At 66.8% G+C, this 220,695-nt stretch carries 219 protein-coding genes, 2 tRNA genes and 1 riboswitch (2 of these 222 running past the window's edge); of the genes, 116 read left to right on the top strand and 105 right to left on the bottom strand.

From position 1 onward, the window contains the following. From hisD to trhO, 5 genes are all read left to right on the top strand, one after another. Positions 1 to 420: the final stretch of a histidinol dehydrogenase gene (gene hisD / locus ACMGDH_RS06945; protein WP_436827166.1), read on the top strand. 870 nt of this gene lie to the left of the window's left edge; the window shows 420 of its 1,290 coding nt (coding positions 871-1,290); its start codon lies off the left edge, out of view; the stop codon is at positions 418 to 420. 105 nt (positions 421 to 525) lie between these two features. Then, complete coding sequence (gene nusB / locus ACMGDH_RS06940) at positions 526 to 987, top strand: transcription antitermination factor NusB (RefSeq protein WP_436827165.1); 462 nt, start codon at positions 526 to 528, stop codon at positions 985 to 987. Continuing rightward, positions 959 to 1,873 carry a thiamine-phosphate kinase gene (gene thiL / locus ACMGDH_RS06935; RefSeq protein WP_436827164.1) on the top strand — a complete coding sequence of 305 codons (915 nt, stop codon included), beginning with the start codon at positions 959 to 961 and terminating at the stop codon, positions 1,871 to 1,873. The genes nusB and thiL overlap by 29 nt, the downstream gene beginning before the upstream one ends. 108 nt (positions 1,874 to 1,981) lie before the next feature. Beyond that, entirely contained in the window at positions 1,982 to 4,153 is a 2,172-nt protein-coding gene (locus ACMGDH_RS06930) for a sodium-translocating pyrophosphatase (RefSeq protein ID WP_436827163.1), read from the top strand. A 176-nt stretch (positions 4,154 to 4,329) separates the two neighbouring features. Continuing rightward, positions 4,330 to 5,283, top strand: a complete 954-nt coding sequence (trhO, locus tag ACMGDH_RS06925; protein ID WP_436827162.1) for an oxygen-dependent tRNA uridine(34) hydroxylase TrhO — start codon at positions 4,330 to 4,332, stop codon at positions 5,281 to 5,283. Between the two features lie 32 nt (positions 5,284 to 5,315). Here trhO and ACMGDH_RS06920 read toward each other — a convergent pair whose 3' ends face one another. After that, a complete protein-coding gene (locus ACMGDH_RS06920) occupies positions 5,316 to 5,909 on the bottom strand; it encodes a DUF4126 domain-containing protein (protein ID WP_436827161.1) in 594 nt (197 codons plus the stop codon). A gap of 17 nt (positions 5,910 to 5,926) precedes the next feature. Further along, positions 5,927 to 6,187, bottom strand: a complete 261-nt coding sequence (locus ACMGDH_RS06915; RefSeq protein WP_436827160.1) for a GlsB/YeaQ/YmgE family stress response membrane protein — start codon at positions 6,185 to 6,187, stop codon at positions 5,927 to 5,929. Between the two features lie 234 nt (positions 6,188 to 6,421). Here ACMGDH_RS06915 and infA point away from each other — a divergent pair, with 234 nt between their 5' ends. The 6 genes from infA to ACMGDH_RS06885 all read left to right on the top strand — a co-directional run bounded on the left by infA (position 6,422) and on the right by ACMGDH_RS06885 (position 10,063). Beyond that, complete coding sequence (gene infA, locus ACMGDH_RS06910; protein ID WP_003049127.1) at positions 6,422 to 6,640, top strand: translation initiation factor IF-1; 219 nt, start codon at positions 6,422 to 6,424, stop codon at positions 6,638 to 6,640. 12 nt (positions 6,641 to 6,652) lie between these two features. Beyond that, positions 6,653 to 7,222: a Maf family protein gene (locus tag ACMGDH_RS06905; RefSeq protein WP_436827159.1), complete on the top strand. Its 570-nt coding sequence runs from the start codon at positions 6,653 to 6,655 to the stop codon at positions 7,220 to 7,222. After that, positions 7,215 to 8,171 (top strand): ribonuclease E/G, encoded by a 957-nt coding sequence (locus tag ACMGDH_RS06900; protein ID WP_436827158.1) that lies wholly within the window; start codon positions 7,215 to 7,217, stop codon positions 8,169 to 8,171. Before ACMGDH_RS06905 ends, ACMGDH_RS06900 begins: the two co-directional genes overlap by 8 nt. Beyond that, complete coding sequence (locus tag ACMGDH_RS06895) at positions 8,164 to 8,349, top strand: DNA gyrase inhibitor YacG (RefSeq protein ID WP_436827157.1); 186 nt, start codon at positions 8,164 to 8,166, stop codon at positions 8,347 to 8,349. Before ACMGDH_RS06900 ends, ACMGDH_RS06895 begins: the two co-directional genes overlap by 8 nt. A gap of 31 nt (positions 8,350 to 8,380) precedes the next feature. Further along, a tRNA-Phe gene (locus tag ACMGDH_RS06890) sits at positions 8,381 to 8,456 on the top strand. A gap of 74 nt (positions 8,457 to 8,530) precedes the next feature. After that, complete coding sequence (locus tag ACMGDH_RS06885) at positions 8,531 to 10,063, top strand: tryptophan halogenase family protein (RefSeq protein ID WP_436827156.1); 1,533 nt, start codon at positions 8,531 to 8,533, stop codon at positions 10,061 to 10,063. Positions 10,064 to 10,280: 217 nt separating this feature from the next. Here the strand turns inward: ACMGDH_RS06885 and ACMGDH_RS06880 are convergent, their stop codons facing one another. Then, a complete protein-coding gene (locus ACMGDH_RS06880; RefSeq protein ID WP_436827155.1) occupies positions 10,281 to 11,645 on the bottom strand; it encodes a cation:proton antiporter in 1,365 nt (454 codons plus the stop codon). 201 nt (positions 11,646 to 11,846) lie between these two features. On the opposite strand from ACMGDH_RS06880, the gene ACMGDH_RS06875 reads away from it, so the two are divergent. The 4 genes from ACMGDH_RS06875 to ACMGDH_RS06860 all read left to right on the top strand — a co-directional run bounded on the left by ACMGDH_RS06875 (position 11,847) and on the right by ACMGDH_RS06860 (position 15,092). Then, complete coding sequence (locus ACMGDH_RS06875) at positions 11,847 to 12,086, top strand: type II toxin-antitoxin system prevent-host-death family antitoxin (protein WP_436827154.1); 240 nt, start codon at positions 11,847 to 11,849, stop codon at positions 12,084 to 12,086. After that, positions 12,086 to 12,583 carry a type II toxin-antitoxin system VapC family toxin gene (locus ACMGDH_RS06870; RefSeq protein WP_436827153.1) on the top strand — a complete coding sequence of 166 codons (498 nt, stop codon included), beginning with the start codon at positions 12,086 to 12,088 and terminating at the stop codon, positions 12,581 to 12,583. Before ACMGDH_RS06875 ends, ACMGDH_RS06870 begins: the two co-directional genes overlap by 1 nt. Before the next feature lie 69 nt (positions 12,584 to 12,652). Further along, on the top strand, positions 12,653 to 13,741 hold the full coding sequence (gene dinB, locus ACMGDH_RS06865) for a DNA polymerase IV (protein WP_436827152.1): 1,089 nt from the start codon (positions 12,653 to 12,655) through the stop codon (positions 13,739 to 13,741). Positions 13,742 to 13,867: 126 nt separating this feature from the next. Beyond that, positions 13,868 to 13,977, top strand: a riboswitch (SAM-I-IV-variant riboswitch). A gap of 56 nt (positions 13,978 to 14,033) precedes the next feature. Next, the gene (locus tag ACMGDH_RS06860) at positions 14,034 to 15,092 is read left to right on the top strand and encodes a threonine aldolase family protein (RefSeq protein ID WP_436827151.1); all 1,059 of its coding nucleotides are present in this window, start codon (positions 14,034 to 14,036) and stop codon (positions 15,090 to 15,092) included. A 61-nt stretch (positions 15,093 to 15,153) separates the two neighbouring features. Here the strand turns inward: ACMGDH_RS06860 and ACMGDH_RS06855 are convergent, their stop codons facing one another. The 14 genes from ACMGDH_RS06855 to ACMGDH_RS06790 all read right to left on the bottom strand — a co-directional run bounded on the left by ACMGDH_RS06855 (position 15,154) and on the right by ACMGDH_RS06790 (position 25,654). Next, positions 15,154 to 15,630, bottom strand: a complete 477-nt coding sequence (locus ACMGDH_RS06855) for a YbaK/EbsC family protein (RefSeq protein ID WP_436827150.1) — start codon at positions 15,628 to 15,630, stop codon at positions 15,154 to 15,156. Further along, positions 15,627 to 16,097, bottom strand: a complete 471-nt coding sequence (locus ACMGDH_RS06850; protein ID WP_436827149.1) for a GreA/GreB family elongation factor — start codon at positions 16,095 to 16,097, stop codon at positions 15,627 to 15,629. Before ACMGDH_RS06850 ends, ACMGDH_RS06855 begins: the two co-directional genes overlap by 4 nt. A 6-nt stretch (positions 16,098 to 16,103) precedes the next feature. Continuing rightward, positions 16,104 to 17,174: an L-glyceraldehyde 3-phosphate reductase gene (mgrA, locus tag ACMGDH_RS06845; RefSeq protein ID WP_436827148.1), complete on the bottom strand. Its 1,071-nt coding sequence runs from the start codon at positions 17,172 to 17,174 to the stop codon at positions 16,104 to 16,106. Between the two features lie 140 nt (positions 17,175 to 17,314). Further along, positions 17,315 to 17,671 (bottom strand): HesB/IscA family protein, encoded by a 357-nt coding sequence (locus tag ACMGDH_RS06840; RefSeq protein WP_436827147.1) that lies wholly within the window; start codon positions 17,669 to 17,671, stop codon positions 17,315 to 17,317. Continuing rightward, positions 17,671 to 18,168, bottom strand: coding sequence for an SUF system Fe-S cluster assembly protein (locus ACMGDH_RS06835; RefSeq protein WP_436827146.1), 498 nt, complete (start codon positions 18,166 to 18,168; stop codon positions 17,671 to 17,673). Before ACMGDH_RS06835 ends, ACMGDH_RS06840 begins: the two co-directional genes overlap by 1 nt. Then, the gene (locus ACMGDH_RS06830; RefSeq protein ID WP_436827145.1) at positions 18,165 to 19,376 is read right to left on the bottom strand and encodes a cysteine desulfurase; all 1,212 of its coding nucleotides are present in this window, start codon (positions 19,374 to 19,376) and stop codon (positions 18,165 to 18,167) included. The genes ACMGDH_RS06835 and ACMGDH_RS06830 overlap by 4 nt, the downstream gene beginning before the upstream one ends. Next, a complete protein-coding gene (locus ACMGDH_RS06825; protein WP_436827144.1) occupies positions 19,373 to 20,455 on the bottom strand; it encodes a SufD family Fe-S cluster assembly protein in 1,083 nt (360 codons plus the stop codon). The genes ACMGDH_RS06830 and ACMGDH_RS06825 overlap by 4 nt, the downstream gene beginning before the upstream one ends. Positions 20,456 to 20,600: 145 nt before the next feature. Further along, on the bottom strand, positions 20,601 to 21,344 hold the full coding sequence (gene sufC / locus ACMGDH_RS06820) for a Fe-S cluster assembly ATPase SufC (RefSeq protein ID WP_436827244.1): 744 nt from the start codon (positions 21,342 to 21,344) through the stop codon (positions 20,601 to 20,603). A gap of 7 nt (positions 21,345 to 21,351) precedes the next feature. Beyond that, positions 21,352 to 21,648, bottom strand: a complete 297-nt coding sequence (locus ACMGDH_RS06815; RefSeq protein WP_436827143.1) for a hypothetical protein — start codon at positions 21,646 to 21,648, stop codon at positions 21,352 to 21,354. Continuing rightward, positions 21,645 to 22,070 carry a hypothetical protein gene (locus ACMGDH_RS06810; RefSeq protein WP_436827142.1) on the bottom strand — a complete coding sequence of 142 codons (426 nt, stop codon included), beginning with the start codon at positions 22,068 to 22,070 and terminating at the stop codon, positions 21,645 to 21,647. Before ACMGDH_RS06810 ends, ACMGDH_RS06815 begins: the two co-directional genes overlap by 4 nt. Positions 22,071 to 22,113: 43 nt before the next feature. Further along, entirely contained in the window at positions 22,114 to 22,614 is a 501-nt protein-coding gene (locus ACMGDH_RS06805) for a hypothetical protein (RefSeq protein ID WP_436827141.1), read from the bottom strand. Between the two features lie 130 nt (positions 22,615 to 22,744). Next, positions 22,745 to 24,208, bottom strand: coding sequence for a Fe-S cluster assembly protein SufB (gene sufB / locus ACMGDH_RS06800; RefSeq protein ID WP_436827140.1), 1,464 nt, complete (start codon positions 24,206 to 24,208; stop codon positions 22,745 to 22,747). A gap of 1 nt (position 24,209) precedes the next feature. Beyond that, the gene (locus ACMGDH_RS06795; protein ID WP_436827139.1) at positions 24,210 to 24,686 is read right to left on the bottom strand and encodes an SUF system Fe-S cluster assembly regulator; all 477 of its coding nucleotides are present in this window, start codon (positions 24,684 to 24,686) and stop codon (positions 24,210 to 24,212) included. A gap of 41 nt (positions 24,687 to 24,727) precedes the next feature. Further along, positions 24,728 to 25,654 carry an AraC family transcriptional regulator gene (locus ACMGDH_RS06790; RefSeq protein ID WP_436827138.1) on the bottom strand — a complete coding sequence of 309 codons (927 nt, stop codon included), beginning with the start codon at positions 25,652 to 25,654 and terminating at the stop codon, positions 24,728 to 24,730. A gap of 239 nt (positions 25,655 to 25,893) precedes the next feature. Between ACMGDH_RS06790 and ACMGDH_RS06785 the strand changes: the two genes are divergently transcribed. Genes ACMGDH_RS06785 through ACMGDH_RS06770 form a run of 4 tightly spaced genes read left to right on the top strand, consistent with a single transcriptional unit; the run spans position 25,894 to position 30,933 of the window. Further along, a complete protein-coding gene (locus ACMGDH_RS06785; RefSeq protein WP_436827137.1) occupies positions 25,894 to 26,931 on the top strand; it encodes a quinone-dependent dihydroorotate dehydrogenase in 1,038 nt (345 codons plus the stop codon). A gap of 24 nt (positions 26,932 to 26,955) precedes the next feature. Next, positions 26,956 to 28,671 carry a gamma-glutamyltransferase gene (gene ggt / locus ACMGDH_RS06780; RefSeq protein WP_436827136.1) on the top strand — a complete coding sequence of 572 codons (1,716 nt, stop codon included), beginning with the start codon at positions 26,956 to 26,958 and terminating at the stop codon, positions 28,669 to 28,671. A gap of 37 nt (positions 28,672 to 28,708) precedes the next feature. Beyond that, positions 28,709 to 30,493 (top strand): AMP-dependent synthetase/ligase, encoded by a 1,785-nt coding sequence (locus ACMGDH_RS06775; protein ID WP_436827135.1) that lies wholly within the window; start codon positions 28,709 to 28,711, stop codon positions 30,491 to 30,493. Positions 30,494 to 30,540: 47 nt separating this feature from the next. Next, positions 30,541 to 30,933: an endonuclease domain-containing protein gene (locus ACMGDH_RS06770; RefSeq protein ID WP_436827243.1), complete on the top strand. Its 393-nt coding sequence runs from the start codon at positions 30,541 to 30,543 to the stop codon at positions 30,931 to 30,933. A gap of 71 nt (positions 30,934 to 31,004) precedes the next feature. Here the strand turns inward: ACMGDH_RS06770 and ACMGDH_RS06765 are convergent, their stop codons facing one another. After that, on the bottom strand, positions 31,005 to 33,866 hold the full coding sequence (locus tag ACMGDH_RS06765; RefSeq protein ID WP_436827134.1) for a M16 family metallopeptidase: 2,862 nt from the start codon (positions 33,864 to 33,866) through the stop codon (positions 31,005 to 31,007). 183 nt (positions 33,867 to 34,049) lie between these two features. Here ACMGDH_RS06765 and ACMGDH_RS06760 point away from each other — a divergent pair, with 183 nt between their 5' ends. The 16 genes from ACMGDH_RS06760 to ACMGDH_RS06685 all read left to right on the top strand — a co-directional run bounded on the left by ACMGDH_RS06760 (position 34,050) and on the right by ACMGDH_RS06685 (position 45,825). Further along, positions 34,050 to 34,913, top strand: coding sequence for an aspartyl/asparaginyl beta-hydroxylase domain-containing protein (locus ACMGDH_RS06760; protein WP_436827133.1), 864 nt, complete (start codon positions 34,050 to 34,052; stop codon positions 34,911 to 34,913). A 53-nt stretch (positions 34,914 to 34,966) separates the two neighbouring features. Further along, entirely contained in the window at positions 34,967 to 35,230 is a 264-nt protein-coding gene (locus tag ACMGDH_RS06755; RefSeq protein WP_436827132.1) for a hypothetical protein, read from the top strand. A 69-nt stretch (positions 35,231 to 35,299) separates the two neighbouring features. Continuing rightward, positions 35,300 to 35,875, top strand: a complete 576-nt coding sequence (locus tag ACMGDH_RS06750; RefSeq protein ID WP_436827242.1) for a NifU family protein — start codon at positions 35,300 to 35,302, stop codon at positions 35,873 to 35,875. A 29-nt stretch (positions 35,876 to 35,904) separates the two neighbouring features. Next, a complete protein-coding gene (locus ACMGDH_RS06745) occupies positions 35,905 to 36,495 on the top strand; it encodes a malonic semialdehyde reductase (protein ID WP_436827131.1) in 591 nt (196 codons plus the stop codon). Between the two features lie 4 nt (positions 36,496 to 36,499). Then, positions 36,500 to 37,132, top strand: a complete 633-nt coding sequence (tsaB, locus tag ACMGDH_RS06740; protein WP_436827130.1) for a tRNA (adenosine(37)-N6)-threonylcarbamoyltransferase complex dimerization subunit type 1 TsaB — start codon at positions 36,500 to 36,502, stop codon at positions 37,130 to 37,132. Continuing rightward, positions 37,129 to 37,617: a GNAT family N-acetyltransferase gene (locus ACMGDH_RS06735; RefSeq protein WP_436827129.1), complete on the top strand. Its 489-nt coding sequence runs from the start codon at positions 37,129 to 37,131 to the stop codon at positions 37,615 to 37,617. Before tsaB ends, ACMGDH_RS06735 begins: the two co-directional genes overlap by 4 nt. Positions 37,618 to 37,713: 96 nt before the next feature. Next, a complete protein-coding gene (locus tag ACMGDH_RS06730; protein WP_436827128.1) occupies positions 37,714 to 38,130 on the top strand; it encodes a Ros/MucR family transcriptional regulator in 417 nt (138 codons plus the stop codon). Between the two features lie 115 nt (positions 38,131 to 38,245). Continuing rightward, a complete protein-coding gene (locus tag ACMGDH_RS06725; RefSeq protein ID WP_436827241.1) occupies positions 38,246 to 38,668 on the top strand; it encodes a Fur family transcriptional regulator in 423 nt (140 codons plus the stop codon). Between the two features lie 8 nt (positions 38,669 to 38,676). Next, positions 38,677 to 39,546 carry a lysophospholipid acyltransferase family protein gene (locus tag ACMGDH_RS06720; protein WP_436827127.1) on the top strand — a complete coding sequence of 290 codons (870 nt, stop codon included), beginning with the start codon at positions 38,677 to 38,679 and terminating at the stop codon, positions 39,544 to 39,546. 67 nt (positions 39,547 to 39,613) lie between these two features. Next, positions 39,614 to 40,927 (top strand): tRNA (N6-isopentenyl adenosine(37)-C2)-methylthiotransferase MiaB, encoded by a 1,314-nt coding sequence (gene miaB / locus ACMGDH_RS06715; RefSeq protein ID WP_436827126.1) that lies wholly within the window; start codon positions 39,614 to 39,616, stop codon positions 40,925 to 40,927. Positions 40,928 to 41,293: 366 nt separating this feature from the next. Next, the gene (locus ACMGDH_RS06710) at positions 41,294 to 42,298 is read left to right on the top strand and encodes a PhoH family protein (RefSeq protein WP_436827125.1); all 1,005 of its coding nucleotides are present in this window, start codon (positions 41,294 to 41,296) and stop codon (positions 42,296 to 42,298) included. A 49-nt stretch (positions 42,299 to 42,347) separates the two neighbouring features. Then, positions 42,348 to 42,605: a type II toxin-antitoxin system VapB family antitoxin gene (locus tag ACMGDH_RS06705; protein WP_436827124.1), complete on the top strand. Its 258-nt coding sequence runs from the start codon at positions 42,348 to 42,350 to the stop codon at positions 42,603 to 42,605. Next, the gene (locus tag ACMGDH_RS06700) at positions 42,602 to 43,009 is read left to right on the top strand and encodes a type II toxin-antitoxin system VapC family toxin (RefSeq protein WP_436827123.1); all 408 of its coding nucleotides are present in this window, start codon (positions 42,602 to 42,604) and stop codon (positions 43,007 to 43,009) included. Before ACMGDH_RS06705 ends, ACMGDH_RS06700 begins: the two co-directional genes overlap by 4 nt. Then, positions 43,002 to 43,511 carry an rRNA maturation RNase YbeY gene (gene ybeY / locus ACMGDH_RS06695; protein WP_436827122.1) on the top strand — a complete coding sequence of 170 codons (510 nt, stop codon included), beginning with the start codon at positions 43,002 to 43,004 and terminating at the stop codon, positions 43,509 to 43,511. Before ACMGDH_RS06700 ends, ybeY begins: the two co-directional genes overlap by 8 nt. A gap of 8 nt (positions 43,512 to 43,519) precedes the next feature. Then, positions 43,520 to 44,446: a hemolysin family protein gene (locus ACMGDH_RS06690; RefSeq protein ID WP_436827121.1), complete on the top strand. Its 927-nt coding sequence runs from the start codon at positions 43,520 to 43,522 to the stop codon at positions 44,444 to 44,446. A 5-nt stretch (positions 44,447 to 44,451) separates the two neighbouring features. Continuing rightward, positions 44,452 to 45,825 (top strand): PQQ-dependent sugar dehydrogenase, encoded by a 1,374-nt coding sequence (locus ACMGDH_RS06685; RefSeq protein WP_436827120.1) that lies wholly within the window; start codon positions 44,452 to 44,454, stop codon positions 45,823 to 45,825. 6 nt (positions 45,826 to 45,831) lie between these two features. Here the strand turns inward: ACMGDH_RS06685 and ACMGDH_RS06680 are convergent, their stop codons facing one another. Beyond that, a complete protein-coding gene (locus ACMGDH_RS06680; protein ID WP_436827119.1) occupies positions 45,832 to 46,236 on the bottom strand; it encodes a Dabb family protein in 405 nt (134 codons plus the stop codon). 85 nt (positions 46,237 to 46,321) lie between these two features. Next, positions 46,322 to 46,624: a polyhydroxyalkanoic acid system family protein gene (locus ACMGDH_RS06675; protein ID WP_436827118.1), complete on the bottom strand. Its 303-nt coding sequence runs from the start codon at positions 46,622 to 46,624 to the stop codon at positions 46,322 to 46,324. 59 nt (positions 46,625 to 46,683) lie between these two features. Between ACMGDH_RS06675 and lnt the strand changes: the two genes are divergently transcribed. The 5 genes from lnt to trmB all read left to right on the top strand — a co-directional run bounded on the left by lnt (position 46,684) and on the right by trmB (position 52,350). Further along, positions 46,684 to 48,276, top strand: a complete 1,593-nt coding sequence (gene lnt / locus ACMGDH_RS06670; RefSeq protein WP_436827117.1) for an apolipoprotein N-acyltransferase — start codon at positions 46,684 to 46,686, stop codon at positions 48,274 to 48,276. 72 nt (positions 48,277 to 48,348) lie between these two features. Further along, positions 48,349 to 49,563, top strand: coding sequence for a methionine adenosyltransferase (metK, locus tag ACMGDH_RS06665; RefSeq protein WP_436827116.1), 1,215 nt, complete (start codon positions 48,349 to 48,351; stop codon positions 49,561 to 49,563). A 139-nt stretch (positions 49,564 to 49,702) separates the two neighbouring features. Then, positions 49,703 to 50,773: a hypothetical protein gene (locus ACMGDH_RS06660; RefSeq protein ID WP_436827115.1), complete on the top strand. Its 1,071-nt coding sequence runs from the start codon at positions 49,703 to 49,705 to the stop codon at positions 50,771 to 50,773. Positions 50,774 to 50,911: 138 nt separating this feature from the next. Further along, positions 50,912 to 51,619, top strand: a complete 708-nt coding sequence (locus tag ACMGDH_RS06655; RefSeq protein WP_436827114.1) for an EAL domain-containing protein — start codon at positions 50,912 to 50,914, stop codon at positions 51,617 to 51,619. Positions 51,620 to 51,657: 38 nt separating this feature from the next. Continuing rightward, complete coding sequence (gene trmB, locus ACMGDH_RS06650; RefSeq protein WP_436827113.1) at positions 51,658 to 52,350, top strand: tRNA (guanine(46)-N(7))-methyltransferase TrmB; 693 nt, start codon at positions 51,658 to 51,660, stop codon at positions 52,348 to 52,350. 3 nt (positions 52,351 to 52,353) lie between these two features. On the opposite strand, the gene xth is transcribed toward trmB, so the two are convergent. Beyond that, a complete protein-coding gene (gene xth, locus ACMGDH_RS06645; RefSeq protein ID WP_436827112.1) occupies positions 52,354 to 53,124 on the bottom strand; it encodes an exodeoxyribonuclease III in 771 nt (256 codons plus the stop codon). A 109-nt stretch (positions 53,125 to 53,233) separates the two neighbouring features. Here xth and ACMGDH_RS06640 point away from each other — a divergent pair, with 109 nt between their 5' ends. Next, complete coding sequence (locus ACMGDH_RS06640) at positions 53,234 to 53,707, top strand: DUF2721 domain-containing protein (RefSeq protein ID WP_436827111.1); 474 nt, start codon at positions 53,234 to 53,236, stop codon at positions 53,705 to 53,707. A gap of 273 nt (positions 53,708 to 53,980) precedes the next feature. Here the strand turns inward: ACMGDH_RS06640 and ACMGDH_RS06635 are convergent, their stop codons facing one another. The 3 genes from ACMGDH_RS06635 to ACMGDH_RS06625 all read right to left on the bottom strand — a co-directional run bounded on the left by ACMGDH_RS06635 (position 53,981) and on the right by ACMGDH_RS06625 (position 56,753). After that, positions 53,981 to 54,379, bottom strand: coding sequence for a hypothetical protein (locus ACMGDH_RS06635; protein ID WP_436827110.1), 399 nt, complete (start codon positions 54,377 to 54,379; stop codon positions 53,981 to 53,983). Between the two features lie 65 nt (positions 54,380 to 54,444). Then, a complete protein-coding gene (locus ACMGDH_RS06630; protein ID WP_436827109.1) occupies positions 54,445 to 56,043 on the bottom strand; it encodes an amidase in 1,599 nt (532 codons plus the stop codon). 65 nt (positions 56,044 to 56,108) lie between these two features. Next, positions 56,109 to 56,753, bottom strand: coding sequence for a dihydrofolate reductase family protein (locus ACMGDH_RS06625; RefSeq protein ID WP_436827108.1), 645 nt, complete (start codon positions 56,751 to 56,753; stop codon positions 56,109 to 56,111). 557 nt (positions 56,754 to 57,310) lie between these two features. Here ACMGDH_RS06625 and ACMGDH_RS06620 point away from each other — a divergent pair. Then, the gene (locus tag ACMGDH_RS06620) at positions 57,311 to 59,230 is read left to right on the top strand and encodes a ribonucleoside-diphosphate reductase subunit alpha (protein ID WP_436827107.1); all 1,920 of its coding nucleotides are present in this window, start codon (positions 57,311 to 57,313) and stop codon (positions 59,228 to 59,230) included. A gap of 36 nt (positions 59,231 to 59,266) precedes the next feature. Next, a complete protein-coding gene (locus ACMGDH_RS06615) occupies positions 59,267 to 59,671 on the top strand; it encodes an SPFH domain-containing protein (RefSeq protein ID WP_436827106.1) in 405 nt (134 codons plus the stop codon). A gap of 152 nt (positions 59,672 to 59,823) precedes the next feature. Here the strand turns inward: ACMGDH_RS06615 and ACMGDH_RS06610 are convergent, their stop codons facing one another. Beyond that, a complete protein-coding gene (locus ACMGDH_RS06610) occupies positions 59,824 to 60,096 on the bottom strand; it encodes a DUF2171 domain-containing protein (RefSeq protein ID WP_436827105.1) in 273 nt (90 codons plus the stop codon). Between the two features lie 95 nt (positions 60,097 to 60,191). On the opposite strand from ACMGDH_RS06610, the gene ACMGDH_RS06605 reads away from it, so the two are divergent. From ACMGDH_RS06605 to ACMGDH_RS06590, 4 genes are read left to right on the top strand one after another with little or no spacing between them, the layout of a single operon-like run. Beyond that, positions 60,192 to 60,518, top strand: a complete 327-nt coding sequence (locus ACMGDH_RS06605; protein WP_436827104.1) for a hypothetical protein — start codon at positions 60,192 to 60,194, stop codon at positions 60,516 to 60,518. Further along, positions 60,515 to 60,733 (top strand): hypothetical protein, encoded by a 219-nt coding sequence (locus ACMGDH_RS06600; protein WP_436827103.1) that lies wholly within the window; start codon positions 60,515 to 60,517, stop codon positions 60,731 to 60,733. Before ACMGDH_RS06605 ends, ACMGDH_RS06600 begins: the two co-directional genes overlap by 4 nt. After that, on the top strand, positions 60,730 to 60,993 hold the full coding sequence (locus ACMGDH_RS06595; protein ID WP_436827102.1) for a hypothetical protein: 264 nt from the start codon (positions 60,730 to 60,732) through the stop codon (positions 60,991 to 60,993). Before ACMGDH_RS06600 ends, ACMGDH_RS06595 begins: the two co-directional genes overlap by 4 nt. Before the next feature lie 5 nt (positions 60,994 to 60,998). Continuing rightward, positions 60,999 to 62,057, top strand: a complete 1,059-nt coding sequence (locus ACMGDH_RS06590; RefSeq protein WP_436827101.1) for a ribonucleotide-diphosphate reductase subunit beta — start codon at positions 60,999 to 61,001, stop codon at positions 62,055 to 62,057. 93 nt (positions 62,058 to 62,150) lie between these two features. On the opposite strand, the gene ACMGDH_RS06585 is transcribed toward ACMGDH_RS06590, so the two are convergent. Beyond that, positions 62,151 to 62,462 carry a GIY-YIG nuclease family protein gene (locus ACMGDH_RS06585; RefSeq protein ID WP_436827100.1) on the bottom strand — a complete coding sequence of 104 codons (312 nt, stop codon included), beginning with the start codon at positions 62,460 to 62,462 and terminating at the stop codon, positions 62,151 to 62,153. Positions 62,463 to 62,813: 351 nt separating this feature from the next. On the opposite strand from ACMGDH_RS06585, the gene ACMGDH_RS06580 reads away from it, so the two are divergent. Then, positions 62,814 to 63,869, top strand: a complete 1,056-nt coding sequence (locus ACMGDH_RS06580) for a DMP19 family protein (RefSeq protein ID WP_436827099.1) — start codon at positions 62,814 to 62,816, stop codon at positions 63,867 to 63,869. A gap of 374 nt (positions 63,870 to 64,243) precedes the next feature. Further along, positions 64,244 to 64,885, top strand: a complete 642-nt coding sequence (locus ACMGDH_RS06575; protein ID WP_436827098.1) for a DUF4893 domain-containing protein — start codon at positions 64,244 to 64,246, stop codon at positions 64,883 to 64,885. A 141-nt stretch (positions 64,886 to 65,026) separates the two neighbouring features. Here ACMGDH_RS06575 and ACMGDH_RS06570 read toward each other — a convergent pair whose 3' ends face one another. After that, positions 65,027 to 65,521: a thermonuclease family protein gene (locus ACMGDH_RS06570; RefSeq protein ID WP_436827097.1), complete on the bottom strand. Its 495-nt coding sequence runs from the start codon at positions 65,519 to 65,521 to the stop codon at positions 65,027 to 65,029. Between the two features lie 86 nt (positions 65,522 to 65,607). Between ACMGDH_RS06570 and ACMGDH_RS06565 the strand changes: the two genes are divergently transcribed. After that, a complete protein-coding gene (locus tag ACMGDH_RS06565; RefSeq protein WP_436827096.1) occupies positions 65,608 to 65,826 on the top strand; it encodes a hypothetical protein in 219 nt (72 codons plus the stop codon). Here the strand turns inward: ACMGDH_RS06565 and ACMGDH_RS06560 are convergent. Together ACMGDH_RS06560 and ACMGDH_RS06555 are read right to left on the bottom strand one after the other, a co-directional pair. After that, on the bottom strand, positions 65,816 to 67,879 hold the full coding sequence (locus tag ACMGDH_RS06560; RefSeq protein WP_436827095.1) for a S9 family peptidase: 2,064 nt from the start codon (positions 67,877 to 67,879) through the stop codon (positions 65,816 to 65,818). The two genes, ACMGDH_RS06565 and ACMGDH_RS06560, sit on opposite strands and share 11 nt — an antisense overlap. Before the next feature lie 292 nt (positions 67,880 to 68,171). Further along, on the bottom strand, positions 68,172 to 69,260 hold the full coding sequence (locus ACMGDH_RS06555) for a DSD1 family PLP-dependent enzyme (RefSeq protein WP_436827094.1): 1,089 nt from the start codon (positions 69,258 to 69,260) through the stop codon (positions 68,172 to 68,174). A 60-nt stretch (positions 69,261 to 69,320) separates the two neighbouring features. On the opposite strand from ACMGDH_RS06555, the gene ACMGDH_RS06550 reads away from it, so the two are divergent. The 8 genes from ACMGDH_RS06550 (at position 69,321) to ACMGDH_RS06515 (ending at position 75,456) form a co-directional block, all read left to right on the top strand. Further along, positions 69,321 to 71,117 carry an aminopeptidase P family protein gene (locus ACMGDH_RS06550; protein ID WP_436827093.1) on the top strand — a complete coding sequence of 599 codons (1,797 nt, stop codon included), beginning with the start codon at positions 69,321 to 69,323 and terminating at the stop codon, positions 71,115 to 71,117. Beyond that, on the top strand, positions 71,099 to 71,236 hold the full coding sequence (locus tag ACMGDH_RS06545) for a hypothetical protein (protein ID WP_436827092.1): 138 nt from the start codon (positions 71,099 to 71,101) through the stop codon (positions 71,234 to 71,236). Before ACMGDH_RS06550 ends, ACMGDH_RS06545 begins: the two co-directional genes overlap by 19 nt. Positions 71,237 to 71,439: 203 nt before the next feature. Continuing rightward, positions 71,440 to 71,514 (top strand) — tRNA-Thr (locus ACMGDH_RS06540). A 63-nt stretch (positions 71,515 to 71,577) separates the two neighbouring features. Then, positions 71,578 to 72,690, top strand: a complete 1,113-nt coding sequence (locus tag ACMGDH_RS06535) for an S-(hydroxymethyl)glutathione dehydrogenase/class III alcohol dehydrogenase (RefSeq protein WP_436827091.1) — start codon at positions 71,578 to 71,580, stop codon at positions 72,688 to 72,690. A gap of 15 nt (positions 72,691 to 72,705) precedes the next feature. Further along, positions 72,706 to 73,107 carry a VOC family protein gene (locus ACMGDH_RS06530; RefSeq protein ID WP_436827090.1) on the top strand — a complete coding sequence of 134 codons (402 nt, stop codon included), beginning with the start codon at positions 72,706 to 72,708 and terminating at the stop codon, positions 73,105 to 73,107. Position 73,108: 1 nt separating this feature from the next. Further along, a complete protein-coding gene (fghA, locus tag ACMGDH_RS06525; protein WP_436827089.1) occupies positions 73,109 to 73,948 on the top strand; it encodes an S-formylglutathione hydrolase in 840 nt (279 codons plus the stop codon). A gap of 76 nt (positions 73,949 to 74,024) precedes the next feature. Beyond that, positions 74,025 to 74,951: a TraB/GumN family protein gene (locus ACMGDH_RS06520; protein ID WP_436827088.1), complete on the top strand. Its 927-nt coding sequence runs from the start codon at positions 74,025 to 74,027 to the stop codon at positions 74,949 to 74,951. Between the two features lie 19 nt (positions 74,952 to 74,970). Then, positions 74,971 to 75,456: a DUF1440 domain-containing protein gene (locus tag ACMGDH_RS06515; RefSeq protein ID WP_436827087.1), complete on the top strand. Its 486-nt coding sequence runs from the start codon at positions 74,971 to 74,973 to the stop codon at positions 75,454 to 75,456. A 242-nt stretch (positions 75,457 to 75,698) separates the two neighbouring features. Here ACMGDH_RS06515 and ACMGDH_RS06510 read toward each other — a convergent pair whose 3' ends face one another. Further along, the gene (locus tag ACMGDH_RS06510; RefSeq protein ID WP_436827086.1) at positions 75,699 to 76,460 is read right to left on the bottom strand and encodes an exonuclease domain-containing protein; all 762 of its coding nucleotides are present in this window, start codon (positions 76,458 to 76,460) and stop codon (positions 75,699 to 75,701) included. 123 nt (positions 76,461 to 76,583) lie between these two features. On the opposite strand from ACMGDH_RS06510, the gene ACMGDH_RS06505 reads away from it, so the two are divergent. The 4 genes from ACMGDH_RS06505 (at position 76,584) to ACMGDH_RS06490 (ending at position 82,694) form a co-directional block, all read left to right on the top strand. Then, positions 76,584 to 77,246: a DUF2490 domain-containing protein gene (locus tag ACMGDH_RS06505; RefSeq protein ID WP_436827085.1), complete on the top strand. Its 663-nt coding sequence runs from the start codon at positions 76,584 to 76,586 to the stop codon at positions 77,244 to 77,246. Between the two features lie 41 nt (positions 77,247 to 77,287). Then, positions 77,288 to 79,450 carry a primosomal protein N' gene (locus ACMGDH_RS06500; protein ID WP_436827084.1) on the top strand — a complete coding sequence of 721 codons (2,163 nt, stop codon included), beginning with the start codon at positions 77,288 to 77,290 and terminating at the stop codon, positions 79,448 to 79,450. 86 nt (positions 79,451 to 79,536) lie between these two features. Continuing rightward, entirely contained in the window at positions 79,537 to 81,063 is a 1,527-nt protein-coding gene (locus tag ACMGDH_RS06495) for a tetratricopeptide repeat protein (protein WP_436827083.1), read from the top strand. Between the two features lie 80 nt (positions 81,064 to 81,143). Then, positions 81,144 to 82,694, top strand: a complete 1,551-nt coding sequence (locus ACMGDH_RS06490; protein ID WP_436827082.1) for a S1C family serine protease — start codon at positions 81,144 to 81,146, stop codon at positions 82,692 to 82,694. A 97-nt stretch (positions 82,695 to 82,791) separates the two neighbouring features. Here ACMGDH_RS06490 and ACMGDH_RS06485 read toward each other — a convergent pair whose 3' ends face one another. Next, positions 82,792 to 83,262 carry a DUF1203 domain-containing protein gene (locus ACMGDH_RS06485; protein WP_436827081.1) on the bottom strand — a complete coding sequence of 157 codons (471 nt, stop codon included), beginning with the start codon at positions 83,260 to 83,262 and terminating at the stop codon, positions 82,792 to 82,794. Further along, complete coding sequence (ada, locus tag ACMGDH_RS06480; protein ID WP_436827080.1) at positions 83,259 to 84,299, bottom strand: bifunctional DNA-binding transcriptional regulator/O6-methylguanine-DNA methyltransferase Ada; 1,041 nt, start codon at positions 84,297 to 84,299, stop codon at positions 83,259 to 83,261. The genes ACMGDH_RS06485 and ada overlap by 4 nt, the downstream gene beginning before the upstream one ends. A gap of 115 nt (positions 84,300 to 84,414) precedes the next feature. Here ada and ACMGDH_RS06475 point away from each other — a divergent pair, with 115 nt between their 5' ends. The 3 genes from ACMGDH_RS06475 to ACMGDH_RS06465 all read left to right on the top strand — a co-directional run bounded on the left by ACMGDH_RS06475 (position 84,415) and on the right by ACMGDH_RS06465 (position 87,875). Continuing rightward, a complete protein-coding gene (locus tag ACMGDH_RS06475) occupies positions 84,415 to 84,657 on the top strand; it encodes a hypothetical protein (protein ID WP_436827079.1) in 243 nt (80 codons plus the stop codon). 93 nt (positions 84,658 to 84,750) lie between these two features. Further along, the gene (locus ACMGDH_RS06470; RefSeq protein WP_436827078.1) at positions 84,751 to 86,238 is read left to right on the top strand and encodes an MFS transporter; all 1,488 of its coding nucleotides are present in this window, start codon (positions 84,751 to 84,753) and stop codon (positions 86,236 to 86,238) included. Then, on the top strand, positions 86,235 to 87,875 hold the full coding sequence (locus tag ACMGDH_RS06465; RefSeq protein ID WP_436827077.1) for a glycoside hydrolase family 43 protein: 1,641 nt from the start codon (positions 86,235 to 86,237) through the stop codon (positions 87,873 to 87,875). The genes ACMGDH_RS06470 and ACMGDH_RS06465 overlap by 4 nt, the downstream gene beginning before the upstream one ends. Here ACMGDH_RS06465 and ACMGDH_RS06460 read toward each other — a convergent pair. Together ACMGDH_RS06460 and ACMGDH_RS06455 are read right to left on the bottom strand one after the other, a co-directional pair. Then, positions 87,872 to 88,312, bottom strand: a complete 441-nt coding sequence (locus ACMGDH_RS06460) for a PilZ domain-containing protein (protein ID WP_436827076.1) — start codon at positions 88,310 to 88,312, stop codon at positions 87,872 to 87,874. The two genes, ACMGDH_RS06465 and ACMGDH_RS06460, sit on opposite strands and share 4 nt — an antisense overlap. A 146-nt stretch (positions 88,313 to 88,458) precedes the next feature. Further along, a complete protein-coding gene (locus ACMGDH_RS06455; protein ID WP_436827075.1) occupies positions 88,459 to 89,370 on the bottom strand; it encodes a 3-keto-disaccharide hydrolase in 912 nt (303 codons plus the stop codon). A gap of 240 nt (positions 89,371 to 89,610) precedes the next feature. On the opposite strand from ACMGDH_RS06455, the gene ACMGDH_RS06450 reads away from it, so the two are divergent. Both ACMGDH_RS06450 and ACMGDH_RS06445 read left to right on the top strand, forming a co-directional pair. Then, positions 89,611 to 91,083, top strand: a complete 1,473-nt coding sequence (locus ACMGDH_RS06450; RefSeq protein ID WP_436827074.1) for a DEAD/DEAH box helicase — start codon at positions 89,611 to 89,613, stop codon at positions 91,081 to 91,083. Positions 91,084 to 91,174: 91 nt separating this feature from the next. Beyond that, positions 91,175 to 91,582, top strand: a complete 408-nt coding sequence (locus ACMGDH_RS06445) for a DUF3597 domain-containing protein (protein WP_436827240.1) — start codon at positions 91,175 to 91,177, stop codon at positions 91,580 to 91,582. A gap of 15 nt (positions 91,583 to 91,597) precedes the next feature. Here the strand turns inward: ACMGDH_RS06445 and ACMGDH_RS06440 are convergent, their stop codons facing one another. Next, on the bottom strand, positions 91,598 to 92,275 hold the full coding sequence (locus tag ACMGDH_RS06440) for a dienelactone hydrolase family protein (protein ID WP_436827073.1): 678 nt from the start codon (positions 92,273 to 92,275) through the stop codon (positions 91,598 to 91,600). Between the two features lie 170 nt (positions 92,276 to 92,445). Here ACMGDH_RS06440 and ACMGDH_RS06435 point away from each other — a divergent pair, with 170 nt between their 5' ends. The 5 genes from ACMGDH_RS06435 (at position 92,446) to ACMGDH_RS06415 (ending at position 97,413) form a co-directional block, all read left to right on the top strand. Beyond that, positions 92,446 to 93,000 (top strand): F0F1 ATP synthase subunit delta, encoded by a 555-nt coding sequence (locus ACMGDH_RS06435; RefSeq protein ID WP_436827072.1) that lies wholly within the window; start codon positions 92,446 to 92,448, stop codon positions 92,998 to 93,000. A gap of 11 nt (positions 93,001 to 93,011) precedes the next feature. After that, entirely contained in the window at positions 93,012 to 94,541 is a 1,530-nt protein-coding gene (gene atpA / locus ACMGDH_RS06430; protein ID WP_436827071.1) for a F0F1 ATP synthase subunit alpha, read from the top strand. Between the two features lie 104 nt (positions 94,542 to 94,645). Next, positions 94,646 to 95,524: a F0F1 ATP synthase subunit gamma gene (locus tag ACMGDH_RS06425; RefSeq protein WP_436827070.1), complete on the top strand. Its 879-nt coding sequence runs from the start codon at positions 94,646 to 94,648 to the stop codon at positions 95,522 to 95,524. Between the two features lie 27 nt (positions 95,525 to 95,551). Next, positions 95,552 to 97,030 (top strand): F0F1 ATP synthase subunit beta, encoded by a 1,479-nt coding sequence (gene atpD, locus ACMGDH_RS06420; RefSeq protein ID WP_436827069.1) that lies wholly within the window; start codon positions 95,552 to 95,554, stop codon positions 97,028 to 97,030. A gap of 128 nt (positions 97,031 to 97,158) precedes the next feature. Next, on the top strand, positions 97,159 to 97,413 hold the full coding sequence (locus ACMGDH_RS06415; RefSeq protein WP_436827068.1) for an ATP synthase F1 subunit epsilon: 255 nt from the start codon (positions 97,159 to 97,161) through the stop codon (positions 97,411 to 97,413). A gap of 155 nt (positions 97,414 to 97,568) precedes the next feature. Here ACMGDH_RS06415 and ACMGDH_RS06410 read toward each other — a convergent pair whose 3' ends face one another. Continuing rightward, positions 97,569 to 98,003 carry a DUF6265 family protein gene (locus tag ACMGDH_RS06410; RefSeq protein ID WP_436827067.1) on the bottom strand — a complete coding sequence of 145 codons (435 nt, stop codon included), beginning with the start codon at positions 98,001 to 98,003 and terminating at the stop codon, positions 97,569 to 97,571. A 50-nt stretch (positions 98,004 to 98,053) separates the two neighbouring features. Then, a complete protein-coding gene (locus tag ACMGDH_RS06405; RefSeq protein ID WP_436827066.1) occupies positions 98,054 to 98,497 on the bottom strand; it encodes a hemerythrin domain-containing protein in 444 nt (147 codons plus the stop codon). Positions 98,498 to 98,644: 147 nt separating this feature from the next. Between ACMGDH_RS06405 and ACMGDH_RS06400 the strand changes: the two genes are divergently transcribed. Beyond that, positions 98,645 to 100,177, top strand: a complete 1,533-nt coding sequence (locus ACMGDH_RS06400; protein WP_436827065.1) for a TadA family conjugal transfer-associated ATPase — start codon at positions 98,645 to 98,647, stop codon at positions 100,175 to 100,177. Positions 100,178 to 100,221: 44 nt separating this feature from the next. Then, a complete protein-coding gene (locus ACMGDH_RS06395) occupies positions 100,222 to 101,367 on the top strand; it encodes an aspartyl protease family protein (RefSeq protein WP_436827064.1) in 1,146 nt (381 codons plus the stop codon). Here ACMGDH_RS06395 and ACMGDH_RS06390 read toward each other — a convergent pair. Further along, positions 101,361 to 101,606, bottom strand: coding sequence for a hypothetical protein (locus ACMGDH_RS06390; RefSeq protein ID WP_436827063.1), 246 nt, complete (start codon positions 101,604 to 101,606; stop codon positions 101,361 to 101,363). The two genes, ACMGDH_RS06395 and ACMGDH_RS06390, sit on opposite strands and share 7 nt — an antisense overlap. Between ACMGDH_RS06390 and ACMGDH_RS06385 the strand changes: the two genes are divergently transcribed. The 4 genes from ACMGDH_RS06385 to ACMGDH_RS06370 all read left to right on the top strand — a co-directional run bounded on the left by ACMGDH_RS06385 (position 101,605) and on the right by ACMGDH_RS06370 (position 105,600). Beyond that, positions 101,605 to 102,435, top strand: coding sequence for a class I SAM-dependent methyltransferase (locus ACMGDH_RS06385; RefSeq protein WP_436827062.1), 831 nt, complete (start codon positions 101,605 to 101,607; stop codon positions 102,433 to 102,435). The genes ACMGDH_RS06390 and ACMGDH_RS06385 overlap by 2 nt on opposite strands. Before the next feature lie 87 nt (positions 102,436 to 102,522). Beyond that, complete coding sequence (locus ACMGDH_RS06380; RefSeq protein ID WP_436827061.1) at positions 102,523 to 103,551, top strand: methyl-accepting chemotaxis protein; 1,029 nt, start codon at positions 102,523 to 102,525, stop codon at positions 103,549 to 103,551. A gap of 51 nt (positions 103,552 to 103,602) precedes the next feature. Beyond that, positions 103,603 to 104,724: a sensor histidine kinase gene (locus tag ACMGDH_RS06375; protein WP_436827060.1), complete on the top strand. Its 1,122-nt coding sequence runs from the start codon at positions 103,603 to 103,605 to the stop codon at positions 104,722 to 104,724. Between the two features lie 345 nt (positions 104,725 to 105,069). Next, entirely contained in the window at positions 105,070 to 105,600 is a 531-nt protein-coding gene (locus ACMGDH_RS06370; protein WP_436827059.1) for a glycine zipper 2TM domain-containing protein, read from the top strand. Positions 105,601 to 106,205: 605 nt separating this feature from the next. Here ACMGDH_RS06370 and phaR read toward each other — a convergent pair. Further along, positions 106,206 to 106,772 (bottom strand): polyhydroxyalkanoate synthesis repressor PhaR, encoded by a 567-nt coding sequence (gene phaR, locus ACMGDH_RS06365; RefSeq protein WP_436827058.1) that lies wholly within the window; start codon positions 106,770 to 106,772, stop codon positions 106,206 to 106,208. Positions 106,773 to 106,842: 70 nt separating this feature from the next. Between phaR and ACMGDH_RS06360 the strand changes: the two genes are divergently transcribed. The 3 genes from ACMGDH_RS06360 to ACMGDH_RS06350 all read left to right on the top strand — a co-directional run bounded on the left by ACMGDH_RS06360 (position 106,843) and on the right by ACMGDH_RS06350 (position 112,623). Further along, the gene (locus ACMGDH_RS06360; RefSeq protein ID WP_436827057.1) at positions 106,843 to 107,865 is read left to right on the top strand and encodes an alpha/beta hydrolase; all 1,023 of its coding nucleotides are present in this window, start codon (positions 106,843 to 106,845) and stop codon (positions 107,863 to 107,865) included. Positions 107,866 to 107,986: 121 nt separating this feature from the next. Further along, positions 107,987 to 109,162 (top strand): acetyl-CoA C-acetyltransferase, encoded by a 1,176-nt coding sequence (locus ACMGDH_RS06355; RefSeq protein ID WP_436827056.1) that lies wholly within the window; start codon positions 107,987 to 107,989, stop codon positions 109,160 to 109,162. A gap of 206 nt (positions 109,163 to 109,368) precedes the next feature. After that, positions 109,369 to 112,623: a TonB-dependent receptor domain-containing protein gene (locus ACMGDH_RS06350; RefSeq protein WP_436827055.1), complete on the top strand. Its 3,255-nt coding sequence runs from the start codon at positions 109,369 to 109,371 to the stop codon at positions 112,621 to 112,623. Positions 112,624 to 112,674: 51 nt separating this feature from the next. Here the strand turns inward: ACMGDH_RS06350 and ACMGDH_RS06345 are convergent, their stop codons facing one another. Genes ACMGDH_RS06345 through ACMGDH_RS06335 form a run of 3 tightly spaced genes read right to left on the bottom strand, consistent with a single transcriptional unit; the run spans position 112,675 to position 117,223 of the window. After that, positions 112,675 to 113,700 (bottom strand): alanine racemase, encoded by a 1,026-nt coding sequence (locus ACMGDH_RS06345; protein WP_436827054.1) that lies wholly within the window; start codon positions 113,698 to 113,700, stop codon positions 112,675 to 112,677. Positions 113,701 to 113,710: 10 nt separating this feature from the next. After that, positions 113,711 to 115,297 carry an MFS transporter gene (locus tag ACMGDH_RS06340; RefSeq protein WP_436827053.1) on the bottom strand — a complete coding sequence of 529 codons (1,587 nt, stop codon included), beginning with the start codon at positions 115,295 to 115,297 and terminating at the stop codon, positions 113,711 to 113,713. Positions 115,298 to 115,357: 60 nt separating this feature from the next. Then, positions 115,358 to 117,223 carry an ABC-F family ATP-binding cassette domain-containing protein gene (locus ACMGDH_RS06335; RefSeq protein ID WP_436827052.1) on the bottom strand — a complete coding sequence of 622 codons (1,866 nt, stop codon included), beginning with the start codon at positions 117,221 to 117,223 and terminating at the stop codon, positions 115,358 to 115,360. A gap of 95 nt (positions 117,224 to 117,318) precedes the next feature. Here ACMGDH_RS06335 and ACMGDH_RS06330 point away from each other — a divergent pair, with 95 nt between their 5' ends. Next, positions 117,319 to 117,714, top strand: a complete 396-nt coding sequence (locus ACMGDH_RS06330; RefSeq protein WP_436827051.1) for a GFA family protein — start codon at positions 117,319 to 117,321, stop codon at positions 117,712 to 117,714. 281 nt (positions 117,715 to 117,995) lie between these two features. Here the strand turns inward: ACMGDH_RS06330 and metH are convergent, their stop codons facing one another. The 4 genes from metH to ACMGDH_RS06310 form a co-directional block, all read right to left on the bottom strand. Then, positions 117,996 to 120,599, bottom strand: coding sequence for a methionine synthase (gene metH, locus ACMGDH_RS06325; protein ID WP_436827050.1), 2,604 nt, complete (start codon positions 120,597 to 120,599; stop codon positions 117,996 to 117,998). A 136-nt stretch (positions 120,600 to 120,735) separates the two neighbouring features. Further along, positions 120,736 to 121,782, bottom strand: coding sequence for a homocysteine S-methyltransferase family protein (locus ACMGDH_RS06320; protein ID WP_436827049.1), 1,047 nt, complete (start codon positions 121,780 to 121,782; stop codon positions 120,736 to 120,738). A gap of 150 nt (positions 121,783 to 121,932) precedes the next feature. Beyond that, a complete protein-coding gene (metF, locus tag ACMGDH_RS06315) occupies positions 121,933 to 122,850 on the bottom strand; it encodes a methylenetetrahydrofolate reductase [NAD(P)H] (protein WP_436827048.1) in 918 nt (305 codons plus the stop codon). Beyond that, a complete protein-coding gene (locus ACMGDH_RS06310; RefSeq protein WP_436827047.1) occupies positions 122,847 to 123,800 on the bottom strand; it encodes an ArsR/SmtB family transcription factor in 954 nt (317 codons plus the stop codon). Before ACMGDH_RS06310 ends, metF begins: the two co-directional genes overlap by 4 nt. A gap of 121 nt (positions 123,801 to 123,921) precedes the next feature. Between ACMGDH_RS06310 and ACMGDH_RS06305 the strand changes: the two genes are divergently transcribed. Then, positions 123,922 to 124,188 (top strand): hypothetical protein, encoded by a 267-nt coding sequence (locus tag ACMGDH_RS06305; RefSeq protein ID WP_436827046.1) that lies wholly within the window; start codon positions 123,922 to 123,924, stop codon positions 124,186 to 124,188. A gap of 95 nt (positions 124,189 to 124,283) precedes the next feature. On the opposite strand, the gene ACMGDH_RS06300 is transcribed toward ACMGDH_RS06305, so the two are convergent. Both ACMGDH_RS06300 and ACMGDH_RS06295 read right to left on the bottom strand, forming a co-directional pair. Next, complete coding sequence (locus ACMGDH_RS06300; protein WP_436827045.1) at positions 124,284 to 124,895, bottom strand: TonB family protein; 612 nt, start codon at positions 124,893 to 124,895, stop codon at positions 124,284 to 124,286. A gap of 150 nt (positions 124,896 to 125,045) precedes the next feature. Further along, on the bottom strand, positions 125,046 to 125,450 hold the full coding sequence (locus ACMGDH_RS06295; protein ID WP_436827044.1) for a GFA family protein: 405 nt from the start codon (positions 125,448 to 125,450) through the stop codon (positions 125,046 to 125,048). Between the two features lie 87 nt (positions 125,451 to 125,537). Between ACMGDH_RS06295 and ACMGDH_RS06290 the strand changes: the two genes are divergently transcribed. Then, positions 125,538 to 126,218: a helix-turn-helix transcriptional regulator gene (locus ACMGDH_RS06290; protein WP_436827043.1), complete on the top strand. Its 681-nt coding sequence runs from the start codon at positions 125,538 to 125,540 to the stop codon at positions 126,216 to 126,218. 57 nt (positions 126,219 to 126,275) lie between these two features. Here the strand turns inward: ACMGDH_RS06290 and ACMGDH_RS06285 are convergent, their stop codons facing one another. The 3 genes from ACMGDH_RS06285 to ACMGDH_RS06275 form a co-directional block, all read right to left on the bottom strand. Further along, complete coding sequence (locus ACMGDH_RS06285) at positions 126,276 to 127,091, bottom strand: NAD-dependent epimerase/dehydratase family protein (RefSeq protein ID WP_436827042.1); 816 nt, start codon at positions 127,089 to 127,091, stop codon at positions 126,276 to 126,278. Then, a complete protein-coding gene (locus ACMGDH_RS06280) occupies positions 127,088 to 127,471 on the bottom strand; it encodes a MarR family winged helix-turn-helix transcriptional regulator (protein ID WP_436827041.1) in 384 nt (127 codons plus the stop codon). The genes ACMGDH_RS06285 and ACMGDH_RS06280 overlap by 4 nt, the downstream gene beginning before the upstream one ends. A 142-nt stretch (positions 127,472 to 127,613) precedes the next feature. After that, the gene (locus tag ACMGDH_RS06275; RefSeq protein ID WP_436827040.1) at positions 127,614 to 128,993 is read right to left on the bottom strand and encodes a helix-turn-helix domain-containing protein; all 1,380 of its coding nucleotides are present in this window, start codon (positions 128,991 to 128,993) and stop codon (positions 127,614 to 127,616) included. A gap of 194 nt (positions 128,994 to 129,187) precedes the next feature. On the opposite strand from ACMGDH_RS06275, the gene aceA reads away from it, so the two are divergent. Together aceA and ACMGDH_RS06265 are read left to right on the top strand one after the other, a co-directional pair. Further along, on the top strand, positions 129,188 to 130,465 hold the full coding sequence (gene aceA, locus ACMGDH_RS06270) for an isocitrate lyase (protein WP_436827039.1): 1,278 nt from the start codon (positions 129,188 to 129,190) through the stop codon (positions 130,463 to 130,465). An 11-nt stretch (positions 130,466 to 130,476) separates the two neighbouring features. Continuing rightward, the gene (locus ACMGDH_RS06265) at positions 130,477 to 130,644 is read left to right on the top strand and encodes a hypothetical protein (protein ID WP_436827038.1); all 168 of its coding nucleotides are present in this window, start codon (positions 130,477 to 130,479) and stop codon (positions 130,642 to 130,644) included. Positions 130,645 to 130,695: 51 nt separating this feature from the next. On the opposite strand, the gene ACMGDH_RS06260 is transcribed toward ACMGDH_RS06265, so the two are convergent. Further along, the gene (locus ACMGDH_RS06260; protein WP_436827037.1) at positions 130,696 to 132,147 is read right to left on the bottom strand and encodes an MFS transporter; all 1,452 of its coding nucleotides are present in this window, start codon (positions 132,145 to 132,147) and stop codon (positions 130,696 to 130,698) included. Between the two features lie 143 nt (positions 132,148 to 132,290). On the opposite strand from ACMGDH_RS06260, the gene ACMGDH_RS06255 reads away from it, so the two are divergent. Both ACMGDH_RS06255 and ACMGDH_RS06250 read left to right on the top strand, forming a co-directional pair. Next, on the top strand, positions 132,291 to 133,436 hold the full coding sequence (locus ACMGDH_RS06255) for an acyl-CoA dehydrogenase family protein (protein ID WP_436827036.1): 1,146 nt from the start codon (positions 132,291 to 132,293) through the stop codon (positions 133,434 to 133,436). A gap of 128 nt (positions 133,437 to 133,564) precedes the next feature. Further along, on the top strand, positions 133,565 to 134,353 hold the full coding sequence (locus ACMGDH_RS06250) for an SDR family oxidoreductase (RefSeq protein ID WP_436827035.1): 789 nt from the start codon (positions 133,565 to 133,567) through the stop codon (positions 134,351 to 134,353). On the opposite strand, the gene ACMGDH_RS06245 is transcribed toward ACMGDH_RS06250, so the two are convergent. The 4 genes from ACMGDH_RS06245 to ACMGDH_RS06230 form a co-directional block, all read right to left on the bottom strand. Continuing rightward, complete coding sequence (locus ACMGDH_RS06245; RefSeq protein ID WP_436827034.1) at positions 134,350 to 134,685, bottom strand: UrcA family protein; 336 nt, start codon at positions 134,683 to 134,685, stop codon at positions 134,350 to 134,352. The genes ACMGDH_RS06250 and ACMGDH_RS06245 overlap by 4 nt on opposite strands. A gap of 85 nt (positions 134,686 to 134,770) precedes the next feature. Then, the gene (locus ACMGDH_RS06240) at positions 134,771 to 136,321 is read right to left on the bottom strand and encodes a M56 family metallopeptidase (RefSeq protein ID WP_436827033.1); all 1,551 of its coding nucleotides are present in this window, start codon (positions 136,319 to 136,321) and stop codon (positions 134,771 to 134,773) included. After that, complete coding sequence (locus tag ACMGDH_RS06235) at positions 136,321 to 136,695, bottom strand: BlaI/MecI/CopY family transcriptional regulator (protein ID WP_436827032.1); 375 nt, start codon at positions 136,693 to 136,695, stop codon at positions 136,321 to 136,323. The genes ACMGDH_RS06240 and ACMGDH_RS06235 overlap by 1 nt, the downstream gene beginning before the upstream one ends. 96 nt (positions 136,696 to 136,791) lie before the next feature. Then, positions 136,792 to 139,050 carry an NADP-dependent malic enzyme gene (locus ACMGDH_RS06230; protein WP_436827031.1) on the bottom strand — a complete coding sequence of 753 codons (2,259 nt, stop codon included), beginning with the start codon at positions 139,048 to 139,050 and terminating at the stop codon, positions 136,792 to 136,794. Positions 139,051 to 139,402: 352 nt separating this feature from the next. Between ACMGDH_RS06230 and mutS the strand changes: the two genes are divergently transcribed. Next, positions 139,403 to 141,985, top strand: a complete 2,583-nt coding sequence (gene mutS, locus ACMGDH_RS06225; protein ID WP_436827239.1) for a DNA mismatch repair protein MutS — start codon at positions 139,403 to 139,405, stop codon at positions 141,983 to 141,985. Further along, complete coding sequence (locus ACMGDH_RS06220; protein ID WP_436827030.1) at positions 141,982 to 142,215, top strand: hypothetical protein; 234 nt, start codon at positions 141,982 to 141,984, stop codon at positions 142,213 to 142,215. The genes mutS and ACMGDH_RS06220 overlap by 4 nt, the downstream gene beginning before the upstream one ends. A 357-nt stretch (positions 142,216 to 142,572) precedes the next feature. Here the strand turns inward: ACMGDH_RS06220 and ACMGDH_RS06215 are convergent, their stop codons facing one another. The 3 genes from ACMGDH_RS06215 to uvrB all read right to left on the bottom strand — a co-directional run bounded on the left by ACMGDH_RS06215 (position 142,573) and on the right by uvrB (position 145,849). Then, complete coding sequence (locus ACMGDH_RS06215) at positions 142,573 to 143,109, bottom strand: hypothetical protein (RefSeq protein WP_436827029.1); 537 nt, start codon at positions 143,107 to 143,109, stop codon at positions 142,573 to 142,575. 42 nt (positions 143,110 to 143,151) lie between these two features. After that, a complete protein-coding gene (locus tag ACMGDH_RS06210) occupies positions 143,152 to 143,580 on the bottom strand; it encodes a hemerythrin domain-containing protein (protein ID WP_436827028.1) in 429 nt (142 codons plus the stop codon). A gap of 73 nt (positions 143,581 to 143,653) precedes the next feature. Next, on the bottom strand, positions 143,654 to 145,849 hold the full coding sequence (gene uvrB / locus ACMGDH_RS06205) for an excinuclease ABC subunit UvrB (RefSeq protein WP_436827027.1): 2,196 nt from the start codon (positions 145,847 to 145,849) through the stop codon (positions 143,654 to 143,656). Between the two features lie 789 nt (positions 145,850 to 146,638). Here uvrB and ACMGDH_RS06200 point away from each other — a divergent pair. Continuing rightward, positions 146,639 to 147,205 (top strand): DUF3617 domain-containing protein, encoded by a 567-nt coding sequence (locus ACMGDH_RS06200; RefSeq protein WP_436827026.1) that lies wholly within the window; start codon positions 146,639 to 146,641, stop codon positions 147,203 to 147,205. A 191-nt stretch (positions 147,206 to 147,396) separates the two neighbouring features. On the opposite strand, the gene ACMGDH_RS06195 is transcribed toward ACMGDH_RS06200, so the two are convergent. Continuing rightward, positions 147,397 to 147,867: a hypothetical protein gene (locus ACMGDH_RS06195; RefSeq protein ID WP_436827025.1), complete on the bottom strand. Its 471-nt coding sequence runs from the start codon at positions 147,865 to 147,867 to the stop codon at positions 147,397 to 147,399. Between the two features lie 263 nt (positions 147,868 to 148,130). Next, a complete protein-coding gene (locus ACMGDH_RS06190; protein ID WP_436827024.1) occupies positions 148,131 to 149,306 on the bottom strand; it encodes an MBL fold metallo-hydrolase in 1,176 nt (391 codons plus the stop codon). Between the two features lie 73 nt (positions 149,307 to 149,379). Here ACMGDH_RS06190 and ligA point away from each other — a divergent pair, with 73 nt between their 5' ends. After that, the gene (gene ligA / locus ACMGDH_RS06185; RefSeq protein ID WP_436827023.1) at positions 149,380 to 151,506 is read left to right on the top strand and encodes an NAD-dependent DNA ligase LigA; all 2,127 of its coding nucleotides are present in this window, start codon (positions 149,380 to 149,382) and stop codon (positions 151,504 to 151,506) included. Between the two features lie 136 nt (positions 151,507 to 151,642). On the opposite strand, the gene ACMGDH_RS06180 is transcribed toward ligA, so the two are convergent. The 3 genes from ACMGDH_RS06180 to ACMGDH_RS06170 all read right to left on the bottom strand — a co-directional run bounded on the left by ACMGDH_RS06180 (position 151,643) and on the right by ACMGDH_RS06170 (position 155,996). Further along, positions 151,643 to 151,786, bottom strand: a complete 144-nt coding sequence (locus ACMGDH_RS06180; RefSeq protein WP_436827022.1) for a hypothetical protein — start codon at positions 151,784 to 151,786, stop codon at positions 151,643 to 151,645. A gap of 4 nt (positions 151,787 to 151,790) precedes the next feature. Further along, on the bottom strand, positions 151,791 to 152,183 hold the full coding sequence (locus tag ACMGDH_RS06175) for a DUF6491 family protein (protein WP_436827021.1): 393 nt from the start codon (positions 152,181 to 152,183) through the stop codon (positions 151,791 to 151,793). Between the two features lie 141 nt (positions 152,184 to 152,324). Next, positions 152,325 to 155,996 carry a TonB-dependent receptor gene (locus tag ACMGDH_RS06170; protein WP_436827020.1) on the bottom strand — a complete coding sequence of 1,224 codons (3,672 nt, stop codon included), beginning with the start codon at positions 155,994 to 155,996 and terminating at the stop codon, positions 152,325 to 152,327. 411 nt (positions 155,997 to 156,407) lie between these two features. Here ACMGDH_RS06170 and ACMGDH_RS06165 point away from each other — a divergent pair, with 411 nt between their 5' ends. The 4 genes from ACMGDH_RS06165 to ACMGDH_RS06150 all read left to right on the top strand — a co-directional run bounded on the left by ACMGDH_RS06165 (position 156,408) and on the right by ACMGDH_RS06150 (position 163,092). Then, complete coding sequence (locus ACMGDH_RS06165) at positions 156,408 to 159,824, top strand: TonB-dependent receptor (protein WP_436827019.1); 3,417 nt, start codon at positions 156,408 to 156,410, stop codon at positions 159,822 to 159,824. A gap of 309 nt (positions 159,825 to 160,133) precedes the next feature. Then, positions 160,134 to 161,261, top strand: coding sequence for a sensor histidine kinase (locus tag ACMGDH_RS06160; protein WP_436827018.1), 1,128 nt, complete (start codon positions 160,134 to 160,136; stop codon positions 161,259 to 161,261). Then, complete coding sequence (locus ACMGDH_RS06155) at positions 161,258 to 162,061, top strand: LytR/AlgR family response regulator transcription factor (RefSeq protein ID WP_436827017.1); 804 nt, start codon at positions 161,258 to 161,260, stop codon at positions 162,059 to 162,061. The genes ACMGDH_RS06160 and ACMGDH_RS06155 overlap by 4 nt, the downstream gene beginning before the upstream one ends. 281 nt (positions 162,062 to 162,342) lie before the next feature. Next, positions 162,343 to 163,092, top strand: a complete 750-nt coding sequence (locus ACMGDH_RS06150) for an isocitrate lyase/PEP mutase family protein (protein WP_436827016.1) — start codon at positions 162,343 to 162,345, stop codon at positions 163,090 to 163,092. On the opposite strand, the gene ACMGDH_RS06145 is transcribed toward ACMGDH_RS06150, so the two are convergent. Continuing rightward, positions 163,093 to 163,959 (bottom strand): LysR family transcriptional regulator, encoded by an 867-nt coding sequence (locus ACMGDH_RS06145; protein WP_436827015.1) that lies wholly within the window; start codon positions 163,957 to 163,959, stop codon positions 163,093 to 163,095. 99 nt (positions 163,960 to 164,058) lie between these two features. Between ACMGDH_RS06145 and bla the strand changes: the two genes are divergently transcribed. Then, positions 164,059 to 164,943 carry a class A beta-lactamase gene (bla, locus tag ACMGDH_RS06140; RefSeq protein ID WP_436827014.1) on the top strand — a complete coding sequence of 295 codons (885 nt, stop codon included), beginning with the start codon at positions 164,059 to 164,061 and terminating at the stop codon, positions 164,941 to 164,943. 128 nt (positions 164,944 to 165,071) lie between these two features. Here bla and ACMGDH_RS06135 read toward each other — a convergent pair whose 3' ends face one another. From ACMGDH_RS06135 to ACMGDH_RS06125, 3 genes are all read right to left on the bottom strand, one after another. Next, entirely contained in the window at positions 165,072 to 165,338 is a 267-nt protein-coding gene (locus ACMGDH_RS06135; protein ID WP_436827013.1) for a DUF3297 family protein, read from the bottom strand. A gap of 17 nt (positions 165,339 to 165,355) precedes the next feature. After that, positions 165,356 to 167,005, bottom strand: a complete 1,650-nt coding sequence (locus tag ACMGDH_RS06130) for an FAD-dependent oxidoreductase (RefSeq protein WP_436827012.1) — start codon at positions 167,003 to 167,005, stop codon at positions 165,356 to 165,358. A 70-nt stretch (positions 167,006 to 167,075) separates the two neighbouring features. Further along, the gene (locus ACMGDH_RS06125) at positions 167,076 to 167,447 is read right to left on the bottom strand and encodes a hypothetical protein (protein WP_436827011.1); all 372 of its coding nucleotides are present in this window, start codon (positions 167,445 to 167,447) and stop codon (positions 167,076 to 167,078) included. A 172-nt stretch (positions 167,448 to 167,619) separates the two neighbouring features. Here ACMGDH_RS06125 and ACMGDH_RS06120 point away from each other — a divergent pair, with 172 nt between their 5' ends. The 3 genes from ACMGDH_RS06120 to ACMGDH_RS06110 all read left to right on the top strand — a co-directional run bounded on the left by ACMGDH_RS06120 (position 167,620) and on the right by ACMGDH_RS06110 (position 170,433). Further along, positions 167,620 to 168,021, top strand: coding sequence for an EVE domain-containing protein (locus ACMGDH_RS06120; RefSeq protein WP_436827010.1), 402 nt, complete (start codon positions 167,620 to 167,622; stop codon positions 168,019 to 168,021). Positions 168,022 to 168,236: 215 nt separating this feature from the next. Further along, the gene (locus ACMGDH_RS06115) at positions 168,237 to 169,556 is read left to right on the top strand and encodes an alginate export family protein (RefSeq protein ID WP_436827009.1); all 1,320 of its coding nucleotides are present in this window, start codon (positions 168,237 to 168,239) and stop codon (positions 169,554 to 169,556) included. Between the two features lie 121 nt (positions 169,557 to 169,677). Then, positions 169,678 to 170,433, top strand: coding sequence for a hypothetical protein (locus ACMGDH_RS06110; RefSeq protein ID WP_436827008.1), 756 nt, complete (start codon positions 169,678 to 169,680; stop codon positions 170,431 to 170,433). Positions 170,434 to 170,593: 160 nt separating this feature from the next. Here the strand turns inward: ACMGDH_RS06110 and typA are convergent, their stop codons facing one another. Beyond that, a complete protein-coding gene (typA, locus tag ACMGDH_RS06105) occupies positions 170,594 to 172,432 on the bottom strand; it encodes a translational GTPase TypA (protein ID WP_436827007.1) in 1,839 nt (612 codons plus the stop codon). A gap of 106 nt (positions 172,433 to 172,538) precedes the next feature. Here typA and ACMGDH_RS06100 point away from each other — a divergent pair, with 106 nt between their 5' ends. Further along, entirely contained in the window at positions 172,539 to 173,117 is a 579-nt protein-coding gene (locus ACMGDH_RS06100; protein ID WP_436827006.1) for an NADPH-dependent FMN reductase, read from the top strand. Positions 173,118 to 173,137: 20 nt separating this feature from the next. Further along, entirely contained in the window at positions 173,138 to 174,277 is a 1,140-nt protein-coding gene (locus ACMGDH_RS06095; protein ID WP_436827238.1) for a GNAT family N-acetyltransferase, read from the top strand. Here the strand turns inward: ACMGDH_RS06095 and ACMGDH_RS06090 are convergent. The 20 genes from ACMGDH_RS06090 to ACMGDH_RS05995 form a co-directional block, all read right to left on the bottom strand. Further along, entirely contained in the window at positions 174,274 to 176,013 is a 1,740-nt protein-coding gene (locus ACMGDH_RS06090; RefSeq protein ID WP_436827005.1) for a hypothetical protein, read from the bottom strand. The genes ACMGDH_RS06095 and ACMGDH_RS06090 overlap by 4 nt on opposite strands. 104 nt (positions 176,014 to 176,117) lie before the next feature. Continuing rightward, the gene (locus ACMGDH_RS06085) at positions 176,118 to 177,821 is read right to left on the bottom strand and encodes a hypothetical protein (protein WP_436827004.1); all 1,704 of its coding nucleotides are present in this window, start codon (positions 177,819 to 177,821) and stop codon (positions 176,118 to 176,120) included. A 53-nt stretch (positions 177,822 to 177,874) separates the two neighbouring features. Beyond that, on the bottom strand, positions 177,875 to 178,159 hold the full coding sequence (locus ACMGDH_RS06080; protein WP_436827003.1) for a hypothetical protein: 285 nt from the start codon (positions 178,157 to 178,159) through the stop codon (positions 177,875 to 177,877). Positions 178,160 to 178,253: 94 nt separating this feature from the next. After that, on the bottom strand, positions 178,254 to 178,469 hold the full coding sequence (locus ACMGDH_RS06075) for a type II toxin-antitoxin system antitoxin (RefSeq protein WP_436827002.1): 216 nt from the start codon (positions 178,467 to 178,469) through the stop codon (positions 178,254 to 178,256). Between the two features lie 10 nt (positions 178,470 to 178,479). After that, positions 178,480 to 179,385 (bottom strand): SPFH domain-containing protein, encoded by a 906-nt coding sequence (locus tag ACMGDH_RS06070; RefSeq protein WP_436827001.1) that lies wholly within the window; start codon positions 179,383 to 179,385, stop codon positions 178,480 to 178,482. Positions 179,386 to 179,536: 151 nt separating this feature from the next. Beyond that, the gene (gene pal / locus ACMGDH_RS06065) at positions 179,537 to 180,049 is read right to left on the bottom strand and encodes a peptidoglycan-associated lipoprotein Pal (protein WP_436827000.1); all 513 of its coding nucleotides are present in this window, start codon (positions 180,047 to 180,049) and stop codon (positions 179,537 to 179,539) included. A 70-nt stretch (positions 180,050 to 180,119) separates the two neighbouring features. Next, on the bottom strand, positions 180,120 to 181,511 hold the full coding sequence (tolB, locus tag ACMGDH_RS06060) for a Tol-Pal system beta propeller repeat protein TolB (protein ID WP_436827237.1): 1,392 nt from the start codon (positions 181,509 to 181,511) through the stop codon (positions 180,120 to 180,122). 2 nt (positions 181,512 to 181,513) lie between these two features. Further along, the gene (gene tolA, locus ACMGDH_RS06055) at positions 181,514 to 182,311 is read right to left on the bottom strand and encodes a cell envelope integrity protein TolA (protein ID WP_436826999.1); all 798 of its coding nucleotides are present in this window, start codon (positions 182,309 to 182,311) and stop codon (positions 181,514 to 181,516) included. A 10-nt stretch (positions 182,312 to 182,321) separates the two neighbouring features. Next, complete coding sequence (tolR, locus tag ACMGDH_RS06050) at positions 182,322 to 182,759, bottom strand: protein TolR (protein ID WP_436826998.1); 438 nt, start codon at positions 182,757 to 182,759, stop codon at positions 182,322 to 182,324. A gap of 149 nt (positions 182,760 to 182,908) precedes the next feature. Beyond that, entirely contained in the window at positions 182,909 to 183,589 is a 681-nt protein-coding gene (tolQ, locus tag ACMGDH_RS06045; RefSeq protein WP_436826997.1) for a protein TolQ, read from the bottom strand. Between the two features lie 16 nt (positions 183,590 to 183,605). Further along, positions 183,606 to 184,052: a YbgC/FadM family acyl-CoA thioesterase gene (locus ACMGDH_RS06040; RefSeq protein WP_436826996.1), complete on the bottom strand. Its 447-nt coding sequence runs from the start codon at positions 184,050 to 184,052 to the stop codon at positions 183,606 to 183,608. A 45-nt stretch (positions 184,053 to 184,097) separates the two neighbouring features. Continuing rightward, positions 184,098 to 185,120: a Holliday junction branch migration DNA helicase RuvB gene (gene ruvB, locus ACMGDH_RS06035; protein WP_436826995.1), complete on the bottom strand. Its 1,023-nt coding sequence runs from the start codon at positions 185,118 to 185,120 to the stop codon at positions 184,098 to 184,100. Then, positions 185,117 to 185,338, bottom strand: a complete 222-nt coding sequence (locus tag ACMGDH_RS06030; protein WP_436826994.1) for a type II toxin-antitoxin system HicA family toxin — start codon at positions 185,336 to 185,338, stop codon at positions 185,117 to 185,119. Before ACMGDH_RS06030 ends, ruvB begins: the two co-directional genes overlap by 4 nt. Beyond that, positions 185,331 to 185,537, bottom strand: coding sequence for a type II toxin-antitoxin system HicB family antitoxin (locus ACMGDH_RS06025; RefSeq protein ID WP_436826993.1), 207 nt, complete (start codon positions 185,535 to 185,537; stop codon positions 185,331 to 185,333). The genes ACMGDH_RS06030 and ACMGDH_RS06025 overlap by 8 nt, the downstream gene beginning before the upstream one ends. Positions 185,538 to 185,561: 24 nt before the next feature. Beyond that, positions 185,562 to 186,158: a Holliday junction branch migration protein RuvA gene (ruvA, locus tag ACMGDH_RS06020; RefSeq protein WP_436826992.1), complete on the bottom strand. Its 597-nt coding sequence runs from the start codon at positions 186,156 to 186,158 to the stop codon at positions 185,562 to 185,564. Positions 186,159 to 186,313: 155 nt separating this feature from the next. Beyond that, positions 186,314 to 186,799, bottom strand: a complete 486-nt coding sequence (gene ruvC / locus ACMGDH_RS06015) for a crossover junction endodeoxyribonuclease RuvC (RefSeq protein ID WP_436826991.1) — start codon at positions 186,797 to 186,799, stop codon at positions 186,314 to 186,316. Between the two features lie 37 nt (positions 186,800 to 186,836). Further along, entirely contained in the window at positions 186,837 to 187,580 is a 744-nt protein-coding gene (locus ACMGDH_RS06010; protein WP_436826990.1) for a YebC/PmpR family DNA-binding transcriptional regulator, read from the bottom strand. 101 nt (positions 187,581 to 187,681) lie between these two features. Further along, positions 187,682 to 188,002, bottom strand: a complete 321-nt coding sequence (locus tag ACMGDH_RS06005) for a heavy metal-binding domain-containing protein (RefSeq protein ID WP_436826989.1) — start codon at positions 188,000 to 188,002, stop codon at positions 187,682 to 187,684. 47 nt (positions 188,003 to 188,049) lie between these two features. Beyond that, positions 188,050 to 188,286, bottom strand: coding sequence for a DUF2312 domain-containing protein (locus ACMGDH_RS06000; RefSeq protein WP_436826988.1), 237 nt, complete (start codon positions 188,284 to 188,286; stop codon positions 188,050 to 188,052). 90 nt (positions 188,287 to 188,376) lie between these two features. Beyond that, the gene (locus tag ACMGDH_RS05995; protein WP_436826987.1) at positions 188,377 to 188,748 is read right to left on the bottom strand and encodes a DUF1244 domain-containing protein; all 372 of its coding nucleotides are present in this window, start codon (positions 188,746 to 188,748) and stop codon (positions 188,377 to 188,379) included. Between the two features lie 67 nt (positions 188,749 to 188,815). Here ACMGDH_RS05995 and pyk point away from each other — a divergent pair, with 67 nt between their 5' ends. After that, positions 188,816 to 190,285: a pyruvate kinase gene (gene pyk / locus ACMGDH_RS05990; RefSeq protein ID WP_436826986.1), complete on the top strand. Its 1,470-nt coding sequence runs from the start codon at positions 188,816 to 188,818 to the stop codon at positions 190,283 to 190,285. Positions 190,286 to 190,289: 4 nt separating this feature from the next. On the opposite strand, the gene ACMGDH_RS05985 is transcribed toward pyk, so the two are convergent. The 4 genes from ACMGDH_RS05985 to ykgO are packed head-to-tail and all read right to left on the bottom strand — an operon-like array spanning position 190,290 to position 191,759. Continuing rightward, on the bottom strand, positions 190,290 to 190,685 hold the full coding sequence (locus ACMGDH_RS05985) for a type II toxin-antitoxin system VapC family toxin (protein ID WP_436826985.1): 396 nt from the start codon (positions 190,683 to 190,685) through the stop codon (positions 190,290 to 190,292). After that, positions 190,682 to 190,969 (bottom strand): type II toxin-antitoxin system Phd/YefM family antitoxin, encoded by a 288-nt coding sequence (locus ACMGDH_RS05980; protein WP_436826984.1) that lies wholly within the window; start codon positions 190,967 to 190,969, stop codon positions 190,682 to 190,684. The genes ACMGDH_RS05985 and ACMGDH_RS05980 overlap by 4 nt, the downstream gene beginning before the upstream one ends. A gap of 44 nt (positions 190,970 to 191,013) precedes the next feature. Then, positions 191,014 to 191,625 carry an HAD family hydrolase gene (locus ACMGDH_RS05975; protein WP_436826983.1) on the bottom strand — a complete coding sequence of 204 codons (612 nt, stop codon included), beginning with the start codon at positions 191,623 to 191,625 and terminating at the stop codon, positions 191,014 to 191,016. Positions 191,626 to 191,633: 8 nt separating this feature from the next. After that, the gene (ykgO, locus tag ACMGDH_RS05970) at positions 191,634 to 191,759 is read right to left on the bottom strand and encodes a type B 50S ribosomal protein L36 (protein WP_066482602.1); all 126 of its coding nucleotides are present in this window, start codon (positions 191,757 to 191,759) and stop codon (positions 191,634 to 191,636) included. Between the two features lie 163 nt (positions 191,760 to 191,922). Between ykgO and ACMGDH_RS05965 the strand changes: the two genes are divergently transcribed. The 6 genes from ACMGDH_RS05965 (at position 191,923) to ACMGDH_RS05940 (ending at position 196,748) form a co-directional block, all read left to right on the top strand. Beyond that, positions 191,923 to 192,531, top strand: coding sequence for a DUF4136 domain-containing protein (locus ACMGDH_RS05965; protein ID WP_436826982.1), 609 nt, complete (start codon positions 191,923 to 191,925; stop codon positions 192,529 to 192,531). Then, entirely contained in the window at positions 192,528 to 193,646 is a 1,119-nt protein-coding gene (locus ACMGDH_RS05960) for a M14 family metallopeptidase (RefSeq protein ID WP_436826981.1), read from the top strand. Before ACMGDH_RS05965 ends, ACMGDH_RS05960 begins: the two co-directional genes overlap by 4 nt. Further along, positions 193,646 to 194,104: a GNAT family N-acetyltransferase gene (locus ACMGDH_RS05955; protein WP_436826980.1), complete on the top strand. Its 459-nt coding sequence runs from the start codon at positions 193,646 to 193,648 to the stop codon at positions 194,102 to 194,104. Before ACMGDH_RS05960 ends, ACMGDH_RS05955 begins: the two co-directional genes overlap by 1 nt. A 212-nt stretch (positions 194,105 to 194,316) precedes the next feature. Further along, positions 194,317 to 195,003 carry a 2,3-diphosphoglycerate-dependent phosphoglycerate mutase gene (gene gpmA / locus ACMGDH_RS05950; protein ID WP_436826979.1) on the top strand — a complete coding sequence of 229 codons (687 nt, stop codon included), beginning with the start codon at positions 194,317 to 194,319 and terminating at the stop codon, positions 195,001 to 195,003. Positions 195,004 to 195,180: 177 nt separating this feature from the next. After that, positions 195,181 to 195,666 (top strand): 5-(carboxyamino)imidazole ribonucleotide mutase, encoded by a 486-nt coding sequence (gene purE, locus ACMGDH_RS05945; RefSeq protein WP_436826978.1) that lies wholly within the window; start codon positions 195,181 to 195,183, stop codon positions 195,664 to 195,666. Then, positions 195,663 to 196,748 carry a 5-(carboxyamino)imidazole ribonucleotide synthase gene (locus ACMGDH_RS05940; RefSeq protein WP_436826977.1) on the top strand — a complete coding sequence of 362 codons (1,086 nt, stop codon included), beginning with the start codon at positions 195,663 to 195,665 and terminating at the stop codon, positions 196,746 to 196,748. The genes purE and ACMGDH_RS05940 overlap by 4 nt, the downstream gene beginning before the upstream one ends. Before the next feature lie 230 nt (positions 196,749 to 196,978). Here ACMGDH_RS05940 and ACMGDH_RS05935 read toward each other — a convergent pair whose 3' ends face one another. Then, positions 196,979 to 197,278, bottom strand: a complete 300-nt coding sequence (locus ACMGDH_RS05935) for a hypothetical protein (RefSeq protein ID WP_436826976.1) — start codon at positions 197,276 to 197,278, stop codon at positions 196,979 to 196,981. A 20-nt stretch (positions 197,279 to 197,298) separates the two neighbouring features. Beyond that, positions 197,299 to 200,163, bottom strand: coding sequence for a M16 family metallopeptidase (locus ACMGDH_RS05930; RefSeq protein ID WP_436826975.1), 2,865 nt, complete (start codon positions 200,161 to 200,163; stop codon positions 197,299 to 197,301). A gap of 202 nt (positions 200,164 to 200,365) precedes the next feature. Between ACMGDH_RS05930 and clpB the strand changes: the two genes are divergently transcribed. After that, positions 200,366 to 202,945: an ATP-dependent chaperone ClpB gene (gene clpB, locus ACMGDH_RS05925; protein WP_436826974.1), complete on the top strand. Its 2,580-nt coding sequence runs from the start codon at positions 200,366 to 200,368 to the stop codon at positions 202,943 to 202,945. Positions 202,946 to 203,043: 98 nt separating this feature from the next. Here clpB and ACMGDH_RS05920 read toward each other — a convergent pair whose 3' ends face one another. The 4 genes from ACMGDH_RS05920 to xseA form a co-directional block, all read right to left on the bottom strand. Then, positions 203,044 to 206,115 carry a TonB-dependent receptor plug domain-containing protein gene (locus ACMGDH_RS05920; protein ID WP_436826973.1) on the bottom strand — a complete coding sequence of 1,024 codons (3,072 nt, stop codon included), beginning with the start codon at positions 206,113 to 206,115 and terminating at the stop codon, positions 203,044 to 203,046. A 259-nt stretch (positions 206,116 to 206,374) separates the two neighbouring features. Then, the gene (locus tag ACMGDH_RS05915; RefSeq protein WP_436826972.1) at positions 206,375 to 207,274 is read right to left on the bottom strand and encodes a M23 family metallopeptidase; all 900 of its coding nucleotides are present in this window, start codon (positions 207,272 to 207,274) and stop codon (positions 206,375 to 206,377) included. A 13-nt stretch (positions 207,275 to 207,287) separates the two neighbouring features. Continuing rightward, positions 207,288 to 207,488, bottom strand: a complete 201-nt coding sequence (locus ACMGDH_RS05910) for a DUF2093 domain-containing protein (RefSeq protein ID WP_436826971.1) — start codon at positions 207,486 to 207,488, stop codon at positions 207,288 to 207,290. 31 nt (positions 207,489 to 207,519) lie between these two features. Beyond that, positions 207,520 to 208,899, bottom strand: a complete 1,380-nt coding sequence (gene xseA, locus ACMGDH_RS05905) for an exodeoxyribonuclease VII large subunit (RefSeq protein WP_436826970.1) — start codon at positions 208,897 to 208,899, stop codon at positions 207,520 to 207,522. Between xseA and purD the strand changes: the two genes are divergently transcribed. Beyond that, complete coding sequence (purD, locus tag ACMGDH_RS05900; RefSeq protein ID WP_436826969.1) at positions 208,898 to 210,163, top strand: phosphoribosylamine--glycine ligase; 1,266 nt, start codon at positions 208,898 to 208,900, stop codon at positions 210,161 to 210,163. The genes xseA and purD overlap by 2 nt on opposite strands. Positions 210,164 to 210,284: 121 nt before the next feature. After that, positions 210,285 to 210,908 carry a helix-hairpin-helix domain-containing protein gene (locus tag ACMGDH_RS05895; protein WP_436826968.1) on the top strand — a complete coding sequence of 208 codons (624 nt, stop codon included), beginning with the start codon at positions 210,285 to 210,287 and terminating at the stop codon, positions 210,906 to 210,908. 4 nt (positions 210,909 to 210,912) lie between these two features. Here ACMGDH_RS05895 and topA read toward each other — a convergent pair whose 3' ends face one another. Then, a complete protein-coding gene (gene topA / locus ACMGDH_RS05890; RefSeq protein ID WP_436826967.1) occupies positions 210,913 to 213,438 on the bottom strand; it encodes a type I DNA topoisomerase in 2,526 nt (841 codons plus the stop codon). A gap of 101 nt (positions 213,439 to 213,539) precedes the next feature. On the opposite strand from topA, the gene ACMGDH_RS05885 reads away from it, so the two are divergent. Further along, complete coding sequence (locus ACMGDH_RS05885; protein ID WP_436826966.1) at positions 213,540 to 213,938, top strand: VOC family protein; 399 nt, start codon at positions 213,540 to 213,542, stop codon at positions 213,936 to 213,938. Here the strand turns inward: ACMGDH_RS05885 and yghU are convergent. From yghU to plsY, 3 genes are all read right to left on the bottom strand, one after another. Then, the gene (yghU, locus tag ACMGDH_RS05880; RefSeq protein ID WP_436826965.1) at positions 213,935 to 214,837 is read right to left on the bottom strand and encodes a glutathione-dependent disulfide-bond oxidoreductase; all 903 of its coding nucleotides are present in this window, start codon (positions 214,835 to 214,837) and stop codon (positions 213,935 to 213,937) included. The two genes, ACMGDH_RS05885 and yghU, sit on opposite strands and share 4 nt — an antisense overlap. 83 nt (positions 214,838 to 214,920) lie before the next feature. Next, entirely contained in the window at positions 214,921 to 216,003 is a 1,083-nt protein-coding gene (gene dprA, locus ACMGDH_RS05875) for a DNA-processing protein DprA (RefSeq protein WP_436826964.1), read from the bottom strand. Further along, positions 215,996 to 216,601: a glycerol-3-phosphate 1-O-acyltransferase PlsY gene (plsY, locus tag ACMGDH_RS05870; RefSeq protein WP_436826963.1), complete on the bottom strand. Its 606-nt coding sequence runs from the start codon at positions 216,599 to 216,601 to the stop codon at positions 215,996 to 215,998. The genes dprA and plsY overlap by 8 nt, the downstream gene beginning before the upstream one ends. Before the next feature lie 83 nt (positions 216,602 to 216,684). Between plsY and murI the strand changes: the two genes are divergently transcribed. Continuing rightward, positions 216,685 to 217,482 (top strand): glutamate racemase, encoded by a 798-nt coding sequence (gene murI, locus ACMGDH_RS05865; protein WP_436826962.1) that lies wholly within the window; start codon positions 216,685 to 216,687, stop codon positions 217,480 to 217,482. A gap of 141 nt (positions 217,483 to 217,623) precedes the next feature. Here murI and ACMGDH_RS05860 read toward each other — a convergent pair whose 3' ends face one another. Beyond that, positions 217,624 to 217,791, bottom strand: coding sequence for a hypothetical protein (locus ACMGDH_RS05860; RefSeq protein ID WP_436826961.1), 168 nt, complete (start codon positions 217,789 to 217,791; stop codon positions 217,624 to 217,626). Positions 217,792 to 218,085: 294 nt separating this feature from the next. Here ACMGDH_RS05860 and hemA point away from each other — a divergent pair, with 294 nt between their 5' ends. After that, complete coding sequence (gene hemA, locus ACMGDH_RS05855) at positions 218,086 to 219,330, top strand: 5-aminolevulinate synthase (protein WP_436826960.1); 1,245 nt, start codon at positions 218,086 to 218,088, stop codon at positions 219,328 to 219,330. Positions 219,331 to 219,397: 67 nt separating this feature from the next. After that, positions 219,398 to 220,558, top strand: coding sequence for an endonuclease/exonuclease/phosphatase family protein (locus ACMGDH_RS05850; protein WP_436826959.1), 1,161 nt, complete (start codon positions 219,398 to 219,400; stop codon positions 220,556 to 220,558). Between the two features lie 4 nt (positions 220,559 to 220,562). On the opposite strand, the gene ACMGDH_RS05845 is transcribed toward ACMGDH_RS05850, so the two are convergent. Further along, positions 220,563 to 220,695, bottom strand: the 3' portion of a protein-coding gene (locus ACMGDH_RS05845) for a class I SAM-dependent methyltransferase (protein WP_436826958.1). It continues 536 nt past the right edge of the window; only the last 133 of its 669 coding nucleotides appear in the window; its start codon lies beyond the right edge, outside the window; it ends in the stop codon at positions 220,563 to 220,565.

Genomic DNA, 220,695 nt, shown 5'->3' with positions numbered 1-220,695 from the left:
CTTGCGACACGCGAGACCGCGCGGGCGAGCTGGGACGCCAATGGCGCTATCGTGGTGGTCCCGACCTTGGTCGAGGCGATCCCGCTGGTCGACCGGCTGGCGCCCGAACATCTCGAGCTCGCCTGCGACGAAGCGGACGGTCTGTTCGAGCTGGTCCGCCACGCCGGATCGATCTTCATCGGCCGTCACACGCCCGAGGCGATCGGCGACTATGTCGCCGGGCCGAACCATGTGCTCCCCACTGGCCGCCGGGCGCGCTTCGCGTCGGGGCTGTCGGTGCTCGACTTCATGAAGCGCACCAGCTTCCTGGCACTCGACCAGGCCGGGCTGGCAGCGATCGGTCCGGCTGCGGTGGCGCTCGCCAATGCCGAAGGACTTCCCGCGCACGCCAAGTCGGTCGCGATCCGATTGAAACCCTAGCCACCGTTCGCCCTGAGCTTGTCGAAGGGCTGTTCTTCTTCTCGATCCGGTGAGAAGAACGGTGCTTCGACAAGCTCAGCACGAACGGGTTGAGAGACAGATTCCATGCCCAGTCCCAAAGCCAAGACTCGTTCCAAGGCCCGTGCCGCCGCGCGGCTCGGCGCCGTGCAGGCGCTCTACCAGCGCGAGATGGAGGGCACCGCAGTGCCCGCGCTGCTCCACGAATTCCACCATCACCGGCTCGGCGCGATCATCGAGGATGTCGAATATGCCGAGGCCGACGTGCTGTTCTTCGACGATATTGTGAAAGGCGTCGATGCGCGGCAGGGCGAGATCGACGCGCTGATCGCCGCCAAGCTCTCCGCCGACTGGACGATGGAACGGCTCGACAAGCCGATGCGCCAGATCCTGCGCGCCGGCACCTATGAGCTGCTCGCGCGCCCGGATGTGCCGGTGGGTGCGGTGATCAGCGAATATCTCGACGTGACCGACGCGTTCTACGACCGCCGCGAAAAGGGCTTCGTCAACGGCATCCTCGATGCGGTGGCGAAGGAAGTTCGGGGGTGACCCTTATCCTCCTCGCGAGGATCATGTGAACGAAGCCGAGTTCATCGCGGCGCTGCGCAGCCTTCCGCTCGCGCCGGGTGCCGAGGGGCTTGTGGACGATTGCGCGACACTTGCCATCGGCGGCGAGACGCTGGTGCTCACGCACGACGCGATCGCGGAGGGCGTGCATTACCTGCCCGGCACCGATCCTGCCGACGTGGCGTGGAAGCTGGTGGCGGTGAACCTCTCCGATCTTGCCGCCAAGGGCGCCGATCCGATCGGGGTGTTGATCGGGGCGACCTTGATCGAAGGCGCGGATCGGTTCGTGGAGGGGCTTCGCAATATCCTCACCACCTATGCCGTGCCGCTGCTCGGGGGGGACACGATCGCGGTGAAGCCCGGCACGCCTGCGACCTTCGGCTGCACTGCGATCGGGCGCGCGACTGCCATTCCGGTGCCGACCCGAGCCGGCGCGCGGGCGGGCGATGCGATCTTCGTCGCCGGCACGATCGGCGCGGCGATGCTCGGTTTCCGTGCTGGCGACGGAGAGGCCTATCTGCGCCCCCGGCCGCTGCTCGCCGAGGGCCGCGTGCTCGCGCCGCACGTCCATGCGATGATGGACGTATCCGACGGACTGCTGCTCGACGCGCGCCGCATGGCCGAGGCGAGCGGCTGCACCGCCGCACTGACGCTCGACGCCATTCCCTTTGCTCCCGCTCTCGCGCCTGAGGACCGGATCGCCGCGGCGAGCTGGGGCGACGATTATGCGCTGCTCTTCGCCGCACCCGAGGGGTTCGTGCCCCCTGTCCCCGCCGCACGGATCGGGACGATGACTGTGGCGGGCGCCGAACCGCTGCTGCTCGATGGAAAGAAACCGCCCGAAAAGCTCGGCTACGAGCATAGCTGACACGCGCTTGCGCTCCCCAGGAGCGCCCGATACGTTCCCCGCCTCCGCAAGACCGGCAAAGATCGGCGCGGCACTTCCAGAAAGTTCTTAGGGGAAGGACAACACCGGATGACGATTGTTTATCTCGCCATCGCCTGCGGCCTGTTGGCCGTGGCTTATGGCCTATTGACGAGCCAGCAGGTGCTGCGAGCACCGGCCGGCAACGAGAAAATGCAAAGCATTGCCGCCGCGATCCAGGAAGGCGCCAAAGCCTATCTGGGCCGGCAATATACGACCATCGCCATCGTCGGCGTGATTGTCGCCGTCGTGTTGTTCTTCACGCTGGGCGGGCTTTCGACGCTCGGCTTCGTGATCGGTGCGGTGCTTTCAGGCGTCGCGGGCTATGTGGGCATGCATATTTCGGTGCGCGCCAACGTTCGCACTGCCGAGGCTGCGCGCGGATCGCTCCAGGGCGGGCTTACCCTCGCCTTCCGCTCGGGCGCGATCACCGGCATGCTCGTCGCCGGACTCGGGCTGCTCTCGATCGCGGCGATCTTCTGGTATCTCGTCGACGTCGCCGACATGGCGCCGAACGCGCGGCCGGTGATCGAGACGCTCACTGCGCTCGCGTTCGGCGCCTCGCTGATCTCGATCTTCGCGCGCCTGGGCGGCGGCATCTTCACCAAGGCGGCCGACGTGGGCGCGGACCTGGTCGGCAAGGTCGAGGCGGGCATCCCCGAGGACGACCCCCGCAACCCCGCGGTGATCGCGGACAATGTCGGCGACAATGTCGGCGACTGCGCGGGCATGGCTGCCGACCTGTTCGAGACCTATGTCGTGACGCTGGGCCTCACCATGGTCTCGATCGCGCTGCTGATGCGCGGGCTCGACACTGCGCTGCTCACCAACCTGATGGCGCTGCCGCTGATCGTCGGCGGGGTGTGCATCATCACGTCGATCATCGGCACCTATATGGTCCGCCTCGGCAAGGGTCAGTCGATCATGGGTGCGCTCTACAAGGGTTTGTGGACCACGGTGATCCTCTCGATCCCGGCGATCTGGCTGGTGACCAATTATACGCTTGGCGACATGAACACCGTGATCGGCGGCGTACCCGCGTTCGGCAGCCTGGAAGCGGGCCTCACCGACGAAGCGGTGCTGGGCCTTGCCGCGGGCCCCGCCTTCACCGGATGGGACCTGTTCTGGTGCATGATGATCGGGCTCGCCGTCACCGGCCTGCTCGTGTGGATCACCGAATATTACACCGGCACCAACTATCGCCCGGTCAAGTCGATCGCCAAGGCTTCGGTGACCGGTCACGGCACCAACGTGATCCAGGGGCTGGCGATCAGCCTCGAATCGACAGCGCTGCCGACTTTGGTGATCGTCGTGGCGGTGATCGCGTCGTTCCAGATCGCGGGCATCATCGGCGTGGCATTCGCCGCGACATCGCTGCTTGCGCTCGCGGGCATGGTCGTCGCGCTCGATGCCTATGGGCCGGTGACCGACAATGCCGGCGGCATTGCCGAGATGGCGGGGCTCGAGGACGAGGTTCGCCACAAGACCGACGCGCTCGACGCAGTGGGCAACACCACCAAGGCAGTGACCAAGGGCTATGCGATCGGATCGGCGGCGCTCGCGGCGCTGGTGCTGTTCGGCGCCTACACGACCGACCTCAAGCTGTTCTTCCCGGACGTCGTGGTCGATTTCTCGCTGAGCAACCCGTACGTGATCGTCGGGCTGCTGCTCGGCGCGCTGCTCCCCTATCTCTTCGGGGCGTTCGGCATGACCGCGGTGGGCCGGGCAGCGGGCGCGGTCGTCGAGGATGTGCGCAACCAGTTCCGCGACAATCCCGGCATCATGGAAGGGACCAGCCGGCCCAACTATGCCCGCACAGTGGACATCGTCACCCGCGCGGCGATCAAGGAGATGATCATCCCGTCGCTGCTGCCGGTGCTGAGCCCGATCGCAGTGTATTTCATCATCACCGCAGTGGCCGGCCAAGCCGAGGGCTTTGCGGCACTCGGCGCGATGCTGCTCGGCGTGATCGTCTCGGGCCTGTTCGTCGCCATCTCGATGACTTCGGGCGGCGGCGCGTGGGATAATGCCAAGAAGTATATCGAGGACGGCAACCACGGCGGCAAGGGCTCGGAAGCCCATAAGGCCGCAGTGACCGGCGACACGGTGGGCGATCCCTACAAGGACACTGCCGGTCCTGCGGTGAATCCGATGATCAAGATCACCAACATCGTGGCGCTGCTGCTGCTCGCCGCGCTGGCGGGAGGCCATGTGGCGGGCTGAACCGCCGTTCGAACCTAACCCTGTTCAGATAGGTTTTACCAAAAGGACCGTTCGCCCTGAGCTTGTCAGGGCGAACGGGTTCTATCGAAACCGATCAGGCGTGGGCCTAGCACCCGCCCGGCGCATTTCCGGGCGGGGTTTTGTTTGCGCGGCGCCACTCTGCTAGAGGCGCCCGCGTGACTCAGCCCCTGCCCCCCATCCATGTTGCCACGCTCTACCAGTTCACGCGTTTCGACGATTGCGCCTCGATCCAGGAACCGCTCGATGCGCTATGCCGCGCGAGGGGCGTGAAGGGCACACTGCTGCTTGCCCCTGAGGGGATCAACGGCACGATCGCGGGCAGCACCGAGGCTATCGAAGCAGTGCTCGCGCATATCCGCGGCCTGCCCGGCTGCGCCGAGCTCGACGTCAAGCATTCGCATGCGGCGACGATGCCGTTTTACCGGATGAAGGTGCGGCTGAAGCGCGAGATCGTCACGATGGGCGAACCTGATCTCGATCCGACGGCTGTCGGCGACTATGTGGCGCCGAAGGACTGGAATGCGCTGGTCGACCAGCCCGACACGATCCTGATCGATACGCGCAACGACTATGAAGTCGCGGTCGGCACGTTCGAAGGTGCGATCGACCCGAAGACCAAGAGCTTCCGCGAATTCCCCGAATGGGTGCGCGCGCACCGCGACGAATGGGTGCGGGACGGGAGCGCGCCTAAGATCGCGATGTTCTGCACCGGCGGGATCCGTTGCGAGAAGGCCACCGCCTTTCTCAAGGCGGAAGGACTGGATCAGGTCTATCACCTGAAGGGTGGGATCCTCGCCTATCTCGAGCAAGTCGCGCCCGAAGAGAGCCGCTGGCAGGGCGAATGCTTCGTGTTCGACGAACGCGTGTCGGTCGGCCACGGACTCGCACTCGGCTCCTACGGCCTGTGCCGCGCGTGCCGGATGCCGGTCGGCCAGGAGGATCGGCGCTCGCCGCTGTTCGTCGAGGGTGTCTCGTGCCCGGCGTGCCACGATGCGCGCTCCGATGCGCAGCGCGAACGCTATGCCGAGCGCCACCGCCAGGCCGAGCTCGCGGCCATGCGCGGCGAAGCGCATGTCGGCGCGCAGCTAGCGGCACGCGACAAGGACTGAGCTGCAGCCGGGCCGATACCAAACCGCGGCTTTTACTTGGGTTGGGGCCGGCGCCGCATCCTGGCCAGCAGCCGCCGCAGCAAGAGCAGCCCGGCAATCACCAGCGCCAGCAGCACGACGGCCACGAGCACCGCCGCGACGGGACTGGCCAGCGCAGCGAACAGCGCGCCTGCGGTCAGCAGGTCCTCGCCACTCGACACCACCACGTTGCTGACAGGCTCGGGGCTGGCGTTGACCACGGCACGCGTTCCCGCCTTGGCGCCGTGCGAGAGCAGGGTCGCACCACCGCCGAGCAGGAATGCGGCAACCTGCCAGAAGGGATCCTGCGCATCGACCAGAGCCAGCGCGAGCAGTGCTCCGCCGACCGGGCGGATGAGCGTGTGGACCGCGTCCCAGGCACTGTCGACCCACATCACCTTGTCGGCGAAGAACTCGGCGACTGCGGCCACCCCGGCGATGCCGATGATCCAGGGATTGGCGAGCACCGTCAGCACCTTCAGATGCTCGGGCAGCGCCAGCCAGCCCAGATGCATCGAGAGGCCAACGGCGAAAACGCAGAGATAGAGCCGCCAGCCAGCGAGCAAGCTCACGCTGGCGGCGACTCCGATGATCTCGACCGCGCCCATGACCGGGCCGGAGGAGGTTAGAAGTTAAGGCCGAGCAACCGCCCGACGAAGATCAGCAGCATCGCACCCAGGATCGAGGCGAAAAAGCCGGCGGGCTTGAGCGGCTGCACGCCGGGCTTGATCCAGTTGCTGATCAGGCCGGCGAGGAACGAACCCGCGACGCCCAGCACGATGCTGGAGATCCAGCCCAGCTCGACAGCGCCCGGATAGAAGAATCGGGCAAGGATGCCCACGATCAGACCGACGATGATCGTCGAGATGATGTTGCCGACGCTCATAGATTCCCTCCTGTTGCAGTACCCGCCCGCCCGGCTGGACGATCAGGTGAGCGCGAGGCTAACCACAAGAGGGGCGGCGGGCAATCGCGGTTCGGTGCTTCTGGAAAATCCCGGCTTGTTCCCATCTCCTGCGCAGCGGACAGGAGCTTCTTTCCTCTCCGCCTTTCCTTTTCGCGCCGGGCAGAGTAAAGGCACCGCCACTTTTTGCTGGCGCTCAGCTTGAGAGGCATATTTTTGGCCAAAGAAGAACTGCTTGAAATGCGTGGTCAGGTCGTTGAGCTTCTGCCCAACGCCATGTTCCGCGTCCGGCTCGAGAATGATCACGAGATCCTCGGCCACACCGCCGGCAAGATGCGCAAGAACCGCATCCGCGTGCTGGTGGGCGACGAAGTGCTGGTCGAACTGACCCCCTACGACCTTACCAAAGGTCGCATCACTTACCGCTTCAAATAAGGCGCGGGCCCCTTGCGGCTCGTCCTCGCTTCCACCTCCCCGCGCCGCCGCGACCTGCTCGCGCGCATCGGCGCCCTGCCCGACCGTATCGCTGCGCCGGAGGTGGACGAGGATCCCCGTCCCGGCGAGCTGCCGCGCGCCTATGTGCTGCGCGTCGCGATCGACAAGGCGCATGCCGTTGCCCGTGAGCCCGACGAGATCGTGCTGGCCGGCGACACCACCATTACAGTCGGCCGGCGCATCCTGGGCAAGCCCGAGGACGAGGCCGACCTGCGGCGCATGCTCGCGCTGCTCTCGGGCCGGCGCCACCATTGCCTGTCCGCCGTCTGCCTGATCGACACCGCGGGCAAGGTGCGCACGCGCATCTCCGACACGGTCGTGATCTTCAAGCGGCTGACCGACGCCGAGATCGACTGGTACGTCGCAAGCGGCGAAGGCATGGGCAAGGCGGGCGGCTACGCGATCCAAGGCAAGGCCGAAGCCTTCGTTCGCTATCTCGCCGGCAGCCATTCGGGCGTGGTCGGTCTGCCCGTGTTCGAGACCCGCGCGCTGCTGGAAGCGGCCGGATACGCGCTTGGCTGAGTGGCTCTACGAGGCCGGGATCGGCGAAGCACGCGCGGCGCTGGTGGCGCGCGGAGTGATCTGGAAGGCACGGATCGAACTCGAGGGCACCGGCCCGCGCGAGGGTGCGGTGCTCGCGGCACGGCTGGTGGATCGGGTCAGCGGGAAAGTCGCGTTCGACGGCGGTGAGGCGCTCTGCGATCCGCTGCCCCAAGGCATCGCCCAGGGTGCCGCGCTCAAGATACGGATCGTGCGCGAAGCAATTCCGGAGCCCGGCCGCGCGAAGCTGCCCAAGGCCGTCCCCGCCGCGCTCGACGCCGCGCTCGCCGAGGGCCCGAACCTGCTGGCACGCATCACCGCCTCCGGGCTTCCGGTCCGCCACCTCCGCGCGCATGAGCCGGACCTGCTCGAAGAGGCGGGCTGGTCCGAGGTGCTCGAGGAAGCGATCACCGGCGAGATCGCATTTCCGGGTGGCGCGCTGCGGCTCTCGCCCACGCCGGCGATGACCCTGTTCGACGTCGACGGATCGGGCCCGATTGAACCGCTGGCAGTTGCGGCCGCCCATGCGGTCGCGCGGGCAATCGAGCGGCACGGCATCGCGGGTTCGATCGGGATCGATTTCCCGACACTCTCCAGCAAGGCCGCACGCCAGGCCGTCGCCGAGGCGATCGATGCCGCGCTGCCCCAGCCGTTCGAGCGCACCGCGGTCAATGGCTTTGGTTTCCTCCAGATCGTCCGCCGCCGCACCCGGCCCTCGCTTCCCGAGCTGCTCCGCGCCGATCCCATCGGTGCCGAGGCCCGCGCCGAGCTCCGCCGTATCGAGCGGCTTCCTCCGCCGCCGCCGGCTACCCATATGGTGACGCAGCGCATCGCGCGGCGGCTCGCCCAGCAGCCCCGCTGGAAGGAAGAGCTGGCCCGGCGCATCGGCGGCACGACCGAGTTCGTCTCGGCAAAGGAGCAACATGGCTAAGCGCGACGGCTGCCCGGTTTGCGGCAAGCCCACCGATCAGGAATTCAAGCCCTTCTGCAGCCGCGGCTGCAAGGATCGCGACCTGCTGCAATGGCTTGGCGAAGGCTATCGCATTCCCGGCGAGCGCGTCGATCCGAATGCGCAAACTGGGCTGGACAGGGACCGGGACCGCGACTAAGAGCCCGCTTCCGGCGTTCGCCCGGACCCGTGCCCGGGTAGCTCAGTTGGTAGAGCATGCGACTGAAAATCGCAGTGTCGGCGGTTCGACTCCGTCCCCGGGCACCATCTTCTTCCACGCCAAAGCTGCCCGACACGCGCTAGCAGTTCCCGTTGCGGTGCTCCTGCGCTAGCACCGGACCATGGCTGCGAAGCGCGGGATATTGATCGTCGGGGGAGGAACCGCGGGCTGGCTGACCGCGGCCTATCTGGCGCGCGTGTTCGAGGGCAGGATCGCGATCACGCTGCTCGAATCGCCCGAGATCGGGATCATCGGCGTCGGCGAAGGCGCGTTCCCCACGATCCGATCGACGCTCCACTTCCTGGGTATCGACGAGACTCGCTTCATCCGGGGCGCATCAGCGACCTTCAAACAGGGCATCCGCTTCAACGACTGGCTGCACGCGCCGGGCCCCGGCGGCGAGCGGCACCACTATCTTCACCCGTTCGAAGCGCCCTTCTACGCCGAGGGCGCGAGCCTGGTGCCCTATTGGCTGCTCCAGAACGAAGCCACCCGCCCGCCCTTTGCCGAGGCGATGACGATCCAGAACCGCGTCGCCGAGGCGCGGCGCGCGCCCAAGCGGCCCGGCGAAGGCGAATATGCCGGCCCGCTCAACTATGCCTATCACTTCGATGCCGCACGGCTGGCCGAAGTGATCGAGGCGCGCGCGATCGAGCTTGGCGTCCGCCACTTGCAGGGGCTGTTGACCGGCGTCGAGCTGACGGAGGACGGCAGCATCGCAGGCGTTCGCGCCGCCGAGCATGGCTCGCTGGAGGCGGACCTCTACATCGATTGCTCGGGCTTCCGCGCCGAGCTGATCGGCAAGGCGCTCGGCACTTCGTTCAAATCGGTGAAGCACCAGCTGTTCACCGATCGAGCGCTGGCGTGCAAGATCCCCTATGACCGGCCCGACGCGCCGATCGAGAGCTTCACGATCGCCACTGCGCACGAGGCCGGCTGGACTTGGGACATCGGGTTGCAGGAGGCGCGTGGGATCGGCTGCGTCTATTCGTCCGCGCACATGGACGACGATCGCGCCGCCGAGATTCTGCGCGCCTATGTGGGGGATGACGATTTCTCTGCGCGGTCGCTTCCGTTCGAGCCGGGATATCGCGAAGCGCAGTGGGTGAAGAATTGCGTGGCGGTGGGGCTGGCGGCCGGGTTCGTCGAACCGCTCGAATCCACCGGCGTGGTGCTGATCGAGGCCGCGGTGGCGATGATCGCCGAACTCTATCCGCTGGGCGGCCCGGTCGACGCGCCCGCCGCGCGCTTCAACGCGCTGATGACCACGCGCTACGAGAACATCATCAACTTCCTCAAGCTTCACTATTGCCTGAGCCGGCGCGACGAGCCCTTCTGGCGTGACAATGCCGATCCGGCCTCGATCCCCGAAGCGCTGCAGGAGCTGCTGCGGCAGTGGCGCCATCGCCCGCCGAGCCGCTTCGACTTCATCCTCGACCTCGAGAGCTTCGCCTTCTTCAACTACCAATACATCCTCTACGGCATGGACTTCCGCACCGACCTGTCGTCCGGGCGGAGCGACTTTCCCGACGTGGAGGCGGCCGAGAAGATGTTCGCGCGGATCCGCGCCTTCGGCGAGCGCGCGACCGAGGACCTGCCGGCGCACCGCACGCTCATCCGGCAGATCAACGAAGGCGCGTCGCTGGGGGGTTAGAAGCGGCGCGCTCCTTCTCCCCTTGTGGGAGAAGAGCGCCGGGTCGGGCATGCCCCCGGCATGCCCTCAACAGCGCGGGGCGCTGTTGACCCGGCACTGGGCCCGCTCGCGCAGCGAGTGGGAAGGATGAGGGGGATATGCGGCTCACTCCCCCTCACCCTTCCGCCGACTGCGTCGGCTCCCTCCCTCTCCCACAAGGGGAGAGGGAGACTGAAAGTCAGGCGGTGGCGAGATTTCCGTCGATGTGGTCCAGCTCACCGCTCTCGCGCGCCTTGCGGCCGTAGACTGCCTCGAACAGCGGGGTCGCCATCACCGTGGTGACGATCGCCATCAGCACCAGCATCGAGAACAGGGTAGGGCCGATGATGCCCTTCTGCAGCCCGATGTTGATGATGATCAGCTCCATCAGCCCGCGCGAGTTCATCAGCGCGCCGATGCCGAGCGCGGTGCGGTTGTCTTCACCCGAAAGCCGCGCCGCCGCCCAGCAGGCCCCGAACTTGGCGAGGATCGACACCGCCAGCACGCCGAGCGCGATCAGCAGCAGCGACACCGAGTTGACCATGTCCATCCGGGTGTTGAGCCCCGAATAAGTGAAGAACATCGGCAGCAGCAGCACCACCGCGAGCGGCTCGACCTTGCGCTTCAATTCCTCGACGAACAGCCCGCGCGGCATGCACACGCCGATCAGGAAACCGCCGAAGATCGCGTGGATGCCGATCGCGTCCATCAGGAAGGCGGAGAGGCAGAAGAGCAGCATCGTGATTGCGAGCACCTGGGTGCTCATCTCGCCGCGCGCCTCGACCGCGCGGCCCAGCGGAGCGAGCAGCTTTCGCCCGAACAGCATCATGAAGCCAGTGTAAAGAATGGCTCCGCCGATCGCGATCACCGCCACGCCTGCGCCTGCGCCGAAGGTCGCGAGCACGATCGCCAGGACGCACCATGATGCGGCATCGTCGAACGCGCCCGCAGTGAGCGAAAGCGTGCCGAGCGACGAGTTGGCGAGGCCGCGCTCGTTGATGATGCGCGCCAGCATCGGGAAGGCGGTGAGCGCGATGCACGCGCCCATGAACAAGGTCGCGCTGCCCTGGCCGATGCCGCCGGTGAACAATCCCGGCACGGTGAGCAGGAAGGGCGTGATCAGTGCCGCGAGCAGGAAGGGTGCCGCAATTCCGGCCGCCGAAACCGCGGCCGCGCTCTTGGCCTTGGACTGGAAATGGTCGAGACGGAGCGTCAGCCCGACCATGAACATGTAGAGCCCGACGCCGAGCTGCGCGCCGACATAGAGAACATTGCGCGTCTCCTTGGGGAAGATCGCGTTCTGGATGTCAGGAAAGAACAGGCCGAGCAGCGAGGGCCCGAGCACCACGCCGGCGATCATCTCTCCAACCACCTGCGGCTGCTTCAGCAGCTTCTGCCCCAGCCAGCCGACCACGCGGCAGGCGAGGATGATCACTGCGAGCTGGAGGAAGAAATGGATGCTGTAGTCCGCGGGCGCATAGGTTTTCGCGGCGTTCACCGCCGGCCCGTGCGGATTGAGCACGTCGGTCAGCGCGAACCAGGCCTGGTTCAAAATATCGAGCATTCAACCTCCCCGTTCAAACTCGCGCGGCATCTTCGTGCCGCTGGCGAGCCTGAAGGAGCGCCATGTCTAATGGGGGATGCAAGCGTCATCCGTGCGCCGCCATGCGTTTTTCCGGCGCGGCCGCCTTCTCTGTTGCGCATGGCGCACACAGTAGTAACGTACCTACATGACAACGCGGACAATGTAGCGACATAGGCGCGTATGAAGGTGATCACGAGCCGTGAATTCAATCAGGATGTGAGCGCCGCGAAGCGAATCGCGCGACTCGAACCGGTGTTCGTCACCGATCGCGGCCGCCCTACGCACGTGCTGATGAGCATCGACGCCTTCCGCCAGATGAGCGGACAGCGCGAGAGCATCGTGGACCTGCTCGCTCTGCCGGACGCCGATGCCGCCGAACTCGGCCCGGCCGAACGCTGGGAGCGCGAGGAGGGCCGCTGATGTATCTGCTCGACACGCCCATCGTCTTCGAGCTTCGCAAGGCGCGCGCCGGGCACGCCGATCCGGGGCTGACTGCATGGGCTACAGGAACGGCGCGCGAGCGGCTCTTCCTCTCGGCGATCAGCCTGGTCGAGCTCGAAACGGCGGTGGCAAGGGCGGCGCGGAACGACAAGGCGGCGGGCGCCGCGCTGCGCGGATGGGTCGACAATCAGGTCGTGCCGGCATTCGACGGCCATGTCCTTCCGCTCGATGCCCCGGTGGCACGGCGGCGCGGCGAGCTTGCGATCGCCGACACGCGCGACGCGCTGTTCGCAGCCACTGCACTGGAACATGGCCTGACGCTCGTCACGCGCGACAAGCAGGCGTTCAAGGGCGCCCGCGTCCGCCTTTTCGATCCCTCTGGCTATCAGCCGAACGAAGCGGAAGAGGACACCGACTGGCGGACCGCTGGGCGCAGCGGATCCTTGTGGTTGCGCAACCTGTTCATTCGCGGCTGACGGCCCGCGAGTTTCCCGTTTCGTTCCGATCAATCACGGCCTAATCTGAGCCCGGTGCAACCGAGGTCGATGTCATTGGAGTGTGGTAACCCTCCGCCCACGCGCAAGATCATCCATGTCGACATGGACGCATTCTATGCGTCGGTGGAACAGCGGGACGATCCGTCGCTGCGCGGCCGGCCGGTCGCAGTCGGTTCACCCAGCAAGCGCGGAGTGGTGGCCGCGGCGAGCTATGAGGCGCGCAGGTTCGGCGTGCGGTCCGCCCTCCCCTCCGCGATCGCGATCCGCCGCTGCCCCGATCTCGTGTTCGTGCGTGCACGCTTCGACGTCTATCGCGCCGCGTCGCGCCAGATCCACGCGATCTTCGCCGACTATACCGACCGCATCCAGCCGCTCTCGCTCGACGAAGCCTATCTCGACGTGACCGAGAACAAGCGCGGACTTCCCACCGCCTGGGCGACCGCCAAGGAGATTCGCGCGCGCATCCTGGAGGAAACCGGGCTCACTGCATCGGCGGGCATCTCGTACAACAAGTTCCTCGCCAAGCTCGCTTCCGATCATCGCAAGCCCAACGGCCAGTTCGCCGTGACGCCGGACATGGGCCCGGCCTGGGTCGAGACGCTGCCGGTCGAGCGCTTCCATGGCGTGGGTCCGGTCACCGCCCGCAAGATGCACGCGCTGGGCATCCTCACCGGCGCGGACCTGCGTGCCAAGTCGCTGGTTTTCCTCCGCGAGCATTTCGGCAGCGCGGCGGGCTGGTATCACGCGATCGCACGCGGCGAGGATGACCGGCCGGTGGAACCGGATCGGACCCGCAAATCATCGGGCTCCGAGACGACCTTTCTCGACGATCTCACCGAACCAGCGGACATCGAAGCGGGCGTGCTGCGCATGGCCGACGATGTATGGAGCTGGTGCGAGAAGGCGCAGATGTTCGGCCGCACGGTGACGGTGAAGGTCAAGTATCGCGACTTCCGCATCATCACCCGCAGCCGCAGCCAGTCGACCGGCGTCGACAGCCGCGAAGCGCTGCACGCGATGAGCCTGGCGCTGATCCGCTCGGTGCTGCCGACCGAGCACGGCATCCGGCTGGTGGGGGTGACCGTGTCCAATTTCGACACGCGCGATGAAGCTTCGGCGGAACTGCCGTTGTTTTGAGGTGGGTTCGTTGGGCATCGCTGGGTTGGCTGATCGCGCAGCCAATGCCCTTCGACAGGCTCAGGGCGAACGGGGGATGTTGATGGCCAGCCCTCTTGATCCGCCGCGCCGCAGCCGATAACGGGAGGGCGACATCAAGAGTCGGGTCGACGCCCGACACCAACCTGCCCCCGAGCAAGGTGGTGCTTCCGTGAGAACGGGAGGATGTGGCCGGACCGGCAACAAACGGGACCAAGCCAAGCGTCGATCCGTCTTTCTGGTGCGAGTACCGGAACAAGGACGACGCGTGAAAATGACCGACGATCAGCAGTTCGCCAGCGACAATTATGCCGGAGTGTGCCCCGAGGCGTGGCAAGCCATGCACGAGGCGAATTCGGGCTCGAGCCCGGCCTATGGCGACGACGTGTGGACGCAGCGCGCCGCCGATGCGTTCCGCAAGCTGTTCGAAACCGATTGCGAGGTGTTCTTCGCGTTCAACGGCACCGCGGCGAACTCGCTGGCGCTGGCGGCGCTGTGCCAATCCTATCACAGCGTGATCTGCTCGTCGCAGGCGCATGTCGAAACCGACGAGTGCGGCGCGCCCGAGTTCTTCTCAAACGGCTCGAAGCTGCTCGTCGCGCAGAGCGCCGACGGCAAGCTGACACCCGATGCCGTGCGCGCGCTCGCGACCAGCCGCGCCGACATCCACTTCCCCAAGCCGCGCGTGGTGACGATCACCCAGCCGACCGAGACGGGGCAGGTCTATTCGATCGACGAAATCCAGGCACTCTCGGCCGTCTGCCGCGAGCTCGGGCTCAAGCTGCATATGGATGGCGCGCGGTTCGCCCATGCCTGCGCGCGCCTCGGCTGCGCTCCGGCCGACCTCACCTGGCGCGCGGGCGTCGACGTGCTGTGTTTCGGGGGCACCAAGAACGGCATGGCCGTCGGCGAGGCCGTGCTCTTCTTCGATCGCACGCTGGCGGAGGATTTCGACTATCGCTGCAAGCAGGCGGGGCAACTCGCCTCCAAGATGCGGTTCCTCTCCGCGCCGTGGGTGGGGATGCTGGAGAGCGGTGCCTGGCTGCGCAATGCCGAGCACGGCAATGCTTGCGCGGCCCGGCTCGCAGCCGCGATCGAAGGACTGGCCGGAATTGAGCTGATGTTCCCGGTGGAAGCCAACGCGGTGTTTGTCACTGCGCCGGAGCCGGTGCTCGAACGGCTGCGCTCGCTCGGCTGGCGCTTCTATACGTTCATCGGCGGCGGCGCGCGCTTCATGTTCGCCTGGGACGCCGATCCCGCTCGCGTCGACGCGCTTGCCACGGATATCGCGGCAAGTGCCGAAGTGCACGAAAGCGCGCTGCAGCCGGCCTGAGACCTGTCTGGCTGAGGCGCCCCGTTCGCCCTTCGACAGGCTCAGGGCGAACGATGATCAGTCAAGTTGACATGGACGGCAGCTTGCAGACGTCCACCCAATCCTGAGCCACTAGCTCGGCGAGCCGATCGGGCGCGACTTCGACCGAGCTGGTGCGCGATCCGGCGGCGGGGAACACCGTGTCGAACGCGCGTAGCGACACGTCGCAATAGACCGGCAGCGGCTCCGCAAGCCCGAATGGGCATACGCCACCCACGGCATGGCCGGTGCGCGCCAGCGTCTCGTCGGCATCGAGCATTCGCGGGCGTCCGCCGAACGCCGCCTTGGTCTTGGCATTGTCGAGCCGGGCGTCGCCGCGCGCGACCACCAGCAGCACCCGATCGCCGACGCGCAACGCCAGCGTCTTGGCGATCCGGGCAGGTTCGACGCCAAGCGCTTCTGCTGCCTCGGCGACGGTGGCGGTGCTGCGGTCCTGATCGATGATGCGGATGTCGGGCGCGTGCTCGGCCAGCCACGCGCGTGCGGATTCGAAGCTCATGCTTCAGGAATAGCGCCGACGTGCAAAATTTCGATAGCCTCTGCCTTGCCGTTGAAGTCGACGCGTTCGCCCTCCTCGGCGCCGATCAGCGCCTGGGCGAGCGGCGCGGAGAAAGCGAGCCGGCCGGCATTGGGATCGGCTTCGTCATGGCCGACGATGTCGATCGTCCGTTCGCTGCCGTTCATGCGAACGCGGACTCGCGCGCCGATCGCCGCGACGCCCTGCTCGGGCGGCGGCGCGACCTCGGCCGTGGTGCGGCGCGTGTTCCAGTAGCGCAGCTCACGGCGGAGCGCCTCGCGCGGCTCCTCCTCGGGCTCGGCGGCGATCGCAGCCTCAAGCTCCGCTGCCTTGGCCTCAATCAGTGCGAAACCGTGGCGCGTGACGATGTTTGGTCCCGACGGAAGCGGGATCTCGAACTTCGGTTCCTTATGTTCCTCGTCGCTCTCGCGGCGGAATGCCACACTCATGCCAGCTCAACCGGCGCGGGAGGCCGGCAGTTCCTCCAGCGAGGAAGAGACTTTCCACAGGTCGATCCCGCCTTCGGTGGCGTGCGCGTCGATCTCGGCCAGTTCGCTGGCGGTGAAGCCCAGATTGTTCACGGCATCGAGCGAATCGTCGAGCTGCTGGACGGTGCGCGCGCCGATCAGCGCGGAGGTGACACGCGGGTCGCGCAGCACCCAGGCGATCGCCATCTGCGCGAGCGTCTGCCCGCGCCGCTCAGCAATCGCGTTCAGGGCGCGGATGTGCGCCAGGTTGGCTTCACTCAGCAGGTGCTGGCCGAGCGAGCCGCCCCGCGCCGCGCGCGCGTCCGCGGGGACGCCGCCCAGATATTTGGACGTGAGCATCCCCTGCGCGAGCGGTGAGAAGGCGATGCAGCCGGTGCCGAGCTCGCCCAGCGTATCGAGCAGCTCCTGTTCGATCCAGCGGTTGAGCATCGAATAGCTCGGTTGGTGGATGAGCAGCGGCACCTTGTATTCGGCGAGGATCGCCGCCGCCTTGCGCGTCAGCTCAGGGGAATAGGAGGAGATGCCGACATAAAGCGCCTTGCCCTGCGCGTGGATGTGCGCGAGCGCGCCCATCGTTTCCTCGAGCGGGGTCTTGGGATCTACGCGGTGCGAATAGAAGATGTCGACATAGTCGAGCCCCATCCGCTGGAGGCTCTGGTCGCATGAGGCGATGAGATATTTCCGCGAGCCGCCGACGTCGCCATACGGTCCGGGCCACATGTCCCAGCCGGCTTTGGTGGAGATCACCAGCTCGTCGCGGTGGCCGGCGAAGTCGGTCGCCATCATGCGCCCGAAATTCTCCTCGGCCGAGCCGTAGGGCGGGCCATAGTTGTTCGCGAGATCGAAGTGCGTGACGCCGCGGTCGAATGCCCGACGCAGTATTGCGCGGCCGGTTTCGAACACATCGGTGCCGCCGAAATTCTGCCAGAGCCCGAGGCTGATCGCAGGAAGGTCTAGCCCCGAACGGCCGCAGCGGCGGTACGGCATGCGCCCGTCGTAGCGGGCGGGATCGGCGTGCCAGGGCTGGGGATAGGGCATGGGCTCTCCTGTACGGGGGGCAAAACATCCGTTCGCCCTGAGCTTGTCGAAGGGCTGCCTTCTACCCGTCGGCGCGCAGAAGAAAAGAACGGTGCTCCGACAACCCCGGATCAAAGTCCGGGGACGAACGGTGGAAAAGCTCAGACCGTAAAGCTCTCGCCGCAGCCGCAGCTGCCCTTGGCGTTGGGATTCTCGAAGACGAAGCCGGCGGTGAAATCGTCCTCCACCCAGTCCATCGTCGAGCCGATCAGGTAGAGCACCGAGCCGCCGTCGACGAAGAAGGTGCCGCCGGGGGTTTGGATCCGCTCGTCGAAGGGTTTGGCTTCGGTGACATAGTCGACCGAATAGGCAAGTCCCGAGCAGCCGCGGCGCGGCGTCGAGAGCTTGACGCCCACCACGCCCTCGGGCGCCTTGGCCATCAGCTCCGCGATGCGCTTCTCCGCACGCTCGGTGAGGAGGAGCGCGGCGGGGCGGGCGCGGGTCTTGGTGTCAGTCATCACAGCATCCCCAGTTCGAGCTTAGCCTCGTCGCTCATCTTCTGCGGGTCCCACGGCGGATCCCAGACGAGGTTGACCTCGGCAGTGCCGACGCCCGGAACCGAACCCACGCGCAGCTCGACTTCGCCTGGCATCGATTCCGCCACCGGGCAATGCGGCGTGGTGAGCGTCATCGTCACCGCGGCATGGCCGTCGGCGGTGATGTCGACACCGTAGATCAGCCCGAGATCATAGATGTTCACCGGGATCTCGGGATCGTAGATCTCCTTGAGCGCATCGATCACCGCTTCGTAGAGCTCGCCGCCCGGCTCGGTGCCCGAAAGCGGCTCGGGCTTCTGCGACAGGAAGCCGGTGAGATAGTCGCGCTTGCGCTCGTAAGCGTCGCGCACGCCTGCCGGTGCTTCGGTGGGCGCATCGAAGGCGTCGTCCACGCGCGCCTTGGGCGGTGCCTCAACGGCCTCCACTTCCTCGATCGCGATCTTGCGTTCCTCGTTCACCCGAAGATCCTCGTCACTCGCTCGACACCCTTGATCAGCGCAGCAATATCGCCCGCGCCATTATATACCCCGAAGCTCGCCCGTGCCGTGGCAGGCACGCCGAGCGCGTCCATCAGCGGCTGCGCGCAGTGATGACCCGCGCGGATCGCCACCTGGCCCTCGTCCAAGATGGTGGCGACATCGTGCGGATGCACCCCCTCGACCGCGAAACTGACGATTCCGGCGCTGTCCTCGGGACCGAACAGCCGGACGCTGTTGATCTGCGAAAGCGCCGTGCGCGCCTCGCGGACCAGCGCAGTTTCGTGGGCGTGGATGCGGTCGAGCCCGATCGAATCGACGTAATCGATTGCAGCATGGAGACCGACGACGCCCACGATGTGCGGCGTCCCGGCTTCGAACCGGCCCGGGGGCGGCGCATAGGTGGTGCGCTCGAAGGTCACGCGATCGATCATCGAGCCGCCGCCCTGATAGGGCGGCATCGCGTCGAGCAATTCGTAACGGCCCCAGAGTACGCCGATGCCGGTGGGCCCGTAGAGCTTGTGGCCAGAGAAGACGTAGAAGTCGCAGCCGAGCGCGGCGACGTCGATTGCCATGCGGGGCACTGCCTGGCAGCCGTCGAGCAGGATCTTAGCGCCGACCGAATGGGCGAGATCGCCGGCGCGGCGCACGTCGAGCACCGATCCGAGCACGTTCGAGACATGCGCGAGCGCGACGAGCTTGTGGCGTTCAGTGAGCATCGCCGCCATCGCGTCGAGGTCGATGCGATGATCGGGCGTGAGCGGCACCACGTCGATGATCGCGCCGACGCGCTCGGCCGCCATTTGCCAGGGGACGATGTTCGAGTGGTGCTCGAGCGTCGAGAGCAGGATGCGGTCGCCGGCCTTGAGCTGAGTCGCCGCCCAGCACTGCGCGACGAGGTTGATCCCCTCAGTCGCGCCGCGGACGAAAACGACTTCCTCGGGCTTGCCGCCGATAAACTTCGCGACGCGGGCGCGGGCGGCCTCGAACGCAAGCGTCATGTCGGCCGAGCGCTGGTATACGCCGCGGTGGACCGTGGCGTAGGTCTCGCCATAACCGCGGGTAATCGCGTCGATCACCGGGCGCGGCTTTTGCGCAGTAGCAGCCGTGTCGAGATAGGCCCAGCCCGCGGGGATCGCCGGGAAGTCGGCGAGAACGTCGAGGGGGCGGGTGTCGGTCGCAACGCTCACAACGCACTCTCCAGCCACCTGTCGGCATCAGCCTCGAACGCGTCGCGCACGGCTTCCTCGCCGATCCGCGACACCGCGTCGGCCACGAAGGCGCGGGTGAGCAGCGCCTTGGCGCGCGCTTCGGTGACGCCGCGGCTCTGGAGGTAGAAGAGCGCGCGGCGGTCGAGCTCGCCCACCGTGGCGCCGTGCGCGCACTTCACGTCGTCGGCGAAGATTTCGAGCTCGGGCTTCAAATTCACCGTCGCCGAGCGCTGGAGGAGCAGGCCGCGGAGCGACTGCTCTCCGTCGGTCTGCTGCGCACCGCGCGCGACCTCGACCCGTGCGGCCAGGCTCGCGGCCGAGCGGTCGGCGGCGACCGCGCGCCACAGTTGACGCGACGTACCTTCCACCGCTTCGTGCCGCACCGCGACCGCGGCTTCCTGCTTCTGCGTGCCGGAGGTGAGCAGCGCGCCGCCCATCTCGGCGAAGGCGCCCTTGCCGGTCAGCGTCAGCGCGCCGTCAATCCGGCTGCCCATGCCGCCCGCGCCGAGGAAGATCGAAGCGAGGCTCGCCGCCTCGCCGATCTCGGCCTCTTCGCGCAGCGAGACGAAGCCGTCGTCCTGGAGCAGCCGCACTGAGCGCATCAGCCGGGCACCGCGGCCGAGCACGATCTGGGTCAGCCGGTTGGCCCAGCCGGCACCGGCATAGGTTTCAACCACCGAGGCGACGGCGTCCTCCTGGAGCAGGATGCGCGCGGGGACATGGTTCTCGCCGCGGGTGCCCAGATGGACGATCTGGATGTTGGTGACGGCCTCGCGCGCGCCGAGCGTGAGGCTCCACCCCTCGCCCTCGGCGAGCTGACCCAGCGGGTGATCGGTCTGCGCGGCGAGCTTCGCGACCTGCACGCGGCCGGGGCGGCTGTGCGCGGGTTCGAACATGCCGTCGACGAACATCAGCCGGGGGCCGTCGATGTCGAGGAACAGGTCGGCGGGATTCAGGCCGGTGTCGCGCGGCTCGGCATCGGCGGCAGCGCGCAGTGCAGCCATGTCCGCCCAGCGCCACTCTTCCGAGCGCGGCGAGGGAAGTTCGAGCGTGGTCACGATGAAACTCCTCCCCCGCAAGGGAAGGGGGACCGCGCCCGAAGGGCGTGGTGGAGGGGTGTCGCGCCATCGAGAGGGGAACACCCCTCCGTCAGGCCTTTGGCCTGCCACCTCCCCTTGCAGGGGAGGATCTGAAGCGTGCTGCTCATGCCGCCACGGCTCCATAGCCCTGCGCTTCGAGCTCGTGCGCGAGCTCGGGCCCGCCCGAGCGGACGATGCGGCCGTCGGCGAGGACATGGACGAAGTCCGGCCGCACATAATCGAGCAGCCGCTGATAGTGGGTGATCAGCAGCACGGCCTTGTCGGGCGCGCGCATGATCCGGTTGATCCCTTCGCCAACGGCTTTGAGCGCATCGATGTCGAGGCCCGAGTCGGTCTCGTCGAGAATCGCCAGCTTCGGCGAGAGGATACCCATCTGTACCATCTCGTTGCGCTTCTTCTCGCCGCCCGAGAAGCCGACGTTTACCGGCCGCTTGAGCATCTCCTGGTCCATGCCGAGCGCATCGGCCTGAGCGCGGGCGAGCTTGAGGAATTCGGCGCCCGATATCGGCCCCTCGCCACGCGCGCGGCGCTGGCTGTTCAGCGCCTCGCGCAGGAACTGGACGTTCGAGATGCCGGGGATCTCGACGGGATATTGAAAGCCGAGGAAAAGCCCTGCCGCAGCGCGCTCGTGCGGCTCCATCTCGAGCAGGTCCTGCCCCTCGAAGGTCACCGAGCCACCCGTCGCTTCATAGGCCTCGCGCCCGCCGAGCACATAGCCGAGCGTCGATTTGCCGGCGCCGTTGGGCCCCATGATGGCGTGCACCTCGCCCGCATTCACCTCGAGGCTGAGCCCCTTGAGGATTTCCTTGCCGTCGATTTCGGCGCGGAGATTGTCGATCTTGAGCATCGTCTTCCTATTCACTGTTCGCGCCCGACTGGTCGCGATCGACGGCGGCCATCGCCGCCTGGGTGCAAGTCTTCACGGCCTGGAGCGAACGATCCTCCTCGCGCGAGCAGGCCGCCGCAGTTTCGCAGGTGAGCCGATCGAACGCTTCGTCACTACTCGATTGCACGACCTCACATGCGTTGATGCGCTGTTGCGGATCGCGCTTGACGCTGATGCGGAGCGGCTGCGGACGACCGGCGATCACCAGCTCCTCGCCGGACGCGGCTTGCGGCGCCAGTAGCGCAAGTGCGGAAACCAGGATCACAGCGGCACCGCCAGCAGCTTGACCGATTCGAGCGGTTCTGGCGCGGCATAGGCATCCACCCGCGCGCCGTCCGGCAGCTCCCAGACGATCTTGTATTGCTTCTGGTTGGCGATGGCGGACGCGATATCGGCTTCCACGGCGTCGAGCGTCCCCTGCATCCCGCGCCACCAGCCCTTGCTGACCGGACGGCCGCCGACGGTAATCCGGCCCTCAGCGAAATCCTGCTCGGCGAAGGCGCGGCAGCCCTTGATCGCCTCCTGGATCTTCGCGGCGCGCGCGGGATCGGCAGCGGGGGCGACGCCCACCTGCCGCACGATGCAGCGCGCGTGCTTGGTCGCGATGCCGATCTGCGGCACCTTCTCCACAACCACGCCGCCGGCCGAAGCCTGCAGCGCGATTGCCATCAGATACGCAATACTCATCTCGTCTCCTTCGCCCGAGCCGGGCGTGGTTCGGTCACGACGGTCACTCCGCCCTCCCCGTAGTGACCCGCACCACCGGCTCGTCGGCGGGTGGCTTGGGCAGCGGCGGCAGCTTGACGCGCTGGCGCTCGCTCTCGCGGTTTTCGCCGGGATCGCTGGGGCCGATCGCGTTCGGCGAAGCCTCCGACCGCGGCTTGACCAACTGGGGCACGTCGAACACCGCGGGCTTGCCCGTGCCCGAGGGTTGCGGCAGCGGCGCGCGGTTTTCGAGCACGACCAGATCGACGCATTCGGTCACCGCGTCGGCGGTCTTGGCATAGCAGACCGGCGTCGCCTGGCAGGCCTCCAGGTCGCGCCGCTCGCTTCCGCTGGAGACCATCACCCGGCAATTGCGCAGGCGCCCGTCGCTGCCCTTGTCGAACAGCATCACCGTGTGGCCGAGCGTGGCGCGGACCACGACTTCCTCCTCCACCGGCTCCTCCTGGAGCGGCGCGGGGGCGTCCTGCGCGACGAGCGCGAGGAGGAGGGCCAAGGCGAAGCTCATTCAAGCGAATCCGCGCAGTCATACCCTCCGTCACCCTGAACTTGTTTCAGGGTCCACTCCTCCACGGGCGACATCGCCCGCGTTTCGGTGGATGCTGAAACAAGTTCAGCATGACGGTTGAAAAAGCGGCTCATCCCACCGAGCCCTCGAGCGAAATCCCCAGCAGCTTCTGCGCCTCGACGGCGAATTCCATGGGAAGTTGCTTGAGCACGTCGCGGGCGAAGCCGTTGACGATCAGCGCGACCGCGGCTTCCTGATCGAGCCCGCGCTGCATCGCGTAGAACATCTGGTCCTCGCTGATCTTCGAAGTGGTCGCTTCGTGCTCGATCTGCGCGGTGGGGTTCTTCACTTCGATATAGGGAACGGTGTGCGCGCCGCATTGATCGCCGAGCAACAGGCTGTCGCACTGGGTGAAGTTGCGGACATTCTCGGCGCCGGCCTGGACGAGGACCCTTCCCCGATACGTGTTGTCGCTGCGCCCGGCGCTGATGCCCTTGGACACGATCGTCGAGCGCGTGTTCTTGCCGAGGTGAAGCATCTTGGTGCCGGTATCGGCCTGCTGACGACCGTTGGTGACCGCGACCGAATAGAATTCGCCGACCGAGCCGTCGCCCTGGAGGATGCACGACGGGTATTTCCAGGTGATCGCGCTGCCGGTCTCGACCTGCGTCCAGCTGACCTTCGAGTTCGTGCCGGCGCACAGCGCGCGCTTGGTGACGAAGTTGAAGATACCGCCGACGCCGTTCTCGTCGCCCGGATACCAATTCTGCACGGTCGAATATTTGATCTCGGCATCGTCGAGCGCGACCAGTTCGACCACCGCGGCGTGGAGCTGGTTCTCGTCACGCATCGGCGCGGTGCAGCCTTCAAGGTACGAGACATAGGCACCCTTGTCGGCGACGATCAGCGTGCGCTCGAACTGGCCGGTGTTCTCGGCATTGATGCGGAAGTAGGTGCTGAGCTCCATCGGGCAGCGCACGCCCTCGGGCACGTACACGAAGGTGCCGTCGGAGAAGACCGCCGAATTGAGCGCCGAATAGAAATTGTCGCGGACCGGCACGACCTTGCCGAGCCACTTCTTCACCAGTTCTGGATATTCGCGGATCGCCTCGCTGATCGACAGGAAGATGACCCCTGCGGCTTTCAATTCCTCGCGGAAGGTGGTCGCAACCGAAACGCTGTCGAACACTGCGTCGACCGCGACCTTGCGCGCGCCCTCGACCCCGGCGAGCACTTTCTGCTCCTCGATCGGGATGCCCAGTTTCTCGTAGGTCCGCCGGATCTCGGGGTCGAGCTCGTCGAGGCTCGCGAGCGTCGGCTTCTTCTTGGGCTCGGCGTAATAATACGCGTTTTGATAGTCGATGTGCGGGATCGACAGCTTGGCCCATTCGGGAAGCGTCATCTCCTGCCACATGCGGAACGCCTTGAGGCGCCAGTCGAGCATCCATTCGGGCTCGCCCTTCTTGGCGCTGATGTAGCGGACGGTGTCCTCGGTCAGGCCCTTGGGCGCGAACTCCTGCTCGACATCCGAGGCGAAACCCCATTCGTACTTCTTGTTCGCGGCGGCGAGCGCCTCGGCATTCTTCGTGGCCATATTACACCTGTTCCCCGGCAAGCGCCGGGACCCGGTCACCGGGTTCGGGAAGCTGCGCCCCGGCTGCGACCGGAGGAGCGGAAAGTTGGGAGAGCGATATGCCCGCGAGCGCGCCCTTTACGGCGCCGTTGACGGCATTCCAATGCGGTTTGACGCGGCACGCGCCCTCGATCGTGCAATCATGCTTGCCGCTGTCGACGCAGGCGGTGAGCGCAATCGGCCCCTCGATCGCTTCGACGATGTCCGCCACCGAGATCGCAGCCGCCGGGCGCGCGAGGCGGAAGCCGCCACCGGTGCCGCGAGCGCTCTCGATGAGCCCCGCGGCGGAGAGCTTGCTCACGAGCTTCTGTACCGTCGGCAGCGGCAGCCCGGTTTCGCCGGCCAGCGCCGTCGCGTTGAGCCGGCACGCGCCGCCGCAATGGCGCGCGGCAGCGGCCATCATCACCACGGCATAATCGGCAAGGCTCGAAAGACGCATCTACTCACAATCGGAACGATTCTGTCCGATTGCAGATGGGCTCAACCGGCCCGAAGGTCAACCGGTTCGGGGATGACGTCGGGCAGGATGTGGAAATTCTCGTTGTAGAGCGTCAGCTTGAGCGCCGGATCGTTGCTCGCGCGCAGGGCGCTAGGCGTATAGCCGGTGAAGTGCTTCACCTCGTTGATCATGTGCGACTGATCGGAGAAGGGCTCGATCACGTCGTCTAGCGGCGCGCCTTGGTAGATCTTCATCGCAGCGCGGATCGCGCGGAACTTGCGCTTGAGCTTGGTCGGCGGCCCGCCGAAATATTCCAGGCATAGCCGCTGGACCTGGCGCTCACCGAGCCCGCTCGATTCGCCGATCGCGGCGTAGAGCTCGTCGATGCTCGCGCCCTCGGTTGCCGCCCATTCGCGCACGCCGCGCAGGAACGGATAGTGCGCTACCGGCACCGGCTTCACTTCTTCCTGGCGCATGATCAGCAGCGGCGCGATGCCCGAGATCATCTCCTCGAGCGTTTCCATCGACTGCATCCGCTCCCACAGCGCGGGTGCCTGTTCGCAGAACAGCTTGGAGCCGTTGATGATGTGATCGGTGTATTTGTGCGCGGGCAAGCCGATCAGCGCCTTCCAGCCGATCGCGCGGAGCACCACGGCGAAATGCACCACCGGCCCGCGGAGCCGATACGTAGCCGCAGCGCTGCCCGGTCCGGCGACCATGATCGGCCGCAGCGGCTCGACATGGCCGTCGGGAAAGGTCATCTCGCCCTCGCCGCGGATCAGGAAGCGGATCTGGCCGAGATCGACACGCTCGATCCCTTCGATCTCCTCGGCATCGCAGCGATAGACATAAAAGGAATCCACGTGCGGCAGCAGCCGCCCCGTCGCGCGCTTGAGCTCGATCGTCGGCTGCGGCGAAGGCGACCCGCCTGCTTCCGACGGGAACCGCCTGTTGGTAGCGCCCCGCATTTTTTCCTGATGCTCCCCAGCCTCAGTTTATTATTGAGGCTCGGGCATATCCCATTCGCGCAGGGGAAAAAAGTGGCCCGACCGAGTAAACTCGGCCGGGCCAGTGGAAAGGGTTCCCCCCGTTAAGTGGAACCCCTCGGGTCGCAGCACCTCTCTAGGCCCATGATACAGGCATGTATTGGACGGATTCGACATCGCGCACTTTGCCACGTGCGGAACCCGTGCAATGAGCGATTTCCATGGCTTACCCGCTCCGCTCCGCACTGTTCGCACTCGATCCAGAGACCGCTCACCGCGCCACGATCAAGGCCTTGGCGCTGTGGGGAGCGCTGGGGACACCCTTCGGAAACGACTCGGATACAAAATCGTCTCTTGGCCCCGCCCAAGCATCTATTGGTGTGCGGATCGCCGGGATCGACTTTCCAAACCCAATTGGACTGGCGGCGGGGCTCGACAAGAATGCCGAGGCGATTCCCGGACTGTTCGCGCTGGGCTTCGGATCGGTCGAGATCGGCACGCTAACTCCCCGTCCCCAGCCCGGCAACCCGCGTCCGCGGCTGTTCCGGCTGGTCGAGGACGAGGCGGTGATCAATCGCATGGGATTCAACAACGACGGGATCGACGCGGCACTTGCCCGGATCACACGGTTAAGGAAGCGCGCGGGCGTGCTCGGGATCAACGTCGGAGCGAACAAGGACAGCGCCGATCGCGTCGCCGATTATGCGCTGGGGGTGACCAAGGCCGCGCCGCATGCCGATTACATCACGATCAACGTGAGCTCGCCCAACACGCCGGGCCTGCGCGACCTCCAGTCGCGGCCAGCGCTGGACGAGTTGCTCGCCACCTGCGACGCTGCGCGCGGCAAGACACCCTTGTTCCTCAAGATCGCGCCCGATCTCGACCGCGCGGGAATCGAGGGCGCCGTGCGCGCGGCCATCGACAACCGGATCGACGCACTGATCGTCTCCAACACCACCATCTCGCGGCCCGCCACGCTGCGTTCGCCCCAAGCGGGCGAGACCGGCGGGCTCTCGGGTGCGCCATTGGCCGATCTTGCCCGGACCAAGCTGATCGAGGCACGCGAGGCGGCCGGCGGCGCGCTGCCGCTGATCTCGGCGGGCGGGATCGACAGCGCCGACGAGGCGCAGCGGCGGCTCGAAGCCGGGGCGAGCCTGGTGCAGGTCTATAGCGCGCTGGTCTATCGCGGTCCCGGAATGGTGCGCGAGATGCTTATAGGCCTATCAAAAAATGCCATATCCCCGCCGCTTTGCCCCTGACCCAAAGCCCGCTACGTCTGCGTCATGAAAAAGCTGATCCTCGTCCTTCTCGCGCTTCTGGTTCCTCATTTCGCCCTGGCTCAGGGCATCGTAAGTGCCGCAGACCAGCGTGCCGCAGCGGCTGGCGTCGAGATCCTCCGCAAGGGCGGCACCGCTACCGACGCGGCGATCGCAACGATGCTCGCGCTCAACGTGGTCGAGCCGCAGAGTGCCGGCATCGGCGGCGGTGCCTTCTTCGTCCAATATGACGCCAAGGCGAAGCGCACGACCACCGTGGACGGGCGCGAGGCGGCGCCGATGGCGGCGGACCCGCACTGGTTCTACGCCGACGGCAAGCCGCTCGGCATCCGGGACGCGGTTCCCGGCGGACGCAGCGTGGGCGTGCCGGGCACGCTGCGCGCGATGAAGAAGGCGCACGAGCGCGGCGGCAAGCTGCCCTGGGCTGCGCTGTTCGAGCCCGCAATCCGGCTGGCGCGCGACGGCTTCACAGTCTCGCCACGGCTCAACAACGCGCTCAACCGCTACGGCACACACGTCGACGCGGGCGTGCGCGCGATCTTCTACGGTCCGGACGGCAAACCCTTCGCGACGGGCGCTACCGTGCGCAATCCGCAGCAAGCCGCTCTCCTCGAGCGCGTCGCGAAACTCGGTCCGGACAGCTTCTACGTTGGACCGCAGGCGCAGAAGCTGGTGAACACGGTCAACAACGCCGCGCGTAACCCGTCGAAGATGACCGTCGGCGATCTCGCCGCCTATGAAGCCAAGGATCGCCCGGTGCTGTGCAGCACCTACCGCAGCTACAGGATCTGCTCGATGGCCCCACCCTCCTCGGGCGGCATCGCGGTGCAAATGATCCTCAAGCAGCTCGAGCGCTTCGACATGGCCAAGCTCGGCAAGGATTCGCCGGTCGCCTGGCACCTCTTCGCCGAAAGCTCGCGCCTCGCCTATGCCGATCGCAACATGTATACGGGCGATCCGGATTATGTGCAGGTCCCGCTCAAGGGGATGCTCGATCCGAACTACATCGCGAGCCGTTCCGCGCTGATCAGCCCCGACAAGAGCATGGAGACCATCGCCGCGGGCACCCCGCCGGGGGCGCCGAAGCGCGTGAAGGCGCCGGTAAGCGAAGTCGCGGGCACCACCTCGCTCTCGGTGGCGGACGCGGCTGGCAACGTCGCCCAGGTGACGACGACGATCGAAGGTTCGTTCGGCTCCGGCCTGTCGGTCGACGGCACGCTGCTCAACAACGAGCTCACCGATTTCGACATCGTGCCCGAGGACGAGGGCTATCTCGCCGCCAATCGCGTCGAAGGCGGCAAACGTCCACGCAGCTCAATGGCCCCCACGATCGTTTATGCCCCGAACGGCGAGGTTCGCCTTGCCGTCGGCGCCGCCGGCGGCCCGACGATCATTGCGCAGGTCGCCAAGGCGATCATCGGCGTGGTCGACTGGAAGCTGAGCGCGCAGGACGCGATCGCGATGGGGCTGGTCTATGCGCCGGGCCCGGTCGCGACAGTGGAGAAGGGAACACAGCTTGACGCCATGATCCCCGCGCTCGAAGCTCTGGGCGAGAAGGTCCGCTCGGCCCCGCTGGGGCTGAAGGCCAACGCGATCGAGCGCGTCGGCGGGCGCTGGCAGGGCGCCGCCGATCCGCGCAGCGAGGGCGTGGCGATGGATCAGGACGGGAATGTGACGCAGATCACACGAGTCGGCGCGCAGCCGAACCGACCGTCGGAATAGCAACGGGCGCAACAGGGGCGCCCGAGGGGGTAGAGGAATGCGCAAGCTCGAACATTTCAACAATCTGGTGGAGATGTTCTTCACCCGCGCGCGCGAACTCGGCGACAAGCCGTTCCTGTGGCACAAGACGGACGACGGCTGGAAATCGACGAGTTGGGCGGAGGCGACACGCAAGGTGGCGAGCCTGGCCACCGCCTTCCAGGATCTGGGGCTAAAGCCCGGCGACCGCGTGATGCTGGTTGCCGAGAACCGCCCCGAATGGTGCATCACCGATCTTGCAGTCATGGCCGCGGGCTGCGTGACCGTGCCGACCTACACCACCAACACCGAGCGCGACCACCAGCACATCATCGAGAATTCGGGCGCGTGTGCGATCGTGGTCTCCAATGCCAAGCTCGCGCGCACGCTGCTGCCGGCGGCGATCCGCTCGTCCTCGGCACGGATGGTGATCGGGATCGACGACGTGCGCGCCGCGCAATCGGGTGCGATGGATTTTCACAACTGGGGCGAGCTGATCGCGCGCCACCCCGCCGATCCCGATACGGTGGCGGCGAAGGCGAGCTTCAAGCGCGAGGACCTTGCCTGCATCATCTACACCAGCGGCACCGGCGGCTCCCCGCGCGGCGTGATGCAGCACCACGGCGCGATCCTGCACAATTGCCAGGGATGCACCACGATCATCTCGGAGGATTTCGGCTGGGACGACGAAGTGTTCCTCTCGTTCCTTCCCCTCTCCCACGCCTATGAGCACACCGGCGGGCAGCACTTCCCGATCGCGCTCGGCGGGCAGATCTATTATTCCGAAGGGCTCGAGAAGCTCGCTTCGAACATCGAGGAGGTGCGCCCCACGATCATGGTGGTGGTCCCGCGCCTGTTCGAGGTACTGCGCACGCGCATCACCAAGCAGGTGGAGAAGCAGGGCCGCGTCGCCAGCTTCCTGCTCGACCAGGCCGTCCGGCTCGGCGGGAAGAAGGCCGCAGGCACCGGCTCGGTCGCCGATCTGCCGATGAACCTGCTGCTGGGCGCGACGCTCAAGCCCAAGCTCGCCAAGCGCTTCGGCGGCCGGATGAAGGCGATGGTCTCCGGCGGCGCGCCGCTCAACCCCGAGGTCGGCGTTTTCTTCGAATCGCTGGGGCTCACCTTCCTCCAGGGCTATGGCCAGACCGAGGCCGCGCCGGTGATCTCGTGCAACCGCCCCAAGGCAGGGCTCAAGCACGACACGGTCGGCCCGCCGCTCGAGGGCGTCAAGGTCAAGATCGCCGAGGACGGCGAAATCCTCGTGCGCGGCGAACTGGTGATGCACGGCTATTGGCGCAACGAGACCGAGACCGGCCGCGTGCTCAAGGACGGCTGGCTCCACACCGGCGACATCGGGCTGATCGACGAGAAGGGCCGGATCAAGATCACCGACCGCAAGAAGGACATCATCGTCAACGACAAGGGCGACAATGTCGCGCCCCAGAAGGTGGAGGGAATGCTCACTCTCCAGCCCGAAATCGTCCAGGCGATGATCGCGGGCGACAAGAAGCCCTATATGACCGCGGTGATCGTCCCCGATCCGGAATGGACGCAGGAATGGTGCGCCAAGACCGCCGCCAAATGCGATTTCCGCGAGCTGGCACACGACCCCGACTACAAGGCCGCACTCGGCCATGCAGTGGAACGCGTGAACCGCGACCTTTCGGTAATCGAGCGCGTGCGCAAGTTCATCATCGCCGACGAGCCGTTCACGATCGAGAACGAGCAGCTGACCCCCAGCCTCAAGATCCGCCGCCACGTGCTCAAGAAGGTGTACGGGGCGAGGCTGGACGCGCTGTATTGAGGATTGAAACCAATCCTCCCCCGCCAGGGGGGGGTGGCAGGCGCAGCCTGACGGAGGGGGAGGACGGCGATACGGCTCAAGGGGGAGACGGCCGGCGAAACGCAAAGCGCCTTCGTAAGGAAATGACATCGCTGGAGATCGGTCTTTGGCTGGCTCTCCGTCAAAACGGAGCCGGTTTGCGCTTCCGCAAACAACATTCGGCCGGCAACTATGTGCTGGATTTCTACTGTGCGCCCGCGATGCTGGCGATCGAGGTCGACGGCGAAGCGCATGATCGCGGCGATCGGCCGGAGCGCGATAGGGTGCGCGACGATTGGCTCGCATCGCAGGGTGTACGGGTGCTGCGTTACCCGGCGCAGGAAGTGCTGGCGAACCTCGAAGGCGCTGTTCACCACATCGTCATGACCGCAGCCGAGAGACGGGACAAATTGCAGGGCTGATCGCTTTCCGCCCCCTCCGTCAGCCTTCGGCTGCCACCTCCCCCTGGCGGGGGAGGATCGACGAGGCAGCCTCAGCGCTCCGCCTTCTCCGGCACCACCACCATCGTCCAGTCCTTCTCGGGCCGGAGATATTTGGCGGCGAGCGCCTGGAGTTCGGCCGGAGTGGTGCGGGCGATGTCGGCGGGAAGCGTATCGACCGAGGCGATGCGCGCCGGATCGAACGAGCCGCCCTCGACCAGGCGCATCCAGAACATGTTGCCGCTCGACGACCGCAGTATCTGCTGTTTGATCGGCTGGAGTGCGCGGGCAAGCTCGTCGTCGTCGATCGGCTTGGCGGCGAGATCGGCGGCGATGCCGCGGGCAAGATCGAAGAAGACGCCGGTCTTGTCGGGCGACACCAGCCCGAGCGCGATCAGCTTGCCGCCCCCGCCCATGCCGAGCGGCCACTGGCTCGCCACTTGCGGCGAATAGCTCAGGCCCGCCTTGCTGCGGAGCTGCTCGATCATCCGGTCGCGGAACACTGCGGCGAGGATGTCGAGCTTGCGGCTCTCGCTGATCCCGGCGCTGCCGCCGCCGGTCGGCCAGGCGATCACCGCCGCCGCCTGATCGGGCTTGCCGCTGTGCGTGCGGACCACCGGGGTGGTGACGTGCGCGGGGAAGCGCACCAGCGGCGCCGGCGTCACCGCAGCGGGGCGCGGCTTCAGTGCGCCGAAAGTCTCGGCCACGGCCTTTACGGTCGCCTCCGAATCCATGTCGCCGAACACTTCGACTTCGATCGGGCCGGTGGCGAGCAGCGGTTCCCAGAACTTGCGGAACGCTTCGGGCGTGGTCGCCTCGATCACTTCCCGCGGCGGGATGCCCCAGCGCGGATCATTGTCGTGCGTCAGCCGCTCGAGATCGCGGCCGATCACGGCGTCGGGCGACGAGGACAGGCCGGCATAGCCCGAGAGCACACCCGCCTTTGCCCGCAGCACCGGATTGGGATCCCAGGCCGGGTGCGCGAGCTTGGCGGCGAACAGGCGGAGCTGATCCGCCAGATCCTCCTTGTTGGTCTGGCCGACGAACTTGAATGCGTCCTCGGCCACGTCGAACTGGAAACCCATCTGGCGCTTGCCGATCAGCGCATCGAGCTCCTCCTGGCCGAGCTTGCCGATGCCGCCGGCGACCAGCGCCATCTCGCCCGCCCATGCCGGCGTCTCGCCCTTGGGGGGGATCGCGTTGATGCCGCGCCCGAAACGGACGTTGACATAGACCTTGCCGACCTCGGAGGCGTCCTGCCGCATCAGCAGGTTGACGCCGTTGGAGAAGACCACCTTCTCTACCTGCAGCCCCGGAATCGCCATGGTGCGACTCGTCACCGTGCCCGGCTTGCCGAGCTTGGGGAGCTGATCGAAGTTCACATCGGCGAACACGCGGCGCGCGCCACTCGACGTGACTTCCTCCTTGATCGCAGCGGTAAGCTTGCCCAGCGCATCGGGGTCGGGCGTGCGCGTGTTGACCAGCGCGCGCGTAGCCGTTCCCTCGAACACCCGGCGCGAGGCGGCGAGCACCGTCTCCGGCGTGAACATGTTGGCGGCGATCGCAGTCTTGAGGATGTCGTAGCTCGCCTGGGGCGTGGTCACCGTCTCGTTGATGTCGACTGCCTCGACCAGATCGTCGGCCAGCTTCATGCCCGCTTCGACCGGCGCGGTGCTGATCCGCTGCTTCATCTGGACTTCGATCTCGGCGAGCTCGCGGTTGATCTCGGCCTGGGTCGGCGGTGCAGCCTGCGCATCGGCGATCACGCCGCGCACGTCGCGCAGCGCAGCCTGCCAGTCGTCGCCGACCGGAAGCACCTGCACCGTCGTCATGTTCGCCGAGCGCGCCACATCGCTGAGGTCCGCCCCGGCGGCGATGAAGCTGCCGCCCGATCGTGCGCGCGATTCGAGGCGGCGGTTGATGATGCGGATCGCAACCAGATCGACCATGCGCTTCTGGTTGAAGATCACCGTGTCCGAGAAGACGGTCCACGGCCGCACGGTCGACATCATCACCAGCGGCTGGAGCCCCGGCTCGACGGTGGTGGCGGCAACCGGATGCCCCTCGCTCGGTTTACCGAAATCGGGGCTCGGCGTGGTGGGACCTTCACCCTTCCAGGCGGAGAAATGCTTCTGCACCAGCCCCTCGAGCACCGCCGTATCGACATCGCCGACTACGATCACCACGGCGCGTTCGGGCCGGTACCAGCGATTGTGGAACGCCTCGACGCTCGCCGGAGTCGCGGCAGCCAGCGTCTCGGTGGTGCCGATCGGCTCGCGGTCCGCCACCGGCTGGCCGGCGAACATCAGGTCGAGCATCGCGTCCTGCAGCCGCTGCTGCGCACCCGGCTGCTCGCGCGCTTCGGCGAGCACCACCGGCCGCTCGGCATCGAGCGACTGCTGGCTGATGCTGGGGCCGGTCATCATGCCCGAAAGAATCTTGAAGCTCTCGTCCAGCCCCTGCGGCGTCGCCATCGGCAGGTCGAGCTTGTAGACCGTCTGGGTGAAGGTCGTGCTCGCGTTGCTGTCCGACCCGAAGGTCACGCCGAGCCGCTGCCAGATGCGCTTCGATTCGCCGTCGGGCACGTGCACCGAACCGCGGAACGAGAGATGCTCGAGCAAATGCGCATAGCCGCGCTCGTTGTCGCGTTCGTGGAGCGAGCCAGCGTCGATCCGCACGCGCACCGAGACCTGGCCCGGCGGCACGCCGTTCTTGCGCACCGCATAGCGCAGCCCATTGGGAAGCCTGCCGAACTTCCATTCGGTGTCGTGGACGAGATCGCTGCCCTTGTAGAGCCAGGGATCGTCGGCGGTCTGGACCGGCAGAGGCGCGGTCTGCGCCTGCACCGGCAGCGTCGGGCTCAGGCTGACGAGGGCAAGCGAGGCGAGGAGCGGAAGCCGCAGGAAGCGAAGCATGGCGTCTCGTGTAATGGCGAAGCGCCGCCCATGCCAGCTTGAAGCTTTCCGCCACATGTACGGCAAGGCCCGCCCTATTTCCTTGCGGCCGCCATGATTTGGTCCCGACTCGCGGCATAGGCTGCGCAGCCTCGGGTCGGCCGGTTTCCGATCCGCAGGCGATTTGGTTCGAGTGGGTTTGCAGTGACGCTGAGAGCGAAGGGGAGCGAAGCGCCGGGGGTGAGCGGCGAGGCACGGGCGCGGGCGCGGCCGGCGCCTGCGCTCATGCTGGTCTCCGAACGCCGCGACTCAGCCCGGCCGCTTGCAGCCGATCCCGACCGCCCGTGGCTGGTCAAATACGGCAAGCATCTGCGCGGCCCGGTCGATCGCCTGATCGCGCGGTCCTCGGTCGCGTCGAATGCGCCGGTGCTCGACGTGCGCGACTTTCCCTGGACCGAGATGCTCCGCGCCAATTGGGAAGCGATCCGCGACGAGGCCGCCCAGGCGGCGCTCACCCGGATCCCCGCACCCTCGCTCGCCACCATCTCGCCCGATCACCGCGCGATCGCGCGGATCAGCCGGTGGCGCTCGTTCTTCCTCTGGGGCTATGGCTACCGGATCGAGGAGAATATCGCGCGCTGCCCGGTCACTGCACGGCTGGTGGAGCAGATCCCCGGGCTCAACACCGCCTTTTTCTCGATCCTCACCCCCGGCACGCATATCCCGGCGCACCGCGGCGTCACCAAGGGGCTGATCACCTGCCACCTGGGACTGATTGTGCCGCGCGACGGCGACGTCCGGATGCGCGTCGGCGACCGAGTGGTGCGCTGGGCGGAGGGCGAGACTTTGGTGTTCGACGACACCTATGACCATGAAGTATGGAACGACACCGCAGGGACGCGGGTGGTGCTGCTCATCCAGTTCCGCCGGCCGCTTCGCCAGCCCGGCCGCTGGCTCGCCGAAAAGTTCCTGGGGGTCGTGCGCCGCTCGGCCTTCGTGCAGGAGGCGCGGTCGAACCTGCAGCGCTGGAACGCCGCAACCCGAGGGTGGGACAATTTGAACAATTGAGGTCGCCGGTCGCTGTCCCTACATGCCGCTGAACAGCGCAAAAGGAAGCGATCGTGCGTACCGTCGACGAGAAGGCCTGGAAGGAATTCCGGCGAATGATCCTGTGGATCGCGCTGATCGCGGTGCTGATGGTGATCGGCGCGCTCTTCTATCTATCACTTTACGACGCGCTCTATCCCTCCGCCGTGCTCGCGGCGATCGGCGGCGTATTCCTCTCCACGCTGCTCGGCTGCGGATTGTTCGCAGCCGCCTTCTTCAGCGACAAGAGCGGCCACGACCGCGACGTGACCAACGCCACTCGCAAGGACGGCGAGTAAGTCCGGCGGCAACGCAGCGTTTCGCGCCGCCTGCTTGATCCCAGGCCTGCCAGGGGCCACATGGCGGGCATGCTGATCGAGACCGAACCCACGCCCAATCCCGCGACGCTCAAGTTCCTGCCCGGACGCGTCGTGATGGAAGCAGGCACGCGCGACTTCGCCACCCCCGAAGAAGCCGAAGCATCGCCGCTCGCCGATGCGCTGTTCGCGCTGGGCGACGTGACCGGCGTGTTCTTCGGCCGGGACTTCATCTCGGTCACTGCCGCGCCCGGAGTCGAGTGGTTCGATCTCAAGCCCGACGTGCTCGCGATCCTGCTCGACCATTTCTCGGCCAACATGCCGCTGTTCCGCCCCGGCAGCGCCGCCGCGATCTCCGTCCCGCCCGAAGGCGCCGAGTTCTCCGACAATCCCGAGGACGCCGATGTCGTCGCGCAGATCCGCGAGCTGATCGAGACACGCATCCGCCCGGCGGTGGCCAACGACGGCGGCGACATCGTCTATCGCGGGTTCGATCAGGGCAAGGTCTATCTCCAGATGCAGGGCGCCTGCTCGGGCTGCCCCTCGTCGACCGCGACGCTCAAGAACGGGATCGAGCAGCTGCTCAAATATTACGTGCCGGAAGTCACCGAAGTCCGCGCAATCTAAGCAGCCAAAACCAAAGAAAGGGTCGCAATATGGGCCATCCCCTCGACGATGCGGGGCTGGATACGATCTTTCGTACCGCGCGCAGCTACAACGGCTACACCGACGAACCGGTCACTGAAGCCGATATCCGCCGCATCTACGATCTGCTCAAGATGGGCCCGACCTCGGCCAACTCGCAGCCTGCCCGCTTCCTCTGGCTGCTGAGCCAGGAGGCGAAGGACAAGCTCGCCGATCTCGCCACCGGAGCGAACCCGGACAAGATCCGCAAGGCGCCGGCGACGGTGATCATCGCGATGGATTGGGACTATCACGAGCAGCTTCCCTGGCTCTTCCCCCACACCGATGCGAAGAGCTGGTTCCCCGACCTGGAGGACCGCAAGGTCCATGCGATGCGCAACGGCTCGCTACAGGGCGCGTATCTGCTGATCGCAGCCCGCGCACTGGGCTTCGATACCGGTCCCATGTCGGGAATCCGTCATGCAGATGTTGACGCGGCCTTCTTTGCGGACCAGCCGAGCGTGAAGAGCAACTTCATTGCGACCATCGGACATGGCGATCCTTCCACAATCTTCGGCCGCAGCCCCCGCCCCGAGTTCGAGCGGTTCAATCGCGTCCTCTGACGATTTGACTACGCTCGTCATCGAGACGGCGACGGCAGCCTGCTCGGTCGCGCTGCTGCGGAGCGGCGAGGTCGTCGCGTCGCGCCACGAAGTCGTCGGCCGCGGCCATGCCGAGCGGCTGGTGCCGATGATCGCGGGGCTGCCCGGGCAGGGCCGCGCCGATCGCATCCTGGTCGATGTTGGCCCCGGCAGCTTCACCGGCGTGCGGGTGGGCCTGGCCGCCGCGCGGGGGCTCGCGATCGGCTGGGGCGCCGAGGTCTTCGGCTATTCGTCGCTCGCCCTGCTCGCCGCAGCCGGTTTCGCCGCGCATCCGGATTTGCCCCTGCTTGCCGTGGTGCTCGAAGGAGGCCACGGTGAGGTCTTCATGCAGGCCTTCGCATCCTCACCGTTCCGCGAAGAGGGGGCGTTCCGCTCGCTCGTTCCGGCGGACGCGCTCGCCGCGCTCGAAGGCCGTCCGGCGATCGGCAGCGGCGTGCGCTTCCTCGCTCCACTTGCCGAAGGGCTCGACCTGCGCGAGGCGCTGCCTGCGGCCGCAGACGCGCACTTCCTTCCCGCTGCATTCGCCGCCCTCCCCGCTCGTCCAATCTACGGCCGCGCGCCCGACGCGAAGACGCTCGCCGAACGAGGGCTGGCGTGAGCACGACGGTCAACCTCACCGAGCTGCGCGAAGGCGGTCCGCAGGATCTCGCCTCGGTCGCCCGGGTCATGCAGGAGGCGTTCGACCCGCGCTACGGCGAGGCGTGGACGCCGGCGCAGTGCATGGGGATGTTCGCGCTTCCCGGCGTGTGGTTGGTCATCGCCAGCCTGGACGGTCACGATGTGGGCTTCGCCCTGGCGCGCGCGATCGCCGACGAGGCCGAGCTGCTGCTGCTCGCCACCAGTCCCGCGGCGCGCCGGCGCGGCGTGGGCGGCGCGCTGCTCCGTGCCGTGATCGCCGAAGCCCAGTCGCGCGGAGTCGTTCAGCTTCATCTCGAGGTTCGTTCAGGAAACGATGCGGTGAGGCTATACCGGCGCGAAGGATTCGACAAAGTCGGAGACCGGCCGAATTATTATAGAGGCAAGGGTGGACAACTGTTCGACGCTCAGACATTTGCCCTAAATCTGTCCCAAAAATATTGTTAACTGATCGTCAATGGGCTTGCGTTCGCTTTACCGGAGCCCGATACGGCACCTTGGCAACCCTCCCAGGTCGCCCAATATCGGGTCGAAAGGATAATCATGGAATCTCAGTCGGACATTCAGGAAACGTTGGTAACGCTCACTGCGGATATTGTTGCCGCGCATGTCAGTAACAACAGCGTTGCTGTTTCGGATCTTCCTGTTCTCATCCAGAACGTGCACGGCGCGCTTGCCGGCCTCGGCCGCCCCGCGGCGGCGCCGGAAGTCAAGCAGGAGCCGGCCGTTTCGATCCGCTCGTCGGTCAAGCCCGACTACATCGTGTGCCTCGAGGACGGCAAGAAGCTCAAGATGCTCAAGCGCCACCTGATGACGCACTATCAGATGACGCCGGAACAGTATCGCGCCAAGTGGAACCTGCCGGCCGACTATCCGATGGTCGCCCCCAACTATGCCGAGCAGCGCCGCACCCTGGCGAAGAAGATCGGCCTGGGCACCAAGCGCCGCAAGACGCGCTAAGCCGCCGCGCCTTCGGGCAGCAGATCGCGCCGGCCGGGGACCGTCCCCGGCCGGCGCCTTGCTTTCCGGCATCGGGGGCCTTTTCGAGCGGCTCCATTGTAGCTACATCGTGCCCATGCCGAGGAAGATCGATCTCGAGGCCCTGTGCCACGAAAAAGGACTGCGCATCACTGAACAGCGCAAGGTGATCGCGCGCGTCCTTTCCGACGCCGAAGATCATCCGGACGTCGAGAAAGTCTATGAGCGCGCCTCCGCGATCGATCCGGGCATCTCGATCGCCACGGTCTATCGCACCGTGCGCCTGTTCGAAGAGGCCGGCATCTTGGACCGGCACGATTTCGGCGACGGCCGCGCGCGCTACGAGCCTTCGCCCGAGGCGCATCACGATCATCTGATCAACGTCGAGACCGGCGAAGTGATCGAGTTCGTCGATCCCGAGCTCGAGCTGCTCCAGAAGCAGATCGCCGAGCGGCTGGGCTTCCGGCTGGTCGACCACCGGATGGAGCTCTACGGAGTCACGCTCGACCGCAAGAGCTGAGCATCGGCATGACGGCCGCCGACTCCAAACGCGAGGCCGCCGCCGCGGGCATTCCGACCCGCCTCACGCCGATCGAACAGATGCGGGCAGGCCTGCGCATCGCGATGCTGGTCGCCGCAGTGCTGGTCTTCGTACCGCTCCACTATCTGTTCCGCCTGTTTCGCCTCCCCTCGCCCTGGCCGCGCCATTTCCTCGGCACGGCCGCGCGGATCTGCGGTGCGCGCGTGCGACGGGTCGGCACGCCCCTCAAGCGCGACGTCTTCTACGTCTCCAACCACATCAGCTGGATCGACATCCTCGCGCTCGGCGGCGCGAGCGGCACGGCCTTCGTCGCCAAGGCGGAGATCGGCGAAGCGCCGGTGGTCGGCTGGCTCGCGAGCCTCAACCGCACCGTCTATGTGAAGCGCGAAAACCGCCTCGGCGTGGCCGAGCAGATCAACCAGCTCCGCGACGCCCTCGCCGACAATTGGGCGATCACCATCTTCCCCGAGGGCACGACCACCGACGGCAAGTCGCTGCTCCCGTTCAAGACGCCGATGCTGCGCGTGCTCGAGCCTCCCCCGCCGGGCGTACTGGTCCAGCCGGTGATGCTCGATTATGGTGCGACCGGCGAGGATATCGGCTGGATCGGCCAGGAACGCGGCCTCGACAATGCGAAGCGGGTGCTCGCGCGGCGCGGCAGTTTCGAGCTGCGCATCCATTTCCTGGAGCCCTTCCATCCGCGCGACTTCCCGGGCCGCAAGGCAATCGCCGCGGAGAGCCGGCGGCGCATCGAGGAGGCGCTGGCGAGGGCGCTGGGCGGACCGCTCAGGCCCTTCCGCTTCGCCGAAAATGCGATCGGATATAAGGTGAAAAGCCCCTCTTCAGGAGAGGAGTAGGAGGCGGGGCCAGTGTCTGGGAAGGGGCTTAATATCGCCCGCTTCAACCGCTATAGCCCCGCCGATCATGAAACCGACCCCTAAAACCTTCCACGTCAAGTCGTTCGGCTGCCAGATGAACGTGTACGACGGCGAGCGCATGGGCGAGCTGATGGCCGCGCAGGGGCTCATCGCCGCGCCCGACGCCGAGTCCGCCGATCTCGTCGTGCTCAACACCTGCCACATCCGCGAGAAGGCGACCGAGAAGGTCTATTCGGACATCGGCCGCCTGCGGAAGCACGGCAAGGACCCGATGATCGCCGTCGCCGGCTGCGTCGCGCAAGCCGAAGGCGCCGAGATCGTCAGCCGGGCAAAGGTCGATGTCGTCGTCGGCCCCCAGGCCTATCACAACCTGCCCCAGCTCGTGGCGGATGCCACCGCTGGCAAGTCGGCGCTCGACACCGACATGCCGGCGATGAGCAAGTTCGGTGCGCTGCCATCGCGCCGCAAGGTCGGCCCGTCCGCCTTCCTCACCGTGCAGGAGGGCTGCGACAAATTTTGCACCTATTGCGTGGTGCCATATACCCGCGGCGCCGAAGTGAGCCGCCCGGCGCAAGCGATCGTCGACGAAGCCAAGGCGCTGGTCGATGCCGGCGCGCGCGAGATCACCTTGCTCGGCCAGAACGTCAACGCCTGGGATGACGAGGCCGGCACCGGGCTGCACGGCCTGATCGCAGCGCTCGACCGGATCGAAGGGCTGTCGCGCATCCGCTATACCACCAGCCACCCCAACGACATGCGCGAAGGGCTGATCCGCGCGCATGCCGAGGTGGAGAAGCTGATGCCCTTCCTCCATCTGCCGGTGCAGGCGGGGAGCGACCGCATCCTCAAGGCGATGAACCGTAGCCACACGCGCGATTCGTACCTGCGCATCCTCGACCGGGTCCGCGCCGCGCGGCCCGACATCGCGCTCTCGGGGGATTTCATCGTCGGCTTCCCGCATGAGACCGACGCCGAGTTCGAAGAGACGCTCAGCCTGGTCGACGCAGTCGGCTATGCCCAGTGCTTCAGCTTCAAATACAGCCCCCGCCCCGGCACCCCCGCAGCGGAGATGATCGACGGCTTCGTATCCGCGGAAGTGATGGACGAGCGCCTCCAGCGCCTCCAGGCCGCGCTCAACCGCGATCAGGCGGCCTTCAACGCCGCGACGCTCGGCAAGACCTGTCGGATCCTGATCGAGCGCAAGGGCAAGCTGCCCGGCCAGATGCTGGGCAAGTCGCCCTGGCTCCAGTCGGTCCACCTGATGACCGACGCGAAGATCGGCGATCTGATCGAGGTCGAAATCGTCCGGGCCGACCCGAACTCGCTTGCGGGCGTCGAGCGCGTGAAGGCGGCCGCCTGATCCTTCCCAAGATCCTCCCCCGCCAGGGGGAGGTGCCATGCGAAGCATGGCGGAGGGGGAGGAAGCACGCCGGCAACGGTCTCGCATCCGCCCCTTCCGTCGCCTTCGGCGCCACCTCCCCCTGGCGGGGGAGGATTGTGCGAGCCCCTGTCGCCGCTCCATCACACCTGCAATTTATTCGGCAGGCCGCACGCCAGCCCCTGTCATTGTAGGATTTCCTCTGCCATCGTCACTGCGACTCATGCGTAACGGAACCTCAGCCCTCCGCCCCGGTTTCGCCCTGATGGGCCGCATGACTCCCCTGTTTCAAAGTGAAATTATGGAGCGCGACTCCCTTCACTTTGCCCCCTCGCCCCAAGGAGCCGCATGAGCCGCAAGCCTGTTCCCGCCCAGTCCGGCGAACGCTCCCGGGTAGAGGTGACGTTCGACAAGCCCCAGCTCCTCCCGCAGCTCTTCGGCGAATATGATTCGAACCTGCTGATGCTCGAGGAGCGGCTGGGTGTTTACATCCACGCACGTGGCCAGCGCGTGGTGATCGAAGGCAGCGCCGAGGCTGTCGCGCACGCGCGCGAAGTGCTCCAGGAGCTCCACAGCCGCGTGATCCGCGGCGAGGAGATCGACGGCGGGCTGGTCGATGCCGTGATCGCCATGTCGAACGAGCCGACGCTCACCGGCATCATCCGCGCGGACGCGGGTGGCGAAGGCAACCCGCCGATCATGATCCGCACGCGCCGCAAGACGATTGTGCCGCGCTCTGCCGCGCAGACGCATTACATGCGCGAGCTGGTGTCGAACGACATGATCTTCGCGCTCGGGCCGGCGGGCACCGGCAAGACCTATCTCGCCGTCGCACAGGCCGTGGCACAGTTGATGACGGGATCGGTCCAGCGACTGATCCTGTCGCGACCGGCGGTGGAAGCAGGCGAGCGGCTAGGCTTCCTGCCCGGCGACATGAAGGAAAAGGTCGATCCCTATCTCCGCCCGATCTATGACGCGCTCTACGATTGCATGCCACCCGAGCAGGTCGAGCGGCGCATTGCGAGCGGCGAGATCGAGATCGCGCCGATTGCCTTCATGCGCGGTCGCACGCTGGCCGACGCGTTCGTGATCCTCGACGAGGCGCAGAACACCACCCCTGCGCAGATGAAGATGTTCCTCACCCGCTTCGGCGCGAACAGCCGAATGGTGATCTGCGGCGATCCCAAGCAGGTCGACTTGCCCGGCGGTCCCGGCGCCTCGGGGCTCAACGACGCCGTGACGCGGCTTGAAGGGATCGAGGGTATTTCCATGTGCCGCTTCACCGCTGCCGATGTGGTGCGCCATCCGATCGTCGGCCGGATCGTCACTGCCTATGAAGGCGGCGATGCTTGAACGTGGGGATATCCCGTCCTACATCTGGGATATCCTTTAGGAGGCTCCGATGGCTTCTCTCTATATCAAGGACAGCGAGACGGCTGAGCTCGCAGATCGGATCGCGCGGCGGCTGGGCAAGACCAAGACCGAAGTCGTGCGCAATGCGCTGCGTCGCGTCGAAGCCGAATTGCCGGCCGCTTCTTCTCCGACCTCCACAGCGGAGTGGCTGCGCGAATTCCGGCAGCGCCACCCGCTGCCGCCGCGGACCGGGCCCAAGGCAGACAAGGTGTTCTTCGATTGGCTGAGCGGCGAGGAGAATGTGTGACGCTCTTCGTCGATGCCTCCGCGCTGGTCGCGATGCTCGAACTGGAAGACGGCTTCGAGCAGCTCGCTGACGCGTTCGATGCCGATTCCGATCGGCTCACTTCGGCCGTCGCATGGTGGGAAACGGTGACTGCGCTTTCACGCTCCTATGGTCGCGAGCCCGACTGGTCGGGTGGTGAGCTGCGCGCATTCGCGGAAGCGCGCTCGATCCGGATAGTGCCGATCGAGCGGCAAGAGGTCGAGCTCGCACTGAATGCCTATTCCCGCTACGGCAAGGGTCGTGATCCCGCCGGCCTGAACATGGGTGATTGTTTCGCTTATGCCTGCGCCAAGGCGCACGGTGCACGCCTGCTCTACAAGGGCAATGATTTCGATCGCACCGATCTGGCCTGGTCCCATGCTTGACGTAGCCGCTCTGCCCGAATCCCCCTGGCCCGAGGGCGAGTGGGAAGCGCTGGCCACCCGTGCGGCGGAGACGGCGATCCGCCAGACGCCGTTCGCAGAATGGCTCGCCTGGCCAACCTGCGTCGAAATTGCCGTCCGCCTGACCTCCGACGAAGAGGTGCACGCGCTCAACAAACAATATCGCGACAAGGACAAGCCCACCAACGTGCTGTCCTTCCCGATGATCCAGCCCGACCTGCTCGATGCGGTGACGCAGAACAGCGACGACGGCGAAGTGATCCTGGGCGACATCGTCCTCGCGCACGGCGTCTGCGCCGCCGAGGCGGCCGAGCGCCAGGTGTCGGTGGAGGATCATGCCACCCACCTGATTGTCCACGGTGTGCTCCATCTGCTAGGCTATGATCACCTGGGGGACGCCGAGGCCGAGGCGATGGAGGACATGGAGCGCGCCGCGCTCGCCAAGCTCGGCCTGCACGACCCCTATCCCGTTCGCGAGGACTGACGACCAACATGCCCGAGGGCCCCAGTAGTACCGGACAAAGTACCGGCACCCACGAGACCCAGAACGAGACCGGCGGCATATGGCGGAGCATCCGCACGTTGCTGTTCGGTGAGGAAACCGAAGAGACGCTGCGCGATCGCATCGAGGAGGCGATCGACGAGCACGAGGACGGGGACGGCCGCGCCCCCGCCGGAGACCTGGCGCCGATCGAGCGCCAGATGCTCAAGAACCTGCTCCACTTCGGCGAGCGCGACGCGGGCGATGTTGGCGTTCCACGCGCCGACATCATCGCGGTTCCCGAGGACATCGGCTTCGCCGACCTGGTCCAGGCCTTTGCCGAGGCGGGGCACAGCCGGCTGCCGGTCTATCGCGAGGAGCTCGATACAGTCATCGGCATGGTCCATGTGAAGGACGTGTTCGCGATCCTGGCCAAGGATGCTCCGCACCCGGAGAGCATCGCGGGGCTGATCCGCCAGCCGCTCTACGTCCCCCAGTCGATGGGCGCGCTCGACCTGCTCGCGCAGATGCGCGTCCGCCGCACGCACCTCGCGGTCGTGCTCGACGAATATTCGGGTACCGAAGGGCTGATCACTATCGAGGATCTGATCGAGGAGATCGTCGGCGAGATCGAGGACGAGCATGACGAGGCGCCGGTCGCGATGCTCGTGCCGATCGAAGGCGGCGGCTGGGAGGCCGACGCGCGCGCCGAGCTCGAGGATGTCGCCCGGACCGTCGATGCGCGGCTCGGCGAGATCGACGAGGATGTCGATACGCTGGGGGGCCTCGCCTTCGTGCTCGCCGGTCATGTTCCCGCTCCCGGCGAATGCCTGGAGCATGAGAGCGGCTGGAAGCTCGAAGTGGTCGAGGGTGATTCGCGCAAGGTCACGCGCCTGCGGCTTCATCCGCCCAGGCAGCTCACTACGGTCGAGGAATAGATACGATGCTCAAGCGCATCCTGATCGTGCTGGCGCTTCTCGTCGCGCTCGGCGTGGGGCTTTGGCTGTGGCTGGCGCAGCCCGACAAGGCGCGGCTCAGCGAACAGGCGGTAACGGGACGCGTGCCCCAGCTCAGCAAGGCGCGATCGGAGGAGATCCCGACCGTCCAGATCGCCGATCCGGTCGGCTGGGCCAACGGCGCCAAGCCCACGCCGGCCGCCGGCCTCCAGGTCGCCGCGTTCGCGGGCGGACTCGATCATCCCCGCTGGCTCTATCGCCTGCCCAATGGCGATATCCTCGTCGCCGAGACCAACTCGCCCCCGCGCGACGGCGGCGGGATCAAGGGCTGGATCATGCGCACGCTGATGGGCCAAGCGGGCGCCGGCGTCCCGTCCGCCAACCGCATCACGCTGCTGCGCGATACCAACGGCGACGGCGCCGCCGACCAGCGCTCGGCTTTCCTCACCGGACTCAACTCGCCGTTCGGCATGGCGCTGGTCGGCAACTGGCTCTACGTCGCCAACACCGACGCGCTGGTACGCTTCCCCTATCAGCCGGGCCAGACGCAAATCACCGCTAAGCCCGAGAAGATCTACGATCTCGCGGGCGGCGCGAACCATTGGGCGCGCAACGTCGTCGCCGCGCCCGATGGGCAGAGCCTGTTCGTCAGCGTGGGCTCCGCTTCCAACATTGCCGAGAACGGGCTCGAGGCCGAGGGCGGGCTATATGCCGGCGGTCCGATGACCCAGGGCGCGCGCGGCGGCCGCGCGATGATCCTGCAGGTGTTCCCGGACCGCAAGACCGCGCGCGTCTATGCCTGGGGGCTGCGCAATCCCAACGGCATGGCGTTCGAGCCGCGCAGCGGCGCGCTGTGGACGGTGGTCAACGAGCGCGACATGCTCGGATCGGACATGCCGCCCGACTATCTGACTCAGGTCGATCTCGGCGCCTTCTACGGCTGGCCGTGGAATTACTGGGGCGGCTATGTCGACAAGCGCGTCAGCCCCGGCCGGCCGGACCTGCGCGAATATACCCGCCGCCCCGATTTCGCGCTCGGCGCCCATACCGCGCCGCTGGGTCTCACCTTCGCCGCGGACGCCAAGCTCGGCGACAAATGGTCCAACGGCGCTTTCGTGGGCCTGCACGGCTCGTGGAACCGCCAACCGCCCTCGGGCTACAAGGTCGTCTACGTTCCCTTCGCCGACAACGGCTTCCCGGTTCGCAACGCCAAGCCGGTAGACCTGCTCACCGGCTTCCTCGGCCCAGACGGAAAGACTGCGCGTGGCCGCCCGGTGGGGGTGATCACCGATGCCGCCGGCGCGCTGCTGGTCGCCGACGACGTCGGCAATGTGATCTGGCGGGTGAGCGCGGCAAAATAGGCCGCGTCAGATCGTCACCATGTCGTAGACGATCACCTTGCTCCACAGATGGCTGCACTTGGCGACGAAATCCTGGTGGATCGGATGGTCCTGATAGACCTTCTGGTCAGCGACGCTGTCGAAAAGCATCAGCTCGGACACGTCGAAGCTCGAATCGACCACATCGCGCTTTTCGGTCGATGCAGGCACGCCGATCTGCAGGTTGCGGATGACTTCGATCTTCTTCAACCCCCGCAGGCCGGCGACCAGCTGGTCGCGGTCCTCGGCCGAACCTGGTCGTTTCAGCCAGAAGAAGACGTGATGGACGATCTTGGCGCCGTCCGGTGCGGACGTCGCCGAAGCCCCGCCCGAAACCACGGCCGCGCCACCGAGCGCGACGGTCTTCACGGCATCCCTACGATTGAGCGGCATCCTGTCATCCCATCATCCAAAGCCGACTGGAGGCCCATCTTTCCCGTCCTGAACCTCCAGGGTCAAGCTGTCCCGTCCTTCGCCGCTACTTCAGCAGCTTCGTACCCTTTTCCGCCAGCTTGTCGCGGATCTTGGCGGCGAACAGAGCGAGCATCGGCGGCAGATGGACCTCGGCGCGGACGCGGTCGTCGAATATGTCGAGCCGGCTCGCCACTGTCTGTCCCATGGCCGTCACGCTGAAGTGGAGCGTGTCGCCTTCCCAACGCTGCTCGAGGTGCCCGCCACCCGGGAACATGTCCACGAGCTTGTGGACGCCCCCGGCGATCCGCGCCCTCGCAGCATCGCGCCCCAGCTTGTGCGGAATTTCGACGGTTACCGGCTCGGTCATCACGCTGCCCTAGCAAATCCTCTCCCCCGCGGGGAGAGGATCGGTTAAGCCCCGCAACGATGCTCCGCTTCCCGCTGCTCACCGCCTTCATCGCCGGCCTGCTCTCCGCCACCGGTTTCGCCCCGCTGGACTGGTGGCCGGTCACGCTCGTCTGCGTCGCGATCCTGCTGTGGCTGACGCATGCCGCGCCTGGACTCCGCACCGCACTGCTGCGCGGGTGGGTGTTCGGAGTGGGGCACTTCACCGTCGGCAACAACTGGATCCAGCACGCCTTCGACTATCAGGACAAGATGCCGCCGGTGCTCGGCTATTTCGCGGTGGTGCTGCTAGCGCTCTACCTCGCGGTCTACCCAGCGGCGGCGATGGGGCTGGCCTGGCGTTTCGCGCACAACGGCAAGCGCCGCCGCGCGGCCGATCTCGGCTATGTGCTCGCAGCCGGGGCGGCGTGGATCGTCACCGAATATCTGCGCGCGGTGCTGTTCACTGGCTATTCGTGGAACCCGCTCGGGGCAATCTGGCTGCCGACCCCGATCGCGCAGCTCGGGAGCTGGATCGGCACCTACGCACTTTCGGGGCTGGTGGTGGTGGTCGCCGGCACGTTCTTTCTTGCCACACGCCGCAGCTATCGTCCGCTGCTCGCAAGTGCTGCCATAGTGGCGCTCGCCCTGATCAAGGTCGCAACCGCGCCTGCCGACGCCACTCCGCCAGACGCGCGCCAAGTGGTCGTCGTGCAGCCGAACATCGGCCAGGAGAATGTCGGCGCGCCCGACTATGCCGATCGCACGCTGGCCAAGCTGATCGCACTCAGCGGCGCGCCCGGCCCCACACCGCGGCTGCTCGTCTGGCCCGAAGGCATGGTCAACCAGCTGCTCGAGGACGGCTATCCAGGGCGCTATTATTATCACGGCGACCCGCGCGTCACGCGGGCCCGTATCGCCGCGGTGCTCGGCCCCGGCGATCACGCACTGGTGAGCGGCAACGCGCTGCTGTTCGCCCCCGAGGCACCGGGCGATGCCGCGGCAAAGGCCGATCCGGACGCCCCGCTGCTCGATTGGAAGCTGGTCGGCGCAGGCAATTCGGTGTGGACCCTCGACAGTGCCGGGATGCTCGGCAAGCGCTACGACAAGGCGCACCTCGTCCCCTATGGTGAATATCTGCCGATGCGCGAGATCCTCGCGCCGCTCGGGCTCGCCCGCCTGGTGATGGGCGAAGTCGATTTCGTCCCCGGCCCCGGCCCCCGCACGCTCGACGTGCCCGGCTTCGGCAAGGCGGGCGTGCAGGTCTGCTACGAGATCATCTTCTCGGGGCAAACGGTGGATCGCGCCAATCGCCCGGACTTCATCTTCAATCCTTCGAACGATGCGTGGTTCGGAAGCTGGGGGCCGCCGCAGCACCTCGCCCAGGCGCGGATGCGGGCGATCGAGGAAGGGCTGCCGATGCTTCGCGCCACCCCCACCGGGATCTCGGCGGTGGTCGACGCGCGCGGCCGCATCCTTGGTTCGGTGCCGCACGGCCAGGAGGGGGCGCTTACCCTTCCTCTCCCGCGCCCGCTGCCGCCGACGCTGTTCGCCCAACTAGGCAACTGGCTCGCGTTCGTCACCGCCGGGCTGCTGCTCGTCTTGGCGATTGCCAACCGGCGGTTTGCCCGCTAGGGGATCATATAAGGAAAGCTTTATATGGGCATGGCAACGGCCCGGGCTTCCTTCCCCTGAATGAGGATTTCCATGCGTTCCAGCTATCTCTTCACGTCCGAATCGGTTTCGGAAGGTCACCCCGACAAGGTCTCCGACCAGATCTCCGACGCTATCGTCGACCTGTTCCTTTCGAAGGACCCCGAGGCTCGCATCGCGTGCGAGACGCTCACCACCACCCAGCTCGTAGTCCTGGCCGGCGAGATCCGCGGCAAGGGTATCATGGACGAGGCCGGCAACTGGGCGCCGGGCGTGAAGGAAGAGGTCGAGAAGACCGTTCGCGCGACCGTCAAGCGCATCGGCTATGAGCAGGACGGCTTCCACTGGGAGACGCTGCGCTTCGAGAACAACCTCCACCCGCAGTCGGCACACATCGCGCAGGGCGTGGACGCTTCGGGCAACAAGGACGAAGGCGCGGGCGACCAGGGCATCATGTTCGGCTATGCGGCCGACGACACGCCCGACCTGATGCCTGCGACGCTCTACTACAGCCACAAGATCCTCGAGCGCATGGCCGCCGATCGCCATTCGGGCGCGGCGCCGTTCCTCGAGCCCGACGCCAAGAGCCAGGTCACGCTCCGCTACGAGGGCAGCAAGCCCGTCGCAGCCACCGCGATCGTCGTCTCGACCCAGCACGGCAAGGGCTATGACACCGGCGACAAGGAAGCCGAGCTCCACGCCTATGTGAAGAAGGTTGTCGCGGACATCATCCCGGCCGAGCTGCTTTCGGACGAGACCGTCTATCACATCAACCCGACCGGCAGCTTCGAGATCGGCGGCCCGGACGGCGACGCCGGTCTGACGGGCCGCAAGATCATCGTCGACACCTATGGCGGCGCTTCGCCCCATGGCGGCGGCGCCTTCTCGGGCAAGGACCCCACCAAGGTCGATCGCTCGGCGGCGTACATCACCCGCTATCTGGCGAAGAACATCGTCGCCGCCGGGCTCGCCCAGCGCTGCACGATCCAGCTCGCCTATGCGATCGGCGTGTCCAAGCCGCTGTCGCTCTACGTCGACACGCACGGCACCGGCACCGCGGGCGACGACAAGATCGAAGAGGCAATCATGCGCATCGAGAAGCTGGGCGGCCTCACTCCGCGCGGCATCCGCACGCACCTGGGCCTCAACAAGCCGATCTACGAGCGCACCGCGGCCTATGGCCACTTCGGCCGCAAGGCCGAGGGCGATTTCTTCCCCTGGGAGCGCACCGATCTGGTCGACGACCTCAAGGCGGCGCTGGCAGCCTGAGGGAGCCAAATTCGCGAACGGAGGGCGGGGCCGCGAGGCTCCGCCCTTTTTCGTTCCAAGCTGGAGCACCTGCCCCACTTGCCGGTGCCTGCACAGCCTGCCAACCTCGCAAAAGGGGAATTCAAACGGGAGGGGCATCATGCGTCTGGGACTGAGCGCAGCGGCCGCGCTGCTCGCAATCATGCCGGGAGCGGCGGAAGCGCAGACACAGCGCCGCCCAATCGAGCTTCCCGCCAGCGAGTCCTATACGCACAAGCCGACGGGTCTCGCGATTCCCCTCACGCTCGACGATCTTCCCCGCGTGGGCGGCACCGCTCTCGAAGCCGATCAGCTCGACGAGTACGTCAATTTCGAGAGCGGTAACGAGGCCGTCACAGTGTACGTCTTCCGCAACGTCGCGGGATCGGTGCCGGTCTGGTTCGATCGTTCGACTTGGGCAGTCGAGCATCGACCCGATGTTTACGGCGCAGTGACGCCGCTTGATCGCTCGCCTGCCTTCATACCTCCCGGGCAAGCCAACCCGAGCGCCCTCACGCGCATCTGGCTGACCGGAAAGGAACCCTTCCGCAGCACTGGCCTGGCCTTCGTTCCGCTCGGCGACGACTGGTACGTCAAGATCCGCTACAGCTCGGCGACCCACAGCGCAGAGGCGCTTGCGCCGCGGATCGCCGGCGTCGTCGCTGCGCTCGGCTGGCCGACGGAGATCGCGGAACAGCCGGATGCGGCGCTGATCGCCGACTGCGCCGAACCGCTCGCTTTCACCGGCACCGCGAAGCCGCTCAAGCCGGACGGCGCCGAGACGCTGATGTCGTCGTTCCTCACCGCGGCTATCAACGATCCCTCGATCAAGAAGAAGGAATCCGCCGCGCCGCCCGCGATCTGGTGCCGCGATCCGGCGATTGCCGCCGACGGCACGCGCGGCATTTATCGTGCCGACAGCGCCGCTGACGCCTATCTGATCGCGCTCGGCGATGCCGGACGCGCAATAAGCGTGGGGCGCAACGAGCTCGGCGAACTGGTGGCGAAAAAGAAGAAGCCACGCTTCAGCGTCAGTTTGCTCTCGATGGGCAACAGCTATTTCTTCACCCCGCATGACCGGCTCCCCGATCCGGCCCAGGCGCTCAAGATCGTCCAGAGCGGGAGAGTGACCTCCTCGGTCAGCACCTGGGGCAAGAGCAACATCACGCTGGACAGCGGCACGTTCAAATAGCTGGAAGTGTGGCAAGTCCGCCGAAGAGAACGGCGCCGCCTCGGTAGAATCCCAATGCGGAGAAACCCGGTGCGGCACTGCCCGTAATTCCCGCGAGCCTGCGGCGGATCCTAAGGGTCGCGCCGTGAGGGGAATTCGATGCGCCGTCATGCTTTCCGGACCGATGCCGTGAGCGCCGCGGAACTGGCGAGACCGGAGTTCCAGCCGATCCTCGAAGTCGAGTCCGGTCGGACCGTCGCGTGGGAGGCGAACGCACGCCGGCAGGAAGCCCTCGACCGGCAGCGGATCGAGCGCGCCGTCGCGATCGCAGTACGTGCGGATCTGCTCGAAACCGGCGCGATGCTCGCGATGCCGCTTCGTACGACGGAAGCGCCCGACGAGATTGCCGCACACCTGGCTTGCACCGCCGTCGCATATGGCCTTTCGCCGCGCCGCCTGCTCGTCCAGGTCCGCGCCGACGAACATTGCGAGGCGGACAGGGTCGCGGCGCTGGCGCGGGCGTGTCGCGGCCGGGGCATGAAGGTCGCGCTTCATAGCTTTTCGGCCGGGCCGCGGGGGATGCGGCTGCTCGCCGAGACGCGGCCGCATTTCCTGGCGCTGGACCCGGCGCTCACCCGGGACCTCGCAGCCAGCCCTTCGCGCCGCCGGATGGTGGAAGCCGTGCTTCGCCTAGCCCGCGATCTGGGCGCCACCGTCATCGCAACCGACATCACCAAGGGCGCCGACCTGATGTCGCTCCATCGGTTGGGCGCTCCGCTTTTCCAGAGCGAGGCGTTTCGCGGCATTGCCCCGCAATCGCCCGGCGCGGGGCTTTCCAGCCGGTGGCCCGCCGTCCACGCAGCCTGAGGGTTGCGCCTGCAGCCTGCGGCGCTAGGACGCGCGCTGTGAACGACCCCACCACCATCCGCCGCCTCTACGGCCGTGCCAAGGGGCACAAGCTGCGCCAGGGCCAGGCCGCGCTCGTCGAGGAGATGCTGCCCCAGGTCAGCGTCCCCGAAACCGGCCCACTCGACGCCACCACGCTGTTCGGCGACGCCAAAGACTCCGGGCGCCCGCTCGAACTCGAGATAGGCTTCGGTGCCGGCGAGCACCTTGCCGGCCAGGCGGCGATGCGCCCCCACCACGGCTTCATCGGCTGCGAGCCCTTCCTCAACGGCGTGGTCGGCGCGCTCAACCATATCCGCGACGAGGGCCTGGCCAACGTCCGCCTGCACATGGGCGACGCGCTCGAAGTGGTCGAGCGGCTGCCCGATGCCAGCCTCGACCGAGTCTACCTCCTCCACCCCGATCCCTGGCCCAAGGCCCGCCACGCCAAGCGGCGGATGATGAACCACGGCCCGCTCGACCTGATCGCCGCCAAGCTCAAGCCGGGCTGCGAGTTCCGCCTGGGCACCGACGACCCGACCTATTGCCGCTGGTCGATGATGGTGATGAACCAGCGCCGCGACTTCGAATGGCAGGCACGCACGCCCGTCGACTTCCTCACCCGCCCCGCCGACTGGCCCGAGACGCGCTACGAACGCAAGGCGCGGCGGCAGGGACACGAGGTCTGGTACTTCCGCTATTTGCGGGTGTGACGCTCAGCCCAGCTCCACCCACACCGGCGCGTGATCGCTGGTCTTCTCCCAGCCGCGCACGAAGGCGTCGACCTGCGCATCCTTGAGCCGCTTCGCCGCCGCCGGATTGAGCAGCAGATGATCGATCCGGAGCCCGGCACCCCGCGCCCAGGCATTCCGGAAATAGTCCCAGAAGGTGTAGATCTTCTCGCCTGGATGGAGCGTGCGCAATGCATCGGTCCAGCCCTGATCGAGCAGGCGCGCATAGGCGGCGCGCGCCTCGGGCGCGAACAGGGCATCGTCCAGCCAGCGCTCGGGCTTGTAGACGTCGAGGTCGGTGGGCATGACATTATAGTCGCCCGCGACCACCACCGGCGCGTCCATCGCCACCAGCGCCGCGGCACGATCGATCAGCCGATCGAACCAGCGCAGCTTGTAGTCGAACTTGGGGCCGGGCCTGGGATTGCCGTTGGGTAAATAGAGCCCGCCGATCAGCATCCCGTTCACCGCCGCTTCGATATAGCGGCTGTGGCTGTCGTCGGGATCGCCGGGTAGCCCGCGGTGCGTCTCTACGGGCACGCAGCCCCGCGCGAGGATCGCGACGCCGTTCCAGCTCTTCTGCCCATGCCAGATCGCGCCATAGCCGGCCTCGCGGATCGCCGCTTCGGGGAATTTTTCCTGCGGCGCCTTGAGCTCCTGAAGGCACACGACGTCGGGGGCAGTCTCTTCGAGCCAGCGCAGCAGCACCGGGAGCCGGCCGTTGACTCCGTTGACGTTGTAGGTCGCGATCCGCATCCCGAGAGAGTGTCTGGAAGCCGCGCAGGTTCCCTTTCCGCGGCCTGGAACGCGGCGCTATCGGAGTTTGACGGCCGCCGCGCATCCCCCGCATAGTGCCCGGATGGAAATGGGGCCCTATCTTTCGACCGTCGCCGACACGATCCAGAGCGCGATCGCACCGGTGTTCCTCCTCGCCGGCATCGGCGCGATCCTGAACGTGATGGTGGGCCGCCTCGCCCGCATCGTTGACCGGGCGCGCAAGCTCGAACAGCTCCACCCCAAATCGACCGGCCCCGAGCATGACCGCCACGTCTGGGAGCTGCGCCTGATCGACCGGCGCATCGCCGTGATCAACACCGCGATCTTCCTCACCGTGTCGAGCGCGCTGGCGATCTGCATGGTCGTCGCGCTGATGTTCGTCTCGCGACTGCTGGCGCTGCACATCGGCGGGGTGGTCGCGGGGCTGTTCGTGCTGTCGATGGTGCTGCTGATGGCCGGGTTGATCTATTTCCTGATCGAGGTCCGCATGTCGCTGGGCGCGATCCACGTCCGCGAGGAACTGCTGGAGCTCGACCTACCGGGGAAGAACCCAAAAGCCTGAATCGCAAGCCAGCCGGAAGGCTGGAATCAAGTGCGGAACCAACCTTTTGGTTGGATCCGAAAAGCACGGATTTCTGCGGATTTCGCGTGTTTCGGCGGCGCGGAAGTTGACACTTGCTTGACACCGTTCGCCTATTTTCGAGTCGGTCAAGCAGACCGGCATCTGGCATTGTGTAACGGGATGCTGCTGCTTGCCCATGATCGAACAAAAGCAGAACAAATCCTATTTTACCAGCCCCTTTTTAGTGTCAGCTTGCGCCCCATTAGCGGACGTTCAGCCCGTCCGAGGCACCACTGAAAATGAGGGCGAACCGCCGCTCAGCACGTCCAAGCATCCCCAGCCGGTGACGAACTGATAGTGAGCGACCGGCGCATTGATCTCCTTCCATGTCTCTGACTGAAGACGAGCGAAGCGCGCGCCCTCAAGCCGATACGCAAAGTGTTCCGGGACCAGACCTTCGTTCGGCGTATCATCCTCCTCGGTGCTCAAAGGCATCTCGTCCAGCAGGCGGACAATGCAAGGGCGGTCGAAGGAAACTCGAAGTGCATGCGCCTCATCGTTGGGTAGGATGAAATCGGCGGTGATGCCGTTCACTTCCCAGTGAAAGGCAATGAGGTCGCTTGCACTCGCCTTCAGCGGAACGCCCGACGGAATAGGTTCGTACTTTGGCACGGAGGCCATACTTGCCGGTTATGCGAACGACCGCAATCCACCCACTAGCGGACTCGTTCTCTCCCCTAATTCCTTCTCGGCCCCAGGTCGGCCGGGATCGTCGGCAGGTACTTCGGCGCGACCCGTGCCTTCGCGGCCTGCTCATAGGCATAGCCGGCCTGGAGCAGCATGCCGTCCGACCAGGGCGCGCCGATGAACGAGAGGCCGGCGGGGAGCGCGTCGACCAAACCCATCGGCACCGTCAGATGCGGATAGCCCGAAACGGCCGGCAGCTCGCTGGCGGAGGGGCCGGCGAACTGGTCGCCGTGCGCGGGATCGCTGAGCCACGGGGTGCCGTAAGTGGGCGTCACCAGCAGCTCGGCGCCCGCGGCCTTCATCATCTCGTCGAGCCCCTGCTTCGCCAGCCGCAGCGACTTCTCCCGCGCCGCCTTGTATTCCGGATCGTCGAGGCCCTTGGTCCTGGCCGCGTCGAGGAAGATCTCCTGGCCGAAGAAAGGCATTTCGGCCGCCTTGTTCGCTTCGTTGAACGCGATCACCTGCTCCAGCGTGCGCGTCTTCACCACGGCCGGGGTGGTGGCGAGATAAGCGTCGAGATCGGCCTTGAGCTCGGCCTTGAGCACCAGGAACTCGGCGTCGCCGAGCCCTTCGAGCTTGGGCATCTTGACCTCGACCAAGGTCGCGCCCGCGGCGCGGAGCTTGTCGAGCGCGGCATCGAAGGCCGCGCCCAGATCGGCGCGCATCTCGGGCCGCCAATAGCCGATACGCTTACCTCGGAGCGCGTCCGCCCTCAGCCCATCGGCATGGTTACGGCGGTGCTTGTCGGCGCTCGCCGTCGCCAGATCGGCGGGATCGCTGCCGATCATCGCCGAGAAGAGCAAGGCCACGTCCTTTACGGTGCGCCCCATCGGCCCCGGCGTATCCTGGCTGTGGCTGATCGGCACGACATGGGTGCGGCTGACGAGGCCGAGCGTGGGCTTCAATCCCACCAGCCCGTTCATCGCGGCGGGGCAGACCACCGATCCGTCGGTCTCGGTGCCCACCGCCACCGCGGCGAGGCTTGCTGCGATCGCCGCGCCCGATCCGCTCGACGAGCCGCACGCCGAGCGATCGAGCGCATAGGGGTTCCTGACCAGCCCGCCGACCGCGCTCCACCCGCTCATCGAGCTGGTCGAGCGGATGTTCGCCCATTCCGAGAGGTTGGTCTTGCCGAGGATGATCGCGCCCTCCGCGCGCAGCAGCGCGACCAGCGGGGCGTCGCGCTTCGTATCATTGGCCGCGAGCGCGAGGCTACCCGCGGTGGTGGGCAGCTCCTTGGTCTCGATATTATCCTTGATCAGCACCGGTATGCCTTCGAGCAGGCCGGGCATCTTGCGCGTCAGCCGCCGCCGATCGGCCGCGCGGGCCTGCTCCAACGCATCGGGGCTGATCGCGATCACCGAGCGCAGCGTGGGGCCGGCGCGGTCGATCGCTTCGATCCGGGCGAGATAGGCCTCGACCAGCGCGACGCTGCTCGCGTTGCCGGAAGCGAGAAGCGCGCGGAGTTCGTCGATCGACTTCTCGTGTACGTCGAGCGATGGGCGTTCCGCGGAGATGGCGATCCCCTCCTGCGCCACTGCCGGCACCGCCGCACCCAAAGCCAGAACCGCCGCCAAGACCCGCTGCATCGCCGCCCCCCTCTGCCCCGAAAGCAGCGAGACTATGCGCGGCCCTGCGCCCGCACCAGCCCCGATCAGCGGCGCGCGATCATGACGTGCAGCGCGTGCTCGCCCTGGGCGCGCTCGGCCACGCGATAGCCGAGCGCGGGCAAGTCTATCCCTGCGAACAACGCCTCGCCGCGCCCGAGCAGCACCGGCGAGAGGGCGAGGTGCATCGCGTCGATTGCGCCCGATGCGAGATATTGCCGGATGGTCCCGGCGCCGCCGCCGATGCGGATGTCGCTGTCGCCCGCCGCCTCTCGCGCCCGAGCCAGCGCCTCGTCCGCACCGCCGGTGACGAAATGGAAGACGGTGCCGCCTGCCATCTCCAGCGGCGGCCGTGCGTGGTGAGTCAGCACGAACACCGGGCAGTGATAGGGCGGATTGTCTCCCCACCAGCCCTTCCATTCGTGATCGGGCCATTCGCCGCGCACCGGGCCGAACATGTTGCGGCCCATGATCCAGGCGCCGATCCCCTCCATCGAACGGGCGGTGAAATCATCGTCGATTCCCGTCAGACCCCCTTCCCTGCCGTATATCGCAGCGAAGCTCTTCGAGCGCGTCATCCAGGTGTGGAGATCCTCGCCGCCGTGCCCGAGCGGCTGTTCGAGGCTCTGATCGGCACCGGCACCATAGCCGTCGACCGAAATGCTGAATCCGCTCACTCGAACCTTGCCCATCGCATCCTCCTCCACACCGCTTGCACTTAGCAGGACGCCCCCGAGTACGCGAACGCGTCGATGCGGCGCGCCAGGCACTGCTCGACGAATCCGGCTGAACGATTGTCGCCAGGAATGTGACAGCCACTATCGCTTGCGGGCACCGTCCCGTTTTTGCTCACAGAAAAAATTAACGGTGGATTTTGGGCTTTTCGGGCTTGCCTTTCAGGAAGCCGAGGATTGACCATGCGTCGCTGCACCGCACCGCGATCGTGACGTCCACGAACCGAGTCATTTTGGCGACGAACCGTTCGGGCCCGCGGCAAATTACCCTCTTGTGCGCGGACTCGGTTTGGCACAATCTATTGTGGTTGAAGTGAGGGGCACTCGCTAGCACTGGTATCGCCAGCGCCGCATACCTATATGCGGCAAGGACATTCTCGTGCCTGCGATCCGCTGCGATGGACACTTTTTGTTCTCGCATCGGCGTGCCGGTGGTATCATGGGACCCCGGCCCCCGAGTCGACGCGCAGCCTCCCGCTGGAGGTGCGCAACAGGATCAGTGAGGGGTTTGCGTCATGGAATTCAGGGACACCGAAAACAGCGTGAACGAGACCGTCACCGAAGCCGCCACTGCCGCCCCCACCAAGGCGGCCAAGCCGCGCAAGCCCGCGCAGGAGAGGGATTCGCGCGCCGTCGCGCCGCAGCTCTACACGCTCGAGGTCGATCATTCGCGTGATGCGCTGCTCACCGATTTCGGCAAGGAGACGCTCAAGGACCGCTATCTGCTGCCGGGCGAGACTTATCAGGACCTGTTCGTCCGCGTCGCATCGGCCTATGCCGACGATGCCGCGCACGCGCAGCGCATCTACGACTATATCTCGAAGCTGTGGTTCATGCCCGCCACCCCCGTTCTCTCGAACGGCGGCACCGGCCGCGGCCTGCCGATTTCGTGCTTCCTCAATTCGGTGCCCGACAGCCTGAACGGCATCGTCGACACCTGGAACGAGAATGTCTGGCTCGCCTCGCGCGGGGGCGGCATCGGCACCTATTGGGGCAACGTCCGCGGCATCGGCGAGCCGGTGGGCCTCAACGGCAAGACCAGCGGCATCATCCCGTTCGTGCGCGTGATGGATTCGCTGACGCTCGCGATCTCGCAGGGCTCGCTGCGCCGCGGCTCGGCCGCCTGCTACCTCGACATCTCGCACCCCGAGATCGAGGAGTTCCTGGAGATCCGCAAGCCGAGCGGCGACTTCAACCGCAAGGCGCTCAACCTCCACCACGGCGTGCTGATCCCAGACGCGTTCATGGAAGCGGTGCGCGACGGCGCCGAATGGGAGCTCAAGAGCCCCAAGGACGGCTCGGTGCGCGCAAAGGTCGATGCGCGCGCGCTGTTCCAGAAGCTGGTCGAGACCCGCCTGGCGACCGGCGAGCCGTACATCGTGTTCGCCGATCACGTGAACTCGAACATGCCCAAGCATCACCGCGATCTGGGGCTCAAGGTCTCGACCTCGAATCTGTGCAGCGAGATCACGCTGCCGACGGGCAAGGATCACCTGGGCAACGAGCGCACCGCGGTGTGCTGCCTCTCGAGCCTCAACCTCGAAACCTGGGACCAGTGGAAGGACGAGAAGGGCTTCATCGAGGATGTGATGCGCTTCCTCGACAACGTCCTGCAGGATTACATCGACCGCGCCGAGCCGGGCATGGAGAAGGCCGCCTATTCGGCGATGCGCGAGCGTTCGGTGGGGCTGGGCGTGATGGGCTATCACAGCTTCCTCCAGGCGCGCGGCCTGCCCTTCGAAGGGGCGATGGCGAAATCGTGGAACCTGCGGATGTTCAAGCACATCAAGGCGCAGGTGGATGAAGCCTCGATGCAGCTCGCAGTCGAGCGCGGGCCCTGCCCCGACGCGGCCGAAATGGGCGTGATGGAGCGGTTCAGCTGCAAGATGGCGATCGCGCCCACCGCGTCGATCTCGATCATCTGCGGCGGCACCAGCGCGTGCATCGAGCCGATCCCGGCGAACATCTACACCCACAAGACGCTCAGCGGCTCGTTCGTGGTGCGCAACCCATACCTCGAGAAGCTGCTCATGGAGAAGAGCAAGAACTCGGACGCGGTGTGGAACTCGATCCTCGAGCAGGGCGGCTCGGTGCAGCACCTCGACTTCCTCACGCCCGAGGAGAAGGACTGCTTCAAGACCAGCTTCGAGATCGACCAGCGCTGGCTGCTCGAGCTCGCGGCGGACCGCACGCCCTATATCGACCAGTCGGCATCGCTGAACCTGTTCATCCCGGCCGACGTCGAGAAGTGGGACCTGCTGATGCTCCACTTCCGCGCCTGGGAGCTGGGAATCAAGTCGCTCTATTACCTCCGCTCCAAGTCGGTGCAGCGCGCCGGCTTCGCGGGCGGCGTGGAGGCCGACAACACGATCGAGAAGCCCAAGTTCGAGCTGGGCGAGACGACCGACTATGACGAATGCCTGGCGTGCCAGTGAGGTGGCGGGGTGAGGAACGACTGAGAGGATAGCGGCGTGGATCAGAAGACGGGCTGCACCTTGATGCTGATCGGCGTGGGCGCAGTCGCGCTGCTCGCGATAATGTTCGGCTATCCGCAATATCGCGTCTATTCTCAGCGGTTGGCGGGCGAGGCTGCGTTGGCGGAGGCGCAGTCGTCGCGTCAGGTCGCTATCCTCGAAGCCCGTGCCAAGAAGGAAAGCGCGATTGCGCTGGCGGAGGCCGAGGTCATCCGCGCGAGGGGCGCAGCGCAAGCCAACGCGATCCTCCAGAACAGCCTGGGCGGCCCCGAAGGCTATCTGCGTTATCTTCAGATTCAGGCGCTCGAAACCAGCCGGGCTTCTCTGATCTACGTGCCGACCGAAGCCGGACTGCCGGTGACTGAAGCGCGTCGGCTGCAGAACGAGACTCCGGCCGAATGATGACAGCGCCGTGCAGTCGGCGGCACTGTAGAAACGGGAAGCAGATGCGGAAATTGCGCGATCACGCACGGAAGGCCCGAAGCCGCACTATGCGGCCTCGGAACTTCGCGCGCAGGCCCCTCCCCTCTCCCAACGGGAGAGGAACAATGAGCTCAAATCGGCTCGCCGCTCTCTTCCTCCTCGAAGGTGATCGCGACGTCGGCGTTGGCGCTGAGGCGGACCTTGTCGCCTTCGACTTCGGCGATCAGGCCGGCGGGGATGTAATGATGGTGGCGCGCGCCCTGGTCGACGCCTTCGATCTCGGCGCCGCTGTCGGCCTTGACGAGCTTGATCCGGTCGCCGTCGACGCGATCGACGGTGCCGATATGGACGCCGTCGGCGCCGATCACTTCCATATGCTCGCGGATATTGCTGGTATTCGCCATCGGCTTTCTCCCATGGTTGCGCCGGCCCAACGCCTGCGCCGTGCAGAAGATGCAGTAGCGATCAAATCGCGCCGCACCCATTGGGGGTATCCCGCATGACTGCCCTGAGCAAATTCCTGCCCGCCGCCGCGCTGCTCCTGCTCGGGGCGTGCGCCCGCCAGGCAGCGAGCGGCGTCGCGCCCGAGGCGCCGGGCTTCCTGCTCGGGCTGTGGCACGGCTTCATCTTCCCCTTCGCCTGGCTGCTCAGCCTGGTGATGCCCGATGTCGCGATCTACGCAGTGCCCAACAACGGCGGCTGGTATGACTTCGGCTATTTCGTCGGCATCTATTTCTTCGGCGTCGGCGCCTGGCGCGGGCGCAAGGTCGTGTACCGCACGAGGGTGGTGCGCGAGCGCGGCGGCACGGTGATCGACCACCAGTGACGCGGCAGCTCGCCTTGATGGCCGGCGTGGCCGCACTCGCGGGAACCGCGGGGCTGACGGCGCTCGTCCGCCCGAGCCTGGCGCGGCGCGCGCTGCGGCTGCCCGATGCGGAGCCGACCGTCTATGGCTTACGCATCGGCGGCATGATGCTGCTCGCGCTCGGGCTGTTCCTAGGCGGCTTCGCGGCCGTCGCTACGCTGGCGGGGACGGCATGATCCAGATCATCGCCATGGTCAGCTTTGGCACTCTGTTCACGTGGCTAGGCGCACGCGCGTTGCTTTCCGGCTCTTGGCGGGAAAGTATCCCGGCGGCCGAGTATCTCATCAACCGTGCTGCCGGTATGATGCCTCCGCCCCGCAACAAATGGGACCGGCGTTTTGCACTGTTGCAGGCTTGGCTCAGCTTCCTGTTCGGCCTGATCGCGCTCGCGACTGGTCTCGTCGTCCTTCTCGGTATCTATATTCTCTCGGAGTAACCCCCATGCCGCTTCTCGAAGCCCGCAAGACCTACAAGCCCTTCGAATATCCCTGGGCGTTCGAATTCTGGAAGCGCCAGCAGCAGGTCCACTGGCTGCCCGAGGAAGTGCCGCTGGGCGAGGATTGCCGCGACTGGGCGCAGAAGCTGTCGGATCACGAGCGCAACCTGCTCACCCAGATCTTCCGCTTCTTCACCCAGGCCGATGTCGAGGTGCAGGACTGCTACCACGAGAAATACGGCCGCGTGTTCAAGCCGACCGAGATCAAGATGATGCTCGCCGCCTTCTCCAACATGGAGACGGTGCACATCGCGGCGTACAGCCACCTGCTCGACACGATCGGCATGCCCGAGAGCGAGTACGGCATGTTCCTCGAATATGCCGAGATGAAGGACAAGCACGACTATCTTCAGAAGTTCGGCGTCGACACCGACGAGGACATCGCCAAGACGCTGGCGATGTTCGGCGGCTTCACCGAGGGGCTACAGCTCTTCGCCAGCTTCGCGATGCTGATGAACTTCCCGCGCTTCAACAAGATGAAGGGCATGGGCCAGATCGTATCCTGGTCGGTGCGGGACGAGAGCCTGCACTGCGAGGGCATCATCCGCCTGTTCCACGCCTTCGCCAAGGAGCGCGACTGCCTGACCAAATCGGTCAAGGACGACATCATGGACATGTGCCAGACGACCGTGCGGCTGGAGGATGCGTTCATCGACCTGGCGTTCGAGCAGGGCCCGGTGACCGGCATGACGCCCAAGGAGATCAAGAAGTACATTCGCTACATCGCGGACTGGCGGCTGGGCCAGCTCGGCCTCAAGCCGATCTACATGATCGACGAGCACCCCCTCCCCTGGCTCGCCCCGCTGCTCAACGGCGTCGAGCACGCCAATTTCTTCGAACAGCGCGCGACCGAATATTCGAAGGGCGCGACGCGCGGGAACTGGAACGAAGTGTGGGACAGCTTCGACAAGCGCCAGAAGGCGAAGATCGGCCCGGTGGCGAACGAGGACAGCGGCGAAGGCGGAGGGGACATGTTCTCCAAGGCAGGGATCGCGGCGGAGTGAGGGATGGCGCGCGTGGGATTAGCGCAAGCTAATCCCCGCTCTTCGGCGGCGCGCCAGACCGGCGGCGCCAGCAGTGCCGTCCGCGCCGGGGCGTCATACCGCCAGCGGCTCCAGTCCCAGCCCCACCGCAAGGTCGTTCCACGCCGGGTTCTGCCGCTCGATCAAGTTGCGCTTCCAGTCGCGCCGATAGCGTTTGAGTTGCTTCTCGCGCGCGATCGCGGCGTCCATCGTGTCGGCGACCTCGAAGTACACCAGCCGCTTGATCCCGTACTTCTTGGTGTGGCCGTCGAAGGTTTCGTCGCGGTGCTGAATCACCCGGCCGATCAGGTTCGAAGTCACGCCGACGTAGGTCGCGCCATTGTAGCGGTTCGCGAGGATGTAGACGCAAGGGATGCGCTCGATCATCGGATGCGTGGTGTGCCGGGCGAGGCGCTTTAGGACAAGACAGGATCGCTCCGGAACGGAGCCGACCGCCTCCTCATATCCGTGTCCGTCACCCCGGCCTTGTGCCGGGGCCCACTGTAAAGCGCCTACCGCAGAACTCGACTTCGCCTGGCCGGCTGCAGCTGGCCGGACATAGCGCATCTTTGCTTTCATTGCCTGTGACGCAGTGGACCCCGGCACAAGGCCGGGGTGACGATGAAGGAAGGGACAGGGGGACAGGGACGCCCCCCAATCTTCACCTTCCGGAAACTTCCTCGCCGCATGCTCCACGACGCGGCGTCCGGGAGCGCCGTGCAATGAGGGGGAGCCCCTATGTTCGCAGCGAGCCTTCTCGTCGTCGCCCTTGCGGCCGGCGTGCTGCTCTGGATCTTCGCGCGCCGGTCGCCGCGCTTGAGCGGGTTTGCGCGCTCGGCACCGGCTGCCGAGGCGCTGCCGGGCCGCACGCGCCGCGCGGGCGACGGGCTGGTCTATCATCCGCCCGCCGATCCCGCGCCGGCACCCATCCTCGCGCCCGTGGTGCCGCTCGGCCTCTCGCCGGGCGTCGATGCGGAGCCTGAGGAGGCGGAGCTGGCGGAGGCCGATGAATCCGCCTTCGCATCGGTCACCTGGGATGCCGATGCCGAGGAGGAAGAGGAATTTGAGGAAGCGTTCGAGGCCGCGCCCGAACCTGCTCCGCAGTCCCATACCGCGCCGCCGCCGCTGGGGCTCGCTCCCGGCTACGCCGTTCCCGAGGACGAGGCCGAGGATGCGGACGACTTCGTTCCCGCCACACGCTCCGAACCAGAGCCGGCGCCGGAACCGGTGCTCACCCCCGCGCCACGCGTGCGCACCTCACCCGCGTTGGGGCTCACGCCCTATGACGCTTCGGCCGATGCGGACGAGGACGGCGGCGAGGACGACTATGTCCCTCCCGTCTGGCAGCCCGAGCCCGAGGAAGCCGGCCCGCTCGTGCCGCCGCTCACCGCCAGCGTCCCCGCCGCGCCCGTGCCGCTCCCCGATCCCGTGGCGGCTGCGCCCGAGCTCGCGGATTTCGACTGGCCGCGCACCGCTGCGCTCCGGCTGCAGGAACTAGGCGCGCTGCTCCCAAGCGGCGGGTTCGCTGCCTATTTCGCCGAGGTGACTTCGCCGCACGCCTGGGACGAGATGATCGAGGCGCTGCGCGCGATCGTTGCTCCCGAAGCCGCCGAGATCGCCACCGCGGCGGGCGAGGCGCAATGGCCGTTCCACGAGCAGGGCACGCTCGCCCCGCGCGCGGAGTTCGCCGAAGCCGATGCGCACTGGGCCGCGCTAGACCCCGATCTGCCGGCGATGCTCGATGCCTGGCTCGATGCCCAGTCGGGCCGGAGCACCGCCTTCGGCCGGGGCTGAGCCTGCCCGCCGTTTGCCCACGGTCCAGGAACCGTGGCCATTTCGCCACACTCCGGAAAGTTCCGGGAAAAATCTTGGTTGCAGTGCAACAAAAGACTCGCCCGTGCTTTTGAGCTCCTGCCGGCGCCGCCCATTGCCCCAGCGTATCCGGGGAGATGCGGCGCCGGCGGGTCCTGAACAGTGCAACCGGTCTTCCCCTACATCCGAGCGCGAGCGCGTCCGCCGCCATGGTTCCCCCGCCTATCTTTTGAGCGCCACGGTTCGTCGCATCCAGCCGCGTGTCGCCGCACTGCAACGAAAAATTTACCTTTCATTAACTACTCTCCGTCAGGATTTCCGCCATTCGGAATGCAAACGCGATCGGAGGGTGGCCTGTGTATCGGCGCATCGTGACGCTCAGCCTGTGTGCCTTGCTCGCAGCCTGCGCGGGCCGCGAAAAGAAAGTCCCCGAGATCGTGGTGGTCACGCCCGTGGAGGTGGTTCCGCTGTGGAAGACCACGATCAAGCCGGAGGACAGCCTGAGGCTCAACGGGTTGCCCGCGCATTGGGCCGTCCTGCACGGCAAGCTGCCGAAGAAGGTGCGGAATGCGCAAGGCGAGCTGGTCGACCCGCGGGCGGCACTCGATCACCCTGAGCTCACGCCGGGCGCCTATCGCTGCCGTGTGCTGCGGCTGCGCGCCGCCACCCGCGCCGCGACGGTGCGCAGCTCGACCTCCGGCTTCTGCCATGTGACGGCGAGCGAAGAGGGCTTCGGCTTCATCAAGCAGACCGGCGCCGATCCGGCAGCGGGCTATCTCTATCCGGACGGCAAGCGCTATGTCTTCCTGGGCGCACGCCAGCGCCGCGCGGGCGACAATTCGCTCGGCTATGGCACCGATCCGGCGCAGGATCTGGTGGGCGTTGCCGAGCGCGTCGGCGGGTTCCGCTGGCGGATCGCGGTGCCGGGCGCCGACGCGAGCCAGGTCCAGATTTACGAGCTCACCCCCGTCCCGGCCAACGAGCAGCCCAAGGGCTGAAGCGCTGTTTGGAAATGCGCGGAAGAGCGCATTTCTAAGCGGCACCGGCCCGCTCCCTCACCCGGCCTCCCATAGAATACTGGCGCTAGGTGGCCGGGTGGGGGAACGGGCCGGTGCCGCTTCAGCGAAGCTGAAAACGCCTCAGCACCAGGGCTGGCGCCGTCCCTCCCACGGGCGGGCGAGCCCTTCGTCGACCAGCTGCTCGCCGATCGATACGCCGCCGCGCGTGGCGATCCGCAGCTTGCGGCCGTAGCGATCGGTCTCGCGCTCAAGGCTCTCGAGCGTCACCGGGCCCTGGCTGAGCAATACCTGCAGCCGCCGCGTCGCCGCCTTGCCCAGCCGCGCCTCGCGGGCGCAGCGGGGCGGATGCGTCTCGGGTGCGTCGATGTCGGCAAGGCGGATGCGCTCGCCCTGCATCCAGAAAGTGTCGCCGTCGACCACGCAATTGGTGCCGCCGCCGCTGTGGCACAGGCCGAACGCGATCGTCCGCGCCTCTGCGGACCGGCCGGGCCAGCCGAGCCCGGTGCTCCCCGAGGCGACGACAAGCCCTGCGCTCGTGCCGCCCAGCAGCATGATCGCGACCGCGCGAATCCAGCTGCGCCCGGCGCGCCTCCACGCGCTCCTTCGCGATCCCATCTACGCCTTACTCCTACTGGCTGGTTTTGGTCCGATCCGGATCAGCTTGTCTCCGGATCGGACGTGGCGCGCGCTAGGCTGCGCCGATGGCAGACAAGCCTTCTTCCCCGATCGAATATGCCTGCGCGCGCTGCGGCGGCATCGCCGTCACCCGCGACGCCTGGGCCGAATGGAACGTCGCGCGGCAGCGCTGGACGTTGTGCGAAGTCTTCGATTTCGCCTTCTGCCACCAATGCGCTCGCGCGACCCAGCTCGTCGAGCGGCCCGCGGGTACGGCACCGCCCGCGCCCGATCCTAGTCCCTGATCCCGAGCTGCCAGAGCACGAACGCCATTTCGTCCGCGGCTTCCTTCAGGCTCTCCCACCGGCCGGATTTGCCGCCGTGCCCCGCGCCCATGTTGGTCTTGAGGACGAGCAGATTGTCGTCGGTCTTGGTCGCGCGCAGCTTGGCCGCCCATTTGGCGGGCTCCCAATAAGTCACGCGCGGATCGTTGAGGCCGCCCGAGATGAACATCGGCGGATAGGCCTGCGGGCGCACATTGTCGTAGGGGCTGTACGAGCGGATCAGCTGGAACGCCTCGGGGTCCTCCACCGGATTGCCCCATTCGGGCCATTCGCCAGGGGTGAGCGGCAGGCTCTCGTCGAGCATCGTGTTGAGCACGTCGACGAAGGGCACGTCGGCGACGACCACGCCCCACAGATCGGGGTCCGAATTCACCACCGCGCCCATCAGCTCGCCGCCGGCCGAGCGGCCCGCGATCGCGATCCCGCCTTTGTGGGTATAGCCGCGGTCGATCAGCCCCTTGGCCACGTCGACGAAGTCGTTGAAGGTGTTGGCGCGCTTCTCGAGCTTGCCGTCCTTGTACCATTGCTGGCCCAGGTCGTCGCCGCCACGGATGTGCGCGATCGCGAAGGCCATGCCGCGGTCGAGGAACGACATGCGGCTGGTCGAGAAGCCCGGCGGGATCGCATAGCCATAAGCGCCATAGGCATAGAGATAGAGCTTGCCCGAGCCGTCGCGCGGGAAGTCCTTCGGGTAGACTATCGAGACGGGCACCTCGGTGCCGTCACGCGCGGCGACGGTCAGCCGTTCGGTGCGGTATTTGGACGCATCATAGCCGCTTGGGATTTCCTGCACCTTGAGCGTCTCGAGCGCTCCGGTCGCGACGTGATAGTCGTAGACCGTTCCCGGCGTGATCATCGACTCATAATCCAGCCGCAGCTTGTCGACGGCATATTCGGGATTGTCGCCGAGTCCCGCGACATGGCTCGCCTCGGGGAACTCGAGCCGCACCGGTGGGGTGGCGGGATCGTAGCGGTGGAGCTCGATCTGATCGAGCCCGTCGAGCCGCCCCTCGACGATGAAGAAATCGGCGAAGCAGGTCACCCCGGTCATATAGAAATGCTTCGAGGGGCCGATCCGCTCGCTCCATTCGCCGGGATTATCGATCGGCGCCGTCACCAGCCGGAACTGCGGGTCGATATCGTTGGTGTGGATGAAGAGCGTGCCGTCGTGCTCGTCGACGTCATATTCGCGACCCGGCTTGCGCGGGCTGACGCAGACGAGCGGGGCGGCCGGATTGTCGGCGGGGAGCAGGTAGACTTCGCTGGTCACATGGTCGCCGGTCGAGATCAGCAGCCATTTGCGCGACTGAGTCTCGCCCACCGCGACGCGATAGCCTTCGTCGGCCTCGCGGTAGAGCTCGATGTCCGCCTCGACCGGCTCGCCGAGCTTGTGCCAGCGCGCATTGTCGGTGCGCCAGTTCTCGTTGGCCAGGCCGTAGAGGAAGCCCTTCGAATCGGCGGTCCAGACGATTTCGGAGAGCATGCCGGGGATCGTGTCCGGCAGCATCTCGCCGGTCTCGAGGTCCTTGACCCGCACCTCGAAACGTTCCGAACCATTGTCGTCCACGGCATAGGCGAGGAAGCGACCGTCCGGGCTCACGCTCAGCGCGCCGAGGCGGAAATATTCCTTGCCCGCCGCGAGCGAAGGTTCGTCGAGGATCAGCTGGTCGTCTCCGCCCGCGACCGGCTTGCGCCACCAGCGCGGATATTCGCCGCCGGTCTCGTAATCGGTCCAGTAGAGCCAGTCGCCGTCCTTCTGCGGCACGGTCGATTCGTCTTCCTTGATCCGCCCGCGCATCTCCTTGAACAGCTGCCCGGACAGCGGCTTCATCGGCGCGATCGCCGCTTCGAAATAGGCGTTCTCCGCCTCGAGATAGGCGAGGACGTCCTTGTCCTTCACTTCCGGATAGGACGGGTCCTTGAGCCAGGCCCAGGGGTCCTCGACCGTGGTGCCGTGACGGGTGAAGCTGTGCGGACGAGTCGCCGCGACGGGCGGCTTGGGAAGATCGGTCATCGCGCCCGTCTAGGGTCTGTACCCAATACCCGCAACGGCCGGGATCGCCCGGAGAAGTGGGCAGGCAAGGAGCGACGCGCAGCGCGGACCGGTGCGTCCGTGCAAGCGGTGCGACGCAGTCCTGCGCGCTTCTCCGGGCGACCGCGAAGCGGCGGACGGATTTTGGCGCAGGGCAGCGTCGCGAGCCAAGGGTTCCTTGGGGTCACGATGGCACCGCATCGCTCCCTCCTCGTTCCTCCCCCTGCGCCAAAATCCGCTCCGTCACGGCCATTGCGGGTATTGGGTACAGACCCTAGGACGAACGTCCCCTTGCTGTCACCGGCCACATGTCGACGATCGTCGCGCCTTCGACGATCGCATAGCAATCATAGAGGTTGACCGTCGGGTCGCAGTGCGGCGGCACCAGCGTCACGCGCGCGGCGAGGCCGGGCAGTGCGTCGCCGATCAGTGCACCCTGCTCGTCGCCCATGAAGGTGTAGCGAGCGCCCGGGGCGCCGGCATGCACCACCGGCACGCCCGCATCGGTCGCGAATGCCTTTAGCCCCGCGTCGACTGTCACCATCCCCGGCGTGTTGACGCTGATCACGCTAGCATCGACGAACAGCGCCTGCTCGAACGCCGGTCCGGCCAGCTCGCAATCGCGATATTCGCGGTCGAGGAAGACATAGCTCCCCACCTGCAGCTCGGTAAGCACGCCCAGCTCGGCATCGATCGCGAAGCTGCCGGTGCCGCCGCCGGTGACGATCGGCACGGCGTGCCCCGCCGCGGCCAGCGCCGAGAGCACGGTGCGCAGAAACTTGGTCTTCTCGGCAATCGCCGCGCGCCGCCCGGCGAGCGTGGCGATATGCTGCTCGGACCCGCAATAATATTGCACACCTCCCAGGCGCAGGTCCGCCGCAGCGATCGCCTCCGCGAGCGCGACGGCTGCGTCGGGCGAAGTCACGCCCGTCCGGTGCTTCCCCGGATCGACGTCGATGAACACCGCGGCCTCCGTCCCGGCCAGCGCACGCACATTGTCGGGATGATCCGCGACCACCGAGAGCCGGATGCGCGCCGCCAGCGCCTTCAGCCGCGCGATCCTGCCCGAAGTCACCACCGGCGAAGTGAGGTGGATGTCGTCGATGCCCTCGGCCGCCAGCGCCTCGGCCTCGGCCAGCTTGGCGCAGCACACCCCCACCGCTCCCGCCGCGATCTGCCGCCGGGCGATCTCGGCGCTCTTGTGCGTCTTGGCGTGCGGGCGCAGCGCCAATCCCCGCGCCCCGGCCCATTCGGCCATGGCGGCGATATTGCGGTCGAGCGCCGCCGTGTCGAGCACGAGCGCAGGGGTCGGGAGGTCGCTGCGGGGAAAGGGCTGGAACATCGGCGGGACATAGCGCCGCATGTGACTTTTGCCGAATATCGGAGCAAAGCAGCCCCCAAACTCAACGGAATAGAGTCGCTTATGTCCAGCTACGCCGATCGCCTCCACGCCCTTCGCGACCAGTTGAAGCGCGACCGTCTCGACGGCTTCGTCGTCCCGCTCACCGACGAGCATATGTCCGAATATGTCGGAGGCTATGCCCAGCGCCTCGGCTGGCTCACGGGATTCCAGGGCTCGGCGGGCACCGCGGTGGTGCTGCCCGAAGCGGCGGCGATCTTCACCGACGGGCGCTACACGCTCCAGGTGCGCCAGCAGGTCTCGGCCGATCATTGGCAATATGTCGGCGTGCCCGCGACCAGCGTCGCCGACTGGCTGATCGAGCATGCCCCCGACGGCGGCCGCATCGGCTATGATCCCTGGCTCCACACCCGCACCTGGGTGGAGGAAGCGCGCAAGGCGCTCGCCGAGAAGGGCGCCGAGCTGGTGCCGGTGACGCGCAACCCGATCGACGCCGTTTGGGACGACCGCCCCGCGCCGAGCGACGCCGTGCTCGCGGTCCAGCCCGACGATGCCGCGGGCAAATCCTCTCCCGCCAAGCGCGCCGACATCGCCGACTGGCTCCACGAGCGGAAGGCCGACGCCGTCGTGCTCGCCGCGCTCGATTCGATCGCCTGGGCGTTCAACATCCGCGGGGCGGACGTCGCGCACACGCCGGTCGCGCTCGCCTATGCCATCGTCAACGCCGACGGCACCGCCGATCTGTTCGTCGCGCCCGGCAAGCTCACCGATCAGGTCCGCCAGCACCTGGGCAACGCCGTGCGCGTCCATGATCGCGCCGCCTTCGCGCCTGCGCTCGGGAAGTTCGCCGGCAAGCGCGTCGCCGCCGATCCGGGCAGCGCCGTTTCCGCGATCTTCGACGCGCTCGAAGCCGGCGGCGCCAAGGTGCTCGGCGTCCGCGATCCCGTGGTGCTCGCCAAGGCGATCAAGAACCCGGCGGAGATCGCCGGGCACAAGGCGGCGCAGGCGCGCGACGGCGCGGCGCTGGTGCGCTTCCTCAAATGGTTCGAGGAGACTGCGCCCGGCGGCGGCCTCACCGAAAGGTCCGCCGCCGACAAGCTCCGCGAGTTCCGCGAGGCGACCGGCGCGCTCAAGGACCTGAGCTTCGACACCATCTCCGCCACCGGGCCCAACGGCGCGATCCCGCACTACAAGGTGACCCCGGAATCGAGCCTGCCCATCGAGCGCGGTCAGCTCTACCTCGTCGATTCGGGCGGCCAGTATGGCGACGGCACCACCGACGTGACGCGCGTCATGCCGGTGGGCGAAGCGAGCGACGAGATGAAGGACCGCTTCACCCGCGTGCTCAAGGGGCACATCGGCATCGCCACCGCGATCTTCCCGGACGGCACCACCGGCGCCCAGCTCGACAGCTTCGCACGCGCGCCGCTATGGGAAGTCGGGCTCGATTACGGCCATGGCACCGGCCACGGCGTCGGCGCCTATCTCTCGGTGCACGAAGGGCCGCAGCGGATCGCCCAGCCCTTCTATCCGGGCGGGCAGAGCCTGGAGCCGCTGCGTGCCGGCATGTTCCTCTCGAACGAGCCGGGCTACTACAAGGCCGGCGAGTACGGCATCCGCATCGAGAACCTCGTCCTCATCGTTCCGGCGGAGATCCCGGGTGCCGAGCAGCCGATGCTGACGTTCGAGACGCTGACCTTCGCGCCGATCGAGCGAACGCTAATTAAACCATCCCTGTTGACCAAGAAGGAACGCGATTGGGTCAATCTCTATCACGCGCGGGTGCTGGAGGTGGTCGGCCCGCAACTGGGTGAGGAAGAGATGCGATGGCTGGAGGCGAAATGCGCGCCAATCGGCTGATGTGGTTCGCGGCGGGCGCCGTGACGATGGCGATGTATCTTCAGGGTCCGCACGCCATCTGGGACAGCGCCTATCAGCTGGCCGAGTCCGCCGCCTTCTGGTTTGCCGCCACGATCTGAGGATCATTGCCGTCGCGCTCGGCCGCGGCAATCTCGCGGGATTGCGCCTTGCGCTTCCGCAGATTGGCCCGCAGCGCCTCGGCGAGCCGGGCCTGTTTATCGCTATCGGTCATACGATTGCGATAAACCCATGCCGTGCGGGTTGACAATCGGAGACACCCAAGCACATAGGCGCCTCCCGCCCGGCTCCCCAGCCGGCGAGTGCTGCCGTAGCTCAGTGGTAGAGCGCATCCTTGGTAAGGCTGAGGTCGTGAGTTCAATCCTCACCGGCAGCACCATTTTCCCTCCTTGCAAGCCGCCCCGGGTTCCCCGATCAGGCGCCTGAGCAAGGAGACAGCCCCATGAAGACCCGCGCCGCAGTCGCGTTCGAAGCGAAGCAGCCGCTCGAGATCGTCGAGCTCGACCTCGAAGGCCCCAAGCCGGGCGAAGTGCTGGTCGAGATCATGGCGACCGGCATCTGCCATACCGACGCCTATACGCTCGACGGATTCGATTCGGAGGGCATCTTCCCGTCGGTGCTCGGGCATGAGGGCGCGGGCGTGGTCCGCGAAGTGGGTGCCGGCGTCACCAGCGTGAAGCCCGGCGATCACGTGATCCCGCTCTACACCCCCGAGTGCCGCCAGTGTAAATCGTGCCTCTCGGGCAAGACCAACCTGTGCACCGCGATCCGCGCGACGCAGGGCAAGGGGCTGATGCCCGACGGCACCACCCGCTTCAGCTACAAGGGGCAGCCGATCTACCATTACATGGGCTGCTCGACCTTCTCGAACTTCACCGTGCTGCCCGAGATCGCCGTGGCGAAGATCCGCGAGGACGCGCCCTTCGAGACCAGCTGCTACATCGGCTGCGGCGTCACGACCGGCGTGGGCGCAGTGGTCAACACCGCCAAGGTTCAGGTCGGCGAGAAGGTGGTGGTGTTCGGCCTGGGCGGCATCGGCCTCAACGTCATCCAGGGCGCCCGAATGGTCGGCGCGGACGTGATCGTCGGCGTCGACATCAACCCCGATCGCGAGGAGTGGGGCCGCAAGTTCGGCATGACGCATTTCATCAACGGCAAGGGCAAGAGCCGCGAGGACGTGATCGCCGAGGTGCTCGCGCTCACCGACGGCGGCGCCGACTACAGCTTCGACGCCACCGGCAACACCGAAGTGATGCGCACCGCATTGGAATGCTGCCACCGCGGCTGGGGCGAATCGATCATCATCGGCGTGGCCGAGGCGGGCAAGGAGATCGCCACCCGCCCCTTCCAGCTGGTCACCGGCCGCGTGTGGAAGGGCACGGCGTTCGGCGGTGCCAGGGGCCGGACCGACGTGCCGAAGATCGTCGACTGGTACATGAACGGCAAGATCGCGATCGACCCGATGATCACCCATGTCCTCAGCCTCGAGGAGATCAACAAGGGCTTCGATCTGATGCACGCGGGCGAGAGCATCCGCAGCGTGGTGGTGTATTAGAGAGAGAGGGAAGCCATGTTCAATCACATCATGGTCGGCTCCAACGACCTCGACCGGTCCAGGAAGTTCTACAATGCGGTGCTGGGCACGCTCGGCTTCACCGGCGAGCCCTTCCGCGACGTTGCGAAGAGCGGCCATGCGCGGCTGTTCTATCGGCACAACGGCGGGACCTTCTGCATCTCCGAACCGATCGACGGCGGCGCGGCGACGTGCGCGAACGGCGCCACGATCGGCTTCAAGTGCGACTCGCCCGAGCAGGTGAAGGCGTTCCACGACGCCGGTGTGGCCAATGGGGGGACCTCGATCGAGGACCCGCCCGGGCCGCGCGATGGCGGCGCCCTGGGGCCAATGCACCTTTCCTATCTGCGCGATCCCGACGGGAACAAGCTCTGCGCGATTCATCGGCCGGCGGCCTGACATGACCGTGGAGGCCGTCTCGGCGAACCGCAGCCACGGCGGCACCCAGGGCGTGTACCGACATGCCTCGGCAGCCACTGGCACCGACATGGTCTTTTCGGCCTTCGTGCCCGAGCATGCTCCGGGGACAAAGCTGCCGGTGCTCTGGTATCTCTCGGGGCTCACCTGCACGCATGCCAATGTCACCGAGAAAGGCGAATACCGGCAGGCATGCGCCGCGCATGGGGTGATCCTGGTGGCGCCCGACACCAGCCCGCGCGGCGAGGGCGTACCCGACGACGAGGCCTATGACTTCGGCCAGGGCGCCGGCTTCTACGTCGATGCCACGCAGGAGCCCTGGTCGCGTCATTTCCGGATGCGGACCTATGTCGAGCAGGAGCTGCCTGCGCTGATCGCGGCCGAATTCCCAATGGCGGACACGGATCGCCAGGGGATCACCGGTCATTCGATGGGCGGGCACGGCGCGCTCACCGTGGCCCTGCGCAATCCGCAGCGCTTCCGCTCGGTCTCGGCCTTCTCGCCGATCGTCGCGCCGAGCGTAGTCCCCTGGGGCGAGAAGGCGCTCGCTGGCTATCTGGGCGAGGACCGCGCTGTGTGGCGCGACCATGATGCCTGCGCGCTGATCCTCGGCGGCGCGCGGGTCCCCGAGCTGCTGGTCGATGTCGGCGATGCCGACCCGTTCCTCCACGAGCAGCTCCGCCCCGAGCTGCTCCGTGCCGCATGCGACGCCGCGGGCATCCCGCTGACGCTGCGCCTCCAGTCCGGCTATGATCACAGCTATTATTTCGTCTCGACCTTCCTCGCGGAGCATGTCGCCTGGCATGCGGCCCGGCTGGGCTAATCGGCCGGTAACGCTCGCGCACCATCATCCAGGCTGCTAGCATTCGCAGCGTTTTCCATCCGGAGGGGCCGAATTGATGACCGTCAAGTTCCTGCAGCGCACCATGGCCGTACTTGCACTGGCGCTCACATCCGCTGCGCACGCCCAGACCGCGGCGCCGCAGGCGGCCCCTGCCCCCGCCGCTGCTCCCACGCAGGACGCCGATCCGGCGCTCTGGGTGGTCAAGGATGCCGACACCACCATCTATCTCTTCGGCACCGTCCATGTGCTCAAGCCGGGCCTGAGCTGGTTCGACGAGGCAGTGAAGACGGCGTTCGACAAGAGCGACGAGCTGGTGCTCGAGATGGTCGAGCCAGATCCGCAGACGATGCAGGGCCTCGTCATGCAGATGGCGCTCGACACGAAGGGGCCGGCGCTCAGCGAGAAGCTGCCCGCCGACAAGCGCGATGCCTTTGCCAAGGCGGCGACCGACGTGGGCATCCCGAGCGCGGCGATGGACCGTTTCGATCCGTGGTTCGCCGCAGTCACCCTCACCGTCGCCGGCCTCCCCAAGCTCGGCTACGACCCCGGGAGCGGCGCCGAGAGCGTGCTTTCCGCCGCGGCCAAAAGCGCGGGCAAGCCCGTGACCGGGCTGGAGACGCCCGAGCAGCAGCTCGGCTATTTCGACGCGCTTCCCGAGGCGCTCCAGGTCAAGTTCCTCGTCTCGACGATCGACGATTTCCCCAAGATGGGAAGCGAGCTCGAGAAGATGGTCACGAGCTGGTCGACGGGGAATCCCACGGCGCTTGCCGAGGCGATGAACGAAGGCATGCGCGACACGCCCGAGGTGGCCAAAGTGCTACTCACCGATCGCAACATCCGCTGGGCCGACTGGATCGCGAAGCGGCTCGACAAGCCGGGCACCGTGTTCGTCGCGGTGGGGGCCGGCCATCTTGCCGGGGCCGACAGCGTTCAGGTGCAGCTCGAAAAGCGCAAGCTGACCGCCACGCGCATCGAATATTGAGCTGGAGCGTCCGTGGCGCATGGCTAGCGAACCCCGTCCTTTCCTCGGCCTGCTGGCGGGCGTCGCCGCCGGGCTGGTGGCGTCTGCGGCGATGGCTGCCTTCCAGTCGCGAGCGAAGAATCTGCTTCCCGAGGAGGACGAGGCTGCCGATCCCGCAACGGTGAAGGCGGCGGACGCAGCGAGCGAGGCGCTGATCGGCGATCCCGTGCCCGAGCCCTATCGCGAGAAGGCGGGCATGGCGGTCCATTACATCGTCGGCGGCGTGCTGGGCGGCATCTATGGCGTGCTCGCCGAATATCGGCCGGAGGCGCGTTCGGGCTTCGGCAGCGCCTATGGCATCGCCACCGCCGCGCTGCTCGACGAGGCCGTAGTACCCGCAGCAGGGCTCGCCCCGCCGCCGGAGGACGCGTCGCTCGCCAGCCACGCCTATGGCGCCGCCTCGCATCTCCTCTACGGCTGGGTGCTCGAAGGCATGCGGACGCTGATCGCCGGCCGGCGCGGCTAGGCTGTATCCACATTCGGTTTTCCCTCCCCGCCAGGGCAAGGCGGGGCAATAGCATATGGAAATTCCGTTTGCCCTGAGCTTGTCGAAGGGCTTTTTTTTCTTCGCCGCGAGCGCCAGCCGGAAGAAGGGACGTCCTTCGACAAGCTCAGGACGAACGGAGACTTTGCCGAATCCCTTCCCGGACTGGCAACACATTCCATATGCAATTGCCCCCTATAAGCAGGCGGGAATGCCGATGCGGTCTAAAGGAGCAGCTGTTCCTGCGCGGGCGTGCGGCGCGCGCCGCCGCCGGTGCGCCGGGCATATTCCTGCTCGGCGGTGTAGCGAACGTCGGGGTCGCGATCGGACAGGAAGGCGTGGAGCGAATCTTCGTCGATCTCGCTCCATTCCTTGCCGCGGTCGGGGCCGAAGCGGACGCGCGGCAGCAGCCCCGGCTCGCGCGACCATTGAATGAGCTGCGCGACGCTGGCTTCGTTGAGCATGTCGCGCAAATGATGCGCGGTCACATAGGCGTCGGGAAAGGCGCGGTGCGCCGGCAGGCCGCGCTCGTGCACCAGGCCTTCGGGCTTGCGCCAATAGCGGAGCATCTGGTTCGAAAAGCCCGGCGAGCTCGGCCACAGCCGCATCGCGCACTTCCAGGTGCAGATCCAGTCGGCGCCGCGCGTCAGCGACGAGGTGCAATATTGCTGCTCGAAATCGGCGCGATGCGCAGCAAGGGCGACGCGGCGCGGCCAGGGATCGAGGATCGGCCGCGCGACATCGTGCCACCAAGGCGCGTCGGCCACGTCCTCGTCGCGGATGTGATGGATCGCCATGGTGAGCGGCGGAATCTGCCGGCCGGGATTGACCAGCCGGTTGCCGCCCTCGCCCTCCAGCTCCCACCGGCCGTCGGGCTGGAGCGCGACATCCTGCCAGCCGATCTCGCACACACCGTGCGCGGGAGGCGCCTGGCCGGTGGTTTCGAGGTCGATTACGCGGATGATCGATGGGGGCGACGATGCCATCGTCGCTATTTGGGCGCTGCGGCGCCGGGATGCCACCCCTTCCCGTGTTTCTACAGTGTTACAACCGCATGGCATTGTGATAGGGCGCGCGCCAATCGACTCATAGTTCAGAGAAGGGCGCGGATGCTGCGCGTTGCACTGATTGCCCCGGCGTTCGCCGCGATGCTGCTCATGCCGGGCGCTGCGCATGCGCAGGAGACCGACGAGCAGCTGTGGCTGCAGACCAATGCCAATGTCGCGCTGAGCGACGACACGCGGATCACCCTGGAGGGAATCGCGCGGTTCAGCGACCGCCAGGACGGACTGTTCCACACCGAGATCGGCGGCATCGTCAGCCACAAGCTTTCGAAGCATGTCGAGATCGGCCTCGGCTATCGTCATGTCAGCGGCCACGGCGGCAATACTGCTGACGACGAGGATCGCCTGCGCCAGCATGTCGTGCTGACCTACGGCAGAGTCACCGGGCGCCTGCGCGTCGACGAACGTTTCCACCCGGACGGCGACGAGATCGGTTTCCGTATCCGGCCGCTCGTCCGCTACAACCACCCCGTCGGCAAGAACACCGCCGTGTTCGTGAGCCATGAGAGCTTCTTCATGGCCAACAGCACCGATTGGGGCCAGCGTGCCGGCTATGACCGGATGCGCAACATCATCGGCGTGGCGGTCCCGATCGCCGAGGGCGTGTCCTCCGACATCGGTTATCTCAACCAATATCGCTTCGCGCGGAACGGCGGCAGCGCGCAGATGGACCACGCGCTCTCGATCCAGTTGTCGCTTTCGCTCTGACGGGATTCCCCTCGCGGCCAAAATAGCCATATGACGGCGGCATGCGCGCCCGCGTCCTCGTCCTCCATCCTGCGCTCGGCCCCCTCGATTATCGCGTGCCCCAGGGCATGTCGGTCGAGCCCGGGTCGATCGTCGTCGTGCCGATCGGCCCACGCCAATATGCCGGGGTGGTGTGGGAGCCCGAGCGGATGCCCACCGAGGAAATCGGTGACAATCGCCTCCGTAACTTGATCGCGGTGGCGGACGCGCCGCCGGTTCCCGCTTCAGTGCGGCGGCTGATCGAATGGACGGCGGACTATTATCTCGCGCCGCCCTCCGCGGTGCTCGCGATGACGGTGCGCTCGACAGCCGCGTTCGAAGGCGCGCCGACGATCGTCGAATATCGCGCGACCGGCGCAGTGCCCGATCGGCTGACCCCGCAGCGCGAACAGGCGCTAGAGCGGATCGGCGAGCGCCAGGGGCTAGTGCGCGAGCTGGCGACGATTGCGGACGTATCCGAAGCCGTGATCCGCGGGCTGGTGAAGACCGGCGCGATCGAAGCCGTGACGGTGGACACCGACACCCCCTATCCGCTCCCCGATCCCGGCTTCGCCCCGCCCGAACTGAGCGCCGAGCAGGCGGCAGTCGCGCGGACGCTCCGTGACGCAGTCGAGCGCCACGAATTCAGCCCCTTTCTGCTCGACGGCGTCACCGGCTCGGGCAAGACCGAAGTCTATTTCGAAGCGATCGCCGCCGCGCTGGCGATGGGCCGACAGACGCTCGTGCTGCTTCCGGAGATCGCGCTTACCGAACCATTCCTCACCCGCTTCACCCAGCGCTTCGGATGCGAGCCGGTCGCCTGGCACTCGGGGCTTCGCACGTCGCAGCGCCGCCGCGCGTGGCGGGCGATCGCGCGCGGCGAGGCGATGGTCACCGTCGGCGCGCGATCGGCGCTATTCCTGCCTTATCCAAACCTGGGCCTGATCGTGGTCGACGAGGCGCACGAGACCAGCTTCAAGCAGGAGGAAGGCGTTCATTATCACGCGCGCGACGTGGCGGTGATGCGCGGGCTGTTCGAGCAATGCCCGGTGATCCTCGCTTCCGCCACGCCCGCGATCGAGACCCGCCATCAGGTCGAGCTCGGCCGCTACGCCGAGCTCAAGCTGCCCGGCCGCTACGGCGCCGCAGAGCTTCCCGACATCGAGGCGATCGACCTGATCAAGGAGCCGCCCGAGCGCGGCCGCTGGCTCTCGCCGCGGCTAGTGCTCGCCATAGACGCTGCGCTCGAACGCGGCGAGCAGTCGCTATTGTTTCTCAATAGGCGAGGCTATGCGCCGCTCACGCTCTGCCGCCATTGCGGGCACCGCTTCCAATGCCCGAACTGCACGGCCTGGATGGTCGAGCACCGGCTGATCCGCCGCCTCGCCTGCCATCACTGTGGCCACACCATTCCGACGCCCGGCGAATGCCCCGAGTGCAAGGAGACCGACTCGCTCGTCGCCTGCGGCCCCGGGGTCGAGCGGATCGCCGACGAAGTGGCCGCGCTGTGGCCCGATGCGCGCACGGCGATCGTCACGTCGGACACGCTCTGGTCGCCCGCCAAGGCCGCCGAGTTCGTGCAGCGGATGGAGCATGGCGCGATCGACATCGTCGTCGGCACCCAGCTTGTCACCAAGGGCTATCATTTCCCCAATTTGACGGTGGTGGGGGTGGTCGACGCCGACCTCGGGCTCGACGGCGGCGACCTGCGCGCGGCCGAGCGCACCTTCCAGCAGATCATGCAGGTCGCCGGGCGCGCGGGGCGCGGCGAGAAGCCCGGCCACGTCTTCATCCAGACCCATGCGCCCGAGGCACAGGTGATGCAGGCGCTGGTCTCGGGCGACGGCCCGGCTTTCTACGCGGCCGAGACCGAGGCACGGCGCGAGGCCGAGGCCCCGCCGTTCGGCCGCTACGCCGCGATCGTCGTCTCCAGCGAGGACAAGGGCGCCGCCGAGGAGACCGCGCGGATGATCGGCCGCGCCGCGCCGAAAGGTGACGACATCCACGTCTACGGCCCCGCCCCTGCCCCGCTCGCGATGCTGCGCGGCCGCCACCGCTTCCGCCTGCTGGTCCACGCCAGCCGCACCTTCGCAGTGCAGGACGCGATCCGTGGCTGGCTGGGCGGACTGGAGTGGAGCGCCAAGGTCCGCGTGGCGGTGGACGTGGATCCGTACAGCTTTCTCTGAAGCTTCCGGCGATGTCGGATTCCTACTATTCTCGCCCATCCGACTGAATTAGCCTGCCCGCCGGGGAAAGAGGGGGGCAGTTTCTGATGTTTCGCAAGCTCTTGGCGCTGGCGTTGTTCGCTGCCGCGCAACCGGCGCAGGCCGAGTGGCACGAAGCGAGCTCGAAGCATTTCATCGTCTATTCCGAGCAGAGGCCCGAAAAACTGCGCGTCTTCGCGGAAAAGCTGGAGCGCTTCGACAAGGCGATGCGCGTGCTGTGGAATCAGCCCGATCCGGAGATCGGGCCGGCCAATCGCGTCACGGTCTATGTCGTCGACGATGCTGCGGATGTCGGCCGGCTTTCGAAGATGCGCAACGTGGCGGGCGTGTATCAGAGCCGCGCCACCGGTCCGATCGCCTTCGTGCCACGGAACGCCGGCGCCGATGACTATGATCTCAGCGCTGTCGCCATCCTGTTCCACGAATATGCGCATCATTTCATGTACACGGCGTGGCCCCACGCGGCCTATCCGCGCTGGTTCATCGAAGGCTTTGCCGAATTCCATGCGACAACCCGGCTGGACAAGGACGGCAGCGTGGTCGTCGGCTATCCGCCGCTGTATCGCGCAGCGGGAATAATGCGAGGCAACCTGCCGCTCGAGCGGATGCTCGCCCCCGATACCGGCAAGCTGAGCCAGGACCAGCTGGAATCGCTCTACGGTCGCGGCTGGCTGCTCGCGCACTATATCCTGATCGAGGGTAGCCGCGGCGAACAGGGGATGGCCTATCTGAAGGCGATCAACGACGGCAAGCCGGCGCGCGAAGCTGCGCAGGCCGCCTTCGGCGAGTTGCGCACGCTCGATCGCGAGCTCGATCGCTATGCCCGCGGCAAATTAAGCGCGCGCAGGATCGCAGCGACCGTCATCACCCCTGCCCCGGTCACGCTGCGCCACCTGACGCCGGGCGAGGAGGCCTTCATGGAAGTCCGGCTCCGCTCGACCGCCGGCGTGGATAGCGAGACGGCGCCGCGTGTCTATGCCGCGGCGAAAAAGGCTGCCGCGTCCTTTCCCAAGGATGGCCTGGTCCAGCGCTGGTTCGCCGAGACTGCCTATGACGCGGGCGACTTGGTTGAGGCCGAAGCTGCCGCCGATCGCGCCATCGCTGCCGACCCCAAGCTGGTCGAGGCTTATTGCTACAAAGCCAGGGCACAAATGGCGCTGGCGCTCGGCAAGAAGGATTTCTCGGCCAATACCTGGAAAGCGATCCGCAAGACGATCATCGCGGCCAACAAGCTGGATCCCGAGGATCCCGAGCCGCTGATTCTCTATTTTCGCAGCTTCACCGATTCGGGCATGACACCGACGCCCACCGCGCGCGAGGGGCTCTACAAGGCCTTCGCGCTTGCCCCGTATGACTCGGATCTGCGCATGAACGCGGCGCTCGCCAAGCTGCGCGACGGCAAGCTCGATGAGGCGCGCGAGACGATCCGTCCCCTCGCGTTCAATCCGCACGGGGGCCCGATGGCGGAACACGCCTCGACTATCCTTGCCGCGATCGACAGCGGCGATGCGGCAGCGGCGCTCAAGGCAGCCGAGGGATCCAAGGAAGACGCCGGGGGGCCGGACGCGAGCTAGGATCTGTTCGATCCGCACCGCTTGAACCGTCGCGGCTTTTGCCCGAAAGCAGCGCGCCAACGATTTAGGGTCGAGTAGCGATGGTCCTGCGGTTGCTGATGCTGGTGGCGCTGGTGCTCGCATGGGCTGGGCCGGCGCGCGCCGACGACATCTCTGCGGCAGGGCGTGGCGTGGTGCGCATCGTCACGATCGCGGTGGTCGATGACGACGTGGTCGGCTTCGGCCATGGCAGCGGTTTTGCGGTGGCGCCCAACCGGATCGTCACCAACGCGCATGTCGTCGAGCTTGCCGATCGCTATCCCGACAACGTCGTGATCGGAATCGTGCCGTCGGAAGGCGACAAATCCTATCAGGGCCGGCTGATCGCGATCGACCAGCAGCGCGACCTGGCGCTGATCGAGTTCAGCGGCGTGCGCCTGCCGCCGCTCACGCTTTTCTCCGGGGCGCCCAGCGACGGCGATGCGCTGATCGCGCTCGGCTATCCGGGCAACGTCGATCTCGCCACTGCACGCTCGGCGGCGGACTTCATCACGCCCCAGTCCCCGGTGCGCTCGCAGGGCGGCTTTGCGGGCCCGCGCACATTGGAGGGGACCAATGTGTTGCTTCACACCGCCAGCATCGCCCGCGGCAATTCGGGCGGGCCGCTGCTCGATCGATGCGGCCGCGTGCTGGGCGTCAACTCGGCGATCACGCGCGCCGACGAAGGCGATTCGACGTTTGCGTTCGCGATAGCCGGCGCCGAACTCGCCGCCTTCCTGACAGAGGCACGACAGCCGATCGCTACCGTCGGCGTGCCCTGCATGAGCGTCGAGGAACAGCTCGCCGCCGAGCGCAGCGCCGAGGAGAAGGCGCGAATCGAGGCCGAGCAGCGCTCCCGGACCGCCGCCGCCCAGGCCGATGCCCAGCGCCGCGACGCGATCGCTCAGGCGCGCGCACGGAACGAGGCAGCGCGCGAGAACCACATGGCGATCGCCGCGCTGATGCTCGTGCTCGGGGGCGTCGCGCTCGCGGGCGGCGGGCTGCTGCTGTCGCGCAATCGCCAGCGCGAGGCGATCTGGGTCGCAGCGGGCGGCGTGGTGCTGATCCTCGGCGCGGCAGCTGTATTCCTTACGCGACCCAGCTTCGACGAATCGCGTGTCGTGCCGGTACCCGCGACGGGAACGCGCGCGACGGCCGGCACCGGAGCTCCGATCGCCGAGGCGCAGGGCAGGCTGCAGTGCACGCTGGTGCCCGAGCGCAGCCGCATCACCGTGACTGCAGTCGATCAGGTCATGCTCGACATCGGCGCCGACGGCTGCATCAACGGCCGCACCCAATATGCCGAAGCCGGCACGCGCTGGCAGCGCATCCTGGTGCCCGAGACCGAGCAGGAAGTGTCGCTGCTCGATTATGATCCGGCGAGCCGGACCTACACCAACACGCGCTACTTGCTCTCGGCGGCGCAGATGGATCGCGCGCGCCAGCTTCGTGCGGACGTTCCGCTCAAATCCTGCTCGGCCGACCAGACCGCGCGCGCGAACCTGGCGGCGCAGCAGCAGGCGCTACGCGCGGCGCTGCCGCCCGTCTATAACGAGAAGCTGGTCTATGCGTGCAGCCCCGCACCATCCGGCTCGCCAGCGGCAACTAAATGAACCTCCGTTCGCCCTGAGCTTGTCGAAGGGCGCTTGATCGGCACCTCCGTGCTTCGACAAGCTCAGCACGAACGGCGTGGGATTTGGTCGCAGGATTCTATGGCGTGCGATCCACCCGCGCGGCGAAGCATCCCCGGCGGGCGTTGTGGACCTGGAGGAACGCCACCGCAGGATCCGCGAAGAACTGCTCGATCAACGGCACCAGCTCGGTTCCGTCGATTACCTCGGCATTTGTCATCAAACTGTCACAATCAAAGGCTCGTACCGACAGGAGTCGAGACGTCAACGACACCGGTGCTTCGTCCTTAAACCGCGCTGGCGTCTCGGCACCCTCGCGCACGAAGATCGCGTGGCGCGAACGATAGGGATTGGCGGCGGGCAGATGCTCGTGGTTGAGCAGCAGCACCGTCTCGCCCGGCGCGGCATCCTCCAACGTCACGCGGCACGGAAAGCCGGGGTGGGCATCGACGAGCACCCGCATCACCTGTTCCGCGGCGAGCGCTTCGTCCGAAAGGCCGTAGAAGCGGAGGAAGGGTGCGGGATCGAGTCCCGTGATCACGAAGCTCATTCCTCGACTCCCTCGCGCCGGAGCAGGACGCGCTTGCGATCGACGCCATAGGCATAGCCGCCCATGCTGCCGTCGCTGCGCTGCGCGCGGTGGCAGGGGATCAGCACCGCGACGTGATTGGCGCCGCATGCGGTGCCGGCAGCGCGTACTGCATTGGGGTGGCCCACCGCCATCGCGAGCTGCGCATAGCTGCGCGTCTCGCCTGCCGGGATCGCGCGGAGCGCCTGCCACACGGCTTCCTGGAACGCCGTGCCCTGGACGTCGAGCGGCAGATCGGCGTCGCGGCCGGGAGACTCCACCTCCGCCACCACCCGCTCAGCCAGGCTCTCGAGCGCTGTCCCGCCCTGGACGATCTCCGCCGCCGGGAAACGCCGCGCGAGATCGATCGCATCCTCGTCGAAGGCGACACGGCAGATTCCCTTGTCGGTTGCAGCGATCAGCAGCGGGCCGAGACTCGTCGACGCGACCGTCCAGCGGATGGTCACGCCCGCACCGCCGCGCTTCCAGGCGCTGGGAGTCATGCCCAGTCGCGCATTAGCGGTTTCGTAGAAGCGGCTCGGAGCCGAATAGCCCGCCTCATATATGGCTTCGGTCACGGTATCCTCCTCGGTCAAAGCAGTGGCGGCGCGGCGCGCGCGCAGCCCCCGCGCATAGGCGGCCGGCGTCACGCCGGTGGCGCGCTTGAACAGCCGATGGAAATGGTGTGGCGCATAGCCGACGCGCTCGGCGAGCTCGTCCAGGCCCAACGGGTCCTCGGCTGCCTCGATCAGCGCGACGGCTTCGGCCACCGCGACGCGGTCCCGGCCGACTTCGTCGGGCTTGCACCGCAGGCACGGGCGAAATCCCGCTGCGCGCGCCGTCTCGGCATCGGCATAGAAGATCACGTTCTCGCGTTTCGGGCGCCGTGCGGGACAGCTCGGCTTGCAGTAGATGCCGGTGGTGGTGACCGCGCCTATCACGCGCCCGTCATAGGCGCGGTCGCGGGCCTCGAAGGCTTGCCAGGCGCGTTCGTCGCTGATGGTCGGTTCGATCGTCATGGGGATGATATAGGCCCGGCGCCCGCGCGCCACATCCCGCGACTTGCGGTCAAAGCGAGAGAGACGGAACCGGCGGAACAGCGGCTCGTTCGGCGAACACGAAGGAGTAAGGAAAATGGCTCGATCCGCCCGCGGGACGGCCCGAATTCAGCTGGCGAACCGGCGCATCTCCATCGGCGCTGTAGCAGCCGGCGCGCTCGCCGTGGGAGCGCTGGCGACGGGAGCGATGGCGATCGGCGCGCTGGCGATCGCCAGGCTCGCCATCCGCAAGGCGCGGATCGGCGCGCTGAAGATCGACACGCTCGACATCGGGGAACTCCGCATCGCCGAGGGCCAGCCGGCCGCCACCCAGCCCTGAGACGCCGCTTCCTTCGCTTGCGTTCCGGTCGACTTCCCGCCACCGTTACCGCTAACAGAATCGCGCACGGGCGCGGTTGAGCGGGAGAGGGCGATGGGCTTCTGGCAACGCACGCGCGCGCTGCGATGGTGGATCATCGCGATCGTGATGCTCGGCACGATCATCAACTATCTCGTGCGCCAGACCTTGGGGGTGGTCGTCGCCACGCCCGAATTCCAGGCCGACGTGCCGATGACCAAGGAGCAGTATAGCTGGGTCACCGGCGTGTTTCAGGCGTTCATCATGCTCCAGCCGGTGGTGGGGTACATCCTCGATCGCATTGGCCTGCGCACCGGCATGGCGCTGTTCGCCACTGCTTGGGGCGTGCTGACCTTCGCGCATGGCTGGGTGACGAGCTGGCAGTGGCTAGCCGTGCTGCGCGGCGCGCTGGGCTTCGCGGAGGGCACCTCGCACACCGCCGGGCTCAAGGTCGTCTCCGAATGGTTTCCGGCGCGCGAACGCGGGTTGGCCGGCGGCATCTATAATCTCGGCGCCTCGGCGGGGATCGCCTTGGCCGGGCCGATCGTCGCGATCGCGATCGTCTGGTGGAACTGGCGCGCGGCCTTCTACGTAGCCGGGGCGCTCGCGCTGCTCTGGGTGGTGCTGTGGCTCCGCTATTATCGCAGCCCCGAGGCGCATCGGACCGTCTCTGCGGAGGAGCTTGCGCTGATCCGATCGGGGCAGGAGGCGCATGTCCAGGCGACTGGTGCCAGGCCCGCGGTGCTGTCGCTGCTCGGGCGTCGAAACTTCTGGGGCATCGCCCTGCCCCGCTTCCTGGCGGATCCGACCTGGGCGACGCTCACCTTCTGGCTACCGCTCTATCTGAGCGAAGTTCGCGGCTTCAACCTTGGCGAATTGGCTATCGCAGTGGTGCTGCCCTTTGTCGCGGCCGATATCGGCTGCCTGTTCGGGCCGGCGCTGGTGCTCTGGCTCGAACGCCGCGGTATCGCATTGATCGACGCGCGTCGCTGGACCTTTACCCTCGGCGCGCTGATGATGACGAGCATGATCTTCGTCGGCGGCGTGACAAGTCCGTACATGGCGGTCGCGCTGCTCAGCATCGGCGCCTTCGCCCACCAGACCCTGTCGGTCACTTGCATCACCATGGCGAGCGACCTGTTCCCGAAGAACGAAGTCGGCACCGTGGCCGGCATGGCCGGGACGATGGCCAATCTGGGCGTGCTGATCTTCACCCTGCTGATCGGCGCGCTGGTCGTGCGGATCGGCTACGATCCGTTCTTCATCGCACTGGGCGTATTCGATCTGGTTGCGGCGGCCCTGCTGTGGACTCTGGTGCGCAAGCCCGGCGAGAAGCAGGGACGCGAGAGCGGATGGATTCCGATCCTGCTGGGCGCGATCCTGGCCGGCGGGCTGACGCTGTTCTACGCGAGCAGCCTGGCTCCGGTGCCGTGCGGCGCGTTCACCAGCTTCAGTGCGTGCGAGGTGCCCATCGCGATGCGGGGCATCTGGGGCTTCGGGCTGGCGCTCGCGCTGCTCGGCATCGTCATCGAAATCCGCGCCCGGAGGAACCGGCCCCAATGATCCGCAATCCCATCCTTCCCGGCTTCAACCCGGATCCTTCGATCTGCCGCGTCGGCGACGATTACTACATCGCGACCTCGACCTTCGAATGGTATCCCGGCGTCCAGATCCACCACTCGCGCGACCTCGCCAACTGGCGGTTCGTCACACGCCCGCTGCGCCGCCCCGCCCAGCTCGACATGCGCGGCGATCCGGACAGCTGCGGCGTCTGGGCGCCCGACTTGACGCACGACGGCGAGCGATTCTGGCTGATCTACACCGATGTGAAGCGCTACGGCCGCACCACGGTGGGCGGCGCCTCGGGCGCGAGCCTGCGCGACTTCCACAATTATCTGGTGACCTGCGACACCATCGACGGCGACTGGTCCGATCCCGTCCACCTCAATTCGAGCGGGTTCGATCCCTCGCTATTCCACGACGAGGACGGGCGCAAATATGTGCTCAACCAGCTTTGGGACCACCGCCCGGGCCGCAACCGCTTCGCGGGGATCGTGCTGCAGGAATATTCGCTCGAGCAGGGCCGGCTGGTCGGCGAGCGCCACAATATCTTCCCGGGCACCGCGCTCGGCCTCACCGAGGCACCGCATCTCTACAGGCGCAATGGCTGGTATTATCTGATCACTGCAGAAGGCGGCACCGGCTGGAACCACGCCGTCACCATGGCGCGCGCGCGCACCCTGACCGGGCCCTACGAGCTGCATCCGGACACCTACATCCTCAGCTCCCGCACCCGTCCCGACGCCCCGCTGATGCGCGCGGGCCATGCCGATCTGGTCGAGACGCCCGAGGGGCAGGTCTGGATGGCTTATCTGTGCGGCCGCCCGCTCCCCAACCGCGGCCGCTGCGTGCTCGGGCGCGAGACGGCGATCCAGCCAATGCGCTGGGGCGACGACGACTGGCTCTACACCGAGGACGCGAGCGGCGTGCCCGTGATCGAAGCGCCGTCGCTCCCCGGCGGCGCCTCCCCGGCGCGCGAAACTGCTATCCGCCATGATTTCGACGGCGCCGAGCTGCCGCTGGATTTCCAGTGGCTGCGCACGCCCGAGCCCGATCGGATCTTCAGCCTTTCCGAACGCCCCGGACATCTGCGCCTCTACGGCCGCGAGACGATCGGAAGCCTCTTCACCCAGGCGCTGGTCGCGCGGCGGCAACAGGATTTCTGCTATTCGGCCGCCTGCGCAATGGAGTTCGACCCCGAGCATTTTCAGCAGGCGGCAGGGCTCGTCGCTTATTACAACGCATCCAAATTCCATTACCTCCACGTCAGCCACGACGCGGAGACCGGACGGCACATCCGGGTGATGTCGGCGCTTCCCGATTCACCACAGGCGGACGCCTTCACTGCGCCGATCCCCTTGCCCCCCGGCCGGATCGAGCTCCGCATCGAAATGGATTTCGAGCGGCTGCGCTTCGCCTTCCGCGTCGAGGGGGAGCGAGACTGGACCTGGCTGCCCGAGCAGTTCGACGCCAGCATCCTCTCGGACGAGGCGAGCGCTCCTGGGCTACCCAATTTCACCGGCGCGTTCGTCGGGATGGCGTGCCAGGACATGGCGGGCACCGGACGTCCCGCCGATTTCGACTGGTTCGAATATCGCGAGCGCGCCTTCGCGCCCGACCCGACGACGCTGAACTTCTAGGCGTCGCCGTCGCGCGCGCCGGCTGCGCCGAGGCGGCGCGGCTCGGGCTGCGGCTCGGGTTCTTCGTCTTCGACCACCCTCAGGCCCACGCCGAACTTGGCCTCGATCTCTGCCACCACGTCCCGCTGCCCGCGGAAGGCGCGTTCCATCTTCGAGCGGGGCAGCGGCATCAGGAACTCGCAGCCGTGCCGGTCGCCGTCGCGCCACACCACCTTCGCCTCACGCGCGCCTGCGCCCGAAAGCCCCACCGACACCAAAGTCCCCGCAGGAAATTCGACCTGGGCGATGAACATGAAACCGGTACGCGAGAAATTGTCGACGACCACGTCGATCGGGCTGCCGTCCATGCCGCGAAGCGTCGTCCGGCTGCCGACAGTGAAGCGCACCGCGCCGCGCTCGTCGACTTCGCCCAATACTTCGAGTCTCGCGACCAGCACTACACGCCCCCCAAACTTTTCAACCGGAGCTTAGGGCCAGAGCGTTAAAGGAAGGATAATGGACGGCCCCGGTCCGCCGTGCCCATGGCCCGTCCGGGCGCGTTTATTGCAGAATCGTTTCTGCCGTTACGACGCGGAGCCGCCGTTCAGCGCACGATCAGCCGCGGCATCGCGGCGATCGGCTCGATCCGGATGTCGCGGAAGAAAGTCTCCGCGCCTTCGGACTGGAGCTGGATGCGGCCGCGGGTGAGCGGCGTGCGCTTACCGTCGGCTCCGATCCTGGCAAGGCCGGTCAGCTCCATCACCGGCACACCGTTGACGACATAGATCCCGCGGTCGCCCACTGCGTAGAGGTCGAGCCGGTTCCACTTCCCCACCGGCTTCTCCGCGTCTCGCGCAGCTTCGACGTTCCAGTCGGGATTGCCATTGTTGCTCAGGTCGATCGCCCGCCCGCCAATACGGAAACGCCGGTGCGGATAGATGATCGCCTTGTCCTGCGCCGCCTGCGTGCGGATGCGGATCTCGTCGCCCACGGGCACGACCATTCCGGTCGAGCCGCGCATGATCTCGAACTCGACCGCGCGCATCCAGGTGCCCCAGACGGCGCCCGGCTCGCCGTGCGAGTGGAAGAGCAGGCCGTTGTTCTGCGGCTCGGTTAGGCGCGGCGCAAAGACCTCGTCTCCCCATTTGAATTCGAGGCTCAGATGATAGTCCGCGAAATCGCGCTTGTGGACCAGGCTGCCCCAGGTCCTGCCCTCCACCCGCAGCGCCGGGGCGCCGTCCTCGGTGACAACGCTGAAGGTGGCGTTCGCATCGGCCCCGGTGCCCAGCGGGGCGACGGCCGGTCGGCGATAGGTGAGCGCGGGATCCGCATAGCCGAGCCACGGCTCCCAATCGGCCAGATCGCGTCCGTTGAACAACGAAACCGCAGGGCCGGTCGGGCTGGGGACGTCCACCAGCGCAAGCGTCTGCGGGCCCGCTGGCGGGTCGCCAGCGATCGCGGCGGCCTCGGCCGCGGTCTGCGCCATAGCCGGTCCTGCCGCCATCAAACCGGCCACCAGAACTCCCAACGCAATGTACCGCATCCCCACCTCCGCTTGACCTAGGACAGCTTTGCTACCATATGGCGCGCAGCGAGGCATCTAGCAGCGTGATCGGACGACACCCACAAAGGTTGGCGTCCCGGCTCTGCCTCGGTTGGTTTCACGGCTTCCCTAGTCACGCGGGTCGTCATTTTTTGACCCCGCCTTCGTGCGCCTTTTTCCGTGCGCGCGCCGGCCGTATTCGTAAGGTCCACAATGCAATTCAATCAACTCGGTCTCTCGGAGACCGTTCTCGCTGCGCTTGCAGCCAAGGGTTACAGCGAAGCGACGCCTATCCAGGCGCAGTCGATCCCGGCACTGCTAGAAGGGCGCGACCTGCTCGGCATCGCCCAGACCGGCACCGGCAAGACCGCCGCTTTCATGCTCCCCTCGATCGACCGTCTGGTCGCATCGGGCAAGCGCGCCCAGCCGCGCGGCTGCCGCATGCTCGTGCTCGCCCCGACCCGCGAGCTCGCCAGCCAGATCGCCGACAATGCGCGCCATTATGCCAAGGGCACCAAGCTCTCGGTCGCGACCGTGTTCGGCGGCACTTCGATCCACAAGAACAAGACCGATCTTGCGCGCGGCGTCGACATCGTCGTCGCCACCCCGGGGCGTCTCGTCGACCTGATCGACCAGTGCTACGCGATCCTGCTCGGCATCGAGATTCTGGTCCTCGACGAGGCTGACCAGATGATGGACCTGGGCTTCATCCACGCGCTCAAGCGGATCGTCCGCGAGCTGCCGTCGAAGCGCCAGACCCTGTTCTTCTCGGCAACGATGCCGAAGAGCATCCGCGAGCTCGCCGGCCAGTTCATTCACAATCCGGTGGAAGTGAAGGTGACTCCGGTCGCCACCACGGCCGAGCGCGTCGAGCAGCAGGTGACTTTCGTCACGCAGGCCGAGAAGCAGGCGCTGCTCACCATTGCTCTCCGCGACGAGACGATCGATCGCGCGCTGGTGTTCACTCGCACCAAGCACGGCGCCGATCGCGTCGTCCGCCTGCTCGCGGGCAACGGCATCGCGTCGAACGCGATCCACGGCAACAAGAGCCAGCCGCAGCGCGAGCGCGCGCTCGGCGAGTTCCGCTCGGGCAAGGTCAAGATCCTGGTCGCGACCGATATCGCCGCGCGCGGGATCGACGTGTCGGGCGTGAGCCATGTGTTCAACTTCGAGCTGCCCAACGTGCCGGAGCAGTACGTCCACCGCATCGGCCGCACCGCGCGCGCCGGCGCGACCGGCCTCGCCATCAGCTATTGCGCCGATGACGAGCGGCCCTACCTGCGCGACATCGAGAAGCTGACGCGCCAGAAGCTCACCGTCGTTCCGCTCCCTGCGAACTTCGTCGCCGAGGCAGAGAAGGTGAAGAACAGCCGCGTCAACGTGCCGGTGACTCGCTCCGAGCAGGCCGGCCGCCAGGGCCGCGACATGCAGCGCGATGGCCGCCGTCCCGGCCAGCCGCAGCGCCAGCGTCCGCAGGGCGATCGTCCCCGCAGCGATCAGCCCCGCCGTCACGAGGCGCCCCGCCCCGAGGCAGCGTCCGGCGAGCCGCGCCCGCGCCGCTTCGACGCCCCCAACCAGGGCGAGGGTCGCGGCGACGCACCCCGCAACTATGCGCGTCCCAAGCGCAAGTGGAGCGCCAAGCCCGCGGGCGGCGGCCAGCGGCAAGGCGGCGGACGCGGCCGCTAAGCCGCGATCCGCTTGAACTAGCCAAGGAACATAGCTCATAGGCGCGCGTTGCGCCCCTCGGAGTTCCACCAACTTCGAGGGGCACGTGACCATGGGCATTTTCAGCAAGATCAAATCGGCGATTTTCGGCGCACCCAAGCCGCAGGCTCCGCAGCCCACGCCCCAGCCGGCGGGCACCCCGGCGCAGGCGCCCGCCGCGCAGGCTCCCGCTCCTCAACCTCAGCCCCAGCCACAGCAGCCCGTGGACGTCGAACAGGTCCTGGAGGGCATCGCTGCCGGCAAGGGCAACCCCGACCTCAACTGGCGCCAGTCGATCGTCGATCTGCTCAAGCTGCTCGACATCGACTCAAGCCTGGACGCGCGCAAGGAGCTGGCCGAGGAGCTCGGCTATACCGGCGCCAGGGACGGCAGTGCCGAAATGAACATCTGGCTCCACAAGCAGGTGATGAACCAGCTCGAGGCCAATGGGGGCAAGGTCCCCGCCAGCCTCAAGGACTGACGCACGCGGCGGCGCTCAGCCGCCGTTCGCCCTGAACAGATCCAGCGTCCGCTCGCGCGCCAGCCGTGCGCTTTCGGCATGGAAATCGGCGCGGCGGTCGCAGTTGAAGCCGTGACCGGCGTCATAGACGAACACCTGGACGTTCGGATGCCCCGCCGCGATCACCCTCTCCACGCCTTCCATCGGAATGCCCGCATCGTGCCGGCCGAAGTGGAGGATCGCGGGGCATCTGGGTGATTCGTCCGCCGCATCGGGAATCAGCGCACCGTAATAGCCGGAGGCCGCGGCGAGCCCCTCGATCCGGCACGCGGCGAACCAGGTGATCGACCCGCCATAGCAATAGCCGGTGATGAACACCGGCCCCTTCGCCCGCAGCGCCTCGACGCACGTCCGCGTATCGGCGATGCTCGTCTCGATCGGATGGAGCTCGCGCGCGAGCCTGCGTCCGGCCGCGATCCCCTCGGCATCATAGCCTGTCTCGAATCCCGGTGCCTCGCGGTCGAACAGCGCTGGGGCGAGCACTTCATAGCCGTCGGCCGCATATCCGTCGCACACGTCGCGGATGTGGGCGTTCACGCCGAAGATCTCCTGGATCACCACCAGCCCGCCGCGCCGCTCGCCTGCCGGCTCGGCGTGATAGACCTGGACCTCGGCCCCGTCCGACATCGTCATCCCAATGAACTTGCCCGCCATTTCGGCTTTCCTCCGCCAATCGAATCGCTTGCGCGAGGCATAGCATTCGGACTCGGGTTGAATCCCCCGGATACCGATGCTAACGCGCCGCCACCCATTGGGGGTGCCTCTCGGGCGCGCCCCCTTTTTGCATGGGGCAATTCCGATCCCTCCAAGAGGAAAAGCATCGCGTGGAGAATTCCGGCGGTATCCAGGCCAGTCTAAGCGGACGCTACGCAACCGCCCTGTTCGAGCTTGCGCGCGATTCGAAGACGATTCCCCAGGTCGAGGCCAGCCTCGTCACCGTGCGCCAGGCGCTCGACGAATCGAGCGACTTCCGCCTGCTCACGGCAAGCCCGCTGATCGGCCGTACCGCCGCGGCCAAGGCGATTGCCGCGACCGCAGCCAAGCTGAAGCTCGACGCCACCACCGCGAACTTCCTGGGCGTGCTCGCGCAGAACCGACGCCTGGGCCAGCTTCCCGCGATCATCCGCGACTTCCGCAAGCTCGCGGCGCAGTTCCGCGGCGAGACGACCGCCGAAGTCGTTTCCGCCCACCCGCTCGACGCCGATCAGGTCGAAGCGCTCAAGCAGCAGCTTCGCACCCGCGTCGGCCGTGACGTCAATGTCGACCTCGCGGTCGATCCCTCGCTCCTTGGCGGGCTGGTCGTGAAGATCGGCAGCCAGATGATCGATTCGTCGATCAAGACCCGACTGAACTCCCTCGCGCAGGCGATGAAAGGCTGAAGGCTAAGACAATGGATATCCGCGCCGCAGAAATCTCGAAGGTCATCAAGGACCAGATCGCCAATTTCGGCACCGAGGCTCAGGTCTCCGAGACCGGCCAGGTGCTCAGCGTGGGTGACGGCATCGCGCGCGTCCACGGCCTCGACAACGTCCAGGCGGGCGAGATGGTCGAGTTCGCCAATGGCGTGCAGGGCATGGCGCTCAACCTCGAGGCCGATAACGTCGGTATCGTGATCTTCGGGTCTGACTCGGAAATCAAGGAAGGCGACACGGTCAAGCGTACCGGCACGATCGTCGACGTTCCGGTCGGCAAGGGTCTGCTCGGCCGGGTCGTGGACGGCCTGGGCAACCCGATCGACGGCAAGGGCCCGATCGTCGCCGAGAAGCGCAGCCGCGTCGAAGTGAAGGCGCCGGGCATCATCCCGCGCCAGTCGGTTTCGGAGCCGATGCAGTCGGGCCTCAAGGCGATCGACGCGCTCGTCCCCGTCGGCCGCGGCCAGCGCGAGCTGATCATCGGCGATCGCCAGACCGGCAAGTCGGCCGTCGCGATCGACACCTTCATCAACCAGAAGACCGTCAACGCCGGCACCGACGAGAAGAAGAAGCTCTACTGCGTCTATGTCGCAGTCGGCCAGAAGCGCTCGACCGTCGCGCAGCTCGTCCGCACGCTCGAAGAGAACGGCGCGATGGAATATTCGATCGTGGTCGCCGCGACCGCGTCGGAGCCCGCCCCGCTCCAGTTCCTCGCGCCGTACACCGGCACTGCGATGGGCGAGTATTTCCGCGACAACGGCATGCACGCGCTGATCGTGTTCGACGATCTCTCGAAGCAGGCCGTCGCCTATCGCCAGATGTCGCTGCTGCTGCGCCGCCCGCCGGGCCGCGAAGCCTATCCGGGCGACGTCTTCTATCTCCACTCGCGCCTGCTGGAGCGTGCGGCGAAGATGTCGGACGCCAATGGCGGCGGCTCGCTCACCGCGCTGCCGATCATCGAGACCCAGGCGGGCGACGTTTCGGCGTACATCCCGACCAACGTGATCTCGATCACCGACGGCCAGATCTTCCTCGAGACCGACCTGTTCTTCGCGGGCATCCGCCCGGCGATCAACGTCGGCCTGTCGGTGAGCCGCGTCGGCTCGGCCGCGCAGACCAAGGCGATGAAGAAGGTCGCAGGCTCGATCAAGCTCGAGCTCGCCCAGTATCGCGAGATGGCAGCGTTCGCGCAGTTCGGCTCGGACCTCGACGCCTCGACCCAGAAGCTGCTCAACCGCGGCGCACGCCTGACCGAACTGCTCAAGCAGCCGCAGTTCTCGCCGCTGCCGTTCGAAGAGCAGACGGTGTCGATCTTCGCGGGCACGCAGGGCTTCCTCGACAGCGTGCCGGTGCAGGACGTCGTCCGCTACGAGGCAGCGATGCTCACCGAGATGCGCACCAGCCACGCCGACATCCTCGCCGCGATCCGCGACACCAAGGATCTGTCGGACGAGACCAAGGCGAAGCTCAAGGACGCGCTGACGGCGTTCGGCAAGACGTTCGCCTGAGGACTAACTAGTGCTCCTGCGAAAGCAGGAGCCCAGAGTCGCAAGCGACTCGCTCGATTACCCTGGGCCCCTGCTTTCGCAGGGGCGCAAGAAGGAAGAAAGCGTTGGCCTCTCTCAAGGCACTCAAGGTCCGGATCAACTCGGTCAAGTCGACCCAGAAGATCACCAAGGCGATGAAGATGGTCGCCGCCGCGAAGCTGCGCCGAGCGCAGGAGGCGGCGGAGGCCGGGCGCCCCTATGCCCAGCGCCTCGAAGCCGTCGTCGCGAGCCTCGCGTCGAAGGTGACGATCAACGAGACTTCACCCAAGCTCCTCGCGGGCACGGGCAAGGACCAGGTGCACCTGCTCGTCGTCGCGACCTCTGACCGCGGCCTGGCCGGCGCGTTCAACAGCAACATCGCCCGCCTCGCCCGGCGCCGCGCGCAGGAGCTGATCGCCAAGGGCAAGACGGTCAAGTTCTACACGATCGGCCGCAAGGGCCGCGCGGTGCTCGCGCGCGCCTTCCCGAAGGACATTATCCACTCGGCCGAGCCGGGCGACCTGGGCAAGCTGGGCTTCGCCGAGGCCCGCGCCTGGGCCGACGACCTGATCGCCCGCTTCGAGGCCGGCGAGTTCGACGTCGCACACCTGTTCTACGCGCACTTCAAGTCGGTCCTGACGCAGGAGCCGACCGAGCAGCAGATCATCCCCGTCGCGATTCCCGAGGCCGCGGAATCGGCCGAGGCCGGCGCGGTTGTCGAGTATGAGCCCGACGAGGAAGCGATCCTCGCCGACCTGCTGCCGCGCAACGTGGGCGTCCAGATCTACCGCGCGATGCGCGAGAATGCGGCGTCGGAGCAGGGCTCGAAGATGACGGCGATGGACAACGCCACGCGCAATGCGGGCGACCTCATCAAGCGCCTGTCGATCCAGTATAACCGTGCCCGCCAGGCAGCGATCACCACCGAGCTGGTGGAAATCATTTCGGGCGCCGAAGCGCTCTAAGACAGATCAGAAGCAAGGAAGCAGACGATGGCAACCGCCGCAAAGACCCGCAGCGCCGCCCCGGCGAGCACCAACAATGTAGGCCGCATCTCGCAGGTCATCGGCGCCGTCGTCGACGTGTCGTTCGATGGCGGCGTGCTGCCGGCGATCCTGTCGGCGCTGGAGACCGACAACAACGGCCAGCGCCTCGTGCTCGAGGTTGCCCAGCACCTCGGCGAGAACACCGTCCGCACGATCGCGATGGACTCGACCGAGGGCCTGACCCGCGGCCAGTCGGTCACCGACACCGGCTCGCAGATCCAGGTGCCGGTCGGCCCGGCGACACTCGGCCGCATCCTCAACGTCGTCGGCGAGCCGATCGACGAGCGCGGCCCGGTCGCGACCGATCTGCGCGCGCCGATCCACGCCAAGGCTCCCGAGTTCGTCGACCAGTCGACCGAGAGCGCGATCCTCGTCACCGGCATCAAGGTCATCGACCTGCTCGCCCCTTATGCCAAGGGCGGCAAGATCGGCCTGTTCGGCGGCGCTGGCGTGGGCAAGACCGTGCTCATCCAGGAACTGATCAACAACATCGCCAAGGGCCACGGCGGCACCTCGGTGTTCGCAGGCGTCGGCGAGCGCACCCGTGAGGGCAACGATCTCTACCACGAGTTCCTCGACGCGGGCGTGATCGCCAAGGACGCCGATGGCAACGCCATCTCGGAGGGTTCGAAGGTCGCGCTGGTCTATGGCCAGATGAACGAGCCGCCGGGCGCCCGTGCGCGCGTCGCGCTCTCGGGCCTGACGATCGCCGAATATTTCCGCGACGTCGAAGGGCAGGACGTGCTGTTCTTCGTCGACAACATCTTCCGCTTCACCCAGGCGGGCGCCGAAGTGTCGGCGCTGCTCGGCCGTATTCCCTCGGCCGTGGGCTATCAGCCGACCCTGTCGACCGACATGGGCGCGCTGCAGGAGCGCATCACCTCGACCAACAAGGGCTCGATCACCTCGGTGCAGGCCGTGTACGTCCCCGCGGACGACCTTACCGATCCGGCGCCGGCGACTTCGTTCGCCCACTTGGACGCGACGACCGTGCTCAACCGCGCGATCTCGGAGCTCGGCATCTATCCCGCAGTGGACCCGCTCGACTCGACCAGCCGCGTGCTCGAGCCCCGCGTCGTCGGCCAGGAGCATTACGAGACGGCGCGCGCCGTCCAGTCGATCCTCCAGAAGTACAAGTCGCTGCAGGACATCATCGCGATCCTCGGCATGGACGAGCTTTCCGAAGAGGATAAGCTGACCGTGTCGCGTGCGCGGAAAATCCAGCGCTTCCTCAGCCAGCCGTTCCACGTCGCCGAAGTCTTCACCGGCATCCCCGGTGCCTTCGTGCAGATCGAGGACACCATCAAGTCGTTCAAGGCGGTGGTGAACGGCGAGTATGATCACCTGCCGGAAGCCGCCTTCTACATGGTCGGCGGCATCGACCAGGCGGTCGAAAAGGCCAAGAAGCTCGCCGGCGAGGCGTAAGTTAATTCAAGCCCTCTCCCCTCCGGGGAGAGGGTTGGGAGAGGGGCAGTCGATCAAGTTGCTGGGCCGGGTTCGAGAGACTGCCCCTCTCCCCGGCCCTCTCCCCAAAGGGGAGAGGGAGATTAGAGATGCCGCTTCACTTCGAACTCGTCACTCCCGAAAAGCTCCTCCGCTCGGAGGAGGTGCACATGGTCGTCGTTCCCGGCACCGAGGGCGACTTCGGCGTGCTCGAAGGGCATGCACCCTTCATGTCGACGATCCGCGACGGCAATCTCGAGATATACAAGACCGGCGCGACCACGCCCGAGACGATCCGCATCGAAGGCGGGTTCGCCGAAGTGAACGAAAAGGGCCTGACGGTCCTGGCCGAAAAGGCAGGCTGAGGCCCGGCCGGGCGGTTCGCGATTCGCGCCAGCCCCCGAACACCGCCCGCCCCAAGCTTCCAACCACCGTTCGCCCTGAGCCTGTCGAAGGGCGGCCCTCCACGAGCGAGCGGATTGTGGCGGCGCCCTTCGACAGGCTCAGGGCGAGCGGGCTTTCAAGGCGCCACCCGCTGGTACCGCCAACGCTGCGTCTTGCTCCCGTCGGCCAGCGAGATCTCCGCCATCAGCAGCTCGCCTTCGCGCCAGTAACGCACGCGTTGCGGGTAATCGTGCGCCGCATTCTCGAAAGTCACTGCGCGCGCCGCTGCGTCAATCGCTACCGCAGGGAAGTCCGCGGCCGCCTGCCCCTGCGGCTCGGCATGGAAGACCGCGCCGGATTCGTTGACCGTGATACGCATCCGCTCGCGAGTCGTCCCATGCTCGGTCCGGGTGGTCCCTTCGCCGCGCATTACGCCCTCGTCCATCGGCATCCAGATTTCGCAGGTGAGGCTACCGTTCCTCGGTTCGGTGCACCAGGTGCCGACGAGCCAGTCGAGCGGGGTCGGCGCGGCGCCCTGCCCCGCAGCCATCAGCGCCAATGCTATCAGCATGAGACCCTCCCGTTGCCGGAGAGGGTCTCATACGCTGGCGCCGCGCGCAATCAGGCGGGGATCTCGTCCTTCAGCTCCTCGAACGCTTCGCCCATTTCCTTGCGCTCGGCCATTTCGAAATTCTCGCGCACGTCGGAGAAGATCGAGTCCTCCTCCTCCTTGATGTGGTGCTCCAGGATTTCCTTCATCACCTTGGCCTCGGCCTGCCATTCGGGCGAAAGCGGGTCCGCGCCGCCCTTCAGCTTGGCGAGCAGCGTGTCCGCCAGCATGTGCTCGGTATAGCCTTCATAGCCGTCCTGCTGGATCTCTTCGTCCGCCTGCCCGACCAGCTTTTCGTAGACCACCTTCTCCTCGGCCCGCGCGTGCTTCTTGAGCAGCGCCGCGAATTCCTCGAACGCCGCAGTGATCTCCGGCGCCTTTTCGCTGCTGGTGATCGTGCGCAGCAGCTTCTTGAGCTCCATGTGATCGGTATGCAGCGCCTTGGTGATTTCCATCATCCGTCTCCTCGAGGGTTTCGGGCGCTCAACGAAGCAGGAGCCGCCGGGTTGCCCGCGCGGTTCGGCAAATGCTCGTGGTTAGGCAAATCTAAAGCCTTCCCGGCGTACCCAGGTTTCGGAAACCGGGTGATCGCAGAGTATTCGATGAGCGCTTTCGGACGACGCAACGGATTGGGTGGTGCAGCGGGCGGAAGGCCCGCCTTTGGCGTGGCGCGGCCGATGCACGGCGGAGGCGGCGCACGCCAGCCGGACCCCGCGCCGCTCGGCGGCGAGCAGTTCCCCCCGCTCAATGCGGTGCCGCTTCCCGGAGCAGCCGAACACATCGATCCCCCCGGCCCCAACAGCGAGGCGATGCAGCGCCTGGCCGATCGCCAGTCGGCATCGGGCGAGGCGGGCAACTCGCGGATGGAAGGGTTCGAGGCTTCGATCCACCGCATCAAGGAGCAGGTGCTTCCCCGCCTGCTCGAACGCGTCGACCCCGAAGCCGCCGCGACGCTGACCAAGGACGAGCTGGCGGAGGAATTCCGCCCGATCATCGGCGAAGTGCTCGCCGAACTGAAGCTCACGCTCAACCGCCGCGAGCAGTTCGCGCTCGAAAAGGTGCTCGTCGACGAGCTGCTCGGCCTCGGTCCTCTCGAAGAGCTGCTCGCCGACCCCGCCATCAGCGACATCATGGTCAACGGCCCCGAGCAGACCTTCGTCGAGCGAAAGGGCAAGCTCGAGCTCGCCAACATCCAGTTTCGCGACGAGGAGCATCTGTTCCAGATCGCGCAGCGCATCTGCAACTCGGTCGGCCGCCGCGTCGACCAGACCACCCCGCTCGCCGACGCGCGCCTCAAGGACGGCAGCCGCGTCAACGTGATCGTACCGCCGCTCAGCCTGCGCGGCACTGCCATCTCGATCCGTAAATTCTCCGCCAAGCCGATCACGCTCGACATGATGGCCAAGGGCGGATCGATGTCCGAGAAGATGGCCACCGCGCTCAAGGTCGCCGGCGCCAGCCGCTTCAACATCGTCATCTCGGGCGGCACCGGCTCGGGCAAGACGACGATGCTCAACGCCCTGTCGAAGATGATCGACCCGGGCGAGCGCGTACTCACGATCGAGGACGCCGCCGAGCTCCGGCTGCAGCAGCCGCACTGGCTGCCGCTCGAAACCCGCCCGCCCAATCTGGAGGGGCAAGGCGAAATCAGCATCCGCGATCTCGTCAAGAACGCACTGCGCATGCGCCCCGATCGGATCATCCTGGGCGAAATCCGCGGCAGCGAATGTTTCGACATGCTCGCCGCGATGAACACCGGTCACGACGGATCGATGTGCACACTCCACTCGAACAGCCCCCGTGAGGCGCTGGCGCGTATGGAGAACATGGTGATGATGTCGGACATCAAGGTGCCCAAGGAAGCGATCTCGCGCCAGATCGCCGACTCGGTGGACCTGATCATCCAGGTCAAGCGCCTGCGCGATGGTTCTCGCCGCGTGACCAACGTCACCGAAGTGATCGGAATGGAAGGCCCGGTGATCGTCACCCAGGAGCTGTTCAAGTTCGAGTATCTCGACGAGTCGGCCGACGGCAAGATTATCGGCGAATATCGCTCGATGGGCCTGCGCCCCTACACGCTCGAAAAGGCCAAGCAATATGGCTTCGACCAGGCGCTGCTCGAGGCGTGCCTCTGACCGGCGCGGTTGAGTCCGCCCTGCGGCGCTTCTAAGCCCGGCAGGTGCTCGCGCTATTGATCCTTCCCGTGCTCGCGCTGGCCGATCCGGCCGGCACGACCAGCCTCGCGCCGGACAGCGAATCACGCTGGGTCGAGTTCGAGCTCACCCCGAGCAACCAGATCCGCTTCACCGTGGAAGTGAACGGCCGCCCCGCCCGCGGCATCCTCGATACCGGGCTCAGCGACACGATTGTCACGCCTGCATTCGCCGACGGGGCCGGGATCGAGCCCGACGCGCGCGAGCAGGCGGCGGCGATCGGCGGCGCGGTCGAAGTCGGCTGGGCGCCGGTCGAAACCGTCGGCTTCGGCGGGCTGACTCGCAAGGGTGGCCGGCTCGGCATCTCCTCGGCGCTCGGGCAGGAACGGTTCGGAACCGACATCTATGTCGGTGCGGACATCCTCGGCTGCTGCGCGCTCGATATCGACTATGACGCGCGCCGCTTCCGCATCCTGCCGAGCGGACGGCTCCCCTTCGGCGGCGCCATCGCGCCGCTCGGTCGCACCCCCCGCTCGGGCATCTACGTGTCCCAGGTCACGCTCGCGGGAACGCGGCTGCGCCCGATGGTGGTGGATACCGGCGACGGTGCCGCCATCACGCTGAGCCGCGCCGCGTGGCGTTCGACGGGCGCAAGCGGCGCCATGACGTCGACGCTCGGCTGGGGAATGGGCGGCGCGCTGGTCACCGATACCGTGGTGGTGCCCTCGCTTTCGGTCGCCGGGCTGACTCCCGCCGAAACCGAAGTGCGGATCGAGCCTGAGGACGGCTTCTCCGCGCGGATCGGCGTGGCCGGCCGGATCGGCACCGGGCTGATGATGCGCTACCGGGTGCTGCTCGATCCCAAGGCGAACCGGATGGCGCTCGTCCCCGGCAAGCTGGCGTCGGAACCCGTGGTCCGCTCGACCAGCGGGCTGCTGCTCGATTTCTCCGGCGATGCACTGCGCGTCCTCCATGTCATGCGCGGCTCGCCCGCGGCCGAGGGCGGATGGCGCGAAGGCGAGACGATCTGCGCCGCGGACGGCGTTCCGGTCGCCGAGCAGGTCCGCGCCGCGGGCGGGGTCGACTGGTCCGTGGGCACCCCCGGCCGCACCGTCCGCCTGAAGCTGTGCACCGGCGAGGAACGCGCGCTGACGCTCCGCCGCTTCTATTGAGGAAAGTTGAGGGCCAGGCTTCCGAGCACCACGGCGGCGAGCAACGCGATCATCTGGATCGTCGTCCAGGGCACGAAACCCACGGCATCAAGGTCGCGCCGCTTGCGCTGGCGCCATTCGCCGATGCCGCTGATCCCCGCAACCAGCAGGGCAATCACCGCACCGCCCAAGAATTGTTGTTGCATCGTTCCGAAAAACTCCCACATGGGGGCATACGCATCCGGGCAGGGAAACGCCATGCGCCAGAATCTGACAAAGTATCTGACGATCGCAGCTCTCGCGACCACGGCCGTGGCCGTGGCAAGCGTCGCAGCGGGCGAACCGCGCAACCAGCGCAGCACGCTCAACGAAGCCGTATCTGCGCCGACGCGAACGCCTGCGAACCTCGCCCGCGACAAATATCGCCACCCCCTGGAAACGCTGTCCTTCTTCGGCGTCTCGCCCGGCGATACCGTGGTCGAGATCTGGCCCGGCGGCGGCTGGTACACCGAGATTCTCGCGCCCCTCACTAAGGCCAAGGGCACGCTCTATGCTGCCGGTCCCTGGCCCAACGGCGTCAAGGGCGTTCAGACCAAGCAGGCGCAGGACCCCGCCACCTACGGCCATGTGAAGCTCGCCGGCTTCCCCTGGTCCGAGGGTCAGCCCAAGGTGCCCGACGGCAGCGCCGACGTGGTGCTCACCTTCCGCAACGTCCATAACTGGCGGATGGGCTATCAGCGTGACGGGCAGGATTACGCCGCTGAGGCGTTCCGCCAGATGTTCGCGATGCTCAAGCCGGGGGGCACGCTCGGCATCGTCGACCATCGCCTGCCCGAATCGGCCAGCGACGAGCGCGAGAAGAACAGCGGCTACATCAAGGTATCCACCGTCCGCCGCCTCGCCGAGGGTGCAGGCTTCCGCTACGTCGGCGCCTCCGAGGTCAACGCGAATCCAAAGGACACCGCGGACTGGCCCGAGGGCGTCTGGACGCTGCCCCCAAGCTATCGCCTGAAGGACGTCGATCGCTCCAAGTATGAAGCGATCGGCGAGAGCGACCGCATGACGCTCAAGTTCAGGAAACCGGACTGAAAATTCTGATGGTGCGCTGCACCAGACGTTAACCGTTGCGGCCTATAAGCAGCCTTTGTGCCGCGCCGAATCAGAACCCTTCTCTCCGTGCTCCGCGAAGACGTGGACAGCTTCGCCAGCCGCAACGAAGAGATCGCTGCCCGCACCAACCTGCTCGCGCTCAACGCCGCGATCGAGGCGGCGCGCTCGGGCGAGGCCGGCCGCGGCTTCTCGGTCGTCGCGCAGGAAGTGAAAGCGCTCGCCCAGCAGGCGCGCAGCACTTCGCTCGAATTCCGCTCCGATGTGCGCGAGCGCATCGCGATGGGCGCGAGCATCGCCGACGAGATGGTCGGCGAGATCGAAGGCACTCGCCTCGTCGAGCTCGCTCAGGCGCTGATCCAGAACGTCACCCGTCACCTGTTCGATCGCAGTGTCGATCTGCGCGTGATGGCCACCGACGCCGAAGTCATCGCCGCCACGCTCGATCCCACGCCCGAAAAGATCGCCGCCGCACAGGAGCGGCTCGCGCTCTTCACGCGCGCCTCGCCTTATTATCTCAACGCCTTCGTCGCCAACGCAGCCGGCCGCGTCACCATCTCGTCCAATCCCGTGGCGCGCGTGCGCCAGGCCGATCTTTCCCGGGCACCGCAGTTCCTCAAGGCAATGTCCAGCCGGCACAGCGACGAATGGTTCACCGACGAGGTCTGGCAGAACCCCTGGTCCGATCATCGCGCCGTGCTGGTGTTCGTCACCGGCATCCGCTCGCGCGGGCAGGAGGGCACGCCCGAGGGTGCGCTCTATCTCGAATATGATTGGGAGCGCCACGTCGCGCAGATGCTCTCCGACCGTTCGCTGTTCAGCGAGCGCGACTGGGAACGCACCCGGATCAGCATCGTCGACGAAGCCGATCGCGTGGTCGCCGACACCCGCGGTGCCCATTTCGGCGAGAAAGTGCCGCTCCCCGCACGCGCCGTGCGCGGCGCCGAGGTCCGCGGCGACTCCACCGCCGCCTTCGCCGCCGCCACCGAGTACCACGGCTTCCACGGCCTCGGCCTGCGCTGCGTGATCGAACAGCGCATGCCCAGCGTCAGCGATATCGAGGCGGCGTTGGGCGGGTTGCGGGCGCGACAGGGCTAGCGTCGAATAGACACCGTGTCGGGCGCCGCCCGTGCTATAGTGCGGCAGCGAGTGGATACGCCCGACATAAAAGCGCGTCCTCGGAACTACCCGGACCGGCTTTCACCCCCGCAAGCTTCTCCGTTTTCCCCGGAAGGGGCCATGATCATGCATCGGATTGCTTATTTCGACGTGGCGCACAGCCTGGCGCTGGCGATCCTCGCCTCTTCCGATGCGCCCGCACTGCTGCTCGATGGAGAGCTGGCCGTCATTGCCGCCAGCAACTCCTTCTATCGCGTCTTCGCTCTCGATCCGCAGAATGTGGCCGGAAGGCCGCTTTTTGAGCTCGGTGCCGGCGAGTGGGATGTGCCGCAGCTTCGCGCGCTGCTCGATGCCACCCTTTCGGACCTTGCCGGGATCGAAGCCTATGAGATGGACCTCAAGGGCGGCAGCGCGCCCCGCCGGCTGGTCCTCAATGCCCGAAGGCTCGACTACGGCAATACCGAACAGGTCCGCCTGCTCCTGACGATTTGTGACGTCACCGAAGCGCGGACCAGCGCAAAGCTAAAGGACGACCTGCTGCGCGAGAACGCAATCCTGCTCCAGGAACTCCAGCATCGCGTGGCCAATAGCCTCCAGATCATCGCCAGCGTGCTCATGCAGAGTGCACGGCGGGTGCAGTCTGAAGAGGTGCGAGGCCATCTCCACGACGCACATCATCGGGTCATGTCGATTGCCACCGTCCAGCAGCAGCTCGCGGCGTCGAGGTTGGGCGATGTGGAGCTCCGCGGCTATTTCACCCAGCTCTGCGGGAGCCTTGGCGCATCGATGATCCACGATCATGATCAGGTCTCCATCGCGGTAACCGCCGGTCGCAGCAGCGTGAGTGCGGACATCTCGGTCAGCCTTGGACTGATCGTCACAGAGTTGGTGATCAATGCGCTCAAGCATGCCTTCCCGGGCGACCGCGGCGGCAGGATCCTCGTCGATTATCGCGCGCACGGAGCGGACTGGACGCTGTCGGTAAGCGACAATGGCGTTGGCACTCCGGACGCGCTGGCCGCGGCCAAGCCGGGCCTGGGGACCAGCATCGTCGAGGCACTCGCCAAGCAGCTTGCGGCCACTGTAGGGACCGAGGGCGGTGATCCCGGAACGACTGTCTCGATCATGCATATCGAAGCCCCGGCAGTCTGAGCCTGCCAAAGAGCTGGAGGCCGACGGGATCGCCCGTAGCTCGAAAGGCTGCAGTCTCGCGGGGCGCACCCTCCATGCTTCGCGCTGAGGCTGCGAGATGGCGTTGCCTCTCGCCCGGGCATCCCGCTTAGAGAGCGATGATAATAACTCCCATTTCTATATATCAACTCAAGCTATATTAATAATTCTACGAGAACATTATAAATAAACCTAAGATGAATGATCGAAATTTCTATTTGCGCTATTATTTTATTGAACTTGTATATACTGTATGCGTTCTCCGCATGACCTTATCTGAGGTCAGGAGTGACAACTATGACAAAGATGTTTTTAACGGCTGCCCTAGTGGCCGTAGCAATTCCGACCTTCCCCGCCCTGGCGCAATCCAATCAGGGCTGGAGCGAGTCACGTCGGGATGTTCGTGCGGCCGACCGGGAATATCGCGAGGACCTTCGCGACGCCGACAATCCGCGCGATGTTCGCAAAGTCCAGCGCGAGCATGCGCGCAATCTAGCCCAGGCGGATCGCAACGCGCGGCAGACCAACCGCGGCTGGCGCAGATACGCCAACTATGACTGGGACCGTCGTGAGCCCGGCAGGGATCGCTATGACGCCGAACGCTATTACCGCAGCGGCAGCTATTACCGGACCCGCACGCTAGCCCATAACGACCGCGTCTACCGCGGCCAGAACGGACGCTATTATTGCCGTCGTTCGGATGGCACGACCGGATTGATCATCGGAGCCGCCGCTGGCGGGCTGCTCGGTAACACCATCGTACGCGGTGACAGCCAGATCCTGGGAACCCTGATCGGCGCCGCTGGCGGTGCCGTTGCCGGCCGGGCCATTGAGCGCGGCAACGTTCGTTGCCGATAAACATCGCAACAATTTCGCGTGGAAGGCGGTGGGAAACCGCCGCCTTTCTCAAGCGCCCGGCTTAGAGCGATCGTGAATCGCGCCATGTCGCGCTGAGCGCATGAACCCTGAAGTGGGAATTATCTATCGAACTGCACATCTTCATTACGCTCATTCTCTCTGCCGTAATCACGCTGCTCGTCAGCGTGTGCGTGTGGACTCTGTTGCATAGCGCTTACCTGCGCCGAGTCGCTCGGACGACTGCCCATTCCACCACGAGGCCGAGCTAAAACAAGAACAAACCTTGAACATCTATGCCGGTGCACTAAGTCGCAAGAGCGATTTGCTCGCCGCTCTTTCATATCGTCGGAACGATCCTCTTGGGCGAGTCAACGAGGTGACGCGTCCGTGTAGCCTCGCTGCCGCGTAGGTGCCGCGTAGGTGCCGCGTAGGTGCCGCGTAGGTGCCGCGTAGGTGCCGCGTAGGTGCCGCGTAGGTGCCGCGTAACAGTGGCGTCAGGACACGCCGAGTCAAGCACGACTCGCGCGTTATCGTTTCAGATCAACGACTAGGTTGGTTGACCGCGCCCCCAAAACCCGCAAACGAGTCAAGCGGGGTCAAGCAGGCTATTTGCCCAGCTTCTCGATCTTGTCCTGCAGCCGCTTGAGCTCAGCCTTGAGCGCGGCGACATCGTCCCCGGCTTCTTCCGTTGCCGGCGCTGGCTGGGGCGCCGTGCCGGGAATCGGGGCGCCGGGCTTGAACGCTTGTGCCGCCGCTTCGAACATCGCCAGGTTGCGCTTGGCGATCTCGGCGAAGGGCGAATTGGCGAAGGCGCCCTCGACCGCCGACTTGAACTGCTCCTGGTTGCGGCGGAAGCTGTCCATCGAGGCTTCGAGATAGCCCGGCACCATCGCCTGCATCGAATCGCCGTAGAGCGCGATCAGCTGGCGGAGGAAGCTGACCGGCAGCATCGTCTGCCCGCGCGATTCTTCCTCCATGATGATCTGGGTCAGCACATTGTGCGTGATGTCCTCATCGGACTTGGCGTCGACCACTTTGAAGTCGCGCCCCTCGCGGGTCATCGCGGCGAGATGGTCGAGCGTGATGTAGGACGAGGTCTCGGTATTGTAGAGCCGGCGGTTGGCGTACTTCTTGATGATCACCGGACCGTTGCCAGTAGCTGCCTTCTTCATGCACACCCCCGACGTGATTGGCACACCCCTAACACCCTTTCATTCCGCGCCGCAACACGGACCGCGTCCGTTGCCGCTGTTTCTTGAGCTGCTGCGCAACGAAACCGCAGCATCGCCCGAACGTCGGGCGGCGGCACTTGCTGGGCTAAAGGCTTATCAGCAGGCGAAAAGACCCGCGCCGCCGCCGCCCAAACCTGCCATCGCAACTGCCGGGCGCGCAGTGCTGCGCGACTATGGCGGCGCAGCAGGCCGGCGGCGGATGCCGGTGGTTTTCGTACCCTCGCTCATCAATCCGCCGCTGGTGCTCGATCTGGCGCGTGGCAATTCGCTGCTGCGCTGGCTCGCGCGCCAGGGTTTCCGGCCGCTGCTGGTCGACTGGGGCGCTCCCACGGCCGCGGACCGCGCGCAGGATGTCGATTCGCACGTCGGCGAGCTGCTGCTGCCCCTGCTGCGCAGCCTCGATTCGCCGCCCGCGCTGGTCGGTTATTGCCTCGGCGGCACGCTCGCGACTGCCGCCGCTTCGGCGCTTTCCGTCGCCGGGCTCGCCAACATCGCCGCGCCGTGGCACTTCGCCGGGTACGGCAGCGCACTCGATCCGATCACTGCACTGTGGGACGAAGCGCATCCGATGTGCGAGCGGCTGGGGGTGGTGCCGATGGAAGTGCTCCAGGCCGGCTTCTGGCAGCTCGATCCGCGGCGCACCGTCGCCAAGTTCGAGCGTTTCGCCCGGCTCGCCCCCCGCAGTGCCGAGGCGCGGGCCTTTATCGCGCTCGAGGATTGGGCGAACGGCGGCGCGCCGCTCACCTTCGCGGCTGGGCGCCAGCTCTTCGACGACTTTTTCTCCGCCGATCTGCCGGGCACCGGGCGCTGGCGGATCGAGGGACGCGTGGTGGATCCGGAGGCGATCGGCTGCCCGCGCCTCTCCTTCGTCTCGACCACCGACCGGATCGTCCCCGCCGCCAGCGCCGCCCGCTTCGGCGAGGTGCACGAGCTTGCAATGGGCCATGTCGGCATGGTCGTCAGCAGTCGGGCGCGAACGGCGCTGTGGGAGCCGCTTGCGGACTGGCTAAGGGCCGTTCGAGCCACTAGATAGCCCGCGACAATCTCCGTTCGCCCTGAGCCTGTCGAAGGGCCGCTCTTCTTCCGCCGTGCCGGAGGAAGCGGTGGTTTCGACGGGCTCAGCACGGACGAGGCAGAGCTCAGGAGACTTCCATATGGCCGATATCGTCATCACCGCCGCCAAGCGCACGCCCGTCGGCAGCTTCCTCGGCGCTTTCGCCGCGACTCCGGCGCACGAGCTCGGCCGGGTGGCGATCGAGGCCGCGCTGGCGCAGGCGGGGGTTTCGGGCGCGGAGATCGACGAAGTGATCCTCGGCCAGGTGCTCACCGCTGCGCAGGGCCAGAACCCGGCGCGTCAGGCATCGATGGCGGCGGGCGTTCCCAAGGAAGTTCCCGCCTGGGGAGTCAACCAGGTCTGCGGATCGGGGCTGCGCGCCGTTGCCCTCGCCTATCAGGCGATCTCGACGGGCGACGCCAAGATCGTGGTCGCCGGCGGGCAGGAGTCGATGTCGATGAGCGCGCACGCCCAGTCGCTGCGCCCGGGCACCAAGATGGGCGACGTCAGCCTGGTCGATACGATGATCAAGGACGGCCTCACCGATGTCTTCAACGGCTATCACATGGGGATCACCGCCGAGAATCTGGCCGAGCAGTACCAGGTCACTCGCGGCGATCAGGACAGTTTCGCGGTCCGCTCGCAGAACCTCGCCGAGAAGGCCCGCGCCGAGGGCCGCTTCGCCGACGAGATCGCGCCGGTGACGATCAAGGGCCGCAAGGGCGACACGGTCGTCGACCAGGACGAATATATCCGCGCCGGCGCAACGGTGGAGGGCGTCGCCGGCCTGCGCCCGGCCTTCAAGAAGGACGGCACCGTCACCGCCGCCAATGCCTCGGGCCTCAACGACGGCGCCGCCGCGCTGGTGGTCATGTCGCGCGAGGAGGCCGAGCGCCGCGGCGCGCCGATCCTCGCCCGCATCGCCAGCTGGGCATCGGCGGGCGTCGACCCGTCGATCATGGGCATCGGCCCGGTCCCCGCGAGCCGCAAGGCGCTCGAAAAGGCAGGCTGGACGGTCGCCGACCTCGACCTGATCGAAGCGAACGAAGCCTTCGCCGCCCAGGCGCTCGCTGTCGGCAAGGACATGGGCTGGGACCCGGACAAGGTGAACGTCAACGGCGGCGCGATCGCGATCGGCCACCCGATCGGCGCCAGCGGCGCGCGCGTGCTCACCACACTCCTCTATGAGATGCAGAAGCGCGACGCGAAGAAGGGACTCGCGACGCTCTGCATCGGTGGCGGGATGGGAATCGCGATGTGCCTGGAGCGCCCCTGAACATCGTGTCTTAGCGATGCAAGGGGGTAGCTCACATTCTGAATGTTGCATGAATATTCGCGATTGCAACATAAAAGTTCGGCTTCTGTAACTTTTTTGCCACAGGCACGCAGAAAGCGAAATCCAGAAACATTCTGTAACTTGTGTGACTAACGTCCCCTTGGCCTGATCCGCTTTCCGGGCATCAAGCTCGGGGGGGCAAAACCATGAAACTATCCCGTCTTCTGGGCGCGACGGCTCTCGCCAGCGTGTCCTTCATCGTGTCGCAAACCGCCTATGCGCAGACCGCCGAACCCTCGGCGGACGAGGCTGCGCAGCAGGCTCTGGAGGAGGAAGAGGGCCCGGCGGAAGAAGTCCTGATCACGGGTTCGCGCATTGCGCGCCCCGAGCTCGAGGGCTCGATACCCGTCACCAGCCTGAGTGCGCAGGAAATCCTCGGAACGCGCGGCGACGTCTCACTGGGTGACGCGCTCAACCAGCTGCCGCAGCTGCGCTCGACCTTCAGTCAGGCCAATTCGACCGGTTCGATCGGCACCGCCGGCCTCAACTTCCTGGATCTCCGCGGCCTCGGCACGACGCGCACGCTGACACTGGTCAACGGTCGACGCGTCGTCAGTGCGTCGCCGGGCGATTATCGCGTCGACGTCAACACGATTCCCAGCGATCTGGTCGAGCGCGTCGAGACGGTCACCGGCGGCAATTCGGCGATCTACGGTTCCGACGCTATCGCGGGCGTGGTGAACTTTGTGCTCAAGCGCGATTTCGAAGGCGTCAAGATTCGCGCGCAAGGCGGCACCACCAGCTACGGCGACCGCGGCAGCTATCTGGTGTCAGGCATCGCAGGCAAGAATTTCGGCGATGGCCGGTTCAACGTGACCGTGTCGGGCGAATATGCGAACTCGCAGGCGCTCTTCTATTCCGATCGCTCGTATCTCGGCGCCACCAACACCGACGGTCGCGGCGGCGTGCCCGGCTTTATCAACTCGCAGATCACCACCGCGCCGAACCGCAATTTCGACGGCATCCCCAACACCTCGTTCGTCGACGGTGACCCGGGCGTCACGTTCGGCAACATCTCGCTCGGTGGTTATGTGATCACCAGCTGCCCGGCAGCGACCGCCACCAATGCCGCACAGCGCAATCTGGTTTGCACCGGCGGGCTCAATCCGACAGGCGGGCGCATCAACTACAACTATGCCTTCATGCCCGATGGCACGCTTGTCCGCGATGATCCCTCGCGCGGCCTGGTCGACAATCGCGGTATCGGCGGCGGCGTGCTCGGCGGCCTCAGCGCAACCGGCGTCGAAGACGCAATGCTTTTGCCGGGGCTTGAGCGCTACACCGGCAACTTCTTGTTCCGCGCCGAACTGTCGCCGGCGTTCCAGCCGTTCGTGGAAGCCAGCTACACGCGCGTGAATGCGTTGCAGCAGTCGACCCAGCCGACCTTCATCGCAAGCACCCTGAGCCCCACGTTCAGCGTCAACAACCCGTTCCTGACAGCGCAGGCGCGCTCGACGCTCACTCAGATTCTCAATCCCGGTGCAACGTCGTTCACGATGCAGCGCTTCAACAACGACTTCGGCACGCGCGCCGAGATGCACAATCGTGACACCTATCGCGCGGTGGTGGGGATCGAGGGCGATCTGAGCGACAAGGGCAACCTCCGCTACGAGGTCGCTTTCAACTACGGCCGCACCGAAAACTACTATGAGACTGGCGGCAACGTGCATCTCCAGCACTATCGCAATGCGATTGCGGCAACGCTGGCGCCGGCCGGATATGCAGGTTCTAACTATGTGCTGAATTCGGCCGGGCAGCGCGTCGTATGCGGCATCAATGCCGATGCGAGCAGCGCCAACGACGATGCGGCATGCTATCCGCTGAACGTGTTCGGGTACCGCGCTTCCTCGCAGCAGGCGCTCGACTATGTCCTCCACCGTTCGTACCGCAATCAATGGGCCGAGGAGATTGACTTCACTGCCTATCTGTCCGGCGATACGGAGGGGTTCTTCAACCTTCCGGGTGGCCCAGTCGGCTTCGCGATCGGCGGCGAGTACCGCAGCGAGGACGCCTATTCGGCATATGACGATGTCACGATTTCGGGCGCAACCTTCCTCAACTCGTCGCTGCCGTTCGACCCGCCCAAGGTGGAAATCAAGGAAGCCTATGGCGAGCTTCGCATTCCGCTGCTTCGCGACATCACGCTGCTCCGCGAGCTGACGTTCGAAGGTGCGGCGCGTATCTCCGACTATGGCGGCGACACTGGGGCGGTGTGGGCGTGGAACGCGGGCCTCGTCTGGTCGCCGATTCGCGATCTTCGCCTGCGCGGCACCTATTCGCGTTCGGTGCGCGCACCCAATTTGACCAACCTCTATGCGACGCAGGCGGAAACGTTCGCCAACTCGCTCACCGATCCCTGCGATCAGGCGGGCGGAACCAACGCAACCAATAATATTAACGCCAATCCGAACCGCGTCCGCAACTGCGCCGCTGCCGGAATTCCAACCACGATCACCTACACCGATTCGAGCGGCAACGCGGTTACCCGCCCGTGGACGAACGTACCCGGCTCGGGGGTTTCCGGGTTCAACCAGGGCAACCCCGATCTGGTGCCGGAAGTCGGCTATTCGTTCACCTTAGGCGCGGTGTACCAGCCGGAATATCTGCGCGGGTTCACCTTCGTCGTGGACTATTACAACATCCGCGTGAACAACGTGATCCAGGGCCTCACCGGCCAGCAGATCATCAACCGTTGCTATGACGATCCGGTGGGCATCGAGAATCCATTCTGCGCCGTCGTTTTCCGTCGCTCGGGTACTGGCTCGGCAACTGCCGACTACACCTTCGACGGGCAGACGAGCCGTCGACTCGACAACACGCCCGACGTCGTGTTGCCGAAGGTCGGGCCGGCCTTCCTCAACCAGCCGTTCAACTTCGCCGGACTCAAGACCCGCGGCATCGACTTCGATGCCTCGTACAATCACAAGTTCGACGGCGGCGAGACGCTCAGCCTGCGATTGGTCGCCAGCTATGTGATGGACCGACTGTCCTATTCGTACATCACGGCACCGGAGCAATATGACCGGCTCGACAGCATGCTGGGCGATCCCAAATGGGCGGGCAAATTCAGCGCGCTGCTCGATCTGGGCAACTTCGACATCAGCTACGACGGTCGTTATGTCGGGAAGCAGATCGTATCGGACCTGAGCTACGAGACCTTCTTCTCGTCGCAAGGGCGGCCGCCGCTGAATCCCGATGCCCGGCCGTTCGTCTTCTACGATCCGCAGGTGTATCACTCGATCCGGCTGGGCGTGGACGCGAACGACAAGTTCCGGTTCTACATGGGCGTGGACAACATCACCAACGAGCTGCCGCCCTATGAGCTGGCGGGCGTCGGCGACGATGCCGTCTATCCCAACATCGGCCGGTTCTTCTACGCGGGTGCGTCGCTGCAGTTCTAAGCGCTGGCGTGAACTACCCTCGCTGGGGCCGCTCTTCGGAGCGGCCCTTTTTTATCCCCACACCCGCTCGAACCGCTCCCCCAGCCCCGTCAGCAGCTCATATTGCGACAACCCGCTCAGCGCCGCGGTCTCCGGCAGCGCATAGTCCAGCGCCACCCAGTCTCCCTCCGCCAGCTCCGGCGCGGCATCGACGCCGATCGCAGTGAGGTCCATCGACACGCGACCGAGCACCGGCAGCTCGCGATCCCCCGCCCGCGCGCGGCCCTTGCCCGAGAAGCAGCGGAGATAGCCGTCGGCATAGCCGATGTTGAGCGTCGCCACTTCGGTGTCCGCCGTCGCGACGAACGCGCCGTTGTAGCCGACGATCCCGCCCGCCGGCACGCGGCGGCGCTGGAGAATCTGCGCTTCGGGCGTCACCACCTGGCGGATGCCGTCATGTGCCGCGCGCTGCTGCCCGCCATAGAGCGCGATCCCCGGGCGCGTGAGGTCGAAGGCATAGTCCGCCCCCAGCGCGATCCCCGCCGAATTGGCGAGGCTCAGCCGCCGCGCCGAAGTCCGCCCCGCGAGCGCGGCCAGCGCATCGCGCTGCCGCGCGTTGAGTGGCACGTCCTCGTCCGCACAGGCGAGATGGCTCATCAGCGTGTCGATCGCGAGCCCGTCGAGGAGCCCCGCCGCCACGTCTTCGGGCGAGACGCCCAACCGGTTCATGCCGGTATCGACCATCACGTCGCACATGCCGCCGCCCGCCTCGCGCCAGCGCTGCACCTGCGCGGGCGTGTTGAGCACCGGACGTACGTTCACCGGCCGCTCGCTCAGGTCCTCCGTGCGCAGGCCGTGGAGCACCGATATCGACACGCCGAGATCGGCCAGTGCGCGCGCCTCGGCCCAGGTGGCGACGAAGAAATCGCGGCATCCCGCCTCGGCCAGCCGCCGCACGACCTCACGCGCGCCCAGCCCGTAGCCATCGGCCTTCACCGCAGCGCCGCACGCGGCACTGCCGCTGAGCCGGGCGAGGAGTTTCCAGTTCGATACGAGCGCCGCGCCATCGAGGCGCAGCCGGAGCGGGGCATTGATCATGCCGTTGCGGTTAGCCGCGCCGGGCCGGTCGCGCCACCGTCTCCTTGAGCCCGAATGCCGTCACCAGCAGCGCCATCGCCACCACCGCAAACGTGTACCAGAGGCCCGCATAGGGATCGCCGCTCTTGGCAACGATATACTGGCTGATCAGCGGCAGGAATCCGCCAAAATAGCCGGTCCCGATGTGATAGGGGATCGACATCGAGCTGTAGCGGATGCGCGAGGGGAACATCTCGCTGAGCAGCGCCGCCACCGGGCCATAGGTCGCGCCCGAGAGCGCCATCAGCATCAGCACCGCAACGACGATCACCGCGATATTGGCCGGCGGGGGCACGATCCTGCCGAGTTCGTATCCCGCCGCGCCCAGCGCAGCGTCGAGCCCCGCGGGGCTCAGATCGTCCACCGGTGTCCCGCCGATCGAGACCGTGACCGCAGGCGCATGGACGGTGGTGTAGGTCACGCCGCGTTTGGAGAAATGGTCGAGCAGTTTGCCGCAGTCGTCGGCCTGGCGCTCGGCGAAGGGGTCATAGGCGCATTGCGGGCCGGAGACGACCACGGGCTCGCGCCGCGCAGCCTCCGCCAGTCCCGGATTGGCCGCGCTGCCGATCACCCAGAAGAGCGGGAACAGCAGCACCAGCGTCAACGCATAGCCGATCACGATCGGCTTCTTGCGGCCCACCCGGTCCGAGAGGTGCCCGAAATAGATGAAGAAGAAGAGCCCGAGCATCGCCGTGCCGCCGGTGATCAGCTGCGCCGCGGTGGCATCGAGCCGCATCGGTCCCTGCAGGAACGAGAGGACCGAGAACATCGAAGTGTACCAGATCACCGTCAGCCCCGCGGCGATCCCGAACAGCGCCACCAGCAGCCGCTTCCAGTTGCCCGGATAGGTGAAGCTCTCGACGAACGGATTGGCCGCGGTTTCCCCGGCGTCCTTGATCGCCTTGAACACCGGGCTCTCGGAAAGCTTCAACCGCATCCACAGCGAGATGCCGAGCAGCACGAGCGAGAAGAGGAAGGGCACACGCCACCCCCAGGCCTCCCAGACGTCCGCGAGCCCGAACTTGGCGAGCAGCACCACCGCAAGGCTCAGGATGAAGCCGCCGACCACGCTCGCCTGGATGAAGCTGGTATGGAAGCCGGCGCGTCCGTCGGTCGAATGCTCGGCGACATAGATCGCAGCGCCGCCATATTCGCCGCCCAGCGCCAGCCCCTGCGCAATGCGCAGCAGGATGATGAGCGCAGGCGCGGCGAAGCCGATCGCGGCGTAGCTCGGCACCAGCCCCACGCCCGCGGTCGCCACACCCATCAGCGTGATCGTGACGAGGAAGGTATATTTGCGTCCCAGCCGGTCGCCCAGATAGCCGAACAGGATCGCGCCGAGCGGCCGGAAGCCGAACCCCACCGCGAAGCCCGCCCAGGCGAGCAGTGTCTGCAGCACTTCGTTGCCCGCGGGGAAGAAAGTTCGCCCGATGATCCCCGAGGCGGCGAGCGTCCCGTAGATGAAGAAATCATACCATTCGAACACCGTGCCCAGCGACGATGCGCTGATCACGAGCCGCATGTCCTTCGCGCTCGGTTCCGCCCCCTGCGATGCCATTCGTCCCTCCCGTGTTTCCGAAAAGGTGTAGCGCACCCCCTGCGCGCCACAAGGGGAACGTCAGGCCGCGCTCGCCTCCAGTGCCTCGCTCGCCTCGAGCCATGCCGCCTCGGCCGCCTCGATCTTCTCGCTCAGTTCGGCCCGGCGCTTCATCAGCTCGGTCATCGTCAGCTTGGCAAGCGCCGGCTCGGCAGTCGACTGATCGAACATCGCCCGCTCCACCGCGCTGCGCTGCTCGCTGAGCTTCGCCAGCTCCGCCTCGGCAGCGGTGGCGGCCTTGCGCAGCTCCGCCCCCTTTTCGCGCGCTTCGGCGGCAAGGCGCCGTGCTTCCTTCTTGTCGGCCTTGGAGAGCTTGGGGCCCTGCCCATCCTTGCTGAGCACGAAGGCGATATAGTCGTCGAGGCTGCCGTCGAATTCCTTGGCAGTGCCCTGATCGACCAGCACCAGCCGGTCGGCCGTCATCTCGAGCATGTGGCGGTCGTGGCTGACCAGCACCACCGTGCCGGTATAGGCATTGAGCGCCTGGATCAGCGCCTCGCGCGCATCGACGTCCAGGTGGTTGGTCGGCTCGTCGAGGATCAGCATGTGCGGCGCGTCGCGGGTGATCAGCGCCAGCGCCAGCCGCGCGCGCTCGCCGCCCGAGAGCTTGCCGACCTCGGTGGTCGCCTTCTGCCCCGAAAAGCCGAACCGCCCCAGCTGCGCGCGCACCGCGCCCTGCGTGGCGCCCTTCATCAGGATCGTCATGTGCTGGAGCGGCGTCTCGGTCCGATCGAGCTCCTCGACCTGATACTGCGTAAAATAGCCCACGCGCATCTTGCCGCTGGCGTTCATCGCGCCTTCCATCGGCGTCAACTGCGCCGCGAGCAGCCGCGCCAGCGTGGTCTTGCCGTTGCCGTTGCGCCCGAGCAGCGCGATCCGGTCGTCGGGATCGATGCGCAGGTTGAGCCGCTTGAGGATCGGCGTCTCGCCATAGCCCACCGTCGCCAGGTCGAGCGTGATCAGCGGCGGGCGCAGCTCGTCGGGATTGGGGAAGTCGAAGCTCAGCGTCGGATCGTCGAGCAGCTCGGCGATCGGCTGCATCTTCGCCAGCGCCTTGGCCCGGCTCTGCGCCTGCTTGGCGGTCGATGCGCGCGCCGAGTTGCGCGCGACATAGTCCTGCAATTTCTCCCGTTCGGCCTGCTGCTTGGCCCGCGCCGATGCAAGCTGTGCCTGCCGCTCCGCGCGCTGGCGCTCGAACGCGTCATACCCGCCCGGGTAGAGCGTCAGCTTGCCGCGATCGAGATGGAGGATGTGATCGACGACATTGTTGAGGAAGTCGCGCTCGTGGCTGACCAGCAGGATCGTCGCCGGATAGGATTTCAGAAAATCCTCCAGCCAAAGCACCGCTTCCAGGTCGAGGTGGTTCGAAGGCTCGTCGAGCAGCAGCATGTCGGGCTGCGAGAACAGGAGCGACGCCAGCGCCACGCGCATCTTCCACCCGCCCGAAAAGCTGTCGAGCGTGCGGTGCTGCATCTCCTCGTCGAAGCCGAGTCCGACCAGAATCTGCGCCGCGCGGCTCGGCGCGGTATAGGCATCGATCGCCATCAGCCGCTCATAGACTTCGCCCAGCCGGTCCGGATCCTGGCTGGTCTCGCTCTCGTGGAGCAAAGCCGCGCGCTCCAGGTCGGCAGCGAGCACGGTTTCGAACGGCGTCGCGTCGCCGTGCGGCGCTTCCTGCGCGATATAGCCCAGCTTGGCGCCGCGCGGCATCTCCACGCTGCCGGTATCGGGTTCGAGCTGGCTGGCGATCACCTTGACCAGCGTGGACTTACCCGCGCCGTTGCGCCCGATCAGCCCGATCCGCCCCTTGGGCGGCAGCTTGGCGGTCGCGCCGTCGATGATCGTGCGCCCGCCGAGGCGCACCGTGATATCGGTCAGATTGAGCATGATGCGCGCGGCCCTAGCACCACCGCCCGCATCCCCCAAGTACGGACTTGGCCGCAGCCCTTCCGCAGCCTAGGCCCGCAGCGGGAGGGTAGGAGATGATCGAAGGTTCGTGCCATTGCGGCGGCGTCGCGTTCCGGCTCCATGCCGAAATCACCGAGTTCACCACCTGTGACTGCTCGTTGTGCGAGATGCGCGGAGCATTGATGGCAAAGGTGCCCGAAGGCGCGCTCGAAGTGATTGCCGGCGAAGATCTGCTCACGCTGTACCAGTGGAACACGCACCGGGCGCGCCATTATTTCTGCAGCCGATGCGGCATCTACGTCTTCCACCGCAAGCGCGCCGCTCCCGATCATTTCGGCGTCAATGCGCGCTGCCTGCACGACATCGATCTCACCGCAGTGCCGGTACGCGCGACCGAGGGCGCGAACATGACCGTCGAGCAGGCCGAGCCGCGCGAGCGCTGGCCGGGCCCGCGGGTCACGCCGGGCTAGCGTCCTCTACCGTGCTCCTGCGAAAGCAGGAGCCCAGGGCCGCAAGCGACGTTCCTCGCTCTAGGCCCGATCGACATTTGAAGGTCAGCAGGCGAGCCGGTCCAGATCCTCCCCTGTAAGGGGAGGGGGACCGCCGCCGAAGGCGGTGGTGGAGGGGTGTCCCGCTCTCGATAGGGCGACACCCCTCCGTCATCGCTGCGCGATGCCACCTCCCCTTGCAAGGGAGGAGCAGGTAAATGTCGCCCGCCCTAGGCTTCTGCTTTCGCAGGAGCACAGTCGTCTCAGTCCAGGTTCGGCCGAAGCCAGCGGGTAGCCTGCTCGACGCTCACCCCACGCCGCGCGGCATAATCCTCGAGCTGGTCCTGCCCGATCCGCGCCACGCCGAAATATTCGGCCTGGGGATGCCCGAAATAGAAGCCCGAGACCGCCGCGGTCGGCAGCATCGCGAAGCTCTCGGTGAGGGTGATCCCTGTGCGCTTGTGCGCGTCGAGCATCTTGAACAGGATCGGCTTGAGGCTGTGCTCGGGGCAGGCGGGATAGCCCGGCGCCGGCCGGATGCCGCGGTATTTCTCGCGGATCAGCGCTTCATTGTCGAGCTGCTCGCCCTCGGCATAGCCCCATAGCGAGGTCCGGACGAACTGGTGCAGCCGTTCTGCAAAGGCCTCCGCCAGCCGGTCCGCCAGCGCCTTGAGCAGGATGTCCGAATAATCGTCGATCGCGTTCTTGAAGCGCGCGAGATGCGGCTCGATGCCGTGGATGCCCACCGCGAAGCCGCCGATCCAGTCGCCGTCATGGTCGATGAAGTCGGCCAGGCACATGTTGGCCCGACCTTCGCGCTTGGCGATCTGCTGGCGCAGCATCGGCAGCGTGACATGCTCCTCGTCCTCGACATGGACGATGATGTCGTCGCCCTCCCGCCGGCACGGCCACAGCCCGGCCACGCCCCGCGCGGTGAGCCACTTCTCGGCGATGATCGTGTCGAGCATCTTGTTGGCATCGGCGAACAGCGAGCTCGCGCTCTCGCCGACCACCTTGTCCTCCAGGATCGCCGGATAATTCCCTGCGAGCTCCCAGGCGCGGAAGAACGGCGTCCAGTCGATATACTGGCGCAGGTCCTTGAGGTCCCAGTCGAGGAACTCGTGCACCCCCGGCATCCGCGGCTTGCCCGGCTTGAGGCTCATGTCCGCCTCGAAGCCGTTGTCGCGCGCCACGCCGATCGGCAGCAGCTCGCTCTGGCCCTTGTTGGCGCGCGCGACGCGCACCTGCTCATATTCGGCGGCGATCTTGGCGACATAATCGTCGCGGATCGTCTCGGAGACGAGCGTGGTCGCAACGCCCACCGCGCGGCTCGCGTCGAGCACATGCACCACCGGCCCCTTGTACGCCGGTTCGATCCGCAGCGCGGTATGCACGCGGCTGGTGGTCGCGCCGCCGATCAGCAGCGGCATCGTCATGCCCGAACGCTGCATCTCCTCGGCGACCGTCACCATCTCGTCGAGCGAGGGAGTGATGAGACCGGACAGCCCGATCATGTCGGCGTCGTTCTCGTTGGCGGCCTCGAGGATCTTCGTCCAGGGCACCATCACCCCCAGATCGACCACTTCGAAGCCGTTGCACTGGAGCACCACGCCGACGATGTTCTTGCCGATGTCGTGAACGTCGCCCTTGACGGTGGCCATCACCACCTTGCCCTTGCCCTTGGCACCGGGCTCCTTCGCCGCCTCGATGAAGGGCAGCAGGTGCGCCACAGCCTTCTTCATCACGCGCGCCGACTTGACCACCTGGGGCAGGAACATCTTGCCCGATCCGAACAGGTCGCCGACGACGTTCATCCCGTCCATCAGCGGGCCTTCGATGACTTCGATCGGCCGCGCGAACTGGAGCCGCGCCTCCTCCGTGTCCTCGACGACGAACTGGTCGATGCCCTTGACCAGCGCATGCTCCAGCCGCTTGGCGACGTCCCAGCCGCGCCACTCCGCCGCCTGCTTCTCGGCGACCGCGTCGGTCCCGCGATAGCGTTCCGCAAGCGCGACCAGCCGCTCGCCTGCCTCGGGATCGCGATTGAGGATCACGTCCTCGCACGCCGTGCGCAGCTCGGGCTCGATCTGGTCATAGACGTCGAGCTGGCCGGCGTTGACGATTGCCATGTCCATCCCCGCGGGGATCGCGTGGTAGAGGAACACCGAGTGCATCGCCTTGCGCACAACTTCATTGCCGCGGAAGCTGAACGACAGGTTCGAGAGCCCGCCCGAGATATGGACGTGCGGGCAGCGCGCCTTGATCTCGCGGCACGCCTCGATGAAGTCGACGCCGTAGTTGTTGTGCTCCTCGATGCCGGTGGCGACCGCGAACACGTTCGGATCGAAGATGATGTCCTCAGGGGGAAAGCCGATCCCGGTGAGCAGCTTGTAGGCGCGCTCGCAGATCTCGACCTTGCGCTCCTTGGTGTCGGCCTGCCCGACCTCGTCGAAGGCCATCACCACCACGGCGGCACCATAGGCCATGCATTTTCGCGCATGTTCGAGGAACTGTTCCTCGCCTTCCTTCATGCTGATCGAATTGACGATCGGCTTGCCCGAGACGCACTTCAGCCCGGCCTCGATCACGTCCCACTTGGACGAGTCGACCATCACCGGTATGCGCGCGATGTCGGGTTCGGCCTGGATCAGCTTGAGGAAGGTAGTCATCGCCTCATGCGCGTCGAGCAGGCCTTCGTCCATGTTGACGTCGAGCACCTGCGCGCCGGCCTCCACCTGCTGCAGCGCGACTTCCACCGCGGCGGCATAATCCCCCGCCATGACGAGCTTCTTGAAGCGGGCGGAGCCGGTGACGTTGGTGCGCTCGCCGATATTGACGAAGCTGGTCGAGGAAGCGGTGGTGTTCATCTGCTCTTTTCTGCCTCCCCTCCCGCTTGCGGGAGGGGATTGAGGGGTGGGCGCCCGCTATCCGCGAGCGATGTTTCCGGAGGAGAGCGACCGCCCACCCCCTGCCCCCTCCCGCAAGCGGGAGGGGGAAAGAAGTTCAGGCAGCCATCGTGAACGGCTCGAGCCCGGCAAGCCGCGTCCGCACCTCGGGTGTCGGGATGGCGCGCGGCGGCAGGTCCTTCACCGCCTGCGCGATCGCCTTGATGTGCGCCGGGGTCGATCCGCAGCAGCCGCCGAGCACGTTGACTTGCCCCGCATCGGCCCATTCCTTGACCAGTCCGGCGGTCGTCGCCGGCTCCTCGTCATAGGCGCCGAGCTCGTTGGGCAGACCGGCGTTCGGATAGACCATGATCAGCGTGTCGCACAGCGCGCTCAGTGTCTTCACATGCGGGCGAAGCTGCTCGGCCCCGAACGAGCAATTGAGCCCGATCGTTACCGGCTTCGCATGCCGCACTGCGTGCCAGAACGCCTCGACCGTATGCCCCGAGAGATTGCGGCCCGAAAGGTCGGTCAGCGTCATCGACAGCATGATCGGCAAATCGCGGCCAAGGTCGTTGCCCGCCTCGATCGCGGCCATGATCCCTGCCTTGGCGTTCAAGGTGTCGAACACCGTCTCGATCAGGATGAAATCCACCCCGCCCTCGACCAGTGCGTCGATCTGCTCGCGATACACGTCCTTGAGATAATCGAAGTCGATCTCGCGATAGCCCGGATCGTTGACGTCGGGCGACAGCGACAGCGTCTTGTTGGTCGGCCCCAGCGCGCCCGCGACGAAACGCGGACGCCCGTCCTTGGCCTCGAACTCGTCGGCGATCGACCGCGCGAGCTTGGCCGATTCCACGTTGATCTCGCGCACCAGATGCTCGGCGCCGTAATCGGCCTGGCTGATCCGGTTGGCCGAGAAGGTGTTGGTCTCGGCGATGTCGGCCCCCGCCTCGAAATAGGCGCGGTGGATCGAGGCGGGCACCTCGGGCTTGGTCAGCGCGAGGATGTCGTTGTTGCCCTTCTGATCGTGGCTCAGCCCCAGATCGCCCGCATAGGCGTCTTCGCCCAGCTTCCAGTTCTGGATCTCGGTCCCGAACGCCCCGTCGGTGATCAGGATGCGCTTGGCGGCTTCAGCCAGCAGTTTCTCGCGTGCAGTCATCTTACTTCCTCGATCCTCCCCGGCACGGGGAGGGGGACCATGCGAAGCATGGTGGAGGGGGCCCTCCTCTAGCCGTTCCGCTGGTGGAGGGCCCCCTCCACCACGCCGCTTCGCGTCGCGGTCCCTCTCCCCGTGCCGGGGAGGATCAAATCAAGCCGCCACCAGCTCTGCGCCCACCTTCGGCCGCAGCCCGAGCAGATGGCAGATCGCGTAGCTCAGTTCGGCGCGGTTGAGCGTGTAGAAGTGGAATTGCCGCACATCGCCCGCATAGAGCTTTCGGCACAATTCCGCCGCCAGCGTCGCCGCGACGAGCTGCCGCGCGGCGGGATGCTCGTCCAGCCCCTCGAACAGCTTGCCCATCCACGCCGGCACTGCCGTCCCGCACATCGCCGACATGCGCTGGACGCTCGCGAAGTTCATCACCGGCATGATTCCCGGCACGATCTCGGCAGTGATCCCCGCCTTGGCGGCATCGTCGCGGAAGCGGAAGAACTTCTCGGGCTCGAAGAAGAATTGCGTGATCGCCCGTGTCGCGCCCGCATCGATCTTGGCCTTGAGATTGTCGATGTCCGCCGTCGCGTTCGGCGAATCCGGATGACACTCGGGATAGGCCGCGACCGAGATCTCGAACGGATGGAGTTTACGCAGCCCCGCCACCAGCGCCGCTGCATTCTCATAGCCGCCCGGGTGCGAGACGAACTTCTCCCCCGCACGCGGCGGATCGCCGCGAAGTGCTACGATGTGCCGCACGCCCGCGGCCCAATATTCCTCGGCGACTGCGTCGATCTCTTCGCGCGTCGCCTCGACGCAGGTGAGGTGCGCCGCAGCCGGGATCGCCGTCTCCCGCGCGATCCGCGCCACCGTGTTGTGAGTCCGCTCCCGCGTCGTCCCGCCCGCGCCATAGGTCACGCTCACGAAGCGCGGCCCCAGCGGCGAGAGCGTCTGGATCGACTCCCACAGCGTCTCCTCCATCTTCTCCGTCTTGGGCGGGAAGAACTCGAAGCTCACGTCCACGTCGCCGGCCACGTCGGCGAACAGCGGCGGCGCCAGGGGATCCACGTTGCTCATGCCGCCTTCACTTCCTTCATCTCACTGTCGATCTTTCGACCGAGCCACAATTTCACCGTCAGTTCGCCGCCCTCGAGCGTCTCGACCAGCACCGGCGCCAGCCCCGCGCCCTCGAACCAACCCAGGATCTGCTCGTCCGAGAAGCCCAGCCGTGTGTGTGCGTCGCGCGAACGCAGTTCCTCGCGATCGTGCGGCGCGAAATCGGCGATCAGCAGCCGCCCGCCGTTGCCCAGCACGCGTGCAGCCTCGGCGATCGCGGCGCGCGGCTGCTGCGCGAAATGGAGAACGTGGTGGAGGATAGCGGTGTCCGCACCACCGTCCTGCAGCGGCAGCGCATAGAGGTCTGCCTGCCGCAGCTCGGCATTGGCGAGCCCCTGCTCGGAAAGCTTGGCGCGCGCCAGCCGCAGCATCTCCGACGAACGATCGATCCCCAGCGCCTGGCCTGCACGCGGCGCGAACAGCTCGAGCATCCGCCCGGTGCCGGTGCCGATGTCGACCAGCTGGCCGAGCGGGGCATCGCCCAGCGCCTTGATCATCGCTGCCTCGACTTCGCTCTCGGCGATATGGAGCGACCGGATCGCATCCCATTCCCCAGCGTGCGCCTCGAACCATTCGGCGGCCGCAGCCGCGCGGTCGGCGCGCACTGCGGCGAGCCGCGCCTCGTCGGCGATCTGCCAGTGATCGCCCTCGCTCCAGCCGTCGAGCGCCGCGAGCACAGGCTTCACCTTGGCGTCGGCGCCCAGCGCCACGAACACCCAGCTGCCTTCCTTGCGCCGCTCGGCGAGCCCCGCGTCGCACAGGATCTTGACGTGCCGGCTCACCCGCGGCTGGCTCTGCCCCAGCACCTGCGCCAGCTCGCCCACGCTCAGCTCCATCAGCCGCAGCAGCGCGACGATGCGCAGCCGCGTCGGATCGGCGAGGGCACGGAAGATGGCGAGAGCCGAGGTCATGTCGATTTTAGATATAAAGATATCTTTATATCAGGTCAACGCAGCCCTTGCGGTTGCGCGGCGTTGAAGCGCCCGTTAGCCCATGCGGCGAAGCAGAAAAAGCCGAAGAAAGGGATATTCGATGCGCAAGACCCTCCTCCTCCCCGTCGCCACCCTCGCGCTCACCGGCCTTTCGGCCTGCGGCGGCGCCCGTAATGAAGCCACCGAGGCGAACGAGACGATCAGCGGCGACAGCAACACGATGGGCGAGGCCGTGTCCGACGTCGATGCCGCGAACGCCGCGCTCGACGATGCTTTCGCCGGCGCCGAGAACAGCTATGCCGGCAACATGACCGCAAACGGAACCGACGAAGGCAGCGGCGACGCCGGCAACGAGATCACCGAATAAGCCGCCTTGTCGAGCGGATCGGTCCGCTCGACTCCTCGGCCGCGAGCGACTGGCGGAGATACCTGCGCTTCTGTCCGCGCGGCTTTGAAGCGCGCTCACTCCACCCACCAATCCTGCCGCCATCCCGCGACGTCGGGAACCGCGCGGCCCGCGCGGTCCCGCGCCGGGGCATAGCGGAAGCGCGTGCGCGCCAATCGGCAGGTCGTCGCGTCGAGCGCCGCATTGCCGCTCGAGCGCGCGACGAGGCATCCCGTCACCAACCCCTCTGCGCTCACATCAAGGTGGACGGTCACGCTTCCCGTCATGCCTTCGGCGGCGCGCGGATAGTCGCGGATGTTGATGCCGCCTCGAATCCGCCGTGCGCGCACCGCGACTCCACCGCCGCTGCCCGCACCCTCGCCGCCCGCACCGAGACCCGCGCCCTGGCCGCCCGCCCCCGTCCCCGGTCCGGCCGCTACCGCAGCGCCCGCGCTCGGTGCGATGCCCTGCGCCGCGACCGGGGGAGCGGCGGTCGGCGTGCGGACCGCAACCGCCGGCGTCGGCGCCACCACCGGCTTCGGCACAGCGCGGCGGTTGGGCGGCGCCGCCGCGCCTTCGGCTTCGGCGATCGGCACAGGCACAGGCACAGGCACCGGCTCCGGCACGGGCGGAGGCGGCCGCACGTCGAACACCGCCAGCGCGTCCTGCGTCGCCCGTTCGAACCGCACCGCCAATCCCTCCCATATGCCAAGAAGCATCCCCGCCGAGAGAAGCGCGGCGGCAGCAGTCGAGGCAAACCGGTCGCGAGTGGGAAGCCGGACAGTCATCCCCGGCAATATGCGCCCGCCGCGACGCCCGGCCAAGCGGCCGGGCTGGCTTCACAAATACCGCGTCTCGGCCGGCGCCTCCCACCAGGCATTGTCGCGCCCGTTGGAGTAGCGCACCGGCGCCGCCGCCAGCTCCTCGTCGCTCGCATCGTCCAGCGAGGCGACCTGCACCGAGACGAACGCACCACCGATCTCCGGCACATCGCCCGTGCTGAACGGGGCGCAGCCGCACTTGCTGCAGAAGCGGTGGCTTCCCTGATGGGTCCCGAACGAATAGTCGCTCAGCGCCTCGGCACCCTGGAGCAGCCGGAAAGCCTCGGGCTTGAGCAGCGCGCCCCAATTGCGGCGCTTGGTGCAGATCGAGCAGTTGCACTTGCCGGTGCCCGCTTCCAGGTCGATGTCCGCTTCGAAGCGCACTGCGCCGCAATGGCAGCTTCCATGATAGGTCTTGAGCATGTGTCGATCTCCCTTTGGTCAGGAACTCGACATACTGCCATGCTGCTGACAACGTGCTGGCAACAGCATGGCAGTAGAAAGCTCAACATGCGCAAGGCCGACCGCCTCTTCCAGATCGTCCAGATCCTCCGCCGCACCAGCCGCCCGGTGACGGCGGAAGCGATTGCCGAGGAGCTCGAGACGTCGAAGCGCTCGGTCTACCGCGACATCGCCGCGCTGATCGGCCAGCGCGTGCCCATCCGGGGCGAGGCGGGGATCGGCTATGTGCTGGATGGTGGCTTCGATCTCCCGCCGCTGATGCTCACGACTGACGAGATCGATGCCGTCGCGCTGGGCGCACAATGGGTGGCGGGCCATGCCGATCCGGTGCTCGCCCGCGCCGCGCACGACGTGCTCGCCAAGATCGCGACCGTGCTGCCCGAGGAGATGCGCCCCTTCCTCGCCGATCCCGCGGCACGCACTCCACCCTCTTGGCACGCGCCAGTCGACACTGTGGACGCCGCCCGGCTCCGCACGGCGATCCGCGCCGCCCGCAAGCTGACGATCCGCTACAGCGACGAGGCCGGCCGCATCACTGAGCGCACGGTCTGGCCGCTGGTGATCGGCTATCTCGATGCGGCGCGCGTGCTCATCGCCTGGTGCGAGCTTCGCCGCGACTTCCGCAGCTTCCGCCTCGATCGCATCGCCGGCGCCGATTTCCTCGAGGAGCGCATCCCGCACGACCCCGCCGCGCTGCGCCGCCAATGGCACGCGACGCTGCGGAGCTAGCTGCCATTCATGCGAAGTCGCGCGGAAGGCAAGATCGGGCCGTCGGTTGCAGCTCTCTTAGAGCCAGCCCTCTTGCAGCGCCTGATGGACAGTCCTGACTGTGGGCTGGAAGCCGAGGCTGCGAGCGAGCGAGGCGTCGACGTGAAGATGCCATGGGTTCTCCAGCGGCTCAGACGACGATTCGATCGTCTCGCCGGCTAGCTGCGCCAGTTCGAAGATCGAAGTAGGCGCCTCGTCGGAGATATTGACGATGCGGCCGTCCATCTTGCCTGCCAGGGCAAGGGTCATGGCCGTTGCGACATCGCGATGATGGATCGTGCTGATCCGCTTGGCTGGGTGCATCTTGCCCGCGATCGCGTGCTTGGGGAGCATCTCCAGATGGCCGTCTCCATCGCCATAGACGAAGGGGAACCGCAGGATCGCCCAATTGAGCGCGCTCGCCCGCAGTTCCTTCTCCGCGGCGACCTTGCTGGCCGGATAGGCTTGCTCCGGATCGACCGCATCGGTCTCACGGCCCGGATGCGGATTGTGCGGATTGTAGACGTTGCTGGTGCTTGCGAGGATGAAGCGCGCGCCGGGCGCATGGGTCTCCGCCGTCGCGACGAGGCTGCGCGTACCCTCGAGATTGCTCTTCCAGATCAGGTCGGTATCCTGTGTGCGGAACACGGCCGCGAGATGGATGATCGCCGTGACGCCCGTCACCGCCTGAGCCAGCGAGCCCGCATCGAGAAGGTCGCCTTCCACCGCCGTCGCCCCGGCAGGAACGTCTTTCCCGCCGCGCACCAGCGCCCGGCAGTCGACACCCGCTTCCATCAGGCGCGGCAGCAGTCGCGCGCCCACCAGGCCCGTTACGCCGGTCACCAGAACTGTCATGCGTCTGTTTCCTTGTGTGAAAGCCTGTCCAGCCGCTCGGTCGCGGTTCGAAGCACCCGGACGGCGATCGCGATGTCGGCGTCGTCGATGCCTTCGAAAGCCGCCTTGTGGATCAAGGTCGTAAGGTCAGGCAGTTCGCTCCACAGGCGAGCGCCCGCAGCCGTCATCTGCAACCGCTTCTGGCGCTGATCGACTCGATCCGGCACCTGTTCGACCAGGCCCTTGCGGACCAGGGCGCTAACGATGACGCTCAACGTCGCCCGCTCGACCTGAAGCATGCGCAGCAACTCGCGCTGCATGGTCGGGCCCTCATGGGCGAGCTGGTAGAGGACGTACCACTGCGTCGCGCCGAGATCATAGGGCCGGAGAGCGACCTCCATGACGGCGCGGCCTGCAAAATAGCACCGCTTCGCCCAGGCGCCGATCGACCCGTGTCGGGACTCGTTCAATTTGCTAGCCACCTAACAATAATGTTAGCACGCTAGCATGTTGTCAAGTGGGAGGCCTGCTGCCAAGCGACCCCTAATCCCCCGCAAACCCGAACGGCGACACCCCGCTCTCCCGCTCGCTCGCAATGATCGCACGACCCGCGGGAGGCGCCGATCGCTGTGGACAATCCGGTCGCGTGCAGGCCCGGCAGCCCAGCCCGATCGGCACGGCGCTTCCATCCAGATCCACCCCTCGCGCCGCAGCCAGCGCCGCCGCGTCACGTGCCGCGAGCCCCAGCGCCACCACGAAGCGTGCCCGCACACCGCCCACGCGCATGCCGTGCCGGTCGACGCACTGCGCGAGCGTGAACCAGCGGCCGCCGTCCTCGGTGTCGACGAGTTGCGCCAGTATCTCGTCCGGCCGCGCAAAGGCTTCGAACAGGTTCCACAGCGGGCACAGCCCCGGCCCCTCCACCAGCGGCGACGCGCTTGCCCCGGCATAGCGCTTCGATACTTGTCCCGCCCGATCCGCACGCAGCATGAAGAAGGGCAACCCGCGCGCTCCCACCCGCTGGAGCGTGGTCAGCCGGTGCGCGACCTGCTCGAAGCTCGCGCCAAAGCGGCGCTGGAGCAGTTCCAGATCGTATCCGCTCGCCTCGCACGCACGCAGGAAACGCGCATAGGGCATCATCACCGCGGCGGCGAAATAGCCGCCTAGGTGGCGCTGGTAGAGCCGCTCGGCGACGCGGCCCAGCCCCGCCCCGCGCACCAGCGCATCGATCTCGCCGCGCGCTTCCAGCGACAGCCGCTCGGCGAGCGCGAAGACGCGCGACGAGGGTTCGAGCGGCTCCGAAAGCTGGATCTGCCGCGCGTGCAGGTCGAGCCGCTTGAGCCGGTCGGGCATCACGTCGGCCGGAAGAATACGCACCGATAGCTGGTGCTTGACGCGCAGCCGCTCGGCCATCGCGCCATAGAGATCCCCCGCTCCCATCCGCAGCTCGTCGGCCAGCTTCTCGGCGGCGGCGTCGAGATCGGGAAAATGGTTGCGCCAGCGCTCGATCTCGCGCCGTACCTCATGTGCGGGATCGCCCGGATCGCCCACTGGTCCCTGCCCGGCGCCGATCCGGTCGTAGGCGCGCGCGAACGCCTCGGCACCTCCCGGCGCGCCGGCCAGCCACTCCTCCATCTGGTGCCGGTCGATCTCGAGGTCGGCGAAGATCGGGTCGGCCAACCGCCGCCGGATCGCCTCGGCGCCGCCCCCCGGCTCGCTCGCGGTTAGCTTGCGCGGATCGAAGTCATAGACCTCGGCGAGTCGCAGCATCAGCGTCGCCGACACCGGCCGCTGGTTGCGCTCGACCAAATTGAGGTAGCTCGGGCTCAGCCCCAGCCCCTCGGCCATCGCCGCCTGACTCAGCCCCAGCTGGCGGCGCAACCGGCGCACCGCATGTCCGGCGAACAGCTTTTGGTCTGCCATTTTCCTACACGCCTCGTTCTTGATACGTTCTCTATCGACTCAGCTTGGCCGATTGTAAATTTCTTTACAGCTCTACACACAGGCAACCACCGAAACCCGACCCGAACACCCGGATCCCCGTCAAAAACAGCTTTTCGAGTCAAGCGGGTCAACCATAATCGCCTTCATACCGCCAATCTTGTCAAGGAAGCGACATGACCTTCGAAGATCTGATCCCCGCCCCAGCCGGCCGCTTCGACGGTATCGTCCGCCCCTATTCGCCGCAGGATGTCGCCAGGCTGCGCGGTTCGCTGCCGATCGAGCATACGCTCGCCCGCCGCGGCGCGCTCAAGCTTTGGGAGCTGCTGAAGACCGAGGATTACATCAACGCCCTGGGTGCGCTCTCGGGCAACCAGGCGATGCAGATGGTCCGCGCCGGGCTCAAGGCGATCTATCTCTCCGGCTGGCAGGTCGCGGCCGACGCCAACACCGCGGGGCAGATGTACCCCGATCAGTCGCTCTATCCCGCCAATGCCGGGCCCGAGCTCGCGCGCCGGATCAACGCCACGCTCCAGCGCGCCGACCAGATCGAGCATTCGGAAGGCGGCACCAGCCGCGACTGGTTCGCCCCGATCGTCGCCGATGCCGAAGCGGGCTTCGGCGGGCCGCTCAACTGCTTCGAGATCATGAAGGCCTATATCGCCGCGGGCGCCGCGGGGGTGCATTACGAAGACCAGCTCGCAAGCGAGAAGAAGTGCGGCCATCTCGGCGGCAAGGTGCTGATCCCCACCCAGGCGCACATCCGCAACCTCGACGCTGCCCGCCTGGCCGCCGATGTGTGCGGCGTGCCGATGGTGATCTGCGCGCGCACCGACGCCGAAAGCGCGCGCCTGATCACCTCCGACATCGACGAGCGCGACCATGAATTCCTCACCGGCGAGCGCACGCCCGAGGGCTTCTTTCGCCTGAAGCAAGGCACCGGGGTCGATCATTGCATCAAGCGCGGCCTCGCCTTCGCCGCTCACGCCGATCTGCTCTGGTGGGAGACCTCGAAGCCCAATCTCGACGACGCCCGCCGCTTCGCCGAGGCAATCAGGAAGGAGCATCCGAACAAGATGCTGGCCTATAATTGCTCGCCCAGCTTCAACTGGGAGAAGAACCTCGACAAGGACGATATCGCCGGCTTCCAGCGCGAGATCGGCGCGATGGGATACAAGTTCCAGTTCGTCACGCTCGCGGGCTTCCACCAGCTCAACTACGGCATGTTCGAGCTTGCCCGCGGTTATCGCGATCGCGGCATGGCCGCCTATTCGGAGCTCCAGCAGGCCGAGTTCGCGGCCGAGGCGAACGGCTACACCGCGACGCGCCACCAGCGCGAAGTCGGCACCGGCTATTTCGACCTCGTCGCCCAGGCCGTCGCCGGCGGCGAGAGCTCGACCACCGCGCTCGCCGAATCGACCGAAGCCGCCCAGTTCAACAAGCAAGCCGCGTAAGGAGAGTTGCCATGACCGAACCGCAGCGCATCGAACCGCAACGAAGCCGCGCCGTCTTCTCGACCGAGGACTTCCGCCTGATCCGCGAAGCCGTCGGCACCCACCTCGAAAAGGTGAAGGACAGCCCGGAGTCGATGAAGTTCGCCAATCTCTACCACCGCCTCGGCCGGGTCGCGTGACCCGGGCCTGAAACCTCGACTTTCCTGGGGAGGAAAGGTGCCCGCCGGAGCTCAGGCCCCGGCGGGCATTTCCGCCGCGATCCGCGCCTCGTGCTCGGCCTTGCCGAACGGAAAGCGGCGGTAGAGCGCGGCCGCGGCCATGCCGAGGCCGAAGTAGAGCAGGCAGAACAGGATGGTGAGCCGATCGATGATCTCCACGGAAACCGCGCCGGGCTGCGCCGCCTCGGGGAAGCCGGACCAGCCGATAATCTGCCCCGCAAAGAGGATGCCCAGGCCCGTCGTGCATTTCTGGATGAAGAAGCCGCCTGCGAAGAACACGCCTTCGGAGCGCCGCCCGGTCTCGACTTCGGAATGTTCGACGACATCGGCCAGCATCGATGCGCCGAGGATGGTCGAGGAGATGCCGCAGATCGCGTTGATCGTGAAGATCGAAAGCAGCACCGGCAGCAGCGCGCCGCTGCCCACCGCGGGGAAGAGGCCCGCGAGCCGCAGCCAATATGGCAGCGTGAGCAGCACCGCCGCCGCGGCCATGAAGATCATCGCCGCCCGCGGCTTGCCGATCCGCCGCGCGAGCCGCGGTGCGGCCAGGAACGCCCCGATCGCCCCGGCGCTCAGGATCACCCCCAGCCACTGGAAATCGGCGCCGCGAAAGCCCCAGACATGCGCGTAGAGATAGTTGGAAAGCGCGAAGCTCACGCCCTGCGCCGTGTAATAGCAGAGCCCCGCCCCCATCAGCACGGCGAAGGCGGGGTTGCGGATGGTCTCGAGCAGCTCGCGGAAATGCGCGCCGATCGAGGCCTCGCGCACCTCGGCCTTCTGCAGCCGCGGGATCTGGTGGTGGGTGCCGAGCGCGGAGACGAGGAGCGCCACGACCATCGCCACCGCCCCGCAGATCGAGAAGCCGATATAGCCGTCGCGGTTGAGCAGCCCGCTCGCCTGTCCGGGCTCCGGCGCCAGGAACACGCCATAGGAGACCATCAGCATCGCCATCGCACCCACCCAGCCGAACAGATAGCGATAGGCCATGATCCGCGTGCGCTCGTCATAGTCCGCCGAAAGCTCGGGGCTCAGCGCCTGCGAAGGCACTTCATAGGCGGAGACCGCGGCACGCACGAGCACCGAGAGCGCGAACACCCAGATCAGCATCGCCGTCTGCGGCAGCGCGGGTGGGTTCCACAGCAGCAGCCAGCCCAGCGCGATCGGGATCGCCGCGGCATACATCCACGGGTGCCGCCTTCCCCAGCGGCCGCGAGTCCGGTCCGAGAGGGCGCCGATCGCCGGATCGATGAACGCATCGAGCACCAGCGCGCACATGATCGCGAGCCCCACCTGCCCCGCCGGCAACCCCATCACCTGGTTGAAGAAGAACAGCAGGAAGGTCGAGAAAGCGAAGTCCTTCACGCCGTAGGCGACGGCGCCGAACCCATAGGCGAGCATCGTGGACTGGGGCACGCGGCCGGTGGGCGGAACGACGGGTGCCTGCGCTGGAATCTCTCCCGCCATATCGAACCCCTCGGCTATCTCCTGGGAAGCATAGGACCGGCAAGCGCAGCGTCAATCGGTCATCTTGGAATATCGGGTATGGCTTGCTCACAGCAAACTCTGGGCTATACCTCTGCGCGTTCGAACAATCAGAACGGTCCACCATGGCGCTAGACCCCGAAGTCTTCGACACGCTGCTCTTGCAGGTCCGCCGCTTCGTCGCCGAGCGGCTGCGCCCGCTCGAAGCCGAGGTAGAGGCCGCGGACGAGATCCCCGCGGACGTGATCCGGGAGATGAAGGAGCTCGGACTCTTCGGCCTCTCGATTGCCGAGGAATATGGCGGGCTCGGCCTTACGATGCTCGAGGAGTGCAAGGTGGCTATCGAGCTCGGCCGCACCACACCCGCCTTCCGCTCGGCATTCGGCACCAATGTCGGCATCGGCAGCCAGGGGCTGGTGATGGCCGGCACCCCCGAGCAGAAGGGGGAGTGGCTGCCGCGGATCGCGAGCGGCGAGATCGTCACCAGCTTCGCGCTCACCGAGCCCGACGTCGGCTCGGATTCGGGCGCAGTGAAGGCCCGCGCCGTCCGCGACGGCGACGTCTATCGCCTCTCGGGCACCAAGCGCTTCATCACCAATGCCGACAAGGCGCAGCTCTTCACCGTGATGGCGCGCACCTCCGACGATCCCGGCGGCCGCGGCGTCTCCGCCTTCCTCGTCCCCCGCGAGCTGCCGGGCGTGAGCATCGGCGAGCCCGAGAAGAAGATGGGGCAGAAGGGCGCCAAGGTCGCCGATGTGGTGTTCGACGGCACTCCCGTCCCCGCCGCCAACCGGCTCGGCGCGGAGGGCGAAGGGTTCAAGATCGCAATGCAGGTGCTCGATCGCGGCCGGCTCCACATCTCGGCGGTGTGCGTCGGTATGGCCGAGCGGCTGATCGCCGATTGCGTCGCCTATGCCAGCGACCGCAAACAGTTCGGCAAGCCAATCGCCGAGCACCAGCTGATTCAGGCGATGCTCGCCGATTCGAAGACCGAAGCGCTCGCCGCCCGCGCGCTCGTGCTCGAGACCGCGGCTAGCAAGGACGCCGGCGAGAACACCACGATGGAGGCCGCCGCGGCGAAATATTTCGCCAGCGAGATGGTCGGCCGCGTCGCCGATCGCGCGGTCCAGATCTTCGGCGGCGCAGGCTATATTGCCGACTACGGCATCGAACGGCTCTACCGCGACGTGCGGCTGTTCCGGATCTACGAAGGCACCAGCCAGATCCAGCAGCTCATCATCGCGAGAGAAACGTTGAAGCGAGGCGGATGAATCCGCTCCCCCTCCCGCTTGCGGGAGGGGGCTGGGGGGTGGGCGCCCGGCATCCACGACTGACACCGCTAGTGGAGAGCGGGCGCCCACCCCCCGGCCCCTCCCGCAAGCGGGAGGGGAGAATGCAAATGGACACCAATTCACTGTTCCGGCTCGATGGCCGCGTCGCGCTCGTCACCGGCGGATCGCGCGGCATCGGACGGATGATCGCGGAGGGCTTCGTCGCCTCGGGCGCGAAAGTCTATATCTCGGCGCGCAAGGCCGAGGCGTGCGATACCGCCGCCGCGGAGCTCGGCCCCAACTGCGTCTCGCTGCCGATGGACGTGTCGACCGTCGAGGGCTGCAGGGCGCTGGCCGCAGCGATCGCGGAGCGAGAGGCGCGGCTCGACATCCTCGTCAACAACGCCGGCGCCGCCTGGGGCGAGGCCTTCGACACCTTCCCCGAGAGCGGCTGGGACAAGGTGATGGACCTCAACGTCAAGTCGCCCTTCTTCCTGACCCAGGCGCTCCACGGCCTGCTCAAGGCCAGTGCGTCGGCCGAGCGGCCCGCCAAGGTGATCAACATCACCTCGATCGACGGCCAGCGCGTCAATCCCTGGCAGACCTACAGCTATCAGGCGTCCAAGGCCGCGCTGATCCACCTCACCCGCCGCATGGCGGCCGAGCTGATCCGCGAGAATATCGTCGTCTCGTCGCTCGCCCCCGGCGCCTTCCCGAGCGACATGAACAAAGCCGCGCGCGACTTCGGCGACAATGTCGCCAAGCGCATTCCCTCTGGCCGGATCGGCGGGACCGAGGACATGGCCGGCTCCGCGGTCTTCCTCGCCAGCCGCGCGGGCGATTATGTGGTGGGCGAGACGCTCACCGTCGACGGCGGCATCGTCAATGCCAGCCTGGGCGGCAGCATCGACGGCTAAAGCCGGCGTCCGGAAACCCCCGCCTCACGCCGCGCCAGCGAATAGGCCCGGCGCACCTCCCTAGGCATTTTCGCCATGAACGCGGAACGCATCATGTCGGGGCAGTAATAGGGATCGTACCGCGATGCAGCCGGCGTCATTTCACTGCCGTGCTCGGTGCAGTAGCTTTGCGCAGCGGCGGCGACACGCTGGCGCAGCACAGCGCGCCCGGCGGGCGTCTCCAGCGCGAGATCACTATAGTCGATCCCGATCGAAGGTTGGGCCCGCAACGGAGGGCCGTGCGTCACGCATGCACCGAGCAGGATGAGCGGCAAGAACCTGGTGAGCAGCATCGTCTTTCTCCCTCGATCGCCGGGCAAGCCGGCCCCGTGGCGCGGAATCGCGCTTTTGCTTCAGATTTCCGGTGGTTAGTGGGGCCTAGCCGTTCTCGAGTCCCGCTGCCTGCGCCTCCATATTTGCGGCTCCGCTGCGCAAGCTCCTGGCGCCCTCCGCATGGCCCCTGCGAAGCGCCTCGGGTTGGCTCGGGTCGTTGGCGGTGCGTTCGAACACCTCAGCCTGCCGCCGCAAGTCGGCCGCTCCGGCGCGCAGTTCCCGTGCAGCATCGCGCCGCCCGAGCCTGGCTTCGATTGCCCCCTCTTCCGCTTCGCGCTGGCGCTCAAGTCGCTCCTCGGCGGCCTCCTGGTCTTGCGTCGCCGGACCGTCCGGTGCCCCGATGATGGTCGTCCCACCCGGCCCCTGGATCACGGTCGCCCCGGTTCTGCCGACGATGCGGGTAACGGGAGCCGATACGGTCGCCGGAACGGCGACCGCCGCAGGAGCGACGACGCCCGTCGGCATCGGTGAGGCTTGCGGCGATGGCGTGACGATGCTTGCCGCTGGCTGGGAAGCGGCCGATGGGGCGGGCACCGGATCCCCGGCGTTGACCTCGGCGACCGGCGCGGCACCAAGCGTAGCCAGGACCTGCGAATTGGGTGTGGCCGCCGGCGAAACCGGCCGCTCCTGATCGCCATGTGCGGCATGCACGAATTGCAATGCTGCGAGCGTCGGCGTCGCACCAACACCGCAGACCAACATCGCCCCGAGGAGCATTCGATTGCGCCGCGGATGCGCTTTTGCCTCCACGATTCGCGCGATCCGTTCCTTGAGCGCGCTCGGCCATAGCGCCATGCCGGTGGCGGCGCGATGCCCAGCGGGCGCCTTGGCGAAGGCAAGCAGCGCCTGCGCATAGTCGAGCCGGGCGACGCGCAGCACCGCGGCCTCATCGGCCGCGATCTCGCTCTCGCGGACCAGCGTTCGGGCGACGAGCCAGACGAGCGGGTTGCACCAGAACAACGCCACTGCGATACGCGCCACGACCAGCATCGGCCAATCGAGGCGGCGAACATGCGCCATCTCGTGCGCCAGCACCGCAGCGGCCTGCTCACGCCGCGCGAGGCTGTCTGGATCGATCAGAATCCACGCGGAGCTCCCTCCCCAGCTCAGCGGCGTCGCGACATCGCGCGATTCAAGCAGTTGCACTGGGCGCCGCAGTCCCAAAGCCGCGTCGTGGAGCGCCGCCTGCCACTTCGGATCGGCGACCGGCGTACCGCGCCGCGTCCAGCGCGCGAGGGTGACGATACCCGCTCCGAGATGAAGCAGCAGCGCCGCGGTGCCCGCGAAGTACAGCGCCACGGCAAACACCGCGGCGTCGAGGTCCGCATGAACGGCCGGAGCGGAGACCGGCAGAACCGCCGCGCTCGCCGGCACCGGCCCGTCCGGCGGGGGAGACGCAAGCGGGGGCAGCACTGCCAAGTCGAGTGCCGGAAGCAGCGCCGCCGCCGCCGGCAGCGCGAGCAGCATCGCGATTGACACCCGCAGCAGGAATACCCGCTCACCCGCGGGCCGCCCGCGCATCGCGCGATTTGCCAGCAGCGTGACGCCGGCGATCAGCGCCGACTTCCAGCCGAGATCGAGGAGCAGCGCCAGCATCACTCCGCCTCCTTGCGCGCCTTGTCGATTGCGCGCTGGAGCGTCTCTATTTCCTCGGGCTCGAGGCGCGGCTCCATGCCCAGCAGCGCGGTCGCGGCCTGCGCGGCGGAGCCCTGGAAGAAGGTTTGCACAAGACGCTGCAACGCAGTCTCGGCGACCGCTTCAGGCTGCTCGGCCGGCGCATAGACATAGGCCTGCTGCACCGTACGATGCGCGACCAGCCCCTTGGCCACCAGGCGCGAGAGCAGCGTCCGCACGGCGGAATCACTGAGCGGATCGGCGAGCGCGGAGCGCACCGCCGCGGCCGTGCCCTCGCCGAGGCTGCACAGGACTTCGAATACCTCGCGCTCCCGGCGCGGCAGCGACTCGATCACGCGGCTCTCCCTGCTGTGGCCTGCTACATTTGTAGCATGCTACAAATGTAGCAGCAAGAGGTTGCCCATCTTCCCCAGTATATCGGGAAGGATTGGTTAGCGCGCGATGCCGCCCGCCGCGAGCACCGCCAGCGTCACCAGTTCGCTGGCGGTCGATGTCATCGGCGCGATTTGCACCGGCTTCTCCATCCCGATCAGCATCGGCCCGATCGTCGAATCTCCGCCCAGCTCGCGCAGCAGCTTGGCCGAGATGTTGGCAGACTGGAGCCCCGGCATGATCAGCACATTGGCCGGGCCGGACAGGCGGCAGAACGGATAGTTCGCCATCTGACGCGGGTTGAGCGCGACATCGGGCGACATCTCGCCCTCATATTCGAACTGGGGATCACGCGCATCGAGCAGCTTGATCGCGCCGCGGACATTGTCGAGCCAGCGCCCCTCGGGGTTACCGAAGTTCGAATAGCTGAGGAAGGCGACGCGCGGCTCGTGTCCCATCCGCCGCGCGACCTGCGCCGCACCTTCGGCGATATCCGCCAGCTCCTCTGCGGTCGGCCGCTCGTTGACGGTGGTATCCGCGATGAACACAGTGTGCGACTGGCCGACGAGCACGTGCATGCCGAACGGCGTGCGATCGGGCTGGTGGTCGATCACGCGCTTCACCTGGCGCATCGTCTCCGCCCAGGTGCGCGTCACGCCGGTGATCATCGCATCGGCCTGGCCGAGCTGGAGCAGCAGCGCGCCGAAGATGTTGCGGTCGCGGTTGACGATCCGCTCCACGTCGCGGCGCAGATAGCCGCGGCGCTGGAGCCGCTTGTAGAGGAATTCCACCATCTCCGGCACCAACGGCGAATTGACGCTGTTGTGCAGCTCGAAATCGTCCGGGTTGGCACCCAGCGCCTTGAGCCGGGCGTGGACCGACTCGCGGCCGACGAGCACCGGCGTACCATAGCCGCCCTCCTTGAAGGCGATCGCCGCCCGCAGCACCACTTCTTCCTCGCCCTCGGCGAAGATCACGCGCTTGGGGTGCGCGCGCGCACCTTCATAGGCGAGGCTGAGGACCGAGGTGGTGGGATTGAGCCGCGCGCGCAGCGATTGGCGGTACGCCGCCATATCGACGATCGGCTTGGTCGCCACGCCCGAATCCATCGCTGCCTGCGCCACCGCGGCGGGCACGATCTCCATCAGCCGCGGGTCGAACGGCGCCGGGATGATATAGTCGGGGCCGAAGCTGTGCTGGACGCCGTAGGCCATCGCCACTTCCTCGGGCACCTGCTGGCGCGCCAGCTCCGCGAGAGCGCGGGCCGCGGCAATCTTCATCGCATCGTTGATCGTCGTCGCCCGCACGTCGAGCGCACCGCGGAAGATGAACGGGAAGCCCAGCACGTTGTTGACCTGGTTCGGATAGTCCGAACGGCCGGTCGCAATGATCGCGTCGGGGCGCGCAGCCTTGGCGATCGGCACCGGAATCTCGGGATCGGGGTTCGACATTGCGAACACGATCGGATTGGGCGCCATCGTCTTGAGCAGCTCGGGCGCGAGCGAGTTTGCCGAGGCAAGGCCAAGGAACACGTCGGCGCCATCGAGCGCGTCGGCGAGAGTGCGTTTGTCGGTTGCGACGGCATGCGCCGACTTCCACTGGTTCATCCCCTCCTCGCGACCCTGGTAGATCACGCCGGCAAGGTCGAGCATCAGCAGATTGTCGTGCGGCAGCCCCATCGCCTTGATGAGCTCGGCGCAGGCGATCGCCGCCGCACCCGCGCCCAGCATCACCACCTTGGTGTGCTTGATGTCGCGCCCGGTGAGGTGGAGCGCGTTGATCAGTCCCGCCGCGGCGATGATCGCCGTGCCGTGCTGGTCGTCGTGGAACACCGGGATGTTCATGCGCTCGCGCAGCGTCTGCTCGATCACGAAGCATTCGGGGGACTTGATGTCCTCCAGGTTGATGCCGCCGAAGCTCGGCTCGAGCAGCTCGACCGCGTCGATGAAGCGATCGACGTCTTCGGTCTTCAGCTCAAGGTCGATCGAATCGACGTCGGCGAAGCGTTTGAAGAGCACTGCCTTGCCCTCCATCACCGGCTTGGAGGCGAGCGCACCCAAATTGCCGAGCCCCAGGATCGCGGTCCCGTTCGAGATCACCGCGACGAGATTGCCCTTGGCGGTATAGTCGTAGGCGAGCGCAGGATCCTCGGCGATCGCCCGCACCGGCACCGCGACGCCCGGCGAATAGGCCAGTGCCAGATCGCGCTGGGTCGCCATCGGCTTGGAAGCGATGATCTCGATCTTACCCGGCCGTCCTTCGGAGTGGTACCGCAGCGCTTCGCGCTCCGAGAACTGGACGTTCGATTCCTCAGCCATGCATCTCTCCCTGATACAGGTCCTTTAAGAGCGGCACGCGAGTGCCGCAACACGCGGATTGGAAGAAATGATAGCGCTACCACAATTCCTCGGGGAGCGATGGACTATCCTCCCCCGCCAAGAGGAGGTGGCGCGCTTAGCGCGACGGAGGGGAAGGAAGCACGCCGCACCCCTCCTGGCATCCTCCCCCTCCGTCAGCCTGTGGCTGACACCTCCCCCTGGCGGGGAGGATCGAAATGTCTCGGCGGCCACCGAGAGGATCGACTTGTCCCCAGGAAATCCTCCCCTTGGGTGTTGATCGATGAGCGCGTTCGGCTACCCACTCGGCCCTATGGCGACGGCCCCCACTCCGATGATGACGCAGTATCTGGCGCTCAAGGCCGAGGCCGGCGACTGCCTGCTCTTCTACCGGATGGGCGACTTCTTCGAGCTGTTCTTCGACGATGCCAGGGTAGCGAGCGGGGTGCTCGACATCGCTCTCACCGCGCGCGGCGAGCATGACGGTGAGAAGATTCCGATGTGCGGCGTGCCGGTGCACGCGATGGAAGGTTATCTCGCCCGGCTGATCAAGGCCGGCCACCGCGTCGCGATCGCCGAGCAGACCGAAACGCCCGAGCAGGCCAAAAAGCGCGCCGGCTCAAAGGCGCTGGTCGCACGCGCGATCATCCGTGTGGTGACTGCCGGCACGCTGACCGAGGAAGCGCTGCTCGACAGTCGCTCGGCGAACTGGTGCGCGGCGATCGGCGAAGCCGGCGGTCAGGTGGCGCTCGCCTGCGCCGACATCTCGACGGGCCGTTTCGAGATCATCGAAACCGATGCCGACCGGCTCGCCGCCGAAGTCGCGCGGCTCAATCCGGCCGAGACGATCGCCGGCGACGCGTCCGATTTCGCGGAGCTTGCGACCGCGGTGCGGCCCAGGGTCGATTTCGAGAGCGCGGCCGGCGAAGCTCGGCTCAAGCGGTTGTTCGGGGTCGCCACGCTCGACGGCTTCGGCAGCTTCTCGCGCGCCGCGCTCGCGGCCGCGGGCGGGCTGGTCGCCTATCTCGATCATACCGCCAAGGGCTCGCTCCCCTTCCTCCGCCCGCCGCGGGTCAGCCGGACCGACGCGAGCATGGCGATCGACGCCGCGACGCGCGAGAGCCTGGAGCTGACCGTCAGCACCGCGGGCACGCGCAAGGGCAGCCTGCTCGACGCGGTCGACCGCACTGTCACCGGCGCGGGCGCGCGCCTGCTGGGGGCCGACATCGCCGCGCCGCTGATGGACCGGACGGCGATCGAGGCTCGGCTCGATCTCGTCCAGCGCTTCCACGACGATGCCGGGCTGCGCGACATGGTGCGCGGGAGCCTGCGCGCGCTTCCGGATATCGGCCGTGCGCTCGGCCGGATCGCCGCCGGCCGCGGAAGCCCGCGCGATCTCGGCCAGCTGCGCGACGGCCTCGACGGCGCCTGGCGGCTCGGCGAACGGCTCGGCGCTCTCGGCGACGTGCCGCCGCTGCTCGCCGAGCTCATTCCCCAGCTGCGGGGCCATGGCGCGCTCATCGACCTGCTCTCGCGCGCGCTCGTTCCCGAGCCGCCGATCGATGCGTCGGGTGGCGGCTATATCGCTGAGGGCTATGACGCCGCGCTTGACGATCTGCGCGACGCGGGCGCGGGGGGCCGGCGCGCGATTGCCGCGCTCGAAGCCGATTATCGCCAGCGCACCAGGATCACCGCGCTCAAGATCCGTCACAACGGCGTGCTCGGCTACCACATCGAAGTGCCGGCACGCGTAGCCGACGCACTGATGAAGCCCGAGAGCGGCTTCACCCATCGCCAGACGCTGGCAGGCGTCGTGCGCTTCAACGCGCCCGAGCTGCACGAGGTGGCGATCAAGGTGACGCAGGCCGGCGCCCATGCGCTAGCCGCCGAAGCCGCGCATCTCGAGGAGCTGACCAGCCAAGCCCTGGAACGCCGCGAAGCGATCGCCGCGACTGCCGATGCGCTCGCCCGGATCGACGTCGCCGCCGGGCTCGCCGAGCGCGCCGCCGAGGGCGGCTGGGCGCGGCCTTCCCTGGTCGAGCACGCTTGTTTCGAGATCGAGGGCGGGCGTCATCCGGTGGTCGAGGACGCCGTCGCGCGCGCGGGCGGGCGCTTCGTCGCCAACGACTGCATGCTTTCCGAGGCGTCGCGGCTCTGGCTCGTCACCGGGCCCAACATGGGCGGCAAGTCGACTTTCCTGCGCCAGAACGCGCTGATCGCGGTGCTCACGCAGGCGGGGAGCTACGTTCCTGCAACGCGCGCCACGCTGGGGCTCGTCGACCGGCTGTTCAGCCGCGTCGGCGCGTCGGACAACCTCGCTCGCGGCCGCTCGACCTTCATGGTCGAGATGGTCGAAACCGCCGCGATCCTCGCGCAGGCGACTCCGCGCAGCTTCGTGATCCTCGACGAAGTCGGCCGCGGCACCTCCACCTATGACGGGCTCGCGATCGCCTGGGCGGTGGTCGAGGCGATCCACGAGGACAATCGCTGCCGTTGCCTGTTCGCGACGCACTATCACGAGCTGACGAGGCTGGCGGAGCGCTGCGAGGCGCTGACGCTCCACCACGTCCGCGCGCGCGAGTGGAAGGGCGACCTCGTCCTGCTCCACGAAGTCGCCGAGGGGCCCGCCGACCGCAGCTACGGCATAGCAGTCGCGCGGCTGGCGGGCATGCCGCCCGTCACGATCAAGCGCGCCAAGGCCGTGCTCGACAAGCTCGAGGCGGGCCGCGAGAAGACCGGCGGGCTCGCGGCGGGGCTCGATGACCTGCCCCTGTTCGCCGCAGCGGCGGAAGCCGAGGAGGAAGCGGTCGACGCGCTGCGTGCCGAGCTGGAGGGCATCGACGTCGATGCCCTCAGCCCCCGCGAGGCGCTCGACGCGCTCTACCGCCTCAAGGACCTGGCGCGGGACGTGTCGTGACCGCTGCGGAGCTCATCGATCTGTTCTTGAAGACGCTGCTGCGCGAGCTGGGTGGCAATCGCCGCCGATGGCGCGACGTGCTCGGCGAGGTGCGGCTCTACAGCGTCGAGACGCACCCGCACTGCAATTGGACCCTGGTGCCCAGCGGCACCGCGGCCGAGATCGCGGCGGTCGAGCGCATCGCCGATCGGCTGCGTGGGGAGCATCCGATCCTCAGCGCCTCAAAATGAAAGAGGTCGCCGGGCCCCGTCAGGGTACCCGGCGACCTCCGACATGGTCAGCGGCCGGAGAGCTCCAGCCCGGGAGACCATGCGGGCCGCTTTGCTTCGGGCTGCGAGCGTTGATTGGAGGAGAATACCTCCCGCTCGCGACGGACGGAGGGCTTCCGTCCGCGCCTTCCGCTCAGCGGCGCGTCTCCCGAACGAACTGAACCGACCTCATTGCTGAACCATGAGACATCGGATCACCTCCTTTCGCTTGTTGAAGAGCTGCGTACCTCCAGGGCACGGGCGAATCATGAATCAGTGCGACTCGCAGAACAAGTCTTGTTTTGCATTGCGGATGGTGCGATTCTCAAAGGTCTGTGGTCAGCGGCAGTCCTCGACGACGCGCAGTATCTCGGCCCAGGCGGGCACCACCAGCGTCGGCAGCCCCCCACCTTCCACCAGAAAGCGTCCGCGGCTGTAGCCCATTGCGTCGAGCAGCGCGTCGCGGGCTGGCAGGTCGGTTGCGACATAGCCCGGCGTGGCGGCGCTAGGCTGGAGGGCCAGGGTGCGGGCCAGGCTGGTGGTGCGGACGTTCACATTGGCGGGTGTTGCGCCGCGGCGGGAAAGCTGGATGCGGCCGCGGCCGCCTTCGCACTGGAGCAGCAGCTCGGGCGGCATGCCGGCGGCGCCGAACTGGGCGACATTGCCCCGGGCGTTGCGGCTGTAGGTCCAGGTGCCGGGCGTCAGCGGCCAGTCGCGCCAGTCGGCGGAGGCTGGCGGCGGAGGAGGGGGCGGCGGCGTGGGTGTGGGAGTGGGCACCGGCGGCGCGGGCCGCGGCGGAGGCTCGCTGGGAGCGACGCAGGCGGCGAGCGGCAGGGCCACGAGAGCGATGCGGGCGAACACGGACAAACGGCGCATGGCCAGCCTTATGGGCGAAGTGCCCCGGCGGCTCAACCGCCCTCAGGCCGCCGCGCGACGATCCGCCAGCCGCTCGAAATGCGGGATAAGCTCGGCCTCTTCGACGGCGATCCGGCGATTGAGGTCGCGCATCAGCTCGGCAGTCTCGCTGCGAAACACCTCCCACTCGCGCGACAATCGGGCGATCGGCCAGCCCGCGACATAATCGGCGAAGCGCTTCGCTAGCACCCCGTACTGTTCGCGGCAGCGCTGCACGACCGCCACCGCGGCGGCGTCACCCGAGGCGAGCAGCGGGACATAGATCTCGCGCTCCTCGTGCGCGCAATGTGCGATCAGCGCCTGCGCCATCCCCCACCGTACCGCAGTCACCGCCGCCGTATCGGGCACCAGCGACGCGACGACGCGCAGCAGCTGCGCTGCCCGCGCTTCGAGCGCCCGATGCTCCTGACAGATGGCGTTGATCGACGACAAAGACCGGCTCCCGCTTGGAGGCTATCCAAAGCACCCCCGGCACGACGGCGCCACTCCGTAGAGTCCGCAAGCCTCACCGCGGCCGCCGCCCGCCCATCCGCGTCTTCTGCACCTTGCCGTAGCGCGTCTTGCGCGTGCCGGGCTTGCCTTCGTTCGAGCGGCCCATGACCGGGGCGCGATGCTCGTCGGCGGGAAGCCCCAGCTCCTCGGCCTCGAGCGCGCGGATCTCGTCGCGCAACCGGCCGGCCTCCTCGAACTCGAGATTGGCGGCGGCGTCGCGCATCTTCTTCTCGAGCTCCTCTATGTACGCGCGCAGATTGTGGCCGACCATGTGCGGCCGGTCCTCGTCGATCTCGACCAACACGCCATCCTTGTTCGACACATGCGCGATGATGTCGCCGATGTTGCGCTTGATCGTCTCGGGCGTGATGCCGTGCTCGACATTATAGGCGTGCTGCTTCTCGCGGCGGCGCCCGGTCTCGGCCAGCGCGCGCTCCATGCTGCCGGTCATGCGATCGGCATAGAGGATCACCCGCCCCTCGACGTTGCGCGCCGCGCGGCCGATCGTCTGGATCAGCGAGGTCTCGGAGCGCAGGAACCCTTCCTTGTCAGCGTCTAGGATCGCCACCAGCCCGCACTCGGGGATATCCAATCCCTCGCGCAGCAGGTTGATGCCGACGAGCACGTCGTAGACCCCCAGCCGCAAGTCGCGGATCAGCTCGATGCGCTCCAGCGTCTCGGTGTCTGAGTGCATGTAGCGGACCTTGAGCCCCGCCTCGTGCATATATTCGGTCAGATCCTCGGCCATGCGCTTGGTGAGCGTGGTCACCAAGGTGCGATAGCCCTTGGCCGCAGTCGCCTTGCACTCCTGGATCAGGTCCTGGACCTGCTCCTCTACGGGTCTGATCTCGACCGGCGGATCGATCAGCCCGGTGGGCCGGATCACCTGCTCGACGAACACGCCGCCGGTCTGCTCCATCTCCCAGGCGCCCGGAGTCGCCGAGACATAGGTGGTCTGCGGGCGCATCGCGTCCCATTCGTTGAAGCGCAGCGGGCGATTGTCGATCGCCGAGGGCAGACGGAAGCCATATTCGGCGAGCGTGATCTTGCGGCGGTGGTCGCCGCGCGACATGCCGTTGATCTGGCCGATCGTCTGATGGCTCTCGTCGACGAACAGCAAGGCATTCTCGGGCAGATATTCGAACAAAGTGGGCGGCGGCTCGCCGGGCAGCCGGCCGGTGAGGAAGCGGCTGTAGTTCTCGATGCCCGCGCACGAGCCGGTGGCGGCGATCATCTCGAGATCGAAGTTGGTGCGCTGCTCCAGCCGCTGGGCCTCCAGCAGCTTGCCCTCGGCATGGAGCTCCTTCAGCCGCTCGGCGAGCTCGTGCTTGATGCCCTCCATCGCCTGCTTCATCGTCGGCCCGGGCGTCACATAGTGCGAATTGGCGAAGACGCGGACGTAATCGAGGCTCGCGACCTTCTGCCCAGTCAGCGGATCGAACTCGGTGATCTCCTCGATCTCGTCACCGAAGAACGACACGCGCCAGGCGCTGTCTTCATAGTGCGACGGGAAGATCTCGAGGCTGTCGCCGCGGACGCGGAAGGCGCCGCGCGTGAAGGCGGCGTCGTTGCGCTTGTACTGGAGCGCGACGAGCTTGCGGATGATCTCGCGCTGATCCTGGACCTGGCCTTTCTTGAGGTCGAAGATCATGGCGCTGTAGGTCTCGACCGAGCCGATACCGTAGAGGCACGAGACCGAGGCGACGATGATCACGTCGTCGCGCTCGAGCAGCGACCGGGTGGCGGAGTGCCGCATCCGATCGATCGCCTCGTTCACCGAGCTTTCCTTCTCGATGTAGGTGTCCGACCGTGGGACGTATGCTTCGGGCTGGTAATAGTCGTAGTAGCTGACGAAATATTCGACTGCGTTCTCGGGGAAGAAGCTCTTGAACTCGCCGTAGAGCTGCGCGGCGAGGATCTTGTTGGGCGCGAGGATCAGCGCGGGGCGCTGAAGCTCCTCGATCACCTTGGCCATCGTATAGGTCTTGCCCGATCCGGTGACGCCGAGCAGCACCTGATCGCGCTCCCCTGCCCGCGCCTGCGCCACCAGCTCCGGAATGGCGAAGCGCTGATCGCCCGAGGGCTGATAGTCGCTGACCAGCTTGAACGGCTTGCCGCCCTCGAGCTTCTCGGGCCGCTGCGGGCGATGCGGGACAAAGCTGTCCCCGGTCTCGGGCTCGGCGAGGCTGGTGCGGATCTGGATCGGCATGGCTGGGATATGGGGCCTTTGCTCGGCGGCGCAAACCGCCACGGTTGATTCCCTTAAGTTGACACTAGGTTGACACCGTTCGCGTGTTTTTCGGCCGAAGCGACGGCGAAGCAGCAGGGAAGCTACGGCGAAGCGGCAAGTACGCTACACTGACGCTACACGCACGCCACACCGACGCGGCACGCACGCTGCACCCACGCAACAGCGACGCGCCACCTACGCGACACTGTACGGGCGAGACTGTACGGGCGAGGATTTCCGCTGCTTACTCACGTTCGGAACAAAAGCAGATCAAATCCTATTTTGCCAGCATTTTGATGGGTCGCTGAGGTGGAACCACGGGCGAGGCAAATATGCCTTGGCTCGCAAAATGTTGGCGCTTCCAGCACTGGACGTGATCGAGAGAGTTGATAAAGCTGACTGATCTCGTGCCCCCGTAGCTGAGGAATGAATCACTGGCAGGTCCGGGGAACCCGAACCAAGCGAGCCAAGGTCTAGCATTGGGCGTAAGCCGACCGACAGTTCGTGGGTGTCCGCGTTGTGAACGGCGAACGAGGAAAGTGGCGGTTCGCGGACGTTGGCTCTCTCGTGCTCCTGCGAAAGCAGGAGCCCAGGATCGCGCGGTACGAACTACCCTGGGCTCCTGCCTTCGCAGGAGCACGCCCTTTACGGCTCAGAGCGAATTAGGCGCGCGCGTGCGAATGCCGGATCGCTCACGAATCCCGGCCGCATTGCCAAACCCCCGCATTTCCGCTTTGGAAGCCGCATCGATCTGACAGGGACCTTCACATGCGCGCCACCATCGTCCTCGGAATCGCAGCCCTGGCCCTCGCCGGTTGCCAGTCGGCCGAGGAGAAGCTGGCCGCCGAGACGGGCAACATCCAGGTGACCGACGCCACCGCGGGCGAAGTCTCCGGGCTGATGCAGGCGGCGCAGGAGAAGCGCGCGATGAAGCCGGGCGAATGGCAGCTGCAGGTGCGGGTGCTCTCGGCCGAGACCAGCGCGGGTCCGCTTGCGGATGGCGATCCCAAGCTGGCGCAGCTCAAGCGGCAGGAGCGCAATGTCGCCGGCTGCCGCGAGGCGAAGGACCTGAAGCCGCTCGACCTGGACCAGCTCCAGAAGGTGGCGGGCGAGTGCCGCTTCTCGCGCTATTCCCTGGTGGGGGGCAAGCTGGACGCCGCGTTCGAATGCACCCAGCAGAACGGCATGAAGATGGCGATGACCGCGAACGGCACCACCGCGCCCGAAGGCTTCGACGTGACGCTCGACCAGAAGAGCGGCACGCCGGGCGGGGCCGATTATGTGGCGCTCAAGCTGCGCGCATCGGGCAAGCGGCTGGGCGAGTGCCGGGGCTGAGGTTTCGGGGGTGGCGATACTCAGCTAACCTCCCCTCCCTGTAAGGGAGGGGTTGGGGGTGGGTAGCGGCGGGCGAGGCTCGATGCCTCGCTCGGCGCTTTCATCGGATCGCATTTGAGTCTTTTTAAGCGCGCAGACGCGCGCACCCACCCCCAGCCCCTCCCTTGCAGGGAGGGGAGATTGAGTGGCGATTAGTCCTCCTCCTCGCGCGGGCGATAGGCGACACGCCACATCGCTACGCCGATGAGCGCGGCGACGGCGGCGAGCAGCGCGCTGGTCGCGACTGCGCTCGCCAGCCGGTAAAGCCAGGTGCGATCGTCCATCAGCGGCATGGCGTAGAGGCCGAACCCATAGGTCTGCGCGCCGACGAAGACCGCCATCGCCGTGATCGCGCCGACCAGCGCCGCGTGGTGGGCGCGGCGTAGCCCGGCGACGTGCAGCGCCAGCCACAGCGGCCCGGCCACCGCAGTGATCGCGCAGGCCGAAAGCGCGACGCCGAGCATCCAGCCCGAGACGAGCGCGAGCGGATCGCGCTGGCCGCCGAGCATCAGCAGAACGAGGATGATCGCGCCCGCCAAAAGGCTGCCGACGCCGAGCGCGATCCCGGTGCGGTCGATCGTCGTCTCGTAGCGGCGCGTGGCGCGTATGACGCGTTGGTGCATCCCTCCGGCCCCCCCTGGGGGAGGAGGGATAGCCGGGCGTGGCGCGGGGCTCAAGCGGGGGCGCGGCGAAGCGCTTTCCCATTGTGAGCCGATTGGGTTTGGGGGAGTGGGCGGCCCAATTCCCTCTTCCCTTGTGGGAGAGGGAGGGAGCCGACGAAGTCGGCGGAAGGGTGAGGGGGAGTGCGCTGCGTATCCCCCTCATCCTTCCCACGCCTTCGGCGCGGGCCCCTTCCTTCTCCCACAAGGGGAGAAGGAGTTTCGCCTTACCGCAACGCGTCGAAACGGCCGGCCTTTTCGCACGCTTCGACGTCGGCCATGTCCGGCGGAGGCGGCGGCGCATCCAGCGCGGGCACGTCCACCGGCTGGCCGATCGCGACTGCGGCGAACCGTGCCGGATCGCTGCCGGCGCAGCGGAGCATGCCCTGGAGCATGCGCGGCGGGGTGGCATAGCCTTCCCAGGAAAGCCGGAAGGTGCCCCAGTGGATCGGCAGCGCGAAGGGGCGACCGAGCCCGCTCCACGCGCGGATCGCGTCGTGCGGGCCGATGTGGGCGCCGCTCGCCATCTGGCCGGGCTCAAAACGGAAGGCGCCGATCGGGAGCAGGGCCAGGCGGATCGGCCCGAGCGCCGCGGCTTCGGCGGGCCATCTGCCGTCGCCGAGGCCGGTGTCGCCCGCGAAGAAGAGGTTACCGCCGGGAAGCTGGACGACGAAGCTGGACCAGAGCGCGCGGTTGCGATCGGCGAACCAGCGGCTGCTCCAGTGGTGGTTGCGCGTCACTGCGACTGCGATGCCCGGGCGGAGCGCCAGCCGCTGGGTCCAGTCGAGCGCGCGCGCGGGCACGCCGGCCCCGCCGATGACGCTGTCGTTGCCGAGCGAGGTGACGATCACCGGCTTGTCGCGCGCCCAGAGCCGCTTGAGCGTCGCCAGGTCCATATGGTCGTAATGGTTGTGGCTGACGAGGACGAGGTCGATCCTGGGCAGATCCTCGAAGCGGACGCCCGGCTGCGCGACGCGGCGGGGGCCGAGGCCGAGCGGGCCGGCATGGTCGCTCCAGATGGGGTCGGTGAGGATGTTGAGGCCCTGCGTCTGCACCAGCACGGTCGCGTGGCCGATCCAGGTGACGCGCATCGCATCGCCCGCGACGCGCGCGGGGGGCTTGGAGGGGCGGACGGAGACGTGCCCGGGCCATTCGGGGCGCTCGGGATCGGGGCGGAGCTGGCGCAGGATGAAGCTGCCGCGCGAGCGGCCCGACGGAAGCGCGAGCGTGTCCTCGCCGTCGGGGTTGAAGAAGCGCGCGCCATCGAAATGGCCGCTCTCGGGGCCGCGATAATAGATGCGGTCGAGGAAGCGGGGGACGGCGGTCACGGCGAGGCAGGCGGCCACCATTGTCCACAGCAGGATGGCCACGGCGCCGCGCGCCGCGCGTTTGAAGAAGCGCATCGCGTGGTTGTGGGGAGCCGCGCGCGCGCGATCAAGCTTGATCGGCGCCCCCGCCCTCCCCTAGTCCGGCGCGATGGACACCGAGCTGCCCCGCACCCAGGAGGAAGCCGCCGCCGAGCTCGAACGGCTCGCGGCCGAGATCGCGCACCACAACCGGCGCTACCACACCGACGATGCGCCCGAGATCAGCGACGCCGCGTTCGACGCGCTGGTGCGCAGGAACGTCGCGATCGAGGCGGCCTTCCCCGAGCTGGTGCGCGCCGACTCGCCTTCGAAGGCGGTGGGCGCGGCGCCGGCGGGGCACCTCTCCAAGGTGGCGCATGCGCAGCGCATGTTCAGCCTCGACAACGGCTTTTCGGACGAGGATGTCGCCGACTTCCTTGGGCGCGTGCGGCGCTTCCTGGCGCTGGGCGACGGCGAAGTTGCGCTCACCGCCGAGCCCAAGATCGACGGGCTCTCCTGCTCGCTGCGCTATGAGGCCGGCAAGCTGGTGCAGGCGCTGACGCGCGGCGACGGGCAGGTGGGCGAGGACGTGACCGCCAACGTGCGGACGATCGCCGACATCCCCGCGGAGATCGCAGGCGCGCCGGAGGTCTTCGAGGTTCGCGGCGAGGTCTATATGGCCAAGGACGACTTCGCGGCGCTCAACGCCCGGCTGCTCGCCGAAGCCGAGGCGGCGGGCAAGGAAGCGCGCCAGTTCGCCAACCCGCGCAACGCCGCGGCAGGATCGCTGCGGCAGAAGGATGCGGCGGTGACCGCCTCGCGGCCGTTGCGCTTCCTCGCCTGGGGCTGGGGCGAGGCCACGTCGCTTCCCGGCGAGACGCAGGTGGAAGTGATCGCGGCGATCCGCGGCATGGGGTTTCCGGTGTCCGGCCTGTTCGCGGGGCCGCTCGACCTGGCCGCGGCGCTGGCCCACTACAAGGCGATCGAAGCGCAGCGGGCGGACCTGCCGTTCGACATCGACGGGGTGGTGTACAAGGTCGACCGGCTCGATTGGCAGACGCGGCTGGGCTATGTCGGGCGGGCGCCGCGCTGGGGGCTCGCGCACAAATTCCCCGCCGAACGCGCGCAGACGACGCTCAACGACATCGAGATTCAGGTCGGGCGGACGGGCAAGCTCACGCCGGTCGCCAAGCTCGAGCCGGTGACGGTCGGCGGGGTGGTGGTGCGCAACGCCACGCTCCACAACGCCGACGAGATCGCGCGGCTGGGGGTGCGGCCGGGCGATCGCGTGGTGCTCCAGCGCGCGGGCGACGTGATCCCGCAGATCGTGGAGAACCTCACTCGCGACGAACCCCGCGAACCGTGGAGCTTTCCCGACCATTGCCCGATCTGCAATTCGGAAGCGGTGGCGGAGGAAGGCGAAGTCGACGTGCGGTGTACCGGCGGGCTGATCTGCCCGGCGCAGCGGCTGGAACGGCTCAAGCATTTCGTCAGCCGCGGCGCGCTCGACATCGAGGGGCTGGGCGAGAAGACGCTGGTCGAGTTCATCGATCTCGGCTGGATCGCCGAGCCGGCGGACATCTTCCGCCTGGCCCCGCACCGCGAGGAGCTGCTGGGCCGCGAGGGCTGGCAGGAGAAGTCGGTCGACGCCCTGCTCGCCGGGATCGAGGCCAAGCGCGCGCCCGACGCGGCCCGGCTGCTGTTCGGGCTAGGCATCCGCCACATCGGCGCGATCACCGCGCGCGACCTGCTCAAGCGCTACACCACGCTCGACGCGCTCCAGGCGCTCGCCGATACGATCATCGCGCTGCGGGATGCGACTCCGCCCGCGATCGGCGAGACCGAGCAGAAGCACCGCGCGCGGCTCGACAAGGCCGTCGCCGAGCGCATCGGCGTGGAGAATGTCGGCGGCGCCGTGGGCCATGCGCTGGCCGACTTCTTCCACGAGCCGCACAACCGCGCGGTGTGGGACGATCTGCTCGCCGAAGTCTCGCCGCCGCCCTTCGTCGTCGAGACGCGCGAATCCGAAGTGACCGGCAAGACCCTGGTCTTCACCGGCAGCCTGGAGACGCTGAGCCGCGACGAAGCCAAGGCGCAGGCCGAAAAGCTGGGCGCGCGCGTGGCCGGATCGGTGTCCGCCAAGACCGATCTGGTGATCGCGGGGCCCGGCGCGGGTTCGAAGCTCAAGAAGGCCGCGGAGCTGGGAATCCGCGTGATCTCCGAAGCCGAATGGGCGGCGATCGTGGCGGCCGATTAAAGCATTTCAACGCCGATCGATCCGGAAAGCCGTTTGCCCTGAGCCTGTCGAAGGGCATCTTCGATTGCCGATCGCCTGTGGCTCGCGCCCTTCGACAAGCTCAGGGCGAGCGGGAAAGGATCGAAGAGCTCGCCTATCAGCACAGCCACTGGTGCTTTGCGAGTGCGGCCAGCTCCTCCGCGCCGAGCGGCCCCTTGCCTGCCGGCGCGAGCAGCGCTTCGGCTTCGGCGTGGAGGTGCGCGCCCGGCCAGGCTTGTGCAAGGATGGCAAGCGCCGTCATGGCGTTACTCGCCGGAAGCGGTCCCACGGGCGGCGGCGGCTTCCTCCGGCGATAGCTTGCGGACGCCGCGCACCAGGCAGCGCTGAAACCCGCTGCCGCTCGCGCCGGGCACGAGCAGTTCGGCGTCGACCCCCGTGCAGATCCGGTCGCCGCCGCGCGAGCGTATGCCGATCCGCATCGCCCAATCGACATCGGGGCAGCCGCCCGAAAGCGTGAGCTCCCAGGTCTCGCGCGTGCCGATGCGGACCAGCGCCTTGTCCGCGCCGGCATCGCTGAAGCCGCTCACTTGCGAGCCCCAGAAGCAGGACCGGCCGGACTGGGGGGCGGTGTTCGCCGTGGGCGGCGCGGCACAGCCTGCGGGGGCGAGTGCGGCAAGCAGCAGCCAGATCGTGCGCATCGGGCACCTCCTGATCAGGAACCAAAGCATAGGCCGGAGGAAAGCGGGCTTCGAGCGTCAACGCTCTCCACCCGCTCGCCCCCGGCCCGTGCGTCGCCCCGAGCGGGTGGCGGGCGGCCGGTGAGAACCGCCCGTCCCTGATCAGTTGCCGAACTGGATGCGCGCGCCGCCCATGATGCGGCGGCCGCCGTAGTTCATGCGCATGATGCGCGGTGTGCCATCGCCGAACGGCACGTAGTCGCCGGTCGAGACGGTCTGGAACTCGCGAGTCATGTTGCGCCCTTCGAGATAGACCTGGAAGTTGCGCGTGATGTTGTACGAGATCTTGGCATCGATGAACGTCGTGCCGTCGATGAAACGGGGCACGCCGGGGTTGTAGCCGGGACCGACCAGACGGACGTTGGTCCATTGCTCGCCCGGATAATTGATGTCGATGTTGTTTCCGCCGCACGGCGTGATGCATGCGAAACGCGAGCTGCGCTTCTGATAGGCCAGGCGCATGTTGAGCTTGCCGTCATCATACCAGAGTGAGGCGTTGGTATAGTATTTGGACTCGTCGGGCGGCAGCATCACATCGCCAGTCAACGGGTCCTGCTGGCCCGAAGTGGCCGCCGAAGTGAGGATCGAATAGTTCGCGTCCGCGCCGGTGTACTTCAGGAACCAGGGCAGGAAAGTGAACGCCGTTTTGGCCGAAAACTCCCAGATGTCGCGCTTGTAGCCGGGGCCGTTCGCCCAAGTCGGAACGAGAAACTCGACATCTGCCAGTGCCTGACCCGTCGCCGGGTCCACCTGGTCGCTACCCTCGAACGGCCGCTCGAGGACAGTGACCTGTATCGGGCTGCCAATCTTCACGTCGAGCTTGCCGTAAGTCGCCGAGAAGAGCGTGTCGGCGTTGGCGTACCATTCGAGGCTGGCGTTGTAGCTCCATGCCGTGAACGGTTTCAGCGCAGGGTTCCCGACGCGGCCCGAGCAGCCATAGGTGTCGCTGTCCGAAACACCGATGTCGACACGCTCGTCGACGGTGCAGGTACCACCCGGAATGATCGTATCGATCCGGGGAGGTGCTACCGTCTTGCCGCCATAGAGGCGCAGGACCAGGCTCCTGTCGAACGCCCAGAGGTTGAGGTTGACGCTCGGCAGCCAGTCGGTCGTGTTCGATTCCAGATTGACGTTCTGGGAGAACGACCGCGAAACGATGCCACCGACGGCATCGGGGTCGGCCGGATTGAAGCTGGGCGTCGTCGAGATCGAGGTTATCGTCTGCAGGCCCGATGCTTTGACGTTCCTGAAGACCCCGCGAATGCCGGCGTTGCCGTTGAACACCAGCCCCCAGGGGAGCCGCTGTTCGAAATCGAACATGCCATAGATGTTCTTGATCGTCTCGTTCGCCCGCTGGACCGGCTGATCATACATCTGACCATCGCTGCCCATGCAGGTCTTGAGGCAGTCGAAGTTCATGAAATCCGATGCGCCGAGCGCGGCGAAGAGTTCGTCGGTACGGATGCCCTGCCATGCCGGGGGCAGGTTGCCACGGTTAGGCAGGTCACCGAAATATTCGGAGTCGCTCTCCTCCAGCGTCCGGCGGAACAGGTCCTCCAGCTCCTGCGGCGTGAGCGTGTCGACACCCGACCGGACTGCGCGCGGATCTGCGCTCGGCACATAGCCATAGTTGCACGAAAGCCCGCCCGGCGCCGAGGAGCCGGCAGTCGGCTGGCAAGCACGGAGCGTGCCGCGAACCTGCGCGCTCGGGACGAACACTGCCGGGACATAGCCAGGCTGCCCGAAGGTGCCAACTTCGGAGACTGCCGTGTATCCGCCGCCACCCCAACGCTCGACCTTGTTGTTGCGGTACATCACACCGGCTTTGAAGCGGGTGATGAACGGCAGCATCTCCTCGGTGTCGTAGGACACGTCGAGCTTGGCGAGCCGCTCGGACGATTCGCCGAGACGCGGCGAATAGGAAACGCCGAAGCTCGGCGTCGTCAGCGGCATCTGCGAAACCAGATATTCCGGAATCGCGGGCGAGGTCGCGGTTGCGGCTGCCGCGCTCTGCCCGATGCAGGTGGCGGGGTTGGTTCCCCCGGCAACGCAGCGCGGCGCGGTGAGCTGGACGAAATTGGCCGGATTGGTCTCGTCATACCCTTCCGGCAGATCGATGTCCCACAGTCCGTTCGGCTGGAGCGTCAGCGTGGCGTCGCCATAGGCATAGGAGCGCGAGGTACGCATGTCGCCGCGGCTGGTGCTTGCCGTGGTGAGGCCCGCCATCGCATCGATCTCGAGCCGCTCACCGCGATATTCGGCACCGGCCTGGAAGTATTTGGTCTTGGTGTCGATCCGGTTCTCGATCTGATCGATGCTCACCGAATTGTTGGTCAACGTCATTTGGGTGACGTTGTGCGCATCGTCGACCACGACGCTGCTCGGCACGACGTTGAGCACATTGCCCAGCACCGCGTTGTTGCTGACGCTGTTGATGCCGTAGTTCGGATCGAACAGATGATAGCCTGCCGGCGCATTGGGCGCGAGGGTACGCACACGCGGATAGCCCGTCGTCGTGGTGACGAAGGTGCCGGCCAGGTTCTGGTTGAACATCGTCACCGGGTTGTGACTGCGGTTCTGATCGTGGACCTTGCGGTTCGCGATCGTAGCCTTGGCGTAGACGGTGAGATCATCGGTCACGCGATAGTCGAGACGGCCGTCGAACGAATAGCGCTCGTCGGTCTGGGTGTTCATGAAGTTGCGGATCAGCGACGGTGTATAGTCGTTCCACTGATTGAGGCAGGTCTGCTGCTCAAGGATGCGCTGGTTGCGTCGCGCATTGCTCTCGCCCGGATTGTGCGGGAAGATCTGGAGGCATTGCTCCTTGCTCTGCGCGCCCGCTGCAAGCGTCACCAGCTCACGCGGAGTCAACGAAGTGCCGTCGGGCGCAGTGCTGTTGGCGAAGGCCACATCAGCTGCGTCGGTGCCCACCGTCGCCGGATTGAAACTGAAGGTTTTCTCGGGCGACTGGTCGAAGTCGAACAGGCGCGAATAGCCCCGCGTATTGCTGGTTGTGTTCTCGTAGCCGTGACCGTTGTTCTGCAGCTTCGAATACGTGCCGGTGACGATCACGCCCAGCCGATCCTCGAAGAAGCGCGATGCCGCGACGCCGTTGAAATCAGGCGTCCAATCTTTGCCCAGCGAGTTTTGGCTCGCGCCCGCGCGCAGCGAAAAATAGGGCTTCTTGAAATCGAGGCCAGTGCGGGTCTTGATCTGGACGGTGCCGCCCAGGCCACCCTCGGTCATGTCCGCAGTCGAGCCCTTGACCACGTCGACGCTCTTGACGAGCTCGGCGGGGAGTTCGCGCAAGTCGGCGCCGCGGCTGCTGCCATTGTCGATCGCGAGCGAGTTGGTCGCCTGGACGCCGATTCCGTCGAGCTCGACGCGGGTGAGGTCCGGGCCGTTGCCGCGGACTGCGATGCTGTCGCCCTCACCGAATTCGTTGCGGCTGAGCGCCACGCCAGGGATGCGCGAGATCGCTTCGTTCACGTTGCGATCGGGAAACGAACCGATGTCGTCGGCGACGATCGAATCGGTGGCGGTCCTGGCGTTCTTCTTGCGGTTGTTGGCCGACTGCTGGCTCGCGCGCGAGCCGACGACGAGGACTTCCTGGTCCTGCGCGGTGGTGTCGATATCGGTCTGTTCGGGCACCGAGTCGGCCGGTGCGGGCGCGGTCTGCGCCATTGCCTGGTTGCCGCAGGCCAAAAGCAGGCCAAGCACGGTCCACGAGGCCGTCGCGCCGATACGACGGCGCGCGTTGAATCGATCAGTCATCACTCCCCCTCCCTGATATTTCCGGGGCAGGGGCTGGTTTGTTTATCCCCCTGGCCGGTTCATCATTTCAAAAATTGCCGGTGCTACGCAGATACTCCCAAAATATGAGATATAAGCTCATGTTCTAAGATTATCATCGCTGCGAAGAGTTGCAAGCAATTCATCGGACAATTGCTCGTCCGGTTTGGGACAGGGTCGATCAGGCCGGAATTCGGCCGTCCGAGCTTGGGCAAAGCGGGAAAAGTGATGCTTTTTTGCAACGCAGCATTTGGAATCATTCGTTACCAAACGGCTGGTCGGAGACTCCGATTGACTGTCATCGGACGGACATAAATTACGCACATGGGCCGTCCCGACGGTGCAGAGACACCGCGTGACCAGTGCGTCCTAGGCACACCTAAGGGGAATATAATGCGCAATATGCTTTTCGCTGGCGTGGCAGCTGCCGCGCTCGTGATTCCTGCCGCGGCTTCCGCGCAGCAGATCACCTCCGGGATCGAAGGCACCGTCACCGATGCTGACGGCAGCCCGCTCGCCGGCGCCCAGGTCGTCGTCACCGACACCCGCACCGGCGCGAGCCGCACGCTCACGACCAATTCGAGCGGCACCTTCTCCGCCAGCGGCCTCGTCACCGGCGGCCCCTACACGGTCAGCGCCAACGCGGCCGGCTTCGAAGGCCAGACCGTCAGCGACATCAATACCAGCCTGCAAGGCAACACCAGCCTGAGCTTCGCGCTCACCTCGGGCTCGGGCGAGATCGTCGTCACCGGCACCCGCGTCCGCGCGACTCAGCTCGCCGTCGGACCGGGCACCTCGTTCGGCGCCGAAGTGCTGGCGCGAGCGCCTTCGTTCAACCGCGACGTGCGCGACATCATCCGCATCGACCCGCGCGTCAGCCTCGACCGCGACGACGGCGGCTCGGGCCAGGACCGCATCTCGTGCCTGGGCGGCAACGACCGCGGCAACACCTTCACCGTCGACGGCATCGCGCAGAGCGACATCTACGGCCTCAACGACACCGGCTTCTCGGCACGCAGCTCGACGCCGCTGCCCTATGACGCGATCCGCGAGACCCAGGTCCAGTTCGCGCCGTTTGATGTCGACTATGGCCAGTTCACCGGCTGCGCGATCAACGTCGTGACCAAGTCGGGCACCAACGAATATCACGGCAGCGCCTATTTCGAATATTCGGACTCGGGCCTGCGCGGCACCGAAGTCGCCGGTCGCCCCGTCGCCCCGATCGAGCCCGAGAAGCGCTGGGGCGTCTCGCTCGGCGGCCCGATCATCAAGGATACGCTGTTCCTCTACGGCGCCTATGAGCATCAGGAAGCCGGCCAGTCGCAGGACGACGGCCCCGTCGGCGCCGGCTATGCCAACGAGCAGACCGGCATCACCGAAGCCCAGTTCAACGCGATCCGCGAAGTGCTGAACACCAGCTACGGCATCGACACCGGCGATCTGGTCCACAGCCGCGACTACACCAGCGACCGCTATTTCGCGCGCGCCGACTGGCAGATCACCGACGACCACCGCCTGGAAGGCACCTACCAGCGCCTCGAGGAAGCCACCGTCCGTCCGGACGACCTGTTCACCGGCAATTCGCCCCAGGCGATCGGCATGAACACCTTCTACAACAGCGGCACGGTCTCGGACTACGCGTCGGTCCGCCTCTATTCGCAGTGGAGCGACAATTTCTCGACCGAGCTGCGCTATGCGCGTTCGGAAGTGACCGACCGTCAGGACCCGATCGGCGGCGGCGAGGCGCAGTCGGCCAACCCGATCCCGCGCATCATCGTCGGCATCGACAATGCCACCGGCATCGACGGCACCGTGCTGGCCGGCCCGGGCACCTCGCGCTCGGCGAACGATCTGCGCACCAAGATCGACCAGTATCGCGCCGTGGCGAACATCACCTCGGGCGACCACAAGCTCAAGCTCGGCTTCGAGCTCAACCGTGCGAACCTGTTCAACCTGTTCGTGCAGAACGCCACCGGCACGCTGGTTTTCCGCAACATCGACGATCTGCGCGCGGGTCTGCTCTCGCCGGGCACCGGCAACAACAACACCACGACCACGCCGGTCAACGTCGTCGGCGGTTTGACCGAAGGGGCCTTCGGCAACTTCTCGGCGACCGGCGACGTCACCGATGCCGCGGCCGAGTTCACGCGCAGCATCTACTCGATCTTCGTGCAGGACGAGTGGCGCCTGAACGACCAGCTCAAGCTCACCGCGGGCGTGCGCACCGACTGGTACGACGGCAAGGGTCCCGCCTATAACCCGGTGTTCGCGCGCCGTTACGGCTTCCCCAACACCACCGGGTTCAGCAACCTTGATCCGGTGATCCTGCCGCGCGCCGCGATCACCTATGATTTCGCTCCGTCCAACGTCTTCGGCAACGCGCAGCTGCGCGCTGGCGTGGGCATCTTCTCGGGCGGCGATCCGCTGGTCTGGTTCGGCAATGCCTTCCAGAACGACGGCAGCGCCTTCGCGCTGGGCAGCACCCAGGCGGCGGGCTGCGCGCCCGGGCAGATCGACGTGCTGGTCAATGGCAGCTTCACTGGCGTTCCACCCTGCATCGCAGCGAATGCGGTGGCTACGGCCGCCGCCGGCGAGGGCAACACCCAGTCGATCGATCCCGATCTGGTGATGCCGACCGTGGTTCGCGCCAACGTCGGCTTCACGAGCGAGCTCAACTTCGGCACCGGCTTCTTCAGCGGCTGGAACATGACGCTCGACTATATCTACAGCGAGTATCGCAACGCCTTCAATCTGGTCGACCTCGCCCAGGCAGTCGACTTCCGCCGGGGCAACGCCGGCTACACTATCGACGGCCGCCCGATCTATTCGAACATCGATCTGCTCGCCACGGGCTGCACCGGTCGCCTCGCCGATCCGGGCACGCCGCCGGTCTATGCCAACCTCAACGCCGCCTGCTTCTCGGGCAACCGCGGCGGCGAGCTGATGCTGACCAACAGCGAAGGCTATCGTAGCCACGTCGCGTCGTTCCTGCTCTCGAAGAACTTCGAGGGTGGCCTGTTCACCGACGGCGGCTCGACCTGGCTCTCGTTCGGCTATGCGTACACCAACTCGCATGACCGCCGGAACATGTACAACTCGACCGCTGGCTCGAACTACGGCCAGTCGGCCGCATTCGACCGTCAGGCTCCGGACGCTTCGCCCGGCTTCTACCAGAGCAAGCACAACATCACCTTCGCCGGTAACCTCAGCAACGAGTTCGTGAAGGATTACGAGACTTCGCTGGCGTTCACCTTCGTGGCGCGCTCGGGCCGTCCGTACAGCCTGACCTTCACGGGCAACGGGGTGTTCAATGCGACGACCGGCGGTCTCACGACCAACGACGCCGCGCTGGTCTATCTGCCCACCGGCGTGAACGACCCGAACATCTCGCCGACGTCGAACATGACGGCGGTGCAGAGCCTGGTCGACTTCGCTAACGGGCTCGACTGCGCCAAGGAACAGATGGGCCAGACGGTGACGCGCAACAACTGCACCAACGACTGGTACTATGATCTCGACTTGACGCTTTCGCAGGAGCTGCCCGGGCCGGGCCGTCTGTTCGGGGTCGAGGACAAGATCCGCGTCTATGCGATGTTCGACAACTTCCTGAACCTGCTGGACTCGGATTGGAACGTTCAGCGCCGCCGCAACTTCTTCGGCGTGCAGGACGTCGCCCGCACCACGGGCGTGGATGCGCAGGGTCGCTACGTCATCACCGAGTATAACGGCGGCACCTTCGACGCGGACAACCAGGTCAACGTCAGCTCGTCGGTATGGCGCATCAAGTTCGGCGTGAGCTACGAGTTCTAAGCTCTCCCGATCGGCTGCAAACGAAACCGCCGCTCCAGAAATGGGGCGGCGGTTTTGCTTTGGCGATCATGTGGGTTGTGAAAGCGGCATCTCGGCAGCACTTCAATCCTCCCCCGCCAGGGGCCGGAGGCGACGGAGGGGAGGAAGCACGCCCTCTAGGTTCTGGCATCCGCCCCCTCCGTCACGCTGCGCGTGCCACCTCCCCCTGGCGGGGGAGGATTTTAGGCCATCCATGTCCCCAATCGATATGATCGCATTTGCTTTGGGTGCTTTGCGGCCGGTTTCGCGCGGTGATAGAGGGCGGCTGTGGTGAACGCACTCGAACCCCGCACCGGCCCTGCCGCGCCTACCCTCGAGCGGCCCGGCTTCTTTGCCCGCCCCTTCTTCGAGGACAAGAGCCGCGCCTTCTGGCTGCTCCAGGCCGCGGGGTGGAGCGGCTATCTGCTGCTGCGCACCGTTTCGAACATCTCGCTCGAATGGATCATCTACGCGATCGTCGAATCGATCCTGGGCTATTGCATCACGCTGCTGCTCTCGACGCTCTACGGCCTCTATCGCAAGCTGCCGCGCATCCCCGGCGTCCTGCTCACGCTCGCGACGCTGGGGCTCGCGACTGCGGTCTATGCGATTCTCAGCGCCTTCGCCTTTTCGTTCATCCGCATGCAGGAGCCCGGCATCTCGCTGACCGTGGTGGCGGGAACGGTGTTCATCAACTTCACCGTGCTCGCGGGCTGGTCGGCGCTCTATTTCGGGATCAACTTCTATCTGATCGTCGAAGAGCAGAACGACCAGATGCAGGCGCTCGAAAGCCAGGCATCCTCGGCGCAGCTGGCGATGCTGCGCTACCAGCTCAACCCGCATTTCCTGTTCAACACGCTCAACTCGATCTCGACGCTGGTGCTGCTCAAGCAGACCGAGCGGGCGAACGTGATGCTCAGCCGCCTCTCCTCTTTCTTGCGCTACACACTCGCCAACGAGCCGACCGCGCACGTGACGCTGGCACAGGAAGTGGAGACGCTGAAGCTCTATCTCGAGATCGAGAAGATGCGCTTCGACGCGCGGCTGCGCACCCATTTCGACATCGATCCGCGCTGTGCCAACGCACGACTGCCTTCGCTGCTGCTCCAGCCTTTGGTCGAAAACGCAATCAAATATGCCGTCACGCCCCAGGAAGAGGGCGCCGATATCACCGTTTCCGCTCGACTCACCGGCGATAGAGTGCAGATCGCCGTATCCGACACCGGCCCAGGATTGAACGAAAGCAAGCCGAGGCCGACCCTTTCAACCGGCGTGGGGCTCGCCAACATACGGGAGCGGTTGGTACAGTCCTTCGGGCCTGACCATCGATTCGATACGCGATCGAACCAAGGGGAAGGGTTCAGCGTTGAGATCGAGATACCGTTCCAGCTTGAGGAACCTAATCGAGAGGCCGCATGACCATCCGTACCATCCTCGTTGACGACGAACCGCTGGCGATCCAGGGGCTCGAGCTCCGCCTCCAGGAGCACGAGGATGTCGAAATCATCGACAAATGCTCCAACGGCCGCGAAGCCATCCGTTCGATCAAGACCAACAAGCCCGACCTCGTCTTCCTCGACATCCAGATGCCCGGCTTCGATGGCTTCTCGGTCGTCCAGGGGCTGATGGAAGTCGAGCCGCCGCTGTTCGTGTTCGTCACGGCCTATAGCGACCATGCCATCCGCGCCTTCGAAGCGCAGGCGATGGACTATCTGATGAAGCCGGTGGAGGACGCGCGGCTTGCCGACACGCTCGATCGCGTACGCCAGCGGCTTGCGCACAAGCGCGGCGCGGAGGAAATCGAGAAGCTCAAGGAAGTGCTCGCCGAAGTGGCGCCCGACGCAGTCGAGGAACTCGGCACCGGCGAGGCGGGCGAGATGGCCTCCAACCGCTTCGAGAAGCTGATCAACATCAAGGATCGCGGCCAGATCTTCCGCGTCGACGTCGACACGATCGAGCGGATCGACGCGGCCGGCGACTATATGTGCATCTACACCGGCGACAATACGCTGATCCTGCGCGAGACGATGAAGGACTTGGAGAAGCGGCTGGACCCGCGGCGCTTCCAGCGCGTGCACCGCTCGACGATCGTCAACCTCGACCTCGTCCGCCAGGTCAAGCCGCACACCAATGGCGAATGCTTCCTGGTGCTCGATTCGGGCGCGCAGGTGAAGGTGAGCCGCAGCTATCGCGACGTGGTGGCACGCTTCGTTCACTGAGCCTGACCACCTTTCACAATCCCTGTTCGTCACCCCGGCCCTGTGCCGGGGCCCACTCGCCCGCAAATGATACCGGTACAGCTCCTGCCGAAAGACCCGGCATTGGCTTCAAGGTCAGGAATTGCCCCGAGGCCATGATTCGCGGCGCGGTGGACCCCGGCACGAGGCCGGGGTGACGAAGAAATTGCGCATGAAGATAGGTGTTGAACGCAACTTCCGGATTGCTCAGCACTTCGTTCCGCGATAGGAACATTTCCGGAACAAAACACCGGGAGAAATCCATGTCGCGCTTCGAAAGCTTCGCCGCCCTGCACCTGCCGGGCGAACCGCTGGTGCTGTTCAACGTGTGGGACGCCGGCAGCGCCAAGGCGGCCGAACGTGCCGGCGCGAAGGCAGTGGCGAGCGGCAGCGCCTCGGTTGCGGACGCCTTTGGCTTTGGGGACGGCGAAGAGATGCCGCTCGATCTGGCGCTCGCCAATGCCGAGCGGATCGTGCGCGCGGTCGCGCTGCCGGTGACGATCGATTTCGAGAGCGGCTATGCGGTCGATGCCGATGCCGCCGCCGCCAATGTCGCGCGGCTCGCGGCCACCGGTGCGATCGGCTGCAACTTCGAGGATCAGCGGATCGGCGGTGGGGGCGTCTATCCCATCGCCGATCAGGCCGCGCGCATCGCCGCCGTCCGCGCTGCGGTGGGACCCGATTTCTTCATCAACGCGCGCACCGACCTTTTCCTTCAGGCTGCGCCCGAGACACACGACGATGCGATGGTGGATGCCGCGATCGAACGCGCGCATGCTTATGCCGAAGCGGGTGCCAGCGGCTTCTTCGTGCCGCTGCTCGCCGATCTCCGGCTGCTCGAACACGTCTGCCAGGCTTCGCCGCTGCCGGTGAACTTCATGGCCTTCCCCGGCGCCCCAAGCGTCGCGGACGTGGCGGCCACCGGCGTCGCGCGGATCAGCCACGGCCCCTTCCCCTACAAGCTGGCGATCAAGGCATTCGAGGACGCAGCCCGCGCGGCGTTTGCCGGCTGATCACGCGGCGGCGTCGAGCAGCCAATTGCGAAACGCCGCCATGGTGTGGCTCTCGGGTCGTGAGTGGAGACGTGTGAGCCAATAGGCCCCTCCCGCTAGTTCGGCTGCGAAGGGCCGAACCAGCCGCTCGCTCGCCAGCTCGCGGCCGAACATGGCGGCGGGAAGCAGCGCGACGCCGAACCCCGCCGTCGCCGCGGCGGCCATAACCGGCGAGCTGTCGAACACCGGGCCGCGTATCGCCGGGCAGGCGGCACCCGCCCGCTCGAACCAGCGCGGCCATTCGTCGGCGCGGTAGGAGCGCAGCAGCGGCTGGCGCGCGAGATCACCGGCGTTCGCCAGTGCGGCAGCGAGCGCGGGCGCGCAGAGCGGCGTCAACGGCGCTTCGATGATCCGTTCGGCGTGGGTGCCGTGCCACGCGCCGTCGCCGAAGCGGATCGCCAGATCGAGTCCCTCCCCCGCCAGATCGACGCGGTTGTTGTTGGTGAGCAGCCGGAGGTCGATCTCGGGATGTGCATGAAGGAATTCGGGCAGCCGCTCCATCAGCCAGCCGGTGGCGAACGTGCCCACAGCGCCGAGCGTCAGTACTTCCTTGAACCGCCCTTCGGAGAAGCGGCCGAGGGTCGTGCCGATCCGATCGAACGCATCCTGCACCACCGGCACCAGCGCGAGCCCCTCGTCGGTGAGCGCGATCCCGCGCGGCAACCGCCGGAACAACGGCACCCCCAGCCGCTCCTCCAGCGCCTTCACCTGATGGCTCACCGCGCCTTGGCTGACGAACAGCTCGAGCCCGGCGCGCGTGAAGCTGAGGTGGCGTGCCGCGGCCTCGAAGGCGCGCAGGGAGTTTAGCGGTAGCTGCGGTCTGTCCATGGCTGAAACATGAGATCAATTCATGCCTCTGTCGAGAATTGATGCTTTGCGCGGTACGCACCTCCCGCGCCATTCTCCTCTGCGAAGGGAGAATTGATCATGGATCGACGCACATTCCTCTGGGCCACCGGCTGTGCAGTCGCTGCGACCGGCGCGCTCGCCGCCCCGAGAAAAATCGCGCCCTCGCGCTTCGGGCCAGCGTTCCGCGACGCAGTGCTCGAAACCGAGCGCGCGAGCGGGGGCAGGCTGGGACTTGCGGTGATCGATACCGGAAGCGGCGAGCGGTTCGCGCATCGTGCCGACGAACGATTCCCGATGTGCAGCACCTTCAAGTTCGCGCTCGCCGCCGCGATTCTGGAGCGCGTCGAAAGCGGCCAGGAGAAGCTCGCCCGCCGGCTGCCGGTGGCGAAGACGGACCTGGTGAGCCATTCGCCCTTCTGCGAGACTCGCGTCGGCGGGACGGCGAGCCTGGCCGAACTTTGCCACGCGACGGTGACGGTGAGCGACAATGCCGCCGCCAATCTGCTGCTGCGAACGATGGGCGGCCCCGCGGGGTTCACGCGCCGGCTGCGCGGCTTCGGCGACTCCGTGACGCGGCTCGACCGTTGGGAAACCGACATGAGCAAAGCGCGGCCCGGCGACGTCCGCGACACCACTACGCCCGATGCCATGGCCGGGCTCGCGCAGCGCCTGCTGCTGGGCAGAGCGCTTGCCACTGCGAGCCGCACCCAGCTGGTCGATTGGATGAAGCAGACGACCACCGGGCTGAAAGGCATCCGCGACGGCGTGCCCGCCAACTGGCAGGTCGCCGACAAGACCGGCTCGGGCGGGTACGGCACCGACAATCACGTGGCGGTGCTGTGGCCACCGCGCGGCGCGCCGCTGGTGGTGGCGAGCTATGTTACCGGAAGCAGCCTGCCCTCGGGCCAGACGCGGCCGCTGCACGCGCGTATCGGCCGGGCGATCGTAGCGGCGGTCGGCTGATCAGGCCCGAACCACTAAAACCCGCTCGCCCTGAGCTTGTCGAAGAGCGGTCTCCACATCCCGTTTGCTGCTGGATGACGCCCTTCGACAGGCTCAGGGCGAACGGGAATATTGGAGCTCGACGGCTCCTATGCCTCCTCGTCGTCCCCGCCCTCGGCGGGGCGCTCGAACCAGGCCTCGACCGGGCCGGTCAGCTTGATCGTCAGCGGCTGGCCCTTGCGATCGACCTTCTTGCCGAGCGCGACGCGGATCCAGCCTTCGGAGATGCTGTACTCCTCGACGTCGTTGCGCTCGACACCCTTGAAGCGGATGCCGATGCCACGCTCGAGCAGCTCGCGCTGGAAATGGGGGCTGTTCGGATTGACCGACAGGCGGTCGGGAGGAGTGTCGCTCATGGGCGCGCCCTTTGCCGCTATTGTGCGAGGCTTTCAAGATAACGGTGGATTGCGGCGATGACGACCGATCCTTCGCCCACCCCGGACGCGACCCTTTTGACCGATCCCGCGCGGACATCGCCCACCGCGAAGATCCCCGCGCGCGACGCTGCATAGGGCGAATCACCGTTGCCGGTGGCGACGAATCCGGCCTGGTCGAGCGCCACGCAGTCCGCCAGCCAATCGGTATTCGGCGCCGCGCCGATCATCACGAACAGCGCGCCCACGTCGCGGCGGGTTTGTTCGCCGGTTCGTCGGTTTACCCAGCTGAGCGCGCGGAGATGCTTGTCACCGTCGATCGCCACCAGCTCGCAATGCGGATGCAGCGTGATCCGGTCGGAGGCCTCGATCCGCTCGATCAGGTAGCGCGACATGGTGGCCGCGAGCCCCGGCCCGCGCACCAGAATGTGGACGTGCCCGGCGCTGCGCGAAAGGTAGATCGCGGCCTGGCCCGCGGAATTGCCGCCGCCGACCACCACCGCGTCCTGCGCCGCGCAGAGCCCCGCCTCCATCGCCGTCGCAGCATAATAGATGCCGTTGCCTTCCAGCTCGGCGTAGCGCGGCAGATCGAGCTTGCGGTAGCGCGCGCCCGTCGCGACCACCACGGCGCGCGTCTTCAGGGTGGCACCGTCGTCGAGCGTCAGTCGATACGGATGCGCGGCGCAGTCGATCCCGACGGCGCTGCGCGAGATGAGCAGCCGCGCACCGAACTTCTGCGCCTGCACCTGGGCGCGTCCGGCGAGCGCCTGGCCGGAGATGCCGGTGGGAAAGCCCAGATAATTCTCGATCTTCGAGCTCGTCCCCGCCTGCCCGCCGGGCGCCACGCCTTCGATCACGATCGTGTCGAGCCCCTCGGACGCGGCATAGACTGCGGCGGCGAGCCCGGCAGGCCCGGCGCCCACCACCACCACGTCGTGGACGTGCTCGGGATCGACTGCGCTCGTGAGCCCCAGCGCGTCCGCAAGCTGTGCGTTGCTGGGCTTGCGCAGTACCTGGCCTTCGGCGACGACCACCGGCAGATCCGCTTCCTCGAGCGCGAGGCACGCCAGAAAGCCGCCAGCGTCCGGATCGGTCTCCGTGTCGATGCGGCGGTGCGGAAGCGCGTTGCGCGAAAGGAAGCTCTCGATCCGCGCCGTATCGGCGGCATGCGCCGGGCCGATCAGCGCCACGCCCGCCTCTCCGTGTAGGAGCATGCCCACCCGCCGCAGGATGAAGGCGCGCATCACGATTTCGCCGATGTCGGGCTCCGCGACGATCATCCGGCGGAAGTCGGCGCGGCCGACGCGGATCACGCGGGTGCCCGGGGTCGCCCGGCCAGTGACCAGTATCTTGCGATCGTTGAACAGGTCGAGCTCGCCGGTGAACTGGCCGGGCGTATGGGCGTGGACGACGCTTTCGCGGCCCTTGAGATCGCTGTCTAGAATCTCGATCGAACCTCCCAGGCACAAGAAGAAGTCGACGTTGCGATCGCCGCGGTGGAACAGCGTCGCGCCGCCGGGAAGCGCCTCTTCCTTCCCAAAGATCGCGACGCGCGCGATCATCTCCCCGGCGAGCACCGGAAAGGTCTGATCGGTCCGCAGATAGGGATCGGCGGGATCGGGGCGAAGCGGCGGCGAATCATGTCCCATGGCGCCAGTCTAGCGCCCGCGCCGCCGGAACGAAGCGTGGCGCGGGACCAGCCCGCGCCACATTCACAGATCAGCGGCAGTAGCGCACGCGCACCGTCCGGCCGAGATACGGATCATAGACCCGGCGGACGCCGCACCGATCCCAGCCGCGATAGCGTCGATAGTCGCGGTAGTAATAGCGATCCCGCGGGTAATAGCGGTGGCGATAATAAGGGTAATAGCCGTCGCGATAGTAATAGCGGCGATCGTAATAGCGCCGGTCGTCGCTGCTCGCGAGCGCCGCGCCGATCGCGAGCCCCGCGATTCCGGCGACGATTGCCGCTCCGGTGGCATCGCGATCACGGTAACGATCATAATATTGCGCCTGCGCAGGCGCTGCGCCCGTCACGACCGTCGCCCCGAGCACGGCCCCGAACGCCACTTTCTTGACCAGGCCGGTCATGGCATTTTCTCCTCTACGCATCTGCGCCCCAGCCCCGCGCGGACAAGCGCGAGTCGCGGGCGCCGATGGTCCGAGTCTAGGAAATCCTGCCTGAACTCGCCCGGAACCGGCCGTTAACCATCGGTTTAGCCGGCCATTGCGGTTCATGGGTCCGGACTCTAGAGGCAAAGCAATGCGATACTGGATCCTGCGCTCCGAACCCGATGCCTATAGCTGGGACGATCTGGTCCGCGACGGCGCGACCGAGTGGAACGGCGTGCGCAACTATACGGCGCGCAATTTCCTCAAGGAGATGCAGCCGGGCGACCGGGCGCTCTTCTACCATTCGAACACGGAGAAGGCTGCGGTCGGCGTGATGGAGATCACTCGCGCCTGGCAGCCCGACGGCGACGACGGCAAATGGGCGAGCGTGGCGGTCAAGCCGGTCGAGAAGCTCGCGAAGCCCGTGACGCTCGCCGACATCAAGGCCGAACCGCGCCTCGCGCACATCGAGATGGTGCGCCAGTCGCGCCTCTCGGTCACCCCGGTGCGCGATACCGAATGGGCGGTGCTGCTCGAGATGGGCCAAGGCTGACCGCGGGCGCCGGCGCAGAAGGGCGAGACTCGATCCGCCTGGTCGCAGGGTCCGGCGATAAGCTTCTGCTTCGTTTCCGGATTATTACAGTATCGCCCCGTCGAGGGAGCCCGATGTCCTATAATGCAGCCATGCCCGCCGATCCCTCGGCGGGCGCCTCTGGACGCGGCGGCGGCCTGCCGCCCTGCGCTGCTTTAGGACTGCGAAAGACACTCATGATCCGTTCGATGATTCCCGCGCTCGTGCCGCTGTGCCTCGTTTCCGCCCCCGCCCTCGCCGATGACGGAAAGCTGGAGGTGGAAGGCAGCATCCGTGCCCGCGTCGAAGTCATCGACGGTCAGTTCCGGCCCAACACGGCGGACAGCGGCGCGCTTATGCTGCGCACCCAGCTTCGCGCCGAATATGATGCCGGCCCGGTCCGGATCGGCGGTGAAATCCAGGACGCGCGCGTCTATTTCGAGCGCCTGCCCACTTCGATCGGAGCCACTGAGGTCAATGCTCTCGAACCCACCCAGGCCTATCTGATCGCCGAGATCAGCAAGAATGCCGAGCTCCAGCTCGGCCGCATGACGATGGACTGGGGCTCGCGCCGCTTCGTCTCGCGGCAGAACTACCGCAATTCGACCAACGCCTTCACCGGCGCGCGCTTCGACTGGAAGCCTGCCAAGGGCGACAGCGTCACGCTGTTCTGGGTGATGCCGCAGGACCGGCTGCCCAACGACAAGGACGGCATCCTCGACAATGAAGTCGAGCTCGATCGCGAACGGATCGACCAGCAGTTCTTCGGCGGGCGCGTGACCAAGGCGAACGTCGTCGGCTCGGTGGCGCTCGAAACCTATCTCTACCGCCTGTTCGAGCGCGACGCGGAGAATTTCGCCACGCGCAACCGCCGCCTGTGGACCACCGGCTTCCGCCTGCTCGACGCGCCGAAGAAGGGGCAGGTCGATTTCGAGATCGAAGCGGCATGGCAGGGCGGCAGCACCCGCGCCTCGGCTTCGGCGAGCGACCGCACCGATCTCGACGTCAATGCCGGGTTCGTCCACGCCAGCCTCGGCTACACCTTCGACGCACCCTGGTCGCCGCGTGTCCGCATCGCCTATGACTATGCCAGCGGCGACCGCCCCGGCGGCAGCTACAGCCGCTTCGACACGCTCTTCGGCGCGCGCGTCTTCGAATTCGGCCCCAGCAGCCTCTATGGCCCGATCGGTCGCGCCAACCTGAGCGCGCCCGAGGTTCGCGTGGAAGCGAAGCCCGACAAGCGCTGGGACGGCTATGTCGCAGTCCGCCCGCTGTGGCTCGACTCGGCGACCGACACCTTCTCCAGCACCGGCCTGCGCGACGCGACCGGCGGCTCGGGCCGCTACGCCGGCACCCAGTTCGACACGCGCGTGCGCTATTGGCTCAAGCCCGATCAGGTGCGGCTCGCAGCGGGCGTGGCGGTGCTCGCCAAGGGCCGCTTCATGAAGGAAGCCCCCCGCGCGCCCGACAATGGCGACACCCACTATGGCTTCTTCGAAGTCACCTGGGGCTTCTGACGGCAACGATGAGCCCCCTCCCGGAAGAGAGGGGAGCCCTTCGCCCGGCGACGGCCGTCCCCGTCGATTTCCCGACGCTTCCAGCCATGCTACTCCGGACCAAACATGCGGGGGCAGGAGAATGTCGGTTCGCGGCCCATTCAGGGCGTGTCTAGCGACTGGCGCCACGAGTGCACTGTTCTGGCTCGCCTCCGCCGCGCCGGCCCGGACGCAGGATGCCCCGACCGCGGGCGATCCCGACGAAGATATCGAGGTGGTCGTTCGAAGCGACCTGCCGCGCTGCCGCCGCCAGCTGGGAGACCCGCTCGACAAGGTCGATGTGGACAGCGCGCCCTTCATCCAGTCGGTGATCAAGCAAGATCCCACTACGGGCGTGTGGCGCGTCGTGCGGGATGATGACCCGATCACCGGACCGGAAATCTGGCAGCGGGCCGGCAAGGGCATCGCCGACTTCCGCTTCCGCGTCCCAACGAACGATCTTCCCATGTGCATCGGATCACGGAGCGCTGCGCCCCGCGGATGGGGACAGCTTCGCCGTGTTCTTGACGCGGCGCCCCTCCGCGATCGCTACATTCGCTTCACCGCGCTGGTGGCAACGCGCCGGTCGAGCGAGGTTCGCTTCTGGCTAGCGGCGGGCGACAGCGGCCGCGTGCTCCAGGGTGGAGACACGAGCGGCCAGCCCTTGTGGAGAACCCGACAATGGGTGCCGGTGCACCTTACGATCGGCCCGATTCCGAAGACAGCAACCAAGCTCAGCTACGGATTCCTGCTCAAAGGATCGGGCGACGTCTGGGTCATGCACCCCAAGCTCGAGATACTCGACCATGCCGAGCCCGGGCCCGGCGTGAGGGCTTTGGGCGGGCGATCGGGCGAGTAGCGCGGCGATACTGGCCGCTCGGCAGGGGCTGGTGGCTACGGTTCAGGTGCGCCCGAAAAAACCGGCTCCCCAATGAAAAGCGCCGGCCGAGACATCGAGCCTCGGCCGGCGTTACCCATTCCTTGATCCCCCTCCCTCTGAGAGAGGGGAAGTTGAGACCTTAGGCCGCCTTCGCGCGGCTCTGGCGCTTGCGCTCGTGCGGATCGAGGAAGCGCTTGCGCAGCCGGATCGACTTGGGCGTGACTTCGACCATCTCGTCGTCGTCGATGTAGGCGATCGCCTGTTCGAGCGTCATCTTCTTCGGCGGAGTCAGGCGGATCGCGTCGTCCTTGCCGCCCGAAGCGCGGAAGTTGGTGAGCTGCTTCGCCTTCATCGGATTGACTTCGAGGTCGTCCGTCTTGGCGTTCTCACCGACGATCATGCCCTCGTAGAGAGCCTCGCCATGGCCCACGAACAGCACGCCGCGCTCTTCGAGCGGGCCGAGCGCGTAGGAGTTCGCCTCGCCGGTGCCGTTCGAGATCAGCACGCCGTTCTTGCGGCCTTCGATCTTGCCCTTGTGGGGGCCGTACTTCTCGAAGAGCCGGTTCATGATGCCGGTGCCGCGGGTGTCCGACAGGAACTCGCCGTGATAGCCGATCATCCCGCGCGAAGGCGCCGAGAAGGTGATGCGGGTCTTGCCGCCGCCCGAGGGACGCATGTCGGTCATCTCGGCCTTGCGCAGGTTCATCTTCTCGACGACCGTGCCCGAATATTCCTCGTCCACGTCGATGATGACGGTTTCGTACGGCTCGGTCTTGTTGCCGTTCTCGTCCTCACGCAGCAGCACGCGCGGGCGGCTGATGCCGAGCTCGAAGCCCTCGCGGCGCATCGTCTCGATCAGCACGCCGAGCTGGAGCTCGCCGCGGCCGGCGACTTCGAAGCTGTCCTTGTCGGCGGCTTCGGTGACCTTGATCGCGACATTCGATTCGGCCTCGCGGAACAGGCGGTCGCGGATCATGCGCGACGTCACCTTGCTGCCTTCGCGGCCCGCCATCGGCGAATCGTTGACGGCGAAGCGCATCGACAGCGTCGGCGGATCGATCGCCTGTGCATGGAGCGGCTCGGTGACCGTGGGGTCGCAGATCGTGTTGGCGACGGTGGCGGTGGTGAGGCCGGCGAGGCTGATGATGTCGCCGGCATTCGCCTCGTCGGTCGGCACGCGCTCGAGCCCGCGGAAGGTCATGATCTTCGACGCACGGCCGGTCTCGACGACGTTGCCGTCGTTATCGAGCGCATGGATCTGCTGGTTGGTCTTCACCGAGCCCGAGAACACCAGGCCGGTGAGGATGCGGCCGAGGAAATTGTCGCGGTCGAGCAGCGTGACCAGGAACTTGAACGGCCCGTTCGGATCGGCCGACGGCGCCGGCACGTGCTCGACGATCTTGTTGAACAGCGGCGCCAGCGTGCCCTCGCGCAGCGTCGGGTCCTCATTGGCATAGCCGTTGCGGCCCGAGGCGTAGAGCACCGGGAAGTCGAGCTGCTCATCGGTGGCATCGAGGCTGACGAACAGATCGAACACTTCGTCGAGCACTTCCTGGATACGCTCGTCGGGGCGGTCGATCTTGTTGACGACGACGATCGGACGCAGGCCGAGCGCGAGCGCCTTGCCGGTCACGAACTTGGTCTGCGGCATCGCGCCTTCGGAGCTGTCGACGAGCAAGATCACCCCGTCGACCATCGAGAGGATGCGCTCCACCTCGCCGCCGAAATCGGCGTGGCCGGGCGTGTCGACGATGTTGATCCGCGTGCTTTCCTGCCCTCCTGGGGGGGCCCACTCGACCGACGTGCACTTGGCCAGAATCGTGATCCCGCGCTCCTTCTCGAGATCGTTCGAGTCCATCGCGCGTTCCTCGACGCGCTGGTTGTCGCGGAAGGTGCCGGACTGACGGAAGAGCTGGTCGACGAGCGTGGTCTTGCCGTGGTCGACGTGTGCGATGATCGCCACGTTGCGGAGGTTCATGAGCGGTTTCCTGGAAGAAGTTGGCGCGCCCCCTACAGGAATTTGTGCGTTGCGGGAAGCACCGTGTTTCCCGCAGGATCGTTGAAGCAGTTGAAAGGAAGCGCGCATGGCCGACCCCCTCAAGATTCTGATTATCCTGGGCAGCGTACGCGAGGGGCGGATGGCCGAGCCGGTGGGCAATTGGGTGCTCGATCAGGCGCGAGAGCGGGCCGAGCTCGATTGCGAGCTGATCGACCTGAAGGACTGGAACCTGCCCTTCTATCCGTTCGCCAAGCCGCCGGCCGCGGGCGGCTATACCGATCCGCTCCAGCTGCGCTGGGCCGAGAAGATCGCGAGCGCGGACGGCTATGTGCTGATCGCGCCCGAGTATAACCACGGCCCGCCCGCGGTGCTCAAGAACGCGCTCGATTTCGTCTACGCCGAGTGGAACCGCAAACCGATGACCTTCGTCGGCTATGGCGGCAACGGCGGCGCCCGCTCGATCGAGCTGCTGACCTGCGTAGCGCGCGAGCTGCAGACTGCGCCGCTCGAGGCGTCGGTGCACATCATGGGCGTGTGGAGCAAGGTGAAGGACGGCGTGTTCACCGCGGACGAGAAGGACCTGCGCTGGATCGGCCATCTGTTCGACGAGCTGATCTGGTGGGGCCGTGCTCTCAAGGCCGCGCGCCTCTCGCAACCCCGCTGACCGCACCCTATCTGCGCCCGGTGCAGCCCTCCCCTATCACTGCCCGAATCGCCGACGGCGTCGCCTCGATCCCCGCGGGCGCGTGGGATGCGTGCGCCGGCACCGGCAATCCCTTCGTGCGGCATGCGTTTCTGGAGGTCCTCGAGCGCTCGGGCTCGGTGGGCGTGCGGGCCGGCTGGCAGCCGCTGCCGATCGTGATCGACGGGCCGGACGGCTCCGCTGCCGCGATCGCGCCCGCCTATGCGAAGTCGCACAGCCAGGGCGAATATGTGTTCGATCACGGCTGGGCCGATGCCTGGGAGCAGGCCGGCGGGCGCTATTATCCCAAGCTGCAGGTGGCGGTGCCCTTCACCCCCGTGCCGGGCCCGCGGCTGCTGCTGCGCGATCCCGCGCTCGCGCCGGCGCTGATCTCCGCGATCGAAGCGGTGACCGACCGGCATCGTCTCTCCTCGGCCCACGTGACCTTCCTCGACGAAGACCAGCGCGACTGGTTCGAAGCCGCGGGCTGGCTGATGCGGGCCGGCACGCAATTCCACTGGCTCAACCAGGGCTATGCGAGCTTCGACGATTTCCTGGGCGCGCTCGCCAGCCGCAAGCGCAAGGCGATTCGCAAGGAGCGCGCGCAGGCAATCGAGGGGCTTAGGATCCGCCATTTGACCGGCGCGGAGATCACCGAGGCGCATTGGGACGCCTTCTGGGCATTCTATCAGGACACCGGCTCACGCAAATGGGGGCGGCCGTACCTCACCCGCGCCTTCTTCTCGATGCTGGGCGAGGCGCTGGGCGACGACGTGCTGCTGATCCTGGCCGAGCGCGACGGACGACCGATCGCAGGCGCGCTAAACCTGGTCGGCGCCGATGCGCTCTACGGCCGTTATTGGGGCGCGATCGAGGAAGTCCCCTTCCTCCATTTCGAGCTCTGCTATTATCAGGCGATCGATGCGGCGATCGCACGCGGGCTGGCGCGGGTAGAGGCGGGCGCGCAGGGCGAGCACAAGCTGGCGCGCGGCTATGTGCCGGTCACCACCTGGTCGGCGCATTACATCCCCGATCCAGGCTTCCGCCGCGCGGTAGCCGATTTCCTGGAGCGCGAGCGCGAGGCCGTGGCGCACGAGCAGGAATTCCTGGGTGAGCTGACGCCCTTTCGCCGCGGCTGTTAGCGCTTCGGCGCCTCCGCCTCGGATGTGGGGGCCGGGCTCGCTTCCGGCTCGGGGCTGGCCTCTGGATCGGGCAGGTTGCTCGTCTGCTGGTGTCGTCCATCGGCGAGAATGATGTCGCGCTCCCAGCGCGGCACGGGCAGCTCGCCCGGCGCAATCACCGGCGCCGGAACGCTATGATCGACGCGGAACAGCGCGCTGGTCCCGTTGCGCCATATCGGCACCAGCCCCTGCTCGAAGCGCGGGTCGTACGCGGGCGGGCGGATCAGCCAGACATAGTCGAACGCGTCGCGCGGGAAGCGCGCGAGCGCCCAAGGGACCGGCCGCCACCATTCGCGCGGGCACTGGACGTCGGTGACGATCTGGGAGGGGTCATGGGCGAACCGCTGGGCGGCGGCGTAGCGCACCGTGAGCAGCTGGCCGCCCGGCATTGACCATTGGTCGTTGGTGTAGGCGAGCTTGCGTTCGAGCGCGAGCGCCGGAACGTGCTGGAGGCGCGTCATCCGCCATTCGTTGTAGCAGGTCTCACCGACGAACGAGACGAGCCGCGCGCCCACGGGCAGGTGATCGAGCGCCTTCAGCTCGCGATCATAGGCCCGGTCGTAGAGATAGAAGCTGTAGGTGGTCGCGCCGATCCGGACGAGGAAGAATGCCAGCCCCAGCGCCGCCACCGTCCCGGCCCCGCGGATCGACAGGCCGGGCTTGGCGCGGATCGCGATGATTCCGATCGCGAACAGGAAAGGGACCAGCCGCATGTCGGCATAGGCCGATCCGAACACGATCCGTGGAAGCAGGATATAGACCGCGAGCAGGAAGATGCCGGACAGCGCCAGATTGCGCGAATATTGGATGTTCGGATCGCGCACCGCCTTGAACAGCAGCAGGAAGAGGACTCCCACGCAGGCGAGATCGAAGAGCTGCCAGCGGTCGCGGAACACCTGGACGATCCAGAGCACCTTGGCGCGCCAGTTGAACCAGTCGCCGGTCTCGCCCGAGACACCGCCGCCGCTGCGCCACAGCAGCATGAGCGCGATCGGGGGCGCGAGGGCGAGGCAATGCAGGCCCGCATAGAAAGCCGGCACGACCCAGGCGCCGACAAGGTCCCGATACCACGGCAGGTCGCGATTGCGGCGCAGGTCGTGCTGGCGGATGAGCTCGGCCGAATAGGCGAGCACCCCCAGCGTGCCCCAACCGAAGGCATGGGTCACCCAGATCAGCGCCGAGATCGGCACGAACAGGAACAGCCGGAGCTTGAGATGGCCCAACCGCGCGAGCCGCAGCCACCAGCCAAAGGCGATCAGCGCCAGCGCCATCGACAGCGCGAAGTTGACGAAGCCGAAGTGGATCGGGAAGCTATAGGCCAGCGGCAGCGCAAAGAGCGCGGTGGCGGGAATCCGCCCATGGACCTCGCGCGCGATCATCAGCAGCCCGGCGACGGTCATCGCCGGAATGGTGATGATGATCAGCTTCACCGCGAGCTCGAGCCCGAAGATCGGCTCCGGCGGGATTACCAGCAGGTCGACCCCGAGGTTGCCCATCAGGCTCCACTCGAAATTATACCATTGCTGGAGGTGCGGGAACTGATCGTAGACGAGCTGGACCCGGTAACGGCCCATATGGCCAGGCAGATCGACCAGCGGCGGAATGTCCGGCCAGAGCAGGGGCAGCGTCGCCACCAGCGTGGCGAACGCTACGAACCACCGTGTCTGCCACCAATGCAGCGCGTCGCCCCTGTTCATCGGCGCGCTTCTAAGGAGCACACTGGAGGCCTGCAAGCGGAGGCTCGCTCGTCATCGTGAGCCCGCGCCTGAATTAGGCCGGGCAGTAGTCCAGGCGGCGGCGATCAACGGACCACGCGAAACAGCAGCGCCCCACCCTTCACCGGCACCGGGGCCAACCAACGCGGCGACGTACCTCCACGTAGGGCAGCGGCGAAACTGGCACGACGAGCCACTCCGGCTTCTGCAAGATCGCCTGGACAAAGCGCGAGGTAGTCGATCCGCAGGGCCCGGGCGGCTTCCTGCGCGCGGGACGCATCCCCGAGAAAAATGACATAGACCGCCCGATTTCCGACAGTGTTGCGGTGATAGGGGCCGGCGAGGGCACGATGTGGTGTCGCCGCTATGGTCCCTGCGCCGAGATCGATAGAGGAGAGCAGCGTCCCCGCCGGAAGCTGGCCGAGCGCGGCCAGCAGCGCCGCCCGATCACAGCCGGGTGCAGCTTCGGTGACGGCTGGACCGGCGAAAGCGTGCGCAGCGGCAAACGGATAGACCAGTCCGGCCGAGCCCAGCCAGGCGCCTACGACCGAGACTGTGCCGTGCCGTCGTGCCTGGACGATCAGCGCGGCAAGCGCAGGAGCGGCGAGCATCGCCCCTGCATAGGCGCCGCGGATCTGCGCCAAGGTGAGTGCCAGCGCGCCGAGCTGCATTGCGAGCAATATTGCCCAACGGTGACCATTTTCGCGCTTCCAGGCGGCCGCGGCGGCCAGCACACCGGCGAACATCAACCCGGCATAGCCGACCGCATCCGCGAGCGGCGCGGCGAGCAGCGGTTGCGCCTCCTCCACGTTGGCGAGCCAGATTCGCGCGAGCAGCGGGTCCACGGCGCCATAGGGATGAAGGCATCCCGGTGACAGGAGCAGTGCAGCCGTCAGCCCCGCTCCTCCCGCGCCGACCGCAGCGGCAGCTCGGCCGCGTGCGCCGGACACGACGAAACTTGCGAGGGCGAGCGCCCCAAGGGCAAGCGCGCCGGCCTGGGCAGCGCGCCATGATTCTCGGGTGAAGCCATCGCACGCCGGATACTCCCACCCGCTCGTCCGGAGCACCGCAGCGGCAGCGGCCAGGGACAGGATCAATGCTGCCGCAAGGCCGCAAAGCCGGGCCTGAGCCTGCTTTCCCCCGGTGATCCACGACAGCATCGCCGCACTAGCGGCGATAGCGAGCAGCAGGGCGGTCTCCAGACCGATCGCCAGTGATGCCGTGATCGCCACGCCCGCCGCCGCCCCGCCGGCGAGCGAGCCCGCTCCGACCAGGCTGCGAACGACGACGAGCAGCAGCACGAGCTGGAGCCCGTGGTGATCGATCCTGCCCGGCAGGAACAAGGTGGTCGCCGGATAGGCGAGCGCTCCGATCGTAGCAGCGAGTGCTCCCGAGACACCGAGCGCACGGGCGATGCCGGCGACCAGCAGCAGCGCGGCGGCAAAGAGCACCACCGGCCAGATGGCGACCGCGGCGATTTCGGCACCGTGCATGCCAAGGACCGGTGCCAGCATGACGATGATCGCCGCAGGCGCGAGGTCTGGCAGGCGCGACCAGTGCATCTCGAGCCCCGGTGGGGGCCCCAATCGATGCTGGGCGAGGTCGCCGAACGCCTGGCCGTGGATCCAGTCGCGGATCTGCTGGAGGCGCATCATATCGTCGGTATCGGGGAGGCGTAGCGCAGCAAGGTCGGCCCAGCCGCGCAGTGTCGCCGAAAGCCCCAGCAGCAGCGCCAGCGCCAGCGCGGCCACGATGTCCAAATGAGCGAGGCGCGATGGTGCGGCAGCCATGCGTCATGCGTTAGGACGTAGCGGTTAATTCCGTGTTGATCTCGCTGCCAGGTTCAGTCGTCTCTTCCCCACCGCCAGCGCCATTCGCCGTCGGTCTTGATCCAGGCCAGGACGATGAACCCGACAAACAGCGGGACGAGCAGCGCCAGCCATATCGGTCCGCGCTGCTCGGCAAGCCGGCCGAGCAGGATCCCGCAGACGAGCACGACGAGCGTGAGGAGCCAACCCTGCCAGCTGGCGGGCACCGCCCCCAGGCCGAAGCGCTTCGGGCGGAACCAATAGCCCGGCCGCAGCCGCGGGGGTGCCGGCCGCGGCTCCTGGCGGATCGGCCCTGTCATCGTGCCAGCATCGCGACGCCCGCACCGAGGATCAGCACCGAAATGGCGGCGAGCCACGGGAGCCTGTGGCTGTTGCTGAAAGCGGCAATCATCATCACTCGTCTCCTTCCACTTTCCTCGGCGGTCGCCCGCGTTTTGCGCGGACCGGCTCCGCCAGCTTCACGCCGCGCCGGCTCAGTGCCTCCCGCAGGAGGCATTCGACCTGGGCGTTTACGCTCCTGAGATCGCTCGCCGCCGAGCGCTCGATCGCCGCGTAGAGTGCGGGATCGAGGCGCAGGGGAAATGCCTTTTTCTGCGGCGGTTGCGACACGAATTACGCCTTACTGGTACAGCGAGCCTGCATTGACGACCGGCTGGGTGTCGCGCTCGCCGCACAGCACCACCATCAGGTTCGAAACCATCGCCGCGCGGCGCTCGTCGTCGAGGTGGACCACGTTCTTGGCCGAGAGTTGTTCGAGCGCCATTTCGACCATGCCCACCGCTCCTTCGACCAGCGTCTGGCGCGCCGCCACCACTGCCTGCGCCTGCTGGCGCCGCAGCATCGCGCCTGCGATCTCCTGCGCATAGGCGAGATGGGTGAAGCCGCATTCATCGACGGTGATGCCCGCCACGCGCAGCCGCTCGATCAGCTCTTCGCGCAGCTCGCCGCCGACCTGATCGTGATTGCCGCGCAGCGTGACCTCCTGATGCTCGAAATCGTCATAGGGGTAGCGTGAGCCGATCGTGCGCACCGCTGCCTCGATCTGCACCACGACGAATGCCTTGTAATCATCGACGTCGAACAGCGCCTGGGCCGTGTCGGTCACGCGCCACACCACCTGCGCCGCCATCTCGATCGGATTGCCGCGAAGGTCGTTCACCTTGATCCGCTCCGAAATGATGTTGTTCGAGCGCACCGAGACCTTCTTCTTGAGCATCCAGGGCCAGGTCCAGCGCAGGCCGGGGGTGCGATCGGTGCCACGATACTCGCCGAACAGCAGGATCACCGCCGCCTGGTTGGGCTGGAGCAGGTAGAAACCGCAGGCAACGAAGAGGAAAGCGAAGGTGGCGATCAGGAATGTGGAAACCACCAACGCATCGGATATGCGCCCGATCTGCATGAAACCCGCCACCGCCGGTGCGAGCGTGAGCAGCAGCGCGAGCAACATGCCATAGCCGCTTATCGTGCGCGCCGCGCTCTCGCTGCTCTGGCGAAGCGCCGAGGCATTGCTGCGAACATCCGTCATCTCTTCCCTCCCGTAATTGTGATATCTTATTTATATCGAATTCGAGGAAGCCACAAGCGGGAATCGGAATGGCCCGGAGACGACAACGCCGCCGCGGCGCGGAGCCGCGACGGCGCTTCCGATGGCCTGCCGCACAAGGTGCGGCGCCGGCTCAACTGATGACGATCGTCACCGCGCGGCGGTTCTGGGCCCAGCTCGCGTCGTCCGAGCCGAGCGCGATCGGGCGTTCCTTACCGTAGCTGATCGTGGTGATGCGCGTGGGCGAGACGCCGCGTGCGGCCAGATAGTTCTTGGCGGCATTGGCGCGGCGGTCGCCGAGCGCGAGGTTGTATTCGCGCGTGCCGCGTTCGTCGCAATGCCCCTCGATCGTGATCCGCGTGTTGGGGTTCGTGGTGAGCCACTGCGCCTGGCTGTCGAGGATCGCGCGTGCCTCGGGATCGATGTCATATTGATCCAGCGCGAAATGGACCGTGTCGCTGGTCACTTCGCGCTTGAAGCGTTCGTTGAGCGCGTTCGAGCCATATTGATCGGCATCGCCGGTGTCGGTGACCGGCGGCGCGGTCTCGGCCGGCGCCGGCGGAAGCACATCGGGCTTCTTCTTGGCGCAGCCCGCGGTCGCGACCAGCGCTGCAACCAGCACCAGGCTGGTGGTGAGTTTGGCCATCGTCTTTATTCCTCCTTATTGAATTGCGTGACCCGAGCAGGCGAACGGCCCGTCGTGAGCGTAACGATTTCTATTGCCGAATGGGTCCCCAATTTGGGTCCGAGCCGTCGAGCGGCGTGGGGATGCGGCGCGCGTTGCTGCCGGTGAGGTCCACCGACCAGAGATCGGGCCGGCCGGAGCCCTGCGCCGAACGGAAGAACATCAGCACGCGGCCGTTGGGCGACCAAGTCGGCCCCTCGTCGCCCCAGCTGTCAGTGAGCAGGCGTTCGCCGCCGCCCGACGGACTCATCACGCCGATGCGGAAAGCGCCGCCGCCCTGGCGCGTGAACGCGATCAGATCGCCGCGCGGGCTCCACACCGGAGTAGCATAGCGGCCACCGCCGAAGCTGATGCGGCGCTGGTTCGATCCGTCCGCGTTCATCACATAGAGCTGCTGCGTGCCGCCGCGGTCGCTTTCGAACACGATCCGGTTGCCGTCGGGCGAATAGCTGCCGCCGGTGTCGATCCCCGGCGAATTGGTGAGCCGCTGCGGCTCGCCGCCGCCGACGGCGACCCGATAGATATCGGTGTTCGATGCGACCGACATCGAGAAGAGCACCCAGCGGCCATCGGGCGAGAAGCGCGGCGCGAAGTTGAGATTGACGTTGGTGACCAGCCGGCGGTTCGACCGCGCGGCCATGTCGTACACCCAGATCGACGGGCGGCGGCCCTCATAGCTCATGTAAACGATCGCGTTCTGCCGGGGCGAGAGCCGCGGGGTGATCACGATGTTCTGGCCGTTCGTCAGGAAGCGGTGGTTCGCCCCGTCCTGATCCATGATCGCGATCTGCTTGCGGCGCTTGTTCTTGGGGCCCTGCTCGGCGACATAGACGACCTGGCTGTCGAAATAGGGGCCCTCGCCGGTGAGGCGGGTGTAGATCGCGTCGGCGCATTTGTGCGCGGCGCGGCGCCAGTCGGCGGGCGAGACGACGAAGCCCTGGCGGACCAACTCGGTCTGGAGCGCGACGTCGTAGAGATAGCAGCCGACGGTGAGGTTTCCGTTAGCGCCCGCGCGGACATAGCCCTGGACCACCGCCTGGGCAGAGCGTGCGCTCCAGCCGGCATAGTTGGGAACGGTAACTTCCGAGAAGGCGATCCCCGGGACCGCGCCTGGGCCGAGCGTCTTGAACAAGCCGGTGTTGCGCAGATCGTCTTCGATCACCTGCGCCAGCTTACGCCCGAGCTCGTCGGTGGAGCCGGCGGCGGTCGACACCACCTGCGCGGTGGGCAGCGCGGGAATCGCCAGCACCAGATCCTGCGCCGCCTGGTTGGTGACGTCGACACGCAGCACGGTTTCGGCCTGACCGGGGTCCTGCGGCTGCACGGCAGCGGGGGGTGGAAGCTGCGGTGCATCCTGCGCATGCGCGAAGGGAATGGCGCTCGCTGCCAGCAGGAGCATCGCCGTAAGTCGGATGACCTTCATCGTCACAAACCCTCGTATAGTGTCGGTGCTATCGTCTTCCACGCATCATAATATTGCGCAGGCAGCTTGAACGGTGCGGCGAGCTGGACGGCGCGGAGCGCGCGCTCGCGGTGGAGATCGGCCTGGGCGCGATTGCTCGCGGTCACGCCCGTCTGCGTCACGCGCGGCTGGCCGACGATAGCGCCATTGCGATCGAGCTGCACCTGGACGGTGGTGCGCAGCTTGTCCGAATCGGCGCCGCTCGGCGGCTTCCAGCGCGGCTTGATCTGGCGCAACACCTCCGCGGCGAGCGCTGACTGGACTGCAGGCCCGGCCTTGACGGCAGGCGGCGTGGTCGCCTTGCCCTTGCTCGGCTGATCCTTGAGGCCCGCGACGATGCCATCGAGTGCGCCGCTTGCGCGAATCTCGCGCTTCGGCTGGGACTTGGGCTGTGCTTTGGCAGGCGCGGCCTTGGGCTGCTGCTTGGGAGCTGGACGCGCCTTTTCCGCGGGCGCCGGCTTGGGCGGGGTGGGTTCAGGCTTCGCGACCGGCTGCGGATCGGGCTGATCCACGGGTTCGGGCGGCGCAGTGTCGGGTTCGAGCGGCGCCTCGACTGGGGAAAGCCGGGCGGCGACATCCTCCTGGTGCGGCACCGGCGCCTGGCTTTCGAGCCCCACTTCGTCGGTGAGCGAGACTTCGATCGGCGCGCTCTGGAGCTGGAGCGGATTGGGCGTGGCGAGGAAGCCGACCGACAGCAGCCCGAACAGCGCAAGATGGCCGATCGCGGCAATGCCAAGCCCAGCTACTTCGGACCGAGTCACTACTCGTCCCTCACTTGCTCGCGGCGCTGGTGATGAGCGAGACGCGATTGAGGCCGGCGCGGTTGAGCTCGCCCATCACGCGCATCACCTTACCATAGCCAAGGCCCTGATCCGCGCGAAGATAGACCTGGGGCGGCTTGCCGTCGGCGCCGGTGCGCGCGGCGATCTGCTCGAGCGCCGCCGCCAGCGCATCGTCGGCGACGGGGGCGTCGTCGACGAACACCTGGCCCGCTTCGTCGACGGCGATCTGGACGGGCTTCTGGTCCTGTTCGAGCGCCTTGGCGCGGCTCTCGGGCAGGTTCACGGGCACGCCCGCGGTGAGCAGCGGCGCCGTGACCATGAAGATGATCAGCAGCACCAGCATCACGTCGACCAGCGGCGTGACGTTGATCTCCGCCATCGGCGCGCGGCGGCCGCGGCCCTTGTTGGAAGGGAGGTGCATGGCCATGCCCTAGATCCTCCTCCCAAGGGGGAGGGGGACCATGCGAAGCATGGTGGAGGGGTATTCCCCTTCCTGTAAGGTCGACACCCCTCCACCACGCGCTACGCGCGCGGTTCCCCTCCCCTTACAGGGGAGGATCAAGGAGCGCGCCTCCATCACGCCTCCATCTCCAGCCGGCGGCTGAGCGTGGCGTGGAAGCCGTCGGCGAAGCGGTTGAGCCGTGCCTCGACGCGATTGATGCGGTGCGAATAGCGATTGTAGGCGATCACCGCGGGGATGGCGGCGAACAGGCCGATCGCCGTGGCGAACAGCGCCTCGGCGATGCCTGGCGCGACCACCGCGAGCGACGAATTCTGCTCGGCGGCGATGCTGGTGAAGCTGCGCATGATCCCCCAGACGGTGCCGAACAGCCCGACGAAGGGCGCGACCGAACCGACGGTGGCGAGGAAATTGAGCCGATCGGCGAGGCGATCGACTTCCATGGCGATCGCAGCGCCCATCGCCGTCGCCAGCCGCTCGCGGGTGCCGTCGCGGTCGATCGACTTGCCCGAGGTGGAGCGGCGCCATTCGGTGACGCCGGCCAGGAAGATGCGGGCGATCGGCTGGTCGCGGGTGGCCATGCGGCGGTGGAAATCATCGATGTCGTCGGCCTCGCGATATTCGACCTCGAACTGATCGATCCCCTTCTTCACGCTGCCGATGCGGAAGCCGAAGCTCAGGATGATCGCCCAGGTCCAAAGGCTCGCCAGCAGCAGGCCGATCATGACGCCGCGGACCACCCAGTCCGCCTGGAGAAACAGGCCAATGGGCGACATGGTCGCAGCGTCGGTACTCATGAATTCCATGACGAGATCAGATCCCCTTCCACAACAACGGTTCGAACGCCGCCATCCACTCGGCCGGCTGGCGCCGCGGCCGCCCGGACGGGGAGACGAACGCCGCCTCGACCTCCGCTTCGGCCAATATGGTTTCGCCCCGCATGACTCGTTGCTGAATGACCACGGCAACGGGACGCAGCGACACAAGCCGGCTCACGACGCGAAGTTCCTCGCCGAGCCGGGCGGGGGCGCGATAGACGATGTGGAGGTCGCGGACGACATAGACGCCCTCCCCGCCTTCGAACGCCGAACGCTGGTCGATGCCGGCGGCGACGAGCATGTCGGAGCGGGCGCGCTCCATGAAACGGAGGTAATTGGCGTGATAGACCACTCCCGTAAGGTCGGTGTCTTCGAAATAGACGCGCAGGACGAACTGGTGCTCGAGGCCCAGGAAACGGCCGACCGCGGGTAGAGCCTCCATGCCCCCGGCCTTAACCAAGCGATCCGCGCGGGGGAACCCCTGCGGTCAGTCGAACAGCCCCTCCTGCGCGGTGGGCGGCGGGTCCAGCCCGAGATGCTTCCAGCCCGCGGCGTTGAGGCAGCGCCCCCGCGCCGTCCGTGCAATCATCCCGATCTGGATCAGATAGGGCTCGATCACTTCCTCGATCGTGTCGCGCGGCTCGCTGAGCCCGGCGGCGAGCGTCTCCACGCCCACCGGGCCGCCGCGATAGATGTCGGCGATCATCATCAGATAGCGCCGGTCCATATTGTCGAGCCCGAGCGCATCGACTTCGAGCCGAGTGAGCGCAGCGTCGGCCGCCACGGCATCCACCACCGCGCGCCCCGCGACATTGGCGAAGTCGCGCACGCGGCGGAGCAGCCGCCCGGCGATGCGCGGCGTGCCGCGGGCGCGTCGGGCGATCTCGCGCGCGCCGTCCGGGGCGACATGGAGATCGAGCAGATTGGCGGCGCGGGTGACGACGCGCTCGAGCTCCTCGACCGTATAGAACTGGAGCCGCACCGGAATCCCGAACCGGTCGCGCAGCGGCGTGGTGAGCAGCCCCTGGCGGGTGGTGGCGCCGACCAGGGTGAAGCGCGGCAGATCGATCCGCACCGAGCGTGCCGAGGGTCCCTCGCCGATCATCAGGTCGAGCGCGCGGTCCTCCATCGCGGGATAGAGGACCTCCTCGACCGCGGGATTGAGGCGATGGATCTCGTCGATGAACAGCACGTCGCCGTCCTCGAGATTGGTGAGCAGCGCGGCGAGATCGCCCGACTTGGCGATCACCGGGCCCGAGGTGGAGCGGAAGCCGACGCCCATCTCGCGCGCGATGATCTGCGCGAGCGTGGTCTTGCCGAGCCCGGGGGGGCCGAAGAACAGGACATGGTCCAGCGCGTCGCCGCGCTGGCGGGCGGCGTCGATGAAGACGCGCAGGTTCTCGCGCGCGGCGCGCTGGCCGACGAACTCGTCGAGCGACTTGGGGCGCAGCGCGGCGTCCACGTCCTCGGGGCGGCGCGAGGCGGTGAGGATGCGGTCGGCGTCGGTCAATGCGTCATCGCTTTCAGCAGATCGTCGGACGTCAGCTTGGCCTGCCGCAAGATGCCCCCCAAAGTCCCTTTCTTCAGTTCCGGATGTAGCGGAACGATGCATACAGAGTCGCCTCGGCGAAGCTTCACATGGCTGCCGCGCTGGCCCGCCTGCTCGAACCCGAGCCGCTCAAGTGCGCGCACCAGTTCCCGCCCGGATATGGACGGCAGCTTAGGCATGCTCCCCGACGGTCACAGTGGTGACGATCGGCGCGCCCGAGAAGTGGATCGGCTCGTCCTCGAGATAAAGCTCTATTGCCTCGCGCAATGCGGCGAGAGCCTCCTCGACGGTCTCGCCCTCGGTCGTAGTTCCGGTTTCGGGGTTGAAGGCGACGTAACCGCCCTCCTCCGCCGGAGTCAGTACCGCGGTCACTTGCATGGTTCGATCCTTCCGTCCGACACGTTACTTCGCCGCCTTCCTGAGCGCCAGCCGCACCAGCGCGTCCAAGCTCGCGCCATCGCCGAGTTCGTCGTTGGCGGCGTTGACTGCAGTGGAGGCTTCGGCGGGCTTGAAGCCGAGGTTGAGGAGTGCGGAGACGGCGTCCGCCGCCGCACCGCCCGCGGGAACCGGGGCCGCGCCTGCGCCGCCGAGGGCGATGCCGCCGGCCTTGTCCTTGAGTTCGTTGACGATGCGCTGGGCGAGCTTGGGGCCGACTCCGTTGGCGCGCGCGATCGTCGCAGCGTCTGCGCGGGCGACGGCGGTGCGCAGCTCGTCCGGGGTGAGCAGCGACAGGATCGCGAGCGCGACCTTCGAGCCCACGCCCTGGACCGAGGTGAGCAGGCGGAACCAGTCCCGCTCGTCGGCAGTGGCGAAGCCCATCAGCCGGATCGAATCCTCCGAGACGAGCATCACCGTGTGCACCGTCACCGCCGACCCGGTGCTGCCGAGCTTGTCGAGCGTCTTGGCCGAGGCTCCAACCAGATAGCCGACGCCGTTCACGTCGATCACGGCATGATCGCTGCCGGTCGCGGCGAGCTGGCCCTTGAGGTGCGCGATCACGCCGGCACCGCCCGATGTTCAACCGAACGGTTGAGCGAACCGGTTGACTTGCTTGACTCGATTCGCGGTTTTTCGCGCGGGGCGTCGGCGAGGCAGGCGGCCGGAAAGTGCATGGCCGGTACATAAGCGGAACGCGCCCATATAGGAAAGCGAAATCAGGCGCGGTGGCGGGCAGTGGCGAGATGGTGGGCGTGGCAGATCGCGACGGCGAGCGCGTCGGCGGCATCGGGGCCCGCGATTTTCACGCCGGGGAGCAGCCGCGACACCATCGCATGGACCTGCGCCTTTTCGGCCGCGCCGGTGCCGACCACGGCCTTCTTGACCACGCTGGGCGTGTATTCGCCGACATCGAGCCCCGCGCGGGCGGCGGCGCAGAGCACGACGCCGCGGGCCTGGCCGAGCTTGAGGGTCGACTGGGCGTTGGAATTGACGAAGACTTCCTCGCACGCGGCGGCTTCCGGCGCGTGATCGATGATGAGGGCGGCGAGCATCGCGTCGAGATGCGCGAGCCGCCGGGCGAGCGGGGCCTGGGGATCGGTCTTGAGCTTGCCGTTGGCGAGGTGCGAGAGGCGGTTGCCCTCGGCGCGGATGATGCCCCATCCGGTGGTGCCGAGCCCGGGGTCGAGGCCGAGGAGGATCATGGCCTAAGCCCCTCCCGCTTGCGGGAGGGGAACGCCATCAACCCAGCTTCTCCATGACTTCGTCGGAGACTTCGTAATTGCCCCAGACGGTCTGGACGTCGTCGTCGTCGTCGAGCGTGTCGATGAGCTTGAAGAGCGTGGCGGCATCGTCGGCGTCGACGCTCACCATGGTCTGCGGCTTCCATGCGAGCTTGGCGCCCTCGGGCTCGCCGAGTACGGGCTCGAGCGCTCGGGCGACTTCGTGGAGGTCGGCCTGGGCGGTCCAGATCTCGTGGCCGTCCTCGCTGCTGGTCACGTCCTCGGCGCCCGCGTCGAGCGCGGCTTCGAACACCTTCTCGGCATCGCCGGCGCTCGCGGGATAGGTGATCAGGCCCATCCGGTCGAAGCCGTGGCTGACCGAACCCGAGGCGCCGAGGTTCCCGCCGTTCTTCGAGACGGCGGTGCGGACGTTGGTGGCGGTGCGGTTGCGGTTGTCTGTCAGCGCTTCGATGATCAGCGAGACGCCACCCGGGCCGAAGCCCTCGTAGCGGACTTCCTCATAGTTCTCCGCATCGCCGCGCGAGGCCTTGTCGATCGCGCGCTGGATGTTGTCCTTGGGCATCGACGCGGCCTTGGCGGCGTTGACCGCCGCGCGCAGGCGCGGGTTCATGTCCGGATCGGGGGCGCCCATCTTGGCCGCGACGGTAATTTCGCGGCTGAGCTTCGAAAATGCCGCCGAGCGCTTCTTATCCTGCGCGCCCTTGCGGTGCATGATGTTCTTGAATTTGGAATGGCCTGCCATTGCGCTCTCGTGTGAATTCGGTCGCGCGTCTCTAGGACAGCGGGTGGGCGCGGGGCAATGCCTGAGGTTTTTTGGGTTCACGCGAAGGCGTGAACCCGAGTTCAGCCCAAAGTTACGGCCGTGCCCGAAACGGAGACCATCAGCATCGAGCCGCCCTGGCCGATCACTTCATAGTCGAAGTCGACCCCGATCACCGCGTTGGCGCCGAGCGCCTGCGCTTCCGCCTCGAGCTCTTCGAGCGCGGTCTTGCGCGCCTCGCGGAGCGGACGTTCGTAGCTGGCGGTGCGGCCGCCCACGATATCGCGGATGCCGGCGAAGAGATCGCGGAAGATGTTGGCGCCGATGATCACTTCGGAGGTCACGATGCCATGGTAGCTCGTGACCGTCCGGCCTTCGATCGTGGGGGTCGTGGTGACGATCATCGGTGCGCTCTCCGCTTGGTGGAGCGTTCAGCCTAGCTGAAAACGCGTCAGATGCCGAGCGCCTGCTTGTAGGTCTCGAGCAGCATCTCGGCCTCGTCGCGGTGGTGCTTCTCCATCTTCCGCAGCCGAACGATCGAGCGCATCGTCTTGACGTCGAAGCCGGTCGACTTGGCTTCGGCGTAGACGTCCTTGATGTCGTCCGCGATCCCCTTCTTCTCCTCCTCGAGCCGCTCGATGCGTTCGATGAAGAGGCGCAGCTGCTCGGCGGAAATCGAATCGGACAAGGGAGTCTCCTGAAGGCGTGAAGAATGGGAAAGCGGCGCGATTAGTGGACGCGACGGCGCGGCTCAAGCCCGCGCGTGCGCAAGAGCGGATCAGCGGCCAGGATCGGTCATCGAGGGCGGGTCGCTCGCGGGGAAGCTGTCGTCGAGCGCATCGTCGAGCAGCGCCTCGACATGGTTGCGCTTCATGCTCTCGTTCATCCGCTCGATCTGCTCGGGGGTGGCTTCGAGCTGGTGGCGCGCCTTCCACTCGGCGAACGGCATCGCATAGATGATCTCGCGCGCCTGGTCCCTGGTCAGCGAGGGATCTGCCTCGGCGATCCAGTCGGCCAGGCAGTTGCGGCAGAAGCCGGCGAGCCCCATCAGATCGATGTTCTGCGCATCGGTGCGATGCCGCAAATGGCGGACGAGGCGCCGGAACGCCTTGGCTGCCGTTGCGTCATCCAAGGTTTCGAGCGTCGGCACATTCACCTCCGTGGTTGATCCGCCCGCATTAAAGGTTAGAGGCGAGCGCGCACAAGGGATGACAAATATGACCAAGGCGATCGCCCCCCGTTCCCGCAAAGTCCGCGTCCTCGCGACGCTGGGCCCTGCGAGCAGCACACCCGAGATGATCCAGCAGCTGTACGAGGCCGGCGCCGACGCCTTCCGGATCAACATGAGCCACGGCGACCAGGCATCGAAGGTGCCGCTGTTCGAGGCGATCCGCGGACTGGAGAAGAAGCTGGGGCGTCCGACGACGATCCTGGCCGATCTGCAGGGGCCGAAGCTGCGCGTGGGCAAGTTCGCCGAGGGACGGGTGATGCTCGAGACCGGGCAGACCTTCGTGCTCGACCGCGACGCGACGCCGGGCGATTCGACCCGCGTCCAGCTGCCGCACCGCGAGATCTTCGAGGCGGCGCACGAAGACGCGCGGCTGCTGCTCGACGACGGCAAGCTGGTGCTGCGTGTGACCGAAGCGACACCGGACAAGCTGACGACGGTGGTCGAGGTCGGCGGCGCGCTTTCGAACAACAAGGGACTCAACGTCCCCGACATGGTGCTGCCGCTCGCGGCGCTGACCGAAAAGGACCGCAGCGACCTTTCCTTCGCAGTCGAGCAGGGCGCCGACTGGATCGCGCTGAGCTTCGTCCAGCGGCCCGAGGATCTGATGGAGGCGCGGCGGCTGATCGGCGGCAAGACCGCGCTGCTCGCCAAGATCGAGAAGCCCAGCGCGATCGCGCGGCTCGACGAGATCATGGAGCAGTGCGACGGCGTGATGGTCGCGCGCGGCGATCTGGGCGTCGAGCTGCCGCCGCAGAGCGTGCCGCCGCTCCAGAAGCGGATCGTCGAGACCGCGCGCCGCATGGGCCGGCCGGTGATCGTCGCGACTCAGATGCTCGAATCGATGATCGAATCGCCCTCCCCCACCCGCGCCGAAGTCTCCGACGTCGCGACAGCGGTGTACGACGGCGCCGACTCGATCATGCTCTCGGCCGAAAGCGCGGCGGGCAAATGGCCGATCGAATCGGTGGCGATGATGAACTCGATCGCCGACGCAGTGGAACGCGACCCCGCGCACGGCGACCGCGTCCACTTCACCGTCACGCGGCCCGATCCCACCACTGCCGACGCGCTGGCCGAGGCGGCGAAGAACATCGCGCGCACCGTATCGGCGTCGGCGATCGTCTGCTTCACCAGCTCGGGATCGACCGCACGCCGGATCGCGCGCGAGCGGCCGACCGTGCCGATCATGGTGCTGACGCCGAAGCTCGAGACTGCCCGGCGCACGGGCCTGCTGTGGGGCACGCACGCCGTGCACACCCGCGACGTCGAATCGTTCGAGGAAATGGTCGCCAAGGCCAAGCGCATGGCGCTGCGCCATCATCTGGCGGCAGCGGGCGACCGCGTGGTGGTGTGCGCCGGCGTGCCGTTCAAGACGCCGGGATCGACCAACGTGCTCCACGTCGTCACCATCGTGGGCGACGAGCTCAAGAACTACAGCGGGCCCAGCGAGAGCTGAGAATTCAGGCGAAGCGATAGACCGCCGGGTGCTCCTGCAGCTTACCGTCGCGCGTGAGCAGCTTCGCGCTTAGTTGCTGAGCGTGGAGCAGAAGAAGCTCGTCGAACGGATCGGTATGCTCCACCGGCGGCGTCAGTTCTGTAGCGATGTCCGCGCCCGATAGCTCAGCGAGTGGCAACCCATTCGCCTCGATCAGCGCCAACGCCTTGGCCGGACTGAGCGCATTGTGCGGCTTGCCCCGCTGCTCGAGTGCCCGCCACTTCAAGCGGATTTCGAGCAGCGAAATGCTCGATACCATCAGATCGCTTTCGCCACCCAACACCGCACGCTCCCGTGCCCTGAGCACCTCTGGAGCGTTCGTGATCCAGATCAGGAAATGCGTGTCGAGCAGCAGCCTCATTCGGGCTCGATATCTGGATTGTCGTCGAGCCCGAGCACTTTGCGGCTGAACGCGGGATCATCGAATTCCGTCGGCCAGAGATCGTCGATATCGAGCTTGTCCAGCCCCAGCTCCTTGCGGACACGCGCGGCACGCTCGAAATCGAAGCCTTTCTTCTTCGGCGGCGGCGGCCCCAGCTCGGCAATCGGTTCGCCGTTCTTAGTGATGGTGATGCGCTCGCCCTTCTCCGCCGCTTCGAGCGCGGCGGCAAAATTGGCGCGGGCTTCGCGGACCGACATCTTCATGGCTCGACTCCGATCGTGTACACGGTGTACACGAACTGGATCGATCAAACAAGCAATCCCAGCCGGACCAGCTCGGCGCGGAAGGCGGGGGCGTCGGTAAAGAGCAGCGCGTGGATGCCTGCCTTGCACGCGCCCTCGACATTGGCGGGGCTGTCGTCGACGAAGACTGCGTCGGGGCCGGCGAGGCCGAAGCGCTTGAGCGCGAGGTCGTAGATTGCGGGATCGGGCTTCACGAGCTTCTCGTCCCCCGAGACGACCACGTCGCGGAAGCGGCCGAACAGCTCCCGGTGCTGCGGCACCCAGGCGCGCCAGAACTCGCCCGAGAAATTGGTGATCGCGAACAGCGGGACACCGGCCGAATCGAGTTCCTCGACGATCTCGGCCATGCCCTCGACCGCGGGGCCGACCGAATCGTTGAAGCGCGGACCCCAGGCGGCGATCAGCTCGGCATGCTCGGGATGCTCGGCGATCAGCTCCGCCGAAGTCTCGGCGAAGGGGCGGCCGGCATCATGCTGGAAGTGCCATTCGCGCGTGACGACCTGCGCCAGAAACGCTTCGAGCGCCTGACCGTCGATCAGGCGCTCGTAGAGATACCGCGGATCCCAGTGGAAGAGGACGTTGCCGACATCGAAGATGACGGCGGACGGCTTCTTCACGGCCGGAATTAGCCCTGGCGGGCCTTGAACCGACGGTTGGTCTTGTTGATCACGTAGATCCGGCCACGGCGGCGGATCACGCGGTTGTCGCGGTGCCGCCCCTTGAGCGACTTCAATGAATTCACGATCTTCATGACCGATTCGCTTCTCAAACTATCTGGAATGCCGGAAAAGAGGCGCCCGCCTATAGTCGCGAGGCCGCCAAGTCAAGGCATAGCGGGTGGGGAACGAGTCGAACACCGCAGGGTTGATCCTGCGGCGGAACGGTGCTTTCGCAGGATGGGAGGTGCGTGTCTAATGAATAGGAAGATAAGCCTGGCGATCGCAGCCGCGGCGCTGCTCGCGGGCGGATGCGCCCAATCCTACCGCCCGTCGCCGGTCGACGTGACGCGTTACCACCTGGGCCAGCCGTTCGAGCGCACGACCGTGACGATCGAGCCGATGCAGGGCTCCGGTACGCCGAGCCCCGAATATCAGATGTACGCCGATGCCGTGGCCGCCGAGCTCGCGCAGCTGGGCTATGTCCGCTCCACCAGCAACATGCCCTCCGGCTACATCGCCGGGGTGGCCTTCATCCGCGCGCCCAAGGGCATGTTCCGCGAAAGGCCGCCGGTCTCGATCGGCGTCGGCGGCGGCAGCTACAGCGGCGGCTGGAGCGGCGGCGGCGGTGTGGGCGCGGGGGTGAGCTTCGGCGTCGGCGGCAAGACGCGCCAGGTGGTGAGCTCCGAGCTGTGGGTCCAGCTGCGCCGGCGCAGCGACAACACCGTGATCTGGGAAGGCCGCGCGCTGACCGATTCGGTCAGCGGCACCAGCGGCAGCGACCCGCGCGATCAGGCGGCGCGGCTCGCCGATGCGCTGTTCCAGGGCTTCCCAGGCGAGTCGGGCGTGACTACCACGGTCAAATGAGCATCACGATCAACGCCGCGTTCGACGGCGGCAACATCCGCCTGGTCGGCATCGAAGGCGACCGCGTGGACCTGGAAATCGTTCAGGACCACGAGTCCGAATTCTACCAATGGTTCCACTTCCGCCTCGCCGGCGCGAAGGGGCGGACGCTGACCTTCCGCATCGTCAACGCGGGCGGCGCGGCCTATGCCTTCGGCTGGCCGGGGTACAAGGCGCGCTGGAGCACCGACCGCGAGAACTGGCGCACGACCGACACCAGCTATGCCGAAGGGGTGCTGAGCTTCACGCACGCGATCGATAGCGACATCGTCTGGTTCGCCTATTTCGCGCCCTATTCGATGGAGCGGCACCATGATCTGGTGACGCGGATCGCAGGCAGGCCCGGCGTTTCGCACCGCGAGCTGGGCGTGACGCTGGACGGGCAGCCGATCGACTATCTGACGCTGGGCGAAGGCCCGAAGCAAGTGTGGCTCTATGCCCGCCAGCACCCCGGCGAGACGATGGCCGAATGGTGGATGGAAGGCGCACTGGAGAAGCTGACCGACCCCGGCGACGCCACTTCGGCAGCGCTGCGCGCCAAGGCGACGTTCCACATCGTCCCCAACATGAATCCCGACGGGTCGCGCCGCGGGCACCTGCGCACCAATGCCGCGGGCGTGAACCTCAACCGCGAATGGCACGCGCCGACGCCCGAGCGCAGTCCCGAGGTGCTCGCGGTCCGAAACCGGATGGACGAGACCGGCGTCGACTTCGCGATCGACGTGCATGGCGACGAGGCGATCCCGGCGAACTTCCTGGCGGGATATGAGGGCATCCCGGGCTGGACCGACGCGCACGGCGAGAAATTCTACGAATATGCGCGGCGGCTGGCCGCAGGTACGCCCGAGTTCCAGCTCGACCTGGGCTATGAGAAGTCGGCGCCAGGGCAGGCCAATCTATCGATGTCGACCAACCAGCTCGCGGAGCGATTCGGGGCGGTATCGATGACGCTGGAGATGCCGTTCAAGGACCATGAGGCCAATGCGGACGCCGAATTCGGCTGGTCGCCGGCGCGGTGCAAGGTGCTCGCGCACGCGTGCCTGGACACGCTCGCCGGCTTCATCGACGAGCTGTGATGGAGATCCGCGAGGGAGGGCTGGACGAGCCGCAGGTGATCGCGCTGCTGCGCTTCCACATGGAGAACATGCTCGCCAATTCCCCCAAGGACAGCTGCCATTTTCTCGATCTGTCAGGGCTGCGCGCGCCCGGAGTGAGCTTCTGGAGCGTGTGGGACGGCGATGCGCTGCTCGGCGTGGGCGCGCTCAAGCAGCTCGATGCGGAGCACGGCGAGGTCAAGTCGATGCGTACCGCCCCCGACCAGCTGCGCAGCGGCGTGGGTGCAGCACTGGTGAGCCACGTGCTGAGCGTGGCGCGCGAGCGCGGGTACAAGCGGCTCAGCCTGGAGACGGGGAGCGGCGTAGCGTTCGAACCGGCGCATGCGCTCTACCGGAAGTTCGGATTCACCGACTGCCCGGCGTTCGGCGACTATCCGGACGATGATCCGTTCAGCCGGTTCATGACGCGGGTGATTTGAACGGCGCATCAATCCGCCCCCGCCAGGGGGAGGTGTCAGCCGAAGGCTGACGGAGGGGGAGGAAGCCAGAACGCATCAGCCGCGTGCGTCCTCCCCCTCCGTCGCGCTTCGCGCGCCACCTCCCCCTGGCGGGGGAGGATTGACGCAGCCCGCTTGCCCCCTGCGGCTCAGCCGCTAAGGACCTCGGCAAACAGCAGCCTAGAGGACCCCCCATGCCCAAGCTCGTCCTGATCCGCCACGGCCAGTCCGCCTGGAACCTGGAAAACCGCTTCACCGGATGGTGGGACGTCGACCTGACCGAGCTGGGCGTCAAGGAAGCCTGGGCGGCGGGCGAGCTGATGAAGGAGCGCGGGCTCGACTTCGACATCACCTTCACCAGCTTCCAGAGCCGCGCGATCAAGACGCTCAACCTGGCGCTGGAAGCGATGGGGCGGCTGTGGCTGCCGACCGAGAAGGACTGGCGCCTGAACGAGCGCCACTATGGCGGGCTGACCGGCCTCAACAAGGCCGAGACCGCGGCGCTCCACGGCGACGATCAGGTCAAGATCTGGCGCCGCAGCTTCGACGTGCCGCCGCCGCTTCCCGAGGAAGGTTCGCCCTGGGATCTGGCCAAGGACGAGCGCTATAAGGGGGTGCCGATCCCGCAGACCGAGAGCCTGAAGGACACGATCGCGCGCGTGCTCCCCTATTGGGAGAGCCGGATCGCGCCCGAATTGAAGACAGGCAAGCGCGTGCTGATCTCCGCGCACGGCAATTCGCTGCGTGCGCTGGTGAAGCATCTGTCGGGCATCCCGGACGAGGAGATCGTCAGCCTGGAGATCCCCACGGGGCAGCCGATCGTCTATGAGCTAGACGAGGGGCTGAACGCGCTGGATCGCTATTATTTGAACGAGCGGTGAGCGCTTCTAAGCCCCTCCCCTTCAGGGGAGGGGTTGGGGTGGGGCCTGTCCATTGGGGTTCGGTCTTGGTGAGACACATGCCCCACCCCCAACCCCTCCCCTGAAGGGGATGGGCTTTAGTGTTGCCCTCTCCCTCCTCCCCCACTAACAACGCCGCTTCCGCAACACGGGGCAATCATGTCGGACGCACCTCTCGTCGGCATCATCATGGGCAGCACTTCCGACTGGGAGACGATGCGCCATGCCGCGCGCGTGCTCGAGGAACTTCAGGTGACGCACGAGACCAAGGTGGTCTCTGCGCACCGCACGCCGCAGCGGCTCTATGATTATGCGACCGCCGCCGCCGACCGCGGGCTCAAGGTGATCATCGCGGGCGCGGGCGGCGCGGCGCATCTGCCCGGCATGGCGGCGTCGATGACGCATCTGCCGGTGCTCGGTGTGCCGGTGGAATCAAAGGCATTGAAGGGTGTCGACAGCCTTTATTCGATCGTCCAGATGCCCGGCGGCGTGCCGGTGGGGACGCTGGCGATCGGCAAGCCGGGCGCGATCAACGCGGGGCTGCTCGCCGCCGCGATCCTGGCGACTTCGGACGAGGCGCTCGCCCGCCGGCTCAAGGCTTGGCGCGCGGCGCAGACCGAGAACGTGGCGACCGATCCCGAATGAGCGCGTCCAACGGTCCCCTGGCACCCGGATCGACGATCGGAATCCTGGGCGGCGGTCAGCTCGGGCGGATGCTCGCGGTCGCTGCGGCGCAGCTCGGATATCGCACGCACGTGCTTGCGCCCGACGAGGAGAGCGTCGCTGCGCAGACCGCGTCGAGCTTCACCCGCGCCGACTATCACAGCCGCATCGTGCTCGATGAGCTTGCGGGGCAGACCGATGTCGTGACCTATGAGTTCGAGAATGTCGCCCTCGATCCGGTCGAGTATCTCGCGAGCAAGGTGCCGGTGCGCCCCGGCGCGAAGAGCCTGGAGATCGCGCAGGACCGCGCGCGCGAAAAGGCGTTCGTCGGCGAGCTCGGCGGACGCACGGCTCCGTGGGCGCCGGTCTCGACCCGCGAGGAGCTGCGCGCCGCGATCGACGCGATCGGTGCGCCCGCGATCCTCAAGACGCTGCGGCTGGGCTATGACGGCAAGGGGCAGGTGCGCATCCGCGACGCTGCCGACGCCGAGGCCGCCTGGGCCGAGATCGGCGAGCGGCCGGCGATTCTGGAAGGCTTCGTCGCGTTCAGCCACGAATTCTCGATCATCACCGTGCGCGGGCTCGACGGCGCGCTGACGCATTATCCGCCGCCGTGGAACGAGCATCGCGACGGCATCCTGCATCGCTCGTCGCTTCCCGCGCCCGCGGAGATCGCGCGCCACTGGACCGAGGCGGCGACGCTCGCCGGGCGCGTGGCCGAGAAGCTGGGCCATGTCGGCGTGCTGACGCTGGAGTTCTTCGCGACGGCCGACGGCCCGGTGTTCAACGAAATGGCGCCGCGCGTCCACAACAGCGGCCACTGGACGATCGAAGGCGCGGAGACTTCGCAGTTCGAGAACCACATCCGCGCGATCTGCGGGCTGCCGCTGGGATCGACTGCGCTGACCGGCTCGCATGTCGAGATGGAGAATTTGATCGGCGAGGATGCGCACCGCTGGGGCGAGCTGCTCGCCGAGCCCGGCGCGCACCTGCACCTTTACGGCAAGGCGAACGTCCGTCCGGGCCGCAAGATGGGGCATGTGACGCGAGTAGTACGCGGCTGAGAACCCTCCCCGCCCAGGCGAAGACCAAGCGCCAGGAGCACCGTTCGCCCTGAGCTTGTCGAAGGGCGGCTCTCCACAGGCGTTTCGATTGTGGCAATGCGCCCTTCGACAGGCTCAGGGCGAACGGGAAGATAGCGCTTCCCCCTGAATGAAGCCTAGCCCCATGAAAAAAGGCCCGCCTCCCTTGCCGGGAAGCGGGCCTTTTCGTTTCGGCCTTCGAACGCCTCGCCTCAGGCGCGCGCGCCGGTGATCGGGAAGCTGCCGAACACGCCCGCAGTGACGGTGCCGGCGAGGCTGTCGCCATCGACGGTCGCCTCGCAGGTGAGCGTCATCGGCATCGGCACGCTGATGTCGAGCGTCCAGCTGAGCGTGTCGCCGCTCACCTTGCCGTCCTTGATGTCGGTGGTGCCGAGCCCGCCCGAGAAGCTGCCGGTGAAGCTGTCACCCGCGCTCTGGACGGTGAGCACCGCCTGCTGATCGCCCATCGGCGACTTGGTCACGGTGTTCCAGCTTCCGTCAACATTGGCCATTGCGTCTCTCCCGCCTTGGATCATTTCGCCGCGGGCGAACTGCCGCCCAGCGCCGCTGCGGGAACCACCTCGACAGGCAGGCCGATGCTGTCAAGCTGCGGCCGGACCGTCTTGGCGTCGCCGACGACCACGAAGACGAAACGGTTCGGGTCGAGAGACGCGCGTGCCGCAGCGTCAAGCTCGGCTGCGGTCATCGCGCGATATTTTTGCGCGATGCTATCGTAGAAGTCGTCCGGACGGCGCCGGAGGTCGTTCTGCTGCATGGCGGTGAGCACCGCGCCCGAGGTTTCGTAGCGCCCCGCGAGCTCGCGAGTCGATCCGTTGACCTCGCGCACCAGCTCGGCCTCGGTCACGCCCTTGGTCGTCAGGAAATCGCGGACTTGGCTCTGGATCGCCTTGATCGAGTCCCCGGTCTTGTCGGCCTGGACGGGCGCGCTGATCGTGTAGGGCACCGCGTGCTCGAGCCAGTTGTAGCCGCCGCCGGCACCATAGGACCAATGCTTGGTCTCGCGCAGGTCCATGTTGATGCGCGACAGGAAGCCCGAGCCGAGCACCTGATTGGCCGTGAAGTGGGTGAGCAGCTCGGTCTTGGGATCGAGCGGCGTCATCTGCGCCGCCATGATCAGCGACTGGGGCGAATCGGGGCGATCGACGAGCAGGATCTTGGGTGCCGACTGCTTCGGCGCGACGTCGAACGGCTTGACGCCCGCGGCGCCCTCACCCTTCCAGTTGCCGAAGCGGGCTTCGAGCGCGGCCTGGACCTCGGCCAGCGGGCGATCGCTGACGACGAAGACCTTGGCCTTATCCGGGCGCACCCATGCCCGGTAGAAGGCGAGCAGATCGTCGCGGGTGAGCGCCTTGACCGCCGCGGGGTCGCCCGAGCCGGCAGCGAGCTTCGCATAGGGATTGCCCGTCCCATAGAGCAGCGGCGGCAGCGCGCGCCCGGCGAGCCCCTGCGGGCTGGTGAGCTCCTGCGCGATGCCCGTTAGCAGGGTTGCACGGATGCGCTCGATCTCGGCGGGAGCGAAGGCGGGGTTGCGGACGACGTCCGCGAACAGGTCGAGCGCGCCGGCCAGGTTCGGGCTCGGTGCCGTGACGCCGAGATAGGTCCGGTCCGCCGAGCTGCCGGTGTTGATGTTGGCGCCCAGTCGCTCGCGTGCCTCGGCGATCGCCGTCGAATCCTTGGTGGTCGTGCCTTCGTCGAGCAGCGACAGCACGAGGTTCTGCGTGCCGAGCTTGCCTGCCGGATCGGCCACGGTGCCCGCATCGAAGCTCATCACCACCTGCGTGACGGGAACCGCGTCGCGATGCGCATAGACCAGCTCGATGCCGTTCGAGAGCTTGGCGCGGCTGACTTCCGGGAAATCGAGATCGCCGATCTGGGCGACGTCGGGCATCGCGCCGCGCGTGCCCTTGAACGGCTCGGCCTTGGGCGCTTCGGCCGCGGGCTTGGCGGCGGGAACCGATTGCGCGTCCTGATAGGCCTCGCGCTGGCCCGGCTCGACCATGATCGTGAGCGCCGGGCGCGTCAGCCATTTGTTGGCGGCCGCCTTCACCTGCGCCGGCGTGACGCGCGCCATCTCCTCGAGCTGCTTCTTGTAGAAGGCGGGGTCGTCCGAATAGAGCTCGCCCGAGGCGAGCGCGACAGCCTTGCCCCCGAAGCCGCCGACCGATTCCAGCCCCGAGATGCGCGAGGAGACGTTGGTGGTGGCGACGCGCTGGACCTCGTCCGCGGTCGGGCCGTTCCTGAGCAGGTCGGCGAGAATTTCGTCGAGCCGCTTCGAGACGGTGGCGGGATCGACGCCCGGCTTCACGACCGCCTGGATCTGGAACATGCCGAGCTGCGACATCGACTGGAGGCCGGCCGACACTTGGACTGCGGTCTTGTCCTTGCGGACCAGCTCATTGTCGAGCCGCGAACTGGCGAGTCCGCCGAGCACTTCGCCGAACACGTCGAGCGGAACCGAATCCGGATCGTTGAGGCCCGGCACCGCCCAGCTGCGCAGGATCAGCGTCGCGGCGACGCGATCCTTCATCACCACCGTCTTGGGCGCAGGCAGCGTGGGGATGGCGACCTTGGGCGCCACGCTCTCGGGGCCCGCCTTGATCGCGCCGAAATATTTCTCGACGAGCGGGCGCGCTTCCCTGGCATCGATGTCGCCGGCGAGCACCAGCACGGCGTTGTTCGGCCCATAGTGCGAGCGGAACCAGTTCTTCACGTCCTCGAGGCTCGCCGCGTCGAGATCGGCCATCGATCCGATCACGTTGTGGCCATAGGCGGTGCCGCCGAGCAGCTCTTCGAGCAGCGTGTAATAGACGAGGCCATAGGGCTGGTTATCGCCCTGGCGCTTCTCGTTCTGGACGACGCCGCGCTGCTCGTCGAGCACCTCCTGGGTGACGGCGCCGAGCAGATAGCCCATGCGATCGCTCTCCAGGAACAGCGCGCGATCGAGCGCGGGCCTGGGCACCGTCTCGAAATAATTGGTGCGGTCGAAGCTGGTGGTGCCGTTGAAATCGGTCGCGCCGACCTGCTTGAGCGGTTCGAAGAAGTCGCCGGGCGCGTTCTCCGATCCGTTGAACATCAGGTGCTCGAACAAATGCGCGAAGCCGGTCTTGCCCTTGGGTTCGTGCTTCGAGCCGACGTCGTACCAGGTCGAGACCGCGACGATCGGCGCCTTGCGATCGGTGTGGACGATGACGGTGAGGCCGTTGGCGAGCTTGAATTCCTCATAGGGGATGTCGACGCGCTTCACGAGCTCCGCGACCGGCACCGGCTTGGCTGTAGGGGCAGCAGCGGTGGCGACGGGCGCCTGCTGGGCCGCGGCGGGCATGGCGACGACGAGCGCGAGCAGCGCCGCGCTGGACAGCATCCGATGTGATTTCATGTGGTTGAGAACCCCCAGTCAGAAGAATGGGCGGAGCATAACAAGGCCGGTATCGGCTGCAACCAAATCCGGCAGGTCCCCCGGGGTTCTTCCCCCTTTGCATCCGGCGCGCGACGACCCAGATTGGCACCGATCGTTACGCTTCCCCTTGTGTTGCCAAAATGCAACACCATTTGTCGGGTACAGGCCAACAGGGACCGATATGAACCTCGAGAAATTCACCGAACGGGCGAAGGGCTTCCTCCAATCGGCGCAGACCGTCGCCATCCGCATGAGCCACCAGCGGATCGCGCCCGAGCATCTGCTCAAGGCGCTGCTCGAAGACGAGCAGGGCATGGCGAGCGGGCTGATCCAGGCTGCCGGCGGGGATCCCAAGCGTGCGCTGAGCGAGACCGATCTCGCGCTTTCGAAGATTCCCGCGGTGTCGGGCTCGGGCGCGCAGCAGACGCCGGGTGTCGACAATGATCTGGTGCGCGTGCTCGATCAGGCCGAGCAGATCGCGCAAAAGGCAGGCGACAGCTTCGTCACCGTCGAGCGGCTGCTGGTCGCGCTGGCGCTGGGGCTCAACACCGCGGCAGGCAAGGCGCTGCAGGCGGCGGGCGCACGGCCCGAAGCGATCAACGCCGCGATCAATTCGATGCGCGGCGGGCGCACCGCCGACACCGCGACAGCCGAGGACCGCTATGACGCGCTCAAGAAGTTCGCGCGCGACCTGACCGACGCGGCCCGGGCAGGCAAGCTCGATCCGGTGATCGGCCGCGACGAGGAGATCCGCCGCACGATCCAGATCCTGGCGCGGCGCACCAAGAACAATCCGGTGCTGATCGGCGAGCCGGGCGTCGGCAAGACCGCGATCGCCGAGGGGCTGGCGCTGCGAATCGCCAACGGCGACGTGCCCGACAACCTCAAGAACCGCACGCTGATGTCGCTCGACATGGGCTCGCTGATCGCGGGCGCCAAATATCGCGGCGAGTTCGAGGAGCGGCTGAAGGGCGTGCTCGACGAAGTGAAGGCCGGCGAAGGCGACATCATCCTCTTCATCGACGAGATGCACCAGCTGATCGGCGCCGGGAAGACCGAAGGCGCGATGGACGCCGGCAACCTGCTCAAGCCCGCGCTCGCGCGCGGCGAGCTCCACTGCATCGGCGCGACCACGCTCGACGAATATCGCAAATATGTCGAGAAAGACGCTGCGCTCCAGCGGCGCTTCCAGCCGGTGTTCGTCGGCGAGCCGACCGTCGAGGACACGATCTCGATCTTGCGCGGATTGAAGGAGAAGTACGAGCTGCACCATGGCGTGCGAATCACCGACGGCGCGATCGTGAGCGCCGCGACGCTCTCCAATCGCTACATCACCGACCGCTTCCTGCCCGACAAGGCGATCGATCTGATGGACGAGGCCGCCTCGCGCATCCGCATGGAAGTGGAGAGCAAGCCCGAGGAGATCGAGAATCTCGACCGGCGGATCATCCAGCTCAAGATCGAGCGCGAGGCGCTGAAGAAGGAAACCGATGCGGCTTCGAAGGACCGGCTCGCCAATCTGGAAGCCGAGCTGGCCAACCTCGAGCAGCACTCGGCCGAGCTGACCACGCGCTGGCAGGCCGAGAAGGACAAGATCCATTCGGAATCGCGGCTGAAGGAGCAGCTCGAAGCGGCACGGATCGAGCTGGAGCAGGCGCAGCGCGCCGGCGATCTCGGCAAGATGGCCGAGCTCAACTACGGTACAATCCCCGCACTCACCAAACAGCTCGACGAGGCGCAGGCCACGACCAAGGGCGCGATGCTGCGCGAGGAAGTGACTGCCGAGGACATCGCCTCGGTGGTCGCGCGCTGGACCGGCATTCCGGTCGACAAGATGCTCGAGGGCGAGCGCGAGAAGCTGCTCGCCATGGAGGAGGCGCTCGGCAAGCGCGTGATCGGCCAAGCCGAAGCCGTGAAGGCAGTGGCGACTGCGGTGCGGCGCTCGCGCGCGGGGCTGCAGGACCCCAACCGGCCGCTCGGATCGTTCCTGTTCCTCGGGCCCACCGGCGTGGGCAAGACTGAGCTCACCAAGGCGCTCGCCGAATTCCTGTTCGATGATCCGAACGCGATGGTGCGGATCGACATGAGCGAGTTCATGGAGAAGCATTCGGTGGCGCGGCTGCTCGGTGCACCTCCAGGCTATGTTGGTTATGAGGAGGGCGGCGTGCTAACCGAAGCGGTTCGCCGTCGACCCTATCAGGTGGTGCTGTTCGACGAAGTCGAGAAGGCGCACGGCGACGTGTTCAACGTGTTGCTCCAGGTGCTCGATGACGGACGCCTGACTGATGGACAGGGTCGCACAGTCGATTTTTCGAACACGATCGTGATCCTCACCTCGAACCTCGGCAGCCAATATCTGACCAACCTCGCCGATGGGCAGAAGGTGGAGGATGTCGAACCGCAGGTGATGGAGATCGTCCGCGCGCATTTCCGCCCCGAATTCCTCAACCGGCTCGACGAGATCATCCTGTTCCACCGGTTGGCGGCCGAACACATGGCGCCGATCGTCGATATCCAGGTCGGCCGCGTCGCGAAGCTGCTCAAGGACCGCAAGATCCATATCGAGCTCACCGATGCGGCACGGGCGTGGCTCGGGCGCGTCGGCTATGATCCGGTGTACGGTGCGCGTCCCTTGAAGCGCGCGGTCCAGCGCTATCTCCAGGACCCGCTGGCAGACCTGATCCTGCGCGGCGACGTGAAGGACGGATCAACGGTGAAGGTGGACGAGGGCGATGGGGCGTTGGCGCTGGCGGTCACCTGAAGCACGATCCTCGCGTCGACCGCAGCTGCGGCGACCGCGGCGCAAAAAAAGGGGCGGCTCCTTCCGGAACCGCCCCAATTTTTGCTTCCAAAGTCGGCTTAGAAGTCGACCTTCGCGCCAACGCGGAAGTAGCGGCCCATGATGTTCGGGCCGGCCCACGCCGGGTTGAACTGGAACAGCGAATAGGCAGCCGACGGATCGAACGGCGGCTCGATGTCCAGCACGTTCAGCACGTTCGCGTAGATCGTGAACTGATCGTTGAGCTTGTGACGAACCGTGAAATCGACATTCCAGGTCGCTTCCGCCTCGCAGAGCACGGGCGTGCCGTCGACATAGGTGACGACCGAAGCGTGATTCTCCGCGTTGTACGCGCAATCACCCTTGATGCCGCCGAAGTCGATCGACGCCAGATCATAGCCGCTGGTGTAATAGACGGTCGCGGTCAGCGAGGTGTCGCCGAGCTCGAGCGTGTTCTGCCAGCTGCCGCGCCACTCGGGAGCACCCGAGCACGAGGTGATGTTGCAGGGGCTGAGCGTGCCGTTGTAGTTCAGCTCGTTGCCGTTCTCGTCGATCAGCTCATACTTCATCAGGTATGAGGCTTCGAACGAGCTGATCCAGCGAATGCCATCGCTCAGCGGCAGCTGGATGTTGGCACCGAAGTCGATGCCGCTGACCGTCTGTTCGTTGGCATTCTTGAACGACGACTGGATGAAGCCGATCAGCGGAAGTGCATTCGGGTTCGCCGGATCGGGCTGCCCCGGAAGCACCGTGATGCCCGGAATGTTCACCACGCCGTTGTTGGCGTAGTAAGCCGCTTCAGCCGCGCTGGTGTCGGTCACGCCGACGATCAGGTCCTTGACGTTGATGTGCCAGAAATCGACCGTGAAGCTGACGTTCCGGATCGGCTCCAAGATCACGCCTGCCGTGAACGAGGTCGAACGTTCCGGCTCCAGCTCCGGATTGCCCGTCTGCGTGAGACCCAGCGTATAGGGCCCAGTCGCATAGGCGTTGTTGCCGTGTGCAGCGCAGAAGGCGGCGTAGGTGGTGCAGTTGACCTGGCGGTTCACATAGCCGGTCGTCGGCAGACCGAACGCCTCGTTGAAGCTCGGAATGCGGAAGCCCTTCGACCAGGTGCCGCGCAGCGCCACCTCGGGGATCGGGGTGAACTTCGCGCCGATCTTCGGCGAGAAGGCATCCTGACCCGTCGAATAGGAGTCGTAGCGGCCCGAACCGTTGATCTCGAGCATGTCGACAATCGGCGCGTTGATTTCGAAGAACGCGGATTTCACCGTGCGGCTGCCCGAGGTGCCGACCGAGTTGATCGAATAGTAACGCTCATACTGGTTGCCCAGCGTACCCGGATTGGAGCTCGGCGCATCGATCGACTCGTCGCGATAGGCGCCGCCGACCGCCACTTGGAGCGGACCGCCCGGAAGCTGGAACACTTCCTTCGCGATCGTCGCCGACACCTGCCACAGGTTGGAGTCGGAAACCGTCCGCTGCTCCGGCGAGATATAGTCCCACATTTCCTGGGTGTTGGCGTCGATATTGGCGAAATTGAAGGTGCCGCGCGCCAGCACATCCATGATCCGCTGCGGGATCAGGTAGTTGCCCTGGGTACGGGTGAGCTTCACGTTCGAGGCGGTGAAGTCCGCCTGATAGTTCCAGCCATCACCGAAGGTGCCCGACATGCCCATGGCACCGCGAAGCGCGCGCGAGCTGGTCTCGACGGTACGCGGACGGGTCGAACGGACGGACAGCTGCGCGGTCTGGCCAGCTGCCGCATAGGGGTTGTACGGGTTGAGCACGCCGTTGGCGGCGGTGCAGCCCGTGTTCAGACCATTGGCGGTGCCGACCCCGGTGGGGCAGACATAGACTGGCGCAATCACGTTATATGCCGCGACGCCGTTGTTCGGCGGAGTCGGCGTGCCGTTGAAGCCCAGCGGCGTGAACGACGCGAAGGTGTCGGTCTTGTAGTAGTTTGCGATCGCGTAGAACTGATGGCCCTCACCGACATTGGCAGTGAAGCGTGCGGACAGGCCCTGACGCTCGATCTCCGGCTGGAGCATGATGTAGGCGTTCTGCGAATCGACTTCGCAAACGCTGAGCGGCGAAGTGCCGGACATCTCCGGTGTGATCGTCGTGGTCGGCCACCTGCCGCAGCCCAGCGCCGGATTCAGGTAGGAGAAGCGACCCGAGCCCGAGGCGGCGCCGGCGGTGGTGACCGGGCGGACGAGCGTGACGCCCGGGATGGTGATCAGGCCGTTGAAAGCACTCGAAGGATCACTAGCGGCCAACTCAGGTGTGACACCGTTCCAGTTCAGGTTGGTCATGCAGCTGCCGCTCGCGCCGCAGATGCCGGTCAGATCGCTGCTGTTGAACGGATAATCGCGATCGCGCGCCCACAGAGGGTTCTGGCGCTGATATTCGCCGCTGACGTAGAAGTTGAAGCCCTGCTCGTCGAGGTCGCCGTAACCCCAGGTGAGGTCGAAGCGCTGCTCGCCAGCGTCGCCGCGCTCGGAAATGCCGGCCGAAGCATTAGCGTGAAGACCCTGGATCTCCTTCTTGGTGATGATGTTCACCACGCCCGCGATAGCGTCCGCGCCATAGGTCGACGAGGCGCCGTCACGCAGCACTTCGATGCGGTCGATGATCGCACTCGGAATCGTGTTCAGGTCGACGAAGTTACGCTGACCGTCGTCGGCGAGCGGATACGGAGCGATGCGGAGGCCGTCGGCGATCGACAGCGTCGCCTGCACGGTGAGGCCGCGCAGCGCCGGCGCGTTGGCGCCCGAAGCGAAGTTGAAGCCGGTGTTCCAGCCCTGCTGGATGGTACCCGCGTTGTTTGCCGAAATGCGCTGCACCGCCTCGGCGACGGTGTTGATGCCGCGCTCTTCGAGCGATGCGGCGCTCATCACCGTGACGGGCGACGGGGTTTCGGCATTGGTGCGACGGAAGAGCGAACCGGTAACGACGATTTCTTCGCCGCCCTGGTTTTCGCCAGTGGTCGGTGCGACCTGATCGTCGAGCTCATTGTTCGACGGCGCGTTCTGCGTGCCCGGCTGGTTCGATGCATCCTGCGCGAACGCCGGCGCCGCGAAACCTGCGAGCACCAGCGCGGCAACAGCCGCACTGCCGCGCAGGCCGCGTGTGAATTGCGTCTTCTTCATGAATTTCCCTCGCTTTTCCGGCCACGCTGCTGGCAGCGCCGGCCGGGGTGTCTCCCCGCTTCTCCCCGCGCATCGAGCACGCTTCGGGCGAAGCTTGGAGCGAGGGATGAAGCCGCCCCCCCTGTCTGTAAAGGCAGCATTCAGCTTCGGAGCCCGGCTTTTGAGCTAGTGTAGCGAAAATGCCACATATCGGGTTCGATTGTTGCGCAAGGGCCGCGCCGCCGAAAAATAATGTTGCGGCGCGAAAAATTCCGGAAACCTAATTTGTCGCCGGCATCGGTCCGACAACGAGCAGCGGGTCGATCCGAGCACCGCGCCACATCAGCCCCCAATGGAGGTGCGGGCCCGTTGCGCGGCCGCTTTTGCCCACGGCGCCAAGAAGTTGCCCGCGTGCGACACGCTGCCCGACTCTGACATCGATTCGCGACAGGTGCATGAAAGCGCTGTTGAGCCCCATGCCGTGATCGATCATCAGCAGATTGCCCTCCAGCGTGAAGGGCGCAGGCGTGGCCAGGATCACTACCCCGTCCACGGGCGCCATGACGGGCGTGCCGGTAGACCGCGCGATGTCGATTCCGGAATGATAGGCGCCGGGCTCGCCGGCGTAGATCCGCTGCGAACCGAACAGGGTCGAGATGCGGCCGGTGGTGGGCCAGGCGAAACGCTGCCGCCAGCCTTGCGCGCCCGTGTCCTTCGCCCGCGCGGCCTTGATCTGGGCGAGCTCAGCAGGGCGGCGGCGCGCGAACTCCTGCGAGGGCACCGGATATTTGGGGAGCCGGTCGAGCCGCGAGATGTTCCACGCGCGCGGCGCGATCGTGAGTTGCTCGCGGACTTCGCTGCCGTCCGTCATGCGCGCGACCAGCGTCGCCGACGGTCCTGCGTCCCGATCGAAGGCGATCAGGAAATGGCGATCGGGCGCGAAGGGAATGGCCTCTCCGTTGAAGAGAAGCGACTCGGTGCCGGGCGGCGCTACGCCCGTCGCGATCCCGCCCTGGATGAATTCACCCTGCAGGGTGATGCGCGGTGCCGGTTGCGGCGCGCGCGGAGCAGGCGCCGGCGCCGGGCGCGGAGCCGCGGTCTGCGCCGGCGCGCCGCCACCCGTCGCCGCGGGCACGCAAGCGCCCAGCAGCAGCCCCCCTGCAGTGATGAGCGAACGCACCGGCCGGCTCAGATCATTGCCCTCGCATCGCCTCGGTAGCGACTTGCGCGTTGGCATAGGCCTCCTGCCGCTCGACGCTCCAATAGCGGAGCGCATCGAGCGGAATGCGCTCGCCCGTCACCGCGCAGGTCACATGATCGCCGGGTGCAAGCACGCGGAAGCCGTTCGCCATATAGTGAAGCCGCGCGGCCCGGGCGGAGTTGGACATCAGCATGGGCAGGCAACCTCTTGGCTTCGTTCGCTTGTCAGAGCAGGCTCGGCTGCTCGGGCTTGTCGGCATTGTAAGCCTTGCCACCCGCGCGCTCAACCCGTGCGTCCACAGCGCCGTCATGGAAATGGAGCGTCACAGCCTGCGCCGCCCGCGCCGCCTCTGCGGTGCCGATCACCTTGCGGGTGCCCCGCGCCTCGACCCAGGCATAGCCTTTTTCGAGCGGGCGATTGGGATGCACCAGGTCGAGATGGCGCGAGAGGCCATCGAAGCGGTGCCGCGCCGAAGTCAGCCGCTGGTCGAGCATCGCCGGGCGAAGCGCGCCCGCACCGCGATCGAGCTGCGACCGTGCGACGCTCACGCGCCGTTCGAGCGCACGGTCGAGCCGGGTGCCCAGATCGTCCATCCGCTGGCGCTGGGGGCCGAGCAGCGCGTCGCGGCGAGGGAGCACGCGGACCAGCGCCGCGAGCCGCTCCGCCGCGCGCTCGTGATAGCGGCGGGCGCAGCGCTCGGCGCGGTGCGCGAGCGTCGCGACGGTGTGACGGACATCCGCCAGAACGGGCACCGCCATTTCCGCTGCGGCAGTCGGCGTCGGCGCGCGCAGGTCGGCGGCAAAGTCGGAGAGGCTCGTGTCGGTTTCGTGCCCGACGGCCGAGATGACGGGGATCGAGCAATCGGCGATCGCGCGGACCACCACTTCCTCGTTGAAGGCCCAGAGATCCTCGATCGATCCGCCGCCGCGCCCGACGATCAGCAGCTCGGGCCGCGGAATCGCGCCGCCCTCGGACATCGCATCGAACCCGCGGACTGCAGCGGCGATCTGCGCGGCCGCCCCCTCCCCCTGCACCTGCACCGGCCAGAGCAGCACATGGCACGGGCAGCGATCCTCGAGCCGGTGGAGGATGTCGCGGATCACTGCGCCGGTGGGCGAAGTCACCACGCCGATCACGCGCGGCATGAAGGGCAGCGGCTTCTTGCGCTCGGGCGAGAACAGCCCTTCGCCTGCCAGCTTGGCCTTGAGCTTCTCGAACAGCGCCATCAGCGCGCCTTCGCCGGCCAGCTCCATACGATCGATCACGATCTGGTATTTGGATCGGCCCGGATAGGTAGTGAGCTTGCCCGTGGCGATCACTTCGATCCCGTCCTGCGCGGCGAACGGAATCGCTGCGGCGGCGGCGCGCCACATCACCCCGTCGATCACGGCGTCGGCGTCCTTGAGGCATAGATAGGCATGTCCCGATGCGGCACGCTTCCAGCCCGAGATCTCGCCGCGCAGCCGCACCCGGCCGAACTCGCCTTCCACCACGCGCTTGAGCTTGGCGGAAAGCTCGCTCACGCTCATCTCCGGCGCGTTGTCCCCCGGCATCTGCTCGGCTACGAGCCGGCCTGAAGGCGCATCAAGAAAGGGGTCGCTCATGAATGTCCTGCTGCTGGGCTCCGGGGGGCGCGAACATGCGCTCGCCTGGAAGCTCGCGCAATCGCCGCTGCTCGGAAAGCTCTACGCCGCGCCGGGCAATCCGGGAATAGCCGCGCATGCCGAACTTGCCGATCTCGTGATCGCAGACCAGCGATCGGTGATCGATTTCTGCCTGCGCCATTCGATCGGCTTCGTCGTGATCGGGCCCGAGGCGCCGCTGGTCGAAGGGCTGGCGGATAATCTGCGCACCATGGGCATCGGCGTGTTCGGCCCCGGCAAGGCGGCGGCGCAGCTCGAAGGCTCCAAGGGCTTCACCAAGGACCTCTGCGCCCGCGAGAATATCCCTACTGCCGCCTATGCGCGCGTCGAAACGCGCGATGGCGGGCTCGCGGCGCTCGACGATTTCGGCCTGCCGGTGGTGATCAAGGCTGACGGTCTCGCCGCAGGCAAGGGCGTCACCGTGGCAATGACGCGCGACGAAGCCGAAGGCGCGATCGCTGCGATCTTCGCCGAGGCTGGCGGAAGCGCCGTGATCGAGGAGTTCCTGGAAGGCGAGGAAGCCAGCCTGTTCGTGCTCACCGACGGCACTGCGATCCTGCCTTTCGGATCGGCGCAGGACCACAAGCGCGTGGGCGACGGCGACACCGGCCCGAACACCGGCGGCATGGGCGCCTACAGCCCCGCGCGCGTGCTCACGCCGGCGCTCGAGACGGAAGCGATCGACACGATCGTTCGCCCCACGATCGAGGCGCTTGCGCGCGCCGGCACGCCCTATTCGGGCGTGCTCTACGCCGGGCTGATGCTCACCGATGCCGGCCCCAAGCTGATCGAATACAACGTCCGCTTCGGCGATCCCGAATGCCAGGTGCTGATGCTCCGGCTCGAAGACGACCTGCTCGCGCTGATGCTCGCCACGGGCAAGGGCGAGCTGGGGGCCTGCGCGGCGCCGCGCTTCTCGCCCGAGCCCGCGCTGACGGTAGTGATGGCGGCGAAGGGCTATCCCGGCACGCCCGAAACCGGCGGCACCATCCGCGGAATCGATGCGGCGGAGGCGACCGGCGCACACGTCTTCCAGGCGGGCACCCGGCTGGAGGGCGACACGCTGGTGGCGAGCGGTGGGCGCGTGCTCAACGTGACTGCGCGGGGGCCGAGCGTCGCCGATGCCCAGGCAGCGGCCTATCGCGCGGTGGACGCAATCGATTTCCCCACCGGCTTCTGCCGCCGCGACATCGGCTGGCGCGAAGTGGCGCGCGAGCGCGGCTGAGCCGTACAGCCACGGAGCATCCCCGTGCAGCTTGCTCGGCTGGGCCCGTCCGCTCTGGACGATCCCACGCCCTGCGCTATGCAGATACGGCAAGCTTATCTGAGAGCGTGAGGAGAGGCACATGAACGATCAGTCCTGGCAAACCGGAACTCCGCTGGTGGACGGTGGCCCCGCCTGGCTGACGCTCTCCTTCGTGCTGATCGCGCTCGGAGTGGTGGCGGGGATCCTGATCCTCGTCTGGGGCACACGGCTGGCACGGCGCCGCGCCCACGCCGAGGACGAGCTCGACGATCGTGGCGAGCTGCATCGCATCGGCACGCCGCCGGTGATGGCGCCCCCTGCACCACCGGCAGCCGAGGCGCTCGCCGAAGAAGCGCCGCCTCCCACGCCGCCGATCGCGGACGAGCCGATCGCCGCAGCCGCATCGCTCGACGCATCCCCGGCATCGCTGGCTGCCTCCGGACCAGGCGCCGAACCTGCCCCCGAGCCCGTGACCACGGCAGCAGGGACGGACGATCTCACGCGGATGAAGGGCGTGGGCCCCAAGCTCGCGCAGCGGCTGAACGAAGCCGGGATCACCAGCTTTGCCCAGCTCGCAGCGCTCTCGCCCGCGGAAGCCGAGGCGCTCGACGCGCAGCTCGGCGACTTCCGCGGACGCATTCACCGCGATCGCTGGATCGAGCAGGCGGGCTTTCTCGCCCGCGGAGACGTCGCCGGCTACGAAGCGAGCTTCGGCAAGCTCTGATCCGTTACTTCTTCGCAGCGGCCTTCTTGGGCGCTGCTTTCTTCTTCGGCGCCGCCTTCTTCCTGCCCTTGCCCTTCGCAGGCACCGCGGCGGCGCGCACGTCGATCAGCTGGGCGGCCTCCTCCAGCGTGAGCTGGTCCTTGTCGATCGACTTGGGCAGCGTCGCATTGGTCGTGCCGTCGGTGACATAGGCGCCGTAGCGGCCGTCCATCAGCTTGATCTCGGCCTCGGTGCGCGGATGCTGGCCCAGCACCTTCAACGGCTCACGCGATGCGCCGCGTGCCGGGCGCCCGCCGTTCGCGGCAGCCTCGGCGAGCTTGACCACTGCGGCGTTCATCCCCGTCTCGAACACCTCGGCGGTCGACTGCAGCCGGGCATATTTGCCGTCGTGCGCGAGATAGGGGCCGTAGCGGCCGATCGACGCGGTGATCGGGTTGCCGGTCTCCGGATGGTTGCCGATCGTGCGCGGCAGCTTGAGCAGCTTGAGCGCCCATTCGAGATCGAGGTCGATGTCCTTGGGGATCGACGCGCGCGCCGCGTCCTTGCCCTCGCCCAATTGGATGTACGGCCCGAAGCGGCCCGACTTGCGCTCGACGTTCAGCCCGGTGTCGGGGTCCTGCCCCAGCACCTCGGGCCCGCTGTCCTCGCTCCCCTCGCCGCCCGGCTGGGCGAAGCGGCGCGTGAACTTGCACTCGGGATAGTTGGAGCAGGCGATGAACGCGCCGAACTTGCCGCCGCGCAGCGCCAGCTTGCCCGTGCCGCAATTGGGGCAGAGCCGCGGGTCCGATCCGTCGGCCTTTTCCGGAAAGAGATAGGGCGCGAGGAACTCGTCGAGCGCGGCGGTGATGTCGGAGGGCTTCTGCTCCATCACTTCGCTGGTGCGCGGCTTGAAGTCTTTCCAGAATTCTTCGAGCACCGCCTGCCATTCGGCGCGCCCGCCCGAGACATCGTCGAGCTCTTCCTCGAGCTCGGCGGTGAAGTCGTAGTTCACGTATTTCTGAAAGAAGCGTTCGAGGAATGCCGTCAGCAGCCGTCCGCTCTCCTCGGCGAAGAAGCGGTTCTTCTCGACGCGGACATAGGCCCGGTCCTTGAGCACCTGGATGATCGAGGCATAGGTCGAAGGGCGGCCGATGCCGAGCTCTTCGAGCCGCTTGACCAGCGAGGCTTCGGAGAAGCGGGGCGGCGGCTGGGTGAAGTGCTGCTCGGCGTTGACGGCCTTCTTGGCCGGCGCATCGCCCGCGGACATGCGGGGCAGCCGGCGGGTGTCTTCATCGCCCTCGTCGTCCTTGCCCTCTTCGTAGAGCGCAAGATAGCCGGGGAAGAGCACGACCTGGCCGGTGGCGCGCAGACCATGCTGGCCGGTGCCGTCCTCGAGATCGATCGTGGTGCGCTCCATCCGTGCCGACGCCATCTGGCTCGCCAGCGCGCGCTTCCAGATCAGGTCGTAGAGCTTGGCGTGATCGCCGCTCCCGGCCTTGTCCCTGGAGAAATCGGTCGGGCGGATCGCCTCGTGCGCTTCCTGCGCGTTCTTGGCCTTGGTCGTGTAGACGCGCGGCTTGTCCGGCACGTAGGACCCGTCATAGCGGATCGCGACGGCCCTGCGCGCCTCCTGGATCGCCGCGCCGTCCATCTGGACGCCGTCGGTACGCATATAGGTGATCGCGCCGTCTTCGTAGAGCGCCTGCGCGATCCGCATGGTGTGGCTCGCCGAGAAGCCGAGCTTGCGCGCGGCCTCCTGCTGGAGCGTCGAGGTGGTGAAGGGCGGCGGCGGGTTGCGCATCGCCGGCTTGGTCTCGACCGAGGCGACCGAGAAGCGGCCTTCCTCGACTGCCTTCTTCGCGGCGAGCGCAGTGCCTTCGTCGCCGATCGAGAGGCGGTCGAGCTTGTCGCCCTTGTACTTGACCAGGCGCGCCTGGAAGGGCGTGCCGTCCTGCTCCATCTCGGCGATTACAGACCAATATTCTTGGGGCCGGAAGCTTTCGATCTCGCGCTCGCGGTCGACGATGATGCGCAGCGCGACCGACTGGACGCGGCCGGCCGACTTGGCGCCGGGCAGCTTGCGCCACAGCACCGGCGAGAGCGTGAAGCCCACCAGATAATCGAGCGCCCGGCGCGCGCGGTACGCGTCGATCAGATCGGTATCGAGCTCGCGCGGCGCCTTCATCGCCTCCAGGATCGCCGGCTTGGTGATCGCGTTGAACGTGACGCGCTCGACTTCCTTGGGAAGCGCCTTCTTGTTCCGGAGCACTTCCTGGACGTGCCACGAGATCGCCTCGCCCTCGCGATCAGGGTCGGTCGCGAGGATCAGCCGGTCGGCCTTCTTCGCTTCGTCGGCGATCGCCTTGAGCTGCTTGCTCTTGTCGGCATAGGTCTCCCACTCCATCGCGAACCCCGCATCGGGATCGACCGAGCCGTCGCGCGCCGGCAGGTCGCGGACATGGCCGTAGGAGGCGAGGACGCGGTAATCCTTGCCGAGGTACTTCTCGATGGTTTTCGCCTTGGCGGGCGATTCGACGATGACGAGCTGCATGGGAGGTTCGTTGATCCTTACGCGTACGCGTATGAGGTTGGGGAGCGGCGCGGCCGCGTCAAGCCGCGGAACGGGATCGAACTGTGCATGGTTGTGGCTGGATGCTCGACCACACCGGCATCGTCGTCACCGACCTGGCCAAGGCGCGGCGCTTCTATGATGCGATCGCGGCGGCGCTCGGGCTCGCCACGGTGAGCAACAGCCCGGACTCGTTCCTGTTCGGCAGGAGCGCCGAGGAACCGATCCCCTATCTGTGGATCGGCACGCTGCGCCCCTCCTATTGGGTCGAGGGGTCGCGGGCGGGGATCAACCAGATGCACGTCGCCTTCATCGCCCAAAGCCGCGAGATGGTGCACGCCTTCCACGCCGCCGGGCTGGCGGCAGGCGGCCGCGACCATGGCGCGCCGGGCCCGCGCGAGGGCGTGCCCGGCTATTACGGCGCCTTCCTGCTCGATCCCGACGGCAACAACATCGAGGCGTGCTACCGTGGCCCGGCTTAGGCCGCCGCCGCCTTCATCCGCGCGCGCACCGCATCGATGTCCGCCGCCGAGTGGCGCTCGGGGACGCGCTCGTCCTCGGGCCCCGATCCGCGATTGACCAGCCGGCCGCGCTGGACGGGCTCGCGCGCGGCGACCTCGGCCGCCCAGCGGTTGACGTGGGTGTATTCGGCGGCGTTCAGGAACTCGTCCGCTCCGGAATATGCACTGCCGCGCACGACTGCGCCGTACCAGGGCCAGATAGCGATGTCGGCGATCGTATAATCGTCGCCCACCATGTAGCGATTGTCCGCCAGGTGCGTGTCGAGCACATGGAGCTGGCGCTTCACTTCCATCGCATAGCGGTTGATCGCATATTCGATCTTGAACGGCGCATAGGTGAAGAAATGGCCGAAGCCGCCACCCAGGAACGGCGCCGAGCCCATCTGCCACATCAGCCAGCTCAACGTTGCGGCGCGCTTCGCCGGATCGGTGGGCAGGAAGGCGCCGAACTTCTCGGCGAGATAGATCAGGATCGCGCCGCTCTCGAAGACGCGGATCGACGGATCGACCGAGCGATCGACCATCGCCGGGATCTTCGAATTCGGATTGATCCCAACGAAGCCGCTGCCGAACTGGTCGCCCTTGCCGATGTCGATCTTCCAGGCGTCATACTCGGCCCCGGCGTGGCCCGCGGCGAGCAGCTCCTCGAGCATGATCGTCACTTTCTGTCCGTTGGGCGTGCCCAGCGAATAGAGCTGGATCGGATGCGCTCCCACCGGCAGCTCGGCCTCATGCGTCGCGCCCGAAACCGGGCGGTTGATGTTGGCGAACTGGCCCCCGCTCGGCTGATCCCATGTCCAGACCCTGGGCGGGACATAGCCGGGGGGCTGGTTGTTGGCGGGATCGGGGGCGTCGGCCATGTGGAATCTCCCTGAGCAATCGGTTGCAGCGGCGATGTAGGAACCGCACCCCGACTTGCCAGGGCCGTAACGAAGGCTTTGCTTTACGCGACCAAAGTTGTTCTGCCGCCCGCATGGCGCTCCAGCCGACCGGCGAGTTCCAACTCGAGCAGCACGGTTTGCACGATCGCCGGCGCGAGACCCGACTGACGGATCAGCTCATCGACCGCGACCGGAACCGGGCCCAGCAGCGCCTCCACCGTACGCCGCTCGGCATCGCTCGCATCCTCGGGCGGAGCGCCCGTGAAGCCGCCGGCCGGGGCGCGGACGGCGCGTGCGTCGATCGGGCGGATCGTCTCCAGAATGTCGTCGACGTTCTGCACCAGTGTCGCGCCTTCGCGGATCAGCAGGTTGCAGCCCTGCGCACGCGGATCGAGCGGCGAACCGGGGACCGCCATCACGTCGCGGCCCGCCTCCGCGGCGATGCGCGCGGTGATGAGCGAGCCGGATCGCGGCGCGGCCTCCACCACCACCGTCCCCGTTGAGAGCCCGGCGATGATCCGGTTGCGCGCCGGGAAGAAGCGCGCGAGCGGCTCGGTGCCCGGCGGCTGCTCGGCGAGCAACAGCCCCTCTCGCGCGATCCGCTCCTGAAGCTCGGCGTTCTCGGGCGGGAAGACCAGGTCGATCCCGCTCGCGATCACCCCCACCGTCCCCGCGCCGATCGACCCAATGTGCGCCGCGGTGTCGACGCCGCGCGCGAGGCCCGAGACCACCGTCACTCCCGCCTCGCCCAGCCCCAGCGCGAGCTGGCGCGCGAAGCGGCAGGCAGCGGCGGAGGCATTGCGCGCGCCGACCATCGCCACGCAGGTCTGCCGCGCCAGATCGAGCCGCCCCCGCACGATCAGCGCAGGCGGCGCATTCTCCAGCTCGGCGAGCAGCGCCGGATAATCGGCATCGTCGAGGAAGACGTAGCGCGCGCCGAGCCGCTCGACCGCTGCGATCTCGCGCCGGACAGCGCCCGGATCGGCAAGCGCGGGCGCCCTGCCCCCGCCGCGCGCCGCGAGCATCGGCAATGCCTCGATCGCCGCCTCGGCCGATCCGAAGCGCGCGAGCAGCTGGCGCCAGGTGACGGGTCCGATATTCGCAGAGCGCAGGAGACGAAGCCGCGCCTCCCGCGAGTCAGCCATTCTTGCTGCCGATGCGCGGCTCGGTGCCGCTGAGCAGCCGATCGATGTTCGCGCGGTGCTTCCACAGCACGATCAGCGCGAGCGCGAGGAACAGCAGCACCAGATCGATGCGCCCCCACCAGGCCGCACTCACCGGCGCGCTGATCGCCGCCGCCATGCCCGCGAGCGAGGAGATGCGCAGCGCCGCCAGCAGCCCCAGCCATACCGCGGCATAGACGAGCCCCGCGGGCCAGTGGAGCGCGACCACCACGCCCATCAGCGTCGCCACGCCCTTGCCGCCGCGGAACTTGAGCCAGACGGGGTAGCAATGGCCGATGAAGGCAGCTCCGCCCGCCAGCAGCTCGTTGCCCGGCAGCAGCCATGCCGCCAGCAGCACCGCGACCGCGCCCTTGGCGAGATCGAGCAGCAGCGTGGCGGCCGCGAGGCCCTTGCGCCCGGTGCGCAGCACGTTGGTGGCACCGATGTTGCCCGAACCGATCTGGCGCAGATCGCCTGCACCCGCCATGCGCGTGAGCAGCACGCCGAAGGGGATCGAGCCGAGCAGATAGCCGAGCACGATCGCCGCCGCCGGGCCCGCCCAGAGAATTTCACTTGCCACGATCGACACCCCCTGCTTGCACGCAAGCTAGGCTCTCCGTTAGTCGGGCGCAACAATCCGGATCTATTGGCTCGTCATCTGCAATGACCGACTCCCGTCCCGTGCTGTTCTTCGATTCCGGCGTCGGCGGGCTTTCGGTGCTGGCGCCGACGGCGCGGCTGCTGCCGCAGGCGCCGCTGGTCTATGTCGCCGATTCGGCGGGCTTCCCCTATGGCACCCGCAGCGAGGCGGAGATCGCCGCGCGCGTGCCCGCGCTGCTCGGGCGGCTGGCCGAGCGGTTCGATCCGCGGCTGATCGTGATCGCGTGCAACACTGCCTCGACGATCGCGCTCCAGCACGTTCGCGCCGCGCTCGACCTGCCGATCGTGGGCACGGTGCCCGCGATCAAGCCCGCCGCCGAAGCGAGCCGGACGCGAGTGATCGGCGTGCTCGGCACCGAAGCGACCGTGCGCCAGCCCTATGTCGACGATCTCGCCGCGCGGTTCGCAAGCGACTGCACCGTGCTGCGCCACGGATCGGCGGAGCTGGTGGAGATGGCCGAGGCGGCGCTGGCGGGCGAATCACCCGCCCCGGAGCGCCTCCGCGCAGTGCTGGACGGGCTTTTCACCCAGCCGGGGGGCGAGCGACTCGACGTGATCGTCAACGCCTGCACGCATTTCCCGCTGCTCGAAGCCGAGTTGTCAGCAGCGGCACCGCATCCGGTGACCTTCGTGGACGGCGGCCCGGGGATCGCACGGCGCGTTGCCTATCTGACGCAGGGCCAGTCATGGCCCGAACGATCGGGCCCGGGGCGCGCAGTGTTCACCAGGCTCGACGCCCATTCCGAACGGCTGCGCGGCGCATTGGCGCGCTTCGGGCTCACCGAAGTGGAAGCGCTCTAAAGTCGTTTTCAGCTTCGCTGAGTCGGCACCGGCCCACTCCCCCATCCGGCCACCCATATGATACTGCCGTTGGGTGGCCGGGTGGGGGAGCGGGCCGGTGCCGCACTATTTCAGCTCTGCTGAAACAGACTCAAGGCACGCTCAGGCGTGGAGGGCTGGAGAAAAGGTCGGGATTTCGCGCAGCTTGGCGGAATAGCGTTCCGCCATCTCCAGATGGACACGCCGCGCGATCGTGTCGTCGGCGCGCTCGGCATGCTCGCGCTCCTGCCGCTCTCGCCGAGCATAATATTCCCGGTCCAGGTTGCTCATCGTCGCGCTCCATCTGCAAGCGGGAGCAATAGCTCTCGGCTGCGAACATGCTTGTTCAGCGAGTCGTCCGCAGTGTTATCCACATAGCATATTCTTGGCCGGACTCCGAATCCGTAAGTGGGCAGATGATGACTAGGCATGCGGACTGGCAAGTTTTATCGCTAACATTGATCTAGATTATCCATTACTTTGCGCACCCCTCCAGCAGGCAGGCGCGGAAGCGATGCCCCTGGACAAAATGCCCATGCTCCAGTGGCTGGAAATCCACGGCTTTAGGGGTTAGGGGGAGCCTCAATGCGCACCAAGGACAGCCCTTCGCCCGCCGTCGACTATACGCGGGTCTTCAGCCAGGCGATCGATCGGCTGCACGCCGAGGGCCGCTATCGCGTGTTCATCGACGTTCTGCGCAACAAGGGCGCCTATCCCAATGCGCGCTGCTTCGCCGGGCACAACGGCCCCAAGCCGATCACCGTCTGGTGCTCGAACGATTATCTCGCGATGGGCCAGCACCCCAAGGTGATCGCGGCGATGGAGGAAGCGCTCCACGACGTCGGCGCCGGATCGGGCGGCACGCGCAACATCGGCGGCAACACCCATTATCACATCGAGCTCGAGCACGAGCTTGCCGACCTCCACGGCAAGGAGGGCGCGCTGCTCTTCACCTCGGGCTATGTCTCGAACGAAGCGACGCTGTCGACGCTCGCCAAGCTGATGCCGGGCTGCATCGTCTATTCGGACGCGCTGAACCACGCTTCGATGATCGCGGGCATCCGCAACGCGGGCTGCGAGAAGCGCGTCTTCCGCCACAACGACCTCGCCCATCTGGAAGAGCTGCTCGCGGCGGACGATCCCGCGGCGCCCAAGCTGATCGCGTTCGAGAGCGTCTATTCGATGGACGCCGACATCGCGCCGATCGCCGAGATCTGCGACCTGGCCGACAAATATAATGCGCTGACCTATCTCGACGAGGTCCATGCCGTGGGCATGTACGGCGCGCGCGGCGGCGGCATCTCCGAGCGCGAGGGGCTGGCGCACCGCATCACGATCATCGAGGGCACGCTGGGCAAGGCGTTCGGCGTGATGGGCGGCTATATCGCTGCCGACCAGATGATCATCGACGTGATCCGCAGCTATGCCCCAGGCTTCATCTTCACCACGTCGCTCTCGCCCGTACTGGTCGCCGGCGCGCTGGCGAGCGTGCGGCACCTCAAGGAATCGGGCGAAGAGCGCGAGGGTCAGCAATCCGCTGCGGCAAAGCTCAAGGCAATGATGGCCGGGGCTGGACTGCCGGTGGTGCCGTCGACCACGCACATCGTGCCGCTGATGGTCGGCGATCCGGTCAAGGCCAAGAAGATCAGCGACATCCTGCTCGCCGAATACGGCGTCTACGTCCAGCCGATCAACTATCCCACCGTCCCGCGCGGCACCGAGCGGCTTCGCTTCACGCCGGGCCCGTCGCACGACGAGGCGATGATGCGCGAGCTGGTGAGCGCGCTGGTCGAGATCTGGGGGCGTCTGGAGCTTCGCAAGGCCGCATAAGCCGGCCGGCGCATCGTGGTCGCATCGCTTCCGCCCCGCCGGGCGGATCACGGGGGAGATGCATCACATGGCCAAGATCCATTCGCTGCGCTGGCGCTTCCAGGACCCTGTCCATCGCACGTTCGTCGCCGAGCGGCTGACCGCGCTCAAGGCGGCGTTGCGCGCACAGATCCACGCCGGCACCGACGAGCGCAGCCTGCGGCTCGCGACTTGGAACCTGATGCATTTCGGCGACCGCGGCGGATATGACCGCACCCCCGAATCGATGCTCTACATTGCCGAGATCATCGATCATTTCGATCTGGTGGCGTTGCAGGAGGTCAACCGCGACCTCACCAAGCTCGAGGAGCTGATCGACGATCACCTCGGCGACGACTGGGACTATATCGTCACCGATACCGCCGGCGGCAGCGCCGACGACAGCGGCCCCGGCAACAACGAGCGGCTCGCCTTCCTCTACCGCAAGGCCAAGGTCCGCTTCTGCAAGGAAGCCGGCGAGATCGTGCTTCCCGAAGGCCAGGAAATCGCCGCCCCGGGCAAGGAGCCCGGCACCACCGAACGCGTGCAGTTCGCCCGCACGCCCTTCTCGGTCGCCTTCCGCGCCGGCTGGCTCAAGTTCAAGCTGTGCACGGTCCATATCTTCTACGGCAGCGGCTCCGCCGGGCTGGCGCAGCGGCGCGAGGAGATCGAGCGCATCGCGCGCTTCCTCGCCGAGCGGCAGGAGGACGAGGCCAAGGCGATGGTCAGGCGCGCCAAGGAGCGCAACTGGACGCGCCCGGAGGATGCCGCCTGGGATTCCAACTACATCCTGCTCGGCGACTTCAACATCATCTCGCCCGAGCACGAGACGATGAAGGCGCTGATCGAAGCCGGCTTCACCGTCCCCACCCAGCTTCAGACCACCAACCTGGGCAACAGCCACCATTATGATCAGGTCGCGATCAAATCGGCGCACCCGGGCTTCAAGGTGCTGCGATCGGGCGTGTTCGACATGCTGAAACACGTCTACCGCGACCAGGACGCCGAATTCTACGCGAACGTGGTCAAGCCGCCGCGGATGGCGAAGGACGGCAAGATGGACAGGGCGTTCGACGCGCAGCTCGCCTATTTCAAACGCTATTACCGCGTCCATCAGATGTCGGATCACAAGCTGCTGTGGTGCGAGATCTGCGTCGACTATTCGGACAAATATCTCGCCGACATCGCGGCCGGCGGCGGCTCAGGCTGAGCGTTCAGCCGCGTCGCAGCACTGCACTCCACACATAGCCGCCCAGGCTGGAGCGGAAGTCGGGCGTCATCCCCTGCTCCTTCGCGACGCGATCGAGCACGTGCGGCAGCTCGGCGCGGGGGAAGACGTGGAAGTCG

Origin of the sequence: Sphingomonas radicis (genome assembly GCF_051400635.1) — a bacterium.
Classification (GTDB): domain Bacteria; phylum Pseudomonadota; class Alphaproteobacteria; order Sphingomonadales; family Sphingomonadaceae; genus Sphingomonas.
The sequence above is the reverse complement of the archived record's forward strand: the minus strand, read 5'-3'. Positions and strand labels throughout refer to the sequence as shown.

What these genes read in the sequence shown, in the direction of transcription:
- fghA (WP_436827089.1), top strand. Translation starts at nt 73,109, where the DNA reads ATGACCGTGGAGGCCGTCTCGGCGAACCGCAGCCACGGCGGCACCCAG.
- topA (WP_436826967.1), bottom strand. Translation starts at nt 213,438, where the DNA reads ATGCAGCTCGTCATCGTCGAATCGCCCGCCAAGGCGAAAACCATCGAG.
- ACMGDH_RS05910 (WP_436826971.1), bottom strand. Translation starts at nt 207,488, where the DNA reads ATGCTGATGTCCAACTCCGCCCGGGCCGCGCGGCTTCACTATATGGCG.
- ACMGDH_RS06165 (WP_436827019.1), top strand. Translation starts at nt 156,408, where the DNA reads ATGCGCAATATGCTTTTCGCTGGCGTGGCAGCTGCCGCGCTCGTGATT.
- tolR (WP_436826998.1), bottom strand. Translation starts at nt 182,759, where the DNA reads ATGGCCATGCACCTCCCTTCCAACAAGGGCCGCGGCCGCCGCGCGCCG.
- ACMGDH_RS06640 (WP_436827111.1), top strand. Translation starts at nt 53,234, where the DNA reads ATGGGGCCCTATCTTTCGACCGTCGCCGACACGATCCAGAGCGCGATC.
- ACMGDH_RS06605 (WP_436827104.1), top strand. Translation starts at nt 60,192, where the DNA reads ATGACTGCCCTGAGCAAATTCCTGCCCGCCGCCGCGCTGCTCCTGCTC.
- ACMGDH_RS06750 (WP_436827242.1), top strand. Translation starts at nt 35,300, where the DNA reads ATGCTGATCGAGACCGAACCCACGCCCAATCCCGCGACGCTCAAGTTC.
- ACMGDH_RS06145 (WP_436827015.1), bottom strand. Translation starts at nt 163,959, where the DNA reads ATGGACAGACCGCAGCTACCGCTAAACTCCCTGCGCGCCTTCGAGGCC.
- ligA (WP_436827023.1), top strand. Translation starts at nt 149,380, where the DNA reads ATGGACACCGAGCTGCCCCGCACCCAGGAGGAAGCCGCCGCCGAGCTC.
- ACMGDH_RS06795 (WP_436827139.1), bottom strand. Translation starts at nt 24,686, where the DNA reads ATGCGTCTTTCGAGCCTTGCCGATTATGCCGTGGTGATGATGGCCGCT.
- ACMGDH_RS05920 (WP_436826973.1), bottom strand. Translation starts at nt 206,115, where the DNA reads ATGAAGAAGACGCAATTCACACGCGGCCTGCGCGGCAGTGCGGCTGTT.
- ACMGDH_RS05965 (WP_436826982.1), top strand. Translation starts at nt 191,923, where the DNA reads ATGAATAGGAAGATAAGCCTGGCGATCGCAGCCGCGGCGCTGCTCGCG.
- nusB (WP_436827165.1), top strand. Translation starts at nt 526, where the DNA reads ATGCCCAGTCCCAAAGCCAAGACTCGTTCCAAGGCCCGTGCCGCCGCG.
- ACMGDH_RS06200 (WP_436827026.1), top strand. Translation starts at nt 146,639, where the DNA reads ATGCGCGCCACCATCGTCCTCGGAATCGCAGCCCTGGCCCTCGCCGGT.
- ACMGDH_RS06470 (WP_436827078.1), top strand. Translation starts at nt 84,751, where the DNA reads ATGGGCTTCTGGCAACGCACGCGCGCGCTGCGATGGTGGATCATCGCG.
- ACMGDH_RS06515 (WP_436827087.1), top strand. Translation starts at nt 74,971, where the DNA reads ATGGCTAGCGAACCCCGTCCTTTCCTCGGCCTGCTGGCGGGCGTCGCC.
- ACMGDH_RS06110 (WP_436827008.1), top strand. Translation starts at nt 169,678, where the DNA reads ATGTCGGTTCGCGGCCCATTCAGGGCGTGTCTAGCGACTGGCGCCACG.
- ACMGDH_RS05985 (WP_436826985.1), bottom strand. Translation starts at nt 190,685, where the DNA reads ATGAGGCTGCTGCTCGACACGCATTTCCTGATCTGGATCACGAACGCT.
- ACMGDH_RS06010 (WP_436826990.1), bottom strand. Translation starts at nt 187,580, where the DNA reads ATGGCAGGCCATTCCAAATTCAAGAACATCATGCACCGCAAGGGCGCG.
- ACMGDH_RS06465 (WP_436827077.1), top strand. Translation starts at nt 86,235, where the DNA reads ATGATCCGCAATCCCATCCTTCCCGGCTTCAACCCGGATCCTTCGATC.
- ACMGDH_RS06005 (WP_436826989.1), bottom strand. Translation starts at nt 188,002, where the DNA reads ATGATCGTCACCACGACCCCCACGATCGAAGGCCGGACGGTCACGAGC.
- ACMGDH_RS06785 (WP_436827137.1), top strand. Translation starts at nt 25,894, where the DNA reads ATGGCTTACCCGCTCCGCTCCGCACTGTTCGCACTCGATCCAGAGACC.
- ACMGDH_RS06390 (WP_436827063.1), bottom strand. Translation starts at nt 101,606, where the DNA reads ATGGCGTTTCCCTGCCCGGATGCGTATGCCCCCATGTGGGAGTTTTTC.
- ggt (WP_436827136.1), top strand. Translation starts at nt 26,956, where the DNA reads ATGAAAAAGCTGATCCTCGTCCTTCTCGCGCTTCTGGTTCCTCATTTC.
- aceA (WP_436827039.1), top strand. Translation starts at nt 129,188, where the DNA reads ATGACCTTCGAAGATCTGATCCCCGCCCCAGCCGGCCGCTTCGACGGT.
- ACMGDH_RS06585 (WP_436827100.1), bottom strand. Translation starts at nt 62,462, where the DNA reads ATGATCGAGCGCATCCCTTGCGTCTACATCCTCGCGAACCGCTACAAT.
- tolQ (WP_436826997.1), bottom strand. Translation starts at nt 183,589, where the DNA reads ATGAGTACCGACGCTGCGACCATGTCGCCCATTGGCCTGTTTCTCCAG.
- ykgO (WP_066482602.1), bottom strand. Translation starts at nt 191,759, where the DNA reads ATGAAGATCGTGAATTCATTGAAGTCGCTCAAGGGGCGGCACCGCGAC.
- xth (WP_436827112.1), bottom strand. Translation starts at nt 53,124, where the DNA reads ATGCGGATCGCGACCTACAACGTCAACGGAGTCAACGGCCGGCTCCCG.
- ACMGDH_RS06555 (WP_436827094.1), bottom strand. Translation starts at nt 69,260, where the DNA reads ATGCGGCGCTATGTCCCGCCGATGTTCCAGCCCTTTCCCCGCAGCGAC.
- ruvC (WP_436826991.1), bottom strand. Translation starts at nt 186,799, where the DNA reads ATGATCCTCCTCGGCCTCGACCCCGGGCTCGGCACCACCGGATGGGGC.
- ACMGDH_RS06025 (WP_436826993.1), bottom strand. Translation starts at nt 185,537, where the DNA reads ATGCAAGTGACCGCGGTACTGACTCCGGCGGAGGAGGGCGGTTACGTC.
- ACMGDH_RS06620 (WP_436827107.1), top strand. Translation starts at nt 57,311, where the DNA reads ATGGAATTCAGGGACACCGAAAACAGCGTGAACGAGACCGTCACCGAA.
- ACMGDH_RS06410 (WP_436827067.1), bottom strand. Translation starts at nt 98,003, where the DNA reads ATGCTGATAGCATTGGCGCTGATGGCTGCGGGGCAGGGCGCCGCGCCG.
- hemA (WP_436826960.1), top strand. Translation starts at nt 218,086, where the DNA reads ATGCGCACCAAGGACAGCCCTTCGCCCGCCGTCGACTATACGCGGGTC.
- ACMGDH_RS06150 (WP_436827016.1), top strand. Translation starts at nt 162,343, where the DNA reads ATGTCGCGCTTCGAAAGCTTCGCCGCCCTGCACCTGCCGGGCGAACCG.
- ACMGDH_RS06230 (WP_436827031.1), bottom strand. Translation starts at nt 139,050, where the DNA reads ATGGCTGAGGAATCGAACGTCCAGTTCTCGGAGCGCGAAGCGCTGCGG.
- ACMGDH_RS06385 (WP_436827062.1), top strand. Translation starts at nt 101,605, where the DNA reads ATGCGCCAGAATCTGACAAAGTATCTGACGATCGCAGCTCTCGCGACC.
- murI (WP_436826962.1), top strand. Translation starts at nt 216,685, where the DNA reads ATGACCGACTCCCGTCCCGTGCTGTTCTTCGATTCCGGCGTCGGCGGG.
- ACMGDH_RS06475 (WP_436827079.1), top strand. Translation starts at nt 84,415, where the DNA reads ATGGCTCGATCCGCCCGCGGGACGGCCCGAATTCAGCTGGCGAACCGG.
- ACMGDH_RS06100 (WP_436827006.1), top strand. Translation starts at nt 172,539, where the DNA reads ATGGCCGACCCCCTCAAGATTCTGATTATCCTGGGCAGCGTACGCGAG.
- ACMGDH_RS06250 (WP_436827035.1), top strand. Translation starts at nt 133,565, where the DNA reads ATGGACACCAATTCACTGTTCCGGCTCGATGGCCGCGTCGCGCTCGTC.
- pal (WP_436827000.1), bottom strand. Translation starts at nt 180,049, where the DNA reads ATGGCCAAACTCACCACCAGCCTGGTGCTGGTTGCAGCGCTGGTCGCG.
- ACMGDH_RS06445 (WP_436827240.1), top strand. Translation starts at nt 91,175, where the DNA reads ATGGGCATTTTCAGCAAGATCAAATCGGCGATTTTCGGCGCACCCAAG.
- ACMGDH_RS06040 (WP_436826996.1), bottom strand. Translation starts at nt 184,052, where the DNA reads ATGGAGGCTCTACCCGCGGTCGGCCGTTTCCTGGGCCTCGAGCACCAG.
- xseA (WP_436826970.1), bottom strand. Translation starts at nt 208,899, where the DNA reads ATGAGCGACCCCTTTCTTGATGCGCCTTCAGGCCGGCTCGTAGCCGAG.
- ACMGDH_RS06260 (WP_436827037.1), bottom strand. Translation starts at nt 132,147, where the DNA reads ATGGCGGGAGAGATTCCAGCGCAGGCACCCGTCGTTCCGCCCACCGGC.
- ACMGDH_RS06320 (WP_436827049.1), bottom strand. Translation starts at nt 121,782, where the DNA reads ATGACTGCACGCGAGAAACTGCTGGCTGAAGCCGCCAAGCGCATCCTG.
- ACMGDH_RS06725 (WP_436827241.1), top strand. Translation starts at nt 38,246, where the DNA reads ATGCCGAGGAAGATCGATCTCGAGGCCCTGTGCCACGAAAAAGGACTG.
- ACMGDH_RS06805 (WP_436827141.1), bottom strand. Translation starts at nt 22,614, where the DNA reads ATGAGCTTCGCCTTGGCCCTCCTCCTCGCGCTCGTCGCGCAGGACGCC.
- ACMGDH_RS06745 (WP_436827131.1), top strand. Translation starts at nt 35,905, where the DNA reads ATGGGCCATCCCCTCGACGATGCGGGGCTGGATACGATCTTTCGTACC.
- ACMGDH_RS05960 (WP_436826981.1), top strand. Translation starts at nt 192,528, where the DNA reads ATGAGCATCACGATCAACGCCGCGTTCGACGGCGGCAACATCCGCCTG.
- mutS (WP_436827239.1), top strand. Translation starts at nt 139,403, where the DNA reads ATGATGACGCAGTATCTGGCGCTCAAGGCCGAGGCCGGCGACTGCCTG.
- ada (WP_436827080.1), bottom strand. Translation starts at nt 84,299, where the DNA reads ATGACGATCGAACCGACCATCAGCGACGAACGCGCCTGGCAAGCCTTC.
- ACMGDH_RS06590 (WP_436827101.1), top strand. Translation starts at nt 60,999, where the DNA reads ATGCCGCTTCTCGAAGCCCGCAAGACCTACAAGCCCTTCGAATATCCC.
- ACMGDH_RS06290 (WP_436827043.1), top strand. Translation starts at nt 125,538, where the DNA reads ATGCGCAAGGCCGACCGCCTCTTCCAGATCGTCCAGATCCTCCGCCGC.
- atpD (WP_436827069.1), top strand. Translation starts at nt 95,552, where the DNA reads ATGGCAACCGCCGCAAAGACCCGCAGCGCCGCCCCGGCGAGCACCAAC.
- ACMGDH_RS06180 (WP_436827022.1), bottom strand. Translation starts at nt 151,786, where the DNA reads ATGACGGCGCTTGCCATCCTTGCACAAGCCTGGCCGGGCGCGCACCTC.
- ACMGDH_RS05955 (WP_436826980.1), top strand. Translation starts at nt 193,646, where the DNA reads ATGGAGATCCGCGAGGGAGGGCTGGACGAGCCGCAGGTGATCGCGCTG.
- ACMGDH_RS06190 (WP_436827024.1), bottom strand. Translation starts at nt 149,306, where the DNA reads ATGCGCTTCTTCAAACGCGCGGCGCGCGGCGCCGTGGCCATCCTGCTG.
- pyk (WP_436826986.1), top strand. Translation starts at nt 188,816, where the DNA reads ATGACCAAGGCGATCGCCCCCCGTTCCCGCAAAGTCCGCGTCCTCGCG.
- bla (WP_436827014.1), top strand. Translation starts at nt 164,059, where the DNA reads ATGGATCGACGCACATTCCTCTGGGCCACCGGCTGTGCAGTCGCTGCG.
- ACMGDH_RS06255 (WP_436827036.1), top strand. Translation starts at nt 132,291, where the DNA reads ATGGCGCTAGACCCCGAAGTCTTCGACACGCTGCTCTTGCAGGTCCGC.
- ACMGDH_RS06280 (WP_436827041.1), bottom strand. Translation starts at nt 127,471, where the DNA reads ATGGAGGTCGCTCTCCGGCCCTATGATCTCGGCGCGACGCAGTGGTAC.
- ACMGDH_RS06730 (WP_436827128.1), top strand. Translation starts at nt 37,714, where the DNA reads ATGGAATCTCAGTCGGACATTCAGGAAACGTTGGTAACGCTCACTGCG.
- ACMGDH_RS06275 (WP_436827040.1), bottom strand. Translation starts at nt 128,993, where the DNA reads ATGGCAGACCAAAAGCTGTTCGCCGGACATGCGGTGCGCCGGTTGCGC.
- uvrB (WP_436827027.1), bottom strand. Translation starts at nt 145,849, where the DNA reads ATGCCGATCCAGATCCGCACCAGCCTCGCCGAGCCCGAGACCGGGGAC.
- ACMGDH_RS05860 (WP_436826961.1), bottom strand. Translation starts at nt 217,791, where the DNA reads ATGAGCAACCTGGACCGGGAATATTATGCTCGGCGAGAGCGGCAGGAG.
- ACMGDH_RS06130 (WP_436827012.1), bottom strand. Translation starts at nt 167,005, where the DNA reads ATGGGACATGATTCGCCGCCGCTTCGCCCCGATCCCGCCGATCCCTAT.
- ACMGDH_RS06930 (WP_436827163.1), top strand. Translation starts at nt 1,982, where the DNA reads ATGACGATTGTTTATCTCGCCATCGCCTGCGGCCTGTTGGCCGTGGCT.
- ACMGDH_RS06415 (WP_436827068.1), top strand. Translation starts at nt 97,159, where the DNA reads ATGCCGCTTCACTTCGAACTCGTCACTCCCGAAAAGCTCCTCCGCTCG.
- ACMGDH_RS06090 (WP_436827005.1), bottom strand. Translation starts at nt 176,013, where the DNA reads ATGAACAGGGGCGACGCGCTGCATTGGTGGCAGACACGGTGGTTCGTA.
- miaB (WP_436827126.1), top strand. Translation starts at nt 39,614, where the DNA reads ATGAAACCGACCCCTAAAACCTTCCACGTCAAGTCGTTCGGCTGCCAG.
- ACMGDH_RS06680 (WP_436827119.1), bottom strand. Translation starts at nt 46,236, where the DNA reads ATGCCGCTCAATCGTAGGGATGCCGTGAAGACCGTCGCGCTCGGTGGC.
- ACMGDH_RS06550 (WP_436827093.1), top strand. Translation starts at nt 69,321, where the DNA reads ATGTCCAGCTACGCCGATCGCCTCCACGCCCTTCGCGACCAGTTGAAG.
- ACMGDH_RS05980 (WP_436826984.1), bottom strand. Translation starts at nt 190,969, where the DNA reads ATGAAGATGTCGGTCCGCGAAGCCCGCGCCAATTTTGCCGCCGCGCTC.
- ACMGDH_RS06295 (WP_436827044.1), bottom strand. Translation starts at nt 125,450, where the DNA reads ATGCTCAAGACCTATCATGGAAGCTGCCATTGCGGCGCAGTGCGCTTC.
- ACMGDH_RS06120 (WP_436827010.1), top strand. Translation starts at nt 167,620, where the DNA reads ATGCGATACTGGATCCTGCGCTCCGAACCCGATGCCTATAGCTGGGAC.
- ACMGDH_RS06625 (WP_436827108.1), bottom strand. Translation starts at nt 56,753, where the DNA reads ATGGGCAAGGTTCGAGTGAGCGGATTCAGCATTTCGGTCGACGGCTAT.
- mgrA (WP_436827148.1), bottom strand. Translation starts at nt 17,174, where the DNA reads ATGCCCTATCCCCAGCCCTGGCACGCCGATCCCGCCCGCTACGACGGG.
- ACMGDH_RS06545 (WP_436827092.1), top strand. Translation starts at nt 71,099, where the DNA reads ATGCGCGCCAATCGGCTGATGTGGTTCGCGGCGGGCGCCGTGACGATG.
- ACMGDH_RS06310 (WP_436827047.1), bottom strand. Translation starts at nt 123,800, where the DNA reads ATGACCTCGGCTCTCGCCATCTTCCGTGCCCTCGCCGATCCGACGCGG.
- ACMGDH_RS06675 (WP_436827118.1), bottom strand. Translation starts at nt 46,624, where the DNA reads ATGACCGAGCCGGTAACCGTCGAAATTCCGCACAAGCTGGGGCGCGAT.
- typA (WP_436827007.1), bottom strand. Translation starts at nt 172,432, where the DNA reads ATGAACCTCCGCAACGTGGCGATCATCGCACACGTCGACCACGGCAAG.
- ACMGDH_RS06500 (WP_436827084.1), top strand. Translation starts at nt 77,288, where the DNA reads ATGCGCGCCCGCGTCCTCGTCCTCCATCCTGCGCTCGGCCCCCTCGAT.
- ACMGDH_RS06765 (WP_436827134.1), bottom strand. Translation starts at nt 33,866, where the DNA reads ATGCTTCGCTTCCTGCGGCTTCCGCTCCTCGCCTCGCTTGCCCTCGTC.
- yghU (WP_436826965.1), bottom strand. Translation starts at nt 214,837, where the DNA reads ATGGCCGACGCCCCCGATCCCGCCAACAACCAGCCCCCCGGCTATGTC.
- ACMGDH_RS06490 (WP_436827082.1), top strand. Translation starts at nt 81,144, where the DNA reads ATGGTCCTGCGGTTGCTGATGCTGGTGGCGCTGGTGCTCGCATGGGCT.
- ACMGDH_RS06720 (WP_436827127.1), top strand. Translation starts at nt 38,677, where the DNA reads ATGACGGCCGCCGACTCCAAACGCGAGGCCGCCGCCGCGGGCATTCCG.
- ACMGDH_RS06915 (WP_436827160.1), bottom strand. Translation starts at nt 6,187, where the DNA reads ATGAGCGTCGGCAACATCATCTCGACGATCATCGTCGGTCTGATCGTG.
- ACMGDH_RS06840 (WP_436827147.1), bottom strand. Translation starts at nt 17,671, where the DNA reads ATGACTGACACCAAGACCCGCGCCCGCCCCGCCGCGCTCCTCCTCACC.
- ACMGDH_RS06305 (WP_436827046.1), top strand. Translation starts at nt 123,922, where the DNA reads ATGCGCAAGACCCTCCTCCTCCCCGTCGCCACCCTCGCGCTCACCGGC.
- ybeY (WP_436827122.1), top strand. Translation starts at nt 43,002, where the DNA reads ATGCTTGACGTAGCCGCTCTGCCCGAATCCCCCTGGCCCGAGGGCGAG.
- metH (WP_436827050.1), bottom strand. Translation starts at nt 120,599, where the DNA reads ATGAACACCACCGCTTCCTCGACCAGCTTCGTCAATATCGGCGAGCGC.
- ACMGDH_RS06400 (WP_436827065.1), top strand. Translation starts at nt 98,645, where the DNA reads ATGAGCGCTTTCGGACGACGCAACGGATTGGGTGGTGCAGCGGGCGGA.
- atpA (WP_436827071.1), top strand. Translation starts at nt 93,012, where the DNA reads ATGGATATCCGCGCCGCAGAAATCTCGAAGGTCATCAAGGACCAGATC.
- ACMGDH_RS06285 (WP_436827042.1), bottom strand. Translation starts at nt 127,091, where the DNA reads ATGACAGTTCTGGTGACCGGCGTAACGGGCCTGGTGGGCGCGCGACTG.
- gpmA (WP_436826979.1), top strand. Translation starts at nt 194,317, where the DNA reads ATGCCCAAGCTCGTCCTGATCCGCCACGGCCAGTCCGCCTGGAACCTG.
- ACMGDH_RS06520 (WP_436827088.1), top strand. Translation starts at nt 74,025, where the DNA reads ATGACCGTCAAGTTCCTGCAGCGCACCATGGCCGTACTTGCACTGGCG.
- purD (WP_436826969.1), top strand. Translation starts at nt 208,898, where the DNA reads ATGAATGTCCTGCTGCTGGGCTCCGGGGGGCGCGAACATGCGCTCGCC.
- ACMGDH_RS06345 (WP_436827054.1), bottom strand. Translation starts at nt 113,700, where the DNA reads ATGATCAATGCCCCGCTCCGGCTGCGCCTCGATGGCGCGGCGCTCGTA.
- ACMGDH_RS05895 (WP_436826968.1), top strand. Translation starts at nt 210,285, where the DNA reads ATGAACGATCAGTCCTGGCAAACCGGAACTCCGCTGGTGGACGGTGGC.
- ACMGDH_RS05940 (WP_436826977.1), top strand. Translation starts at nt 195,663, where the DNA reads ATGAGCGCGTCCAACGGTCCCCTGGCACCCGGATCGACGATCGGAATC.
- ACMGDH_RS06870 (WP_436827153.1), top strand. Translation starts at nt 12,086, where the DNA reads ATGTATCTGCTCGACACGCCCATCGTCTTCGAGCTTCGCAAGGCGCGC.
- ACMGDH_RS06070 (WP_436827001.1), bottom strand. Translation starts at nt 179,385, where the DNA reads ATGACGGATGTTCGCAGCAATGCCTCGGCGCTTCGCCAGAGCAGCGAG.
- clpB (WP_436826974.1), top strand. Translation starts at nt 200,366, where the DNA reads ATGAACCTCGAGAAATTCACCGAACGGGCGAAGGGCTTCCTCCAATCG.
- ACMGDH_RS06580 (WP_436827099.1), top strand. Translation starts at nt 62,814, where the DNA reads ATGTTCGCAGCGAGCCTTCTCGTCGTCGCCCTTGCGGCCGGCGTGCTG.
- ACMGDH_RS06710 (WP_436827125.1), top strand. Translation starts at nt 41,294, where the DNA reads ATGAGCCGCAAGCCTGTTCCCGCCCAGTCCGGCGAACGCTCCCGGGTA.
- ACMGDH_RS06560 (WP_436827095.1), bottom strand. Translation starts at nt 67,879, where the DNA reads ATGACCGATCTTCCCAAGCCGCCCGTCGCGGCGACTCGTCCGCACAGC.
- ACMGDH_RS05930 (WP_436826975.1), bottom strand. Translation starts at nt 200,163, where the DNA reads ATGAAATCACATCGGATGCTGTCCAGCGCGGCGCTGCTCGCGCTCGTC.
- ACMGDH_RS06860 (WP_436827151.1), top strand. Translation starts at nt 14,034, where the DNA reads ATGACCGACGATCAGCAGTTCGCCAGCGACAATTATGCCGGAGTGTGC.
- ACMGDH_RS05935 (WP_436826976.1), bottom strand. Translation starts at nt 197,278, where the DNA reads ATGGCCAATGTTGACGGAAGCTGGAACACCGTGACCAAGTCGCCGATG.
- ACMGDH_RS06175 (WP_436827021.1), bottom strand. Translation starts at nt 152,183, where the DNA reads ATGCGCACGATCTGGCTGCTGCTTGCCGCACTCGCCCCCGCAGGCTGT.
- ACMGDH_RS06030 (WP_436826994.1), bottom strand. Translation starts at nt 185,338, where the DNA reads ATGCCTAAGCTGCCGTCCATATCCGGGCGGGAACTGGTGCGCGCACTT.
- ACMGDH_RS06775 (WP_436827135.1), top strand. Translation starts at nt 28,709, where the DNA reads ATGCGCAAGCTCGAACATTTCAACAATCTGGTGGAGATGTTCTTCACC.
- metF (WP_436827048.1), bottom strand. Translation starts at nt 122,850, where the DNA reads ATGAGCAACGTGGATCCCCTGGCGCCGCCGCTGTTCGCCGACGTGGCC.
- ACMGDH_RS06450 (WP_436827074.1), top strand. Translation starts at nt 89,611, where the DNA reads ATGCAATTCAATCAACTCGGTCTCTCGGAGACCGTTCTCGCTGCGCTT.
- ACMGDH_RS06485 (WP_436827081.1), bottom strand. Translation starts at nt 83,262, where the DNA reads ATGAGCTTCGTGATCACGGGACTCGATCCCGCACCCTTCCTCCGCTTC.
- ACMGDH_RS06085 (WP_436827004.1), bottom strand. Translation starts at nt 177,821, where the DNA reads ATGGCTGCCGCACCATCGCGCCTCGCTCATTTGGACATCGTGGCCGCG.
- ACMGDH_RS06405 (WP_436827066.1), bottom strand. Translation starts at nt 98,497, where the DNA reads ATGGAAATCACCAAGGCGCTGCATACCGATCACATGGAGCTCAAGAAG.
- ACMGDH_RS06530 (WP_436827090.1), top strand. Translation starts at nt 72,706, where the DNA reads ATGTTCAATCACATCATGGTCGGCTCCAACGACCTCGACCGGTCCAGG.
- thiL (WP_436827164.1), top strand. Translation starts at nt 959, where the DNA reads ATGCGGTGGCGAAGGAAGTTCGGGGGTGACCCTTATCCTCCTCGCGAG.
- ACMGDH_RS05885 (WP_436826966.1), top strand. Translation starts at nt 213,540, where the DNA reads ATGCTCGACCACACCGGCATCGTCGTCACCGACCTGGCCAAGGCGCGG.
- ACMGDH_RS06510 (WP_436827086.1), bottom strand. Translation starts at nt 76,460, where the DNA reads ATGGCATCGTCGCCCCCATCGATCATCCGCGTAATCGACCTCGAAACC.
- phaR (WP_436827058.1), bottom strand. Translation starts at nt 106,772, where the DNA reads ATGAAGAAGGCAGCTACTGGCAACGGTCCGGTGATCATCAAGAAGTAC.
- ACMGDH_RS06885 (WP_436827156.1), top strand. Translation starts at nt 8,531, where the DNA reads ATGGCTGCGAAGCGCGGGATATTGATCGTCGGGGGAGGAACCGCGGGC.
- ACMGDH_RS06215 (WP_436827029.1), bottom strand. Translation starts at nt 143,109, where the DNA reads ATGCGCCGTTTGTCCGTGTTCGCCCGCATCGCTCTCGTGGCCCTGCCG.
- ACMGDH_RS06660 (WP_436827115.1), top strand. Translation starts at nt 49,703, where the DNA reads ATGCGTCTGGGACTGAGCGCAGCGGCCGCGCTGCTCGCAATCATGCCG.
- ACMGDH_RS06655 (WP_436827114.1), top strand. Translation starts at nt 50,912, where the DNA reads ATGCGCCGTCATGCTTTCCGGACCGATGCCGTGAGCGCCGCGGAACTG.
- dprA (WP_436826964.1), bottom strand. Translation starts at nt 216,003, where the DNA reads ATGGCTGACTCGCGGGAGGCGCGGCTTCGTCTCCTGCGCTCTGCGAAT.
- ACMGDH_RS06350 (WP_436827055.1), top strand. Translation starts at nt 109,369, where the DNA reads ATGAAACTATCCCGTCTTCTGGGCGCGACGGCTCTCGCCAGCGTGTCC.
- ACMGDH_RS06125 (WP_436827011.1), bottom strand. Translation starts at nt 167,447, where the DNA reads ATGACCGGCCTGGTCAAGAAAGTGGCGTTCGGGGCCGTGCTCGGGGCG.
- ACMGDH_RS06570 (WP_436827097.1), bottom strand. Translation starts at nt 65,521, where the DNA reads ATGGGATCGCGAAGGAGCGCGTGGAGGCGCGCCGGGCGCAGCTGGATT.
- ACMGDH_RS06790 (WP_436827138.1), bottom strand. Translation starts at nt 25,654, where the DNA reads ATGCGGGGCGCTACCAACAGGCGGTTCCCGTCGGAAGCAGGCGGGTCG.
- ACMGDH_RS06330 (WP_436827051.1), top strand. Translation starts at nt 117,319, where the DNA reads ATGATCGAAGGTTCGTGCCATTGCGGCGGCGTCGCGTTCCGGCTCCAT.
- ACMGDH_RS06850 (WP_436827149.1), bottom strand. Translation starts at nt 16,097, where the DNA reads ATGAGTGTGGCATTCCGCCGCGAGAGCGACGAGGAACATAAGGAACCG.
- ACMGDH_RS06920 (WP_436827161.1), bottom strand. Translation starts at nt 5,909, where the DNA reads ATGGGCGCGGTCGAGATCATCGGAGTCGCCGCCAGCGTGAGCTTGCTC.
- purE (WP_436826978.1), top strand. Translation starts at nt 195,181, where the DNA reads ATGTCGGACGCACCTCTCGTCGGCATCATCATGGGCAGCACTTCCGAC.
- ACMGDH_RS06440 (WP_436827073.1), bottom strand. Translation starts at nt 92,275, where the DNA reads ATGGCGGGCAAGTTCATTGGGATGACGATGTCGGACGGGGCCGAGGTC.
- sufB (WP_436827140.1), bottom strand. Translation starts at nt 24,208, where the DNA reads ATGGCCACGAAGAATGCCGAGGCGCTCGCCGCCGCGAACAAGAAGTAC.
- ACMGDH_RS06195 (WP_436827025.1), bottom strand. Translation starts at nt 147,867, where the DNA reads ATGCACCAACGCGTCATACGCGCCACGCGCCGCTACGAGACGACGATC.
- ACMGDH_RS06810 (WP_436827142.1), bottom strand. Translation starts at nt 22,070, where the DNA reads ATGAGTATTGCGTATCTGATGGCAATCGCGCTGCAGGCTTCGGCCGGC.
- ACMGDH_RS06685 (WP_436827120.1), top strand. Translation starts at nt 44,452, where the DNA reads ATGCTCAAGCGCATCCTGATCGTGCTGGCGCTTCTCGTCGCGCTCGGC.
- ACMGDH_RS06155 (WP_436827017.1), top strand. Translation starts at nt 161,258, where the DNA reads ATGACCATCCGTACCATCCTCGTTGACGACGAACCGCTGGCGATCCAG.
- lnt (WP_436827117.1), top strand. Translation starts at nt 46,684, where the DNA reads ATGCTCCGCTTCCCGCTGCTCACCGCCTTCATCGCCGGCCTGCTCTCC.
- ACMGDH_RS06705 (WP_436827124.1), top strand. Translation starts at nt 42,348, where the DNA reads ATGGCTTCTCTCTATATCAAGGACAGCGAGACGGCTGAGCTCGCAGAT.
- ACMGDH_RS06610 (WP_436827105.1), bottom strand. Translation starts at nt 60,096, where the DNA reads ATGGCGAATACCAGCAATATCCGCGAGCATATGGAAGTGATCGGCGCC.
- ACMGDH_RS06115 (WP_436827009.1), top strand. Translation starts at nt 168,237, where the DNA reads ATGATCCGTTCGATGATTCCCGCGCTCGTGCCGCTGTGCCTCGTTTCC.
- ACMGDH_RS06335 (WP_436827052.1), bottom strand. Translation starts at nt 117,223, where the DNA reads ATGCTCAATCTGACCGATATCACGGTGCGCCTCGGCGGGCGCACGATC.
- ACMGDH_RS06855 (WP_436827150.1), bottom strand. Translation starts at nt 15,630, where the DNA reads ATGAGCTTCGAATCCGCACGCGCGTGGCTGGCCGAGCACGCGCCCGAC.
- ACMGDH_RS06265 (WP_436827038.1), top strand. Translation starts at nt 130,477, where the DNA reads ATGACCGAACCGCAGCGCATCGAACCGCAACGAAGCCGCGCCGTCTTC.
- ACMGDH_RS06355 (WP_436827056.1), top strand. Translation starts at nt 107,987, where the DNA reads ATGGCCGATATCGTCATCACCGCCGCCAAGCGCACGCCCGTCGGCAGC.
- ACMGDH_RS06340 (WP_436827053.1), bottom strand. Translation starts at nt 115,297, where the DNA reads ATGGCATCGCAGGGGGCGGAACCGAGCGCGAAGGACATGCGGCTCGTG.
- ACMGDH_RS06135 (WP_436827013.1), bottom strand. Translation starts at nt 165,338, where the DNA reads ATGAGCGACACTCCTCCCGACCGCCTGTCGGTCAATCCGAACAGCCCC.
- ACMGDH_RS06565 (WP_436827096.1), top strand. Translation starts at nt 65,608, where the DNA reads ATGGCAGACAAGCCTTCTTCCCCGATCGAATATGCCTGCGCGCGCTGC.
- ACMGDH_RS06170 (WP_436827020.1), bottom strand. Translation starts at nt 155,996, where the DNA reads ATGACTGATCGATTCAACGCGCGCCGTCGTATCGGCGCGACGGCCTCG.
- ACMGDH_RS06880 (WP_436827155.1), bottom strand. Translation starts at nt 11,645, where the DNA reads ATGCTCGATATTTTGAACCAGGCCTGGTTCGCGCTGACCGACGTGCTC.
- dinB (WP_436827152.1), top strand. Translation starts at nt 12,653, where the DNA reads ATGTCATTGGAGTGTGGTAACCCTCCGCCCACGCGCAAGATCATCCAT.
- ACMGDH_RS06630 (WP_436827109.1), bottom strand. Translation starts at nt 56,043, where the DNA reads ATGCAGCGGGTCTTGGCGGCGGTTCTGGCTTTGGGTGCGGCGGTGCCG.
- ACMGDH_RS06080 (WP_436827003.1), bottom strand. Translation starts at nt 178,159, where the DNA reads ATGACAGGGCCGATCCGCCAGGAGCCGCGGCCGGCACCCCCGCGGCTG.
- sufC (WP_436827244.1), bottom strand. Translation starts at nt 21,344, where the DNA reads ATGCTCAAGATCGACAATCTCCGCGCCGAAATCGACGGCAAGGAAATC.
- ACMGDH_RS06690 (WP_436827121.1), top strand. Translation starts at nt 43,520, where the DNA reads ATGCCCGAGGGCCCCAGTAGTACCGGACAAAGTACCGGCACCCACGAG.
- ACMGDH_RS05850 (WP_436826959.1), top strand. Translation starts at nt 219,398, where the DNA reads ATGGCCAAGATCCATTCGCTGCGCTGGCGCTTCCAGGACCCTGTCCAT.
- ACMGDH_RS06495 (WP_436827083.1), top strand. Translation starts at nt 79,537, where the DNA reads ATGTTTCGCAAGCTCTTGGCGCTGGCGTTGTTCGCTGCCGCGCAACCG.
- ACMGDH_RS06875 (WP_436827154.1), top strand. Translation starts at nt 11,847, where the DNA reads ATGAAGGTGATCACGAGCCGTGAATTCAATCAGGATGTGAGCGCCGCG.
- ACMGDH_RS06535 (WP_436827091.1), top strand. Translation starts at nt 71,578, where the DNA reads ATGAAGACCCGCGCCGCAGTCGCGTTCGAAGCGAAGCAGCCGCTCGAG.
- ACMGDH_RS06595 (WP_436827102.1), top strand. Translation starts at nt 60,730, where the DNA reads ATGATCCAGATCATCGCCATGGTCAGCTTTGGCACTCTGTTCACGTGG.
- ACMGDH_RS06505 (WP_436827085.1), top strand. Translation starts at nt 76,584, where the DNA reads ATGCTGCGCGTTGCACTGATTGCCCCGGCGTTCGCCGCGATGCTGCTC.
- ACMGDH_RS06245 (WP_436827034.1), bottom strand. Translation starts at nt 134,685, where the DNA reads ATGCTGCTCACCAGGTTCTTGCCGCTCATCCTGCTCGGTGCATGCGTG.
- metK (WP_436827116.1), top strand. Translation starts at nt 48,349, where the DNA reads ATGCGTTCCAGCTATCTCTTCACGTCCGAATCGGTTTCGGAAGGTCAC.
- ACMGDH_RS06240 (WP_436827033.1), bottom strand. Translation starts at nt 136,321, where the DNA reads ATGCTGGCGCTGCTCCTCGATCTCGGCTGGAAGTCGGCGCTGATCGCC.
- ACMGDH_RS06895 (WP_436827157.1), top strand. Translation starts at nt 8,164, where the DNA reads ATGGCTAAGCGCGACGGCTGCCCGGTTTGCGGCAAGCCCACCGATCAG.
- tolB (WP_436827237.1), bottom strand. Translation starts at nt 181,511, where the DNA reads ATGAAGGTCATCCGACTTACGGCGATGCTCCTGCTGGCAGCGAGCGCC.